This window comes from Streptomyces sp. NPDC023541 (assembly GCF_055559995.1).
Genome location: NZ_JBVHJO010000004.1, coordinates 113,848 through 344,533, shown reverse-complemented (window position 1 = coordinate 344,533; position 230,686 = coordinate 113,848). Strand labels below are relative to the sequence as shown.

Annotated in this window: 194 protein-coding genes, 5 tRNA genes, 1 pseudogene and 1 riboswitch (2 of these 201 running past the window's edge); of the genes and pseudogenes, 132 read left to right on the top strand and 68 right to left on the bottom strand. The window is 71.5% G+C overall.

The features are described from left to right. The 5 genes from ACZ3X1_RS12085 to ACZ3X1_RS12065 all read right to left on the bottom strand — a co-directional run. Positions 1-373: the 5' portion of a PepSY domain-containing protein gene (locus tag ACZ3X1_RS12085; protein ID WP_467279000.1), read on the bottom strand. 197 nt of this gene lie to the left of the window's left edge; 373 of the gene's 570 nt are visible here — the first part of the coding sequence; it begins with the start codon at positions 371-373; the stop codon falls past the left edge of the window. Between the two features lie 115 nt (positions 374-488). After that, a complete protein-coding gene (locus ACZ3X1_RS12080; RefSeq protein ID WP_356810697.1) occupies positions 489-965 on the bottom strand; it encodes a MarR family winged helix-turn-helix transcriptional regulator in 477 nt (158 codons plus the stop codon). A gap of 68 nt (positions 966-1,033) precedes the next feature. Continuing rightward, complete coding sequence (locus ACZ3X1_RS12075) at positions 1,034-1,834, bottom strand: AIM24 family protein (protein ID WP_356810698.1); 801 nt, start codon at positions 1,832-1,834, stop codon at positions 1,034-1,036. Positions 1,835-1,848: 14 nt separating this feature from the next. Then, a complete protein-coding gene (locus ACZ3X1_RS12070) occupies positions 1,849-2,499 on the bottom strand; it encodes an AIM24 family protein (protein ID WP_030768970.1) in 651 nt (216 codons plus the stop codon). Next, the gene (locus ACZ3X1_RS12065; RefSeq protein WP_356810617.1) at positions 2,499-3,137 is read right to left on the bottom strand and encodes an AIM24 family protein; all 639 of its coding nucleotides are present in this window, start codon (positions 3,135-3,137) and stop codon (positions 2,499-2,501) included. The genes ACZ3X1_RS12070 and ACZ3X1_RS12065 overlap by 1 nt, the downstream gene beginning before the upstream one ends. A 186-nt stretch (positions 3,138-3,323) precedes the next feature. On the opposite strand from ACZ3X1_RS12065, the gene ACZ3X1_RS12060 reads away from it, so the two are divergent. The 5 genes from ACZ3X1_RS12060 (at position 3,324) to ACZ3X1_RS12040 (ending at position 6,169) form a co-directional block, all read left to right on the top strand. Beyond that, on the top strand, positions 3,324-3,668 hold the full coding sequence (locus ACZ3X1_RS12060; RefSeq protein ID WP_356810618.1) for a DUF3817 domain-containing protein: 345 nt from the start codon (positions 3,324-3,326) through the stop codon (positions 3,666-3,668). Further along, positions 3,665-3,961, top strand: a complete 297-nt coding sequence (locus ACZ3X1_RS12055; RefSeq protein WP_356810619.1) for an MTH1187 family thiamine-binding protein — start codon at positions 3,665-3,667, stop codon at positions 3,959-3,961. The genes ACZ3X1_RS12060 and ACZ3X1_RS12055 overlap by 4 nt, the downstream gene beginning before the upstream one ends. A 203-nt stretch (positions 3,962-4,164) precedes the next feature. Next, positions 4,165-4,863: a hypothetical protein gene (locus tag ACZ3X1_RS12050; protein WP_467278995.1), complete on the top strand. Its 699-nt coding sequence runs from the start codon at positions 4,165-4,167 to the stop codon at positions 4,861-4,863. Further along, positions 4,860-5,540, top strand: coding sequence for a DUF4166 domain-containing protein (locus tag ACZ3X1_RS12045; protein WP_356810621.1), 681 nt, complete (start codon positions 4,860-4,862; stop codon positions 5,538-5,540). The genes ACZ3X1_RS12050 and ACZ3X1_RS12045 overlap by 4 nt, the downstream gene beginning before the upstream one ends. Further along, the gene (locus ACZ3X1_RS12040) at positions 5,537-6,169 is read left to right on the top strand and encodes a TetR/AcrR family transcriptional regulator (RefSeq protein ID WP_467278992.1); all 633 of its coding nucleotides are present in this window, start codon (positions 5,537-5,539) and stop codon (positions 6,167-6,169) included. Before ACZ3X1_RS12045 ends, ACZ3X1_RS12040 begins: the two co-directional genes overlap by 4 nt. Positions 6,170-6,184: 15 nt before the next feature. On the opposite strand, the gene ACZ3X1_RS12035 is transcribed toward ACZ3X1_RS12040, so the two are convergent. After that, positions 6,185-7,234, bottom strand: coding sequence for a glycoside hydrolase family 6 protein (locus ACZ3X1_RS12035; protein ID WP_467278990.1), 1,050 nt, complete (start codon positions 7,232-7,234; stop codon positions 6,185-6,187). Between the two features lie 98 nt (positions 7,235-7,332). Next, positions 7,333-8,328 carry an ArsR/SmtB family transcription factor gene (locus ACZ3X1_RS12030; protein WP_467278988.1) on the bottom strand — a complete coding sequence of 332 codons (996 nt, stop codon included), beginning with the start codon at positions 8,326-8,328 and terminating at the stop codon, positions 7,333-7,335. Between the two features lie 93 nt (positions 8,329-8,421). Between ACZ3X1_RS12030 and ACZ3X1_RS12025 the strand changes: the two genes are divergently transcribed. From ACZ3X1_RS12025 to ACZ3X1_RS12005, 5 genes are all read left to right on the top strand, one after another. Further along, on the top strand, positions 8,422-9,675 hold the full coding sequence (locus tag ACZ3X1_RS12025; RefSeq protein ID WP_467278986.1) for an MFS transporter: 1,254 nt from the start codon (positions 8,422-8,424) through the stop codon (positions 9,673-9,675). Between the two features lie 21 nt (positions 9,676-9,696). Further along, positions 9,697-10,206 (top strand): MarR family winged helix-turn-helix transcriptional regulator, encoded by a 510-nt coding sequence (locus tag ACZ3X1_RS12020; protein WP_362624798.1) that lies wholly within the window; start codon positions 9,697-9,699, stop codon positions 10,204-10,206. A gap of 151 nt (positions 10,207-10,357) precedes the next feature. Continuing rightward, positions 10,358-10,687, top strand: coding sequence for a DUF3817 domain-containing protein (locus ACZ3X1_RS12015; protein ID WP_356810627.1), 330 nt, complete (start codon positions 10,358-10,360; stop codon positions 10,685-10,687). Between the two features lie 87 nt (positions 10,688-10,774). Then, positions 10,775-12,475, top strand: a complete 1,701-nt coding sequence (locus ACZ3X1_RS12010) for an acyl-CoA mutase large subunit family protein (RefSeq protein ID WP_356810628.1) — start codon at positions 10,775-10,777, stop codon at positions 12,473-12,475. Between the two features lie 56 nt (positions 12,476-12,531). Continuing rightward, positions 12,532-13,002, top strand: a complete 471-nt coding sequence (locus tag ACZ3X1_RS12005; RefSeq protein WP_362624796.1) for a hypothetical protein — start codon at positions 12,532-12,534, stop codon at positions 13,000-13,002. Between the two features lie 39 nt (positions 13,003-13,041). Here the strand turns inward: ACZ3X1_RS12005 and ACZ3X1_RS12000 are convergent, their stop codons facing one another. Continuing rightward, a complete protein-coding gene (locus tag ACZ3X1_RS12000) occupies positions 13,042-13,665 on the bottom strand; it encodes a TetR/AcrR family transcriptional regulator (RefSeq protein ID WP_356810630.1) in 624 nt (207 codons plus the stop codon). A 241-nt stretch (positions 13,666-13,906) separates the two neighbouring features. On the opposite strand from ACZ3X1_RS12000, the gene ACZ3X1_RS11995 reads away from it, so the two are divergent. The 4 genes from ACZ3X1_RS11995 (at position 13,907) to ACZ3X1_RS11980 (ending at position 18,091) form a co-directional block, all read left to right on the top strand. Beyond that, positions 13,907-14,905, top strand: coding sequence for a tetratricopeptide repeat protein (locus ACZ3X1_RS11995; protein ID WP_467278981.1), 999 nt, complete (start codon positions 13,907-13,909; stop codon positions 14,903-14,905). Between the two features lie 626 nt (positions 14,906-15,531). Then, positions 15,532-16,173 (top strand): DUF6230 family protein, encoded by a 642-nt coding sequence (locus ACZ3X1_RS11990; RefSeq protein ID WP_356810632.1) that lies wholly within the window; start codon positions 15,532-15,534, stop codon positions 16,171-16,173. 108 nt (positions 16,174-16,281) lie between these two features. Then, positions 16,282-16,854 (top strand): DUF6114 domain-containing protein, encoded by a 573-nt coding sequence (locus ACZ3X1_RS11985; RefSeq protein WP_356810633.1) that lies wholly within the window; start codon positions 16,282-16,284, stop codon positions 16,852-16,854. Further along, complete coding sequence (locus tag ACZ3X1_RS11980) at positions 16,844-18,091, top strand: hypothetical protein (RefSeq protein WP_356810634.1); 1,248 nt, start codon at positions 16,844-16,846, stop codon at positions 18,089-18,091. The genes ACZ3X1_RS11985 and ACZ3X1_RS11980 overlap by 11 nt, the downstream gene beginning before the upstream one ends. Before the next feature lie 98 nt (positions 18,092-18,189). On the opposite strand, the gene pyk is transcribed toward ACZ3X1_RS11980, so the two are convergent. From pyk to pta, 3 genes are all read right to left on the bottom strand, one after another. Further along, a complete protein-coding gene (gene pyk / locus ACZ3X1_RS11975; RefSeq protein ID WP_356810635.1) occupies positions 18,190-19,620 on the bottom strand; it encodes a pyruvate kinase in 1,431 nt (476 codons plus the stop codon). 61 nt (positions 19,621-19,681) lie between these two features. Next, on the bottom strand, positions 19,682-20,896 hold the full coding sequence (locus tag ACZ3X1_RS11970; protein WP_356810636.1) for an acetate kinase: 1,215 nt from the start codon (positions 20,894-20,896) through the stop codon (positions 19,682-19,684). A 56-nt stretch (positions 20,897-20,952) separates the two neighbouring features. Then, the gene (gene pta / locus ACZ3X1_RS11965; protein WP_467278976.1) at positions 20,953-23,097 is read right to left on the bottom strand and encodes a phosphate acetyltransferase; all 2,145 of its coding nucleotides are present in this window, start codon (positions 23,095-23,097) and stop codon (positions 20,953-20,955) included. 273 nt (positions 23,098-23,370) lie between these two features. Between pta and ACZ3X1_RS11960 the strand changes: the two genes are divergently transcribed. Both ACZ3X1_RS11960 and ACZ3X1_RS11955 read left to right on the top strand, forming a co-directional pair. Then, positions 23,371-24,396, top strand: coding sequence for an ATP-dependent 6-phosphofructokinase (locus tag ACZ3X1_RS11960; protein WP_356810638.1), 1,026 nt, complete (start codon positions 23,371-23,373; stop codon positions 24,394-24,396). A 265-nt stretch (positions 24,397-24,661) separates the two neighbouring features. After that, positions 24,662-26,680 carry a hypothetical protein gene (locus tag ACZ3X1_RS11955; protein ID WP_467278974.1) on the top strand — a complete coding sequence of 673 codons (2,019 nt, stop codon included), beginning with the start codon at positions 24,662-24,664 and terminating at the stop codon, positions 26,678-26,680. A 24-nt stretch (positions 26,681-26,704) separates the two neighbouring features. Here ACZ3X1_RS11955 and ACZ3X1_RS11950 read toward each other — a convergent pair whose 3' ends face one another. Beyond that, a complete protein-coding gene (locus ACZ3X1_RS11950; RefSeq protein WP_356810699.1) occupies positions 26,705-27,328 on the bottom strand; it encodes a helix-turn-helix domain-containing protein in 624 nt (207 codons plus the stop codon). Between the two features lie 386 nt (positions 27,329-27,714). Here ACZ3X1_RS11950 and ACZ3X1_RS11945 point away from each other — a divergent pair, with 386 nt between their 5' ends. Together ACZ3X1_RS11945 and trxA are read left to right on the top strand one after the other, a co-directional pair. Continuing rightward, complete coding sequence (locus ACZ3X1_RS11945; RefSeq protein WP_362624775.1) at positions 27,715-28,107, top strand: MerR family transcriptional regulator; 393 nt, start codon at positions 27,715-27,717, stop codon at positions 28,105-28,107. A 22-nt stretch (positions 28,108-28,129) separates the two neighbouring features. Continuing rightward, positions 28,130-28,474 (top strand): thioredoxin, encoded by a 345-nt coding sequence (trxA, locus tag ACZ3X1_RS11940; RefSeq protein ID WP_356810641.1) that lies wholly within the window; start codon positions 28,130-28,132, stop codon positions 28,472-28,474. Here the strand turns inward: trxA and glgB are convergent. The 4 genes from glgB to ACZ3X1_RS11920 form a co-directional block, all read right to left on the bottom strand. Then, positions 28,464-30,752, bottom strand: coding sequence for a 1,4-alpha-glucan branching enzyme (glgB, locus tag ACZ3X1_RS11935; protein ID WP_467278969.1), 2,289 nt, complete (start codon positions 30,750-30,752; stop codon positions 28,464-28,466). The genes trxA and glgB overlap by 11 nt on opposite strands. Then, on the bottom strand, positions 30,749-32,185 hold the full coding sequence (locus ACZ3X1_RS11930; protein ID WP_356810643.1) for a maltokinase N-terminal cap-like domain-containing protein: 1,437 nt from the start codon (positions 32,183-32,185) through the stop codon (positions 30,749-30,751). The genes glgB and ACZ3X1_RS11930 overlap by 4 nt, the downstream gene beginning before the upstream one ends. Before the next feature lie 177 nt (positions 32,186-32,362). After that, on the bottom strand, positions 32,363-34,081 hold the full coding sequence (gene treS, locus ACZ3X1_RS11925; RefSeq protein WP_356810644.1) for a maltose alpha-D-glucosyltransferase: 1,719 nt from the start codon (positions 34,079-34,081) through the stop codon (positions 32,363-32,365). Next, positions 34,078-36,072 (bottom strand): alpha-1,4-glucan--maltose-1-phosphate maltosyltransferase, encoded by a 1,995-nt coding sequence (locus tag ACZ3X1_RS11920; RefSeq protein ID WP_467278962.1) that lies wholly within the window; start codon positions 36,070-36,072, stop codon positions 34,078-34,080. The genes treS and ACZ3X1_RS11920 overlap by 4 nt, the downstream gene beginning before the upstream one ends. A gap of 1,488 nt (positions 36,073-37,560) precedes the next feature. Between ACZ3X1_RS11920 and glgP the strand changes: the two genes are divergently transcribed. Both glgP and ACZ3X1_RS11910 read left to right on the top strand, forming a co-directional pair. Further along, the gene (gene glgP / locus ACZ3X1_RS11915; RefSeq protein WP_356810646.1) at positions 37,561-40,197 is read left to right on the top strand and encodes an alpha-glucan family phosphorylase; all 2,637 of its coding nucleotides are present in this window, start codon (positions 37,561-37,563) and stop codon (positions 40,195-40,197) included. Positions 40,198-40,434: 237 nt separating this feature from the next. Further along, positions 40,435-41,034 (top strand): hypothetical protein, encoded by a 600-nt coding sequence (locus ACZ3X1_RS11910; protein WP_356810647.1) that lies wholly within the window; start codon positions 40,435-40,437, stop codon positions 41,032-41,034. Positions 41,035-41,328: 294 nt separating this feature from the next. Here ACZ3X1_RS11910 and ACZ3X1_RS11905 read toward each other — a convergent pair whose 3' ends face one another. Beyond that, the gene (locus ACZ3X1_RS11905) at positions 41,329-43,596 is read right to left on the bottom strand and encodes a M4 family metallopeptidase (RefSeq protein ID WP_356810648.1); all 2,268 of its coding nucleotides are present in this window, start codon (positions 43,594-43,596) and stop codon (positions 41,329-41,331) included. Between the two features lie 381 nt (positions 43,597-43,977). Here ACZ3X1_RS11905 and ACZ3X1_RS11900 point away from each other — a divergent pair, with 381 nt between their 5' ends. After that, positions 43,978-45,453 carry a sugar transferase gene (locus ACZ3X1_RS11900; RefSeq protein ID WP_356810649.1) on the top strand — a complete coding sequence of 492 codons (1,476 nt, stop codon included), beginning with the start codon at positions 43,978-43,980 and terminating at the stop codon, positions 45,451-45,453. 22 nt (positions 45,454-45,475) lie between these two features. On the opposite strand, the gene ACZ3X1_RS11895 is transcribed toward ACZ3X1_RS11900, so the two are convergent. After that, positions 45,476-46,420, bottom strand: a complete 945-nt coding sequence (locus tag ACZ3X1_RS11895; protein ID WP_356810650.1) for a GDP-L-fucose synthase family protein — start codon at positions 46,418-46,420, stop codon at positions 45,476-45,478. Positions 46,421-46,796: 376 nt separating this feature from the next. On the opposite strand from ACZ3X1_RS11895, the gene gmd reads away from it, so the two are divergent. From gmd to ACZ3X1_RS11875, 4 genes are all read left to right on the top strand, one after another. Then, positions 46,797-47,810, top strand: coding sequence for a GDP-mannose 4,6-dehydratase (gmd, locus tag ACZ3X1_RS11890; RefSeq protein ID WP_356810651.1), 1,014 nt, complete (start codon positions 46,797-46,799; stop codon positions 47,808-47,810). Positions 47,811-48,163: 353 nt separating this feature from the next. Further along, positions 48,164-50,833: a DNRLRE domain-containing protein gene (locus ACZ3X1_RS11885; RefSeq protein WP_356810652.1), complete on the top strand. Its 2,670-nt coding sequence runs from the start codon at positions 48,164-48,166 to the stop codon at positions 50,831-50,833. A gap of 95 nt (positions 50,834-50,928) precedes the next feature. Further along, positions 50,929-51,603, top strand: coding sequence for a hypothetical protein (locus ACZ3X1_RS11880; RefSeq protein WP_356810653.1), 675 nt, complete (start codon positions 50,929-50,931; stop codon positions 51,601-51,603). 131 nt (positions 51,604-51,734) lie between these two features. Next, positions 51,735-51,950, top strand: a complete 216-nt coding sequence (locus ACZ3X1_RS11875) for a DUF6458 family protein (RefSeq protein WP_030026053.1) — start codon at positions 51,735-51,737, stop codon at positions 51,948-51,950. A 51-nt stretch (positions 51,951-52,001) separates the two neighbouring features. Here the strand turns inward: ACZ3X1_RS11875 and ACZ3X1_RS11870 are convergent, their stop codons facing one another. Together ACZ3X1_RS11870 and ACZ3X1_RS11865 are read right to left on the bottom strand one after the other, a co-directional pair. Then, complete coding sequence (locus ACZ3X1_RS11870) at positions 52,002-53,117, bottom strand: glycosyltransferase (RefSeq protein ID WP_467279521.1); 1,116 nt, start codon at positions 53,115-53,117, stop codon at positions 52,002-52,004. 8 nt (positions 53,118-53,125) lie between these two features. Next, on the bottom strand, positions 53,126-53,665 hold the full coding sequence (locus ACZ3X1_RS11865; RefSeq protein WP_467278953.1) for a WcaF family extracellular polysaccharide biosynthesis acetyltransferase: 540 nt from the start codon (positions 53,663-53,665) through the stop codon (positions 53,126-53,128). Between the two features lie 96 nt (positions 53,666-53,761). Between ACZ3X1_RS11865 and ACZ3X1_RS11860 the strand changes: the two genes are divergently transcribed. Then, the gene (locus ACZ3X1_RS11860) at positions 53,762-55,285 is read left to right on the top strand and encodes a hypothetical protein (protein ID WP_390076059.1); all 1,524 of its coding nucleotides are present in this window, start codon (positions 53,762-53,764) and stop codon (positions 55,283-55,285) included. 151 nt (positions 55,286-55,436) lie between these two features. Here ACZ3X1_RS11860 and ACZ3X1_RS11855 read toward each other — a convergent pair whose 3' ends face one another. Genes ACZ3X1_RS11855 through ACZ3X1_RS11845 form a run of 3 tightly spaced genes read right to left on the bottom strand, consistent with a single transcriptional unit; the run spans position 55,437 to position 59,634 of the window. Beyond that, entirely contained in the window at positions 55,437-56,669 is a 1,233-nt protein-coding gene (locus tag ACZ3X1_RS11855) for an MATE family efflux transporter (RefSeq protein ID WP_467278947.1), read from the bottom strand. After that, entirely contained in the window at positions 56,666-58,426 is a 1,761-nt protein-coding gene (locus ACZ3X1_RS11850) for a lipopolysaccharide biosynthesis protein (RefSeq protein ID WP_356810655.1), read from the bottom strand. The genes ACZ3X1_RS11855 and ACZ3X1_RS11850 overlap by 4 nt, the downstream gene beginning before the upstream one ends. Further along, complete coding sequence (locus ACZ3X1_RS11845; RefSeq protein ID WP_467279520.1) at positions 58,423-59,634, bottom strand: glycosyltransferase family 4 protein; 1,212 nt, start codon at positions 59,632-59,634, stop codon at positions 58,423-58,425. Before ACZ3X1_RS11845 ends, ACZ3X1_RS11850 begins: the two co-directional genes overlap by 4 nt. Before the next feature lie 166 nt (positions 59,635-59,800). Here ACZ3X1_RS11845 and ACZ3X1_RS11840 point away from each other — a divergent pair, with 166 nt between their 5' ends. Next, positions 59,801-60,289, top strand: a complete 489-nt coding sequence (locus ACZ3X1_RS11840) for an FAD synthase family protein (protein ID WP_356810656.1) — start codon at positions 59,801-59,803, stop codon at positions 60,287-60,289. Here the strand turns inward: ACZ3X1_RS11840 and ACZ3X1_RS11835 are convergent. Together ACZ3X1_RS11835 and ACZ3X1_RS11830 are read right to left on the bottom strand one after the other, a co-directional pair. Further along, a complete protein-coding gene (locus ACZ3X1_RS11835) occupies positions 60,270-60,992 on the bottom strand; it encodes a CDP-alcohol phosphatidyltransferase family protein (RefSeq protein ID WP_362624753.1) in 723 nt (240 codons plus the stop codon). The genes ACZ3X1_RS11840 and ACZ3X1_RS11835 overlap by 20 nt on opposite strands. 34 nt (positions 60,993-61,026) lie before the next feature. Next, the gene (locus tag ACZ3X1_RS11830; RefSeq protein ID WP_362624751.1) at positions 61,027-62,229 is read right to left on the bottom strand and encodes an MFS transporter; all 1,203 of its coding nucleotides are present in this window, start codon (positions 62,227-62,229) and stop codon (positions 61,027-61,029) included. A gap of 126 nt (positions 62,230-62,355) precedes the next feature. On the opposite strand from ACZ3X1_RS11830, the gene ACZ3X1_RS11825 reads away from it, so the two are divergent. Then, positions 62,356-62,958: a MarR family winged helix-turn-helix transcriptional regulator gene (locus tag ACZ3X1_RS11825; protein WP_467278940.1), complete on the top strand. Its 603-nt coding sequence runs from the start codon at positions 62,356-62,358 to the stop codon at positions 62,956-62,958. On the opposite strand, the gene glgX is transcribed toward ACZ3X1_RS11825, so the two are convergent. Next, the gene (gene glgX / locus ACZ3X1_RS11820; protein WP_467278938.1) at positions 62,924-65,293 is read right to left on the bottom strand and encodes a glycogen debranching protein GlgX; all 2,370 of its coding nucleotides are present in this window, start codon (positions 65,291-65,293) and stop codon (positions 62,924-62,926) included. The genes ACZ3X1_RS11825 and glgX overlap by 35 nt on opposite strands. Positions 65,294-65,477: 184 nt before the next feature. Between glgX and ACZ3X1_RS11815 the strand changes: the two genes are divergently transcribed. From ACZ3X1_RS11815 to ACZ3X1_RS11770, 10 genes are all read left to right on the top strand, one after another. Further along, a complete protein-coding gene (locus tag ACZ3X1_RS11815) occupies positions 65,478-66,698 on the top strand; it encodes a L,D-transpeptidase (protein ID WP_467279518.1) in 1,221 nt (406 codons plus the stop codon). A 138-nt stretch (positions 66,699-66,836) separates the two neighbouring features. Further along, the gene (locus ACZ3X1_RS11810) at positions 66,837-67,514 is read left to right on the top strand and encodes a prealbumin-like fold domain-containing protein (RefSeq protein WP_467278936.1); all 678 of its coding nucleotides are present in this window, start codon (positions 66,837-66,839) and stop codon (positions 67,512-67,514) included. A gap of 83 nt (positions 67,515-67,597) precedes the next feature. Beyond that, positions 67,598-68,467 carry an MSCRAMM family protein gene (locus ACZ3X1_RS11805; RefSeq protein ID WP_356810662.1) on the top strand — a complete coding sequence of 290 codons (870 nt, stop codon included), beginning with the start codon at positions 67,598-67,600 and terminating at the stop codon, positions 68,465-68,467. 96 nt (positions 68,468-68,563) lie between these two features. Then, positions 68,564-69,271, top strand: coding sequence for a L,D-transpeptidase family protein (locus tag ACZ3X1_RS11800; RefSeq protein ID WP_356810663.1), 708 nt, complete (start codon positions 68,564-68,566; stop codon positions 69,269-69,271). Between the two features lie 123 nt (positions 69,272-69,394). After that, positions 69,395-70,636 (top strand): L,D-transpeptidase, encoded by a 1,242-nt coding sequence (locus tag ACZ3X1_RS11795; RefSeq protein ID WP_436842051.1) that lies wholly within the window; start codon positions 69,395-69,397, stop codon positions 70,634-70,636. A gap of 87 nt (positions 70,637-70,723) precedes the next feature. Next, positions 70,724-71,491: an enoyl-CoA hydratase/isomerase family protein gene (locus ACZ3X1_RS11790; RefSeq protein ID WP_030826632.1), complete on the top strand. Its 768-nt coding sequence runs from the start codon at positions 70,724-70,726 to the stop codon at positions 71,489-71,491. 246 nt (positions 71,492-71,737) lie between these two features. Beyond that, on the top strand, positions 71,738-72,250 hold the full coding sequence (locus ACZ3X1_RS11785; protein WP_030655726.1) for an ATP-binding protein: 513 nt from the start codon (positions 71,738-71,740) through the stop codon (positions 72,248-72,250). Positions 72,251-72,613: 363 nt separating this feature from the next. After that, positions 72,614-73,414: a polysaccharide deacetylase family protein gene (locus ACZ3X1_RS11780; RefSeq protein ID WP_467278931.1), complete on the top strand. Its 801-nt coding sequence runs from the start codon at positions 72,614-72,616 to the stop codon at positions 73,412-73,414. Further along, positions 73,411-74,598: a YncE family protein gene (locus ACZ3X1_RS11775; protein ID WP_356810665.1), complete on the top strand. Its 1,188-nt coding sequence runs from the start codon at positions 73,411-73,413 to the stop codon at positions 74,596-74,598. Before ACZ3X1_RS11780 ends, ACZ3X1_RS11775 begins: the two co-directional genes overlap by 4 nt. Positions 74,599-74,719: 121 nt before the next feature. Next, positions 74,720-74,932: an EF-hand domain-containing protein gene (locus tag ACZ3X1_RS11770; protein WP_356810666.1), complete on the top strand. Its 213-nt coding sequence runs from the start codon at positions 74,720-74,722 to the stop codon at positions 74,930-74,932. 78 nt (positions 74,933-75,010) lie between these two features. Here ACZ3X1_RS11770 and ACZ3X1_RS11765 read toward each other — a convergent pair whose 3' ends face one another. Further along, positions 75,011-75,559, bottom strand: a complete 549-nt coding sequence (locus ACZ3X1_RS11765; RefSeq protein WP_467278928.1) for a PadR family transcriptional regulator — start codon at positions 75,557-75,559, stop codon at positions 75,011-75,013. 111 nt (positions 75,560-75,670) lie between these two features. On the opposite strand from ACZ3X1_RS11765, the gene ACZ3X1_RS11760 reads away from it, so the two are divergent. Both ACZ3X1_RS11760 and ACZ3X1_RS11755 read left to right on the top strand, forming a co-directional pair. Then, on the top strand, positions 75,671-76,402 hold the full coding sequence (locus ACZ3X1_RS11760; RefSeq protein ID WP_356810668.1) for a flavodoxin family protein: 732 nt from the start codon (positions 75,671-75,673) through the stop codon (positions 76,400-76,402). Between the two features lie 52 nt (positions 76,403-76,454). Further along, positions 76,455-77,099, top strand: a complete 645-nt coding sequence (locus tag ACZ3X1_RS11755; protein ID WP_362624733.1) for a dihydrofolate reductase family protein — start codon at positions 76,455-76,457, stop codon at positions 77,097-77,099. A gap of 71 nt (positions 77,100-77,170) precedes the next feature. On the opposite strand, the gene ACZ3X1_RS11750 is transcribed toward ACZ3X1_RS11755, so the two are convergent. Next, a complete protein-coding gene (locus ACZ3X1_RS11750; RefSeq protein ID WP_467278925.1) occupies positions 77,171-77,683 on the bottom strand; it encodes an AMIN-like domain-containing (lipo)protein in 513 nt (170 codons plus the stop codon). A gap of 167 nt (positions 77,684-77,850) precedes the next feature. Beyond that, complete coding sequence (locus tag ACZ3X1_RS11745; protein ID WP_467278923.1) at positions 77,851-82,797, bottom strand: FG-GAP-like repeat-containing protein; 4,947 nt, start codon at positions 82,795-82,797, stop codon at positions 77,851-77,853. Positions 82,798-83,188: 391 nt separating this feature from the next. Here ACZ3X1_RS11745 and ACZ3X1_RS11740 point away from each other — a divergent pair, with 391 nt between their 5' ends. Together ACZ3X1_RS11740 and ACZ3X1_RS11735 are read left to right on the top strand one after the other, a co-directional pair. Then, positions 83,189-89,863, top strand: a complete 6,675-nt coding sequence (locus tag ACZ3X1_RS11740) for an RHS repeat domain-containing protein (protein ID WP_467278920.1) — start codon at positions 83,189-83,191, stop codon at positions 89,861-89,863. Further along, positions 89,860-90,393 carry a hypothetical protein gene (locus ACZ3X1_RS11735; protein ID WP_467278918.1) on the top strand — a complete coding sequence of 178 codons (534 nt, stop codon included), beginning with the start codon at positions 89,860-89,862 and terminating at the stop codon, positions 90,391-90,393. The genes ACZ3X1_RS11740 and ACZ3X1_RS11735 overlap by 4 nt, the downstream gene beginning before the upstream one ends. Positions 90,394-90,482: 89 nt before the next feature. Here ACZ3X1_RS11735 and ACZ3X1_RS11730 read toward each other — a convergent pair whose 3' ends face one another. The 4 genes from ACZ3X1_RS11730 to gcvT form a co-directional block, all read right to left on the bottom strand. Continuing rightward, entirely contained in the window at positions 90,483-91,865 is a 1,383-nt protein-coding gene (locus ACZ3X1_RS11730) for an L-serine ammonia-lyase (RefSeq protein WP_030826603.1), read from the bottom strand. A gap of 251 nt (positions 91,866-92,116) precedes the next feature. Beyond that, entirely contained in the window at positions 92,117-93,373 is a 1,257-nt protein-coding gene (gene glyA / locus ACZ3X1_RS11725; RefSeq protein WP_356810672.1) for a serine hydroxymethyltransferase, read from the bottom strand. Positions 93,374-93,388: 15 nt separating this feature from the next. Next, on the bottom strand, positions 93,389-93,769 hold the full coding sequence (gcvH, locus tag ACZ3X1_RS11720; RefSeq protein WP_030655701.1) for a glycine cleavage system protein GcvH: 381 nt from the start codon (positions 93,767-93,769) through the stop codon (positions 93,389-93,391). Between the two features lie 103 nt (positions 93,770-93,872). Beyond that, the gene (gcvT, locus tag ACZ3X1_RS11715; RefSeq protein ID WP_356810673.1) at positions 93,873-94,988 is read right to left on the bottom strand and encodes a glycine cleavage system aminomethyltransferase GcvT; all 1,116 of its coding nucleotides are present in this window, start codon (positions 94,986-94,988) and stop codon (positions 93,873-93,875) included. A 171-nt stretch (positions 94,989-95,159) separates the two neighbouring features. Further along, positions 95,160-95,263: riboswitch (glycine riboswitch) on the bottom strand. A gap of 206 nt (positions 95,264-95,469) precedes the next feature. Between gcvT and ACZ3X1_RS11710 the strand changes: the two genes are divergently transcribed. The 11 genes from ACZ3X1_RS11710 to ACZ3X1_RS11660 all read left to right on the top strand — a co-directional run bounded on the left by ACZ3X1_RS11710 (position 95,470) and on the right by ACZ3X1_RS11660 (position 107,478). Then, the gene (locus ACZ3X1_RS11710; RefSeq protein ID WP_390076077.1) at positions 95,470-96,129 is read left to right on the top strand and encodes an AAA family ATPase; all 660 of its coding nucleotides are present in this window, start codon (positions 95,470-95,472) and stop codon (positions 96,127-96,129) included. Between the two features lie 88 nt (positions 96,130-96,217). Next, entirely contained in the window at positions 96,218-96,952 is a 735-nt protein-coding gene (locus tag ACZ3X1_RS11705; RefSeq protein ID WP_467278911.1) for an enhanced serine sensitivity protein SseB, read from the top strand. 96 nt (positions 96,953-97,048) lie between these two features. Continuing rightward, on the top strand, positions 97,049-97,789 hold the full coding sequence (locus ACZ3X1_RS11700; protein ID WP_030826595.1) for an enhanced serine sensitivity protein SseB C-terminal domain-containing protein: 741 nt from the start codon (positions 97,049-97,051) through the stop codon (positions 97,787-97,789). A gap of 463 nt (positions 97,790-98,252) precedes the next feature. Beyond that, positions 98,253-99,248, top strand: a complete 996-nt coding sequence (locus ACZ3X1_RS11695; protein ID WP_467278909.1) for an ABC transporter permease — start codon at positions 98,253-98,255, stop codon at positions 99,246-99,248. Positions 99,249-99,322: 74 nt separating this feature from the next. Beyond that, a complete protein-coding gene (locus ACZ3X1_RS11690) occupies positions 99,323-101,101 on the top strand; it encodes an ABC transporter substrate-binding protein (protein WP_356810676.1) in 1,779 nt (592 codons plus the stop codon). A gap of 132 nt (positions 101,102-101,233) precedes the next feature. Then, positions 101,234-102,232 carry an ABC transporter permease gene (locus tag ACZ3X1_RS11685; RefSeq protein ID WP_356810677.1) on the top strand — a complete coding sequence of 333 codons (999 nt, stop codon included), beginning with the start codon at positions 101,234-101,236 and terminating at the stop codon, positions 102,230-102,232. After that, positions 102,229-103,353 (top strand): ABC transporter ATP-binding protein, encoded by a 1,125-nt coding sequence (locus tag ACZ3X1_RS11680; protein WP_356810678.1) that lies wholly within the window; start codon positions 102,229-102,231, stop codon positions 103,351-103,353. Before ACZ3X1_RS11685 ends, ACZ3X1_RS11680 begins: the two co-directional genes overlap by 4 nt. Next, a complete protein-coding gene (locus tag ACZ3X1_RS11675; protein WP_467278904.1) occupies positions 103,350-104,456 on the top strand; it encodes an ABC transporter ATP-binding protein in 1,107 nt (368 codons plus the stop codon). The genes ACZ3X1_RS11680 and ACZ3X1_RS11675 overlap by 4 nt, the downstream gene beginning before the upstream one ends. Before the next feature lie 188 nt (positions 104,457-104,644). Next, positions 104,645-105,301: a trimeric intracellular cation channel family protein gene (locus ACZ3X1_RS11670; RefSeq protein WP_356810680.1), complete on the top strand. Its 657-nt coding sequence runs from the start codon at positions 104,645-104,647 to the stop codon at positions 105,299-105,301. 46 nt (positions 105,302-105,347) lie between these two features. Beyond that, positions 105,348-106,202 (top strand): thioesterase family protein, encoded by an 855-nt coding sequence (locus ACZ3X1_RS11665; RefSeq protein WP_356810681.1) that lies wholly within the window; start codon positions 105,348-105,350, stop codon positions 106,200-106,202. A gap of 112 nt (positions 106,203-106,314) precedes the next feature. After that, entirely contained in the window at positions 106,315-107,478 is a 1,164-nt protein-coding gene (locus tag ACZ3X1_RS11660) for a cysteine desulfurase family protein (protein WP_467278901.1), read from the top strand. Positions 107,479-107,491: 13 nt separating this feature from the next. On the opposite strand, the gene ACZ3X1_RS11655 is transcribed toward ACZ3X1_RS11660, so the two are convergent. Beyond that, complete coding sequence (locus ACZ3X1_RS11655) at positions 107,492-108,157, bottom strand: N-acetylmuramoyl-L-alanine amidase (RefSeq protein WP_356810683.1); 666 nt, start codon at positions 108,155-108,157, stop codon at positions 107,492-107,494. Between the two features lie 69 nt (positions 108,158-108,226). On the opposite strand from ACZ3X1_RS11655, the gene mnmA reads away from it, so the two are divergent. Further along, the gene (mnmA, locus tag ACZ3X1_RS11650) at positions 108,227-109,363 is read left to right on the top strand and encodes a tRNA 2-thiouridine(34) synthase MnmA (protein ID WP_356810684.1); all 1,137 of its coding nucleotides are present in this window, start codon (positions 108,227-108,229) and stop codon (positions 109,361-109,363) included. A gap of 24 nt (positions 109,364-109,387) precedes the next feature. On the opposite strand, the gene ACZ3X1_RS11645 is transcribed toward mnmA, so the two are convergent. Then, complete coding sequence (locus ACZ3X1_RS11645; RefSeq protein WP_467278898.1) at positions 109,388-110,311, bottom strand: NADP-dependent oxidoreductase; 924 nt, start codon at positions 110,309-110,311, stop codon at positions 109,388-109,390. 127 nt (positions 110,312-110,438) lie between these two features. On the opposite strand from ACZ3X1_RS11645, the gene ACZ3X1_RS11640 reads away from it, so the two are divergent. The 12 genes from ACZ3X1_RS11640 to ACZ3X1_RS11585 all read left to right on the top strand — a co-directional run bounded on the left by ACZ3X1_RS11640 (position 110,439) and on the right by ACZ3X1_RS11585 (position 123,974). Then, on the top strand, positions 110,439-111,467 hold the full coding sequence (locus ACZ3X1_RS11640; RefSeq protein ID WP_362624712.1) for a GlxA family transcriptional regulator: 1,029 nt from the start codon (positions 110,439-110,441) through the stop codon (positions 111,465-111,467). A 94-nt stretch (positions 111,468-111,561) separates the two neighbouring features. Continuing rightward, on the top strand, positions 111,562-111,906 hold the full coding sequence (locus ACZ3X1_RS11635) for a DUF1330 domain-containing protein (protein ID WP_467278895.1): 345 nt from the start codon (positions 111,562-111,564) through the stop codon (positions 111,904-111,906). Then, positions 111,906-112,856: a hypothetical protein gene (locus ACZ3X1_RS11630; protein WP_467278894.1), complete on the top strand. Its 951-nt coding sequence runs from the start codon at positions 111,906-111,908 to the stop codon at positions 112,854-112,856. Before ACZ3X1_RS11635 ends, ACZ3X1_RS11630 begins: the two co-directional genes overlap by 1 nt. A 190-nt stretch (positions 112,857-113,046) precedes the next feature. After that, the gene (locus tag ACZ3X1_RS11625; protein WP_362624708.1) at positions 113,047-113,736 is read left to right on the top strand and encodes an SDR family oxidoreductase; all 690 of its coding nucleotides are present in this window, start codon (positions 113,047-113,049) and stop codon (positions 113,734-113,736) included. After that, positions 113,733-114,716, top strand: a complete 984-nt coding sequence (locus tag ACZ3X1_RS11620; RefSeq protein WP_356810690.1) for a methionine synthase — start codon at positions 113,733-113,735, stop codon at positions 114,714-114,716. Before ACZ3X1_RS11625 ends, ACZ3X1_RS11620 begins: the two co-directional genes overlap by 4 nt. A 30-nt stretch (positions 114,717-114,746) precedes the next feature. Further along, positions 114,747-116,948 (top strand): NAD-dependent DNA ligase LigA, encoded by a 2,202-nt coding sequence (gene ligA / locus ACZ3X1_RS11615; protein WP_356810691.1) that lies wholly within the window; start codon positions 114,747-114,749, stop codon positions 116,946-116,948. A 386-nt stretch (positions 116,949-117,334) separates the two neighbouring features. Further along, positions 117,335-119,515 carry a putative bifunctional diguanylate cyclase/phosphodiesterase gene (locus ACZ3X1_RS11610; protein WP_390076088.1) on the top strand — a complete coding sequence of 727 codons (2,181 nt, stop codon included), beginning with the start codon at positions 117,335-117,337 and terminating at the stop codon, positions 119,513-119,515. 234 nt (positions 119,516-119,749) lie between these two features. After that, complete coding sequence (gatC, locus tag ACZ3X1_RS11605; protein WP_030030671.1) at positions 119,750-120,046, top strand: Asp-tRNA(Asn)/Glu-tRNA(Gln) amidotransferase subunit GatC; 297 nt, start codon at positions 119,750-119,752, stop codon at positions 120,044-120,046. 5 nt (positions 120,047-120,051) lie between these two features. After that, positions 120,052-121,545 carry an Asp-tRNA(Asn)/Glu-tRNA(Gln) amidotransferase subunit GatA gene (gatA, locus tag ACZ3X1_RS11600; protein WP_356810692.1) on the top strand — a complete coding sequence of 498 codons (1,494 nt, stop codon included), beginning with the start codon at positions 120,052-120,054 and terminating at the stop codon, positions 121,543-121,545. Then, positions 121,542-121,787, top strand: coding sequence for a hypothetical protein (locus tag ACZ3X1_RS11595; protein ID WP_030961279.1), 246 nt, complete (start codon positions 121,542-121,544; stop codon positions 121,785-121,787). The genes gatA and ACZ3X1_RS11595 overlap by 4 nt, the downstream gene beginning before the upstream one ends. Before the next feature lie 16 nt (positions 121,788-121,803). After that, positions 121,804-123,318 (top strand): Asp-tRNA(Asn)/Glu-tRNA(Gln) amidotransferase subunit GatB, encoded by a 1,515-nt coding sequence (gatB, locus tag ACZ3X1_RS11590; protein ID WP_356810693.1) that lies wholly within the window; start codon positions 121,804-121,806, stop codon positions 123,316-123,318. Between the two features lie 116 nt (positions 123,319-123,434). After that, complete coding sequence (locus ACZ3X1_RS11585) at positions 123,435-123,974, top strand: hypothetical protein (protein WP_467278885.1); 540 nt, start codon at positions 123,435-123,437, stop codon at positions 123,972-123,974. Here ACZ3X1_RS11585 and ACZ3X1_RS11580 read toward each other — a convergent pair. Then, on the bottom strand, positions 123,964-125,832 hold the full coding sequence (locus ACZ3X1_RS11580; protein WP_467278883.1) for a protein kinase domain-containing protein: 1,869 nt from the start codon (positions 125,830-125,832) through the stop codon (positions 123,964-123,966). The two genes, ACZ3X1_RS11585 and ACZ3X1_RS11580, sit on opposite strands and share 11 nt — an antisense overlap. Before the next feature lie 195 nt (positions 125,833-126,027). Between ACZ3X1_RS11580 and ACZ3X1_RS11575 the strand changes: the two genes are divergently transcribed. Next, complete coding sequence (locus ACZ3X1_RS11575; protein ID WP_467278881.1) at positions 126,028-126,831, top strand: alpha/beta fold hydrolase; 804 nt, start codon at positions 126,028-126,030, stop codon at positions 126,829-126,831. On the opposite strand, the gene ACZ3X1_RS11570 is transcribed toward ACZ3X1_RS11575, so the two are convergent. Both ACZ3X1_RS11570 and ACZ3X1_RS11565 read right to left on the bottom strand, forming a co-directional pair. Then, positions 126,797-127,414, bottom strand: a complete 618-nt coding sequence (locus ACZ3X1_RS11570; RefSeq protein ID WP_356810603.1) for a GNAT family N-acetyltransferase — start codon at positions 127,412-127,414, stop codon at positions 126,797-126,799. The genes ACZ3X1_RS11575 and ACZ3X1_RS11570 overlap by 35 nt on opposite strands. Beyond that, entirely contained in the window at positions 127,411-129,507 is a 2,097-nt protein-coding gene (locus tag ACZ3X1_RS11565) for a penicillin acylase family protein (protein WP_467279516.1), read from the bottom strand. The genes ACZ3X1_RS11570 and ACZ3X1_RS11565 overlap by 4 nt, the downstream gene beginning before the upstream one ends. 179 nt (positions 129,508-129,686) lie before the next feature. Between ACZ3X1_RS11565 and ACZ3X1_RS11560 the strand changes: the two genes are divergently transcribed. Beyond that, positions 129,687-130,421: a siderophore-interacting protein gene (locus ACZ3X1_RS11560; RefSeq protein ID WP_467278879.1), complete on the top strand. Its 735-nt coding sequence runs from the start codon at positions 129,687-129,689 to the stop codon at positions 130,419-130,421. Between the two features lie 235 nt (positions 130,422-130,656). Here ACZ3X1_RS11560 and ACZ3X1_RS11555 read toward each other — a convergent pair whose 3' ends face one another. Both ACZ3X1_RS11555 and ACZ3X1_RS11550 read right to left on the bottom strand, forming a co-directional pair. Then, the gene (locus ACZ3X1_RS11555) at positions 130,657-131,157 is read right to left on the bottom strand and encodes a DinB family protein (protein WP_467278876.1); all 501 of its coding nucleotides are present in this window, start codon (positions 131,155-131,157) and stop codon (positions 130,657-130,659) included. A gap of 80 nt (positions 131,158-131,237) precedes the next feature. Continuing rightward, entirely contained in the window at positions 131,238-132,053 is an 816-nt protein-coding gene (locus ACZ3X1_RS11550) for a GNAT family N-acetyltransferase (RefSeq protein ID WP_467279512.1), read from the bottom strand. 61 nt (positions 132,054-132,114) lie between these two features. Between ACZ3X1_RS11550 and ACZ3X1_RS11545 the strand changes: the two genes are divergently transcribed. The 6 genes from ACZ3X1_RS11545 (at position 132,115) to ACZ3X1_RS11520 (ending at position 139,779) form a co-directional block, all read left to right on the top strand. Beyond that, positions 132,115-132,546 carry a cupin domain-containing protein gene (locus ACZ3X1_RS11545; protein WP_356810598.1) on the top strand — a complete coding sequence of 144 codons (432 nt, stop codon included), beginning with the start codon at positions 132,115-132,117 and terminating at the stop codon, positions 132,544-132,546. A 208-nt stretch (positions 132,547-132,754) separates the two neighbouring features. Continuing rightward, complete coding sequence (locus tag ACZ3X1_RS11540) at positions 132,755-135,004, top strand: MMPL family transporter (protein WP_467278873.1); 2,250 nt, start codon at positions 132,755-132,757, stop codon at positions 135,002-135,004. A 39-nt stretch (positions 135,005-135,043) separates the two neighbouring features. Beyond that, positions 135,044-135,598 carry a GNAT family N-acetyltransferase gene (locus ACZ3X1_RS11535; RefSeq protein ID WP_467278870.1) on the top strand — a complete coding sequence of 185 codons (555 nt, stop codon included), beginning with the start codon at positions 135,044-135,046 and terminating at the stop codon, positions 135,596-135,598. A gap of 97 nt (positions 135,599-135,695) precedes the next feature. Further along, positions 135,696-136,292, top strand: a complete 597-nt coding sequence (locus ACZ3X1_RS11530) for a hypothetical protein (RefSeq protein ID WP_356810595.1) — start codon at positions 135,696-135,698, stop codon at positions 136,290-136,292. A 164-nt stretch (positions 136,293-136,456) separates the two neighbouring features. After that, positions 136,457-136,639: a hypothetical protein gene (locus ACZ3X1_RS11525; RefSeq protein ID WP_467278865.1), complete on the top strand. Its 183-nt coding sequence runs from the start codon at positions 136,457-136,459 to the stop codon at positions 136,637-136,639. Positions 136,640-136,698: 59 nt separating this feature from the next. Then, positions 136,699-139,779 (top strand): helix-turn-helix transcriptional regulator, encoded by a 3,081-nt coding sequence (locus tag ACZ3X1_RS11520; RefSeq protein ID WP_467278863.1) that lies wholly within the window; start codon positions 136,699-136,701, stop codon positions 139,777-139,779. Here ACZ3X1_RS11520 and ACZ3X1_RS11515 read toward each other — a convergent pair. The 3 genes from ACZ3X1_RS11515 to ACZ3X1_RS11505 all read right to left on the bottom strand — a co-directional run bounded on the left by ACZ3X1_RS11515 (position 139,742) and on the right by ACZ3X1_RS11505 (position 142,312). After that, positions 139,742-139,930, bottom strand: a complete 189-nt coding sequence (locus tag ACZ3X1_RS11515; RefSeq protein WP_390076106.1) for a DUF6191 domain-containing protein — start codon at positions 139,928-139,930, stop codon at positions 139,742-139,744. The genes ACZ3X1_RS11520 and ACZ3X1_RS11515 overlap by 38 nt on opposite strands. A gap of 30 nt (positions 139,931-139,960) precedes the next feature. Next, positions 139,961-141,196 (bottom strand): PQQ-dependent sugar dehydrogenase, encoded by a 1,236-nt coding sequence (locus ACZ3X1_RS11510; RefSeq protein WP_467278860.1) that lies wholly within the window; start codon positions 141,194-141,196, stop codon positions 139,961-139,963. A gap of 108 nt (positions 141,197-141,304) precedes the next feature. Then, positions 141,305-142,312 carry an aldo/keto reductase gene (locus tag ACZ3X1_RS11505; protein ID WP_467278858.1) on the bottom strand — a complete coding sequence of 336 codons (1,008 nt, stop codon included), beginning with the start codon at positions 142,310-142,312 and terminating at the stop codon, positions 141,305-141,307. A gap of 72 nt (positions 142,313-142,384) precedes the next feature. Here ACZ3X1_RS11505 and ACZ3X1_RS11500 point away from each other — a divergent pair, with 72 nt between their 5' ends. The 6 genes from ACZ3X1_RS11500 (at position 142,385) to serA (ending at position 152,194) form a co-directional block, all read left to right on the top strand. Further along, positions 142,385-143,332: a 2-hydroxyacid dehydrogenase gene (locus tag ACZ3X1_RS11500; RefSeq protein WP_356810590.1), complete on the top strand. Its 948-nt coding sequence runs from the start codon at positions 142,385-142,387 to the stop codon at positions 143,330-143,332. A gap of 282 nt (positions 143,333-143,614) precedes the next feature. Then, the gene (locus ACZ3X1_RS11495) at positions 143,615-146,503 is read left to right on the top strand and encodes a putative bifunctional diguanylate cyclase/phosphodiesterase (protein WP_467279510.1); all 2,889 of its coding nucleotides are present in this window, start codon (positions 143,615-143,617) and stop codon (positions 146,501-146,503) included. A 204-nt stretch (positions 146,504-146,707) separates the two neighbouring features. After that, positions 146,708-148,594 (top strand): acetolactate synthase large subunit, encoded by a 1,887-nt coding sequence (locus tag ACZ3X1_RS11490; protein WP_356810589.1) that lies wholly within the window; start codon positions 146,708-146,710, stop codon positions 148,592-148,594. 32 nt (positions 148,595-148,626) lie between these two features. Then, positions 148,627-149,151 carry an acetolactate synthase small subunit gene (gene ilvN, locus ACZ3X1_RS11485; RefSeq protein ID WP_069922074.1) on the top strand — a complete coding sequence of 175 codons (525 nt, stop codon included), beginning with the start codon at positions 148,627-148,629 and terminating at the stop codon, positions 149,149-149,151. A gap of 142 nt (positions 149,152-149,293) precedes the next feature. Beyond that, a complete protein-coding gene (gene ilvC, locus ACZ3X1_RS11480; protein ID WP_030664757.1) occupies positions 149,294-150,295 on the top strand; it encodes a ketol-acid reductoisomerase in 1,002 nt (333 codons plus the stop codon). Positions 150,296-150,604: 309 nt separating this feature from the next. Beyond that, positions 150,605-152,194 carry a phosphoglycerate dehydrogenase gene (gene serA, locus ACZ3X1_RS11475; RefSeq protein WP_467278848.1) on the top strand — a complete coding sequence of 530 codons (1,590 nt, stop codon included), beginning with the start codon at positions 150,605-150,607 and terminating at the stop codon, positions 152,192-152,194. 125 nt (positions 152,195-152,319) lie between these two features. Here the strand turns inward: serA and ACZ3X1_RS11470 are convergent, their stop codons facing one another. Next, positions 152,320-153,876, bottom strand: a complete 1,557-nt coding sequence (locus tag ACZ3X1_RS11470) for an MFS transporter (RefSeq protein WP_467278844.1) — start codon at positions 153,874-153,876, stop codon at positions 152,320-152,322. Between the two features lie 102 nt (positions 153,877-153,978). Between ACZ3X1_RS11470 and ACZ3X1_RS11465 the strand changes: the two genes are divergently transcribed. Beyond that, positions 153,979-154,557, top strand: a complete 579-nt coding sequence (locus ACZ3X1_RS11465; protein WP_467278842.1) for a TetR/AcrR family transcriptional regulator — start codon at positions 153,979-153,981, stop codon at positions 154,555-154,557. Between the two features lie 125 nt (positions 154,558-154,682). On the opposite strand, the gene ACZ3X1_RS11460 is transcribed toward ACZ3X1_RS11465, so the two are convergent. Further along, a complete protein-coding gene (locus ACZ3X1_RS11460; protein WP_467278839.1) occupies positions 154,683-155,657 on the bottom strand; it encodes an NAD(P)-dependent alcohol dehydrogenase in 975 nt (324 codons plus the stop codon). Positions 155,658-155,790: 133 nt separating this feature from the next. Next, the gene (locus ACZ3X1_RS11455; RefSeq protein ID WP_467278837.1) at positions 155,791-157,128 is read right to left on the bottom strand and encodes a PucR family transcriptional regulator; all 1,338 of its coding nucleotides are present in this window, start codon (positions 157,126-157,128) and stop codon (positions 155,791-155,793) included. A gap of 159 nt (positions 157,129-157,287) precedes the next feature. Here ACZ3X1_RS11455 and ACZ3X1_RS11450 point away from each other — a divergent pair, with 159 nt between their 5' ends. Next, positions 157,288-158,214, top strand: coding sequence for a proline dehydrogenase family protein (locus ACZ3X1_RS11450; RefSeq protein ID WP_356810583.1), 927 nt, complete (start codon positions 157,288-157,290; stop codon positions 158,212-158,214). Positions 158,215-158,245: 31 nt separating this feature from the next. After that, entirely contained in the window at positions 158,246-159,877 is a 1,632-nt protein-coding gene (gene pruA, locus ACZ3X1_RS11445; protein ID WP_356810582.1) for an L-glutamate gamma-semialdehyde dehydrogenase, read from the top strand. Between the two features lie 513 nt (positions 159,878-160,390). Here the strand turns inward: pruA and ACZ3X1_RS11440 are convergent. Beyond that, positions 160,391-161,092 carry a nitroreductase family protein gene (locus tag ACZ3X1_RS11440; protein ID WP_467278833.1) on the bottom strand — a complete coding sequence of 234 codons (702 nt, stop codon included), beginning with the start codon at positions 161,090-161,092 and terminating at the stop codon, positions 160,391-160,393. 191 nt (positions 161,093-161,283) lie between these two features. Here ACZ3X1_RS11440 and ACZ3X1_RS11435 point away from each other — a divergent pair, with 191 nt between their 5' ends. Beyond that, positions 161,284-161,538, top strand: a complete 255-nt coding sequence (locus tag ACZ3X1_RS11435; RefSeq protein WP_467279507.1) for an SMI1/KNR4 family protein — start codon at positions 161,284-161,286, stop codon at positions 161,536-161,538. A 116-nt stretch (positions 161,539-161,654) separates the two neighbouring features. Then, positions 161,655-162,191, top strand: a complete 537-nt coding sequence (locus ACZ3X1_RS11430; protein WP_467278831.1) for a GNAT family N-acetyltransferase — start codon at positions 161,655-161,657, stop codon at positions 162,189-162,191. Positions 162,192-162,358: 167 nt separating this feature from the next. Here the strand turns inward: ACZ3X1_RS11430 and ACZ3X1_RS11425 are convergent, their stop codons facing one another. Next, on the bottom strand, positions 162,359-163,372 hold the full coding sequence (locus ACZ3X1_RS11425) for an NADP-dependent oxidoreductase (RefSeq protein ID WP_467278828.1): 1,014 nt from the start codon (positions 163,370-163,372) through the stop codon (positions 162,359-162,361). A gap of 100 nt (positions 163,373-163,472) precedes the next feature. Between ACZ3X1_RS11425 and ACZ3X1_RS11420 the strand changes: the two genes are divergently transcribed. From ACZ3X1_RS11420 to ACZ3X1_RS11405, 4 genes are all read left to right on the top strand, one after another. Beyond that, on the top strand, positions 163,473-164,357 hold the full coding sequence (locus ACZ3X1_RS11420; RefSeq protein ID WP_467278826.1) for a LysR family transcriptional regulator: 885 nt from the start codon (positions 163,473-163,475) through the stop codon (positions 164,355-164,357). Positions 164,358-164,617: 260 nt separating this feature from the next. Then, positions 164,618-164,746, top strand: coding sequence for a hypothetical protein (locus tag ACZ3X1_RS11415; protein ID WP_258054012.1), 129 nt, complete (start codon positions 164,618-164,620; stop codon positions 164,744-164,746). Positions 164,747-164,827: 81 nt separating this feature from the next. After that, positions 164,828-165,868 carry a 3-isopropylmalate dehydrogenase gene (locus ACZ3X1_RS11410; RefSeq protein WP_356810576.1) on the top strand — a complete coding sequence of 347 codons (1,041 nt, stop codon included), beginning with the start codon at positions 164,828-164,830 and terminating at the stop codon, positions 165,866-165,868. Between the two features lie 225 nt (positions 165,869-166,093). Next, complete coding sequence (locus tag ACZ3X1_RS11405) at positions 166,094-167,179, top strand: branched-chain amino acid aminotransferase (RefSeq protein ID WP_391697506.1); 1,086 nt, start codon at positions 166,094-166,096, stop codon at positions 167,177-167,179. Positions 167,180-167,254: 75 nt separating this feature from the next. On the opposite strand, the gene ACZ3X1_RS11400 is transcribed toward ACZ3X1_RS11405, so the two are convergent. Then, positions 167,255-168,679: a cytosine permease gene (locus tag ACZ3X1_RS11400; protein ID WP_467278823.1), complete on the bottom strand. Its 1,425-nt coding sequence runs from the start codon at positions 168,677-168,679 to the stop codon at positions 167,255-167,257. A gap of 156 nt (positions 168,680-168,835) precedes the next feature. Between ACZ3X1_RS11400 and ureA the strand changes: the two genes are divergently transcribed. The 6 genes from ureA (at position 168,836) to ACZ3X1_RS11370 (ending at position 176,545) form a co-directional block, all read left to right on the top strand. After that, positions 168,836-169,549: an urease subunit gamma gene (gene ureA / locus ACZ3X1_RS11395; RefSeq protein WP_356810573.1), complete on the top strand. Its 714-nt coding sequence runs from the start codon at positions 168,836-168,838 to the stop codon at positions 169,547-169,549. Next, a complete protein-coding gene (locus tag ACZ3X1_RS11390) occupies positions 169,546-171,288 on the top strand; it encodes an urease subunit alpha (protein ID WP_390076125.1) in 1,743 nt (580 codons plus the stop codon). The genes ureA and ACZ3X1_RS11390 overlap by 4 nt, the downstream gene beginning before the upstream one ends. Before the next feature lie 30 nt (positions 171,289-171,318). Next, positions 171,319-172,368 (top strand): agmatine deiminase family protein, encoded by a 1,050-nt coding sequence (locus ACZ3X1_RS11385; protein ID WP_467278820.1) that lies wholly within the window; start codon positions 171,319-171,321, stop codon positions 172,366-172,368. 30 nt (positions 172,369-172,398) lie between these two features. Beyond that, entirely contained in the window at positions 172,399-173,022 is a 624-nt protein-coding gene (locus ACZ3X1_RS11380) for a TetR/AcrR family transcriptional regulator (protein WP_356810570.1), read from the top strand. Between the two features lie 342 nt (positions 173,023-173,364). Next, complete coding sequence (cimA, locus tag ACZ3X1_RS11375; RefSeq protein WP_356810569.1) at positions 173,365-174,993, top strand: citramalate synthase; 1,629 nt, start codon at positions 173,365-173,367, stop codon at positions 174,991-174,993. Between the two features lie 208 nt (positions 174,994-175,201). Continuing rightward, positions 175,202-176,545, top strand: a complete 1,344-nt coding sequence (locus tag ACZ3X1_RS11370) for a hypothetical protein (RefSeq protein ID WP_467278814.1) — start codon at positions 175,202-175,204, stop codon at positions 176,543-176,545. A gap of 44 nt (positions 176,546-176,589) precedes the next feature. On the opposite strand, the gene ACZ3X1_RS11365 is transcribed toward ACZ3X1_RS11370, so the two are convergent. After that, positions 176,590-177,195: a YceI family protein gene (locus ACZ3X1_RS11365; RefSeq protein ID WP_467278812.1), complete on the bottom strand. Its 606-nt coding sequence runs from the start codon at positions 177,193-177,195 to the stop codon at positions 176,590-176,592. Positions 177,196-177,468: 273 nt separating this feature from the next. Here ACZ3X1_RS11365 and ACZ3X1_RS11360 point away from each other — a divergent pair, with 273 nt between their 5' ends. Both ACZ3X1_RS11360 and ACZ3X1_RS11355 read left to right on the top strand, forming a co-directional pair. After that, on the top strand, positions 177,469-179,052 hold the full coding sequence (locus tag ACZ3X1_RS11360) for an acyl-CoA carboxylase subunit beta (protein ID WP_356810566.1): 1,584 nt from the start codon (positions 177,469-177,471) through the stop codon (positions 179,050-179,052). 23 nt (positions 179,053-179,075) lie between these two features. Beyond that, positions 179,076-179,276 carry an acyl-CoA carboxylase subunit epsilon gene (locus ACZ3X1_RS11355; protein WP_356810565.1) on the top strand — a complete coding sequence of 67 codons (201 nt, stop codon included), beginning with the start codon at positions 179,076-179,078 and terminating at the stop codon, positions 179,274-179,276. 170 nt (positions 179,277-179,446) lie between these two features. On the opposite strand, the gene ACZ3X1_RS11350 is transcribed toward ACZ3X1_RS11355, so the two are convergent. From ACZ3X1_RS11350 to ACZ3X1_RS11315, 8 genes are all read right to left on the bottom strand, one after another. Then, entirely contained in the window at positions 179,447-180,031 is a 585-nt protein-coding gene (locus ACZ3X1_RS11350) for a GTP-binding protein (protein WP_007266770.1), read from the bottom strand. Then, positions 180,012-180,554 (bottom strand): DUF742 domain-containing protein, encoded by a 543-nt coding sequence (locus tag ACZ3X1_RS11345; protein ID WP_356810564.1) that lies wholly within the window; start codon positions 180,552-180,554, stop codon positions 180,012-180,014. The genes ACZ3X1_RS11350 and ACZ3X1_RS11345 overlap by 20 nt, the downstream gene beginning before the upstream one ends. 93 nt (positions 180,555-180,647) lie before the next feature. Then, positions 180,648-181,061 (bottom strand): roadblock/LC7 domain-containing protein, encoded by a 414-nt coding sequence (locus ACZ3X1_RS11340; RefSeq protein ID WP_030037347.1) that lies wholly within the window; start codon positions 181,059-181,061, stop codon positions 180,648-180,650. A gap of 10 nt (positions 181,062-181,071) precedes the next feature. Further along, a complete protein-coding gene (locus ACZ3X1_RS11335) occupies positions 181,072-184,263 on the bottom strand; it encodes a sensor histidine kinase (RefSeq protein ID WP_356810563.1) in 3,192 nt (1,063 codons plus the stop codon). A 296-nt stretch (positions 184,264-184,559) separates the two neighbouring features. Beyond that, complete coding sequence (locus ACZ3X1_RS11330; RefSeq protein ID WP_046776286.1) at positions 184,560-185,141, bottom strand: GTP-binding protein; 582 nt, start codon at positions 185,139-185,141, stop codon at positions 184,560-184,562. Continuing rightward, entirely contained in the window at positions 185,122-185,514 is a 393-nt protein-coding gene (locus tag ACZ3X1_RS11325; RefSeq protein ID WP_030037344.1) for a DUF742 domain-containing protein, read from the bottom strand. Before ACZ3X1_RS11325 ends, ACZ3X1_RS11330 begins: the two co-directional genes overlap by 20 nt. Before the next feature lie 152 nt (positions 185,515-185,666). Further along, on the bottom strand, positions 185,667-186,080 hold the full coding sequence (locus ACZ3X1_RS11320) for a roadblock/LC7 domain-containing protein (RefSeq protein WP_030846990.1): 414 nt from the start codon (positions 186,078-186,080) through the stop codon (positions 185,667-185,669). A 9-nt stretch (positions 186,081-186,089) separates the two neighbouring features. Then, on the bottom strand, positions 186,090-189,722 hold the full coding sequence (locus ACZ3X1_RS11315; RefSeq protein WP_467278803.1) for a sensor histidine kinase: 3,633 nt from the start codon (positions 189,720-189,722) through the stop codon (positions 186,090-186,092). Positions 189,723-190,300: 578 nt separating this feature from the next. On the opposite strand from ACZ3X1_RS11315, the gene ACZ3X1_RS11310 reads away from it, so the two are divergent. The 9 genes from ACZ3X1_RS11310 to ACZ3X1_RS11270 all read left to right on the top strand — a co-directional run bounded on the left by ACZ3X1_RS11310 (position 190,301) and on the right by ACZ3X1_RS11270 (position 194,436). Further along, positions 190,301-190,486, top strand: coding sequence for a hypothetical protein (locus ACZ3X1_RS11310; RefSeq protein WP_046776288.1), 186 nt, complete (start codon positions 190,301-190,303; stop codon positions 190,484-190,486). Positions 190,487-190,581: 95 nt separating this feature from the next. Next, entirely contained in the window at positions 190,582-191,370 is a 789-nt protein-coding gene (locus ACZ3X1_RS11305) for a fumarylacetoacetate hydrolase family protein (protein WP_356810561.1), read from the top strand. Continuing rightward, on the top strand, positions 191,363-192,877 hold the full coding sequence (gltX, locus tag ACZ3X1_RS11300) for a glutamate--tRNA ligase (RefSeq protein ID WP_390076133.1): 1,515 nt from the start codon (positions 191,363-191,365) through the stop codon (positions 192,875-192,877). Before ACZ3X1_RS11305 ends, gltX begins: the two co-directional genes overlap by 8 nt. Positions 192,878-193,134: 257 nt before the next feature. Then, on the top strand, positions 193,135-193,863 hold the full coding sequence (locus ACZ3X1_RS11295; protein WP_356810559.1) for an HAD family hydrolase: 729 nt from the start codon (positions 193,135-193,137) through the stop codon (positions 193,861-193,863). A gap of 85 nt (positions 193,864-193,948) precedes the next feature. Continuing rightward, positions 193,949-194,020 (top strand) — tRNA-Gln (locus ACZ3X1_RS11290). A 27-nt stretch (positions 194,021-194,047) separates the two neighbouring features. Continuing rightward, positions 194,048-194,120: transfer RNA gene (locus ACZ3X1_RS11285), tRNA-Glu, on the top strand. Positions 194,121-194,183: 63 nt separating this feature from the next. Beyond that, positions 194,184-194,256: transfer RNA gene (locus ACZ3X1_RS11280), tRNA-Glu, on the top strand. A 21-nt stretch (positions 194,257-194,277) separates the two neighbouring features. Then, a tRNA-Gln gene (locus ACZ3X1_RS11275) sits at positions 194,278-194,349 on the top strand. A gap of 14 nt (positions 194,350-194,363) precedes the next feature. Then, positions 194,364-194,436: transfer RNA gene (locus ACZ3X1_RS11270), tRNA-Glu, on the top strand. 171 nt (positions 194,437-194,607) lie between these two features. Here ACZ3X1_RS11270 and ndgR read toward each other — a convergent pair. Continuing rightward, entirely contained in the window at positions 194,608-195,324 is a 717-nt protein-coding gene (gene ndgR, locus ACZ3X1_RS11265; RefSeq protein WP_007266782.1) for an IclR family transcriptional regulator NdgR, read from the bottom strand. Between the two features lie 183 nt (positions 195,325-195,507). Between ndgR and leuC the strand changes: the two genes are divergently transcribed. From leuC to ACZ3X1_RS11245, 4 genes are all read left to right on the top strand, one after another. Continuing rightward, a complete protein-coding gene (gene leuC / locus ACZ3X1_RS11260; protein ID WP_356810558.1) occupies positions 195,508-196,932 on the top strand; it encodes a 3-isopropylmalate dehydratase large subunit in 1,425 nt (474 codons plus the stop codon). A 3-nt stretch (positions 196,933-196,935) separates the two neighbouring features. Further along, entirely contained in the window at positions 196,936-197,529 is a 594-nt protein-coding gene (leuD, locus tag ACZ3X1_RS11255; protein ID WP_356810557.1) for a 3-isopropylmalate dehydratase small subunit, read from the top strand. 137 nt (positions 197,530-197,666) lie between these two features. After that, the gene (locus ACZ3X1_RS11250) at positions 197,667-197,894 is read left to right on the top strand and encodes an SCO5555 family protein (protein WP_033222859.1); all 228 of its coding nucleotides are present in this window, start codon (positions 197,667-197,669) and stop codon (positions 197,892-197,894) included. A 144-nt stretch (positions 197,895-198,038) separates the two neighbouring features. Then, positions 198,039-198,713 carry an HU family DNA-binding protein gene (locus ACZ3X1_RS11245; RefSeq protein WP_467278797.1) on the top strand — a complete coding sequence of 225 codons (675 nt, stop codon included), beginning with the start codon at positions 198,039-198,041 and terminating at the stop codon, positions 198,711-198,713. Positions 198,714-199,018: 305 nt separating this feature from the next. Here the strand turns inward: ACZ3X1_RS11245 and cofC are convergent. Further along, positions 199,019-199,624: pseudogene (gene cofC / locus ACZ3X1_RS11240) on the bottom strand (2-phospho-L-lactate guanylyltransferase); the annotation flags it as partial. Positions 199,625-199,867: 243 nt separating this feature from the next. Between cofC and ACZ3X1_RS11235 the strand changes: the two are divergent. Genes ACZ3X1_RS11235 through ACZ3X1_RS11225 form a run of 3 tightly spaced genes read left to right on the top strand, consistent with a single transcriptional unit; the run spans position 199,868 to position 202,824 of the window. Then, positions 199,868-200,620 carry a lysophospholipid acyltransferase family protein gene (locus tag ACZ3X1_RS11235; protein WP_356810555.1) on the top strand — a complete coding sequence of 251 codons (753 nt, stop codon included), beginning with the start codon at positions 199,868-199,870 and terminating at the stop codon, positions 200,618-200,620. Beyond that, positions 200,617-201,627 (top strand): NAD(P)H-dependent glycerol-3-phosphate dehydrogenase, encoded by a 1,011-nt coding sequence (locus ACZ3X1_RS11230; protein ID WP_356810554.1) that lies wholly within the window; start codon positions 200,617-200,619, stop codon positions 201,625-201,627. Before ACZ3X1_RS11235 ends, ACZ3X1_RS11230 begins: the two co-directional genes overlap by 4 nt. Before the next feature lie 39 nt (positions 201,628-201,666). Beyond that, complete coding sequence (locus tag ACZ3X1_RS11225; protein WP_356810553.1) at positions 201,667-202,824, top strand: D-alanine--D-alanine ligase family protein; 1,158 nt, start codon at positions 201,667-201,669, stop codon at positions 202,822-202,824. A gap of 70 nt (positions 202,825-202,894) precedes the next feature. Here ACZ3X1_RS11225 and ACZ3X1_RS11220 read toward each other — a convergent pair whose 3' ends face one another. Next, positions 202,895-203,392, bottom strand: a complete 498-nt coding sequence (locus ACZ3X1_RS11220) for a DUF3515 family protein (protein WP_362624618.1) — start codon at positions 203,390-203,392, stop codon at positions 202,895-202,897. Positions 203,393-203,415: 23 nt separating this feature from the next. Beyond that, on the bottom strand, positions 203,416-203,649 hold the full coding sequence (locus ACZ3X1_RS11215) for an Lrp/AsnC family transcriptional regulator (protein WP_030028650.1): 234 nt from the start codon (positions 203,647-203,649) through the stop codon (positions 203,416-203,418). Positions 203,650-203,894: 245 nt separating this feature from the next. Between ACZ3X1_RS11215 and ACZ3X1_RS11210 the strand changes: the two genes are divergently transcribed. Next, on the top strand, positions 203,895-204,878 hold the full coding sequence (locus ACZ3X1_RS11210) for a thiamine-phosphate kinase (RefSeq protein WP_356810551.1): 984 nt from the start codon (positions 203,895-203,897) through the stop codon (positions 204,876-204,878). 20 nt (positions 204,879-204,898) lie between these two features. Further along, on the top strand, positions 204,899-205,699 hold the full coding sequence (gene thiD, locus ACZ3X1_RS11205) for a bifunctional hydroxymethylpyrimidine kinase/phosphomethylpyrimidine kinase (RefSeq protein ID WP_467278792.1): 801 nt from the start codon (positions 204,899-204,901) through the stop codon (positions 205,697-205,699). A 103-nt stretch (positions 205,700-205,802) separates the two neighbouring features. Here the strand turns inward: thiD and rpmB are convergent, their stop codons facing one another. Then, positions 205,803-205,988, bottom strand: a complete 186-nt coding sequence (rpmB, locus tag ACZ3X1_RS11200; RefSeq protein WP_007266795.1) for a 50S ribosomal protein L28 — start codon at positions 205,986-205,988, stop codon at positions 205,803-205,805. Positions 205,989-206,231: 243 nt separating this feature from the next. On the opposite strand from rpmB, the gene ACZ3X1_RS11195 reads away from it, so the two are divergent. The 9 genes from ACZ3X1_RS11195 (at position 206,232) to mutM (ending at position 215,331) form a co-directional block, all read left to right on the top strand. After that, complete coding sequence (locus ACZ3X1_RS11195) at positions 206,232-207,968, top strand: DAK2 domain-containing protein (RefSeq protein WP_356810549.1); 1,737 nt, start codon at positions 206,232-206,234, stop codon at positions 207,966-207,968. Positions 207,969-207,994: 26 nt separating this feature from the next. Further along, the gene (gene recG, locus ACZ3X1_RS11190) at positions 207,995-210,187 is read left to right on the top strand and encodes an ATP-dependent DNA helicase RecG (RefSeq protein ID WP_467278789.1); all 2,193 of its coding nucleotides are present in this window, start codon (positions 207,995-207,997) and stop codon (positions 210,185-210,187) included. Positions 210,188-210,260: 73 nt separating this feature from the next. Beyond that, positions 210,261-210,839 (top strand): 16S rRNA (guanine(966)-N(2))-methyltransferase RsmD, encoded by a 579-nt coding sequence (gene rsmD / locus ACZ3X1_RS11185; protein WP_467278787.1) that lies wholly within the window; start codon positions 210,261-210,263, stop codon positions 210,837-210,839. A gap of 14 nt (positions 210,840-210,853) precedes the next feature. Next, a complete protein-coding gene (gene coaD, locus ACZ3X1_RS11180; protein WP_356810609.1) occupies positions 210,854-211,333 on the top strand; it encodes a pantetheine-phosphate adenylyltransferase in 480 nt (159 codons plus the stop codon). 103 nt (positions 211,334-211,436) lie between these two features. After that, positions 211,437-212,519: an ATP synthase subunit B family protein gene (locus ACZ3X1_RS11175; protein ID WP_467278785.1), complete on the top strand. Its 1,083-nt coding sequence runs from the start codon at positions 211,437-211,439 to the stop codon at positions 212,517-212,519. Between the two features lie 139 nt (positions 212,520-212,658). Continuing rightward, entirely contained in the window at positions 212,659-213,306 is a 648-nt protein-coding gene (locus ACZ3X1_RS11170; RefSeq protein ID WP_467279500.1) for a YceD family protein, read from the top strand. Between the two features lie 2 nt (positions 213,307-213,308). Then, a complete protein-coding gene (rpmF, locus tag ACZ3X1_RS11165; protein WP_003965982.1) occupies positions 213,309-213,482 on the top strand; it encodes a 50S ribosomal protein L32 in 174 nt (57 codons plus the stop codon). A gap of 19 nt (positions 213,483-213,501) precedes the next feature. Beyond that, positions 213,502-214,347 (top strand): ribonuclease III, encoded by an 846-nt coding sequence (rnc, locus tag ACZ3X1_RS11160; protein ID WP_356810545.1) that lies wholly within the window; start codon positions 213,502-213,504, stop codon positions 214,345-214,347. A 114-nt stretch (positions 214,348-214,461) separates the two neighbouring features. After that, positions 214,462-215,331 (top strand): bifunctional DNA-formamidopyrimidine glycosylase/DNA-(apurinic or apyrimidinic site) lyase, encoded by an 870-nt coding sequence (gene mutM / locus ACZ3X1_RS11155; RefSeq protein ID WP_356810544.1) that lies wholly within the window; start codon positions 214,462-214,464, stop codon positions 215,329-215,331. On the opposite strand, the gene ACZ3X1_RS11150 is transcribed toward mutM, so the two are convergent. After that, a complete protein-coding gene (locus ACZ3X1_RS11150) occupies positions 215,304-215,708 on the bottom strand; it encodes a winged helix-turn-helix transcriptional regulator (protein WP_356810543.1) in 405 nt (134 codons plus the stop codon). The genes mutM and ACZ3X1_RS11150 overlap by 28 nt on opposite strands. Before the next feature lie 135 nt (positions 215,709-215,843). Here ACZ3X1_RS11150 and ACZ3X1_RS11145 point away from each other — a divergent pair, with 135 nt between their 5' ends. Then, on the top strand, positions 215,844-216,446 hold the full coding sequence (locus ACZ3X1_RS11145; RefSeq protein ID WP_463314527.1) for a flavodoxin family protein: 603 nt from the start codon (positions 215,844-215,846) through the stop codon (positions 216,444-216,446). Between the two features lie 145 nt (positions 216,447-216,591). Here the strand turns inward: ACZ3X1_RS11145 and ACZ3X1_RS11140 are convergent, their stop codons facing one another. Further along, complete coding sequence (locus ACZ3X1_RS11140; protein WP_467278781.1) at positions 216,592-217,560, bottom strand: CAP domain-containing protein; 969 nt, start codon at positions 217,558-217,560, stop codon at positions 216,592-216,594. A gap of 137 nt (positions 217,561-217,697) precedes the next feature. Between ACZ3X1_RS11140 and ACZ3X1_RS11135 the strand changes: the two genes are divergently transcribed. From ACZ3X1_RS11135 to ACZ3X1_RS11120, 4 genes are all read left to right on the top strand, one after another. Beyond that, positions 217,698-217,979: an acylphosphatase gene (locus ACZ3X1_RS11135; RefSeq protein WP_467278779.1), complete on the top strand. Its 282-nt coding sequence runs from the start codon at positions 217,698-217,700 to the stop codon at positions 217,977-217,979. Positions 217,980-218,327: 348 nt separating this feature from the next. Further along, positions 218,328-218,546: a hypothetical protein gene (locus ACZ3X1_RS11130; RefSeq protein ID WP_030032603.1), complete on the top strand. Its 219-nt coding sequence runs from the start codon at positions 218,328-218,330 to the stop codon at positions 218,544-218,546. Between the two features lie 186 nt (positions 218,547-218,732). Next, positions 218,733-222,461: an AAA family ATPase gene (locus tag ACZ3X1_RS11125; RefSeq protein WP_467278777.1), complete on the top strand. Its 3,729-nt coding sequence runs from the start codon at positions 218,733-218,735 to the stop codon at positions 222,459-222,461. Positions 222,462-222,634: 173 nt separating this feature from the next. Beyond that, a complete protein-coding gene (locus tag ACZ3X1_RS11120; protein ID WP_356810539.1) occupies positions 222,635-224,068 on the top strand; it encodes a sugar porter family MFS transporter in 1,434 nt (477 codons plus the stop codon). Between the two features lie 41 nt (positions 224,069-224,109). Here ACZ3X1_RS11120 and ACZ3X1_RS11115 read toward each other — a convergent pair whose 3' ends face one another. Continuing rightward, the gene (locus ACZ3X1_RS11115) at positions 224,110-225,096 is read right to left on the bottom strand and encodes an LLM class flavin-dependent oxidoreductase (protein WP_390076156.1); all 987 of its coding nucleotides are present in this window, start codon (positions 225,094-225,096) and stop codon (positions 224,110-224,112) included. A gap of 62 nt (positions 225,097-225,158) precedes the next feature. Beyond that, entirely contained in the window at positions 225,159-225,293 is a 135-nt protein-coding gene (locus ACZ3X1_RS11110; protein ID WP_362624594.1) for a hypothetical protein, read from the bottom strand. Positions 225,294-225,356: 63 nt separating this feature from the next. Here ACZ3X1_RS11110 and ftsY point away from each other — a divergent pair, with 63 nt between their 5' ends. Beyond that, positions 225,357-226,571 carry a signal recognition particle-docking protein FtsY gene (gene ftsY / locus ACZ3X1_RS11105; RefSeq protein ID WP_390076158.1) on the top strand — a complete coding sequence of 405 codons (1,215 nt, stop codon included), beginning with the start codon at positions 225,357-225,359 and terminating at the stop codon, positions 226,569-226,571. 70 nt (positions 226,572-226,641) lie between these two features. Here the strand turns inward: ftsY and ACZ3X1_RS11100 are convergent, their stop codons facing one another. Beyond that, positions 226,642-227,310, bottom strand: coding sequence for a bifunctional DNA primase/polymerase (locus ACZ3X1_RS11100; protein WP_467278771.1), 669 nt, complete (start codon positions 227,308-227,310; stop codon positions 226,642-226,644). A gap of 441 nt (positions 227,311-227,751) precedes the next feature. On the opposite strand from ACZ3X1_RS11100, the gene nsdA reads away from it, so the two are divergent. Together nsdA and ACZ3X1_RS11090 are read left to right on the top strand one after the other, a co-directional pair. After that, positions 227,752-229,242 (top strand): transcriptional repressor NsdA, encoded by a 1,491-nt coding sequence (gene nsdA, locus ACZ3X1_RS11095; protein WP_390076161.1) that lies wholly within the window; start codon positions 227,752-227,754, stop codon positions 229,240-229,242. A 357-nt stretch (positions 229,243-229,599) separates the two neighbouring features. Beyond that, on the top strand, positions 229,600-230,686 hold the 5' portion of the coding sequence (locus tag ACZ3X1_RS11090; protein ID WP_467278769.1) for an ammonium transporter. 257 nt of this gene lie beyond the right edge of the window; the window shows 1,087 of its 1,344 coding nt (coding positions 1-1,087); its start codon is at positions 229,600-229,602; its stop codon lies beyond the right edge, outside the window.

Sequence of the window (230,686 nt, the reverse complement as noted above, 5' to 3'; positions counted from 1 at the left end):
CCTTCATCGCCTCCTCGGCGGTGACCTTGGCGGAGACCAGGGCCTTGTTCTCGGCGGCGTTCTCGTCGGTGTCCCGGTTCTGCTCGGTGACGGCGCCGCTCGCGGACACGTCCAGCTCGGCGTGGCCCTTGCCGTCCTTGCTGATCACGTCGACGTGCCAGACGGAGCCGTCCTTGTCGAGGGACTCGACAACACCCGGGTAGTGCTTCAGGGCGGCCGCGGCAGCCCCCTGCGCCGTCACGTCGACGCGCAGGGCGGGGGCCGCGGTGACGGTTCTCGCCGCGTCGGAGGACACCGCGGCGGCGGCGGCCACCGGACCGCCGACGATCAGGACGACGGACGCGGCCGCAGAGACGTACCTGGTGCGCTTCATGGAGGGACCTCCTCAGACCGGCCATGGCGCTCACGGTTGCCCGGCGCGGCTGGCAGCGGGCGGATACGGCCCATTGTCCGGCCTGCCGCCCCGCGGGGCGCGCCGAGCGTCAGCCTCAGACCTTCCCGCGGGTGCCGCGCAGGTGCTCCGCCACCGGCGTCAGCGAGGCGCGCAGCGCCGCCAGGGCCTCCGGCGGCAGGAGGTCGATGAAGTGCTGGCGGACGGACGCCACGTGGTGCGGGGCGACCTTCCGCATGGTGTCCATGCCCTCGTCGGTGAGCACCGCGTACAGGCCGCGGCGGTCGGACTCGCAGTTGACCCGGCGGACCAGGCCCGCCGTCTCCATGCGCGTGATCTGGTGCGACAGCCGGCTCTTGGACTGCAGGGTGGCGGTCGCGAGGTCGCTCATGCGCATCCGGTGGTCCTGCGACTCCGAGAGGTTCACGAGGATCTCGTAGTCGTTGTTGGTGAGTCCGAAGGGCTGGAGATCCTTTTCCAGCTGGTGCATGAGCAGCCTGCTGACGTCCAGGTGGGTGCGCCAGGCGCACTGCTCCGCGTCGGTGAGCCAGCGCGTGGCCGTCTCGGTCTCCATGGTCTCCATGAATGAACTCTACCTAAAAAGTTGAATTGCGAACAAAGGTCGAAAGTCCCGGCCGGCCGTCACAGTCCCAGGCGCCGCTGGAGATCACCCAGCTGTCCCGGCATCCGCGGCACGCCCATCTGCCCCAGGGGTCCCTGGCCGGCACCAGGCACGCCCTGTGCGTTGCCCGTGGCCGCCCCGGCGCCCACCGCGCCGACCGACTGCTCCGCCATCAGCATCTCCGAGGACTGCAGGAGCACAGTGCCGGCTCCCACGAACTCGAACTGGTGCTCCTCGCCCGAGGCGCCGCCGATGCCGGCCAGCGAACGCAGCCCGCCCATCACGCCGGACATGTAGCCGTGATCGTAATGGTGACAGGGAGACGGGCAGTCCGCCCAGCCGACGAGCGCCTGCGGGTCCACGCGCAGCGGCGGCTCCATGAACACCACCGGCCCGTTCGAGGCCGCCACGAACTTCCCGGTCCCGATCAGCGTCAGGAATCCCGGGACGATCGACTGCTTCAGGGCGAGCGAGGGCTGGTAGGCCAGCAGGTTGCCCGAGCGGATCGTCAGGTTGCCGTTGTCCAGGTCGTACGAGTTCACGTCGAAGGCGCGGTCGGCCAGCAGCATCTTGCCCTGGCCCTCGGCGACCACCCAGTCGCCGGCGTGCAGCGGCGAGTGGAAGCTGGTGCGCAGCAGGCGGTCGAAGCGCCCGTTGCCGATGCCGTTGAACTCGATGCGCCCGTAGTACGAGATCATCTTGCCCTTCTGCAGGAACCACTGGCTCCCCTTGAGCTCCACGCAGAAGGTGTACGCGTTCACGTTGTCGTCGGACGGCAGCGTGTACGGGTCGAAGACCGTCGGGCCGCCCGGTCCGCCCATCACGGGGCCAAAGTTCACAGCTTCTCCTCGGAGGCCTGTACGTACACCGCGCCCTGGCCGGACAGTTCCAGCTGGAACGCCTCGCCCGAGCCGCGCCCCACCATGTCCCGCCAGCCGAGGGCGGTGGAGAGCTTGTTCCTGACGTCCCCGTGGTGGGCCACGTAGGCCTGGGGGTCCACGTGGACCGGCCGGTTCGGGGTGATGGGGAGTTCGATGACCCCGCCGTGGGCCATCACGGCGACCGAGCCGTGGCCCTTGAGGGTGGTGGTGAACAGGCCCTGGCCGGTCACCTGGCCGCGGACCATGCCCATGACCCCGCCCTGCGAGCCCATGAACATCGTGCCCTGCTGGAGGGTGCCGTCGAAGGCGAGCAGCCGGTCGGCCTCGACGTAGAGGGTCTCGCCGGTGAGGTTGATCACCTGGATGTGGTGGCCGCCGTGGCCGAACATCACCGTGCCGCTGCCCTCGACCGTCATCAGCGGGGTCTGCTCGTTCGCCACGCGGCGCCCGATCATGCCCATGACCCCGCCCTGACCGCCCGTCAGGCTGGGGGTGAAGGAGACGTCGCCGCGGTACGCGAGCATGGCGCCGCGCTGGCTGAACATCCTCTGGCCCGGGACCACCTGGGCCTCGACCATCTTCGAGTTGATCTCGCGGAACGGCATCAGACGTCGCCCCCGATGGTGTTGCGCTCGCTGGGCTGCACGTAGACCAGGCCCTCGCCCTCGAAGCGGATCTGGAAGGCCTCGCCGGAGCCCTCGCCGATCAGCGTGCGGAAGGTCACACCGGACTGGAAGGACTGTTGGAGGTTGCCGGTGTGCGCGATGTACGCCCCCGGGTCGACGGACAGCGGGTACTGGGCGCTCACGCGCAGTACCACGGCCGGACCGTCGGAGACGATCGCCGCCTGGCCCGATCCCTCGACCGTCGTGGTGAACAGGCCGTTGCCCGTCGACGCTCCGCGCAGCCCGGTGAAGGTGGTGCCGGTCCGCAGACCGGCGTCGGTGCACAGCAGGTTGCTGGACTCGACGTAGAGCTTCTCGCCGCGCAGATCGACCAAATTGATCTCACTTGCGCGGTCGGCGAAGAAGCAGGTGCCGTGCCCCTGCACTTCCATCACCGTCATCTGTTCGCCGGTCAGCCGGCGGGTCACCATGCCGCGGAGGCCTTCGCCGCCGCCGGTCATCTTCTTGAAGGCCATCTGCCCGTCGTACGCGACCATGGAGCCGTTCTTCGCTTTCACGGCGTCCCCGGTCAGGTCGACGGCCAGCACCTTGCTGCCTTGGAGTCGGAACTGAGCCACGGGGAGACGTTATCGGCAGCGGGCGGACCCGAACAGGGCCCGTGGCCGAGATATGCCACACCTCGGCGGTATGGGCGTGAAAACGGTGCGATCCGGGCCCGCTCCGAGCGGGAGGGGCCGGGTCAAGATCCCGCAAAGCGGCTGAGACACTGGAGGCGACCCTGGCCTCCACCCCGAAGGTTCCACGTGGACATCAAGACCGCCTCCGCCCTGCACCGCCTGCGCCTGGTCTCCGTACCGGAGGCGCTGTCGTTCCCGGCCCTGCTGATCTTCGGCTCGCTGCTGAGCCGGGTCTCGGACATCGACTACCTGATGATGCCGCTGGGAATCCTGCACGGGATCCTGTTCACCATCTACGCGGTCCTGCTGCTGGACGTGTGGAACAAGGCGAAGTGGCCCGTCAAGAAGGTCGCGTTGTTCTTCGTCCTCGCCGTCCTGCCCTTCGGCGGCCTCTACGGCGACAAGCTGCTCAAGCGGGAAGAGGCCGACAGCGTGGTGGCGGCCCGTGCCCGTCAGGCGGCCCAGGCGTGATCGCCGCGTTCTCGGTGACCCCGCTCGGGGTGGGTGAAGAGGTCGGGGAGTACGTCGCCGACGCGGTCCGGGTGGTCCGCGAGTCCGGCCTGCCCAACCGCACCGACGCGATGTTCACGACGGTCGAAGGCGACTGGGACCAGGTCATGGACGTGATCCGGCGCGCGGTCGCCGCCGTCGAGGAGCGGGCGCCCCGCGTCTCCTTCGTCCTCAAGGCCGACATCCGGCCCGGCGTCACCGACGGCATCACCTCGAAGGTCGAGACGGTGGAACGCCACCTCGGGCAGGGCTGACCCCCCCGCCCCCGTACGCCCCAGGCGCCCCCGGCCCCATCCGGCCGGGGGCGCTTTCGCGTGCCCGGACCGCGCCCGGACCGCGCCCGAGCCGTGCCCGGAACCCAACCCGTGTGACGGGGCTCACTCTTGAGCGATCGCTCAAATACGCCTAGGGTCCGGGTTGAGCGATCGCTCAAAAGCGGGAACCGGGGGGGGCGGGCATGGGTCTGTACGTCGAGACGGTGATCCGGGCCGGGATGGACGAGCTGTGGGAGCGCAGTCAGGATCCCGCCCAGCACCAGCGGTGGGACCTGAGGTTCACCTCCATCCACTACCTCCCGCGGTCCGAGGGCGAGCCGCAGCGGTTCCGGTACGCCACCCGCGTACTGCCCTTCGTCTCCGTCGACGGGACCGGCGTCTCCGCGGGGGAGCGCCGCCGGCCCGACGGGACCCGGGTGTCGGCCCTGCGGTTCGCCTCGGACCATCCGCTCTCGCTGCTCGCCGAGGGCAGCGGGTACTGGCGCTACGTTCCGGCCGGCGCCGGGATCCGCTTCCTCACCGGCTACGACTACCGGCCCCGCTGGGGCCGCTTCGGGGCCCTGGCCGACCGGCTCGTCTTCCGGCCGCTCATGGGCTGGGCCACCGCCTGGTCCTTCGACCGGCTGCGGCTGTGGTGCGAACGCGGCACCCCGCCCGGCCTCGCCCTCGCCCGGGCGGTCGGCGAGAGCGCCCTGCGCGCCCTGCTGTCCGCCGCCGCCCTGCTGTACGCCCCCGCCGCCGTGGCCCTGCTCGTCCTGGCCGCCGCGCTGCTGCTGCCGCCACTGCCGGGAACCCCGGCCGCGCGCCGCTGCCTGCGCACGCCGCCCGGCCGCACGCCCGTCGCCGCACCCCCTCTGCTCAGCACCCTGGAGCCGTCATGACCTCCATCTTCCGGGCCCACATGGGCGCCGGCTTCGACCGTCTGCACCCGCAGATCCAGCGCCGCTTCTCGGTCGGACTGGACAGCGGGGAGGGCTGCATCGGCCGCGGGACCATGGAACGGATATGGCACGGCGGCAGCTTCGTGAAGCCCTTCCTCCGACTCGGCGGGATGCGCAACATCCTGGTGCCGCGCGAGGGCCGCGACGTCCCCTTCGTCATCGAGAACCTCCCGTACCTCGACTCCTACGGGCGCGAGACCGTCACCTTCGTACGGACCTTCCAGCTGCCCGGCGGGCCGCACCGGTTCGACGCCACGATGGTCCACAGCCCCGAACGCGACTGCGTCCTCGACTACCTGGGCACGCACCAGCACCTCGCCAGCGACCTGCACATGAGCGCCGAGGCGGACGGTTCGCTGCTCATCCGCTCCGGTGAGCACCGCTTCCGCGAGGGCCCCGTCGACGTCCGCGTCCCCGACCTCATCGGCGGCGACGCCGAGGTGCGCGAGTCCTTCGACGACGCCACCGGCCGCTTCCGGATCCGGGTACGGGTGGTCAACCGCCGCTTCGGACCGCTCTTCGGCTACGAGGGCTCCTTCACCGCGCAGTACGTGGACGTCCGCACGCACGGGGTCCGATCAGACCTGCGGCCGGTCCGTGAGGAGGCGCGGACGTGAGCGCGGCCACCAAGGACAAGCTCCTCGAAGGAGCCCTGCGCACGCTCGTCGAGCAGGGCATCGCCAAGGCCTCGGCCCGCACCATCGCGGCCACCGCCGGAGTCGGCCAGGGCCTGATCTTCTACCACTTCGGCTCGGTCGACGAACTGCTCGCCGCCGCCTGCCGGTACGGCGCCGAGCAGCGGGTGGACCGCTACCGCGACCGGCTCGCCGGGCTGGGCAGCCTCACCGAACTGGTCGAGTTCGCCCGCGCGATGCACGCCGAGGAGCGGGAGGCCGGGCACGTCGCCATGCTCGGGCAGCTGCTGGCCGCCGGGCAGAGCTCTCCCGCCCTCGCGGCCGCCACCGCCGCCGGACTCGGCCTGTGGATCGAGGAGCTGGAGGACGTGCTCACCCGGCTGCTCGCGGCGACCCCGCTGGACGGGTTCGCCGACCCCGGGGGGCTCGCCCGGGCCACCGCCGCCTCCTTCGTCGGCATCGAGCTGTACGAGGCGGTCGACCCGCAGGGCGCCGCCAGCGCGTTCGACGCCCTGGAGCAGCTCGCCGGACTGGCCGCGGTACTGGAGGGCCTGGGGCCCCTGAGCCAGCGCGCCGTACGCCACGGACTGCGCCGCGGCACCCGCGGCTGAACCGTGTGCGGCGGCTCAGTCGCGGGCGCGGCGGGCCAGGCCGAGGGCCTGTTCGGGCCACCAGGTGCCGGCCGCCGGGCCGCCGCGGCAGGTCCCGTCGGACTCGCCGGGCCGCTTCACCCACAGGTACGCGTCGACGAGCGGGTCGCCGGTCCGGTCGGTCGGCGGTGTGCCGAGGGCGCGGCCGGGCGGGTTGCAGGAGGCCCGGGCGCGGTCGCCCGGCAACGGCCCGGCGCCGTTGCGGCCGGTGTCGATGACGAAGTGCCGGCCCTTGGTGGCCCGGGAGAGCTCGGCGCCGTAAGCCCGGACGGCCGCGTCCGGCTGGAATCCGGAGACGTTGAGGGCGAAGCCGTCGGCGCGGTCGAGGCCCGCCTCGCGCAGGGGGCCGACGAGGTCCGCGGGATCGCGGATCCACGCCGGATCACCGGCGTCCAGATAGACCTTCGTGTTGCGGTTCCGCTTGAGCCGGTCGACGGCCTCGGAGAGCAGCCGGTAGCGCTCGGCGCGCTGCCCGTCGCGCACGCAGCCGTCGACGGCGTTCGCGACGGCGTGCGGTTCCAGCACGACGAGGGCTCTGGCGTCGCCGATCGCGTCGGCGAAGGCGCCGATCCAGCCGCGGTAGGCCCGGGCGTCGGCGGCGCCCCCGGCCGGCCGGTGTCCGCAGTCGCGGTGCGGGATGTTGTGCGCGGCCAGCACCAGGGCCCTCCCGGCGGCCTTCGCGCCCGCCCGGGCCCGGCGGATCCCGGGGCCGGGATCGCCCGGCCGTCCCCACAGGGCCACCGGCCGGTCCGCGATCCGGCGCAGCACCTGGGCGTCGTCGTAGCGGCCCCTCGCCTCCCACGCCACGACCTGCCGGGCGGCGTCGCTGCTGGGGTCCACCCAGAAGGCGGACCCGCCGTCGGCGGCGGCCGGGGCTGCGGGACCGGCGGCGGGCGGGGGCGGTCCGGGCTCCGGCGCCGTGGTGCAGGCGGAGGCCGCGGCGAGGAGCAGGAGCAGGCCGAGGACGGCGGCGGCGGGCCGGGGACGGCGTGGCCCGGGACACGACCTGAGAGCGACGGGTGGCATCCGGTTTCCTCGGGACGAAGGGTCGGGCGGCAGACCGTAAGACCGGAATATGGTGACATGACGGACCGTCGGCTCGGCCGTGCGACACCGGCCACGACCTAGCCCACGGCGGCCCCCGTGGTGAGGGCGATGGCCAGCGGGGTGCGTTCGTAGAGCACCTGGTGGCCCCGGCGGGCGGAGATGAGCAGACCCGCCGCGTGCAGGACCCCCAGGTGGGCCGAGACGGTGGACGGAGCCAGGCCCAGGCGGTGGGCCAGGGCCGTGGTGGACGCCGGTTCGTCCAGCGCGCACAGCACGTCCGCCCGGGCCCGGCCCAGCAGCCGGGCCAGCGCGGTCGGGGTGTCCTCACCCGCCGGCGTCCACAGGGCGCCCACGCCACGGGCCGGGTAGACGACGGTCGGCTGCCACGGCGGGTCGAAGCCGCCCGCGATCTGCGGCCAGACGAAGGCGCTCGGCATGAGAAGCAGCCCTTGGCCGCCCAGGACGCGGTCGTGGTGGGCGGGCCGCTCGATGCTCAGGGTGAGCGAGGCCGCGTCCCAGGCGAGTTCGGGGTGCAGACCGTCGAAGAGGGCCTCCAGCCCGCCGGCGGCGAGACGGCGCGTGTGGAAGAGGATGTCCGCCTCCAGCAGGGCCCTCAACCGCGGCCAGTGCGGCTCGACCAGCACGGCCCAGGCACGCTCCAGCAGGTCCGCCAGCTCGCGCACCGCCCGCGCCGGATCAGCGAGCAGGTAGCGCCCCAGGTCACTGTCGAGAGCGCCCGGCGTGCAGGCCAGCGACCGGCGCATGTCCTCGCACGCCGCGGCCGGATCCGCCGCGCGGATCACCGCGACCTCCTCCTCGAAGGAGACGCCGGGCCGGCTCGGCGGCGGGCTGATGAAGTCCGTACTGTGCCCCCGGCGCGGCATCAGCAGCCACAGCGGACGCAGGTCCAGCCCGTCGGCGGCGGCCCGGATCCCCCGCAGCCACGGCAGGTGGTAGCCCTGCCGGTCCGGGCGGCTCAGGGTCCGGATCGCCTCCTGCGTCTCCCACGCCGGCGACAGCGCGAACCGGCACCTCAGCAGGTCCTCGTGCCCGAAACGATGGTGCAGTCCCATGCCGCACCCTCCCGCGCCGCCGACCGTTGCGCCCGACATTCGTTCCGGGCCGAATCTCTACGCCGGCCAGCCTAGGTCCCCGACGCTGCCGTCATGGCAACCGTCACCCCCGCCACGGCCCGAGCGGGCTCCGCCGACTACCGCACCGTGTTGCGGACCCCGGAATTCCCGGCCGTCTTCGCCGCACACCTGATGTCCGTACTCGGCCTGGTCGTCGCCGAGATCTCCCTCTCCGTCCTCGTCTACCGCCTCACCGGATCACCCCTGATGAGCGCGCTCACCTTCGCGCTCGGCTTCCTCCCCTACGTCCTCGGCGGCACGCTGCTCGCCGGGATCGCCGACCGCCTGCCCGCCCGGCGGGTGCTCGTCACGTGCGACCTCGTCTGCGCCGCTTGCGCCGCGGCCATGGTGCTCCCCGCCACCCCCGTCGCCGCCCTCCTCGTCCTGCGCTGCGCGATGGCCTTCGTCGCACCCCTCTTCCAGGGCACGCGCAACGCCTCCCTCCCCGACATCCTCGGCGCGGGCGAGGCGTACGTCCTGGGCCGCTCGCTGCTGCGCCTGGTCGCCCAGAGCGCCCAGCTCATCGGTTTCGGACTCGGCGGGCTGCTGCTCACCGTGCTCGCCCCGCGCGGCGCCCTCGCGCTGACCGCCGCCGGGTTCCTCGGCTCGGCCCTCCTGCTGCGGCTGGGCACCCGCGGCCGCCCCGCACGGGCGGCCGTCCGCACCTCACCGCTCGCCGGCATGCGGGCCGTCCTGGGCCGGCGCCGGCTGCGGGCGCTCACCCTGCTGTTCTGGCTGCCGCCCGTCTTCCTCGTCGTCCCCGAGGCGCTGCTCGCCGCGTACGCCGACGGCATCGGCGCCGGAACCGCCGTCCTCGGACTGATGATGTGCGCCATGCCCGTCGGCACCATCGCAGGCGAGCTCTGGGCGGGCTCCGCGCTCAACGCCCGGACGCGTTCGCGGATCGTCGCCCCGCTGGCCGCCGCCGGCCTGCTGCCGTTCCTCCTCTACGCCGGCCGGCCGGGCGTGCCCCTCGCCCTGCTCGCGCTGCTGCTCGCCGGGCTGGCCCACGCCCACACCCTGGGGCTGGACCAGTGGTACGTGGAGGCCGTCCCCGACGAACTGCGCGGCCGGGCGATGACCCTGCTCAGCACCGGCCTGATGACCCTCCAGGGAGTCGGCATGGCCCTGGCCGGGCTGGCGGCCGAGTTCTTCCCGGTGCACGTGGTCGTCACCGGGTCCGGGGTGCTCGGCACCGCCGTCGTGCTGGCGCTCCTGGCCGAACTGCGGTCCGCCGTCCGGCAGGAGGAGCGACTGAGGGATGAGACGCCCCGCGCCGGGAAGTGACCTCCCGGTAGGGTCGGACGCGTGCCCAAGCCGCTCAGCCTTCCCTTCGACCCCATCGCCCGCGCAGACGAGCTCTGGCGACAGCGGTGGGGGCCCGTGCCGTCGATGGCCGCGATCACCTCGATCATGCGCGCCCACCAGATCCTGCTCGGCGAGGTCGACGCGGTCGTCAAGCCGTACGGGCTGACCTTCGCGCGCTACGAGGCCCTGGTGCTGCTCACCTTCTCCAAGGCGGGCGAGCTGCCGATGTCGAAGATCGGCGAGCGGCTGATGGTCCACCCGACCTCGGTGACCAACACCGTCGACCGGCTGGTGAAGTCCGGGCTGGTCGCCAAGCGGCCCAACCCGAACGACGGCCGCGGCACCCTCGCCTCCATCACGGAGAAGGGCCGGGAGGTCGTCGAGGCCGCCACGAAGGACCTGATGGCCATCGACTTCGGCCTGGGCGCGTACGACGCCGAGGAGTGCGGGGAGATCTTCGCCCTGCTCCGCCCGCTGCGGGTGGCCGCCGCGGACTTCGAGGAGTCCTAGGGAGTGTCGTCGAAGCGGCGTCGGCCGCCCGAAGGCCGGCCGGGCGGGACGTTGACGACACGACCTGGGCGCGTGCGTCGCCGATCGGGCCCGTGCCGCGATCCCGGGGCCGCGTCAAGATCGAGCAAAACGGACGGTTAGGCTCGTCCGCATGAAACGAAGCGTGCTGACCCGCTACCGCGTCATGGCCTACGTGACCGCGGTCATGCTCCTGATCCTCTGCGCCTGCATGGTGGCGAAGTACGGCTTCGGCACCGGCGCCGAACTGACCTTCTTCGTGTCGCAGGCCCACGGTGTGCTCTTCATGATCTACCTGGTCTTCGCCTTCGACCTGGGGTCCAAGGCCAAGTGGACCTTCGGGAAGCTGCTCTGGGTGCTCGTGTCGGGCACGATTCCGCTGGCCGCGTTCTTCGTCGAGCGCAAGGTGCGTGCCGAGGTCGAGCCGCTGGTCAGCGACTCCCTCGCGACCGCCCGGGCCTGATACGAGGCGAGCGTCACCCACCCCCGGGGCGAGTCCCCGGGGGTTTGCCATCGACATTTACTAGGACGTCCTAGTAAATTCATGGGTATGGACGCTGACGCCATCGAGGAGGGCCGCCGTCGCTGGCAGGCCCGTTATGACAAGGCCCGCAAGCGCGAGGCAGACTTCACCACGCTCTCCGGGGACGAGGTCGAGCCGGTCTACGGGCCCCGGCCCGGCGACGCGTACGAGGGCTTCGAGCGGATCGGCTGGCCGGGGGAGTACCCGTACACCCGCGGTCTGCACGCCACCGGCTACCGCGGCCGGACCTGGACCATCCGCCAGTTCGCCGGCTTCGGCAACGCCGAGCAGACGAACGAGCGCTACAAGATGATCCTGGCCGCCGGTGGCGGCGGGCTCTCCGTGGCCTTCGACATGCCGACCCTCATGGGGCGCGACTCCGACGACCCCCGCTCGCTCGGCGAGGTCGGCCACTGCGGCGTCGCCATCGACTCGGCCGCCGACATGGAGGTCCTCTTCAAGGACATCCCCCTCGGCGACGTCACGACGTCGATGACCATCTCGGGCCCCGCCGTGCCCGCCTTCTGCATGTACCTCGTCGCCGCCGAGCGCCAGGGCGTGGACCCCGCCGTCCTGAACGGCACGCTCCAGACGGACATCTTCAAGGAGTACATCGCCCAGAAGGAGTGGCTCTTCGAGCCCGAGCCGCACCTTCGCCTCATCGGCGACCTCATGGAGTACTGCGCGAGGGGCATCCCTGCCTACAAGCCGCTCTCCGTCTCCGGCTACCACATCCGCGAGGCCGGGGCCACGGCCGCGCAGGAGCTCGCCTACACCCTCGCCGACGGCTTCGGGTACGTGGAGCTGGGCCTCTCCCGCGGCCTGGACGTGGACCACTTCGCCTCCGGCCTGTCCTTCTTCTTCGACGCGCACCTCGACTTCTTCGAGGAGATCGCCAAGTTCCGCGCGGCACGCCGGATTTGGGCGCGCTGGATGAAGGAGGTCTACGGGGCCAAGAGCGAGAAGTCGATGTGGCTGCGGTTCCACACGCAGACCGCCGGCGTCTCCCTCACCGCGCAGCAGCCCTACAACAACGTCGTACGCACCGCCGTTGAGGCCCTCGCGGCCGTCCTCGGCGGCACCAACTCGCTGCACACCAACGCCCTCGACGAGACGCTCGCGCTGCCGAGCGAGCAGGCCGCCGAGATCGCCCTGCGCACCCAGCAGGTGCTGATGGAGGAGACCGGCGTCGCCAACGTGGCGGACCCGCTGGGCGGCTCCTGGTTCGTGGAGCAGCTCACCGACCGCATCGAGGCCGACGCCGAGAAGATCTTCGAGCAGATCAAGGAGCGCGGCCTGCGCGCCCACCCGGACGGCCGGCACCCGATCGGGCCGATCACCTCGGGCATCCTGCGCGGCATCGAGGACGGCTGGTTCACCGGCGAGATCGCCGAGTCCGCCTTCCAGTACCAGCGCTCGCTGGAGAAGGGCGACAAGCGGGTCGTCGGCGTCAACGTCCACCACGGGTCGGTCACCGGTGACCTGGAGATCCTGCGGGTCAGCCACGAGGTGGAGCGCGAGCAGGTCCGCGTGCTCGCCGACCGCAAGGAGCGCCGCGACGACGCCGAGGTCACCGCGGCCCTGAAGGCCATGCTGGACGCCGCCCGTGACGGGTCGAACATGATCCCCGCCATGCTGGACGCGGTGCGCGCCGAAGCCACGCTGGGCGAGATCTGCAACGCGCTGCGCGACGAGTGGGGCGTCTACACCGAGCCCCCGGGCTTCTGACCCGGGACCTCCGGGTCCGTGGAGGCCGGTCGTGCCAACCCCGTTACGGTGGGGGCGTGACCGGCCTTCCTGTGCCCGTACGGGGCGTGAGCGCGCGCGTGGTGATGAACAGGGGAGGCTGCGGCGGCCATTACGCCTACGTCGTGGCCGACTTCGAGCCGCCGGGGCCCGCCGGTACGGAGATCCTGAACCTGGCTCCGCAGGAGAGGCTGCCCGCCGAGTTCCTCGCGGCGGTGCGGGACGGGATCGAGCTCGGACTGGACGGGGTCGAGGCAGCGGTCCTGATCACCGGCGGCGGCGTGTACTGGCCGGACGCCCGGGACATCGGCTACCGCACGGCCGGGGCCCAAGTGGCCCGCGGCGCGCTCGTCGCGGCCGGCCTGCGGCCCGAGGAGGAGGCCGACGCGCTGCGCTGGGCGAGCTGGCCCGGCCGCCGGCGGCCCTGGCCGGGGGAGAACCCGCGGGCGGCCGCGCTGGCGGCACAGGTCCTGGAATCCCGGCGCCGCGCAGGGGAATGGACCTTCTGACGGCGCGGCGGCAGGGGCGCGCGGGTTTCGGGCGGCGGCTCAGACGACGGCGGACGGCCCGCGGAGGCCGTGCATCAGCAGCGCGGTGAAGGCGGCCACCCAGAGCTCGTCCACCGGTTCCGAGCTCACCAGGGCGCGGTGCACGACGGTGCCCGCGATCACGTCGAAGATCAGGTCCGTGGTGCGGCCCGCCAGGAACTCGTCCTCCTCGTGGGGGAGTTCGCCGCGGGCCTGGGCCCGTTCGCGACCCAGTACGACGAGACGTTTCTGCCGGTCGACGATCGCCGACCGGATCCGGTCACGCAGGGCCTCGTCCCGGGTGGACTCGGAGACGACCGCCATCAGGGCCGTACGGGCCTCCGGGCGCCGCAGCAGCTCCGCGAAGCGCAGGACCACGTACTCGATGTCGGCTTCCAGGGAGCCCCGGTCCGGAAGTTCCAGGGAGTCGAAGAGTTCCGCGACGGCGTCCACGACCAGCTCGCTCTTGCCCGCCCAGCGCCGGTACAGGGTGGTCTTGGCGACGCCCGCGCGGGCCGAGACGTCGCCCATCGTCAGCTTCGACCAGCCCAGCTCGACCAGCGCGGCCCGGGTGGCGGCGAGGATGGCGGCATCCGCGGCCGCGCTGCGGGGGCGACCGGTGCGGCCGGGGCTGGGGTTGCGCATGGCCGAGACCATACCCGTCGGTAGCCGAACGGGCCGCTGTGGTTCAGATCACTCGCGCGGCAGGGGCGCCCCGGGCCTCCGGGGGAGTTACGCTACGGCTCGTAGCGTAAGAGCGACAACCACGCGAAGAGCTACAGGCGCCAGGTGGGGACCCGGCGCCGACCGGCAACACCGGCACGACGGTACGGCCAATTCAGGCGATCTTTTTCGTCGGCGCGCGCACACGGGGGAGGATGTACGCATGCAGCCCAGAAACATGTCCATGAGCGGCGTCGTCGACCTCGCCGCGGTGAAGGCGGCCGGCGAGGCCAAGGCCAAGGCCGAGCAGGCCCGTGCCGAGGCGGCCCGTCAGGCGAGCCAGGGCGGCGGGGCCGCCCCGTCCGCCGGCGCCGTTCCGCCGTCCGCGCTCGTCGTCGACGTAGACGAGGCCGGCTTCGAACGTGATGTGCTCCAACTCTCCGCGGAAGTCCCGGTCGTCCTGGACTTCTGGGCCGAGTGGTGCCAGCCGTGCAAGCAGCTCAGCCCGCTCCTGGAGCGCCTGGTCACCGAGGCGAACGGCCGCCTCGTGCTGGCCAAGGTGGACGTCGACGCCAACCAGATGCTGATGCAGCAGTTCCAGATCCAGGGCATCCCGGCCGTCTTCGCCGTGGTCGCCGGTCAGGTGCTGCCGCTGTTCCAGGGCGTCGCCCCCGAGCAGCAGATCCGTGAAACCCTCGCCCAGCTGGTCCAGGTCGCCGAGGAGCGCTTCGGGATCATCGGTATCGAGGTGGACCCGAGCGCCGAAGGGGCCGCCGGGCCCGTCGAGACCGAGGTCCCGGCCGGTCCGTACGACGCGTTGCTGGAAGCGGCCGTCGTCGCACTGGACGCCGGTGACCTGGGCGGCGCGGTGCAGGCGTACAAGAACGTACTCGCGGACGACCCGAGCAACACCGAGGCCAAGCTGGGCCTCGCCCAGGCCGAGCTGCTCGCCCGGGTCCAGCACATGAACCCGCAGGAGGTGCGCACCGCCGCGGCCGAGAACCCGCGCGATCCGGCGGCGCAGATCGCCGCGGCCGACCTCGACCTGGTCGGCGGCCACGTGGAGGACGCCTTCGGCCGTCTGGTGGACGCCGTGAAGGTCACGTTCGGTGACGATCGGGATGCGGTGCGGCTGCGGCTGCTGGAACTGTTCGAGGTCATCGGCGCCGACGATCCGAGGGTGGCGGCGGCGCGGACGGCGCTGGCGCGCGTGCTCTTCTAGACCGGCTCCGGATCGGCTCCGCAGCCGCTCCGTGCCGGTCCCGCGAAGGGTTCCGGACGTCGTCGGGCCGCCGCCGTTTGTTGACACGCAGATAAACAGCGGCCGCACTTTGCCAAAACTTGGCAATCGCGGCCGCTGTTACTCGCAGTAAATCGAACCCCGTGAACTGTCCGGTGTGTTCACCATTTCGCCGTTCTGTCAGGGCCCCTCGTGGCACCCTGCGTTGCCGACGGACGGTTACAGGCAGCATTCAGGTTATCTGGCCGTTACCCGCCAGTAACGAACCCCCTTGTGCCCCGGCCGGGAATGGACCACGATCGGCGACGCTCGGTCCTTCCCGCAGAGCCGCTCACTCGGAGCCGCGGTGGAGGGTCCCCACCGGGCCGGCCGGTGGCAGTGGCACCGGCCGTGGGACAGGGGGGTCTCTGCCACACGGCGGAGCCTGTCCTCCAGGTTGCGCGAACGCGTGGCCAAGTGGTTGTCGCTCGGGGGTGAACGCCGGTGTATCGGACGTGGCACGGCCGCGGCCCGGCCGCCTGCGCTCCTTCCCGAGGACGTAGCACTTCTCCCATCCCAGGACGGGCACGGCCCGGACCGGAGATGTACGTCCGAGAAGGAGGAACGAAATGAGTTCTCAGGTTCGTGGCGGGACCAGATGGAAGCGCTTCGCGCTCGTCATGGTGCCGAGCATCGCGGCCACGGCCGCGGTCGGTGTGGGTCTGGCGCAGGGTGCCCTCGCGGCGTCCTTCAGCGTCTCCGGCCAGGACTTCAAGGTCTCGGCCGACAAGCTCGACGGTGACAACCTCATCCAGTACGGCGGCATCGCCGAGGGGCACGACCTCAAGGGCAATGCGCAGCACCACCCGGTGACGATCTCCGGGTTCAGCCACGCCGAGATCACCAACATGTGCCAGTCGCTGGTGACCCCGACGCCGATGGGCAACATCACGCTCCAGCTGCGCACCGGCCACAAGGGCAAGCCGGCCGTCGCCGACAACATCTACCTGGATGTTGCGGAGCTCGACACCGACGCCGAGTTCAAGAACCTGGACATCGGTGTCGCGGTCGGCGACCCGAACCACAAGACCAAGCCGCAGGCCGGCACGGTCGCCAGCCCGTACGCGTTCTCGCAGCGCGCCGACAAGGCGATCCTGACCAACGTGCGCCAGAAGGCGTGGGCGACCACGGCCGGCACGTTCAAGCTGCCCGACCTGAAGCTGCGTCTGCTCGGCGGCGACAAGCCGTGCTACCAGGACAGCAAGGACTGAGTCCGTCCCGGTGAATGACCGGACGGGCGGGCGCCGGCGGCCGCTGCCGCCCGCCCGTCCGGGCTCCACAGAGTTCTCCGTACCACCGTTTCCAGGGAGCTGTTGTCCATGAACCCCCAGGCCCCGGTTTACGTTCGCGCAGAAGACGACGCCTGGCTCACCGTGGTGTACTACCACTTCCGCGCCTGGCGCGGTCGCCGTCCCTTCTGGGCCGGGCTGTTCACGCTCCTCGGTGGCTTCCCGATCGCGTACTTCCCGTATGCGGACCTCCGGTTGGGCAACGTCAGTCTCGCCATGGCCACCACCGGCGGCGCGGGCGCACTGATCATCGGTGTACTGCTCATCACGCTGGGCCTGGCCCTCTGGTTCCAGCAGACCATCCGCGTCTTCGCCGGCGTCGCCTCGATCCTGCTGGCGCTGGTGTCCCTGCCGGTCTCCAACCTCGGCGGATTCGGGATGGGCTTCATCTGCTCCCTCATCGGCGGCGCCCTGGCGCTGTCGTGGGCCCCCGGACAGCCGGTGGACGAGGAGCCGGCGGACCAGCCGCCGGCCGCCGTCGCCCTGTCCAAGTCGGAGGCGATGGCGGGTTTCCCGGGTATCCCGGGCCCCCGCGAGACGGAGACGGCACACGCGAGCGAGACGACTGCCCACGCCGATGGCGGGAGGAACAGTGCGGGGTGACGAGACGCAGCGGGCAGTGGCCCCGGGCGCAGATTCCCGTGAGAGGAAGGGCCCGCGCCACGCGGCGCCCAGAAAGTCGCTGCTGAACAAGATCCAGATACCCGTCGGCAAGACCATGGCGCTGGCGGCGATGCCGACGGCCGTGTTCGTCGGGATGGGCATGGCGCCCAAACTGGCCGTGGCCGACGACAAGGAGATCCCCTTCGCGCCCGGACCGTGTGTGACGCGGTCCGACGAGCCGGCGGAGACCGAGTCGAAATCCCCGTCCCCCACGCCCTCGAAGACGGCCTCGCCGAGCGCCTCGCCGAGCGCGTCGCCCGCACCGTCCACGGCCGCGAAGCCGAAGCCGAGCGCCTCCCCGGAGGCGGCCAAGTCCCCGTCGGCGAACGCCCCGGCCCCGGCGGCCACCACGCCGGCGCCGACCACGTCCGCGAACCCGCTGGACCCGCTGGGCGTGGGAGACAAGCTCAAGGACCTCGTCGACGGGCTCGGCCAGCCGCTCAAGGACACCGGGGCGACCCCGGCACCCACGGCCACGCCGTCCACGACGGCCGAGCCGACTCCGGCTCCCGACCCGGCCGCGGACGCGATCCGGGAGGCCGCCAAGCAGGCGGGTGCCAAGGTCGAGGAACTGCCCGACGCGGTCAAGGACACCGTCGGGAAGCCCAAGGACGAGACGCCCAAGGACGAGGGCGACGAGGACAAGGCCGGCAAGGACGAGGCGAAGAAGGACCCGGACGGGAAGGAACCCTTCCCCTGCCCGACCTACGACGCCGAGGCCCTCGCCAACGCCGAGCTGGAGAAGGGCATCCCGCTCCTGCCGGACCAGCCCTGGTACCTCGACAGCTCCCTGCTGACCCTCTACGGCCTGGACTACCACGGCATCGTCGAGGTGAAGACCGCCAGCGGCAAGATCAAGAAGGTCTTGAAGTTCACGGCGGACTCGCTGGACATCAAGGACCTCTACCAGACGGTCGGCAAGGACGGGAACGTCGCCCACCTGAAGTCCCGTCCGGGCTCCACGTCCAAGATCCGCGGCGGCACGGTGACGATGTACACCGAGAGCCTCAAGGGGAAGCTGTTCGGTCTGATCCCGATCGAGTTCACCCCGAACAGCCCGCCGCCGCTGAACGTCCCGTTCGCCTTCTTCACGGACGTCCAGGTCGTCCAGGCGGCACAGTTCGGCGGGACGCTCACGGTCCCGGGCCTGAAGAACTACATCGGACCGCCGGAGTAGTCCCCGCACCGCCGCACGCACCGAGGGCGGCACCCCGCATCACTGCGGGGTGCCGCCCTCGGTCTCTGTGCGGCAGAGTCGGGTGCGGCGCGGCGACGTCAGTCGCGGGCGACGCCGCCCAGGTGGTGGACCCGGACCATGTTGGTGGTGCCCGGGACGCCGGGGGGCGAGCCGGCCGTGATGATCATGGTGTCGCCGTCGTTGTAGCGGCCCAGCTTGAGCAGCTCGCCGTCCACCAGGTCGACCATCGCGTCGGTGGTGTCCACGTGCGGGACGATGTACGACTCGACGCCCCAGCTCAGTGTGAGCTGGTTGCGGGTGTTGACGTCGGTGGTGAAGGCCAGGATCTGCTGCGTGGCGCGGTAGCGCGACAGGCGGCGGGCGGTGTCCCCGGACTGGGTGAAGGCGATGAGCGCCTGGCCGTCCAGGAAGTCCGCGATCTCGCACGCCGCGCGGGCGACGGAGCCGCCCTGGGTGCGCGGCTTCTTGCCCGGGACCAGCGGCTGGAGGCCCTTGGAGAGGAGCTCCTCCTCGGCCGCCGCGACGATCTTGGACATCGTCTTGACGGTCTCGATCGGGTAGGCGCCGACCGAGGACTCGGCCGAGAGCATGACCGCGTCCGCGCCGTCGAGGATCGCGTTGGCGACGTCGGACGCCTCCGCGCGCGTCGGGCGGGAGTTGGTGATCATCGACTCCATCATCTGGGTCGCGACGATCACCGGCTTGGCGTTGCGGCGGCACATCTCGATGAGCCGCTTCTGGACCATCGGGACCTTCTCGAGCGGGTACTCGACGGCCAGGTCGCCGCGGGCCACCATGACCGCGTCGAAGGCGGCGACCACGGCCTCCATGTTCTCGACGGCCTGGGGCTTCTCCACCTTGGCGATGACGGGAACGCGGCGGCCCTCCTCGTCCATCACCTTGTGGACGTCCTTGACGTCGTTGGCGTCGCGGACGAAGGACAGGGCGACCATGTCGCAGCCCATCCGCAGGGCGAAGCGGAGGTCGTCGACGTCCTTCTCCGACAGGGCGGGGACGTTCACGGCGGCACCCGGCAGGTTGATGCCCTTGTGGTCCGAGATGACACCGCCCTCGATGACGATGGTCCTGACCCGCGGGCCCTCGACCTCCGTCACCCGGAGCTCGACGTTGCCGTCGTTGATCAGGATCTGGTCACCCTTGGCGACGTCGCCCGGGAGGCCCTTGTAGGTGGTGCCGCAGATGGACTTGTCGCCCGGGACGTCCTCGGTGGTGATGGTGAACTCGTCACCGCGCACCAGCTCGACGGGACCCTCGGCGAAGGTCTCCAGACGGATCTTCGGGCCCTGGAGGTCGGCAAGGACGCCGACGGCGCGCCCGGTGTCCTCGGAGACCTGCCGGACGCGGTCGTACCGCTCCTGGTGTTCTGCCTGGGATCCGTGGCTGAAGTTGAATCGGGCCACGTTCATACCTGCCTCGATGAGCGCTTTCAGCTGCTCATACGAGTCGACGGCGGGGCCCAGCGTGCAGACGATTTTGGAACGGCGCATGACTGGATCCTATCGGTTTGTTTCGTAGCGGAATATTCCGGCTGGTGGAAAGTCCAAGTGACTACTCGGTAACCAGCGCGTACGCCTGGGTGGCGATCTCCAGTTCCTCATCTGTCGGGACCACCGCCACGGCCACCCGGGCATAATCCGGCGAAACCAGCCGCGGCTGCGGGGAACGCGCCGCATTGGCTTCGAGATCCAGCTCCAGGCCCAGCTCGGCCAGGCCGTCGACCGCGGCCTCCCGGACCTGGTGGGCGTTCTCGCCGACCCCGGCCGTGAACGCCACCGCATCCACCCGCCCGAGCACCGCCGAGTAGGCACCGATGTACTTCTTCAGCCGGTGGACGTACGCGTCGAAGGCCAGGCGCGCCGTCTCGTCGCCCTCGCCGGCCCGCCGCAGCACCTGGCGCATGTCGTTGTCGCCGCACATGCCCAGCAGACCGCTCTTCTTGTTCAGGAGCGAATCGATCTCATCCACCGAGAGGCCGCCCACCCGCGCCAGGTGGAAGACGACCGCCGGGTCGAGGTCGCCCGAGCGGGTGCCCATGACCAGCCCCTCCAGCGGGGTCATGCCCATGGACGTCTCCACGCAGACCCCGCCGCGCACGGCCGAGGCGGAGGCGCCGTTGCCCAGGTGCAGCACGATCACGTTCACGTCCTCCACCGGCCTGCCGAGCAGCCCCGCCGTCGCCCGGGAGACGTAGGCGTGGGAGGTGCCGTGGAAGCCGTACCGCCGGATGGAGTACGCCTCCGCGGTCGCGGCGTCGATCGCGTACCGCGCCACGTACTCCGGCATCGTCGAGTGGAAGGCGGTGTCGAAGACGGCGATCTGGGGGATGTCCGCGCGCAGCGAGCGCGCCACCTCGATGCCCGTGACGTTCGCCGGATTGTGCAGCGGCGCCAGGGGGATCAGGTTCCGGATCTCCGCGAGCACCTCGTCGTCGATCACCGTGGGCCGGGTGAACCTCGTCCCGCCGTGCACCACCCGGTGCCCCACCGCGGCCAGCTCGGGGGAGTCCAGGCCCGTCCCGTCGGCCGCGAGCTCGGCGGCCACGGCCTTCAGCGCGGCCCCGTGGTCCGCGATCGGGCCGGTCCGCTCGCGCTTGCCGCCGGCCGCCGCCGGGCCGGTGAGCGGCTCGTGCGCCAGCCGGGAGGTCTCCTCGCCGATGCGCTCGACCAGGCCGACGGCCAGACGCGACCGGTCCGCCATGTCCAGGAGCTGGTACTTGACGGACGAGGAGCCGGAGTTGAGGACGAGTACGCGCGATGCGGTCACAGTGCGGGTCTTTCCTTGTCGCGGGCGGAGGGGAGGGGAGGGAGAGGGAGAGGGGGTCAGGCGGTGGCGGTCGGACCCGGCGCGCCCTGCGCCTGGATGGCGGTGATGGCCACGGTGGTGACGATGTCCTGGACGAGCGCGCCGCGCGAGAGGTCGTTGACGGGCTTGCGCAGGCCCTGGAGCACCGGGCCGACCGCGACCGCGCCCGCCGACCGCTGTACGGCCTTGTAGGTGTTGTTGCCGGTGTTGAGGTCGGGGAAGATCAGCACCGTCGCCCGGCCGGCCACCTGCGACCCCGGCAGTTTCGTCGCGGCCACCGAGGGCTCCACGGCCGCGTCGTACTGGATCGGGCCCTCGACGGCCAGGTCGGGGCGCTGCTCGCGGACGATCTCGGTGGCCTTGCGCACCTTGTCGACGTCCGCACCCGAACCGGAGGTGCCGGTCGAGTACGAGAGCATCGCGATCCGCGGCTCGACGCCGAAGGCGGCGGCGGTCGCTGCCGACTGGACGGCGATGTCCGCGAGTTGCTCGGCGTTCGGGTCCGGGTTGACCGCGCAGTCGCCGTAGACGAGGACCCGGTCGGCCAGGCACATGAAGAAGACCGAGGAGACGATGGACGCCTCCGGCTTGGCCCTCCCGTCGCCCGCCACCACCCTGCTCGACGCGCTCTGCGCGGCTGCGTTCGTCTTGATGATCTCGAAGGCCGGGCGGATCGTCGCGGCGGTGGAGTGCACCGAGCCGGAGACCATGCCGTCGGCCAGGCCGCGCTGGACCATCAGGGTGCCGAAGTAGTTGACGTCGGTGACCACGTCGTGGGCCAGCTCGACGGTCATGCCCTTGTGGGCCCGGACCTGCGCGTAGTACTCGGCGAACCCTTCCCGCAGCGCGGAGGTCGCCGGGTCGATGAGCTGCGCGGCCGAGATGTCGACGCCGAGGTCGCCGGCCTTCTTCAGGATCGCCTGCTCGTCGCCCAGCAGGGTCAGGTCGCAGACGCCCCGGCGCAGCACCACGTCCGCGGCGCGCAGCACGCGCTCCTCGGCGCCCTCGGGCAGCACGACGCGGCGGCGTTCGGACCGGGCCCGCTCCAGCAGCTCGTGCTCGAACATCATCGGGGTGACGCGCTCCGAACGGGTCACCGAGAGCAGGCCGCGCAGCTCGCCGGTGTCCACGTGCCGCTCGAAGAGGCCGAGCGCGGTCTCCAGCTTGCGAGGGGTCGCCGAGTTCAACCGGCTCTGCAGCGAGAACAGTTCGGCGGCGGTCGGGAAGCTGTTGCCGGCCACCGACACCACGGGCGTGCCCGGCGCCAGCTTCGAGGCCAGCGTCAGGACGTCCTTGCTCGGGCGCTCGTTCAGGGTGAGCAGCACGCCGGCGATCGGCGGGGTGCCCGAGGTGTGCGCGGCCAGCGCGCCGACGACGAGGTCGGAGCGGTCGCCGGGGGTCACCACCAGGCAACCGGGGGTCAGGGCGTTCAGGAAGTTCGGCAGCATGGCGCCGCCGAAGACGAAGTCCAGGGCGTCGCGGGCCAGGCCCGCCTCGTCGCCGAGGAGCACCTCGCCGCCGAGGGCCCGGGTGATCTGGGCGACGGTCGGGGCGGACAGCGACTTGTCGTCCGGCAGCACGTAGCAGGGCACGGGGAGGCGGGCGGCCAGCCGCTCGGCTATCAGGTCGCGGTCCTCCGCGGCCACCCGGTTCACGACCATCGCGACGACGTGGCAGCCCAGGCTCTCGTACGCGCGGTAGGCGTTGCGGGCCTCGGCGCGCACGGCCTCGGCGGGGTGCTTGGTGCCGCCCACCACGGGGACGACGACCGCACCCAGCTCGTTGGCGAGGCGTGCGTTGAGCGCCAGTTCGTCGGGAAGGTTGGTGTCGGCGTAGTCGGTGCCGAGGACGAGCACGACCTCGTAGTCGCGGGCCAGCCGGTGGTAGCGGTCGACCAGCTGGGAGACCAGCTCGTCGGTGCCCTTCTCGGCCAGGATCGCCGAGGCCTCGCGGTACTCCATCCCGTAGGCCGTCGAGGCGTCCTGGTCGATCCGGTAGCGGGCCTTGAGGAGGTCGAAGAGGCGGTCGGGTGCGTCGTGGAGCAGCGGTCGGTAGACGCCGACCCGGCCCGTCTGCCGGGTCAGGAGTTCCATGATCCCGAGTTCGACGACCTGTCGGCCGTCCCCCCGCTCGATACCGGTCACGTACACGCTGCGCGTCACGCGTGCTCTCCGTCTCTTGGTGTAGTCGATCGACCCCGTTGGGATGCCTTGACCTCTTGACAATACCTCCGCCAATGGGTAGGGCGCCCGACGGAACCAAGGCCCGGTCCGGCGGGCCGGGAGGCCCTCCGGGGCGAGTCGTGCGGAGCGCGCCCCGCCCGGTGACCGTGGAACAATCGGACAGGCGGCACCAATACGCCCGACATGTGCACGGGCCGGAGCAGGCACCCTCCCACACGGCCGGGTGCGACCAGGAGCAGGAGACACAGCACGATGCGTATCGGAGTTCTCACCGCGGGCGGCGACTGTCCGGGCCTCAACGCTGTCATCCGGTCGGTCGTACACCGCGCGGTGGTCGGGCACGGCGACGAGGTCATCGGCTTCGAGGACGGCTTCAAGGGCCTCCTCGACGGCCACTTCCGCCCCCTCGACATCAACGCCGTCAGCGGCATCCTCGCCCGCGGCGGCACGATCCTCGGCTCGGCCCGCATGGAGCGGGCCCGGCTCCACGAGGCCGCCGAGAACGCGCAGGAGCTGGCCACCCGCTACGGCATCGACGCCCTCATCCCGATCGGCGGCGAAGGCACCCTGACCGCCTCCCGGATGCTGTCGGACGCCGGGATGCCGGTCGTCGGCGTACCGAAGACCATCGACAACGACATCTCCTCCACCGACCGCACCTTCGGCTTCGACACCGCCGTCATGGTCGCCACCGAGGCCATCGACCGCCTCAAGACCACCGCCGAGTCGCACCAGCGCGTGATGGTCGTCGAGGTCATGGGCCGCCACGCGGGCTGGATCGCCCTGGAGTCCGGCATGGCCGGAGGCGCCCACGGGATCTGCCTGCCGGAGCGCCCCTTCGAGGTGGACGCCCTGGTCAAGATGGTCGAAGAACGCTTCGCCCGCGGCAAGAAGTTCGCCGTCGTCTGCGTCGCCGAGGGCGCGCACCCGGCCGCGGGCTCGATGCCGTACGAGAAGGGCGCGATCGACGCCTACGGCCACGAGCGCTTCGCCGGCATCGGCAACCGCCTCGCCATCGAGCTGGAGCACCGCCTGGGCAAGGAGGCCCGCCCGGTCATCCTCGGCCACGTCCAGCGCGGCGGCACCCCCACCGCCTACGACCGCGTCCTCGCGACCCGCTTCGGCTGGCACGCCGTGGAGGCCGTCCACCGCGGTGAATTCGGCAACATGACCGCCCTGCGCGGCACCGACATCGTGATGGCCCCCCTCGCCCACGCGGTCACGGAGCTGAAAACGGTCCCCGAGGACCGCATCTACGAGGCCGAGTCGGTCTTCTGACCCGCGCGGCCCCGCCTGCCCCGCCCGCCTGCCCCGCCCGCCCGTCCCGTCCCGTGCCCGCCCGCCCGGACGGGACGTCGGTCCTTCCTGCCCGCCGCGGACGGCCCCCGACACGCCGCCACGGGCCCCGCCGAGTGCTCCGGGCCCGCTGGATATCATTCCCGGCGGGGGGATGGGTCAGCTGAGTCGTGTGCACGTTGAGGGCCCGCATGTCCGGGGCTCGTCCTCCGTTCGCACGCACTCGATGGAAAGGCGACCCACTCCCGTGGCGACCAGCTCTGCCGTCCTGACCCCCGAACCGGTCCTGACCAGACCTGAACCCGCGGTCACCGGCCCCGCCCCACGGCGGAGTCCGTCCGTCCTCGCCGCGGCCCTCGCCGCGTCCTGGGCGGTGCCGCTGCTGCTCCACGCGGTCGCCCTCGACGTACTGCTCCTCCCCGTCCTGATCCTGACGACCGCCGCCCTGATCCGGGTGGGCGGCGGGCTGCTCGACCGCCTCGTGGTCGCGGCCTTCCTGCTCTGCGGCGCCGTGATGGGCCTCGGCCTGCTCTTCTCCGTCTGGCCGTGGGGCCTGGCCCCCGTGCCCGGCGCCGGCCTGCTGCTGACGACCGCCTCCCTCTCCGGCTGGCTGGCCCGCCGCCGACCCCGCATCCCGCTGCGGCTGCGCGGCTCGGACGCGCTGGTCGCCGGCACCGTGGCCGTGGTCTGGCACTACGTCCACCACCCGGTGGCCGGCAAGTCCGCCGCCGACCGGCTGCCCTACTTCGTCACGTCCGAGGACCGGATGGGGCACTTCTCGTACTTCACCGGCATCCGGCAGGTCGGCGGCTACGCCTTCCTGCACCAGGACGCCGCCCGGACGTACATGATGACCCCGTCCGAGGCGGTGTACCCGCAGGGCTCCCACTTCCTGCTGGCCTGGGTCGACGCGCTGGTGACGTCCTCGGTCCAGGCGGGCTCCGCCCTCGCCATGACGCACCGGTACTTCCTCTACGTCCTGGCCGCCTACGCGCTGTTCTGCGGGGCGCTGGTCTGGGCCGCCCGCTGGATCGGCGGCCCGCGCCTGCGCGGCTGGCGCGCGGCCGCGGTCTGCGCCACCGTCGCCGCGGTGGTGGTGTCCGGGTCGATGGCGGAGCTGATCGAGCGGGGCTTCGACTCCGAGACCATCGGCCTGCTGTTCCTGGCCCTGGCCCTGGCCCTGCTGATACGCCCCGCGACGGGCAGGGCCGAGTTCGTCCTCGTCGCGGCGGCCGGGCTGATCGCCGTCACCTACGTCTACAACCTCTACGGCGCCCTCGTCGGCCTCGCCCTGACCGCGGTGCTGCTCGTCCACCGGCGCCGGTTCACCGGACGCTGGGCCCCGGTCCTCGCGGCACTCGCCGGCGCCGCCGCCGTGGCGGGACTGCCCAGCGTCTTCTCCGTCCTCACGAAACTGGACGTCGCCAAGACCTCGAACCTGGCCGGCCCGATGGTCATACCCGACCGCCCGGTGTTCATCGGGCTCGGGCTGCTGGCGCTGGTCGCCGCCACCCTCCCGGTGAACCGCCGGACGGGCACCGGGCAGACGGTGCTGGCCGTCGTGCTCGGCGCGGCCGCGGTGATCGGCGGCTTCGGCGCCTGGCAGAAGGCCACCATCGGCTACTACTCGTACTACTTCGAGAAGCTGACCGCCGCCGGGCTGGTGATCGCCCTGCTCTCGCTCGGCCTGACCGGGCTGATGCTGCCCGCCGCCGCGAGCACCGCGGGAACCGCGCTGCGCCGCCGGGCGGACCTGCTGCTGCGCTCCGGCCTCGCGACGGCGGCGGCGCTGGCGCTGTTCGGCGGCGTCCAGTGGGGCGTGCCCTCCGGCTGGGGCCACCCCTCGGCCTGGTACGACAGCCCCATGCTCAAGTGGACCCGGGGCGAGGCCAGGAGCGCCGACATCGCCCGGCCCGCCGCCGCCCTCACCGAGCGCGACCTGCACGGGGCCACGTCGCCGGTCATCGCCCTCTACAGCAACGACGCCTACCTCAACCTCAGGTCGACCTTCCTCGCCCAGATCCTCACCAAGCAGGGGGGCGGCATGGTCGGGCTGTACGAGGTCTTCTACGTCAAGGTCGGCGGACCCGTCGCGGTCGACGAGAAGGAGTACCAGGCTTCGCTGGGCCACCTGAAGACCGCGATCGCCTCGTGCCCGGCCCCGCCCACCGTCCTCGTGGGCGACCGGAAGACCGCCGACCGGATCAGGCACGATCTGGCGGCCGGGGGCATCGCCGCCACAGTGGTCGACGCGCCCCTGCCGTAGGGGCACGCTCCGGGCGGACGCCGGCTACGCCGCGCCGCCCGCGAGCTGCCAGAAGCGGTCCACGATGCCCGTGAGGAACTCGCGGCCCGCGTCCCCGCTGGCGGCCTCGCCCTGGCCGCCGCCCCAGCTGAGCGTCGCCACCATCCGCGACTGGTAGTCCCCGTGCAGCTGCTCCACCACCCGCTCCAGGTGGTGCTTGGGGATCGGCAGCAGCTTGCCGAGCGGCTTCACGTACGCCTGCCAGCGGGTGGTGACCGCGCTGCGCAGCAGCTCGGCCAGCTCCTCGTGCTTGCCGGTCGCCGTCACGAACTGGGCCAGGGTCAGCCCGAGCACCGTGGCGAGGGCGGCGGACTGCCGCTCGTTGCCCTTCCAGCGCCCGGTGTCCTCCATCTTCTGGTAGGAGCTCGTCTCCAGGCCGATCCGCCGGGCCAGTTCGTCCGCGCCCAGCCCGCGGGCCATCCGGTGCTCCCGCAAGGTGACCGGCTCGGCGAGCAGTTCGCCCGGCGCACACCACAGCACGCCCGCGAGCGCGGTGAGCTCGGCGGACGACGGCGATATCTCCCCGCGCTCCCAGGCCATCACCGTCTCGGGCGCGACGACGAGTCCGTACTGGGCGCGCAGGCCGTAGGCGACATGTCCGGGAGCCATGCCCAGGGCCGCGCGCAGGCGCCGCGCGGCGGGGGCATTGAATGGTGGGCTGGAGTGCACACCGCACACCGTAGAAGTGGCCGGGCTGCGCCGCCTACAGACCAAACAAACAAGCCCATACCTCGTAGGAACGTCCTATGAAGTAAGGGGCTTTTGGCGAGTTTTCCGGCGACTGTCCGGTAATCGGTGCTCTCGAAGATCCAGTACTGGGTACGGTTCCAGCCAACTCCCCGCGACGCAAGTCCCCTCACACGGCCTCCACGGAATGTGAACCGGAACCCCCTCCCGTACGTGGTTCCTGTGGGGCCCTCGCATACGGGGGTGGCGAGGGCCCCGCCCTCCGCACCCCTTGCCTTGACGTCGGCGTCAACGCATACGGTCGTGCCATGCGCATCGGCGAACTGGCGGAACGGGCCGGGACCAGCACCCGGACGCTCAGGTACTACGAGGCGCGCGGGCTGCTGCCCGCGCGGCGTGCGGACAACGGCCACCGGACCTACGACGAGGACGACCTGCGGCTGCTGCGGGAGATCCGCACCCTCCAGGACTTCGGCTTCGAACTGGAAGAGACCCGGCCGTTCCTCGCGTGCCTGCGGGCCGGCCACCCGGCCGGGGACTCCTGCCCCGCATCGCTCGCCGTCTACCGGCGCAAGCTCGCCGAGCTGGACGACCTGATCGGCCGGCTCGCGGACGTACGGGACCAGGTCGCGCGGCAGCTCGCCGGCGCCGAGGAGGCGGCCGGCGAGGCCGCCGCCCCGCGCTGCGAGATGACGCCCTGACCCACACGAGAGAGGAAACGACATGGTGCACGCCCACGGAGTGGCCGAGGTGACCGACGCGGACTTCGAGGCCGAGGTGCTCGCCGAGCGCGGCAGGACGGTCCTCGTCGAGTTCACGGCGGACTGGTGCGGCCCCTGCCGCCAGCTCGCCCCGGTGCTGTCCGCGATCGCCGCCGAGGAGGCCGACCGCCTGAAGGTCGTGCAGATCGACGCGGACCGCAACCCCGCGGCCGTGGCCCGGTACGGGGTGCTGTCCATGCCGACCCTGCTCGTCTTCCGCGACGGCGAACCCGTCCGCCAGATGGTCGGCGCCCGGCCCAAGCGCCGCCTCCTGCAGGAACTGGCGGACCAGCTCGCTACGGCCTGAGCCAGATCGTCGCCAGCGGCGGCAGCGTCATCCGCAGGCTCGCCGGGCGGCCCTGGGCCGGCACCGGCTCGGGACGCAGCGGCTGCCTGTGGTGCACCCCGCTGCCGCCGTACGCCTCCATGTCGGTGTTGAGGACCTCACGCCACTGGGGCACCTCCTCCGGCACCCCGATCCGGTAGCCGTGCCGGACCACGGGCGAGAAATTGGACACCGCCAGCAGCTGCGAGCCGTCCTGCGCGTACCGCAGGAAGGCGAAGACGTTGTCCTCCGCCGCGTCCGCCTCCACCCACGCGAAGCCTTCCGGCACGGTGTCGCGCTCCCAGAGCGCAGGCGTCGCCGCGTAGGTGTGGTTCAGGTCGCGCACGAGGTCGCGCACGCCCCGGTGGTCGCCGGCCGCCGCGTAGGAGGAGTCCAGCAGCCACCAGTCCGGCCCGTGGCCCTCCGACCACTCCGACCCCTGCGCGAACTCCTGTCCCATGAACAGCAGTTGCTTGCCGGGGTGGGCCCACATGAAGCCCAGGTACGCCCGGTGCGCGGCCCGCTGCTGCCACCAGTCGCCCCCCGGGATCTTCGACACGAGCGAGCGCTTGCCGTGCACCACCTCGTCGTGCGAGATCGGCAGCACGTAGTTCTCGCTGAAGGCGTAGATCATCCCGAAGGTCATGTCGTGGTGGTGGTACTTGCGGTGCACCGACTCCTTCGACATGTAGCGCAGGGTGTCGTGCATCCAGCCCATGTTCCACTTCAACCCGAAGCCCAGCCCGCCTCCGTCGGTCGGGCGGGTCACGCCGTTCCAGGCGGTGGACTCCTCCGCGATGGTCACCACCCCCGGGCAGCGCCGGTACACGGTGGCGTTCATCTCCTGCAGGAACGCCACCGCGTCCAGGTTCTCCCGGCCGCCGTGCTCGTTGGGCGACCACTCGCCCTCGTTCCGGGAGTAGTCCAGGTAGAGCATCGAGGCCACCGCGTCCACGCGCAGCCCGTCCACGTGGAACTCCTCGCACCAGTACACGGCGTTGGCGACGAGGAAGTTGCGGACCTCCTTGCGCCCGTAGTCGAACTCCAGCGTCCCCCAGTCCGGGTGCGAGGCCCGCCGCGGGTCCTGGTGCTCGTACAGCGGCCGCCCGTCGAACTCCGCGAGAGCCCACTCGTCCCGCGGGAAGTGCGCCGGCACCCAGTCGACGATCACGCCGATCCCGGCCCGGTGCAGCGAGTCCACGAGGAAGCGGAAGTCGTCCGGCGTGCCCATTCGCGAGGTCGGCGCGTAGAAACCGGTGACCTGATAGCCCCACGAGCCGCCGAAGGGGTGCTCGGCGACCGGCATCATCTCCACGTGCGTGAAGCCCAGCTCCTTGACGTACGCGGGGAGCTGCTCGGCGAGCTGCCGGTAGGAGAGCCCCGGCCGCCAGGACGCCAGGTGCAGCTCGTACACCGAGAAGGGGGCCTGGTGCAGGGGGCGGGACCCGCGCCGCGCCATCCACTCCGCGTCCTGCCACTCGTACTGCGTCGCCGTGACCACCGAGGCGGTCGCCGGCGGGACCTCCGCGGACCGGGCCATCGGGTCGGCGCGCAGCGTGTGGCTGCCGTCCGGGCGCGTGATGTCGAACTTGTAGAGCGTCCCGGCGCCCACCCCGGGCAGGAACAGCTCCCAGACGCCGCTCGCGCCGAGCGAGCGCATCGGCTGGGCGACGGAGTCCCAGTACGAGAAGTCCCCGGTGACCCGCACCCCCTGCGCGTTCGGCGCCCACACGGTGAACCGGGTCCCCGCCACGCCCTGGTGCTCCATCGGCTGGGCGCCCAGCGCCGTCCACAGCTGCTCGTGGCGGCCCTCGCCGATCAGGTGCAGGTCCAGCTCGCCGAGGGCGGGCAGGAACCGGTAGGGGTCGTGGACCTCGATCTCGGTGCCGTCGTACGCCACCAGCAGCCGGTAGTCCGGCACCGCCGTCAGCGGCAGCAGCCCGGAGAACAGCCCGTCGCCGTCGTCGTGGAGTTCGGCCCGCAGCCCCTTGGCGATGACCGTGACCGCCTTGGCATAGGGGCGCAGCACCCGGAAGGCCACCCCGCCGCGCTGGGTGTGGGCGCCCAGCACGGCGTGCGGGTCGTGGTGACGGCCCTCCAGCAGCCGGGCCCGTTCCTCGGGGCCGAGCGCCGGCGCGGGCCGGACCCCGTGCGGAGGGGCGGCACGGCGGGCCCGGGGAGTGCGGGGCTTCTTGGCCGCCGCCGGGGCGGGTGCGGCATCGTCGCTGACGGTCGGTGACGGCTGTCGTGCGGCGCTCACGCGAGCGGCCTCCTCGGGGGCTTCGGGTGCGGATGGGGGGAGAGGGCGGGCGGGGTCGGCGGCATGCGGTGGGCGGGCCGCGCGGGCTCCGAGAGCCGCCGGATCGCGGCCATCGGGACGTGCAGCCAGTCGGGACGGTGCCGGGACTCGTAACGGGCCTCGTACACCGCCTTGTCGGTCTCGTACGCCCGCAGCAGTACGGGATCCTCGCGCGGGTCCCGGCCGGTGGTGCGGGCGTAGCCCTCGCAGAACGCGGCCCGGCAGTCGTCCGCCCAGGCGGGGGCGAACGGCCGGTGCGAGCGGGCGGCGTAGTCGAAGGAACGCAGTATCCCGGCGATGTCGCGCACCGCCGGTTCGGGACGGCGCCGGTCGGCCAGGGGCCGGGCCGGCTCGCCCTCGAAGTCGATCAACGACCAGCTGCCGTCGAGGGTGCGCAGGGTCTGGCCCAGATGGAGGTCGCCGTGGATCCGCTGAGCCGCCACTCCCGTCCCGCGGGACGCGGCCAGGGCGTCGAAGGCACCCCGCAGCCCGGCCTCGTAGGGCCGCAGCGCCGCCACCTCCCGGGCGGTGGCCGCCAGCCGGGCCGTCATCCCGGCGGCCAGCCGGGCGGTCTGCTCGGGGCCGAGCGCGACGGTGGGCAGGGCCGTGGCGAGCGCGCTGTGGACCTCGGCGGTGGCCCGGCCGAGCGCGTGCGCCTCGGCGGTGAAGTCCTCGCCGGCGCCGAGCCGGCGCAGCGCGAGCTGCCAGCCGTCGTCGGAGCCGCGCAGGTACGGCTGGAGCACACCCAGGGTCAGCGGTTCACCGCCTGGTGGCTCGGCCTCGTACCAGGCGACGGGCGCCGGTACCCGCGCGCAGCCGGCGGCGGCCAGTGCCCTGGGCAGCTCCAGGTCCGGGTTGACGCCGGGGCCGACCCGGCGGAAGACCTTCAGGATGAACGAATCTCCGTAGATCAGAGAGGAGTTCGTCTGCTCTCCGGACAGCGGCCGGGGCTGGAGCCCTGCCGGGATCGGCGTGGCCGGGTCCCGGTCGAAGCGCAGCGGGCCGAGCGTGCCGGGGGAGCGCAGCCGCTCCAGCAGCATGGCCGCGAGCCGGGGGTCGCCCAGCGCCTCGTAGACGACCCGGCCGGCGTACGGCCCGTCCTCGGCGTGGCCGATGAGGGTGGGCGCGAGTGCGGGCGGCAGGGACGGGCGGATGCCCAGCAGCAGCTGGTAGCAGTCCCCGTCCACGTCGAGGAGCACGTGCAGAAGTCCGGGGGTGGACCCGGGCGGCAGCAGGTCGGCCGCCGAGACGGTCGTGAGTCTGCTGATGGTCCGGCCCTTGCCCGCGAACCAGCGTTGCGCGGGCAGCCAGGCCCGCAGCATCGGTTCCAGCGGGGCGATCCCGGCGGCCCGGTCGGCAGTGAGCCGGCTCCGGGCGGATGCAGCCTCCGACATGGCGTCGCGTCCTTTCCCCGGGCCGTCACAGAATGCGCAGAGTGTCCCGGATGCGCGGCAGTTGCTTCTCCGGCATGTGCGAGTGTCGGGTCAGGATGATCCGTACAGGGGCGGGCGATTGACCCATTCGAGCCGCCCGCCCCTTGCTTGGGGCGTGTCCGCCTGTGACCGTGCCGGCTATTCGGCGCGGCGGTCACCGCGCTGTTCGGCACGCAGCCGGAACCAGTAGAAGCCGTGTCCCGCCAGGGTCAGCAGGTAGGGCCACTCGCCGATCGGCGGGAACCGCACATCACCCGTGAGCTCCACCGGCACCCGCCCGTTGAACGACTGCAGGTCCAGCTCGGTGGGCTGCGCGAAGCGCGAGAAGTTGTGCACGCACAGCACCAGGTCGTCCCCGTACTCGCGCAGGAACGCGAGCACCGCCGGGTTGGACGACTGCAGTTCGGTGTACGAGCCGAGGCCGAAGGCGGGGTTCGCCTTGCGGACCTCGATCAGCCGGCGGGTCCAGTGCAGCAGCGAGGAGGGCGACGCCATGGCCGCCTCGACACTGGTGACCTGGTACCCGTAGACCGGGTCCATGATGACCGGCAGGTTCAGCCTGCCCGGATCGCACGAGGAGAAACCGGCGTTGCGGTCCGGGGTCCACTGCATGGGGGTGCGGACGCCGTCGCGGTCGCCCAGCCAGATGTTGTCGCCCATGCCGATCTCGTCGCCGTAGTAGAGGACCGGCGAGCCGGGCAGCGACAGCAGCAGGGCCGTGAACAGCTCCATCTGGTTGCGGTCGTTGTCCAGGAGCGGGGCGAGGCGGCGCCGGATGCCGATGTTGGCCCGCATCCGCGGGTCCTTGGCGTACTCGGCGTACATGTAGTCGCGCTCTTCGTCCGTGACCATTTCGAGGGTGAGCTCGTCGTGGTTGCGCAGGAAGATGCCCCACTGGCAGTTCTTCGGGATGGCCGGGGTCTTGGCCAGGATCTCGGAGACCGGGTAGCGCGACTCTCTTCGCACCGCCATGAAGATGCGCGGCATGACGGGGAAGTGGAACGCCATGTGGCACTCGTCGCCGCCCCTGGCGAAGTCCCCGAAGTAGTCGACGACGTCCTCGGGCCACTGGTTGGCCTCGGCGAGCAGCACGGTGTCCGGGTAGTGCGCGTCGATCTCCGCCCGGACTCTCTTCAGCAGCTGGTGGGTGCGCGGGAGGTTCTCGCAGTTGGTGCCCTCCTCGGCGTACAGGTAGGGCACGGCGTCGAGACGGAAGCCGTCGATGCCGAGGTCCAGCCAGAACCGGAGGGCGGAGATGATCTCCTCCTGGACAGCCGGGTTCTCGAAGTTGAGGTCCGGCTGGTGGGAGAAGAAGCGGTGCCAGTAGTACTGCTTGCGTACCGGGTCGTACGTCCAGTTCGAGGTCTCGGTGTCGACGAAGATGATCCGGGCGTCCTGGTACTGCTTGTCGTTGTCGGCCCACATGTAGTAGTCGCCGTAGGGGCCCTCCGGGTCCTTGCGCGACTGCTGGAACCACTCGTGCTGGTCGCTCGTGTGGTTCATGACGAAGTCGATGATCACCCGCATGCCGCGGGTGTGCGCGGCGTCCACGAACTCCACGAAGTCGGCGAGGTCGCCGAACTCGGGCAGTACCGAGGTGTAGTCGGAGACGTCGTAGCCCCCGTCGCGCAGGGGCGATGCGAAGAACGGCGGCAGCCACAGGCAGTCGACGCCGAGCCACTGGAGGTAGTCCAGTTTGGCGGTGAGGCCCTTGAGGTCCCCCACGCCGTCGCCGTTGCTGTCGTGGAAGGAGCGGACGAGGACCTCGTAGAAGACGGCCCGCTTGAACCAGTCGGGATCGCGGTCCTTGGCGGGGGTGTCCTCGAAGGTGTCGTGGACGGGGTCGTTGATCATCATGTGGTGGGTGACCCTCCGGTGGGCGGGGACGGTCGCAGAGCGGCCAGTACGTGCGCGGGCGTGCGGCCCGGCTCTAGGCGCACGTAGTTCGCCCTGCCCCAGTGATAGGTCTCGCCGGTGAGCTCGTCGCGCACCGCGAGGGACCCGTGCCAGTCGAGGCCGAGTACCGGCATGTTCAACGACACCGTCGCCTCCTGGGTGTGGTGCGGATCGAGGTTGACGACCACCAGTACGGAATTGGGGCCCGCGTGCTTCGAATAGGCGATCACCTGTTCGTTGTCGGTCGGGTGGAAGTGGATGTCGCGCAGCTGCTGGAGCGCGGGGTTGCGCCGGCGCAGCCGGTTCAGGGCGGTGATCAGCGGGGCGATGGTGCGGCCCTCGCGCTCGGCGGCGGCCCAGTCGCGCGGCCGGAACTCGTACTTCTCGGAGTTCAGGTACTCCTCGCTGCCCTCGCGCACCGGGGTGTTCTCGCAGAGCTCGTAGCCGGAGTAGATCCCCCAGGTGGGCGACATGGTGGCGGCGAGGACCGCGCGCACCTCGAAGGCGGGACGGCCGCCCTTCTGGAGGTACTCGTGCAGGATGTCGGGCGTGTTGACGAAGAAGTTCGGCCGCATCACCGAGGCGGACGCGGTGTCGGACAGCTCGGTCAGGTACTCGGTCAGCTCGGCCTTGGTGTTGCGCCAGGTGAAGTACGTGTACGACTGCTGGAAGCCGACGGCGGCGAGCGCGCGCATCATCGCGGGCCGGGTGAAGGCCTCCGCCAGGAAGATCACGTCCGGATCGGACTTGTTGATGTCCGCGATCACCTTCTGCCAGAAGACGACCGGCTTGGTGTGCGGGTTGTCGACGCGGAAGATGCGCACCCCGTGGTCCATCCAGTGCCGCAGGATCCGGCAGGTCTCCTCGACGATGCCGGCCATGTCGGTGTCGAAGTGGACCGGGTAGATGTCCTGGTACTTCTTCGGCGGGTTCTCGGCGTACGCGATCGTCCCGTCGGCCCGGTGGCGGAACCACTCCGGGTGCTTCTCCACCCACGGGTGGTCGGGGGAGCACTGGAGGGCGAAGTCCAGCGCGACCTCCATGCGCAGTTCGCGGGCGCGCGCGACGAAGGCGTCGAAGTCCTCGATGGTGCCCAGTTCGGGGTGGACCGCGTCGTGGCCGCCCTCGGTGGAGCCGATGGCCCACGGCACGCCGGGGTCCCAACTCCCGGCGGAAAGGGTGTTGTTCGGCCCCTTCCGATAGGTGCTGCCGATCGGGTGGATGGGCGGCAGGTAGACCACGTCGAAGCCCATCGCGGCGATCGCGGGCAGCCGCTCGGCGGCGGTCCGGAAGGTGCCGCTGACCGGAGCCTCGCCGGGCTCCAGCACCGCTCCCTCGGAGCGCGGGAACATCTCGTACCAGGAGCCGAAGAGGGCCCGCTTGCGCTCGACGAGCACGGGCAGCGGCTTGGACGCGGTGACCAGTTCCCGGTAGGGGCGCCTGGCCAGCGCGGCGGTCACGGCGGGGGCGAGTGCGGCCTCGTACCGCTCGGCGGCCGGCCGGTCCTCGTCCCGCATGGCGTCGGCGGCGGCCAGGACGGCCTCGCGGCCGTCGCGCTTGGGGATCCGGGCCGCGGCCCGCTCGTAGAGCTCCGCGCCCTCCAGCAGCACCAGCCCGGTGTCGATGCCGGCGGGGATCTTGATCGCGGCATGGGCCCGCCAGGTGCCGACCGGGTCGCTCCACGCCTCGACGGTGTACGTCCACCTCCCCTCGACCTCGGCGGAGACCCGGGCGCCCCACCGGTCGGTGCCGGGAGCGAGTTCGCTCAGCGGCACGGGGGGCCGCAGTCGCCCCTTCGGATCACGCAGGACGACGTGGGCGGCAAGGGCGTCGTGTCCTTCGCGGAACACGGTGGCGGAGATCTCGAAGACCTCGTCCACGACCGCCTTGGCGGGTCTGGCGCCGCAGTCGACGGCGGGGCGGACGTCCAGCACGGGAATGCGACCGATCATGATGGGATCACCTGGGGGCAGTTCGCGGGGCTCGGTGACAACAGGCCAGCCGGTATCACGACTGGTAGTGCACGCTCTGTTCGCTCTGTTTCTAGCCGCTCAAGAGACGGCTGGGCTGCGGGCATGGCCGCTCCTGTCCGCGTTCACTCGGGTGGCGGGGAGAGGGTTTGTGGGCGGGTGCGCCGTGCGTGTACGACGTGTACCCGGGGAGCCCTTCCCACTCTCCCCCCGCCCAATCCGCGCACTTGGTTAACTACTCGTACGTAGTGGCACGGGCAGTGCCAAGGCCCCGCTCGACATCCGGCGAGGCTCCGTCAAGTCGGCCGGGACCAGGTGCCGTAGGAGCACGGATCACCGGTCACACAGGCCTCCGGAGCCCCCTGGGAACCACCCGCGCGGGGGTACGCGCAACGACCGTTTACTCCGTCGCGGGGCGCGAGTGACCGCTGTTGCAGGGGGGCTTGGGAGATCTGGCCGAAGATGGTCCCTGCGCCCCCGCATCAGTGCGGCAGGGTCTGCGCGGCATGGTCTCCGCGAGGTCGAGGATCTGTCCGAACCGGTCGTCCGTGAGCCGGCGCACGTCCCGGACGAGCTCGGCGACGCCGCGGACGGAAGGCTCCGGCTCCGCGGCGGCGGGGGCGGCGCGACGCCCGTCAGCGCCGCCGGCGTGCCGGCCGGGACGCCGAGCACGGTCGAGAGGTCGGCCACGAGCTCCGGGGTCAGCGGCTTGCTGCCGCGGCCCACCTGTCCGTCAGGGCTGTCCCGTCGTCCCCGGCGGGCGCACGACGACAGCTACGGCACCTCGCCGCGTTGTCGGAACGCCCGGGTACTGCCCGTATCAGGACGCTCCTCCGCCTTGCGGTGCACCGCATCCGGCGCCGCGCGCTGACCCCCGGGGGACTACGGGACAGCCCTTGGGTAAAGGCGGCCCGGCACCGGCCGGCTGAGGTTGCGGTTCCGGGCCATGCGCATGAGCGCCCCGCCGGGGCCGGCAGGGTGGTACTGGTCCACCGGCGCCGGGGGAGCGGGCCGCGCCCCCTCCTGGCGGAGGCAGGGACTTCGCGAACCGGCGCAGCGCCTTCGCTGCTCGGGCGCCGGCGCCGGCCCGTGCCGTACGAGGTGGGGAACGCCCCGTCCGGCGCGCGCGTCCAGCGCCGCCAGGTCCTCGGGGACGGCCACCCCGGCCGCCGCGCGGGTCCGCCGTGTGCAGGGCTCGCGGCGCCTGCCGCCGCGCCTCGCCGCGTTGTCCTCGCTCTCGGCGTCGCCTCCCCGTCCGTCTTGCGATGCTTCCCCCCGGCCCTGCGGGCGTGGGAGGCCCCATGGCGTCATGCGCCGCTCCGCCGGTCCGCACGCCCCCCGGGACCGTGCCGCCCGCCACAGGCGTTATGGCCGGAACGCGGGGGCGTCGCTAGCCTTCCCGGGGTGATGCGCGGGTGCACAGCGTGGTGCGGCCGCTCCGATCCGCAATCTCCTGCGAAGGTGGAACGTGTGAAGGCTATCCGTCGATTCACCGTGCGCCCCGTCCTCCCGGAGTCTCTGCTGCCGCTCACCGATCTCGCGCGCAACCTGCGCTGGTCGTGGCATACCGAGACCCGCGAACTCTTCCAATCCGTCGACCCCGAGGGCTGGCAGGCCGCCGGCGGAGATCCCGTCCGGCTGCTCGGCACGGTCTCCGCCGCCAGGCTTGAGGAACTGGCCGGAGACCGCCGCTTCCTGCGGCGCCTCGCCGTCGCCGCCGCCGACCTCGATGACTACGTGAACGGCGGGAGGTGGTACCAGAGCCGGGAGAACGGCGGGGAACTGCCCGCCGCCATCGCCTACTTCTCCCCCGAATTCGGGATCACCGCCGCCCTGCCCCAGTACTCCGGCGGCCTCGGCATCCTCGCCGGGGACCACCTGAAGGCCGCCAGCGACCTCGGAGTCCCGCTCATCGGCGTGGGACTCCTCTACCGGCACGGCTACTTCCGCCAGTCGCTCTCCCGCGACGGCTGGCAGCAGGAGCACTATCCCGTCCTCGACCCCAACGAACTCCCGCTCGGCCTGCTCCGCCAGGACGACGGCACCCCCGCCCGCATCTCGCTGACCCTGCCCGGCGGCCGCGCCCTGCACGCCCACGTCTGGCAGGCGCGCGTCGGGCGCGTACCCCTGCTGCTCCTGGACTCCGACGTCGAGGACAACGACGCCGCCGCCCGCGAGGTGACCGACCGGCTCTACGGCGGCGGCAGCGACCACCGGCTCCTCCAGGAGATGCTGCTCGGCATCGGCGGGGTGCGCGCGGTCCGCGCGTACTGCGGGATCACCGGCCACCCCGAGCCCGAGGTCTTCCACACCAACGAGGGCCACGCCGGCTTCCTGGGGCTGGAGCGCATAAGGGAACTGGAGCGGGAGCAGGGCCTCGGCTTCGACGCCGCCGTCGAGGCGGTGCGCGCCGGGACCGTGTTCACCACGCACACCCCCGTCCCGGCCGGGATCGACCGCTTCGAGCGGAGTCTGGTCGCCCGGCACTTCGGCGAGGGCGGGGAGCTGGCCGGGGTACCGGTCGAGCGGATCCTGGAACTGGGCGCCGAGTCCTTCCCCGGCGGCGACCCCGGGGTGTTCAACATGGCGGTGATGGGGCTGCGGCTGGCCCAGCGGGCCAACGGCGTGTCCACCCTGCACGGCGCGGTCAGCCGGGAGATGTTCGCCGGCCTGTGGCCCGGCTTCGACCCGGCCGACGTGCCCATCACCTCCGTGACCAACGGCGTCCACGCCCCGACCTGGGTCGCCCCCGAGGTCGTCCGGCTCGGCGCCCGCCAGATCGGTGCCGGCCGCACCGAGGACGCCCTGTCGGTCGGCGGCTCCCGGCGCTGGGACGCGGTCGCCGACATCCCCGACCAGGACGTGTGGGACCTGCGCCGGGTGCTCCGCGAGCAGCTGGTGCAGGAGGTACGGGACCGGCTGCGGGCCTCGTGGCTCCAGCGCGGGGCCGCCGCCGCCGAACTGGGCTGGGTGGACTCCGTACTCGACCCCGACGTGCTGACCATCGGCTTCGCCCGGCGCGTCCCCTCGTACAAGCGGCTGACACTGATGCTGCGCGACCCGGACCGGCTGCGCAGGCTGCTGCTGGACCCGGAGCGGCCCGTGCAGATCGTCGTGGCGGGCAAGGCGCACCCGGCCGACGACGGCGGGAAGCGGCTCGTGCAGGAGCTGGTGCGCTTCGCGGACGACCCGCGGGTGCGCCACCGGATCGTCTTCCTGCCCGACTACGGCATGGCCATGGCGCAGAAGCTCTACCCGGGCTGTGACGTCTGGCTGAACAACCCGCTGCGCCCGCTGGAGGCGTGCGGTACGAGCGGGATGAAGGCCGCGCTGAACGGCTGTCTCAACCTGTCCGTGCTGGACGGGTGGTGGGACGAGTGGTTCGAGCCGGACTTCGGCTGGGCCATCCCGACCGCCGACGGGCTCGGCGCGGACGAGGACCGCCGGGACCACCTGGAGGCGAGCGCCCTCTACGAGTTGATCGAGGGCCGGGTCGCACCCCGCTTCTACGACCGGGCCGGGCGCGCCGGGCTCCCGGTGCGGTGGATCGAGATGGTCCGGCGCACGCTCGTGTCGCTGGGGCCGAAGGTGCTCGCAGGACGGATGGTGCGCGAGTACGTGGAGCGGCTGTACGCGCCGGCCGCGCTCGCCCACCGCGCCCTCACCGCCGACGCGGCGCGGGACCTCGCCTGGTGGAAGGGCCGGGTCCGGGCGGCATGGCCGCGGGTCGGCGTCGAGCACGTGGAGGCGCTGGCCGCGGCTCCCGTGAACGGCACCGCCCAGCTGGGGTCCACCCTCACCCTGCGGGTGCAGGTGTCCCTGGACTCGCTCGCGCCCGAGGACGTGGAGGTGCAGGCGGTCGCGGGCCGGGTGGACCCGCAGGACGTGATCCGGGACGGGCGGACCTTCCCGCTCAAGCCGGCCGCCGGTCCCGACATGGAGGGCCGCTGGGTGTACGAGGGGCCGCTCGCCCTCGACCGCACCGGGGCCTTCGGCTACACCGTCCGCATCCTGCCGACGCATCCGCTGTTGGCGACCCCGGCCGAACTGGGGCTGGTCGCGGCCCCCGCGGACACGGACAACGGCGGCGGGGTACTGCTGCGCTAGCCGGGGGCCGAGCGCGCGGGCGGCGGGTCCATCCGCCGCCCTCGGGCTCGCCGCTCGCTGTCCGCCGCCTGCCGCCTCGGAGAGGTGTGCACGACGGGGGACCTCCTGGGTGAACCTGCGTACGCGCCCGGTATGCCGAATCGTTTCGGCGCCCTCCCCCGCTCCTACGCTGCCCGCGGATGCCACCGGATCCGGCATCCGCGGAACCCGAGGAACCCGAGGAACGGACTCTCCCCCATGCGTCTTGGCACCACCGCCGCCGTGTTCGCCGGCGCCCTCGCGCTCGCCCTGCCGACCGCCGGCCCAGCACCCGCCGACGACCACGGTGACCGCCTCGGCACACTGTCCTACCGGTACTTCGACGACTCCGGCCGCGAGCGGCAGGGCCGGATCCGGCCCGCGGACGACGGCACCTGCTACCTGCTCACGGGCACGTCCCGCCGCGAGCCCGCCGTCGAGGTCACCAACCGGACGCGCTCGCGGGCCCTGCTGTTCGACAACCCCGGCTGCGGCGGCAGAGCCGTCGCGACGCTGGGGCCGGACGGGTCGGTGTCGGACGTGGAGGTCGTGGCGGCCTTCTTCGAGCCGGCGGACGAAGCCGGTCAGGGCCCCGGCCGCGGTGACGGGAACGACGGCGGCGACCAGGAGGAGGGCCGCGGCAACGGGAGCGACGGCGCGGACCAGGAGGAGGGCCGCGGCGACTGGGGCGACGGCGGGCAGGGCCAGGGCCGCGGCGACCAGGGCGACGCGGAAGAGGTGGAGGAGGTGGAGGAAGTGGAAGAGGCGGACGCATCGGAGGAGGACTTCGTCGCGATGGTCCTCCGGGCCGTCGGCTGACCGGCAGCACCTGCCGCCGTCAGTCCCGCCGCGCCGTCCGGGCCCCCGGCGCGAGCCACCGTACGACGTCCGCCGCCGTCCAGGACGACCCGTCCGGCGAGAGCGCCGACAGGGACGACAGGTGCTTGCGGATCCACCAGCGGCGGCTCCACGCGGCGCCGAAGGTCCCCGCCCCTGCGCAGGAACGTCCCGCGGGGGAGGGGCAATGGGACAGGGCCGCCCGGGGAGGTCTTCTCCCGGGCGGCCCCGTGTCTATCTATCCGTGCGGCTGTGGCTCACGCTGCCCCGACGGGGTCAGAAGGTGAGCTTCCAGCTGTTGATGTAGCCGGTGTCCAGGCTGGCAGCGTCGCGGACGCGGAGCTTCCAGGTGCCGTTGGCGACCTCGGTGGAGGCGTTCACGGTGAAGGTCTGGACGATGTTGTCCGCGCTGCCGCCGCTGCGGTTGCGCAGGTTGTAGACGCTGCCGTCCGGGGCGACCAGGTCGACCACGAGGTCACCGACGTAGGTGTGGACGATGTTCACGTCCACCTTCAGCGTGCTCGGGGCGTTGCCGGTGCGGGTGACGTTGATCGGGGACTCGACCGTGGCGTTGTCCGTGATCTGGTAGTCGGCCGTGTTCTCGAAGACGTTCTGCTGGCCGGTGCCGACGGTCCAGGTGAAGGACGCCGTGCCGGTCTTGCCCTGCGAGTCGGTCACGGTGACGGTCACGTTGGACGTGCCCGCGGTGGTGGCCGTACCGGAGATCAGACCGGTCGAGGAGTTGATCGACAGGCCGGCCGGCAGGCCGGTCGCCGCGTAGCTCAGCGCACCCGGGTTGGTGCTCGTGGCCTGGACCTGCAGGCTCACGGCGGTGTTGACCTGGGTGTTCTGGTTGGCGATCGGGGTGACCGAGACGCCGCTCACGATGCGCGGGCCGACGTTGATGGCCGCCCAGGCGTTCGCCGCGTTGTTGTAGGTGGTCGAGCCTGCGCCGTACAGGTCGGCCGCCGCCTGCAGGGTCGCCGTACGGGCGGCCGCGTAGTTGGTGTTCGACTTGAACAGACCGGTGGTCAGCGCGCGGAACCAGATCTTCGAGGCGGCGTCGCGGCCGATGGCGGTGACGGGCAGACCGTCGGAGGTCGGCGAGTCGTAGCTCACGCCGTTGACGACCTTGGCGCCGGAGCCCTCGGAGGCCAGGTAGTACCAGTGGTTGGCCGGGCCCGAGGAGTAGTGGACGTCGATCGAGCCGATGCCCGAGTACCAGGCGTCCTTGGACGAGCCGTCCTTGCTCGGCTTGTCCATGTAGCGCAGCGGGGTGCCGTTGCCGCGGATGTCGATCTTCTCGCCGACCAGGTAGTCGCCGACGTCCTGCGGGTTGTTGGCGTAGAACTCGACCGCCGCCGCGAAGATGTCGGAGGTCGCCTCGTTCAGGCCGCCGGGCTCACCGCTGTAGGTCATGTTGCCGGTGACCGAGGTCAGGCCGTGGGTCATCTCGTGCGCGGCCACGTCGGTGGAAGTGAGGGGCTTGTTGTTGCCCTCGCCGTCGCCGTAGGTCATGCAGAAGCAGGAGTCCTGCCAGAAGGCGTTGACGTACGCGTTGCCGTAGTGGACGCGGGTGTACGGGGCCACGCCGTCGTTGCGCAGGCCGTTGCGGCCGTGCACGTTCTTGTAGTAGTCCCACGTGACCGCGGCGCCGTAGTGGGCGTCCGCGCCGGCCGTCTCCAGGTTGGAGGGCAGGCCGTTGCCCCAGGTGTCGTCCGGGCCGGAGAACAGCGTGCCGGTGCCGGACGTACCGCGGTTGAGGTTGTACGTCTTGTGGTTGCCTCGCGCCGCGTCGGTCAGGTTCCAGGTGCTGCCCGACTGCGTGGTGCCGAGGGTCACCTGGCCGCTGTACATCGTGTTGCCGGTGCCGGTCTCGACGGCCTGCCATTCGGTGATCTTGGCGCCGGTCCTGGCGTCGGTCACCACGTGCAGCTCGTTCGGCGTGCCGTCGTGCTGGAGGCCGCCGACGACCGTCTCGAACGCGAGCACCGGAGCGCCCTCGGCTGCCCAGATCACCTTGCGGGCGTTCTTGGAGGGTTTGGCCTCCTTGGAGCCCTCGGCGCCGGCGGCGGCGACGGCCTGGCTCTCGGCGGCAGCCGGGGTGACCGAGGCCTCGGTGGTCGCGACCTTGATCTCGTGGTTGGTCGCCTTCGTCACACTCTTGGTGACGCCGTTCTTGGCGTGAACGGTGAGGTCGCCACCGAGCACGGGCAGACCGTCGTAGGTCCGCTCGTACGTGGTGTGCGTGGTGCCGTCCGCATCCTGGACGACATCGCGGACGACGAGCTTCTCGCCACTGCCGAGGCCGAGCGCCTTGGCGGCCTGCGCGGTGGTCGAGTTGGCTTCGGCGAGGAGCGTCGCACGCTCCGATGCGCTGAGTACGCGGTTGGCCGCGCCCGGATTGGACTGGGCGGCCTTGGGTGCCTGTGACGCGGTGGCGTCGGCGGTGGCGGTTCCGGTCTGTATACCTACGGCGAGCAGGGCTGCCGCGGCAACGAGCGCGCCCGCCGCGGTGGCACGCCTCTGGGGGGTGGACCTCAACGCAGACTCCTTCTGCAAGGGGGGTTCCGGATGGCTGGGTGGGCCTCCGGGCAGAGCAGGTGCGGTGCGATGAACGGTCGAAGATTGCCACTTGGCGCGTTGAATGTCAGGGTCGCGTCAAAAGGTTGGCCGGAAACGGTTCGTTGTCCGAAGATGCGTATCCGATATCCGGACCGTTCACCTTCGTGTGCGTCGCGCGGCGTACAGGATTCGGAACGTCAGCTACCGGTTGCTAACACTTGCGCAACAAGAGGCTGGGTTGACCGAAACGGCATTTACCGTACGGGTGTTTGTCGTACTGTTTGCCGGTGCGGCGATGTCCGTTGCCAGGGGAAGCCATGGACACTTGCCAATGTCATAGACCACGTGCCAGGGGGGCCCATGAGGCATGTTCATTTTCCTGCGCAAAGAGTGGCCAGGGCGGCCCATGAGTCACTGGCGCCCGTACGACGCCTCGGGGACAAGGCCCGGTGGTACCGTCCGGCCGCGGTGGCCGCCGACTTCTTCGGCGCAGCCGTCCCCGTCGGACTCGTCTTCGACGCCGCTCAGCAGGTCCGACCCGTCTACTGCGCGCTGGCCGCCGCCGTGGCGTGGACCGGCATACAGGCGCTGCGCCGCCGTTACGCCACGCGGGCACTCGGAGAGTCCCGCGGAGTGCTGCCGGTCCTCCATGACTGGCTGATTCTGATCGGTGTCCTGGCCGTGGCGCGCGTGGTGACGGAGGAGGACACGCCCCGGCTGTCCGCCCTCGGCGCCCTGCTGCCCGCCCTGCTGATCACGGTCGCCTGCCACAAGCTGACCTACCGTCACCTCTCGGCCGCCCGCCGCGAGGCCCAGGCCGTGAGCCGCGTCCTCGTCATAGGGGAACCCGACGCGGCCGAAGACGTCATCGCGCACCTCGCCGCCCGCACCGACCACCCGTACGTGGTCGTCGGCGTCGTCCCCGTCGGCACCGGCCCGCTCGCCAGCGGGGTCCCCGTGGCGGCACGGCTCGACGCCGACACCCCCGAGGCCCCCGGCGTCGACTCCGCCGCCGTGCTCGGCGCGGTCCTCAGCCACCACGCCGACCTGGTGCTGGTGGCCCCCGGCGTGCGGATCACGGGGGAGCGGCTGCGCCGCGTCGCCTGGGCCCTGCACGACGCGGGACTGGAGCTCGCCGTCTTCCCCGGCCTGGTGGAGGTCTCCGTCAAGCGGCTGGAGACCCTGTCCGCCGGCGGGCTCGCCGTGCTCCGCGTCGCGCCGCCGGTCAGCCGCGGTGTGCAGACGCTGTTGAAGTCCGCCCTGGACCGGGTGGGCGCCGCGGCCGGACTGCTGCTGCTCTCCCCGCTCTTCCTCGGGCTCGTGCTCGCCATCCGCTTCGGCTCGCCAGGCCCCGCCTTCTACCGCCAGCGGCGCATCGGCCGCGATGGGGTCCCCTTCGTCATGTGGAAGTTCCGCACGATGGTGGTGGACGCAGACGCCCGCAAGGCCGAGTTGGCCGGGGCCAACGAGAACGACGGCCTGATGTTCAAGATGCGGCGCGACCCCCGGGTCACCCGGGTGGGCCGGCTCCTGCGCCGCACCTCCCTGGACGAGCTGCCGCAGTTGGTCAACGTGCTCATCGGCGACATGTCGCTGGTCGGCCCGCGCCCGCCGCTCCCGGACGAGGTGGCCCAGTACGACGAGGTCGAGCTGCGGCGGCTCACCGTGCGGCCCGGGATGACGGGGCTGTGGCAGATCAGCGGCAGGTCGGACCTGTCGTGGGACGAGACGATCCAGCTGGACCTGCAGTACGTCGACAACTGGTCCTTCACCAGTGACGTCGACGTGATGGGCCGTACGCTCCGCGCCGTCGTCGACGGTCGCGGAGCCTACTGAGGGGCCGAGGCCGCCTGTGCGATCAGCTCTGCTCGCGCCACCACCGGTACGTGGAGGCGATGCCGTCCCGCAGCGGGATGCCGGGCTTCCAGCCGAGCGCGGTCAGGCGGCCGACGTCCAGCAGCTTGCGCGGTGTTCCGTCGGGCTTGGAGGTGTCCCAGGCGAGCCGGCCCCGGAAGCCGGTCACTTCGGCGACCGTCTCGGCCAGCTCGCGGATCGTCAGGTCCTCGCCGCAGCCGATGTTGACCGGCTCGTCGCCGTCATAGCTGTTCAGCAGCACGGCGCAGGCCGCGGCCAGGTCGTCCACGTGCAGGAACTCCCGCCGCGGGGTGCCGGAGCCCCACAGGGTGACCTCCTCGCGGCCCTCGGCGGCGGCCTCGTGGAAGCGCCGGACGAGGGCGGGCAGGACGTGCGAGGACTCCAGGTCGAAGTTGTCGCCCGGCCCGTAGAGGTTCGTCGGCATGGCCGAGATGTACGAGGCCCCGTACTGCTTGCGGTACGACTGGACCTGGACGATGCCGGCGATCTTCGCGAGGGCGTAGGCCTCGTTGGTCGGCTCCAGCGGGCCGGTCAGCAGGGCGTCCTCGTGGATCGGCTGCGGCGCCAGCTTCGGGTAGATGCAGGACGAACCGAGGAACAGCAGCCGGCCCACGCCGGCGGCGTGGGCGCCGGCGATCACGCTGAGCTGGATCTGCAGGTTCTCCTCCAGGAACTGCACCGGGTAGGTGCTGTTGGCCATGATCCCGCCCACCTTGGCGGCGGCCAGCACGACGGCGTCGGGGCGGACGTCCTTCAGGTACGCCCCGGTGGCCGCGGCGTCGCGCAGGTCGAGGTCGGCACGGCCCCGGGTGAGCACCTCATGGCCGTCGGCGGTGAGCCGGCGGGCGACCGCGGACCCCACGAGGCCGCGGTGGCCCGCGACGAAGACGCGGGCGTTCGGGGGCAGGAGCGGCAGCGAACTTGTCATACCGCCGATGATGCCAGTCCGCTCCTGCGGGGGCGGCAGTGGTCCACGGCCCGGGCCCGCGCCCCGCAGCGCCCTGACCCCGGCGGACCTCACGGCCCCGGGCGGCGGTTCGCTCCCGGCCGCGTACGGCCCGGCTGCCGTTCCGGGCGCGGCCGGTGCGGTCGGCTTCAGGAACCGGCAGCGTGCCGGCCGACGTCAGGACCACCAGACGGCGGGCGCCCCGCAGGGGGTGCCCACCGACCGGCGTGTACGGTACGCATCCAGCCGCCTGGCCGCGGCCCGACCGCTCGGCGCGCCGCCCCGCAGGGCCCGCTCCACACCCACCCCGAGGCAACGCCTCACCACGACACACAGCAACCACCAGCAAGGGGACCCCATGGGCAAGACCGCACTGATCACCGGAGTCACCGGACAGGACGGCTCGTACCTCGCCGAGCTCCTGCTCTCCAAGGGCTACACGGTGCACGGTCTCGTGCGGCGGTCCTCCAGCTTCAACACGGAGCGGGTCGACCACATCTACCAGGACCCGCAGACGGCCAACCGGTCCTTCGTCCTGCACCACGCCGACCTCTCCGACGGCGTCGCGCTCGTGAACCTGCTCCGCGACATACGCCCCGACGAGGTCTACAACCTCGGCGCGCAGTCCCACGTCCGCGTCTCCTTCGACGCCCCGCTCTACACGGGCGACGTGACCGGCCTCGGCGCGCTGCGGCTGCTGGAGGCCATCCGGGCCAGCGGTGTCGACACCCGCATCTACCAGGCCTCGTCCTCCGAGATGTTCGGCTCCACCCCGCCGCCGCAGAACGAGCAGACCCCGTTCCACCCGCGCAGCCCGTACGGCGCCGCCAAGGTCTTCGCGTACTGGACCACGGTGAACTACCGCGAGGCCTACGACATGTTCGCCGTCAACGGGATCCTCTTCAACCACGAGTCCCCCCGACGCGGCGAGACCTTCGTGACCCGCAAGATCACCCGCGCGGTCGCCCGCATCAAGGCCGGTCTGCAGGACCACCTCTACCTCGGCAACCTCGACGCGGTGCGCGACTGGGGCTACGCCCCCGAGTACGTCGACGCCATGTGGCGGATGCTCCAGCAGGACGAGCCCACCGACTACGTCGTCGCCACCGGAGTGGCCGCGACCGTGCGCGAGTTCGTCGAGTCGTCCTTCTCGCACGCCGGTCTCGACTGGACCGAGCACGTGCGGTACGACGCCAAGTACGAGCGCCCCAGCGAGGTCGACGCCCTCATCGGCGACGCCTCCAAGGCCCATGACCTGCTCGGCTGGAAGCCGTCTGTCCTGGTGGCCGAATTGGCGCGGATCATGGTCGACGCCGACATCCGCCAGGTCGAGGACCAACTGGCGGGCGCGACCGTCCGTATCGATCGCTGAGGCCTTATATTTCCCCTACGATTTGCCGTGTTCCGGTCATGCAGGCGGTTCTGCGCCAGCGTGACCGGGGCAAACGTGCCGTATGTCCCTAGTGCACCCTCCATGCTGAACCTTTGATTCCAAGTTGGTATGCAATGGGTCAAGGGAGGTGACCAGGCCCCCGCGTGAGCCCTAGTCTGCGCCAGATACATATGGCTGTTCGGATAGTTCCAGCCATCAAACCGGGCGATTGCCCTGGGGGGCTCATGCGTAGATCCAGAGGGCTGACTGCCGCCCTCGTACTGTCACTGGCCGGTGCGGGTACCGGTATAGGCCTGGTGTTGATGCCGCAGGCGTCCGCCATCACGGCACCAGTGGCATTCACCGCCGACGAGCTGCCGACCTGGCAGCCGGACGGCATCGTCTGGGCGATGGCCCAGGCCAATGGCACCGTCTTCGCCGGCGGCACCTTCTCCGCCGTCCGCCCGCCCGAGGGCGTGGCGGGCGCCGAGCGGGAGGCCGTGAACTTCGTTGCGCTCGACGCCGCGACGGGCAACCCCACCTCCTGCAAGCTGGCCTTCACCATCGGCGAAGGCACCGCGACGGTGCGCACGCTGGTCGTCTCGAAGGATCAGAAGACCCTCTACGCGGGCGGCTACTTCGGCGCCGTCAACGGGACCCCGGTCTCCAGCCTCGCGGCCATCGACATCGCGAGCTGCACCCCCAAGGCAGCGTTCCACCCGGGCTTCCCCGCCACCGTGCGCGGACTCGCGGTCACGGACGACACCCTGTACGCGGCCGGTGACTTCACCACCGTCGAGGGCCAGACCCGCGAGCGGTTCGCCGCCGTGGACGCGTCCTCCGGTGCGCTCAAGCCCTTCGTCGCCAACGTCGACGAGCCGGGCCGGGCGGTCGAGGTCACCCCCGACGGCAAGAACGTGCTGCTCGGCGGCGACTTCTTCACGGTCAACAACGCCAACAGCCACGCGCTGGCCGTCGTGGACGCCGCGTCCGGCGCCGTGAAGAAGACCTACACCAACATCCCGTCGAACTCGGTCGTCAAGGACATCTCCACCGACGGCACCGGCTTCTACACGGGCCACGAGGGCTCCGGCGGCGGTGTCTTCGACGGTCGCATCGGCCTGCGCCTGAGCGACTTCACCGAGAAGTGGCGCGACCGCTGCCTCGGCGCCACCCAGTTCGTCCTGCCCTACGAGGGCGTCCTCTACAGCTCCTCGCACGCGCACGACTGCTCCACCGAGCTGGAGTTCCCCGACGGCAAGCGGCACTTCCTGCTGGCCCAGCCGACCAACCACGAAGGCGCCGCCCCTGCGCCCGTGGACGGTTTCGTCCGCGGCCCGGCCAAGCTCGGCTGGCACCCCACGGCCAACGACGGTCTCGGCGAGGGCATCGGCCCGCGCGTCATGGCCGTGGCCGAGAAGAACGACGTCAAGTACATGTGGGTCGGCGGTGAGTTCACCCTCATCAACGGCAAGGCCCAGCAGGGTCTGACCCGCTTCGCCTCCACCGGCGACGTCGGCGCCCCGACCACCCCGGTCGCCAGCGCCTCCAGCGTCAAGCCCGGCGAGGTCCAGGTCCGCTGGCGCACCAGCTACGACGCGGACGACAGCAAGCTGACGTACCGCATCTACCGCAACGGCTCGGCCACCCCGGCCGCCACCGTCACCGCAAGCTCGCTGGAGTGGGAGCGCCCGCAGGCCTCCTGGAACGACACCACGGTCAAGGCCGGACAGTCGTACACCTACCGGGTGACCGCGACCGACGCCGCGGGCAACACCAGCGCCCTGTCGGCCACCACCTCGGTGACCGTCCCGACCGCGGTCCAGCCCTACCCGAACCAGGTCCGCACCGACGGCGCCGAGCTGTACTGGCGCTACGACGACGCGGTCACCCCGTACACCGCCGACTCCTCGGTGTCCGGCAACCGCAGCGGCGTCCAGGTCAACGCCCCCGCCCTGAAGCAGTCGCCCGGCGCCGTCCCCGGCAGCACGGCGATGGGCTTCAACGGGACCAGCCAGCAGGTGCACAGCGACCGCCGCCAGTCGGTCGGCAACACCTTCACCATCGAGACCTGGTTCAAGACCAACACCACGCGCGGCGGCAAGCTGATCGGCTTCGGCAACAACACCACGCGCAGCAGCGGGTCGAACGACCGCCACATCTACATGACCAACACCGGTCGCCTGGTGTTCGGCGTCTACAACGGCTCGACCCGGACGGTCTCCACCGGCCTGTTCGAGACGTACAACGACAACAAGTGGCACCACGTGGTCGGCACCCAGGGCCCCGGCGGCATCACGCTGTACGTCGACGGCCAGAGCAAGGGCTCGCTGAACGCGACCAGCAACAGCGCCTACGCGGGCTACTGGCACGCCGGCGGTGACAACCTCTCCGGTTGGCCGACCCGCCCGACGAGCAACTTCTTCGCCGGTCAGCTCGACGAGACCGCCGTGTACCCGACGACGCTCACCCAGGCCCAGGTCAAGAACCACTTCGACCTGGCCAAGGCCCCCACCGACACGGTCTCCACGGTCAAGACGACCGAGGACACCTACATCAACCAGGGCGCCCCGAGCACCGCCTACGGCACCGCCACCTCGCTGGCCGTGCGCGGCAGCGGCTCGCTGTACCAGGCGTACATGCGCTTCGACCTGCCGGCCGCCCCGGCCGGCCAGGTCCTGAAGTCCGCCTCGCTGCAGTTCAAGACCAGCACCCAGGCCAGTGCCGGCACCGCCGACACCGTCTCCGTGGTCCCGGTCACCGGCAACTGGAGCGGCGCGAGCACGTCGTTCAACACCAAGCCCACCCTCGGTACCACCCCGCTCGGCACCATCGCGGGCGTACCGGAGGGCTCGGCGGTGCACAACGTCGGGCTGGACACCGCCGCGGTCACCGCGGTGCTGGGCAGCAGCTACAGCCTGGGCCTGACGAGCAGCGGCACCGACCCGCTGTGGATCTGGTCCTCGGAGTCCACGGCCGCGGAGGGCACTCCGCAGCTGGTCCTCACCTTCGGCGCGAAGTAGCACCACCGAAGCAACCGCCTGACGGATGCGGGGCCCGGCTGCGTGGCCGGGCCCCGCATTCCTGTGCAGATCCTTTTGAGTACGGGAGCCATCCGATGTACCGACGCTCCGCAGCGGCCGCCGTTCTGCTCGCCGCCGCCCTGACGCTGACCGCCTGCAGTTCGGGCGGAGACGACGCCGACGCCGACGCCAAGGCGAAGCCCCCGGCCTCGTCGGCGGCCCCCGACCCGGCGGACACCCCGGCCCCGTCGGCGCCCGCCGCCGACGCCAAGCCGACCGGCCCGGTCCTGCCCGACGCCAAGCTCACCCCGAAGACGGGCAGCTTCACGGCGGAGGAGAAGAAGTACCTGAGCGGGCGCGTCCCGGAGAAGATGGACCCGGCGGCCGTCCTGCAGACCGGCCAGGAGGCCTGTCAGCGGGTGGCGCGCACGGCCAAGCGCGACAAGGACGCGGCGACGGGAGCCGTCATCACCGGCGAGATCGCCGGCGCCAAGGACGCGATCACCCACCTGTGCCCGGACCAGAAGCCGATCCTCGCCGCGGCGGAGAAGGGCTTCCCCGAGGGCCCCCGGCAGTCGCCCGCCGCGGGCAACTACCGGGCGCTGACCCAGGCCACGAACTGCACGTGGGAGGCCAAGGGCAAGGACGGCTCGGTCCTCGCCTCGGGCCCCGAGGCCCCGCCCAAGGCCGGCGACAAGATCACGGCCACCATCCCGGCGGGCACCGCGGAGTTCAACTCCTCCGGCTGCTACGCCTGGATCCCCGCGTAACACCCGCACCGCGCAGCGCCGCAAGCGCGAAAAACGCCCCGCAGGCCCGGACTTCCGGCCCTGCGGGGCGTTTTCGTCGCCGATACCCGGGTACCCGCGCGGTCACAGTCACCACACCGGAAGGCGGACCCATGGGCATCGGCGGATGCATAGGCCTGATCGTGGTGGGCGCCATCCTCACCTTCGCCAGCGACTGGGAGATGGAGAGCGTCAACCTCGACCTGGTCGGTCTGATCATGATGGCGGTGGGCGGGATCGGCCTCGCCGTCTACACCAGCATCTACAAGCGGCGCCGGGCGGCGGGCGCGATCCCCGTGGTGGAGGAGCACCGCCGGGACGTCATCTGACCCGGGGGCGAGCCCGATGGTGGGCCCGCCGGCGGGCCCGACGGCGACGCATCACCCGCGCAGCGCGGCCCCGTACACCGGCAGCAGCGTGTCCAGGACCGCGTCCATGGAGAAGGAGCCGTCGGCCAGCTTCCGCGCCGCGAGCGAGGCCTCGCGGCCCGCGAGCGGGTCCAGCAGTTCCAGGACCGCCGCTGCCACCCCGGCCGGTCCGGGATCGACCGCGCGGCCCGCTCCGGCCCTCGCGATGTCCCGCGCCAGGCCGTTGGAGTGCGTCACCACCGAGGGGACGCCCACGGCGAGGGCCTCCAGGACGGACATCGGGAACGGCTCGTCCACCGAGGGCAGTACGTAGACGTGGGCCCGGCGCAGCTCCGCCAGCACCTGCTCGCCGGACAGCGCCCCTGGGACCGTGAACCGGTCCGTGAGGCCCAGGGCCCCGATCCGGGCGCGCACGGCACCCAGTTCGCCCTCGTCCGGGCCCGCGACGACGAAGTGCGCCTCCGGGTGCTCCGCCAGCACCGCCGGGGCCGCGTCCACGAAGTCCACCGGCCGCTTACGGGCCTGCAGGCGCGCGGAGTACAGGATGCGGGGCGCCTCCTCCGGCGCGGGCCGCTCCTCCTGCGCCGGGGTCCCGTTGACCAGCCGGACCGTGTTCGCCAGCGGTGCGCCGACCACCGCGTCCAGGCCCTCCCGCTCGTGCGGGGTCAGGTACAGCACGGCGTCCGCGCCGCGCAGCAGCCGGCGTACCGCCACCGCGTCCAGCGCCTTCGCCAGGAGCTTCTCGCTCGGGTCCACCATGCCGTGGGTCTGGAGCACCAGCGGCTTGCCCGCGCGCAGGGCCGCCAGCGCCACCGGCAGGGTCACCAGGTCGCGCGCCAGGTGGACGTGCACCACGTCGGCGTCGCGCACCAGGCGTCCCGCCGAGGCCAGCAGGGCCGGCGAGGTCATCCCGCTGAAGCCGAGCGGCAGCAGCCGGCGGGCCGGGAACAGCTTCGCCGGTACGCCCTCCACGGAGGTGGGCCACTCGTCGAAACCTTCGCCCAGCGCGAGCAGCCGCGCCTCGTGGCCGCGAGCCCGCAGCCCCTTCGCCAGGTTCAGCGCGACCCGCACGGGCCCGCCGAAGGCGTGCGTGGGGGAGTGCAGGGTGACGGCGTGCAGGACTCTCATGGCGGCACTCACTTGGGTTCCTCCACCGGGCGGCGCCGCCCGTCCTGCGTCTGCAGGGTCAGTTCGGGCAGGTCCTTGTGCACGACCGCCCCCGCGCCCGCGACGGCGCACCGGCCGACGGTCACCCCGGCCAGCACGGTCGCCCGTACCGCCACCCAGGCGCCGTCCTCGACGGTGATCGGCGCGTTGCGGTAGCGGAAGTCCGCGGCCCGGTGGTCGTGCGAGCCGGTGCACAGCATCGCCTCCTGCGAGAGGCACACGTGCGAACCGATGGTCACCGGCTCCAGGTTCAGCAGCCAGACGCCCTCGCCGATCCAGGCGTGGTCCCCGACGGTGAGCTTCCACGGCCACAGCACGCGGACCTTGTGCCGGATCAGCACGCCCTCACCGATCTTCGCCCCGAAGGCCCGCAACAGCGAGACCCGCAGCCGGGCCGGGCAGAACCAGGCCATGAAGACCGTGTTCATCACGGCGAACCAGAGCGCCTGCGTCAGCAGCCCGCGCCCCTTGTCGTACCCGGCCAGCGTGAAGGAAGGAAGATCACGCAAAAGAAGCCCCCATCGTGCTCTCGGCCACGGCCTCCCCGGGCGCGGCCCGCTCAGACTAGACTGCGCGCGGACCAGGCACATCGGGTGGGGGCGGCAGTGACGACGGACATACGCAAGCCCTCCGCACCACCCGCCGGGCCGGTCGTCCCGTCCCCCTTCGAGGACGAGAGCATATGGGGCCGGGAAACCCTGCCGCGCACCCTGCTCTCCCGTGCGCTGTCCGTACCGCTCGCGCTCGGATTCACCGTCTTCCTGCCGCTGTTCGTCGCCGTCCAGACGGGCGCCGGCGCCCGCGACGCGGCCTTCTGGCTGCAACTGCTGCTCACCATGTACGCGGGCGCCCGGCTCTCAGCGATGGTGCTCACCAGCCGCCGCAAGCTGCTACAGGGCTCCTTCTGGCTCTTCGTCTACATGGCGATGGGCGTGGCACCCCTCGCGCAGGCCGTCCTCGGCCAGGTCCCGACGCCGGTCGTCGGCCCGCGCTCCGACCTGACCGTCGCCATCGGGCTGGTGCTGCTCGGCTGCACGGCCTTCGACGTCGGCGTATTGCTGGCCCGGCACCGCCCGGCCGGGCGCGCGGGCGGCTCCCAGAAGGAGTCCAGGCCCGTCATGGCGCACCGGCGCCGGCTCCAGGTGCTGACGGCCCTGTCGTTCCTGTGCAGCGCCGCCTTCATCATGAAGCTGGGCGGCCCCGCGGTCTTCTTCTCCAGCCGCCAGGAGATCATCGCCGGCATCGAGGAGGCGGGCGTCTCCAACGGCGACGGCCAGGCCGGCCAGGCCCTGCTGCGCGGCTTCGGCACCGTGCCGGCCCTGCTCGCGCTGCTCCTCTACACGCGCTGGCTGATCACCTCGAAGTTCGCCCGCCGCAAGGTGTCGATCATCGTCACGTGGGGGGCGCTCGCCGGCCTCAACCTGATCGTCAACAACCCCATCTCGAACCCGCGGTACTGGTTCCTCACGGTCATGTTCGCGCTGCTCTTCACCGTCTTCCCGGTGAGCGCGGCGATGTACCGGGTGGCGCTGTCGATGGCCGTGGTCGTCGCCCTCCTGATCTTCCCGTTCGCGGACCGCTTCCGGTACGACGAGAAGAACTACCGGCCGGTCGAGACCACGTCCTTCCTGGAGCCGATGGCGCTCAAGGACTACGACCAGATCGGCATGTTCGCGAACACCATCACCTTCTCGGAGTCGGGCCCCGGCCACTTCTACGGCCGCCAGCTGGCCGGATCGATCTTCTTCGCGGTGCCCCGCTCGGTCTGGGAGGGCAAGCCGAGGGACACGGGCGTGATGGTCGGGCAGTGGATGGGCACGGTCAACACCAACCTGTCCTCCCCGGTCTGGGCGGAGCTGTGGCTCGACTTCGGGCCGCTGGGCATGGGAGCCGGGCTGCTGGGCATGGGGTACGCCTCGGCCCGCGTCGACCGGCGCTACGCGAAACGGGCCACGCGGAGTTCACCACCGGGCAGCCTGATCTCGGTGGTCGTACCGCTGGTCGCGGGCTACTCCTTCATCCTGCTGCGCGGGCCGCTGCTCCAGGCGTCGGGGCGCGTCGCGATCGCGGCCCTCTGCCTCGCGCTGGTGGCGACCCACCGCACGGACAGGTCCACCACCCTCCGCTGACGCGGCACCGAGGCTGAAACACCCGGCCCGCCGACCCGGCATGGGAGCCGGCGGGGGCACATCCAGCCTCGCCGGCGTTTCAGGCGCGGGTCCGGGCGGAGCCCGGGGAACGGCGAAAGGGCGGGGCGGGGAGAGAGGCTCCGCGCAGCGGTCAGGCCGCGGAGGCCGGCAGGGGCTCGCTGTCCAGCCGGGCGCCGGCAACCGGAAGGCGGGCGACCCGCCACCAGGCGGCCAGGGCCTTGAGGGCCGAGCCGGCCGCCAGGCCCCACGCGGCGCCCGCCACCCCGAACACCGCGTAGCCCCCTAGCAGCAGGGCCACCGACAGCAGCGAGAAGACCACCTGCAGGGACAGCGTGGCCTTCGGGGCGAGCACCCGCAGAGTCAGCAGCGCACACGTCCCGAGCCCCATCACGGCGTACTGCGCACCCGTCGCCGGCAGCAGCGCGGACGCGGCCGCCCAGGTGTCGCCCAGCAGTTCCCGGCCCAGCCGGTCCGGCAGCAGGTACAGGGCCGTCGCCCAGCCCGCGCCCACCGCCGCCAGCACCAGGCCCAGCGCCGCCGTCGCCCGCACCGTGGCCCGCTTGCCGCCGAGCCGCCCGAACACCGGCGGTCCGAACGCGTTCGCGGAGTTGAACAGCACGTTCAGCGGCCCGAAAAGGGTGGTCGCACCCCGCAGCGCACCGACGGCCAGCGGCGTCGCGAAGACGCCGAGGCCCAGCACGGCGAGCTGGCTGGAGCCGTTGCCCACCGCGAACTCGACCACGAACCGCTGCCCCAGGTGACCCCGCCGCAGGTACGGCCGCAGGTCGGCGCGGGAGCCGCGGACGTACGGCCGCAGCAGCCACAGGCCCACCGCCAGCGCGGGCAGCGCGGACAGCCCCCACACCAGCACCAGCCGCCCGGCCGAAGCCCCTTCGGGCTGCAGGGCCAGCGCGGCGACCACGCACACCAGCCGCAGGGCGTCCGCGGCCAGCGCCCGCTCGGGGGCGCGCAGCGCGGAGAAGCAGTAGCGCAGCCCGTCCTGGAGGAGCACCAGCGGCAGGACGAGGCCCAGCGCGAGGAAGGCCCGCCCGACGTCCCCGGGGAGCGCGAGGCCCACCACCGCGAGCAGCACGCCCACGGCGGCCGAGGCGGCCGAGGTGAAGCCGGCCGCCGAGCGGCAGGCCGCACCGAGCCCGTCGCCCTTCTCCAGGACCAGGCTCTGGCCGACGTAGGCCATGTTCAGCCCGAGGAGCACGCTGAAGGCCACGTACACCATCGAGAAGTCGGCGAACCCGGAGGCCGAGGACAGCCGGGCGGCCAGCACCAGCACCAGGATGTTGGTGGCGCTGGAGGCAGCCTGGTCCAGGACCGAGGCGACGGCGGCGAGGCCGCGTCGGCTCATCTGCGGCCCATGCGTACGGTGCGCAGCGCGACGGTGTCGGTGCCGTCACCCGGGATGTGCTGCTCGGGCTCGGCCACCTCGTACGGGATCGGCTGGGGCTGCGGCGCGGCCTTCCCCGGCTTCGTGGGGGCCGCCGGGCCGGCGGCGGCCGGGCCGTCCTTGTCCTTGTCCTTGCCCTTGCCGCGCTTCTCGCCGGGCAGCGGCGCGTGCAGCACCGCGCCGAGCACCGTGCCGCCGGCGCCGCTGATGAGTTCGCGGATCCGGATGAGGTCGGTGCGGTGGATGGCGCGCGGGTCGCAGACGACCAGGACGCCGTCGACACGGTCGACGAGGGCGAGGGCGTCGGCGTAGGAGAGCACGGGCGGTGCGAGTACGACGACGGTGGAGTTGGGGGCGTCGGCCTCGGAGATCAGCCGGGTGGCGCGGGCGGAGGTCAGCGCGCGCGGCACGTTGCGCGCCCGGTCGCCCGGGATGAGGTCGAAGGAGCCGGACTCCCCGGCGTCCACGACGAGCTGGCGTCCGTCCGGCCACTCGGAGTCCGCGTGCCGCCCGGGCGCGGGAGCGCCGCCCTGGCCCTGGCTCCAGCGGGGCCGGGCGCCGGCGTCGGTCGGCAGCTGGCTGGCCAGCACCGGGGTGCGCAGGTCGGCCTCGATGAGCAGCACGTCCTTGCCGGTCTCCGCGAAGGAGGCGGCCATGTTCACGGCCACCGCGGCCGCGGTCTCGCTGCTGCCGCGCGGCGCGACGACGAGGAGCCGGCGCCGGTCGGCGAAGCGGGAGTCGTAGGCGAGGCGGAAGGCCACGGAGCGGTACTCCTCGGCGAGCCGGGGGTCGGCCTCGCCGGCGGCGAGCAGCGGCCCGCCGCCCGTGCGGTCCCGCGGCAGGTAGCCCAGTACGGGAGCGCGCAGGGCCCGGGCCACGTCGCCCTCGGAGCGGGGCGCCGGGTCGAAGACCAGCCGGACCCATGCGGCCAGCAGGCCGAGCGCGAGGCCCACGGCCGCGCCGAGCGCCAGGGACATGAGGATGCCGGGGCCGTCGGTCGCGGTGGGCGCGGTCGCGGCGCTGGTGACGCGGCCCGGGGTCATGTCCAGGGCCTCAAGCTTGGTGATCTTGGTGTTGTAGCCGCCGACCTCGCTCTGCAGGTCGGTCTTGGCGGAGCTGGCGGCGTCGCGTCCGGCGCCGGCGGGCATCCGGGCGATCTCCTTGGACAACTCGTCGAGCTGCTTGGCGATCGGGTCGCGCTGCTCCTTGTAGCCCTTGACCATCTTGTCGCGGGTGGCGTCGAGGGACTCCTGCCGCTTGAGCAGGTACGCCTCGGTCATCGCGTTGGCGCGCTTGGCGGCTTCCTTGGGGGAGTCCGCGGTGTAGGTGAAGCGCAGCACCATGGTCTGCGGCGGGTTGGTCACCTGCAGGCCGGAGCGCAGGGCGGCGAAGTCCTTGGCGGACACCCCGAGCTTCTTCGCCGCCTCGTTGGCGATGGAGGAGCTGAGCGCGACCTGGCGCTCCGAGCCGATGTTGATCGCCTTGTCCGGGGCCAGGCTCGGGTTGAACGGGTCGTCGGTGGGCGCGCGCAGCACAACGTCGGCGGTGGCGACATAGGTGTCGGCGGTGGATATGCCGAGGTAGACGCCGCCCAGCAGGCCGACTCCGATGCCCGCGCCGATCAGCCTGCGGTAGCGCAGGAGCTGGCGGAACTGGTCCCTCAGGAGGTCGGGTTCGTCGTCGGCCGGTGCCGCTGCCGGGCGGTTCGTCTCGATCACGGCCGGGTTCCCCCAAGTGCTTCGTCCATCAGTGCGTCGATGCGGGCCAGGCCCGCTTCACGGCTCAGGTGCGCCGCCACGTGGCGGGGTCCGGCCGCTCCCAGTGCGTCCGCGCCCTCGGGGTCCTCCGCCAGGGCCCGCACGGCCTTCAGCAGGGCCTCGGGGTCCTCCGGCGGTACGAGCACCCCTGCGCCCGAGCGTTCCACCTCCTGGGCGGTCCCGCCCTCCGCAGCCACTGAGGCGACGACGGGCCGGCCGGTCTGGAAGTAGGAGGTGAGCTTCGACGGGACGCTCATGTCCAGCACGGCGGCGTGCTGTGTGACGGCGAGAACGTCCGCCGCCGCGAGGATATCCGGGAACTCGCCGTCAGCGGCAGGGGGGATGATGTCCAGATTCGGCACGTCCGCGGACAGGTCGGCGAGCGCGGAGCGCTGACTGCCGTCGCCCATCAGGACGAAACGGACCTGCGGGTCCAGCCGTGCGGCCCCCACGAGGACTTCGAGCCCCTGCTTGAGGCCCATGTTCCCGGAGTGCAGGACGACGGTCTCGCCGGGGCCCCAGCCCAGGTGGCGGCGGGTCTCGCCGCGCGGCTTGGTGGGCTTGGGCACGTGCGACCAGTTGGGGACGAGGCGGATCCGGCCGGGGTCCACGCCCATGCCGACGACCCGTTCCACGAAGGTCTCGTGGATGACGCCGACGAGGGTGGCCCGCTTGAGGGCGTACGCCTCTGCGCGGCCGGCGATCGCGGCCGCCTTGTCGCCGCCGCTGATCCCGCTCTGCGCGGCGGCGGCGCCCATGAGGTCCTGGACGACCGGGACGTAGGGGACCTTCCAGCGTGCCGCGAGCCGGGCGGCGAGCACTCCGCCCGCCAGGCTGGGCATCTGGGCGAGCACCGCGTCCGGCTTGTGCATCCGCGGCGGGGCCACGGCGCCGTGCAGGAGAATCGATCCTTCGAACAGGGCCCGCTTCACGGCGGTCTGGCGCGGCGGCACGGTGTGCGCACGCCGGTGCACGGTGACTCCCGCGCGCTGCTCCGTGCGCCGGAGCGCCCCCTTGTACTCCGGTTCGAGCGACCACGCGGGGTAGTGCGGCATGCCGGCGAGGACGTGTGTCTCGTGGCCGAGATCCGCCCAGTGCTCCGCGATCTGCGTGGCATACGGGCCGATACCCGCGTGCTCCGGAGCGTAATTGGTGGAAACCAGCAGCATGCGCCGCTGACCGGATCTGGACACCGAGCGTCCCCTCTTCCCCTGGATGATGCGCACGTCACCCTATTCGTTCACCCGCGTGCTGCGGAACGTGCACGCTATTGTCTGCTAATCCGCTACACCGGGGGGTGTGGCCGCTGGGGACAAAGAGATGACGGAGCGGTACATGTCGGACATTGGTGCGCCTTCGCGTCGACCGTATCGAGTCGGTTACGCGCCGGGCGCCTACGATCTGTTCCACATCGGACATCTCAACATCCTTCGGCACGCCCGGAGTCAGTGCGACTACCTCGTCGCCGGAGTGGTCTCCGACGAGATGGCCGAATTCGCCAAGGGCCGCCGCCCGATGATCCCGCTCGTCGAGCGGCTGGAAATCGTGCGCAGCGTGAAGTACGTGGACGCCGCCTTCGTCGAGACGGTGCCCGACAAGGTGGAGACCTGGAAGCAGGTCCGCTTCGACGTCATCTTCAAGGGCGACGACTGGCGGGGCACCCCCAAGGGCGCCAAGCTGGAGAAGGACTTCGCCGCCCACGGTGTCGACGTCGTCTACTTCCCCTACACCGTCCACACCTCCAGCACCCAGCTGCGCCGGGCGCTGGACGCGCTCGCCGAACCGGCCGCGGGGCCGGCGCAGGTCACCGGCGAACGGCGCTGAGCTCCCGGAACCACTTGGCGAGGAAGGCCACCAGGAACAGCGCGGCGACCGCGCCCAGTCCGGCGTAGGCCCAGGCGAACAGCTTCCCGCCGCCGAGGAGCAGGAACACCAGGCAGAACACCCCGTAGTCCACGGGCAGCAGCGCCACCGCGCGCGCGGTCGACGGCGCGGCGGCGGGGCTTCCGGGGGCCGGCTTGGGCTTGAGCTTCTCGGTCAGCAGTCCGCCGAAGAAGGTGACGACCGCGGCGAACTGGAAGCCCAGCGGCACCAGCAGCCAGCCGTCGGCCGTCGTCCCGTACTCCTCGGGGAACCGGTAGAAGGCGATCAGTACGCACGAGTGCAGGGCCGTCAGCTTGGCGGCGTCCACGACGTGGTCCAGCCACTCGCCGGCCGCACTGCCGCCGCCGCGCAGCCGGGCCAGCTGCCCGTCGGCGGAGTCGAAGGCGAAACCGACGGCGAGCGCGGCCCACACGGCGGCCCCCAGCGCCCAGGAGGGCCCGGTCAGCGCGACCGCGGCCACCGCGGCGAAGCTGAAGGCGGCGCTGATCAGCGTCACCTGGTTCGGTGTGAGCCCGAGCGCGTACGAACCGGCCGCCAGGTAGCGCCCGGTGGGCCGGTTCACGAACCGGGAGTACAGCGACACCCCCTTCGCCGACTTCTGCGCCCCGCGCAGTTCCCGCAGCGCGGTACCGACTCTGCCCATGCAAGGGCTCCCCTCAGCGATGATGTCGAACACATCATCGCAGGACGGGTGAGCGAGTCGGTTCCGGATGTCTGCGGACGTCCGGAAGCAGCAGCACGGACAGGTTCGCGGTGGCGCTGAGGACGGCCGCGACCAGCAGCGGGGCCGTGGCCCCGACCGCGGCGGCCAGCGGCGCGGCCACCGCCAGCCCCAGGGGCCGCGCGGCGAACGAGATGAGGGTGTCGAAGGACCCGACCCGGCCCAGGGTCTCCAGCGGGATGCGGCGCTGCATCTCCGTCTCCCACAGCGGGCTCAGCACCCCCAGGCCGAACATGGCGCAGCAGAACGCGGCCGCGGTCGCCGGCAGCGGCAGCCGCAGCGCGAAGGCGGTGAGCGGCAGTGCCTGTGCGGCGGCCCCGAAGGCCACCCCGTACAGCGGCCGGCGCAGCGGCAGCCGGCCGGCCGTCCAGACGCCGGCGAGCATGCCGACCGTGCCGACCTGGGCGATCACCACCCAGGAGCCCTCGCCGCCCAGGTCCTCCATGGCGATCACCGGGCCCAGGGTGAGGAGCAGTCCGGCCGCCAGGTGCCACACCCCGTGGGCCAGTACGTTGGCGAGGAACCACGGGTGGCGCCTGGTCTCTGCCCAGCCGGCGCGCAGTTCGGCGCCGAAGGCGGCGCGCGGCGCGGTGCGCCGGACCGGGCTGGTGCGCAGGCCGCCGAGGGTGAGCGCGGAGAGGACGAAGAGCGCCCCGGTGAGCAGCGAGGCCCAGCCGCCGCCCACGGTCAGCGACAACGAGCCGGCGGCCGCCGGAGCCGCGACGTTCGCGAGTCCGGTGGCCACCCCGAGCCGGGTGTTGACGCGCAGCCGCCCCTCCTCGGGAACCGCGGCCGCCACGAGCGTGCGTACCGCGGGCGTGCCGAAGGCCACCGCGGCGCCGGTCACGGCGGCGAGCGCGGCCAGCTCGGGGACGCGGCCGTCGAGTCCGGTCAGGAGCAGGGCCCCGGTCGCCAGTTGGGCGGACGCCCGCACGAGGTCGGCGACGAGGACCACACGCCGGGCGGGGAACCGGTCGGCGGCCACCCCGGCGACGGGCAGCAGGAGCAGCATGGGCAGCAGCTCGCATGCGAGTACGAGGCCCAGATCGCCGGAGGAGCCGGCCCGCAGGAGGGCCAGGGTCAGGGTGGTGGGCACGAGGGCGGAGGCGAAGGCGGCGGAGGTGCGGCCGACGACCAGCCGCGGGATCGGCGAGATCATGCCCGGAGATTATTTCGCCGGCGAATCGTTCGTCAACGAAGTATCGGCTTCGGTCGGGCGGAGGTCGGGCGGAGGACGGGCGGAGGACGGGCGGAGGGCGGGCGGAGGACGGGACATAATGCGGACATGGGCAGACAGGCGGGCGAAGGCCGGGCACGGAGCGCGCAAGGACGGGCCACCGGGGCGGCGGCGGGAACGGAACACGCCGATAACTCCGCCGAGGAGTCCGCCGATAACTCCGCCGAGGACTCCGTCGACCGCCACATCGCCCGCTGGAGCGGCAAAGTGCCCTTCGACGTGCCCACCGAGGCCGTCATCACCCGCATCCAGCTCCTCGCCAAGCACGTGTCGCACGGCAAGGAGCGGGCGCTCGCCGAGACCGGGCTCCAGGCCTTCGAGTTCGAAACGATGCACCGGCTCGCCTCCCGCGGCGCACCCTGGCGGGCCCCCTCCGCCGAGCTCGCCGCGGAACTGCTCCTTTCCCCGGCCGGGATGACCGGCCGCCTCGACACCCTGGAGAAGTCCGGGCTGGTCCGCAGGCTGCGAGCCGCCGCCGACCGCCGCCGGGTCGACGTGGAGCTCACCGAGGAGGGCCACCGGCGGTGGCTGGACGCCATGCGCTGGCGCGGCGTCGCCGAGGACGAGATGATCGAGCCCCTCGACGACGCCGAACGCGCCGCGCTCGCCGCCCTCCTCAAGCGGATGCTGTTGGCGGTCGAGACCCGCTGACCCGCAGCAGGAGCACCGAGCGGGCCGGCACGGTCAGGGTCTCCCCGGCGCGGTGCAGGGTGCCGGGGGCGACGGCCTGCTCCTCCAGGGAGGTGTCCAGGACCAGCTCGTACTCCTGCGCCCACGGCGCCCCCGGCAGCACCCACGCCGCCGGCCGGTCCCCGGTGTGGAGCAACACCAGGAAACTGTCGTCCGTCACCTGCCGGCCCCGCTCGTCACGACCCGGGATGTCCCGCCCCGACAGGTACATTCCCAGCGCGGCCGCCGGGGCGTACCAGTCCCGCTCCGTCATCTCCATGCCCGCCGGCGTGAACCAGGCCAGGTCCCGCAGCCCGTCCGCCCCTTGCGGCCGGCCCGAGAAGAACGCCCGCCGCCGCAGCACCGGATGGGCGTGGCGCAGCGAGATCAGCCGGGCCGTCAGGGCGAACAGCGACCGCCACGCCGGATCCTCCAGCAGCGACCAGTCCACCCACCCCGTCTCGTTGTCCTGGCAGTAGGCGTTGTTGTTGCCGCCTTGGGTACGCCCGAACTCGTCGCCCGCGACGAGCATCGGCACCCCGGTCGACAGCAGCAGGGTGGTCAGCAGGTTGCGCAGTTGGCGGCGGCGCAGCACCCCGACCCGCACGTCGTCCGTCTCGCCCTCCGCCCCGCAGTTCCACGACCGGTTGTCGTTGGTCCCGTCCCGGCCCGCCTCCCCGTTCGCGTCGTTGTGCTTGCGCTCGTAGGACACCAGGTCCCGTAGGGTGAAACCGTCGTGCGCGGTCACGAAGTTCACCGAGGCGTACGGCCGCCGCCCACCCCACGCGTACAGGTCGCTCGACCCCGACAGCCGGTACCCCAGATCGCGTACGTCTGGCAGCGCACCCCGCCAGAAGTCCCGCACGGCATCCCGGTAGCGGTCGTTCCACTCCGTCCACAGCGGCGGGAACGCCCCCACCTGGTAGCCGCCCGACCCCACGTCCCACGGCTCGGCGATCAGCTTCACCCGCCGCAGCACCGGGTCCTGGGCGATCACCGCCAGGAACGGCGACAGCATGTCCACGTCGTGCATCGAACGGGCCAGCGCCGCCGCCAGGTCGAAGCGGAAGCCGTCCACCCCCATCTCCGTGACCCAGTAGCGCAGCGAGTCCGTGATGAGCCGCAGCACGTGCGGACGCCCGGCGTGCAGGGTGTTCCCGCAGCCTGTGTAGTCGGCGTACCGCCGCTGGTCGGGCTGGAGCCGGTAGTAGCCCCGGTTGTCGAAACCGCGCAGGGACAGCGTGGGCCCCAGTTCGCCCGCCTCCGCCGTGTGGTTGTAGACCACGTCGAGGATGACCTCAATCCCCGCCGCGTGCAGCGCCCGGACCATCCGCTTGAACTCGCCGACCTGCTGCCCTGCCGTACCGCTCGACGAGTACCCGGCGTGCGGGGCGAAGTAGCCGACCGAGTTGTACCCCCAGTAGTTGCGCAGCCCCCTGCGCAGCAGGTGGTCCTCGTGCGCGAACTGGTGCACCGGCAGCAGCTCGACCGCCGTCACGCCCAGCTTCACCAGGTGCTCGACCGCCGCCGGATGGGCCAGGCCCGCATAGGTGCCGCGCAGCTCCTCGGGAACACCCGGATGGCGCATCGTGAAGCCGCGCACGTGCAGCTCGTAGATCACCGAATCGGCCCAGGGCGTCTTCGGCCGGACGTCGTCCGCCCAGTCGTCGTCATCGTGCACGACCACGCCCTTGGGGACGAACGGCGCGGAGTCCCGGTCGTCGCGCACGGTGTCCGCGATGTACTGCTGCGGCCAGTCCCGGACGTGCCCGTACACCTCCGGCGGCAGGGCGAAGTCCCCGTCGACGGCCCGCGCGTACGGGTCCAGCAGCAGTTTCGCCGGATTGTGCCGGACACCCGTCCAGGGGTCCCAGCGGCCGTGGACCCGGAAGCCGTAGCGCTGCCCCGGGCGCACGCCCGGCACGAAACCGTGCCAGATCTCGTGCGTGAGCTCCGTCAGGACGCAGCGGGTCTCGGCCCCGGCCTCGTCGAACAGGCACACCTCCACCGACTCCGCGCCCTGCGCCCACACGGCGAAGTTGGTACCCGCGGTCCCGTCCGGACCGTGGTGGAAGCGGGCTCCCAGGGGATGCGAGGACCCCGGCCACACTGCCGGGGCCGGGCGCGCGTGTGCCCGTAACACCTGCCCCTTGACCTGCCCGTTCGTCCGGCCGTCCGGCCGTCCGTTCGACTGATGGCCCAGTGGGCCGCCCGGTTGGCCGTCGACCTGCGGTACGGGCGCGGCCTGTCCGCTCCGTACCGCTCCGACGGCGTTGCTGACGGCTTCCACCGCCTCCTGCTCGGCTGCGCTCGACACTGCCCGCCTCCACGGCTCCTGGGTACCGGCGGGGGGGAGGGGAGTGTGTGGCCCCGGCGTCCCGGCCCGGGCCCGCCCCCGTCTGGTCCTTCCCACTGTTCTGCCCGGACTGTTCTGCCCGGAACGTCGCCCGCCCTCACGTTTCCCCCGGAGGCCTCCGGTCGTTGGAGGGATCGTGACACTTCTGACGAGGCGGGCAGGGGCGGGCTTGGCCGCCGTGGCGGCATGGGCGGGCCTGCTGGGCGGGCTGGCCGGCTGCACCCAGGACGGCAAACCACCCGTCGAGATCCAGCTCCCCGGCAGAGTCCGCTCGCCGGACGAAGCCATCCGCATCACCCCCGACGACAATGCCAAGGACGTCCCGGCGGACGGGCGGCTGACGGTCACCGTGCCCGAAGGGCGGCTGGAGCGGGTGGTGGTGACCAAGGTGGAGGACGCGCAAGCGGAGGAGGTCCCCGGCGCCATCGCCGCCGACGGGCTCAGCTGGAGCCCCACCCCGCAGGCCGGCCGCCTCGCCCTCGCGGCCAAGTACACCGTGGACGCGGTCGCCCTCGACGGGCACAACCGCCGCCAGGCCCGGCACACCACCTTCACCACCTACGTTCCCGAGGAGCGGTTCATCGGCTACTTCAAGCCGGAGAACCGCTCGACCGTCGGCACCGGCATGATCGTCTCCTTCAAGTTCAGCCGGGCCGTCGAACGCCGCGCCGAGGTGGAGCGCGCCATCCGGATCACCTCCGAGCCGGCCGTGGAGGTCGTCGGCCACTGGTTCGGCAAGGAACGCCTCGACTTCCGGCCCAAGCAGTACTGGAAGCCGGGGACCAAGGTCACCGTGCGGATGGACCTGCGCGACGTCGAGGGCGCGCCCGGCTCGTACGGGATCCAGTCCAAGACCGTCACCTTCACCGTCGGGCGCTCCCAGATCTCCACCGTGGACGCGGCCGCCCACACCATGGAGGTCCGCCGGGACGGCGAGCTGCTGTCGACCGTGCCGATCAGCGCCGGAGCGCCCAAGACCACCACCTACAACGGAAAAATGGTGGTGATGGAGCTCTTCGACGTCACCCGGATGAACGGCCAGACCGTGGGGTTCGGCGGCGAGTACGACATCCCCGACGTCCCGCACGCCATGCGGCTCACCAACTCCGGGACCTTCCTGCACGGGAACTACTGGTCCAGCCCCGACACCTTCGGCACCACGAACGTCAGCCACGGCTGCGTGGGCCTGCGCGACGACAAGGGCGGCGGCTCCGACACCCCGGCGGGCTGGTTCTTCGACCGGACCCTGATCGGGGACGTGGTGGAGGTCGTGAACTCGCAGGACAAGACGGTCGCCGCCGACAACGGGCTGGGCGGCTGGAACATGTCCTGGGCGGACTGGGTGGCCGGATCCGCCATCGCCTGACCGGCCCACCGTCCCCCCGCAGGAGTGACTTGTGTGATCGGAATGCCGTAGCGGAGAGTGTCCGCGGCCCGCACCGCCGACCCCTGCCCCCAGCCTGTCAGGGCACACGAGGGCAGCAGGGGAAACGGACGGAGCGTCATGTCGGCAAGGAACTGGACCCTCGGGCTCGCGATCGGTGCCGTGCTGGCCGCCGCCGCCCCCGCGGCCGCCGCCGGACCCGGCGCCGACCGGCCGGTGGCGGCCCGGGCCGCGCTGCCCGACGGACTGGGTCCGTGCGTCCCGGGCCGCTGTCCCGATCCGTACCCGCCGGTCAACAGCGACGGCGTCCTGCGCGGCCGGGACAACGGCATCGCCTACCCCTTCAACGGAGACCTCCCCGACTGCGGCGGCCCGGTCCCGGTGACCGGCTCGGTCTCCGTCCTCAAGCGGGACGCGGCGACGGGCGCGGCGCTGGCGGGCGCGCGGTTCGAGCTGTGGCGGGAGACCAACGACACCGCCGGCCTCCAGACGCGCGGCATCAACGCCGACCGCCGGGCGGCGGACGGCTGCGCCACGGACCGCGGCGGGGTCTGCGACTTCGGCCCGCTCCCCGAAGGCTTCTACTACCTGGTCGAGACGGCCGTGCCCGAGGGCTACGCGCTGCCCGCGGACCGGGTGACCGGACCGCTGAGGGTGGACTCCGCCACCCCGGAGCGACGGCTCCTGGTCACGCTCCGGAACGAGCGCGACGGCCACGGCAAGGGCAAGAAAGACCAAGGCCACGGCAAGGGCGGCCACCCCGGGCACCCGAAGGACGCGAAGGGTCCTCGGACCTGACCTTCCGGGCCTGACCTTCCGGATCTGACCTCCGGATCTGATCCCAGATCCGATCCCCGGCCCCTTACGACGGACGGAGCGGCATGACAGCCAGGACGACGAGGATGTGGCCCATCGGCCTCGCCGCCGCGGTGGTGCTCACCGCGGCGGCGCCGGCCCTGGCCGCACCGCCCCCTGCACCACCCGGCAGCGCCAAGGTCGTGCTGCGCAGCACCGACCTGGACACCGGCGCGCCGCTGCCCGGGGCCCGGTTCGAGCTGTGGCGCGAGACCAATGACCGGGCAGGGCTGCAGAGCAGCGGTCAGGGTGCCGACGAAAGGCAGCACGACGGCGTCTGCGTGACCGACGCGAAGGGCGTCTGCACGGTGGAGCTCCTGACCGGCGAGACCTACTACGCGCTCCAGGTCGCGGTCCCCGCCGGATACGTGTGGGCGGACGAGGCGTCCACCGGATTCGACCTGGGCGGGGCCGCCGCCCGGGACGGTCTCGTCGTGGGCATCCCGAACCGGCGCCCGGACGCCGCGTACACCGGCTGGATCCGGGTCCGGAAGAAGGACGCCAAGACCGGCTCCCCGCTGCACGGCGCGGTGTTCGAGCTGTGGAAGGAGACCAACGGCACCACCGGCCTCACGACCGGGGGCGTCGACGCCGACCAGCGCGTCAGGCCGGGCTGCGCCACCGACGCCGACGGCACCTGCGAGTTCGACGGGCTCGCCGACGGCGGGTACTTCCTGGTCGAGAAGGACGTCCCCGAGGGCTACGTCCTGCCGAAGAGCCCGGTGACCGGCCCCTATCGGCTGGACGCCCAGATCGGCCGGCAGCTCGTGCTCACCGTCCACAACAAGCGCGCCGAGCCGATCCCCCTGGACCGGAAGGGCCAGGACGCGGACGCGGGCGCCCAGGAGGACGGCCGCCGGGCCCGGACCGCAGGGCCGGGTGCGCCGGTGGAGTGAGCGCCTCACTCCGGCGGCGCAGCAGCGCGAGCCGTACCCCGGCCACACGGCTTGGCTGGGGTACGACCGTCGCGCTCGCAGACCGAGGAGGCCCGCATGGCCACACGTCAGGGAAGAGGCCCGGTGGCCCGGGCGGCCGTGATCGGCGCCCTGCTCGCACTCGCGGGCCCGTACCCGTCCCTCGCCGCGGCCGCCCCGGCGGAACCGGAGAGCGCGTGCGTGGCGGGCACCGGCCCCTACCAGCGGGAGCTGGAGCACCACGTGGGACGGCCGGTCGACGGGGTGCAGTCCTCGGCGGACTGCCGCGCGGTCCGCGACTTCCAGCGCAAGAACGGCGTCAGCCCCGCCGACGGCTACGCGGGCGTCGCCACCTACCGCACGATGCTCGTCGTGACGGCCCGCCCCGACCCCAACGCCGCGGGCGACTGTCCCGACCGTGAACACCGCGTCACCTGCGTCGACCTGGACCGCCAGCTGCTGTGGGTGCAGAAGGACGGCGCCGTCGTCTTCCGGCCCGTGCCCATCCGCACCGGCCGCGACGTCCAGGAGACCCGGACCGGCTGGCACGATGTGTACTGGCGCAGCAAGGACCACGTCTCCACGCTGTACGGATCGCCCATGCCGTACGCCCAGTTCTTCGACGGGGGCCAGGCCCTGCACGGCTCTCCCGGCACCCTCTACGAGGGAGGCGGTTCCGCCGGCTGCGTCAACCTCACCGAACCGGACGCCAAGCGTCTGTGGGAGCTGCTGGCCGAGGGCGACGCCGTCTACGTCTGGGGCACCAAGCCGGGCACCGAGGACTGACCGGCAAGCCGTTCCCGCCGTGTCGCGGCAGTTGGGACGGAACGGTGACAAGACCGTGGCTCATCGTGATCCTCCCGTGTGATTTCCTGTCGACATGCGCGCGACTGTCCGTGCGCGGGGGACATGGGGAGAACACGAGTGAACGTGCAGCCGATACGCGGCCGCGCCCGGACCGGCCTGTCGGCCCTTCTGCTGGGAGCGGCCCTGCTGTTCACCACCGCCTGCAGTGGCGGTGGCGGCGGCAACAGCAACGGCAGCGGAAGCGACAACGCCGGGGGCGGCGGCAAGACCGGTACCGAGGCCTCGAAGGCCGTCGTCAGCGTCAAGCCCGACGACGGGGCCAAGGAGGTCGCGACCAGCGGCGTCCTGAAGATAACGAGCACCGGCGGCAAGCTCAGCACGGTGACCGTCGCCGACACCAAGGGCAACGCGGTCGAGGGCAAGCTCTCCGAGGACGGCGCGAGCTGGGAGCCGGCCCGCCACCTGGCCTCGGCCACCGAGTACAAGGTGCACGCGGTCGCCAAGGACGAGGCCGGCCGGGAGTCCGCCAAGGACACCTCCTTCACGACCCTGACCCCGACGAACACCTTCGTGGGCCACTACACGCCCGAGGACGGCGCGACCGTCGGCGTCGGCATGCCGGTCTCGATCAACTTCTCCCGTGGCATCACCAACCCCGAAGCCGTCGAGAAGGCCATCACGGTGACGGCCGAGCCGGCCGTCCCGGTCGAGGGCCACTGGTTCGGCAACGACCGCCTCGACTTCCGCCCCGAGAAGTACTGGGCCGCGGGCACGACGGTCACCGTGAAGCTCGCCCTGGACGGGGTCGAGGGCCGCCCGGGGGTCTACGGCAAGCAGACCCGGACGGTCACCTTCAAGATCGGCCGCTCGCAGGTCTCCACGGTCGACGCGGCCGCGCACACGATGCAGGTCGTCCGGGACGGCCAGGTCTTCAAGGACGTCCCGATCACCGCGGGCGCCCCGTCGACCACGACCTACAACGGCCAGATGGTGATCAGCGAGAAGTACAAGGTCACGCGGATGAACGGCGCGACCGTCGGCTTCGGCGGCGAGTACGACATCTCCGACGTCCCGCACGCGATGCGGCTGTCGAACTCGGGCACCTTCGTGCACGGCAACTACTGGGCCTCTTCCGGCACCTTCGGCTCGGCCAACGTCAGCCACGGCTGCATCGGCCTCAAGGACGTCCGCGGCGCGGGCGACTCCAAGCAGCCCGCGGCCTGGTTCTTCGACGAGTCGCTGATCGGCGACGTGGTCATCGTGAAGAACTCCAAGGACAAGCAGATCGCCCCGGACAACGGCCTCAACGGCTGGAACATGGACTGGGCGGAGTGGATCAAGTAGATCCGTCCCGTACGCGGTAGAGGTGGCCCGGTGCTGTGACACACAGCACCGGGCCACCTCGCGTTAACCGCCGCTAACCTGACCCGTATGACCATCTCTCTCGAAGTCTCCGAAGGCGTCGGCACCCTCCGCCTGGACCGGCCGCCCATGAACGCCCTGGACATCGCCACCCAGGACCGGCTGCGCGAGCTCGCGGTGGAGGCGACCGACCGGGCCGACGTCCGCGCGGTCGTCATCTACGGCGGGGAGAAGGTGTTCGCGGCGGGCGCGGACATCAAGGAGATGCAGACGATGGACCACGCGGCGATGGTCGTCCGGTCCCGTGCGCTGCAGGACGCCTTCACCGCCGTCGCCCGCATCCCCAAGCCCGTCGTCGCGGCCGTCACCGGCTATGCGCTGGGCGGCGGTTGCGAGCTCGCCCTGTGCGCCGACTACCGGATCGCCGCCGACAACGCCAAGCTCGGCCAGCCCGAGATCCTGCTCGGCCTGATCCCCGGTGCGGGCGGCACCCAGCGGCTGTCCCGGCTGGTCGGCCCCTCCCGGGCCAAGGACCTGATCTTCACCGGCCGCATGGTCAAGGCCGACGAGGCGCTGACCCTGGGCCTGGTCGACCGGGTGGTGCCCGCCGCCGAGGTGTACGAGCAGGCCCACGCCTGGGCGGCCAAGCTCGCGCAGGGTCCGGCGATCGCGCTGCGCGCCGCCAAGGAGTGCGTGGACGCGGGCCTGGAGGCCGACATCGACACCGGGCTCACCATCGAACGCAACTGGTTCGCGGGCCTGTTCGCCACTGAGGACCGCGAGCGCGGCATGCGCAGTTTCGTCGAAGAGGGCCCGGGCAAGGCGAAGTTCGTCTGACGGCCCCGGCCGGGCGGTCCTCCCTGGGGGTGGATTAGCCAGGCCTTAAGGCAACCTTAAGGCGCATCGGTGATCAACTCGCTGTGATCACTTCTGTGCGGTGCGTCACGCCAGGTCAGGCCCCGTTTTGACGTCCCCTTGTTGCCTCCCGCACATGACCGGAGACCCCCTTGGATTCGTTGAATCCGGGGGGTGTTTTCCTGCGGAACGGCCCGGAGCGGCAGGCGGGCCGTCCATGATGGGTGCATGGCGGGCCTGGAGGGTGTGGAACAGCCGCGGCAGCGCGGCGGTGCTTCGGCGGTACGGCTCACGGCGGCGGTCGAAGAGGAGCAGGGCCTCAAGGCGCTGGAGTTGTACGGGAACCCGGCCGAGGCGGAAGTGACGTTGCCGTCCATGCCGGAGTCGGCCGGTACCGCCCGCCGGCTCACCCAGTGCGTGGTGGTCCGCCTCTGGGGCCTCTCGCCGCAGATCTCCGAGCACGCCGTCCTGCTGGTCTCCGAACTCGTCGGCAACGCCGTCCGCCACACCGGCGCCCGCTCCTTCGGCTTACGCATGCTGCGGCGGCGCGGTTGGATCCGGGTGGAGGTGCGCGACCCCTCACGCGGGCTGCCCTGTCTGATGCCGGTCCATGAACTGGACACCACCGGCCGCGGCCTCTTCCTCGTCGACAAGCTGTCCGACCGCTGGGGCGCCGACCTGCTGCCCCGGGGGAAGATCACCTGGTTCGAGATGCGGGTCGCCGACCGCCAGAACGCCTGAAGCCCCCGGCTCGCCGTGTGGGGCGGTGTGGGGGCTTCATGGGTGCGCCGAGGATCGAAGGGGGTGTGATCCTCGGCGTGGCGACTTCGCTCGGGTCAATGGGAAGTCGTGGTTTCGACTATGACAGACGAGGGCTCGAACGCCAAAAGTCCCTACTTGGACATAAGTGTGTAAATCGTAAGACTTTCTAGCTAAATCCTAGGTGAGGTGGACCACTGGCCTGGCAATCGATGAGTAACTATCGATTGCTCTGAGTAAATCGTTGATCACGTGGCGGATGGGCCGCCTGATTCACCCGCTTCGGCGAACACCCGAAATGGGTCAATCATTACCTTCCGCGTCATCCACCTCTTAAATGGGCAAGTGCTCTCACATCCAGGCCGCCGCGCGGCTCTGCGTGCGGCCGGTCTCGGGGTGGCCGGCGCCGCGACGGCCGGTCTCACCGCCGGCTGCGGCCCGAGCCGCCCGCACAACGGGCCCTCCGCCCCGCCCCCGGGCCCCGCCCGCCCGGCCGAGCCCGCGCAGCCGGCCCCGGCCGCCGCCCCGCGCCGGTTCGCCGGACAGCCCGCCGAGATCGGCCACGGTCCCCGCGACCGCGACCGGGTCGCCCTCACCTTCCACGGCAACGGGGAGCCCGCCCTCGCCCGCGCGGCACTGGCCGCCGCGGAGAAGGGCGGCGCGCGGGTCACCGTCCTGGCGATCGGCGCCTGGCTCGACGCCCACCCGGACATGGCCCGCCGGATCCTCGACGGCGGCCACGAGCTCGGCAACCACACCCAGCGCCACCTCGCGATCAACGACATGACCGAGGCGGAGGCCTACGCCGAGATCACCGGCTGCGCCCAGCGCCTCAAGCGGCTCACCGGCTCCATCGGCACCTGGTTCCGGCCCTCCCGGACGCAGTACGCGACACCCCTCGTCCGGAAGCTGGCCCAGCGGGCGGGCTATCCGCACGTCCTCTCGTACGACGTCGACTCCCTCGACTTCACCTCGCCCGGCGCCGCGGCCGTCATCCGCAACGTCACCGGGACGATCCGGCCCGGATCCGTGGTGAGCCTGCACTTCGGCTACGCGGACACGGTCGACGCGATGCCTCCCCTCCTCGAAGAACTCGCGCGCCGCAACCTGCGCGCGGTGACCACCACGGAGCTGCTGACGCCATGAAGACCACCCGCCTTCCCCGGAATGCCGGCGTACTGCTGGCCGGTCTGGTCCTCGCCGCCCTGGCCGGCTGCGGATCGGCCGGAAAGGGGCCCGCCGAGGCGCTCGGCACCAAGGGCCCGGCCAAGCCCGTCAAGGCCGTACCGGCCGCGCCGCCCGGGCTGCCCGGCATGCCGCCCCTGCTGGATCCGAACGACGTCTACGCGGCGGACCGGCCGGGCAAGCTGTCCCCGGTGGTCAAGGACTTCCCCTCCCGCGTCTACGTGCCGAACACCAGCTCCAACACGGTGTCCGTCATCGACCCGGAGACCTACCAGGTCATCGACACCATCCCGGTCGGGGTCCAACCCCAGCACGTCGTCCCCTCCTGGGACCTGAAGACCCTGTGGGTCAACAACAACCGGGGCCACACGCTCACCCCGATCAACCCCGCCACCGGCGAGGCCGGTAAGCCCGTCGAGGTCCACGACCCGTACAACCTGTACTTCACACCCAACGGGAGGTACGCGGTCGTCATGGCCTCGCTGGACAAGGAGCTGGTCTTCCGCGACCCGCACACCATGGACCGCGTGAAGACCGTCCCGGTGACCTGCTTCGGCGTCAACCACGCCGACTTCTCCGCCGACGGCCGCTACTTCATCGTCAGCTGCGAGTTCTCCGGCGAACTCCTCAAGGTGGACACCGAGAAGATGGAGGTCGTCGGCCAGCAGAAGCTGCCGTTCGAGGGCGCGATGCCGCAGGACGTCAAGGTCTCCCCGGACGGCAAGACCTTCTACGTCGCCGACATGATGGCGCACGGCATGTGGGTGCTCAGCGGCGACAGCTTCGAGACCCCCAAGCTGCTGCCCACCGGGAAGGGCTGCCACGGCCTCTACGTGAGCCGCGACTCCAAGGAGATGTACGTCTCCAACCGAGGCGAGGGCACCATCTCGGTCTACAACTTCCCGCAGAAGAAGCTCACCAAGAAGTGGACGCTGCCGGACGGCGGCAGCCCCGACATGGGCGGTGTCTCCGCCGACGGCAAGGTGCTGTGGCTCTCCGGCCGCTACAACTCCGAGGTGTACGCCGTCGACACCGTGACCGGCAAGCAGCTCGCCCGGATCCCGGTGGGCGGCGGCCCGCACGGACTCGCCGTGTACCCGCAGCCCGGCCGCTACTCGCTCGGCCACACCGGGATCTTCCGCTAGAGGGCGTCTTGCCGATCATGCCGGGGTGGCGGCGCCCGCGGGGCCGGGCCCCGGGGGGTCCGCCCGCCCCGGGTGCCGCTACCCTGGGCCGGTCAACAAGCACCAAGAAGGGGTGGACCCAGTGGCGGACATCGAGAGCGCACGGGCTACGTTCAACAGGTTCGACGTGAACGGTGACGGCTTCATCACGGCCGACGAGTACAGCGCCGCGATGCGCGCCATGGGCGACGCGCACGTCAGCCCGGCCGTCGCGGACTCCGTCGTCGCCTCCAAGGACGCCAACGGCGACAAGCTGCTGAGCTTCGACGAGTTCTGGGCCTCCCTGGACAAGTAGTCCCTCCGCCGCCGCCCCGCCCCGGTCCGCCCGGGCGGGGGCGGCGCCGTGCACCGTACGGCAGTGGCCCCCGCCGTTTCAGGCCCCCGGGCCGGACATGTCCTCGACCTCGGCGAGGGCCTCCTCCAGCCAGGCCAGCCAGAACGTCTCCAGAGCGATCCCGCCGTGCAGGACGAGCCGGCGCAGCCGGTCCTCCACGGCGTCGCGCCCCGGCGGGAAGTCCTTCTCCTCGATCGCCTCGTACTGCGCCAGCTGGCGCCGGTGCAGTTCCAGATGGCGCCGCAGCTCAGGGCCCAGCCCCCGTGGCCCCACGACGCCCGCCGCCCGGATCCGCAGCAGCAGCGGATCGCGCATCGGCTTGGGGTCCTGGCTCTCCGCGACCCACCGGGCCAGCTCCGTACCGCCCGCGGGCAGCACCTCGTACTCCTTCTTCTGCCCCCGCACGGGCACTTCGCTGGGCAGCGCCCGGATCAGGCCGGCCTCCTCCAGCCGCCCGAGCTCGCGGTAGATCTGCTGGTGCGTCGCCGACCAGAAGTACCCGATCGACTTGTCGAACCGCCGGGTCAGCTCCAGCCCGGACGAGGGCTTCTCGAGCAGGGCGGTGAGGATGGCGTGCGGCAGGGACATGCGGCCATCCTAGGTTTGCGGCGGCCCGGCCCCGCGATCACCTCCCCACGGCCGCCCCGGACGGGCCAGGCCCGGTGGCGGCCGCCCCGCGCACTGCACAGGCTGGGATGCGTGGCTGCCGACGAGAACACCGCGACCCCCGCGCCCTACGCCGACCTCACCGCCCTCTACGTGAACTGCACGCTCAAGCGCTCGCCCGAGACCAGCAACACCGAGGGCCTGATCGACAAGAGCCGCGCGGTCATGGAGTCCGCAGGCGCCCGTACCTCCCTCATCCGCGCCGTCGACCACGACATCGCGACGGGCGTCTGGCCGGACATGACCGAGCACGGCTGGGAGAGCGACCAGTGGCCGGTCCTGTACAGCCAGATCATGGACGCCGACATCCTCGTGCTGTGCGGGCCCATCTGGCTCGGCGACAACAGCTCCGTGATGAAGAAGGTGATCGAGCGGCTCTACGCCTGCTCCTCCCTGCTGAACGAGCACGGCCAGTACGCCTACTACGGCCGGGTCGGCGGCGCGCTGATCACCGGCAACGAGGACGGCGTCAAACACTGTGCCATGAACGTCCTCTACAGCCTCCAGCACCTCGGCTACGCGATCCCGCCCCAGGCCGACGCGGGCTGGATCGGCGAGGCCGGCCCCGGCCCCTCCTACCTCGACCCCGGCTCGGGCGGCCCCGGGAACGACTTCACCAACCGCAACACCGCCTTCATGTCCTGGAACCTCATGCACCTGGCCGGCCTGCTCAAGCGCTCCGGCGGCATCCCCGCGCACGGCAACCAGCGCTCCCTGTGGGACGCCGGCTGCCGCTTCGACTTCCCCAACCCCGAGCACCGATGAGTTCTGCGCGTCCCGGCGGTCTCATGAAGGACGACACGACTGGAGGAAGCCCGTGGAGCAACTGCTGAGAGTCCAGAACTTCACCGTCTCGCGCGACGGATTCGGCGCCGGCGAGCCCCAGAGCCTGGAGCGGCCGTTCGGCCACGCCGATCCCGGTGCCATGTTCGCGTGGGCCGGCGCCACCGCGAGCTGGCCGAACCGCACCGACCCCGGCGGCACCCGGGGCCTGGACGACTACTTCACGCGCGACTTCGCGCACAACATCGGCGCCGAGATCATGGGCCGCAACAAGTTCGGCCCCCAGCGCGGGCCCTGGGCCGACCACGAGTGGCGCGGCTGGTGGGGCGAGGAACCCCCGTTCCACACCCCGGTCTTCGTCATGACCCACCACCCGCGTCCCTCGTTCACGCTCTCCGACACCACCTTCCACTTCGTGGGCGGCGACCCGGCGACGGTCCTCGAAACGGCCAGGGAGGCGGCGCAGGGCAAGGACGTCCGGCTCGGCGGCGGAGCCACCACCATCCGCGGGTTTCTCGACGCCGGTCTCGTCGACACCCTGCACGTGGCGGTCGCGCCCGTGGACCTCGGCTCCGGGGTGAGGCTCTGGAAGTCGCCCGAGGAACTGCTCGACCGGTTCCACCTGGAGGTCGTGCCCAGCCCGAGCGGGGTGACGCACCACCTGTTCTGGCGCAGGTGACGCACGCGGCGGGGGTGCGCGGCCAGGCCGGCACCCCCGCCGCCGGCTCGGCGGTCGGGCGGTCGGGCGGTTCAGTGAGCGATGTCCACGACGAACCGCTCGGGCGAGTGCAGGCTGTAGGCGCGGTAGTAGGGGACGGTGTCGAAGGCGGCGCCGAAGGTCACGTACCCCTCGTAGTCGCCGGTCATGGCGAGGCCCTTGAGCTTACTGAGGTAGATCTTCTGGAGCTTGGGGCCGTGGTAGACGCTCCCGCCGGCGTCGTCGTGCGCGGCGGCGGGGTTCAGGCGGATCTCCAGGAAGTGCTTCCCGGCCAGCGGGACGGGCTTTCCGGAGCCGTCGTGGACGAGCTGTGCGACGGGCGTGACGGTCACCGTGGGGGTGTACCCCTGCAGGTCGATGACGATCCGGTCGTACGTGGCGTGCCCGCCCCAGCGGGCGTTCACGACGAGCGGGGTCGGGGTCTGGGTGTCGGCGGCGGCCGAGGTGAGGGTGGAGGCCGAGGCGGGCGCGGCGAAGGACAGGCAGGCGGCGAGCAGAACGCCGGTTGCCAGGGCCACGGACTGCCGTAGACGGACGTTGATCATGACGTCCCCTCGATTCCGAGAGACGGGGACAGGTGGCACAGTCTGGGACGCCAGGCCGGATTCTTTGGTTCCGCACCTTGGCCGAGGGGGCCGGGCACGGCGAGGGGCTCCGGTCCCCGGCCCAGGCCGGGGACCGGAGCCCCTCGCTTCTCAGCCGCAGCTGTCGGCTACCACATGCCGGGTGCGGCGTACCAGGAGGCGCGGACGCCGTCGAAGCCGCCGTCGGGTCGGCTGGTCAGGGTGAAGGCCCTGGTGTCGCCGGCCGCGTAGTTGTAGATCATGACGATGTCGGCCCGGCCGTCGCCGTCGGTGTCCCCGGAGACGGGGGTTCCGCTGCTGGTGGCCCACCAGTTGCCGTCGCCGGACTTCCAGCTGGCGAGGGGGGCGTTGAAGCCTCCGTCGGGCTTGGCGGTGAAGGTGTGGGTACCGGTGGCGCCGCTGTAGTCGTAGACGATGGCGAGGTCACCGCGGCCGTCGCCGTTGTAGTCCCCTCCGGTGGACTCGATACGGGCGGACTGGAAAGCCTGCGCCGTCGCGGACCAGGACTTGAAGGGTGCTTCGAAGCCGCCGTCCGTCTTCGCCTTGAAGGTCCACATCGCGGTCTCGACCGTGCCGTTGAAGTACACGGCGGCGATGTCGGAGCGGCCGTCGCCGTTGGAGTCGACCACTTGGTACTGCGCGGCAGCGTTGTGCCAGCCGCTGGCCGAGCGCCAGCTGTCGAGCCCGGCGTTGAAGGTACCGTCCGCCTTGCTGGTGAAGGTGGTCGCGGCCGTGACTCCGCTGCCGTGGTCGTGCACGACGGCCACGTCGGCCCGCTTGTCGCCGTTGAAGTCGCCCGCGAGCAGGGCCACCTTGCTCCAGTCCCACTTGCCCGCAGGGATCTGCAGGGGGGCGCCGGGAGTGGTGAATCCCCCGTCCGGCGTGCCGAACCAGGTGAAGACGGCGTTGTGCCCGTCGCCGTAGCCGTAGAGGGCCGCGACGTCGGCGCGCTTGTCACCGTTGAAGTCCCCGGTGGCCCACTTGGCGCTGGCGGCGTTGAAGTTCCGGGCGCCGCTGCTCCAGACCTCACGGGGCTCGGCGAGCCCGCCGTCCGGCTTGGCGTCCAGGACGTACAGGCCGGTGGTGTCGTTGCCGTAGTCCTGCACCGTGATCAGGTCGCTGCGCTTGTCGCCGTTGACGTCACCGCCGAGGTCGGTGCGCAGGTGTGCCGTGCGGTCGTTCGGCTTGTGGGCCGTGGTGGTGTAGCTGTGGCGGTTCCACTTGATGTAGCCGCCCTCGAAGTCCGAGCGGATCGAGGCGTTGTTCGTCGCGTACTCGGCCGAGGTCGGGAAGCCGAGCCAGCCGTTCTCCGAGTTCTCCGCGGAGTACTTGGTGCGGTTCGCGTTGCTGACGGGCCAGGCCCCCGTGCCGCTGCTCCAGAAGAAGGTCGTCGTGATCGCCGAGGCACCGACGGCCTTGAAGTGCTGGTGCGCACCGGCCTTGGGGCTGGTCGGGGCCTCCGGGTCCACGGGGAACCCGTAAACGCTCACGCCGCCGAGCCTGAGGAACGACTCGTAGATCCCGGCCCTCACCGGCTGACCGCCGGTGGCGAAGGAGTAGTACAGGGCGCTCTTGGCGCCGTTCTTGCCGAAGGTGGTGACCCACCCGGTTCCGCCGGGGGTCACCATCTCGTCGGAGGTGGGGTAGCCCAGGACGCCGGACTCTCGCTGCATCTCGGACCACTTGTTGCGGATGCCGCCCTGGATGGACCAGGCCCCGGTGTCCGGGCTCCAGTAGATGGAGCGGTCCTCCGCGCCGGCGGAGTTCTTCAGGTGGATGTAGCGACCCTTGCCGTCGGGTGCGACGACGGTGTCGGAGGTCGGGTGTCCGAACGTGAGCCCGCCGAGCGCCTTGAACTTGGCCAGGACGGGGCCGCAGAGGCTGCGCTTGCCGCCGGTGTGCGTACCCTCGACGGTCTCGCACTCGTTCCAGGGAGTACCGATCTTGACGAGGAGGCGCGGCTCTCCGAAGGCGGAGCCGTTCTGCATCGCCCGGCCCGGGAACTCGTACAGCAGGCCGTCGGTGCTCAGGGCGTGGAGATCGGCGAAGCCGTCGCCCTCGAAGTCACCGTTGCTCAGCGGTACCGGGTAGGTGCCGGCGGGGATCGTGCCCAGGGAGGCCGAGCGGACCGCGGCGTCGCCGTAGACCGTGAGGTCCGCGCTGACCGCGCCGAACTCGTCTGTGCCCTTGCGGCTGGTGTACTGGTGCACCTTGCCCGTGGTCCTGTCGCGGGCCCAGAGCTCGGAGAGGCCGTCACCGTTGAGGTCGCCGGGGACGGACAGGGTCATGTTCTGCCAGTCGGCCTGACCGAGCGAGATCGGCTTCTGGAAGGTGTCCAGGAAGCGGTCGGCCCGGGAACCGAGGAAGAGGTAGAGCTCGCCGCCCCTGCGGATGAGGAGATCCGGGTCGTCGGCGTCGTTCAGGACCCCGTCGTAGTTGTCGTCGTTGGTACTGGCGACCACCAGCACCTGGTCGGCGTTGGTCCACAGCCGGTTCTCGGCGTCGTAGACGTCGAACTCGAAGCGGCCCGACTCACCGCGCAGGCGGCCGGAGCCGTCGTTCTTGTGGAGCCAGAGTTCCTTCTTCTGCGGGTCCTCCGCGCTGGGGCTCAGTGCGATCAGGTCTTCGTAGCCGTCCTCGACGTTCCAGCTGCCGCGGTGGGCGATGACGGAACCGGCGAAGGAGGTCTGCGCGGCCGCGACACCGGCACCGAGGGTGCCGCCGGTCGCGCCGTCCCGCTGCCAGGGGTAGGTCCGCAGGGTTCCGGTGCTGGGGTCGACGGCCCACAGGTCGACGGTGGCGTCACCGTTGAGGTCGCCGGGCCTGTCCGGACCCGGGGTGCGTTCGGGCTGGAAGTGGTAGGCGTACTGGTCGGACTGGTTGCCGGCCGCGTCGACGCTGCGGACGTAGAGGTACTGCGGCCCCGCGCTGTAGGGCTTGAAGGTCACGGGCTCGGAGGGGCCGCCCTTCTTGGTCGCCTTGACCTGGCGGAAGGTGCTGTCCTGGTCGGACCACCACACGTAGCCGGTCACGTCGTCGACGCCGTTCGCGCCGAAGACGAAGGTGCCGTTGGTGCGGGCCGGCTTGCTGGGCTTGCCGCTGCCCGTGGGCGGGAATTCCGCCGAGCTGACGGAGGGCAGCTTGGACGGCCGGGACCGGTCGATGGTGAAGGCGCACTGGTCGGACGTCGCACTGTTGGTGGTCCAGTCCGTGGTGGCCACCTTCCACCAGTACGAGCCGTCAAGCCCCGATGCGTTGATCCGGACCACCGCGTCGCCGCCGCTGCTGACGTCCACGTGCTGCGATCCGGATGCCGCGGCGCCGGTCTTGCCCCACTCGAAGTAGGCGCGGAGGTTGTTGTCCTCGTCGTCGTGCACGCGGGCGCGCAGCTCGACTTCGCTGGTCAGGCCGAAGGTGCCGCCCGTGCAGGGCACGGAGGGGTTGGTCTTGAGGTCCGAGGGCTTGGCCGGGGCGGTGTTGTAGCGCGTGGAGACGCGCGCCGAGTTCGGGTCGAACTTGCGCCAGGACGTGTCGACGGCATTGGACACCGAGCGCAGGCCGAAGGACCAGGTGCCCCACTTGTTCGCCGCGGCCTTGCTCACGGCGGGCAGGACGTCGAACTCGACCAGGCCGTCACTGGCATTGGGGCAGTTGCGGCCGCCGAAGGACTGTCCGGAGCGGTCCACGCTGCCCTTGCTGGCGGGCTGGCGGTTCCAGGTGATGTTGTTGGGCAGGTCACGGCCGATGTCGAAGAGCTCGACATCGCCGGAGTTGCAGGACCAGGACCCGGCGTGCACCTGCTTGATGCGCATGACGGAGTCCAGGATCTGCTTGTCCTGGAGATTGCCGGTGCCGACCCGGAAGTAGGAGTTGCCCCAGGCGGTGTTGCCGTTGTTGTCCTTCGCGACGCCGACGCGGGCGAAGTCCTTCATGGTCGATCCGCCGTTCCAGAACACCATGTCGGCGCTCCCGCTGACCCCCGTGTTCTTGTAGGCGAGGGACCATGCGTTGCGTGCCGCGTCAGGCGCCCACTTGGGGTCGATGACCACGGGGAACACCGTCTCCGGTGCCTTCAGCAGGGCGGCGTCCGTCTTCAGAGAGAGGGTCTCACCGCGCAGCTCGACACCGAGGTCGGCCTGCCTGGACCCCTCGGTCGTGCCGGACAGTACGTCGTCCAGCGGGCGCGGGGCGGGGGCCGCGGGCGGCGTCGCCGGGTCGGACGCCGGTGCGGCGAGGCTCCGCGCGGCGGGGGCTCCGCTCTTGGCACCGGCCGGCTTGTCCTCCGCCGGCGCCTCTGCCGCCGACTTCGCCTCGGGGGCCTTCTGGCCGGGCCCTGAGACCCCGGCCGGCTGTCCGGCGGAGGAGTCCCACATGCTGGGCTCGGGCGTCGAGAAGACGGACCGCCCCGTCGGGTCGACGGCGCGCAGCCGGCCGTCGGGCTCGGCCTTGACCGTCAGGCCCTTCCCCTTGAGGCCGAAGTCGACCTTCGCGAGGGCGGGGTTCTTCGCAGCCTCGGCGGACTTGACGACCAGCGAGTGACTGAAGGAGTCCGCGGTCGCCTTGACCGCGAGGTCGACGCCCGGCAGCACTTCCGGGTACACGGCGGTGTCTCCGGAGAGCTTCGGCGCGGGCAGCTTGCCCGGCCAGCTCAACTGGATCTCACGGCCGTTCTCGCGCATGACGGCGAGCGGACCGGTGCCGCCGCCGGAGAAGGACACGTCCGTACGGGCCGCCTTCGGGGCGATCCGGCCCTGCGCCTTCACCTGGAGGGTGGGGTCGACGGGCACGAGGGCGGAGCCCTGCCGCACCCGGACCGGGAAGAGCGCCCGGTCGAGTGTCATGGTGCCGTCGGGGTTGGCGTACAGCTCATCGGTCTCGGTGCGCCCGCCGACCACTTCGACGGGCTTCCCCGACTTCTTCGCGGACTTCTTCGCCGACTCGGTTTCCTCGGCCAGCGGAGTGCCGATGGCGGAATTGTCTATTCCGCTTTTCGCTTTCGGTGCGGGCGCGGCGAAAGCCGCGGGAGCCGCCGAAATCGCGCCGCCCACCAGAGTGGTGGATATCACGACGGACATCGCTCTCAGCCGCCGCCGACCGCTCACGCCGAGCGGTCTTTCTGCTTGCTTCACTTGTTTCCTTCACTAGCGCCGAACCCCGTATCGGGGGTGGCTCGACCAGCCGGTGTGGCGAAAAACATACCGGCCTGACCTGCAAGGTGCCCGAAAAGGGTCATTCGGTCTTTATGTTCACTTTACTGGAACGTGGGGAGTTCGTTGCCCTGATTGATCTCCTTAGTTAACGCTCTGGTAGTAATACCCGACGTCATTTCGGCTCCCGTCATGGAGGTAGGGTTTGAAGCCGCAGCGTTCGTTTTTCCGTCAGGGGAAACGGCATAGACACAGAGCCGGAGGGTGGTCTGTCCTCAGGCCGGGGTGGACCGCGTCAGCGGTCGTCACCGCCCTGTTGGTGACCGGGCTTCCCGCAATAGCGGGAAGCGCCTCGGCCGCCGACCTGCCGGGTACGCAGAAGCTCACGAACGTTCCCGGCAAGAGGCTGTCGGACACGTCGAAGTCCAAGGACGCGGGCAAGGCGGCCGCCGCCAAGCGCACCTGGAAGGGCGCTCCGGCAGTGGAGCTGCCGAAGCCCGGAACGGCGGACGTCGAGGTGCCGGCCAAGGGCGGGGCGACCCCGCCCGCCGCCCCCGGCATCAAGATCTCGCAGTTCCTGGCACCCCCTCCGGCCGAAGTCCCGGCGGGCAAACTGCCGGTCAAGCTGAAGGCGGTGCCGGCGCCGACCGACCGCGTACCGGCCGCCGTCTCCACCGAGGTGGAGGTGAAGAACCAGGCCACCGCCACGGCCCTCGGCATCGACGGCGTGGTCATGGCCGTCAGGCCCGCTGACACCTCGTCCGCCTCCGTGCCCCTCTCGGTGGAGCTGGACTACACGAAGTTCCGCAACGCCTACGGCGGCAACTGGGGTTCGCGTCTCCAACTGGTCGAGCTCCCCGCGTGCGCCCTGACCTCGCCGGCGAAGCCGGAGTGCCAGAAGCGCACCCCGGTCGCCTCGAAGAACAACCCGGTCACGGGCACCGTGACCGCCACCCTGGCGGCCTCCTCGGGCGCGCAGACCCGCTCGGCGGCGTCCGCACCGACGGTGCTGGCCACGACGGCGGGCGCGAGCGGCAGCAACGGCAGCTTCACGGCGACCTCGCTGAGCCCCACCGGTTCTTGGCAGGGCGGCGGCTCGGCGGGTGACTTCTCCTGGTCCTATCCGATGGACCTGCCGGCCTCACTCGGCGGTCCGGCGCCGTCACTCGGCCTGGGCTACTCCTCGGCCGCCGTGGACGGTCGTACTTCCGCCTCCTCCGGCCAGTCCTCCTGGGCGGGCGACGGCTGGGACGTGTCCACCGGGAACAACTTCATCGAGCACAGCTTCGTTCCGTGCTCCGACGACAAGAAGGCGGGATCGGGGTTCAACAACCCCAAGCAGATCACCGGTGACCTGTGCCAGGGCGCACCGATGGTGACCCTGAGCCTCAACGGTTCTTCCACCCCGCTCGTCCTGGACGACGCCGACCCGCAGAAGAAGACATGGCGACCAGCGCAGGACGACGGCTCCAAGGTCGAGCTGCTGGACGGCGCGACCAACGGTGACACCGGCGGTCAGCACTGGCGGGTGACGAACCAGCAGGGCGTCCAGTACCACTTCGGGCTGAACCGCCTGCCGGGCTGGACCACCGGGAAGCTGGAGACCAACTCCGCGTGGACGGTGCCGGTCTATGGCAACCACCCGGGCGAGGCCTGCTACAAGGCCTCCTACGCCGATTCGGTCTGCAACCAGGCCTGGCGCTGGAACCTCGACTACGTCGTGGACCCGCACGGCAACGCCATGACCTACTGGTACGCCAAGGAGCACAACAACTACGGCTCCAACGTGCAGGACGACGGCAAGACGACCGCCCGCCCGTACGACCGCGGCGGCTGGCTCCAGCACGTCGACTACGGCCTGCGCTCGGACAACCTCTTCACCCTGTCCCCGGCACGTGTCGACTTCAAGGCCGTCGAGCGCTGCATCCCCACCAAGGACTTCGACTGCGCCGATACCAAGCTCGTCGACGGTGCGAAGTGGGACGTGACCAAGAACTGGCCGGACGTACCCGCCGACCAGATCTGCGACACCGGCAAGGAGTGCAAGGACCGCTACACGCCGACCTTCTTCAGCCGGAAGATGCTCGAGGCGGTCACGACCAGTGTCCTCAAGGCGGGCAAGCACGAGGCGGTGGACACCTGGGTCCTGACGCACGACTTCCGTTCCACCGGCGATGGTGGTGTGGCCCTTGAGTACCCGATGTGGCTGGCACAGATCCAGCACACCGGCAAGAACGGCGACGGCGCCGATGCCGAGATGCCTCCCGTGGTCTTCGAGGGCGTCCAGCTGGAGAACCGCGTCGACAACAACGAGGACGGCAGCCCGCCGTTCCTGCGCTGGCGCGTCCAGAAGATCCGCACCGAGACCGGCGCGGTCACCGCGGTCAAGTACGCGCCGACCGAGTGCAGCACCAAGGAGCCGAAGAAGCTCCCTGCCTCGCCCGAGAACAACACCCTGCGGTGCTACCCGGTGATCAAGGAGATCCCGGACCCGAACGACCCCAAGGGCGAGAAGAAGCTCTACGTCACCGACTGGTTCCACAAGCACCGCGTCGACCAGGTCAGGGACGAGAACCCGAACGCCATCTCCCCGACCAAGGAGACGAACTACCAGTACCTCGACGCTCCGGCCTGGGCGTTCGACGACGAGACGGAACAGCTGAGCGAGAAGGCCCGCACCTGGAACCAGTGGCGCGGCTACGGACGCGTCCGGACCCTGGTGGGTGTCGCCCCGGACAAGCGGAGCCAGACCGAAACGGTGTTCTTCCGGGGCATGGACGGGGACAAGGCCCCCTCCCAGCCCGGCGGCAAGCGCTCGGTCGTGATCAAGGACTCCGAGGGCGGCGAGATCGCCGACCAGGAGATGTACGCGGGCCAGGTCCGCGAGACGCTGTACTACAAGGGTGAGGGCGAGCCGCTCGAATCGGCCTCCCTGAGCACGCCCGGACACTCGGGGCCGACCGCGACGCGCAAGCGTGCGGACGGGGCCGAGCCGCTCCAGGCATGGACGGGCCACCTGTCCAAGATCACCTCGCGCAGTGTGCTGTCCGACGACCGGGGGCAGCGTCGCACCGGTATCGAGCACAACTACGACTCCCGTGGCCGCCTCACGCAGACGACGAACCGGGGCGACCTCGCGGTCACCACGGACGACACCTGTACGCGCTACGAGTACCACGAGGATCCGTCCAAGTGGATGTTCGGGTACCAGAAGCGGGCGGAGAGCCTCTCGAAGGCGTGTGACGCTCCGGACATCTCCCGTCCGGCGGACGTCATATCCGACCAGGTCTCGCAGTTCGACGCGGTCGGCAACGTGGTCCGTACCGAGTCGATCGACTCGTACGCGGGCGCGACGCCCAAGTACGTGCTGAGCGGCACGGCGACCTACGACGTCCACGGCAGGCCGGCCAGCTCCACGGACGTGCACGGGGCGACGTCGAAGACCGAGTACGTTCCCGCTGTCGGCGGTGTGCCGACGAAGGTGGTCACGACCAACCCCCTCGGACACACCACCACGACGGAACTGGACGCGGGCCGGGCCCTTCCCCTCGTGAAGGAGGACGCCAACAAGCGCCGGACCGTCATGCGGTACGACGCCCTGGGGCGACTCCTTAAGGCGTGGTCCCCGGACCGTGACCCGGCGGTCACTGTCCCGGACGCCGAGTTCTCGTACGACATCCGGCCGGGGTCCGCGGACGCACCGGTCGTCATCACGAACAAGTACCTGCTGGAGAGCGGCAACTACCGGACCCGGTACGACTTCTACGACGGTTCGCTGCGGCTGAGGCAGACCCAGCAGCAGGCCCTCGACCAGGGGCGGGTGATCACGGACACCTTCTATGACAGCCGTGGCCAGGTCCGCATGGAGAACGGGGCCTACTACAACGACCAGGCGCCGTCCTCCCAGATGTGGGTGCCCGTCGAGAGCAAGGTCCCGTCTTCCAGCCGGACCGAGTACGACGGCATGGGCCGCCCGGTGGCGACCATTTCCCAGAAGAACGGCCAGGAGACCTGGCGTACGACGACCTCGTACGGTGGTGACTGGGTCGCGGTCGACCCCCCGAAGGGCGACACCCCGACCAAGGCGTTCGTGGACGCCCAGGGCCGCAAGACCCAGCTGCACCAGTTCAGCGGTGACGCCCCGGTCGGTACTCCCGCGAACACCATCAAGTACTCCTACACGCGGCGCGGTCAGCTGGACACGGTGACCGATGTCGCCGGCAACGTCTGGTCGTACAAGTACGACCTCCGAGGGCGCGCGTACGAGGCCACTGACCCCGACAAGGGCGTCATGAAGACCACGTACGGTGTCGGAGACAGGATCGAGACCGTTACCGACAATCGTGGCAAGACCGTCGGTTTCGCCTACGACGTGCTGGGTCGCATCACCTCGACGCACGAAGGCTCCCCGCAGGGAACCAAGCTCACCGAGACGACGTACGACACCCTCCCCGGCGGGCTCGGCATGCCGGTGTCCTCCACCCGCTACGACCAGGGCAACGCCTACACGCAGGCCGTCACCGCTTACGACAGCGAATACCGCCGCCTGGGCAGCAAGGTCACGATCCCCGCGGCCGAAGGCAAGCTCGCCGGCACGTACACCTACAACTACACCCACAGCAAGACCGTGGGCCTCGCGACCTCCGTCCAGCATCCGGCCGCGGCCGGCCTGCCCGCGGACCGGGTGGCGACCGGCTACAACGGCCTCGACCAGCCCGCGAGCACCTCGGTCAACGGGCGCGCCTTCCTGACGAGCTCCGAGTACAGCCCGCTCGGCGACCTGGTGCGCACCAACGTGGGTGACGCGAACAAGCAGATCGTCTCGACCTACGAGTTCGACGAGCAGACGCGGCGCATGAGCCGCACGTACCACTCACAGCAGTCGGGCACCGGCTGGAGCCAGATCAGTGACGTCCGTACAAGCTACGACGCCACCGGCAACATCCTGAAGATCACCGACCGCATGGACGGCTCCGCAGCCGCCACCGACACGCAGTGCTTCTCGTACGACTACCTGCGGCGGATGACGGACGCCTGGACCGCGACCGACGACTGCGCGGCTCAGCCGGGTGGCTCCGGTCCCGGAGCGGGGCCCAAGGTCGGCGGACCGGACGCGTACTGGAGCTCCTACACCTTCGACGCCGTGGGCAACCGCACCTCGGAAGTCCAGCACGACGCGACGGGGAACACCGCCAAGGACGTCACCCGTACGTACATCTACCCCCAGAACGGTCCTGCCAAGAACCGTCTGCTGAAGGTGGACACCAAGGGCCCGGGCGGTACGCGGACCGACAGCTACGGCTACGACGAGGCGGGAAACACCACCCGCCGAGAGGTCCAGGGCGGGGTCCAGAGCCTGGAATGGGACACCGAGGGGCACCTGAAGAAGGTCTCCCCGGTACCGGGCGACGAGGCAAAGGACACCGAGTACCTCTACGACGCCAGCGGCAACCGGCTCATCCGGCGCGACCCGAACGGCACCACGCTGTACCTGCCGGGAACCGAGATCCAGGTGGCCAAGTCCACCGGTGCCGTCAAGGGGACCCGTTACTACACCTCGGCCAACGGCCCGGTGATGGTCAGGGTGGCCGAGGGCGGGAAGACGACCACCTCGTACCTGCTGAAGGACCACAACGGTACGGCCACGACGTCGGTCGACGCGGCCACCCAGGCGGTCACCCGGCGCAAGTCCATGCCGTTCGGTGATCCGCGCGGCCAGAAGCCGGCGGTCTGGCCGTCCGAGAGGGGCTTCGTCGGCGGGACCCAGGACCCCTCCACGGGACTGACCCACCTCGGAGCACGCGAGTACGACCCGTCGATCGGACGGTTCATCTCGACGGACCCGCAACTGGACATGGCCGAGTCGCAGACCATGAACCCGTACGCCTACGGGAACAACAGCCCGGTCACCTTCTCCGACCCCTCGGGCCAGTTCTGGGGCCTGCTCCGGATGGTGGCCGAGATGATCGGCCAGATGGTGGGCAAGTCCACCGACGAGGTGCTCCGGCTCACGGGCCACGGCCGGCTTGCCGGCGGAGGTTCCGCACCCGCCCCCGCGAAGCCGAAGCCGACCGTCTCCCAGGCCGATGTCCAGAGGGCGGAGGCGATTCGCAAGCAGTCCAAGATGGACGTCGCGATCAATATCGCCAAGGAAGTGGCCAAGGGCGTCACGGGCTGGGAGGACATTGCCGACTGCATCGGCGGTAACAAGAAGACCTGTGTGATGCTCGCCGCCGAACAGCTGCTCGGCGTCCTCGGCAAGGCGAAGCGGGTACTGAAGGCCGTCGAGCGGGCCTGGTCCATGTACCGCAAGTGGGAAGACGACGTCCGCTGGTCCGCGGGCATGCTGATGCGTTCGGAAAACGACGCGAAGGCGATGGCCAAGTACACGGAGGACTTCAACGACTGGCAGAAACAGGCCGACGCGGCCAAGGCCGCGAAAAAGGCTGACGTCGAGGCTCCGGCCGCCAAGCAGGCCGACAGCGGAGGCAGCGCCGACTCCGGCGGAGGCGGCTCCGGCGGTGGCGGCTCGGGCGGTGGCGGCTCGGGCGGTGGCGGTGGTTCCGGCGGAGGGGGGATCAACCCCCGAGGTGAGAGCCGTACGGTGCCCATCGTCGAGGTCGACAGGGCTTCGGCCGGCTGGGACCAGTCGCAGCGACTGAAGGAAGTGGCGCGCCGAGTGCCCGTGTTCGCGGCGCTGGGCAGGAGTGCCAAGCACAGCGGCCGGACATATGTCGGTGCGATGAACATGCGGACCGGCGACACCGTGCTGGCGTCGTCCGGCGGCGGCCATTGCGCGGAGGGGAACGCCCTCAAGGCACTCGGTGGTAACTTGTCCGAGGTCATATTCACGGACGCCTACCAGGTCAAGCGTAAGGACGGCCGCCTGAAGGCCGAAATCAAACCGGTCTGCACGAATTGCCAGACCAACTATTCTCCGGAGAACTTTGTGCCCGGAATTCAGGCCGACGAGGGCGGAGCATGGGGACGATGACGAAGCAACTGGAACTCGTCGGGATGGAGATCCAGCGCCACGACTGGAGCGCGATGCTCTGTGGCTGCGGCGAGTCGGGCGCGCACCTGCCGGCCCTGCTTCTCGAACTGGCGGCGCAGCCGGAGGACGGCGCCGGAATCGGCTACGAAGGCGTCGCCCGGCATGTGGTCTCACCGGCCGACATGTTCCTCGAGACGGCCCCTTCGGTGGTCGCGGTCGCCATGGCGGTACTGGCGTCGCAGACGCCTGAGTACGCCCGTGTCGCCCATCTCCAGATGGTGCTGTCCATCCTCTCGGCGGACACTCAGGCGCCCGTTCCCGCCTTGGCGGGACGTGACGTGGCGGCTGAATGCGAGGCCGAGGTCCGGCGAGGGCTGTGGACCTTGTACGCAGAAGTGTTGTCCAGCGAATCAATTGATGCGCGCAGTCATGCGTACGAGATCCTCACGTTGATCGAAGAGGATGAAGAACGCCTGGAACGACTCCAGGCGGCTGCGGGTGAAGGGCTGCCCTGGGATCTGCGCTCCTGATTGACCGACCCGAATGACGAAGGGCCCCGTACCTTGCTCCTGCAAGGTACGGGGCCCTTCGGGTCATCCGGGCGCCGGTGCGTTTCGGATCAGCACTCGATGACGTTGACCGCGAGGCCGCCGCGGGCGGTCTCCTTGTACTTGACCTTCATGTCGGCGCCGGTCTCCTTCATGGTCTTGATGACCTTGTCGAGGGAGACCTTGTGCGTGCCGTCGCCGCGCATCGCCATCTTGGCGGCGGTGACGGCCTTGACCGCGGCCATGCCGTTGCGCTCGATGCAGGGGATCTGGACCAGGCCGCCGACCGGGTCGCAGGTCAGGCCCAGGTTGTGCTCCATGCCGATCTCGGCGGCGTTCTCGACCTGCTCCGGGGTGCCGCCCAGGACCTCGGCGAGGGCGCCGGCCGCCATCGAGCAGGCCGAGCCGACCTCGCCCTGGCAGCCGACCTCGGCGCCGGAGATCGACGCGTTCTCCTTGAACAGCATGCCGATGGCGCCCGCCGCCAGCAGGAAGCGCACCACGCCGTCCTCGTCCGCGCCCGGGACGAAGTTCATGTAGTAGTGCAGGACGGCCGGGAGGACGCCCGCCGCGCCGTTGGTGGGCGCGGTGACGACACGGCCGCCGGCCGCGTTCTCCTCGTTGACCGCCATCGCGTAGATCGTCGTCCACTCGCTGCGGTGCATCATCGGGTCGCCCTCGGTGCGCAGCTGGCGCGCCGTGGAGGCGGCGCGGCGCTTGACCCGCAGGCCGCCCGGGAGGATGCCCTCGCGGGACATGCCGCGCGAGACGCAGGACTGCATGACGCGCCAGATCTCCAGGAGGCCCTCGCGGATCTCCTCCTCCGTGCGCCAGGCCTTCTCGTTCTCCAGCATCAGCGAGGAGATCGACAGGCCGGTCTCGTTCGCCAGGCGCAGCATCTCGTCACCGGAGCGGAAGGGGTACTTCAGCACAGTGTCGTCGAGCTTGATCCGGTCCTCGCCGACCGCGTCCTCGTCCACGACGAAGCCGCCGCCGACCGAGTAGTAGGTCTTCTCCAGCAGCGGGGTGCCGGCCTCGTCGTACGCGAAGAGCGTCATGCCGTTCGCGTGGTAAGGCAGGGAGCGCCGGCGGTGCAGGATCAGCTGGTTCGGCTCGTCGAAGGCGATCTCGTGGCCATCACCTATCTCCGCGCCCAGCAGCCGCAGGCGACCGCTCTTGCGGATGCGCTCCACCTCGTCGTCCGCCGTCTCCACGTTGACGGTGCGGGGGGAGTGGCCCTCCAGGCCCAGCAGCACCGCCTTGGGGGTGCCGTGGCCGTGGCCGGTCGCGCCGAGGGACCCGAAGAGCTCGGCCCGCACGGAGGCCGTCTGGGCGAGCACGCCGTCCTTCTTCAGCCGCGTCACGAACATGCGCGCTGCGCGCATCGGACCGACCGTGTGGGAGGAGGAGGGACCGATGCCGATGGAGAAGAGATCGAAGACGGAGATGGCCACGGTGGCGGACTCCCTTGTCTGCTCGTGGGGTGGGAGGGGGCAGGAGAGGTGGATTGTTCAGATTTTGTCCGACAGACGAGCTTAGCGCGGTCCGGTGAACGTCCTGGCTGCCGACCGACGTGGGAAGGATTACGCGGACGGGTCGGGCAGGTGTCGCCCTGCCCCCCGGGGCGCCGGGGAGGGGGGAGGCGGAGGGACATGGGAAGGGCCCGGCCCGTGCACAGACGGGGCCGGGCCCTTCCACGCCACCGCTAGAGCGACGGGTACAGCGGGAACTTCGCGGCGAGCGCCGAGACGCGCGCCTTGAGGCCCTCGGCGTCGTACGTCGGCTTCAGCGCCTGCGCGATGATCTCGGCGACCTCGGTGAAGGCCTCGGCGTCGAAACCGCGGGTGGCGAGGGCCGGCGTACCGATCCGCAGGCCCGAGGTGACCATCGGCGGCCGCGGGTCGTTCGGGATGGCGTTGCGGTTGACCGTGATGCCGACCTCGTGGAGGCGGTCCTCGGCCTGCTGGCCGTCCAGCTCGGAGTTGCGCAGGTCGACCAGGACCAGGTGCACGTCGGTGCCGCCGGTGAGGACGTCCACACCCACGGCCTTGACGTCGTCCTGGACCAGGCGGGCGGCGAGGATCTTCGCGCCCTCCAGGGTGCGCTCCTGGCGCTCCTTGAACTCGGGCGAGGCCGCGACCTTGAAGGAGACGGCCTTGGCCGCGATCACGTGCTCCAGCGGGCCGCCCTGCTGGCCCGGGAAGACCGCGGAGTTGATCTTCTTGGCCAGCTCCTGCGTCGACAGGATGACACCGCCGCGCGGACCGCCGAGGGTCTTGTGCGTGGTGGTCGTCACGACGTGGGCGTGCGGGACCGGGTTCGGGTGCAGGCCCGCGGCGACCAGGCCGGCGAAGTGCGCCATGTCGACCATCAGGTACGCGCCGACCTCGTCCGCGATGCGGCGGAAGGCGGCGAAGTCCAGCTGGCGCGGGTAGGCGGACCAGCCGGCGACGATCAGCTGCGGCTTGGACTCCTTGGCGAGGCGCTCGACCTCGGCCATGTCGACCTCACCGGTCTCGTCGACGTGGTACGGGACCACGTTGTAGAGCTTGCCGGAGAAGTTGATCTTCATGCCGTGGGTCAGGTGGCCGCCGTGGGCCAGGTTCAGGCCCATGATCGTGTCGCCCGGCTTGAGCAGCGCGAACATCGCGGCGGCGTTCGCCTGCGCACCGGAGTGGGGCTGGACGTTCGCGGCCTCGGCGCCGAACAGCGCCTTGATGCGGTCGATCGCGATCTGCTCGACCACGTCGACGTGCTCGCAACCGCCGTAGTAGCGGCGGCCCGGGTAGCCCTCGGCGTACTTGTTGGTGAGGACCGAGCCCTGGGCCTCCATGACGGCGACCGGAGCGAAGTTCTCCGACGCGATCATCTCCAGGGTGGACTGCTGGCGCACGAGCTCGGCGTCGACGGCTGCGGCGACGTCGGGGTCGAGTTCGTGGAGAGGGGTGTTCAGTACGGACATCAGGATCCCCTGGGGTCAGTTACCGGCGGTGAGCTTGGTGTACTCCTCGGCGGAGAGCACGTCCTTGGGCTCCTCCGAGATGCGCACCTTGAACAGCCAGCCGCCCTCGAACGGGGCGGTGTTCACGAGCGCCGGGTCGTCCACGACGTCCTGGTTGGCCTCGACGATCTCGCCGGAGACCGGGGAGTAGAGGTCGGAGACCGACTTGGTCGACTCCAGCTCGCCACAGGTCTCGCCCTCGGTCACGGTGTCGCCGACCGCGGGGAGCTGGGCGTAGACGACGTCACCGAGCGCGTTGGCCGCGAACTCCGTGATGCCGACCGTCGCGACGCCGTCCACGACGTCGGACAGCCACTCGTGCTCCTTGGTGTAACGCAGATTCTCGGGGGTGCTCATGGCCTGATTCTCCTGGATGCGGGGGAGTGGATACGAACTACGGTCTTGGGTACTGAGACGGCGCCGTTCCGGTAGCCGGACGGCGGACGTCGTGCGCGGAGGGCTACTTCTGCCGCTTGTAGAACGGCAGCGCCACGACCTCGTACGGCTCATGCGTACCGCGAATGTCGACGCCGACGCCGGAGGCGCCGGGCGCGGCGTGCTCCGCGTCCACGTACGCCATGGCGATCGGCTTGCCCAGCGTCGGGGACGGGGCGCCCGAGGTGACCTCGCCGATCACCTCTCCGCCGAAGGTGACGGGGAAGCCGGCGCGCGGGACGCGGCGGCCCTCGGCGATCAGGCCGACCAGCTTGCGCGGCGCCTTGGTCGCGGCCTTCTCGGCGGCGGCCTCCAGGGCGGCGCGGCCGACGAAGTCCCCCTCCTTCTCGAACTTCACGACCCGGCCCAGACCCGCATCGAACGGGGTCAGGGCGGTGGTCAGCTCGTGCCCGTACAGCGGCATGCCCGCTTCCAGGCGCAGGGTGTCGCGGCAGGACAGGCCGGCCGGGACCAGGCCGACGCCCTCACCGGCCTTGGTCAGCGCCTGCCAGAGCTCCACGGCGTGCTCGGGGGCGACGAACAGCTCGAAGCCGTCCTCGCCGGTGTAGCCCGTACGCGCGATCAGCGCGGGCACGCCCGCGACGGTGCCCGGCAGGCCGGCGTAGTACTTGAGGCCGTCCAGGTCGGCGTCGGTGAGGGACGCCAGGATGCCGGGGGACTCCGGACCCTGCACCGCGATCAGCGCGTAGGCGTCGCGGTCGTCGCGGACCTCGGTGTCGAAGCCGGCGGCGCGCTCGGTCAGGGCGTCGAGGACGACCTGGGCGTTGGAGGCGTTGGCGACGACCATGTACTCGGTCTCGCCGAGGCGGTAGACGATCAGGTCGTCGAGGATCCCGCCGTCCTCCTGGCAGATGTGCGTGTAGCGGGCGCGGCCGACGCCGACGGTCGAGATGTTGCCGACCAGCGCGTAGTCCAGGGCCTTGACGGCCTCCGGGCCGGTCAGCGTGATCTCGCCCATGTGCGAGAGGTCGAAGAGGCCGGCCTTGGTGCGTACGGCGTTGTGTTCGTCGCGCTCGCTGGCGTACCGAAGCGGCATGTCCCAGCCCGCGAAGTCGGTCATGGTCGCACCGAGCGAGCGGTGCAGCGCATCGAGGGCGGTCAGGCGGGGGGCAGTGCTCATGGGTGTGGCTCCCGGGTCCCAGGGCATCGACATGACATGACGAGGACGTTCCTCCCCATCTGTCATCGGAACCTGAGAGGTTCGCCGAGAGTTCCGCCGATCCATCGATCGCCGGTGTCCGCGACTTGCACCTTGGGTGGAGCTGCCGGGCAGCTCGCTTTTCAGATCTGCCTCATCCACGCGGTACGGGGCCTGAGAGATTCAAGGGAGGTTCTTGCTCCTTCGGCGCCCGCGCACGGCCTTGCGGCGTGCCGGGACTCTCCCGCGCGGATTCAAGCGGCCGGTATGCAGTTGGTCCAGATGGCGCACATCATTGCACGCCGTGTCCGAGATCGGGGGTGGGGGCCCGAAAGTTCGTACGCCCATCCGAGCGGGCGGAACGGAACCGGACATGCCGATTACCGTCTCTTTACACTCAGTGGGCAAGGGTCCCGGTGACCCGATTCGGGGGGAGGCGAACACTGTGCGGAGATTCGGAGTGGTGGCGACGACGGGAACCGTGGACGCGGTGCCGGCGCAGCGGCGCGGCGCCCGTGAGCGCAGGAAGGCGGCGGACGGCGGCCTCGGCCTCGTACGCGACCTGCGCGGCCCGGCGCTGCGCGGACCGCGGCGGCTCGGCTTCGCCGAGGGCGACATCGTCGTGGTCTCCGGCCTCCCCGGCGGCGGCAAGAGCACGCTGATCAAGCGGGCCGCGCCCGAGGGCGGGGCCGTCGACTCCCAGGACACCCGCGAGCGCTGGGAGCGCCGGATGCCCGCCGCCCTGCCGTACGCGGTGTACCGCCCGCTGGTGCGCGCCGCGCACTACTGGGGGCTCTACCGGATCCTGCGCTCCGGCGCCTCCGTCGTCGTCCACGACTGCGGCACCCAGGCCTGGGTGCGCGGGCTGCTCGCCGCGGCCGCGCGCCGCCGGGGCCGGGCGCTGCACCTCCTCCTCCTGGACAGCAGCCCGCAGGAAGCCCTGTCCGGCCAGCACGCCCGGGGCCGCCGGGTGTCCGCCTACGCCTTCGCCCGCCACCGCGGCGCCGTGGGCCGCCTGCTGCGCGACGCCGAGGCGGGCCGCCCGCCCGCCGGCTGCGCCTCGGCAACCCTCCTGGACCGCCGTTCGGCGGCCGCCGTGACGGGGATCGGCTTCCAGGGCTGACCGCACGCCGGGCCCCTGCGGCGGTGCCCGCCCCGGTGCCGGTAGCCTGCGGGGCGACACGCGCGGGACCAGACGGAGGCAGGGGCAGATGCAGGGCAGCGGCTGGCCGGGGAATGAGCTGGAGCAGGTGCTCGGGGCGGCGCTCGGGCAGCCGGACGCGGGCGGCCGGATCCTGGAAGTGCTCGGGCGCAGCCACGTGTGGGTGCCCCTGCCCGGCGGCGGCGGTCCCGACGCGGCCGGTCTGGACCTGCCCACCATGGACATCGGCGGGGCGGCGTACGTCCCCGTCTACAGCTCCGAGGCCCAGTTCCTCGCCTGCGTCGGCCCCGGCATGGACTTCGCGGTGGCCCCGGCGGTCGAGTTCGCCCGGGGGCTGCCCCCGCAGCTCGGCATCGCGCTCAATCCGGAGGGCGCCGTCGGCGTCCCGCTGCCCCCGCCCGCCGTCGCGGAACTCTGCCGGGCCGGCCGCAGCCCGCTCGACGGCCCCGCCACCGGCGGCCGCGTGCGGCTCTTCGAGCCCGACTGGCAGGACGACCCGGTGGACTTCCTGGCCGCCGCCGGCGAGGAGTTCCGGGCCACCGGCGTGGTCGCAGCGGCGCACCGCTGCCTCGCCAGCGTCGAGGGAGGGGCCCCGGAACTGTTCATCGGTGTCCGCCTGGTGGGATGGGAGCCGCAGATGCGCGAGGCCCCGATGGAGGCGCTCGGGCGGGTGCTGACCCGCGTTCCGGCGCCGTGGCCCGTGCAGTTGATCCTCCTCGACGCGGCCCAGGACCCGGTCACGGACTGGATTCGTGAGCGCGTACGCCCCTTCTACCTCGCCTAGGGCCGCTTAAGCTGGTTACATCTCCAGGCCGCGCGCATGAGCGCCGGCCCGGGTGAGGCACGCGTGGAGCGACGGGCGGACGAAGAGGGGTACCGGGTGAGTGCGTCAGGCACGGCCGCGGCCGGGCAGGTCGAGCACATGATGCGCCAGGTGACCCCCGGGCGCTACGAGAGCTACGAGTCACTGCTGCACGCCCTCTCCGAGGGTCGGCTGTGGATGCTGCTCTGGCAGGGGCAGCCGGGGTCCCCGGACGCCCAGTACGGCGGCATGGAGGTCGACGGCCTCGGCTACGCGCCCTGCGTCACCTCCCCCCAGGAGCTGGCCGCGAGCGGCTGGAACCGGGGCTACGAGGTGGTCACCGGGCGGGACATCGCCCGCGCCCTCTACCCGGACCGCTGGGGCCTGTGGCTCAACCCGCACGCCCAGGGCGGCGGCCTCGGCGTCCCGTGGGCGGACCTGCGCCGCATCGCTACCGGCCTGGACCGGATGCCGGCGGGCCCGCTGCGGCTGTCCGAGCCCAGCATCGAGCTCCCGCAGTTCTACGGGCTGCTGACCCAGCACGCGCACCGCACCCCGGCCGTACGGTCGCTGCGCCGCGCCTGGGTGCAGCCGGCGCTCGGGTCCCCGTACCTCGCCGTCGGGCTCGACCTGTACGACGCCTCCGCGCCCGCGCTGGAATCCGTACGGGAGATGATGCGCCAGTCGGTCGGGGCGGTCCCCGAGGGCGTCCCGGTGTGCACGGTCGCGCTGGCGGACGAGCACGATCCCGTGGCGATGTGGCTGCGGGCGCAGACCCGTCCCTTCTACGACCGCGAGGGCCAGGCGCCGGCGTACTGACCCGGCCCGCCGGGGCGTGCCGCAGACCTGCGGCGACCTCCGGCACCACATCCGCATATCGAGACATCCGTCTCGAAGGCCGCACCGGACCCATCGGTGCGGCCTTCGGCATATCCGCTGAATACACCCAAGATCCGTGTCCGACAGGGCAGTTGGGACGGATGTCCGTTCCGCGCCGAACATGCGGTGTTTCACCGCTCAACAGGTCTGGCGGTTCGGATAACGGAAGGTGTAGGCCCAGATCACGGTTGCGCATCACATCCCCGGGGGGTCTGGCGGCTGGTTGAGAGGGCGTTGAAGACTCCCCCCACCGAAGGCCGGTCCATCTCGCAAGCACCAGCTCTTCACGCGCACTTCCGGCACATTTCTCGCCAATCGCACCACCAGCGACGCCGATTGAACCAAGCCGCCACAGCGGCGGGCATGGGCCGGCCACCGTCGGCCGAGAGGGGTCCCCACCACGATGACGGCACCACTGCACGACACCGGCGCGGCCGAGCCCGCAGCCGTGGCCGCCCCCGAAGTTCCGCAGAAGGCGATCGAGGGGCGCTCGCCGTGGCAGATCGCCTGGCTGCGCCTGAAGCGCGACAAGGTCGCGCTGGCCGGCGGTGTCATCGTGCTCCTGCTGATCGTCGTCGCGATCTTCGCGCCGCTGATCGTCAAGGCGTTCGGGCACCCGCCGGAGGAGCTCCACGAGGACCTGCTCGACCCGCTGCTGGGCCTCCCGCTCGGCGACTGGGGCGGCATGAGCGGCGACTTCCTGCTCGGCGTCGAGCCGGTCAACGGCCGCGACGTCTTCAGCCGCATCGTCTACGGCGCCCGGATCTCGCTGCTGGTGGCCTTCCTGTCCGCCTTCGTGGCGGTGTCGCTGGGCACCTTCTTCGGCATCGTCGCCGGCTACTTCGGCGGCTGGGTCGACGCAGCCATCAGCCGGGTCATGGACCTGCTGCTGGCCTTCCCGCAGCTGCTCTTCATCATCGCGCTGATCTCGGTCATCCCCAACAAACTCTGGGGCTTCGAGGGTTCGGGCCTGCGCATCGCCGTCCTGGTGCTGGTGATCGGCTTCTTCGGCTGGCCCTACATCGGCCGCATCGTCCGCGGCCAGACCCTCTCGCTGCGCGAGCGCGAGTACGTCGAAGCCGCGCGCAGCCTCGGCGCGGGCCGCTTCTACATCCTCTTCCGCGAACTGCTCCCGAACCTGGTGGCGCCCATCACGGTCTACGCGACGCTGATGATCCCCACCAACGTGCTGACCGAGGCGGCCCTCAGCTTCCTCGGAGTCGGCGTCAAGCCGCCCACGCCGTCCTGGGGGGAGACCCTCGCCACGGCCGTGCGGACCTACGAGGACGATCCGCTCTTCATGATCTTCCCCGGCATAGCGATCTTCATCACCGTGCTGGCCTTCAACCTCTTCGGCGACGGCGTCCGTGACGCCCTCGACCCGAAGGGCTCCCGCTAGCCACCGCAGGGCAAACCAAGGACCGGCCTCGTGCCGTACGTACACCGGAACTACAACGGAGGGTTGCGAGCATCGTGACTACCCATCGCACGTCGAAGCGCAGACTTGCCGCCGGCACGGCCGTCGTGCTCGCGGCCATGCTCACCGCGACCGCCTGTGGCGGGGCCGACAAGAAGGACGACAAGGGCGCCGCCTCGGGCGGTGGCTTCAACGCGGGCATCGAGAAGGTCGCCAACGCGTCGGACAAGAAGGGCGGCGAGCTGAAGTTCGTCGGTACCCAGGACGCCGACTCGTGGGACCCGCAGCGCGGCTACTACGGCTTCATGTGGGACTTCTCCCGCTACTACACGCGCCAGCTGATCAGCTTCAAGCCCGCGCCCGGCAAGGACAGCACCGAGCTCGTCCCGGACCTCGCCACCGCCAAGGCCGAGATCAGCGACGGCGGCAAGACCTACAAGTACACCCTCAAGGACAACGTGACCTGGGAGGACGGCTCGCCCGTCACCGCCCAGGACATCAAGTACGGCATCGAGCGCACCTGGGCGCAGGACGTCATCTCCGGCGGCCCGGTCTACATCCAGCAGGTCCTCGACCCGAAGGCCGAGTACCCCGGCCCGTACAAGGACACCGCTCCGGACAAGCTCGGCCTGAAGGCCATCGAGACCCCGGACGCGAAGACCATCATCTTCAAGCTCCCGACGCCCAACGGCGACTTCGAGCAGATGCTGGCGATGCCCGCGGCGAGCCCGGTCAAGCAGGACAAGGACACGGCCGCCAAGTACGGCCTCAAGCCCTTCTCGAACGGCCCGTACAAGATCGACTCGTACGAGCCCAACAAGAGCATGAAGCTCTCGCGCAACGAGAACTACAAGCCCGAGTCGGACACCATCCGCAAGGCGCTCCCGGACACCATCTCGGTCACGTTCATGGCGAACGCGGACGACATGGACAAGCGCCTGATGAACGGCGAGTTCGACGTCGACATCAACGCGACCGGCATCGGCCAGGCGGCCCGCGCCACCGCGCTGAAGGACCACAAGGGCAACCTCGACAACGGCCAGACCGGCTTCATCCGGTACGCGGTCATGCCGCAGACCGTCGCGCCGTTCGACAACATCGAGTGCCGCAAGGCCGTCATCTACGCGGCCGACAAGAAGTCCCTGCAGACCGCCCGCGGCGGCCCGCAGGCCGGTGGCGACATCGCCCCCAACATGCTCCCGCTCGGCATCAAGGGCTCGGACGCCAAGTACGACCCGTACGAGGTCCTGAAGAACGACGGCAAGCCGAACCTCGAGAAGGCCAAGGAGGCCCTCAAGGCCTGCGGCAAGGAGAGCGGCTTCAAGACCACCATCGCGGTCCGCAACAACAAGCCGGTCGAGGTCGCCACGGCCGTCTCGCTGCAGAACGCCCTGAAGCAGGTCGGCATCGAGGCCGACGTCGACCAGTTCGACGGCGCCCAGCACTCCGGGATCATCGGTTCGCCGAAGGTCGTCAAGGAGAAGGGCTACGGCATCATCATCATGGGCTGGGGCGCCGACTTCCCGACCGGTCAGGGCTTCTCCCAGCCGCTGGTCGACGGTCGCTTCATCCTCCAGAGCGGCAACAACAACTACTCCGAGCTGAACGACCCGGCGATCAACAAGCTGTTCGACGAGGCCATCGCGGAGACCGACCCGGCCAAGGCCGGCGACATCTACAAGCAGATGAACCAGAAGGTCTCCGAGGCCGCCGTCTACCTGCCCTTCGTCTACGACAAGACGATCACCTGGCGCAGCACCCGGCTGACGAACGCCTACACCACCGACGCCTACAACGGTCGCTACGACTACGCGTCCCTCGGTGTCGTGAAGTAACGGTCCATCAGTCCAGTTCCAGTGTTCCAGTGCCACACCCGCTAGGCACGAAGGGCAGGTGATGGCCGCGGTTACGGCTTGGGGGCGCTCTCCAGAAGAGGGCGCCCCCGGGCCGCAGCCAGGCCGAGCGCAGTGCTTGCATACCTCATCCGACGGATCTTCGCCGTCCTCGTCATGCTGCTGGTCATCACGCTGGTGACCTTCGGAATCTTCTTCCTGTTCCCGAAGCTGATCGGGACGGACCCGGCCCTGTACTTCGTGGGCAAGCAGTCCGACCCCATCGCCATCGAAGGCATCCGGCAGAAGATGGGTCTCGACGACCCGATCCTCGTCCAGTTCGGCAAGTTCGTCGTCGGGCTGGTGGCGGGTCGCACGTACGCCAACGGCCCCGACGTCACGCAATGCGCCGCGCCCTGCTTCGGATACTCCTTCAAGACCGAGCAGGAGGTCTGGCCGCTGCTGCTGGACTGGTTCCCGGTCACCCTCTCCCTCGCCCTGGGCGCCGTGGTGCTCTGGGTGGCCGGCGGTGTCGCCACCGGCGTGGTCTCCGCCCTCAAGCGCGGGACCGTACTGGACCGCTCGGCCATGGGCGTCGCCCTCGCCGGCGTCTCCCTCCCCATCTACTTCACGGGCATGCTCGTCATCGCCCTCTTCTCCGACCAGCTGGGCTGGTTCGGACGGCCGGAGGCGACCTTCGCCGAGGATCCGGGCAGATGGTTCAACGGCATGATCCTGCCGTGGGTCTCGCTCGCCTTCCTCTACGCGGCGATGTACGCGCGGCTCACACGCGCGACCATGCTCGAAGTCCTCAACGAGGACTACATCCGCACCGCCCGGGCCAAGGGCCTGACGGAACCCGTCGTCATCGGCAAGCACGCCATGCGCTCGACGATGACGCCGATCCTGACCGTCCTGGGCCTCGACCTCGGCGCCCTCATGGGCGGCGCGGTCCTGACCGAGTACACGTTCTCGCTGCACGGACTGGGCTACAGCGCGGTGCGCGCCATCAGCGAGCACGACCTCCCGGTCATCCTGGGCATCACCCTGATCTCCGCGTTCTTCGTCGTCGCCGCGAACCTCATCGTTGACCTCCTGTACGCGGTGATCGACCCCCGAGTGAGGCTGTCATGACCGACCGGACGACCAAGACCGGAGAGACCGTAGCGCCGAACCAGCCCTACGACGGGTCAGCGCCCTCCACCGCCTTCCTGGAGGTCCGCGACCTCAAGGTGCACTTCCCGACCGAGGACGGCCTGGTCAAGTCGGTCGACGGGCTCTCCTTCACGCTGGAGAAGGGCAAGACCCTCGGCATCGTGGGCGAGTCCGGATCCGGCAAGTCGGTCACCTCGCTGGGCATCATGGGCCTGCACCGCGTGGGCCAGTACGGCCGTCAGCGGGCCCGGATCTCGGGCGAGATCTGGCTCGACGGCAAGGAGCTGCTCTCCGCGGACGAGGACGAGGTGCGCAGGCTCCGCGGCCGGGAGATCGCGATGATCTTCCAGGACCCGCTGTCCGCGATGCACCCGTACTTCACCGTCGGCAAGCAGATCGCCGAGGCGTACCGGGTCCACCACAAGGTCGACAAGAAGGCCGCCCGCAAGCGGGCCGTCGAACTCCTCGACCGCGTCGGCATCCCCGAGCCGCACAAGCGGTTCGACAGTTACCCGCACGAGTTCTCCGGCGGCATGCGCCAGCGCGCGATGATCGCGATGGCGCTCGTCAACAACCCCGAACTGCTCATCGCGGACGAGCCGACGACCGCCCTGGACGTCACCGTCCAGGCCCAGATCCTCGACCTGATCCGGGACCTCCAGAAGGAGTTCGGCTCCGCGGTCATCATGATCACGCACGACCTCGGCGTGGTCGCCGAGATGGCCGACGAACTCCTCGTGATGTACGGCGGCCGGTGCGTCGAGCGGGGCACCGCCGAGAAGGTCTTCTACGAGCCCCGCCACCCGTACACCTGGGGCCTGCTGGGCTCGATGCCGCGCATTGACCGCGAGCAGACCGAGCGCCTCATCCCGGTCAAGGGCTCGCCGCCCAGCCTCATCAACATCCCGAGCGGCTGTGCCTTCAACCCGCGCTGCCCCTACGCCGACGTGCCCAAGGGCAACGTCACCCGCACCGTGCGCCCCGAGCTCACGGCGCCGGACGACATCGGGCCCGAGGGCACCCGCCACTGGTCCGCCTGCCACATGTCGCAGGAGGAGCGGACCCGGATCTGGACCGAAGAGATTGCGCCGAAGCTGTGACCGACACCAAGAAGACGGATCCGGCCGTCACCCTTCCGGCGCAGGCCACGGACTCTCCCGAGCCGCTGCTCAAGGTCACCGGCCTGACGAAGCACTTCCCCATCACCAAGGGGCTGCTGCGCAGGCAGTCCGGCGCGGTCAAGGCCGTCGACGGCCTCGACTTCGACGTCCGGCGCGGTGAGACCCTCGGCATCGTCGGCGAGTCCGGCTGCGGCAAGTCGACCATGGGCCGGCTGATCACGCGGCTGCTCGAACCGACCGGCGGCACGATCGAGTTCGAGGGCAAGGACATCACGCACCTGGGGGTGGCGGGCATGCGCCCGCTGCGCCGCGACGTGCAGATGATCTTCCAGGACCCCTACGGCTCGCTGAACCCGCGCCACACGGTGGGCACCATCGTCAGCGCCCCGTTCAAGCTGCAGAACGTCACCCCGGAGGGCGGGCTCAAGGCGGAGGTCCAGCGGCTGCTGTCGCTCGTCGGCCTCAACCCCGAGCACTACAACCGCTACCCGCACGAGTTCTCGGGCGGCCAGCGCCAGCGCATCGGCATCGCGCGGGCCCTGGCGCTGAAGCCGAAGCTGGTGGTCGCGGACGAGCCCGTCTCGGCGCTGGACGTCTCGATCCAGGCCCAGGTGGTCAACCTGCTGGACGACCTCCAGGAGGAGCTGGGCCTCACCTACGTGATCATCGCGCACGACCTGTCGGTCATCCGGCACGTCTCGGACCGCATCGCGGTGATGTACCTCGGCAAGATCGTCGAGCTGGCCGACAACAAGTCGCTGTACGGGGAGCCGATGCACCCGTACACGACGGCCCTGATGTCGGCGGTGCCGGTGCCGGACCCGAGGCGGCGGGGCGCCAAGAGCGGCCGCATCCTGCTCAAGGGCGACGTGCCGTCCCCGATATCGCCGCCGACCGGCTGTCGCTTCCACACGCGGTGCTGGAAGGCGACGCAGATCTGCGCCACGCAGGAACCGCCGCTGCTGGCGCTGAAGACCGGCCACCAGGTGGCCTGCCACCACCCGGAGAACGCCCCCGACCAGGCCCCGGGCGACAATCCCCTCCCCGGCGCGGCGGACGCGGTGACGACGGCCTCGGAGTAGCAGGCTCCACGGTGCCGGAACCGCCCTGGGCGCGGTTCCGGCACCGCCGGGCGAATCCAGCCTCGCCGGCGTTCGAGGCGCGGGGTCCGGGGCGGAGCCCCGGTTCCCGACCCGCACCCGGCCGCGGCGGTGGAGCCCCGCATTCCGCCGAGCCCGCCGCAGGCGGCGCGGCAGGCGACAATGGCCCCGTGCTCCATGATCTCTTCCCGCCCGGGGTCCAGCATGCCTTGGACCTCGCCGGCATCTTCGTCTTCGCCACCTCGGGCGCCCTGCTCGCCGTACGCAAGAACTTCGACGTCTTCGGCATCGCCGTCCTCGCCCTCGTCACGGCCCTCGGCGGCGGCCTCTTCCGCGACCTGGTCATCGGCGCCGTCCCGCCGGCCGCCTTCGGCGAGCTCAGCTTCTTCGTCACCCCGCTGATCGCCGCCGCGCTCGTCTTCTTCCTGCACCCCGAGGTCCAGCGGATCAACCGGGCCATCAACGTCTTCGACGCCGCCGGCCTCGCGCTGTTCTGCGTGACCGGCACGACCAAGGCCTACGAGTACGGCCTCGGCCTGACCGCGTCCGCCGCGCTGGGCCTGGCCACGGCCGTCGGCGGCGGCGTACTGCGCGACGTGCTGGTCAACGAGGTGCCCTCGCTGCTGCGCGACCGCGAGATGTACGCCGTGCCCGCCACCGTCGGCGCCGCGATGGTCGCCGTCTCCATCGCCCTGGACTCCCTCAACGCCGCCACCACCGCTCTGGCGATCGTCACCACGTTCGTCCTCAGGCTGCTCGCGATGCGCTACCACTGGCGGGCGCCGCTGGCCTGGAACCGTCGCTCTTCGGTGGCCGAAGAGCCGTAACAATGGAAAGCTACCGCTTAGTAGCAAGCAGGTGTACCGTCGTTCCATGTCATATGCAGCTGCCCAGGCATCCATCGGCGACAGCGAGTTCGACCGCGACACCGCCATCACCGAGCGCGCCGGCGAACCCGGCGTCTACGACGCGGAGCTCTCCGCCGGCTGGACGATCATCGCCGCTGTCAACGGCGGATACCTGCTGGCCCTGGTCGGCCGGGCCCTGTCGGCGACCCTCCCGCACCCGGACCCCTTCACGGTGTCCGCGCACTACCTGACCTCCTCCGTGCCCGGCCCCGCCGTGATCCGCACCGAGGTGGTCCGGGTCGGGCGCACCCTCTCCACCGGCCAGGCCTCGCTCTTGCAGTACGACGAGCACGGCAACGAGGTCGAGCGGATCCGCGTCCTCGCCTCCTACGGCGACCTCGCCGCCCTGCCCGACGACGTGCGGACGGTCGCGGTGCCGCCGCTCATGCCCTCCTACGAGAACTGCGTCGGCCCGGAGGCCGGCCCCGCGCCGATCCCCGGCAGCTCCGCCATCGTGGACCGGCTCCGGCTGCGCCTGGACCCGGCGACCGCTGGCTGGGCCGTCGGCGCGCCCTCCGGCAAGGGCGAGATGCGGGCCTGGTTCGAGCTGGCCGACGGCCGCGACGCCGACCCGCTCTCCATGCTCCTCGCGGTGGACGCGCTGCCGCCGACCGCCTTCGACCTCGGCCTGGTGGCCTGGACACCGACCGTGGAGCTCACCACCCACATCCGCCGCCGCCCGGCCCCGGGGCCGCTGCGGATCTCCATCACCACCCGCAACCTCGCCGGCGGCTTCCTGGAGGAGGACGCCGAGGTCTGGGACTCCACCGACCACCTGGTCGCGCAGTCCCGCCAGCTGGCGCGAGCCCTGCGCATGTGACGAGCCGCCCGGTCGGTGAGCGGCCGGGCGGCTCGGCCGGGCCCCGACGCCCCGGCCGGATGGGGTCCCGCCGGGCGGAGGGGCACGGGCGGGCTCGTAGAATCGGGGGATCATGGCCTACCTCGACCACGCCGCCACCACCCCCATGCTGCCGGAGGCCGCCGCGGCGATGACCGCGCAGTTCGCCGCCACGGGGAACGCCTCCTCCCTGCACGCCGCCGGCCGCCGGGCCCGCCGTACCGTCGAGGAGGCCCGCGAGGCCTTCGCCGAGGCGATCGGCGCCCGTCCCAGCGAGGTGGTCTTCACCGCCGGCGGCACGGAGGCCGACAACCTCGCCGTCAAGGGCCTCTACTGGGCCCGGCGCGACGCCGACCCCGCCCGGACCCGGGTCATCGCCAGCCCCGTCGAGCACCACGCCGTCCTCGACGCCGTGCACTGGCTCGCCGAGCACGAGGGCGCCCAGGTCGACTACCTGCCCGTGGACCGCTACGGGCGCGTGCACCCCGACGCCTTCCGCGAGGCCGTCGAGCGCAACCCCGACGACGTCGCCCTGGCCACCGTCATGTGGGCCAACAACGAGATCGGCACCGTCATGCCGGTCGCCGAACTGGCCGCCCTCGCCCGTGAGGCCGGCATCCCGCTGCACTCCGACGCCGTCCAGGCCTTCGGGCAGCTCGACGTCCACTTCGGTGACAGCGGCCTCGCCGCCATGACCGTCAGCGGTCACAAGATCGGCGGCCCCTACGGCATCGGAGCGCTGCTCCTCGGCCGGGACCAGAGCCCCGTACCCGTCCTGCACGGAGGCGGGCAGGAGCGGTACGTCCGCTCCGGCACCCTCGACGTGCCCGCCGTCGCCGCCTTCGCGGTGGCCGCCGTACTCGCCGCCGAGCGGCGCGAGCAGTTCGCCACCGAGATCGGCGCCCTGCGCGACGAACTGGTCGCCGCCGTCCTCGCGGCCGTGCCCGACGCAGTCCTCGGAGGAGATCCCGAAGAGCGGCTCCCGGCCAACGCGCACTTCAGTTTCCCCGGCTGCGAAGGCGACTCCCTGCTGCTCCTGCTCGACGCCCAGGGCATCGAGTGCTCCACCGGCTCGGCCTGCACCGCGGGCGTCGCCCAGCCCAGCCACGTCCTGCTGGCGGCCGGAACCGACCCGCAGCTGGCCCGCGGCACCCTGCGCTTCTCCCTGGGCCACACCTCCACCAAGCAGGACGTCGCCGCCCTGGCCGCGGCCATCGGTCCCGCGGTGGAGCGCGCCCGGACGGCAGGCCTGAGCTGAGCGTCCGGGAGGGTCAGGCCGAAGCGGCCAGGGCCTCCCGGACCATGCGTATGTAGCGGTCCCAGTCCCAGTGGTCGCCCGGGTCCGTGTGATCGGCCCCCGGCACCTCGGAGTGCCCGACGATGTGGGTGCGGTCCGCCGGGAAGTCGTACCGGCGGCAGACGGCGGCCGCCAGTCGCGCCGAGGCCGTGTACATGGCGTCCGTGAAGTCCTTCGGGCGGTCCACGAAGCCGACGTGCTCGATGCCGACGCTGCGCTCGTTCATCGAGCGGTTGCCGGCGTGGAAGGCCACGTCCAGCTCGCGCACCATCTGCTCCACATGTCCGTCACCGCGGACTATGTAGTGCGCCGACGCCTTGTGCCACGGGTTCTTGAAGGCGTCCACCGACGACTGGAAGCCGCCCTGTGTGACGTGCACGACGATCCGGTCCACCCGGTAGTCGTCGGGCCGGTCCGCCATCCGCCAGTTCGCCGGGGAGGCCGCGGTCCACCCCGCGCCCGCGTGGTCGATCTCGCCCTCCTTGCGCGGCTTGGACACCCCGGGCATCAGCCACCAGGCGCGGCTGATCTCGTCCCGCCCCGCGACGGCCGCCGCGGCGACCACCCCGAGGCCGCCGAACAGCACGGCCCTGCGCGTGCGGCTCCGCGGCTTCGATCTCGCGTTCCCCTGCTCGGTCATGTGATCCACCCCCCTGAACCGACAACGCGCTGTGACCCCGCTCGGTTCCCCCGTACCCTGGACGGTGCTATGACTGAGAACCTGCCGCGCACCGACCGCCCCCTTCGCGTCCTGGCCGCCATGTCCGGCGGAGTGGACTCCGCCGTCGCCGCCGCCCGTGCCGTCGAAGCCGGGCACGACGTGACCGGCGTCCACCTCGCGCTCTCCGCGAACCCGCAGTCCTTCCGGACCGGCGCCCGCGGCTGCTGCACCATCGAGGACTCCCGCGACGCCCGCCGCGCCGCCGACGTCATCGGCATCCCCTTCTACGTGTGGGACCTCGCCGAGCGTTTCCGCGAGGACGTCGTCGAGGACTTCATCTCCGAGTACGAGGCCGGCCGCACCCCGAATCCGTGCCTGCGCTGCAACGAGAAGATCAAGTTCGCGGCCCTCCTCGACAAGGCCCTCGCCCTCGGCTTCGACGCCGTCTGCACCGGCCACTACGCCACCGTCGTACTCAAGGAGGACGGCTCCCGCGAGCTGCACCGCGCCTCCGACATGGCCAAGGACCAGTCGTACGTCCTCGGCGTCCTCGACGAGAAGCAGCTGGCCCACGCCCTCTTCCCGCTCGGCGACACCCTCACCACCAAGGACGAGATCCGCGCCGAGGCGGAAGCCCGGGGCCTGGCCGTCGCGAAGAAGCCCGACAGCCACGACATCTGCTTCATCGCGGACGGCGACACCCAGGGCTTCCTCGCCCACCGCCTCGGCAAGGCCGAGGGCGACATCGTCGACGAGTCCGGCGAGAAGGTCGGCACCCACGAGGGAGCCTTCGGCTTCACCATCGGCCAGCGCAAGGGCCTGCGGATCGGCCACCCGGCCCCCGACGGCAAGCCGCGCTACGTCCTGGACATCTCCCCGGTGAACAACACCGTCACCGTCGGCCCCGTCGAGGCCCTCGACGTCAGCGCCCTCACCGCGATCCGGCCCCGCTGGTGCGGCGCCGAGGCGGCCGCACCGGGCACCTACACCGCCCAGCTGCGCGCCCACGGCGGCGAGACCGAGGTCTTCGCCGAGGTCGTGGACGGCGAGCTGCGCGTCTCCTTCACCGAGCCCGTCCGGGGCGTGGCCCCCGGCCAGGCGATCGTGCTCTACGACGGCACCCGCGTGGTCGGCTCCGCCACCATCGCGACGACGACGCGCGCCGCGGCCCCCGCCACCGCCTGACGGGGCGGCGGCGGCCGGCGACGGTCAGACCACCGTCAGGACGATCTTGCCGGTGGTGCGGCCCTGCTCGCCGATCTCGTGGGCACGGGCGGCCTGCGCGAGCGGCAGCACCGTCTCCACCAGCGGCTTCAGCAGCCCCTTGTCCGCGAGGTCCGCGATCGCCTGCAGGCCCTTGAGGTCGGGGTCGACCAGGACCCAGGAGGCGTTCACCCCGCCGGCATCCGCCGGGACGGAGTCCGGGCCTGGCAGGGAGACGAGGTGTCCGCCGGGCTTGAGGACCTTCAGGCTGCGCTCGGCGGTCTCGCCGCCCAGCGCGTCCAGTACGACGTCGACGTCGGAGACCGCCTCGGCGAAGTCCACCGAGCGGTAGTCGATCAGTTCGTCGGCGCCCAGCTCGCGCAGCACGTCGTGCTTGGCCGCGCTGGCCGTGCCGATCACGTACGCGCCGCGCGCCTTGGCGATCTGCACCGCCAGGTGCCCGACGCCGCCGGCCGCCGCGTGCACGAGCACCCGCTGCCCGGCCGTGATGCCGGCCGTGTCCACCAGCGCCTGCCACGCGGTGAGCGCCGCCAGCGGCAGCGCCGCCGCCTGCACGTGGTCGAGGGAGGCGGGCTTGCGGGCGAAGTGCCGCGCCGGGGCCGCCACGTACTCCGCGTAGCCGCCCGCCTGCCGCGGGAAGTGCGGCATGCCGTACACCGCGTCGCCGGGGGCGTAGAGGGTCACACCGGGTCCCACCGCCTCGACGGTGCCGGAGACGTCCCAGCCCACGATCGGGGTCTCGCCCCAGGCGATCAGGGCGCCGCTGGCGCGGGTCTTCCAGTCGACCGGGTTGACGCCCGCCGCGTGGACCCGGACGAGGACCTCGCCCAGACCCGGCTCGGGCCGCTCGATCTCCCGCTCGACCAGGTTCTCCGGGCCGCCCCACTCGTTGACGACGATCGCGCGCATCTCAGTCCGCCTCATTCCATCCGTCTGCGTCAGGTACCGGGCTGTTTCCCGGCGACGTGTTCCAGATTCGGGCCCCGCGCATCCTCATGGTGTTGGCCGTTTGGCCACTATGTGACAGGATCTGGCCATGGGTGAAATCGAGCAGCACACCGGGGACGCGACCCTCCGCGGGAACGGAGCGGACGGCCGGCACCTGGTCGCGGTGCTGGCCCTGCCCGGCTTCCCCCCGTTCGAGCTGGGCATCCCCTCCCGCGTCTTCGGCAGCGCCGTGGACGACGACGGCGAAGCGCTCTACGAGGTCGTCGTCTGCACCGCCGACGGCGCCCCCGTGCCCAGCGACTCCGGCTTCACCCTCCAGCCCGCCGCCGGGCCCGAGGCCCTCGCCGCCGCCGACACCGTGATCGTCCCGCCCACCCACGCCATGCCCGGGCTGGCCGACGGCGGACCGCTGCCCCCCGCCGTCGCCGAGGCCATCGCCGGCATCCGCCCCGGCACCCGCCTGGTGTCGATCTGCTCCGGCTCCTACGTGCTCGCCGCCGCCGGACTCCTCGACGACCGCCCCGCGACCACCCACTGGAACCTCGCCGACGAGTTCCGCCGCGCCTACCCCCGGGTCCGCATCGACGAGGACGTCCTCTTCGTCGACGACGGCGACGTCCTGACCTCCGCCGGGGTCTCCGCCGGAGTAGACCTCTGCCTGCACCTGATCCGGCGCGACCACGGCGTGGCCGTCACCAACCGGGCCGCGCGCATGTGCGTCGTACCGCCCTGGCGCGACGGCGGCCAGGCCCAGTTCATCGACCGCCCGGTCCCCGAACCCACCGTCGCCACCACCACCGCCACCCGTGCCTGGGCCCTGGAACGCCTCGCCGAACCGGTCAGCCTCGCCGAACTCGCCGCCCATGCCCGGATGAGCCTGCGCACCTTCACCCGGCGCTTCCGCGACGAGGTCGGCATGACCCCCGTCCAGTGGCTCACCGCACAACGCCTGGAGGCGGCCCGGCACCTGCTGGAGTCCAGCGACCTCCCCGTCGACCTGGTGGCCCACCGGTCCGGCTTCGGCTCCGCCAACTCCCTGCGCCAGCACATGCGCGCGTCCCTCGGCGTCTCCCCGATCGCCTACCGGCGCACCTTCCAGCCCGCCGCCCCGGCATGACCTGAGAGGTAATCGCCACCCCGGTCGCACGCTGCGAGGATCGGATCAACGGCCCGCACCGGCGGACCGGTCGGGACCGACAGGGGAGCAGACCATGACCGCGTACGCCATCGCCCACCTCCGCCCCGAGACGATGAACGAGGACGTCCTCACCTACATCGAGGCCATCCAGTCGACGATGGACCCCTTCGGCGGCCGGTTCCTCGTGCACGGCAAGGAGGTCGAGGTCCTTGAAGGGCCCTTCCCCGGCACCGTCGTCGTCATCGGCTTCCCCGACATCGAGCGTGCCCGCGCCTGGTACGCCTCCGACGCCTACCAGGCCGTCCTCCCGCTGCGCACCGATCACATCGCGGGCGAGGCCGTCCTGGTCGAAGGCGTCCCGGCCGACTACGACGCCTCCGAGACGGCTGCCCGACTGCGCGCCGAAGCCAGCTTCTGATGGGCAACCGGGCCACCTTCGTGATCGCGGGCCCCGAAGGACACACCCGCCACCGCTCCTCCTACGGCGCGGTGGCCCTGGACCTCGACCTGCTGGCCGGGCCCGAGGTGGTGATCCCGTACCTGCGCGCCCACGCGCCCGACGACAGCTGGTACCCGGACGACATGGTCGAGGCGGGCGTCCTCGCCGACCCCTTCCGCAGGCTCTTGTCGGTCTTCGCGTGGGAGGGGCCCGCCGCCTCACTGCGCACCCGGGCCGCCGGCATGGAGCTGCTGCGGCTCGCCTGGCCCGGCTGGGAGGTGCGCTGGCTCTACGAGGGCCAGAGCGGGCTGCGCGCCCACCTCGGCCTCGCCCAGCAGGAGCCCGGCGCCGACGTGTACCCCGGCCCGGCGCTGGAGCCGGACGACGAGGAGCTGGCCGATCCCGATCCGCTGGTCGCCGTGGTCACTGTCGGTACCGACCGCTGTCACGCCCTCGCCGACATCAACGACCACCCGGTCGAGGAGGGCCCCGCCCTGCCGGACCGGCTCCGGGACGCCCCCGGCCACGGCCGATACCGGCTGCGGGCGGATGCCGGGATCCACGTCGACCCGTCCCGGCGCCAGGTCGGCTGGTGGCTGAACACGGCCCGGGCCCACGCCCGCACCGTCGAGCAGCGGTGGCCCGGCTGGACGGTGGAGTTCTGGGAGGACCGCTGGGCGGAGCACGAACGGGCCTCCGGCGGCCGCTTCGCCCCGCCCGCGCCGGACCGTGCCGCCGCGCTGGCCGACGTACGGGCGCAGGCGCTCCGGCGGTGGGCCGCGCCGCGGGCGGACACGCGGGCACGGCTCGTCGCCGCGCTCCCGCACGCCACGATCGGCCACGGCTTCGCCCCCACCGTCACGGCGGAGCAGGCGGCCGCCGCCCGCGCCGCCGTGGAGCGGGCATACGCGGCTGCCGTCGGCACCTGACCTCGGCCTTCGGGCCCCGCGCCCCGGCGGACGGTCGTCGGCACCGGGTTCCCGCCCGCCGTCACCGCGCAGCGGGCGGCCCTGGCGCGGTCGGTCGTCGCACGGTCCCGCCGGGCCGCCACAGAGGGTTGAGCCGTCCGGAGCCGGGCTTCGCCCTCTGCGGCCCGCGCGACCTGCGAGCATGGGCGGTATGGCTACTCACTTGATCACCGGTGCCGGTTCCGGCATCGGCGCCGCCGTCGCGACCCGCCTGCACGCCCGTGGCGACGACCTCGTCCTCCTGGCCCGCGACGCCGGCCGCGGCAAGCAGCTCGTCGAGCGCTACCCCGGCTCCCGGGTCCTCGTGGGCGACCTCGCCGATCCCGACCGGCTCTCCTGGGCCTTCTCCAAGCAGGCGATCCCCGAGCGCATCGACTCGCTGCTGCACATCGCAGGGATCGTCGACCTCGGACCGGTGGGGGAGCTGCGCCCCAAGACCTGGCACCAGCAGCTCAATGTGAACCTGGTCGCCCCCGCCGAGGTGACCCGGCTGCTGCTGCCCACGCTGCGCGCTTCCAAGGCCACCATCGTCTTCGTGAACTCCGGAGCCGGCCTCACCGCCCACGCCGACTGGAGCGCGTACGCCGCGTCCAAGCACGGGCTGAAGGCGCTCGCCGACTCCCTGCGCGGCGAGGAGCGGGCCAACGGCATCCGCGTCACCTCCGTCTACCCCGGCCGCACCGCCAGCCCCATGCAGGCCAAGGTGCACTCCCAGGAGGGCAAGGAGTACGACCCCGCCGACTGGATCGACCCCGAGTCGGTGGCGACCACCATCGTGATGGCCGTCGACCTGCCCCGCGACGCCGAGGTCAACGACCTGTCCGTGAGGCCGGGCCGATGAGCGCGGGTGCGACCGGCGTCGGCTCGCTGCCCGGCGGCGACGCCCGCGAGGCCGCCAGGACCGCGACCGGCTCCTTCGAGGACTTCCCGTACCTGCCCGAGCTGCCCGCCCGCGGTCCCGGCGCGGACATGATCGGCCGCTCGGCCGGGCTGCTCGTCGACATGTACGCGCACGTGGAGCCCAGCGGCTGGCGGATCAGCGACCGTCCCGGACGCGACACGCGCCGGGCCCGGTCCTGGCTGGGCGAGGACCTGGACGCCCTGGAGGAGTTCACCCAGGGCTACACCGGCAGGCTCAAGGTCCAGGCGGTCGGGCCGTGGACGCTGGCCTCCGCCCTGGAGTTGCACGGCGGCGAGGCGATGCTGCAGGACGCCGGCGCCTGCCGGGACCTGGCAGGATCCCTCGCCGAGGGCCTGCGCGAGCACCTGGCCGACGTGCGCAGGCGGATTCCCGGCGCCGACATCGTGCTCCAGCTCGACGAGCCGTCCCTGACGGCCGTGCTGCTCGGCCGGGTCCGCTCCGCGAGCGGCTACCGCACCTACCGCGCCGTGGACCGGCAGGTCGTCGAGGGCACCCTGCGCGACCTGTTCGCCGTCCACGACGGTGAGGTGATCGTCCACTCCTGCGCGCCCGAGGTCCCCTTCGGCCTGCTGCGGCGGGCCGGCGCCACAGGCGTGTCGTTCGATTTCTCGCTGCTCACGGAGCGCGAGGACGATGCGGTCGGCGAGGCCGTCGAAGGCGGTACGAAGCTGTTCGCCGGAGTGGTGCCCGGCACCGACGGCCCGTTGTCGGACCCGGGCGGTAGCGTCATGGGTGTCAGGAAGCTCTGGCGCAGGCTGGGGCTGGCCCCGGGGACTCTGGCGGAGTCCGTCGTGGTCACCCCCTCGTGCGGTCTGGCGGGCGCCTCGCCCGCCTACGCCCGCGCGGTCCAGGCGCATTGCGCCAGAGCGGCGAGGTCGCTCGCCGACAACCCTGAGTGACGGTCGAGACGGGCCACGGGAGGACACGGCATGGCAGCCGAACAGCAGGACACGGCAGTACCGGCGGCGGTGCGCGAACAGCACCAGCTGCTGGCCGAGCAGGTCGAGGAGCACCGCTTCCGGTACTACGTGAACGACCAGCCGGTCGTCAGCGACGCCGAGTTCGACCAGCTGCTGCGTTCGCTGGAGGCACTGGAGGAGCAGTATTCGGAGCTGCGCACGCCCGACTCGCCCACCCAGAAGGTGGCCGGGGCGTACGAGACGGACTTCGCCTCCGTCGAGCACCGCGAGCGCATGCTCTCCCTCGACAACGCCTTCGACGACGAGGAACTGTCCGCCTGGGCCGAGCGGGTGGCGCGGGACACGGGCACCTCCGACTACCACTACCTGTGCGAGCTGAAAGTGGACGGCCTCGCCGTCAACCTCACCTACGAGAACGGCCGCCTCACCCGGGCGGCCACCCGCGGCGACGGCCGCACCGGTGAGGACATCACGCCCAACGTCCGCACCATCGCCGACATCCCCGACCGCCTGTCCGGCGACCGGATCCCGGCCCTCGTCGAGATCCGCGGCGAGGTCTACTTCCCGATGGAGAAGTTCGAGGAGCTCAACGCGAGACTCGTCGCGGCCGAGGGCAAGCCCTTCGCCAACCCGCGCAACGCCGCGGCAGGTTCGCTGCGCCAGAAGGACCCGAAGGTCACGGCGAGCCGCCCGCTGCACATGGTCGTCCACGGCATCGGCGCCCGCGAGGGCTTCGAGATCGAGCGCCAGTCGCAGGCGTACGAGCTGCTGCGCGAGTGGGGCCTGCCCACCGCCCGGCACAACAAGGTGCTCTCCTCCCTGGCCGAGGTCCGGGCGTTCATCACGGAGTTCGGCGAGAACCGGCACTCGGTGGAGCACGAGATCGACGGCGTCGTCGTCAAGCTCGACGAGATCGCCCTCCAAGGGCGCCTCGGGTCCACCGCCCGCGCCCCGCGCTGGGCCATCGCCTGGAAGTACGCGCCCGAAGAGGTCAACACCAAGCTGATCGACATCAAGGTCGGCGTCGGGCGCACCGGCCGCGTGACCCCCTACGCGCAGGTGGAGCCGGTGACGGTGGCGGGCTCCGAGGTCGAGTTCGCCACCCTGCACAACCAGGAGGTCGTCAAGGCCAAGGGCGTGCTCATCGGGGACACCGTGGTCCTGCGCAAGGCGGGCGACGTCATCCCCGAGATCCTCGGGCCGGTGGTGGACCTGCGGGACGGCACCGAGCGGGAGTTCGAGATGCCGGCCGAGTGCCCCGCCTGCGGGACCGCGCTGCGGCCCATGAAGGAGGGGGACATCGACGTCCGGTGCCCCAACGCCCAAACGTGCCCGGCCCAGTTGCGCGAGCGGCTCTTCTACCTGGCCGGCCGGCAGTCCCTGGACATCGAGAACTTCGGCATGGTCGCCGCCGCCGCGCTCACCGGCCCGCTGGAGCCGGCGCAGCCGCCCCTGCTCGACGAGGGCGACCTCTTCGACCTGACCATCGAGCAGCTGCTGCCCATCAGGGCGTACGTCCTGGACCAGGACAGCGGCCTGCCCAAGCGCGACCCGAAGACGGGCGAGGAGAAGATCGTCAGGGTCTTCGCCAACCAGAAGGGCGAGCCCAAGAAGAACGCCCTGGCCATGCTGGAGAACATCGCCGCGGCCAAGGAGCGCCCGCTCGCCCGGATCATCAACGGCCTGTCCATCCGCCACGTAGGGCCGGTCGCGGCCGAGGCGCTCGCCCGCGAGTTCCGGTCCATCGCGGCGATCGAGGCGGCGACCGAGGAACAGCTGACCGCCACCGACGGGGTCGGCGCGATCATCGCCGCCTCCCTCAAGGAGTGGTTCGCGGTCGACTGGCACCGGGAGATCCTGCGCAAGTGGCGGGAGGCGGGGGTCCGGATGGAGGAGGAAGGTTCCGCCGAGGAGGAGGGGCCGCGGCCCCTGGAGGGCCTGACCGTCGTCGTCACCGGCACTTTGCAGAGCCATACGCGGGACGGTGCCAAGGAGGCCCTGCAGAGGCGCGGCGCCAAGGTGACCGGATCCGTCTCCAAGAAGACCTCCTTCGTCGTGGTCGGTGACAACCCCGGCTCGAAGTACGACAAGGCCGTCCAGTTGAAGCTGCCCGTCCTCGACGACGCCGGTTTCGCCGTGCTGCTGGAGCAGGGCCCGGACGCGGCACGCGAAGCCGCGCTCCCGCTGGACGGCGCCCCCGAAGGGGAGTAGTACCCATAGGGCAATCCCCGAGGGGGAGTAGCGAAGGCGAACGGATGCGTGGCGTGCGGCCGTACGGGCGGGCGCACGCCAGGCGCGGCGGACGGTGGTAATCGGCCGGTACAAGGCTGGTCGCGGGGTGGTGACCTGTCGGATCATCGGACGGGTGACTGGGGGCCCCGGTCCAAACTCACCCGTTCGGCGGATACCGTACTGATGAGGATGGCTGGGTCGCATTCGGGCAACCACTGCCGACCGCTGCCCCTGGGAGCCTCCCGCGTCCTACTGTTGAGGTGTGCGCCTGTCGTGCACGGCTGCGGGATGCGATTCCGGCCGTGGTGGCACGACATCGGGGCCATCGCGTGACATCGGCATCGCCGGCTGTGAGAGGTACGGGCATGAAACCCACCGAAAGCGCCGACCCGTCACCTGAATTCGGCGGGGACATCCCGTCCATGCGGGCGGGCAGGCTCGGCGTCCTGGGTGCCAGGACGGCGGAGACCCGACCGGTCGACACCGGCGAGGGCGGGCAGGGGCGGCGCGGTGTGCTGCCCTTCCTCGTCGTGGGTCTCGCGGTCGCGGTCCTCACCGCCGGCGTCGCGACCGCCCTGAGCGGCCGTCACGCCCTGTTCCCCGGCGGGCCGGTCGGCTGGGCGCTGGCCCTGCTCACCGGCATCATCGTCGGCCACCTGGTCGCCCTCGGCCGCGACCGCTGGTGGGGCGGTACCGGATCGGGCGCCGCCCTCACCCTCGGCGTGCTCATCCTCTACGGCTGGGTGCCCGCCGGACTGGTCTCGCTGGCCGTGGTCTCCCTGGTCGGGGCCGCACGCCGGCACCGCTGGCGGCAGGGAGTGCTCCACGGCGCCGTCGACATCCTCGGCATCGGTGCCGGGGCCCTCGTCCTCGCCGCCTTCGGCGAGACGCCCTCCGTCGAAACCCCCTGGCCGCCCGCCACCTGGGGGCTGGACGCCGTACCGGAGATCGCCCTGGTCGCCGTCGCCTACCTGCTGGCCACCCGGTTCCTGCTCTGGATCGCCCTGGCCCCGCGCGGCGGCGGGCTGCCCACCGTGGCCCGGACCGCCCTGCTCCGACAGGCCTTAGTGGCGGTCGCGCTGCTCGGCATCGCCCCCCTCATCTGTGTCGTCGCGGTCAGCCAGCCGGTGCTGCTGCCCCTGTTCGCCGTACCGCTGATCGCACTGGACTCCACCCTCTGGATCGCCCGGGCGCGCGCCGAGGAGCAGCTGCGGGACCCCCTGACCGGGCTGCCGAACCGGCAGTGGCTGCTGGAGCGGGCCTGGTCCGCCCTGGACGAGGCTGAACGCCTGGGCACCCGGGCGGCCCTCGTGCTGATCGACCTGGACCGCTTCCGGGCGGTCAACGACACCCTGGGCCACCTGGCGGGCGACCGGCTGCTCCTCCAGATCGCCGACCGGCTGCGCCAGGCCCTGCCCGACGAGGCGGAGGCCGCCCGCCTCGGCGGCGACGAGTTCGCCGTACTGCTCCCCGTCACCGACTCCACCACCAGCGCCCAGCGCGTCGCCCGCCACCTGGTCGCGGAGCTCAGCTCCCCCCTCGACCTGGACGGCCTCACGCTCGTCCTGGAGGCCAGCGCCGGCCTCGCCGTCTTCCCCGACCACGCGCTGGACGCGGAGGGACTGCTGCGCCGCGCGGACGTGGCGATGTACCAGGCCAAGCGGGACCGCACGGGTGTGGAGGTGTACGAGTCCAAGCGCGACAGCAACACCCCCGACCGCCTGGGCCTCCTCGGCGACCTGCGCAGGGCCCTCGACGCAGGCGAAGTGGAACTGCACTACCAGCCGAAGGTCCGCTTCGACGGACAGGTCGCAGGACTCGAAGCGCTGGTCCGCTGGGTCCACCCGGAGCGCGGACGGGTGCCTCCGGACGAGTTCATCGCGATCGCCGAGACCTCCGGGCTGATGCCGCACCTGACGGAGTACGTGCTGGAGACCGCCCTGGCCCAGGTGGCCCGCTGGCGGGCGCAGGGCCTCAAGGTCCCGGTCGCCGTCAACGTCTCGCCGCGCGACGTCCACACCCCGGGCTTCGCCGGCGCGGTGGCCGCGCGGCTGGCCCGCCACGGGGTCCCGGCCAGCGGCCTGCAGCTGGAGATAACGGAACACGTCCTGCTGGAGGACCCCCAGCGGGCGGCGGACACCATGGCCGGCCTCACGGGGCACGGAGTGAAGATGTCCCTGGACGACTTCGGCACCGGCTACTCCTCACTCGTCCACCTGCGCCGCCTGCCGGTCAGCGAGCTGAAGATCGACCGGTCGTTCGTGGGCCGGCTGGCGGTCGACACGCAGGACGCGGAGATCGTCCGCTGCACCGTGGACCTCGCCCATTCGCTCGGCCTGCTCGTCGTGGCGGAGGGCGTCGAGGACGACGAGACCTGGGAGAGGCTGCGGGACCTGGGCTGCGACGCCGTACAGGGATGGCTGGTGGCCGCCGCGATGCCGCCGCAGGAGGCCACCGCCTGGCTGCTGGCCCGCGGTGAACGCGGCTGGCGCCGCCCGGCGGACATCACGGCGGAACTGGCGGCGGCCGAGGCCGACGCGGTCTGATCCTGCGGCGCGGTCGCCGGGGCTCCGCCGCGGACCCGGGCCCGCCGGCGTGCGGGGCGGCGGGTCCGGGGCGGAGCCCCGTTCTTCGTCGCGCCGGCGTCCGAGCCGCCTCTACCGGCGCCGCCGGACGGCTCCGGGCGGCGGCCCGGGCCAAACCGTTTCGCAGGCCGGGCACCGGGCCCCATAGGATTGAGCCCGAACCTACACATCCACCCACCCCCAGAGGATCGCTGCATGCCTGGCATTACGCGCGAGGAGGTCGTCCACCTCGCACGGCTGGCGCGCCTTGAGCTGTCCAGCAACGAGCTGGATCACTTCGCCGGACAGCTCGACGACATCATCGGCGCGGTCGCCCGTGTCTCCGAGGTCGCCGACCAAGACGTCCCGCCGACCTCCCACCCGCTGCCGCTGACCAACGTCATGCGTGCGGACGAGGTCCGTCCGTCGCTCACCCCCGAGCAGGCGCTCTCCGGTGCTCCCGCCCAGGAGCAGCAGCGTTTCAAGGTGCCGCAGATCCTGGGGGAGGACTAACAGCCATGGTCGACATCATCAAGCTCACGGCCGCCGAGACCGCAGAGAAGATCGCCTCCGGCGAGCTCACGGCCGTCGAGGTGACCGAGGCCCACCTGGCCCGCATCGACGCGACCGACGAGAAGGTCCATGCCTTCCTGCACGTCGACCGCGAAGGCGCCCTCGCCCAGGCCCGCGCCGTCGACGCCAAGCGGGAAGCCGGCGAGAAGCTCGGCCCGCTGGCCGGCGTGCCCCTCGCCCTCAAGGACATCTTCACCACCGTCGGGGTCCCGACCACCGTCGGCTCGAAGATCCTCGAAGGCTGGATCCCGCCCTACGACGCCACCCTGACGCGCAAGCTCAAGGAAGCCGACGTCGTCATCCTCGGCAAGACCAACATGGACGAGTTCGCCATGGGGTCCTCCACCGAGAACAGCGCCTACGGCCCCACCGGCAACCCCTGGGACCTCACCCGCATCCCCGGCGGCTCCGGCGGCGGCTCCGCGGCGGCGCTCGCCGCCTTCCAGGCCCCGCTCGCCATCGGCACGGACACCGGCGGCTCCATCCGCCAGCCCGCCGCCGTCACCGGCACGGTCGGCGTCAAGCCCACGTACGGCGGCGTCTCGCGCTACGGCATGGTCGCCTTCTCCTCCTCCCTCGACCAGGGCGGGCCCTGCGCCCGCACGGTCCTGGACGCGGCCCTGTTGCACGAGGTGATCGCCGGGCACGACCCGCTCGACTCCACCTCCATCGACGCCCCGGTCCCGCCGGTCGTCGAGGCCGCCCGCAACGGCTCCGTCGCCGGCATGCGCGTCGGCGTCGTCAAGCAGTTCGCCGGTGAGGGCTACCAGGCCGGCGTCGTCCAGCGCTTCAACGAGTCGGTGGAGCTCCTCAAGGAGCTCGGCGCCGAGATCGTCGAGCTGGACTGCCCGTCCTTCGACCTCGCGATGGCCGCGTACTACCTGATCGCGCCGTCCGAGTGCTCCTCCAACCTGGCCCGCTTCGACGCCATGCGCTACGGCCTGCGCGTCGGCGACGACGGCACCAAGTCCGCCGAGGACGTCACCGCCCTGACCCGCGAAGCCGGCTTCGGCGACGAGGTCAAGCGCCGCATCATCCTCGGCACGTACGCGCTCAGCTCCGGCTACTACGACGCGTACTACGGCTCCGCCCAGAAGGTCCGCACGCTCATCTCGCAGGACTTCGAGAAGTCCTTCGAGCAGGTCGACGTGATCGTCTCCCCGACGACCCCGACCACCGCCTTCCCCATCGGCGAGCGCACCGACGACCCGCTCGCCATGTACCTCGCGGACCTGTGCACCATCCCGACCAACCTGGCCGGCAACTCCGCCATGTCGCTCCCCTGCGGCCTGGCACCGGAGGACGGCCTCCCGGTCGGGCTGCAGATCATCGCCCCCGCCATGAAGGACGACCGCCTCTACAAGGTCGGCGCGGCCGTCGAGGCCGCCTTCGTCGCGCGCTGGGGTCACCCGCTGCTTGAGGAGGCACCGTCGCTGTGAGCACCAGTGCACTGTCCAAGGCCAAGGGCTTCAAGAAGTCCAAGACCGGCACCTACCTGTCGATCGGCACCACCGCCTTCGGCGCCATCAGCGTGATCAAGCAGGTCAAGAAGGCCCGCAGCGAGAACGACATGCTGAAGCTGGTCGACGCCGCCGTGTCCGCCGCCGCCATCGTCACCGGCCTCGCGATCCTGTACCGCGAGCTCAAGCGCCTGGGCGACGACGACGTCCTGCTGGGCTGAGAGGGAAAGTTTCACCGTGACCACCTTCACCGAACTGCTGTCGTACGAGGACGCCCTGGCGTCGTACGACCCCGTCATGGGCCTCGAGGTCCATGTCGAGCTCGGCACCAGGACCAAGATGTTCTGCGGCTGCTCGACCGAGCTCGGCGCCGAGCCCAACTCGCAGACCTGCCCCACCTGCCTCGGCCTGCCCGGCTCCCTCCCGGTCGTCAACGCGATCGGCGTCGAGTCCGCCATCAAGATCGGTCTCGCGCTGAACTGCGAGATCGCCGAGTGGTGCCGCTTCGCCCGGAAGAACTACTTCTATCCGGACATGCCGAAGAACTTCCAGACCTCCCAGTACGACGAGCCCATCGCCTTCAACGGCTACCTCGACGTCCAGCTGGAGGACGGCGAGATCTTCCGAGTGGAGATCGAGCGCGCCCACATGGAGGAGGACACCGGCAAGTCGCTGCACGTCGGCGGTGCCACCGGCCGTATCCACGGCGCGTCCCACTCCCTGCTGGACTACAACCGCGCCGGCATCCCGCTCATCGAGATCGTCACCAAGCCCATCGAGGGCGCGGGTGAGCGGGCCCCCGAGGTCGCCAAGGCGTACGTCGCCGAGCTGCGCGAGGTCATCAAGGCGCTCGGCGTCTCCGAGGCCCGCATGGACAAGGGCCAGATGCGCTGCGACGTGAACCTGTCGCTGCGCCCCACTCCCGAATCCGAGTTCGGCACCCGCAGCGAGACCAAGAACGTCAACTCGCTGCGCTCCGTCGAGCGCGCGGCCCGCTTCGAGATCCAGCGCCACGCGGCGGTGCTCTCGTCGGGCGGCACGATCGTGCAGGAGACCCGGCACTTCCACGAGGAGGACGGCTCCACCACGGCCGGCCGCATCAAGGACAACGCCGAGGACTACCGGTACTTCCCGGAGCCCGACCTGGTCCCCGTCGCCCCGGCCCGCGAGTGGGTCGAGGAGCTGCGCGGCGGCCTGCCCGAGATGCCGCGCGTGCGCCGCAACCGCCTCCGCGAGGAGTGGGGCGTCAGCGAGCACGACATGCAGTCGATCCTCAACGCGGGCGCGGTGGACTCCATCGTCGCCACCATCGAGGAGGGTGCCGACTCGGCCGCCGCCCGCAAGTGGTGGATGGGCGAGCTGGCCCGCAACGCCAACGAGCAGGGCGTCGTCGTCGACGAGCTGCCGATCACCCCGGCGCAGGTGGCCCGGGTCGCGGCCCTGGTCGCGGCGGGTGACCTGAACGACAAGCTGGCCCGCCAGGTCATCGAGGGCGTCCTCGCCGGCGAGGGCACCCCGGACGAGGTCGTGGAGAAGCGCGGCCTGAAGGTCGTCTCGGACGAGGGCGCGCTCGGCGCGGCCGTCGACGAGGCCATCGCGGGCAACGCGGCCATCGCCGACAAGATCCGCGGCGGCAAGATCGCCGCGGTCGGCGCCCTGGTCGGCGCGGTCATGAAGACCACCCGCGGCCAGGCCGACGCGGCGCGCGTCAAGGAGCTCATCCTGGAGCGCCTGGGCGTCTCCGAGGGCTGAGCCCCTCACCCCTGAGCGACTGAACGATCCGAGGCCCCGCACCGGTTGGTGCGGGGCCTCGGCCGTCTCCCGCACACTGGGCGATCGAGGATGCCGACGGACAGGGGGAGTTGAGAGTGGAGATCGGGGCGATGGTCATCGCGGTCGCGGGCGTTGCGGGCACCCTGGGCGCGGCGCTGCTCACCCAGCGCGGCGCGGAGCGGGCGAAACGCCGGGAGGTGGAACTCGTACGCGCGCACGAGGAGATCCGCGACTACCTGACGCTGCGGCGGGCCTGCTACGCGGACCTCAACCGGGAAGCACGGCAGTTCACCACCGCCCTCAACCGCCATCTGCACGTCATGCGGGAGCGCACGATCGAGGACGCGGACCGGGAGGTGCTCGACGAGGCGAAGAACGCCCAGCGCGACCGCTACTCCGAGGCGCAGATGATCGCCCCGGACGCCGTGCTCGGGCCCGCGAGCGCCGTCAACCACGCCCTGAGCAGGGTGTACGGCCAGGTCAAGCGCCTGGAGCGGGGCACCCCCGAGGAAGGCGAGACGATGGCCGCGGTCTCCCGGGAGCAACAGGAGATCTGGGCCCTGCTCCGGGAGATGCGCGCGGCCATGCGGGCCGACCTCGGGGTGTCGGACGGGTCGGGGGGCGTCAGCGCTTGAGGACGGGGGCCGCCAGGACGGCGTTGCCGCGGCCCTTGCAGCCCTCTTCCACCTTGATGCGCAGCCGCAGGGCGCCCTTGATGTCCAGGGACTTGGTGACCGGCTTGCCCAGGTGGACCAGTTCGGAGAAGGTCGCGGGCTTGTCGTCCACCGAGATGGTCAGCCGCGCCTGTTCCACGGTCGAGCCGTCGTCGATCCCGGCGGTGAACTCCAGTGTGGACCAGGCCCTGTTGACGTCGTACTCGATGGCCGCACCGTAGTAGCAGCTGCCGAGGAGCGCCGCCCCGTACTCCGTGGTGTTCAGCTTGGCGGAGCCGACCTCGAAGTTGTCGACGTCGCCCACCGAGGCCAGCACGGTCAGGTCGGCGACGTTGCTGTCCTTGACCGCCCCCGGGGCGTGCGGGCCGGCGGAGGCCTCGGGGCTCGCGGAGGCCTCGGGCGTGGACTCGTTCGTCGCCCCCGGTTGCGACGGCGCGGGTGATGCGGGCGCCGTGGCCGCCGGGGTGCCGTCCCCGCCGCCCTTGCCGTCCTTGGCGGCGTCGACCTTCTCCTTGTTCCCCAGGAGCTGTGCACCGAGCACCGCGAGCACGGCCAGGACCACCACGGCGGCCGCCGAGCCCAGGACCACCGCGGTCCGCTTCTTCTTCGCCTTCCCGGCGGGCGGCGGCTCCGGGGCGCTCGCCGTCGCCGGGACGCCCGGGCCCGGGTGGTGCGCCGCAGGGCCGTAGCCGGCGGGCACCGCGCCGGGAACGGTGGCGGACGGCGGTGTGGCCGGTGCGGGCGCCGCGGCCGGGGCCGGGTCGGGCGCTGTCACCGGCGCGGTCGCCACGTACGGCGGCGGCTGGGACGGAGCCTCGGCGGGCCGGGCCGGCAGTTCGGCCGGCCGGGGCGGCACGACGGGCGGCGGAGGCGTCGCGGGCTTCGGCGGGGAATCCTGCAGGGCCCGCTGCGAGGTCGTGGACGTCGTCGTGGACACCACCGCGTGGCGCAGGTCCTTCATCCACCCGGCCAGGTTCACCGGCCGCCGGGAGGGCTCCTCGGCGTAGAGGGCGGTGATCCGGGACCGCTGCTCGGCGTCCAGTACCGCGATCTGCGGCAGCTCGGCCATCGCCCGGGCCAGCTGCTGGGGAGAGGCGGGCGGTGACTCCCCGCTGAGGAGGAAGTACGCGATCGCCCCGAAGGCGTACCGGTCGGTGCCCGGCGTCCGCTTGCCCTCGAACACCTCGGGCGCCGCGTAGCCCGGGGTGAACCAGACCTCGGCCGTCTGGTGGTCGGCGGTCAGCTTGCTGAGGCCGAAGTCCACCAGCGTGGCCTGGCCGTGCGCGTCGACCATCACGTTGCCGGGCGAGAGGTCGCCGTGGACGACCTGGCGCCCGGAGGGCGTGGCCTTGCCCGAGTGCAGCCAGTCCAGTACCTCGGCCAGCTGCTCCAGGGTCCGCATGACCTCACGCCGCTCGGGGGCGGTGGTGAGCGTGCGCTCGGCCCGCCAGTCCCGCAGGTCGAGCCCGTCGATGTGGTTCATGACGAGGACGAGCGCCCGCCCGGTCAGGGTGGACGACTCCCCGGGCCGGTGGATGGGCGGGCCCTCGAAGTGCTCCCGCACTCCCACGACGCCGGGCCGGTGGACGAACCTCAGCAGTTCGGCCTGTTCGTTCCACTTCTGGCTGATGCGGTCGAAGACCTCGGGCGTGATGGTCGTCTTGGAGTCGAGCACCTTGACGACGACGGGCTCCGACCCGCCCGCGAGTTCGATCTCCGCGAGGTAGAGCACGGCCTCCCCGCCGCGCCCGATCGACCTGAGCAGGCGATAGCGGTCCGCTGCCGCGTCCGGACCGATGTGCAGATTCTGGCTGGTCAATTTCCCCCCAGCACCGGGTAGGTGAATGGCCGTCAGTCTTTCGTGACGGGAATCACGCGGTCAATCGGAACGGTCGGTTTGCCGTTGCCGGGCGGCTGTTCGCCGGGCGGGCGGGCGAATTTATGTAGCGTCCGCTAAAGAATCTGTGTACCGTTCAATCCGTAACGATCCCTACAGAAAGGCCGAGGTTTCGCCATGCCCGTCGTCGAGACGACCACCGCCCCCTACTCCCGTACCGTCCGCACCGAGAGCGGCGGCCCCGGGCTGCTGCTCGCCCACGGGGCGGGGGGCTCCGTCGAGACCAACTTCGGAACGGTCCTGGACGCGTTGGCCAGCCGCTTCAGCGTCGTCGGCGTCGACTACCCCGGCACCGGGGGCACCCCGCGCGCCGACGAGCCGCTCCGGCTGGACGAGCTGGCCGACCAGCTGGTGGCCGCCGCCGACGCGGAGGGGCTGGAGGAGTTCGCCGTACTCGGCTACTCGCTCGGGGGGAACGTCGCCGTCCGGATCGCCTCCCGCCACCCGGAGCGGGTCACCGCACTCGTGCTCACCGCCACCTTCGCACGGGCCGACAACCGGCTGGAGCTGGTGGGCGGCCTCTGGAGGCAGCTCGCCGAACGCGACGAGCGGGAGCCGATGGCCTCGCTGCTGGTGTCCCTCGCGGTGAACCCGGCGGTCCTGGAGGACCTCACCCCCGCCCAGGTGGACCGACTGGTGCGGGACACCGCCGAGTCCGTGCCGCCCGGTACCCCGGACCAGGTCGCACTGCTCGAAGGCGCGGACCTGCGTTCCGAGATCGCGACGCTCGACGTGCCGTCCCTCGTCATCGCGACCACCGAGGACCTCCTCGTGCCGCTCCCGCTCCAGCGGGAGCTCGCGGACGCGCTGCCGGGTGCCCGGCTCGCGGAACTGCCCACCGGGCACCTTCCGTTCGCCGAGCGCCCGGCCGAATGGGCGGCGCTGGTCAGCGACTTCCTGCGGGCGACGCCGGAGCGCTGAGGAAGGCCAGGCGGGCCGGCTTGGCCGGGAGGTGGACCTCCGGCAGGTCGACCTCCGGGAGCACGACCTGCGGGCCGAGCACGAACCCGGTGCGCTCCAGCCGCGCGATGGCCTTGGTGTTGCGGGCGTCCGGCTCGGCGACCAGGCGCCGGGCGGCCGGGTCGGAGAACGCGAAGGAGAGGAAGCCCGTCATCAGGGCCCCGCTGAAGCCGGGCCGGGGCGCGCCCTCGCTGGGGCCGATCAGCAGGTGCACACCGACGTCGCCGGGCTGGACGTCGTAGCACTCGCTGACCCGGTCCGCCTCGCACTCGTACGTCTGGAACAGCGCGACCGGCACACCCTCCAGGGCCCCGATGAAGGCGTGGTGCGTGGTGCGGCGGTCGACGTCCTCGTAGATCTCCCGGACCCGTTCGAGACTGGCCCCGCCCATGCCCCAGAAGCGGGCCCGCGCCTGCGTGACCCAGCCGTGGATCAGTCCTGCGTCGGCGGCCGGGTCGACCGGGGTGACGGTGACGGTGCCGAATCCCTCCACGAAGTGCGTGTGGACGGGCCGTCGGGGGGCGGGGGATACGGCGGAGGTCATATCGATTCCTTGGTGAGCCGGGCCCAGTCGGTGACGACCGGGACGAGTTCGCAGCGTGCCCACAGGAGGAGCTGGTCGCGGTGGTGCGGGGTTCCCGTGACACCGTCCGCGCCCAGCGGGACCACCCAGAGGCTGTCCTCGCGGCGGGCCAGGTCCCAGACGTAGCGGGCGGCCGACGCGCGGGCGGTGAGGTCGGTGAAGCCGGGTACGGAGGAGGTGGCGTTCACGCAGTCGTGGTCGCCGCCGAGGCCGGGCCACTCGGGCGCGTCCGGGTCGGGGACCGCCTGCCAGGGGGTCAGACGGTGGACCTGCGACCACGGGGTGTCGGGGGTGGCCGCCGCGGCTGTCTCCTCCAAGGCGGCGCGGACGTGCGCGGCGCGGTCCAGCTCCGGTACGAGGGACGTGGTGAGCAGGCCTTCGAGCGCGTAACCGATCTTGGGAAGGAGGTACAGCCACGGGTGGAACACCGCCGGTCCGGCCGGAGCCCCCGCGAGGTCCGCGAAGACGGGGTCGGCGGCGAAGCGCCGTACGGTCGCGGTCCGGAAGGCCGCGAAGACGGTGGCGTCGGTGCTCTCGGCCTCCATCCGCCGGTCCCAGGCCAGCAGTCGGGTGCGCAGCTCCCGCGCGGCGGGCGTCAGCTCCTCGAAGCCGGGCAGCAGGGCGAGCAGCGGCTCGGCCGAGGCCAGGTACGTGTCCCGGTGTACGTCGGCCATCGCCTTCGGGGACCAGTCCGCCGAGCCGCTGAGCAGCTCGCGGATGCGGTCGGCGCGGTGCGGGGGTGCGAACTCCACGCCCAGCGGGGAGGCGATGCCGCGCGCGTTCGCCATCACGGCGAAGCCCTGCACCGGCTCGGCGGGGGTCGGCGCCCAGCCCTGCCATGCGTGCTCCCGGTCCCACGCGGGCACCGGACGCAGCCGGTTGGCGGGGTGGCGCAGCGGAACGGCGCCCGCGACGCGGTGCAGCAGGCCGCCTTCGGTGTCGGCCGCGTGGACGACGTTGACCGGCTCCGCCCATCCGTCGAGGGCGCGGTCGATGTCGGCGACGGTACGGGCGCGCAGCAGGGCGGGGAGGGCGGCGAAGCCGAGGTCGCGCCGGACGCGGGGCGGGTAGCGCAGGGAGAGGGTCTGCGTGCTGCCGTCGACACCGGCCGGGTAGGCACTGGCGTCGGTGCCGGGCTGTGGGCCGGGGTCGCCGTCCGCGTGCACGATCACCGGGCCGCGGGCGGTCTCCAGGACCTCCACCTCGACGTCGTCGCCGCCCGCCACGGTGATGGTCTCCGTGTGGCGAGCGACGGGCTCCCAGACACCGTCCGGGCCGAGCGCCTCGACTACGGCGGCGCCGCCCTCGCCCTCGCCGCGGCGCAGCTGCTCCACGTACAGGTCCTGGTAGTCGGACATCGCATTGGTGATGGCCCAGGCGGCGGAGCCGGTGTGCCCGAAGTGGGCGAGGCCGGGTACGCCCGGGACGGCGAGACCCAGGACGTCGTAGTCCGGGCAGGCCAGGCGGATCTGCTGGTAGACGCCCGGGTCCTCGATGAACCGGTGCGGGTCGCCCGCGATGATCGCCGCACCGGTGGTGGTGCGGTCGCCCGGGACCATCCAGCCGTTGCTGCCGGCGATGCGGGGGCCGTCGGTCGCGAAGAGGGTGAGCGTCTCGTCGCCGAGGGCGCGGGCCACGCGCTCGCGCCACAGTTTGGTCGGGAAGCCGGCGAAGAGGATGTGCGTCGCGATCCAGATCGCCAGCGGCACCCACGGCTCCCACGGGGAGGGGGTGAGACCCGTGCGGGCGAAGCGCTCGTCGCGGGCGGCGCCGGCGGCCAGGCCCGCGTTGACGCCGTCGACGTAGGCGCGCACCCAGGCGGCGGTCGCGGGGTCGTCGGCCTCCATGGCCCCGTAGCAGAGGCGGGCGGTGTCGGCGAGGCGGCTCTGGCGGGCGAAACGGTCCCAGACGACGGAGTCCGGGCCGAGGAAGGAGGCGCTGGAGCCGTCGGCGCGGTGCCGTTCGACCTCCAGCTGCCAGGCGCGGTCGAACGCGGTGACCCGGCCCTGGGCGTGGGCGAGCCCCAGTTCGTCCGAAGCGCGCAGGTGGGGGATACCCCAGGGGTCGCGGAAGACGTCGTAGGATTCCGGGGTCTGCCCGTGGGGCTCACCCTGGGCGCCCGTGTTCGACTCCGGGTCGCTTCCGCTGCTCACACTGCTCACGCTGCTCTCTTCCCGACGCGCATTTAGGTTAGGCTGCCCTAACTATAGAGGTGTCAGGGGAGGGTTCGAACATGGCGGTCGGCAAGGGTTGGGAAGGCGTGGTCCTCAAGCTCCTGCGGGGCAAGGACTTCACGTTCACGGTGACCGGGGCGGAAGACGTCACGGAGCACTACCGCCGGGTGTACTTCACCGACGGCGGACTGCTGGCCGCGGCCGGCGCGTCGCTGCACCCGACGATGTGGGTGCGGGTCTGGTTCCAGAACGCGGACCGGCCGCACCAGCGGGCGTACACACTGGTCGACCCGGATCCGGAGACCGGCACCTTCTGCTTCGAGTTCGCGCTGCACGACGGCGTCGCCAGCGCCTGGGCGCGCGCCGCGCAGCCGGGCGACACCATCGAGGCCACCGTGCAGGGCACGGGCTTCACCGCCCCGGCGCCGGCCCCGGAACGCCTGCTGGTCATCGGCGACCCCGCGTCCCTCCCGGCGATCAACTCGCTCCTGGACGCCTTCCCCGCCACGCCCGCCACCATCTGGTTCGAGACCCAGCACACCTCGGACACGGGGCTGCCCGTACGCCTGGACGCGGACCGGCACGACATCCGCCGGGTGCGGCGGGACGGCACGGCGCTGGCCGACCGGGTCCGGGCCGAACTGCCCGATCTGCTCGGGGACCCGGCATCGGCGTACGTCTGGCTGGCCTGCGACACCGCCACGACGCGCGACCTGACGGCCTACCTGCGCAAGGACCTCGGCCTGCCGAAGCAGCGGGTGAACGGCCTGGGCTACTGGCGGGCGGACGCCTGAGGCCGTCCCTTCCGGATCTTGTCGGCCGAGCCCGCGTTGTCCGGTGCCGTGCTCCGCAAGGCGGAGGAGCTGGCCGTGTACCGGACGCACTCGGGCGCCCCGACAGCGCGGCGAGGCCCGATGCCGGGCAGCGCGGGTCCCGCAGGATCCGAAAGACAGCCCTTAGGCCCCGTCGTCAAAGCCCGCCTGGCCGGCCCCGCCCTTCGGGCGGCCGACGCCACTTTGACGACACTCCCTAGGCGCCGGTGGCGCCGTCGATCGCCTCGCGCAGGAAGTCGGCGTGGCCGTTGTGCCGGGCGTACTCGTGGATGAGGTGCAGCATGCTGAGGCGCAGCGAGACATTCTCCTTCCAGCTCGGCACGTACGCCGTCACCTCCAGGGACTCGGCCGCCGCCTCGATGCGGCGGGCGTGCGCGACCTCCTCCCGCCAGGCGGTGAAGGCCGCGGCACGGGTGGACCCGGAGGCGTCGTAGGCGGCTTGGAAGTCGTGGGTTTGCGACCACAGGTGCGGGAGCTCCTCGCCGCCCAGGACGCGCCGGAACCAGTGCCGCTCGACCTCGCCCATGTGCCGGACCAGCCCCAGCAGGGACAGGGTGGACGGAGGCATGGAGGCGCGCCGCAGCTGCTCGTCGTCGAGGCCCTCGCACTTCCAGGCGAGGGTGGCGCGGTGGTAGTCGAGGTAGGCCCGGAGGGTCTCGCGCTCATCGCCGGTCAGGGGCGGGCTGATGCGTTCCATGCCGGTGATCATGCCGCGCCGCCCCCGTCGGCGGAACCCCGCCTCGGGAGGCGAGGCACCCCCTGCTGCCGGGCCGGCGCCTACTCCTTTGGCGTCGGCTCCTGCGGCCGTGTCCAGATGTACGGCACCGTCACACCCATCACCCCGAAGCCCAGCCGCTCCAGGATCGGACGGCTGTCGTCCGAGGCGTCCACCTGGAGGTAGGGGATGCCGAGCTCCGCCGCGATGCGGGCCCGGTGCGCGACCAGCAGGCGGTAGATGCCACGGCCGCGCCACCGCGGGAGCGTGCCGCCGCCCCACAGGCCCGCGAAGGCCGTGCCCGGCCGCATCTCCATCCGGGCCGCGCTCACGGGGGTGTCGCCCGCCATCGCGACGACCGCGGCGACGGTCTCCGGCTCGTCGCGCAGCCGGCTCAGCAGCGCCTCCCGGATGCGGGGCCGCTCCGTGCCGAAGGCCCCCGCGTGGACCCGCATCATCAGGTCGACGCCGGCCTCGTCGGTCACCACGCGCAGGGTGATGCCCTGCGGCGGCTCCACCGGAAGCTGCGCGAGCTCCGCCACCCGCCCCACCATCAGCGTCTCCGGCGGCTCCGGTACGAACCCCGCCGCCCGCAGCCGGTCCCCGAGGTCCGCCGGCCGGTCGTGCCGGTACAGCTTCCACTCGAAGTCCGGGCAGCCGCGCTCCGCGAAGAACGCCACCTGCGCCGCGATCTGCGCGTCCGCCGTATCCTCGTCGAGGTCCGACCAGAGGACGCCGTTCCACCCGAGGCCGGGCACGCTCTGCCGGACGACCCGGCCCACCCGCTCCACGAGTGCGTCCGCGCCGTCCGGTTGCGCACCCTCGCGCACCTCGGCGTCGTACCGGGCGCGCACCTTCAGCAGCTCATCAGGATCCATCGTCATCGGGCCAGCTCACCAGTGTCGGAGCGGCCCGCACAACTGCATTAGCCTCACCCCCGTGAACGACGACCTCACCATCTACACCGGCAAGGCCGCCCCCGACGCCGCCGCCGACCGAGGCTGGCTCCTCGGCCACTTCAAGGACCCGGCCGATCCCCGTCACAGCGAGGACGTGGAGATCAAATGGGGTGTCCACCCGAAGGGCGACGAACGGGAGCGCTGGGCCACCGCGGAGAAGCGCACCGCACTGCTGGTCCTGATCAGCGGACGCTTCCGGCTGGAGTTCCCGGGGCGGACCGTCGTCCTCGCCGAGCAGGGCGACTACGTCCTCTGGGGCCGCGGCGTCGACCACTCCTGGTACGCGGAGGAGGACGCGGTCGTACTCACCGTCCGCTGGCCCTCGATCCCCGGATACCGGGTCGACGAGCCCGAAGACCGGGTCGGCGCCCTCTCCTCGGGGACTCCCGGCCGGACCCCCGCCGGGGCCTGAGTTCCCGAACACCTCCCGGTCCTCCTGTGATGATGCACACGAAACGGGCCAACGATCACGAAACGCTGGGATCGTGGAGGTTGCAGACCATCTGGGCCGAATCGCGGGGCGATCCCCCGGGCCTCGGCCGGGCCTTCACGAGTTCAACGCGTTCTTTGCGACGGGCTGTCTCCCGGTAAAGATCCGAACCCACCAGGGAGCACGTCCGTTGGCAGTCTTCGCGCGGTGGTGCATGCGCCACCGCCTCCTCGCCGTCCTGATCTGGCTGCTCACCCTCGGCGGGACCGCGGCGGCCGCAGTGACCGCCGGAACGGCGTTCTCCAACAACTACGAGGTCCCCGGCACCGAGTCCGGCAAGGCCAACGACCTCCTGCGTGAAGGCTTCCACGGCCAGGGCGGCGACACCGACACCATCGTGTGGCGGGCCCCGGACCATCAGAGCGCACGCACCCCGGACATCGAGCAGCGCATGACCCGTGCGCTCGACACCGTCGCCGCACTGCCCGGTGTCGGATCGGTCGCCGGACCCTACGGCCCCGGCCCCGACAGCGCCGCGCGCATCAGCCCCGACGGACGCACCGCCTATGCCGTGGTGATCTTCGACCAGCCGGCCGACTCCGTGCCCAAGGCCCAGGCGAGGGCGGTCGTCGACGCCGCGAAGAACCCCACCACCGAGGCCGGCGGACTCCAGGTCGAACTGGGCGGCCGTGCCATCCAGCTCACCGAGGCACCCACCGCGCACCTCGCCGAAGCCATAGGCGTGGCCGTCGCGGCCCTCGTCCTCTTCCTCGCCTTCGGCTCCCTCGCCGCGAGCCTGCTGCCCATCGCGACCGCCCTCGTCAGCGTGGGCACCGCCTATTTCGGCATCACCCTGCTCGGTCACGCGATGCCGGTCGCCGACTTCGCCCCCATGCTGGGCACACTCATCGGCCTCGGCGTCGGCATCGACTACGCGCTGTTCATCGTCACCCGGCACCGCAAGAACCTCGCACGGGGCCTCCCGGTGGAAGAGGCCGCCGCCGGGGCCGTCGCCACCACCGGCCGGGCCGTCGTGTTCGCCGGCGCCACCGTCTGCATCGCCCTGCTCGGCATGCTCGTGCTGCGGCTGAACTTCCTCAACGGCGTCGCGATAGCCGCCTGCGTGACCGTCGTCCTGACCGTCGCGGCCTCCGCCACCCTGCTGCCCGCGCTCCTCTCCTACATCGGCATGCGCGCCCTCTCCCGCCGCGAGCGCCGCAGGCTCGCCACCGAGGGCCCGCAGCCCGAGCGGACCTCCGGCTTCGCCGCCCGCTGGTCCGCCTTCGTGGAACGCCACCCCAAGCTGCTCGGTGCCGTCGCCACCGCCGTCATGGTGGTACTGGCCCTGCCCACCCTCTCCCTCCACCTGGGCACCTCCGACCAGGGCAACAACCCCGCCACCTCCACCACCCGGCAGGCCTACGACCTGCTCGCGGAGGGCTTCGGGCCCGGCGCGAACGGCCCGCTCGCCGTCGTCGCCCGCCTGGACGGCGCCGGGGACCGGCTCGCCGTGGACCAGCTGGCGCAGGCGCTCCGTACGACCCCGGGCGTCGCCTCCACCGGCCCCGCCGTCCTCAACCGCAGCGGCGACACGGCCGTCCTGACCGTCGTACCGGACTCCGCCCCGCAGTCCCGGGCCACGAGCGGCCTCGTCGACACGCTCCGCCAGGACGTCATCCCGCGCGCCGGCCAGGGCAACTCCATGGAGGTCCACGTCGGCGGGGTGACGGCCGCCTACGACGACTTCGCCGAGGTCATCATCGGGAAGCTGCCGCTCTTCGTCGCCGTGGTCGTCGCCCTCGGCTGCGTGCTCCTGCTGCTGGCCTTCCGGTCCATCGGCATCCCGCTGAAGGCGGCGGCCATGAACGTCGCCGCCGTCGCCTCCTCCTTCGGCGTCGTGGTCGCGGTCTTCCAGTGGGGCTGGGGCAGCGAACGGCTGGGCCTGGGCAGCGCCGGCCCCATCGAACCCTTCCTGCCCGTGATCATGGTGTCCGTCCTCTTCGGGCTGTCGATGGACTACCAGGTCTTCCTCGTCAGCCGGATGTACGAGGAGTGGCTGGAGACCGGCGACAACCGGCGGGCCGTGCGCGTCGGCCTCGCCGAGACCAGCCGGGTCATCAACTCGGCCGCCGTCATCATGATCTCCGTCTTCCTCGCCTTCGTCCTCAGCGGCGACCGGATCATCGCGATGTTCGGCATCGCGCTCGCCGCGGCCGTGGCCCTCGACGCCTTCGTGCTGCGCACCCTCCTCGTCCCGGCCCTGATGCACATGCTCGGCGGCGCCAACTGGTGGCTGCCCGCCTGGCTCGACCGGCGGCTCCCCAGGATCAGCATCGAGCCGCCCGAACACCGCCCGCATGCGAAACTTCCGGCACAGCGGTCCGGCGCGGTCCCCACCACGAGTGAGGACGACGCCGAGCCCGCCACAGCCTCCCGGTGATCCGGCCGACCGCCGCACGAGACCCAAGGAAGAAGCCGCATGTTCTCGATAGACCTCGCCGAAGGCGCCCAGTTGTTCCCGCTGGAAGCCCGGCACGCCGAGGAGTTCTTCGCGCACATCGAACGCGGACGCGAGTTCATCGGCCAGTACGTCGGCTTCCCGGACCGGTCCCCGGACGTGGACTCCGCCAGGGCCTTCCTGGCCAAGTACGCCGTGAAGGCCGGTGAGGACGGCGCCCGCTTCTTCGGCATCCGCCTCGACGGCACTCTCGTGGGCGGCGTCCTCTTCCCCAACTTCGACGCCGACGGCGGCAATTGCGAGATCGGCTGCTGGCTGGAGCCCGCCGCGGCCGGCCGCGGCCTGGTGACCAGGGCCTGCCAGGTCCTGATCGACTACGCCTTCGGCGAGCGCGGCATGCACCGCGTCGAATGGCACGCCGCCACCGGCAACAAGAAGAGCCTCGCCGTCGCCGAACGCCTCGGCATGACCCGCGAGGGCGTCATGCGGGAGAACTACTTCCACCGCGGCGTCCGCCAGGACACCGAGGTCTGGTCGGTCCTCGCCCCCGAGTGGGCGGCCGCCCGCACCTCCTGAGGCACGCCGTCCGGGCCCCGCCGATCCCGGGGCCCGATACGGCCATGACCACGGGATTCTCAGAGAACTCTCAGACGCGGCCCCTACGGTGCCCCGCATGGACACCACGAAGACCCCCGCCCCGAACGCCGCCGAGGCGGACACCACCCCGGTCGCCCTCGAAAAGACCGAGACCCCCCAGGACGCCGCGGCCGAGGCCGAGGCCCAGGCCAAGACCGAGGCCGACCTGGACGCCGCGGCCGACGCGGACCTCGACGACGACGCCTTCGCCGAGGACCTGGCCGACGAGGAGCAGCCGAGCCACGTCGGCTCCGCGGCCTTCGCGATCGTCTCCGCCGGTCTTTCCGTCGTCGCCCTCAGCGGGAGCTGGGTCGCCGGCATCGTGTCCGAGCGCGCGAGCATCGCCGCCCGTCTGGAACTGAGCCAGGCCGCCGACGCCAACGCGCAGATCGCCGCCCAGTTCGTCGACCCGTGGCACACCACCGCCATGGTGAACGGCGTCTTCTCCGCCCTCGCCCTGATCATCGCCACCTTCGTGCTGGCCCTCCCCGCCTTCAGCACCCCCGAGCGCACCCTCCCCACCTGGGTGCGGTCCGTCTCCTGGGCGGGCATCGGCCTGGGCGCCCTCGGCGTACTGCTCTTCGTCCTCATGTACTTCGACCTCCTCCTGGCCATCCCGAAGGCAGCGGCCTGAGCGGTGCCTTAGGCGCCCGAGGCCCCTCCCGGGCGCACCACCCCGGACTAAGGCCCCCGGCGCCCGGCGGATGCGGCATGCGCCCGATGTGCCGGTACCCCCTGGGACGCGAATCTTGGACCACACCGAACGAGGTGCCGAGAACAGCGACCAGGGAGTACGAGATGTTCGAGCACGAGATCGCCGCGGCCGCCCGCACCACGGACCTCCTCCGGGAGGCCGCCGCGTACCGGACGGCCGGCGAGGCCCGGAAGGCGCGCCGCGCCTCCTTGCGCGGCCAGGAACCCCGGGATCGCTTGACAGGACCCGGGACCCGCGGCGCCCGCTCCGCGCCCCGGCCCGCCTGAACCCGCGCGTGACCGGGAGCGCGCCCATAACGGGTGCCGCAGGCCAGGGCCCCTGTGCGATGCTCGGCGACGTGGAGACCAGATCTGTCAGCCCGGTGTTCGTCGGCCGCGCCGACGAACTGGCCGTACTCACCGACGCCCTGACCCGCGCCACGGGCCGCGAGCCCCAGGCGATGCTCATCGGGGGCGAGGCCGGGGTCGGCAAGACCCGCCTCACCGAGGAGTTCCTCTGCGAGGCGGACCGGCGAGGCGCCGTCGTCGCCGTCGGCGGCTGCGTGGAGATAGGGGCGGAGGGGCTTCCCTTCGCCCCGTTCTCGACGGCGCTGCGCACCCTGCACCGGCTGCTCCCGCAGGAGTTGGCCGCGGCGGCCGCGGGCCAGGAGGACGAACTCGCCCGGATCCTCCCCGAACTCGGCGACACCCCGCGGGGGCCGCACGACGAGGAGAGCACCGCCCGGCTCTTCGAACTGACGGCCCGGATGCTGGAGCGGCTCGCGGCCGACCGCACCGTCGTCCTCGTCCTGGAGGACCTGCACTGGGCGGACACCTCCACCCGGCACCTGCTCTCCTACCTCTTCCGCACCCTCGGCAGCGGCCGGCTCGTCGTCGTCGCCACCTACCGGTCGGACGACGTCCACCGCCGCCACCCGTTGCGCCCCCTCCTCGCCGAACTCGACCGGCTCCGCACCGTCCGGAAGATCGAGCTGTCCCGCTTCAACCGCGCGGAGGTACGCCGCCAGCTCGCCGGCATCCTCGCCGCCCAGCCCGACGAGGACTTCGTGGACACGGTCTTCGACCGGTCCGACGGCAACGCCTTCTTCGTCGAGGAACTCGTCGCCTCCCAGGAGAGAGGCTGCCGCACCGGACTCACGGAATCCCTCCGCGACCTCCTCCTCGTCCGCGTCGAGGTCCTCCCCGACGAGACCCAGCGCCTGGTGCGCATCGTCGCCGAGGGCGGGTCCACCGTCGAGTACCCGCTGCTGCGAGCCGTCGCAGGGCTCACCGAGGACGAGTTGATCGAGGCGCTGAGAGCCGCGGTCGGCGCCAACATCCTGCTCGCCACCCCCGACGGCGACGGCTACCGCTTCCGGCACTCGCTCGTCCGCGAGGCCGTCAGCGACGACCTGCTGCCCGGCGAGCGCGCCCGCGTCAACCGCCGCTACGCCGAGGCCGTGGAGGCCGACGCCCACCTGATCCGCGCCGAGGAACGGGTCATCCGGCTGGCCAGCTACTGGTACCACGCGAACGACCCCGCCAAGGCGCTGCCCGCCGTACTGGCCGCCTCCGTCGCCGCCCGCCGCCGCCACGCCTACTCCGAGCAGCTGAACCTGCTGGAGCGGGCACTGGACCTGTGGGACAGCGCCCCGCAGGACGTCCGCGACGCGCTTCGCCCCGCCGACTACACCGACGTGTACCCGCCCTGCGGCTGCGACCCCGCCACCACCCCGCTCCAGCGCCTCGACCTGCTGGCCGAGGCGACCGTCGCAGCACGCTACGGAGGGGAACGCGAACGCGCCCTGAAGATCACGAAGACGGCGCTGCGCCTGCTGGAGGAGCACGGCGACCCGCTGCGCGCCGCGTGGTTCTGGATGGAACGCTCCCGCCTGATCGCCGGCCTCGGCCGCGGCGACGGCTGGGAGGAGATAGCCAGGGCGCAGGACCTCGTCCGGGGGCTGCCCCCGTCCCAGGTGCACGCCGAGGTCCTGGTCCGGGCCGCGAGCTGGGGCATGCTCCACAAGCCGGGCCCCGGAAACCTCGCCGCCGCCGAACGCGCCGTCGAGTACGCGCGGATGGTCGGGGCGGCCGAGACCGAGCTGAACGCCCGGATCACGGTCGGCGCACTGCTCACCGACGCCGGCGACGGCCCGGGCGGCCTCGCCGAGATGCACGCGGTCAGGGAACGGGCCACGGAGCTCGGCCTCGCGCTGCTTGCAGGACGTGCGCATATCAACCTCACCTCTCAACTGGAAAGCCTGGGACGGTCCCATGAGGCCGTGGAACTGTCCGAACAAGGGGCCGAACTGGCCCGGAGATCCCGGCTGCTGGACACCGAGGCCTGGCTCTTCGGAAACATGGCCGAGAGCCTCTACAGCCTCGGCCGCTGGGACGAGGCCGCCGAAGCGGCACGGCGCACCCTGCTGGTCGGCCAGAGCGCCGCCCCGCGCGGCTCCGCCTCCGCACGGCTCGCCCAGCTGGCCCTGGCGCGGGGCGAGCTGACCGAGGCGACCCAACAGCTCGCCGCCGCCCACACCCACTTCGCCGCGCACGAAACCCAGCCCCAGCACCGGATCCCGCTGCACCGCCTGGCGATCGGGATCGCCGCGGGGGAGGGCCGCATCGCCGACGTCCGCACCGAGACGGCCGCCGCCGTGGACCACGGCTTCCCGCTCGGGCAGCACCGCTACGCCTGGCCGCTGCTGCTCGCGTCCGCCTCTGCCGAGGCGGACGCCCGGGGGCTTCCCGCCGCCGAAGCCGGCCGTGCCGCCGCCCTGGGTGTTCTGCGCGCCGCCGCCCGGACCCTCGCCACCCCGGCCCGGGTGTGGAGCGCGCACGCCGAATTCCTGCGGGCCGAACTGCTGCGCGCCGAGGGCCGGGACAGCGTCGCCGACTGGACTGCCGTGGAGGAGTCCGTCCGCCCGCTGGAGCGCCCGTACCTGCTGGCCCGGGCCCGTCACCGGCTCGCCGAGGCCCTGCTGGCCCTCGGCGACCGCGAGCCCGCGGCCGCCCTGCTGCGCGAGGCCCACGCCACCGCCGACCGGATCGGCTCACGCCGGCTGCGTGAGGACCTGGCCCTGCTCTCCCGGCGCGCCCGGATCCCGCTGACCGCCCACGACACACCCCCGCACGCCCCCGAGCCGGAGCCGGCCGAGGCCCTCGGCCTGACCAGCCGCGAGCGGGACGTACTGCGCCTGGTGGCGGCCGGCAGCACCAACCGCAAGATCGCCGAGGAGCTCTTCATCTCCCCGAAGACAGCGAGCGTGCACGTCTCGAACATCCTGGCCAAGCTGGGCGTCGCCGGCCGCGGGGAGGCGGCCGCCCTCGCCCACCGGCTGCGGCTGTTCACCCCGACCGGCCCGGTCGGCCCCCCCGGCGCGCCTGCGGTCAGCGCCCGTCCGCGGGCTCCTCGTCCAGGCGTATGAGCACCCTGCCGGAGTCGAGGTCTATCGGACCCCGTCCCGGATCGCTGTCACCCACGTCGGTCCGGGACAGCTCCAACCGCTTCTTCTCCTCGTTCGAGTGCTTGCGTCCCGGGTTGAACAGCTCCTCGATCATGTTGAACACCGTGTCCACGCACCCTCCGCCCCCGCGGGGGCATGCCGGTCATCGCACCGTCAGTGTCAGGATCCTGTCGTCGCCCGCCTCCGGCGACCCGCGCCCGTCCGTCTCGCTCGTGACCAGCAGCAGCCGGTCACCGCCGAGAGCGATCACCGTCCGCAGCCGGCCGTACTCGCCCTCCAGGAAGGCCTCGGGCTCGGCCACCGGCTCCGCCCCTGCCAACGGGATCCGCCACAGCCGCGCGCCCTTCAGCCCGGCCATCCACACCGACCCCTCCGCCCAGGCGATCCCACTCGGCGAGGCCTCGTCGGTCCGCCACACGGCCACCGGATCCCGCAGACCCGGCTTGCCCGCCTTCCCCTCGGCCTCGGGCCAGCCGTAGTTCGCGCCGGGCTCGATCAGATTCAGCTCGTCCCAGGTGTTCTGGCCGAACTCGGCCGCCCACAGCCGTTTGTCCTTGTCCCAGGCAAGGCCCTGCACATTGCGGTGCCCGTAGGAGTAGACGACGGAATCGGCCTCCGGATTGCCGTGCACCGGATCCCCGTCCGGAGTCATCCGCAGGATCTTGCCGCCGAGCGACTCCTTGTCCTGCGCGAGCCCGGTGACACCCGTCTCGCCCGTCCCCGCATACAGCATCTTGTCCGGGCCGAAGGCGATCCGCCCGCCGTTGTGGATCAACCCCTTGGGGATGCCGCGGAACACGGTGTCGGGCGCGCCCAGTTGCTGCCCGGGCGGTCTCTGCTCGTCGTAGCGCAGCCGTGCGATCCGGTTGTCCGACGCGGTCGTGAAGTAGACGTACACCAGCCGGTCCGAGGCGAAGGCCGGCGACAGCGCGAGGCCCAGCAGCCCGCCCTCGCCGCCCGGATCCACGCCCGGCACCTCGCCGATCCGCGTCACCGCACCCGACCCCGCCGCGACCCGGCTGATCGTCCCCTTGTCCCGGGAGGCGACCAGCAAATCCCCTCCGGGCAGCGGCGCCACGCCCCAGGGCGACTCCAGGTCCTTGGCGGCCTCGCCGGCGACGGTCACCGCCCCCTTCGCGGGCGGGCCCGACGCCGGCGGCGAAGCGGCCCCGCTCCCCGAAGGGCCCGGTGACCCGGACCCCGCCGCCGTCGCGCCCGGTGGGGAACCGCCCAGCCCGGTGTCCGGGCCGCCCTTCGGCGAGCACCCCGCGACCAGCAGCGCACCGCACCCGGCCAGCGCGACCGCCGCCAGCACGCTCCGGCGCCGCGCGGCCGGCCCCCCGTACCCCACCTGCCCGGGAGAACTTCCGTATCGCATCGCCCTGCTCCCTTCCGGTCCTCCGATCCTGCCCTTCACCTGTCTCAACAGCCGGGGCGGTTGCCGAAGTTCCACCACTCGTACACCCGATCGAGTGGTCGTGGGCGGTCAGTCCCAGGCTCCCACGTCGACCGGAAGGCCCGCGATCTCGGCCAGGTCCCCGGCCGTGAGCCGCAGCCGCGCCGCACCGGCGTTCTCCACCGCCCAGCGCGCGCGGTCCGCCCCGGGCACCGGAACCACCTGCGGCCCCTGGGCCAGCACCCAGGCCAGGGCCACCTGCGCGACCGTGACCTCGGGCCCGTGCCGCCGCGCCACCCGCCGCAGCCCCGCCACCAGCACCTGGTTCGAGGCCATCGCCTCCGCCGTGAACCGCGGGTGCCTGGCCCGGACGTCCTGCGGCTCGAAGCCCTCGCCCGGCGTGAGCGTCCCCGTCAGGAACCCGCTGCCCAGCGGCATCGCCGCCAGGAAGCCCACCCCGCGCGCCGCGCACCACGGCAGCAGCTGCCACGCCGCTTCCGGCGACCACACCGACAGCTCCGCCTGCACGGCGCTCACCGGGAAGACCTGCTGCAGTCGCTCCAGGTGCCGCAGCGTCGTCCGGTACCCGCGGTCACCGCGCCGCCCGGCACCGGGGCCGGCGCTCGCCCCCAGTGCGCAGAAGCCGAGGGCCCGCACCTTTCCCGCGCCCACCAGCTCCGCCATGGCACCCCAGGTCTCCTCCACCGGAACCTCGGGGTCCACCCGGTGCAGCTGGTAGAGGTCTATGACATCGGTGCGCAGGCGCCGCAGCGAGGCGTCGCACGCCCGCCTCAGGTAGCCGGGCCGGCCGTCGGCCACCACGTGCTGGTCGCCCGCCCGCAGCCCGACCTTCGCCGACACGAACGCGTCGGACCGCCGCTCCCGCAGCACCCGCCCCAGCAGCAGTTCGTTGGTGAACGGCCCGTACACATCGGCCGTGTCCAGCAGGTTCGACCCCAGGTCCAACGCGGCGTGCACGGCGGCCAGCGACTCGTGCCCCCGCCGCCGCGAAGGCGTGTACGCCCAGCTCATCGGCATACAGCCGAGGCCGACGGCGCCCACGCTCAGCGCCCCCGCCCCGATCGACCTGCGCTCCACCCCTGCGTCCCCCTCCGCTCCGGCAACCAAACTAACGGCTTGATCAAGACGGCTTGGCATAGCCTCGTGATCATGACTGCAACGCCACGGGACGTCTGGCTCCCCTTCCCCGCCGAAGAGGTCGCCGGCCTCCCCGACTCCTTCCGGTACCGCCAGTGGGACGGTGAGGACGCCTTCCCGGCCGATCCGGCCGACTGCGTCTTCTACGTGGCCCCCTACATGAAGTCCGCCGAGGTCACCGTGCGCCCGCTGGCCGCGATGTCCGCCGTACGGGTCGTCCAGACCCTGACGGCCGGCATCGACGACGTGCTGGGCCGCCTCGGAGACCTGCCTCCGGGCGTACGGCTGTGCAACGCAGTGGGGGTCCACACGGCCAGCACCGCCGAACTGGCCCTCACGCTGACCCTCGCGTCCCTGCGCGGCATCCCCGGCATGGTCCGCGGGCAGGACCGCGAGGAATGGCGTTCCGGCTTCTACGACGCCCTCGCTGACAAGTCAGTTCTGATCATCGGCTACGGATCCATCGGCTCCGCCATCGAGGACCGCCTCGTACCCTTCGAGTGCGAGCGGATCGAACGCGTCGCGCGTTCGGCGCGGACCACGGCACGCGGGCCGGTGCACGCCATCGCCGACCTGCCCCGGCTCCTGCCGCAGGCGGACGTGGTCATCCTCGTGACGCCCCTGACCGATGCCACCCGGGGTCTGGTGGGCGCCGGGTTCCTCGGCCGGATGAAGGACGGGGCCCTGCTCGTGAACGTCTCGCGCGGCCCCGTCGTGGACACCAAGTCCCTGCTGGCGGAGGTGGAGTCGGGCCGGCTGCGCGCGGCGCTCGACGTCACCGACCCGGAACCGCTGCCCGCCGGCCATCCGCTCTGGCACGCCCCGAACGTCCTGATCACGCCTCACGTCGGCGGCAGCAGTTCTGCGTTCGAGCCCCGCGCCAGGCGCCTGGTGGCCCGCCAGCTCACTCGCTTCGCCGCCGGAGAACCCGTGGAACACACGGTGCTGATCACCGAATAGACCTTGCCCTGTACGCTCCGCAGCCATCCGAATGCGATCGGTTGCCTCAACTCCCTGCTCGGTAACGCAGCGTAGAACAACTATGTCCCTGAGTGACGAAAGTGGTGTATCGTCCGGAAGAAGGGGCTGCGCCACGAACGTCTGGCGCTGGGGAGTGATCGGACACTTTGGGGGGCGACGGGCGATGCACGGCCAATGGACGAAGGATCCGACGCGGCACAGCCGCCGGAGGCGGCGCTGCCGGGACTGGGCCGCGCCGGAACCGGCCGGCGAGGGGGACCGGTGAGCACGCCGGGGGCGGCGCTCCTGGACCGGCCGTCCGTCTCGGGCGGAGGCAGGGGCCTGGCGATGCAGCTGATCCTCGCGGTCGTCAGCGGCGGGTACGCCGTCGGCGCCGCCCTCAACTGGGGGTCCGAGGAAGTCGCTGAGATCATGGGCGACTTCGGACTCAGCGCCGCAGGACTGCTCGCCGCCGTCTCCTGCTACACCTACGCGCGCACGATCGACAGCCGGGAACGCCCCGCCTGGCTGCTCTTCGCCTTCTCCTCCCTCATGGGCGCCTGCGGCAATGCCGTCTGGGGCTGGTACGAGGTGGTCCTCGGCCAGGACGTGCCGAAGCCCTCGCTCGCCGACTTCGCCTTCCTCTGCTTCGCCCCGCCCGCCATCGTGGGCCTCCTCGTCCTCGCCAAACGGCCGGTCACCCGCGCCGGCTGGGTGTGCCTGGGACTCGACTCCTGGCTCATCGGCGGCTCCCTGCTGACCCTGTCATGGAGCCTGGCCCTGGCCCACGCGGCGCGGACCGCGCAGTCCGGCGCCCCCGGCAGCGTCCCGCGCGCCGCGCTCTCCCTCGCCTACCCGCTGCTGGACATCGCGCTCGTCTCGATGGTCCTCGTGCTGCACTTCCGGCGGAGCGAGACCAACCGCTCCGCCGTCAACACCGCCATCGCGGCGCTGGCGCTGACCGTCCTCAGCGACGCCCTGTTCACCTCGCCCCTGCTGAGCGCCGAGTACCAGTCCGGGCAGCTGCTCGACGCCGGCTGGTTCGCCGGCTCGCTGCTGCTCGCGTACGCCCCCTGGGGCGCCCGGCGCATGCACCAGGGCCAGGTGCCGCACGGGCACCCGCGCAGGGACCGCCCGCACAGCCGCCCGATCACCGGATCCCTGCCGGCCCTCACGCCGTACCTCGCGGCCGCCGTGTGCACCCTCGGCATCCTCTACAACGTCGTGGACGGCCGGAAGGTCGATCGGATGGTCGTGTTCACCGGCTGCACCGTCGTGCTCGCCCTCGTCATCCGGCAGGGCATCATGCTCCTCGACAACATCGCCCTGACGCAGGAACTGGCCCAGAAGGAGAACCACTTCCGCTCCCTCGTCCAGGGCTCCAGCGACGTCATCATGATCGCCGCACCCACCGGGACCCTGCGCTACGTGAGCCCGGCCGCCGCCGGGGTGTACGGCCGCGAGGCGGAGGAGCTGGTCGGCACCGAACTGGCCACCTTGATCCACCCCGACGACCTCGGCCGGGTGGTCCACGAGGTGCGCCGCTTCCTCGCCGCACCGCCCACCGAGGAGCCCACCACCCGCATCGAATGCCGCTTCAGGTCGGGCGGCGGCGAGTGGCTCAACGTGGAGTCCACCGTCAACCGCCACCAGGGCGGGCTCATCCTCAACAGCCGCGACGTCACCGAGCGCGTCCGGCTCCAGGCCCAGCTCCAGCACAGCGCCGAGCACGACCCGCTGACCGACCTGCCCAACCGGGCTCTGTTCACCCGCCGCGTCCGCCAGGCCCTGACCGGCCGGCGCGCCGGCGACCACAGCACCGCCGTGCTCTTCATCGACCTCGACGGCTTCAAGGCGGTCAACGACACCATCGGCCACCAGGCCGGCGACGAGCTGCTCATCGAGGCCGCGCGCAGGCTCCAGGACTCGGTCCGCGCCGGGGACACCGCCGCCCGGCTCGGCGGCGACGAGTTCGCCGCGCTGATCCTGGGCGACGGCAACCGCGACCGCAGCGCCCGCGAGTACCAGGTCCGCGAGATCGCCGACCGGCTGCGCACCAGGCTCTCCCAGCCGTACCGGATCGGCGGCAGCGAGGTACGGGTGGCCGCCAGCATCGGCGTGGCCTTCGCCGACCCCGGAATCACCCCCTCGGACCTGATGCGCAACGCGGACCTGGCGATGTACCGGGCCAAGGCGGGCGGCAAGGACCGCGTCGAGACGTACGCCCCGCAGATGCAGGCCGAGGTGGTCCGAAAGGCCGAGCTGGCCGGCCGGCTGCGCACCGCACTGCACGAGGGCGAGTTCGCCCTGCTGCACCAGCCCGTGGTCTCGCTGGCCACCGGCGAGATCGCGGCCGTCGCCGCGCAGGCCCGGTGGCGTTCGGCCCAGGGGATCCTCTTCACGCCGGCGGAGTTCCTCCGGGTGGCCGAGTACAGCGAGGGCGCGGCTGGCGGCGGCTCCGGCTCCGGTCCCGACGCCTCGCGCACCGCCGAGCTGGGCCGCTGGCTGCTGGAGGAGGCCGTCGAGCAGGCCGCCGACCGTCACCGGGCCGGGCACGACGTGCCCGTGGCGGTACGGATGACCGCCCAGCGGCTCCTGGACAGTGCCATGCCGCTCGGCAGCGTGGAAGCCCTGCTTAACCGGCACGGCCTGCCTTCCGGGGCCCTGGTGCTGGAGCTCGCCGTGTCCGACCCAAGGGTCCCCTTCGACGACCTGGAGCGCCGCTTGGCGGCCCTGCACCGGCTCGGGGTGGGGATCTCCCTGGACGGCTTCGGCAGCGGCTACGCCGCGATCAGCGCCCTGCGCCGCCTGCCCGTGGACATGCTCAAGCTGGACCGGGGCCTGGTGGAGGGGGTGGTCGAGTCCGCCCGGCTGCACAAGATCACAGCGGGTCTCTTGCGGATCGCAAACGACCTCGGCATGCGGTCCGTGGCCGACGGGGTGGACCTGCCCGAGCAGGTGGCCGCTCTGCGTGCGATGGGGTGCACACACGGCCAGGGGGTGGCCTTTTCCGGCCCCCTCGACGAGTACAGGCTGCGCCGTGCGCTGGTGCGCGGTACGTTCCCAGTACCAGGGGGAGCGGCCCAGCCCGCACTGGCGGGCGGCTCCTCCGGGGGCTCCATGGTCATCCGCAGAGGCTCACATAATGAGACGCCCGTCCCACCTACTTGACATCACCCTCCCGCCAGAGGGAGGGTCAATGCCATGCGCACCCGAATTCTCGTACTTGGAAAGCGCGTCGGCTGAAGCTGGGACCTGCATGTCCCCGCTCAACACACCCGACGCGCTCCCCTCGCTTGCCTCCTGGCACGAGGGGTTTTTTGTTGCACTGGCACAGAGTCGAATCCGCGTAAAACCCTCAGCTTCGAGAAGAGAATGCCGATGACCGAGCAGGCCACCGGGGCCCACCATCCGCAGCCGCGGCCCCGTTCCGGCGGACAGCAGTCCGCCGCAGTTGAGCACGTCACGGGTGCGCAGTCCCTCATCCGCTCTCTCGAAGAGGTGGGGTGCGACACCGTCTTCGGGATTCCGGGAGGTGCCATCCTCCCCGCGTACGACCCGATGATGGACTCGAAGAAGGTCCGTCACATCCTGGTCCGCCACGAGCAGGGAGCCGGCCACGCCGCCACCGGCTACGCCCAGGCCACCGGCAAGGTCGGCGTCTGTATGGCCACGTCCGGCCCGGGCGCCACCAACCTGGTCACCCCGATCGCCGACGCCCACATGGACTCCGTCCCGCTCGTCGCGATCACCGGCCAGGTCTCCTCCAAGGCGATCGGCACCGACGCCTTCCAGGAGGCGGACATCGTCGGCATCACCATGCCGATCACCAAGCACAACTTCCTGGTCACCAAGGCCGCGGACATCCCGAAGACGATCGCCGAGGCGTTCCACATCGCCGCCACCGGCCGTCCCGGCCCGGTCCTCGTCGACATCGCCAAGGACGCCCTGCAGGCGAAGACGACCTTCTCGTGGCCGCCCTCCCAGGACCTCCCCGGCTACCGGCCGGTCACCAAGCCGCACGCCAAGCAGATCCGCGAGGCCGCCAAGCTCATCTGCCAGGCCAAGCGCCCGGTGCTGTACGTCGGCGGCGGCGTCATGAAGTCCGGCGCCACCGCCGAGCTGAAGGTCCTGGCCGAGCTGACCGGCGTCCCGGTCTGCACCACCCTGATGGCCCTCGGCTCCTTCCCCGACAGCCACCCGCTGCACGTCGGCATGCCCGGCATGCACGGCAGCGTCACCGGCGTCACCGCGCTGCAGAAGTCGGACCTGCTGATCGCGCTGGGCACCCGCTTCGACGACCGCGTCACCGGCAAGCTGGACAGCTTCGCCCCCTTCGCCAAGATCATCCACGCGGACATCGACCCGGCCGAGATCGGCAAGAACCGCGCCGTCGACGTCCCGATCGTCGGTGACGCCCGCGAGGTCATCGCCGACCTGATCCAGGCGGTCCAGGCCGAGCACACCGAAGGCAACGCCGGCGACTACACCGCCTGGTGGAACGACCTCAACCGCTGGCGCGAGACCTACCCGCTGGGCTACGACCTCCCCGCGGACGGCAGCCTCTCGCCGCAGCAGGTCATCGAGCGGATCGGCGCGCTCGCGCCGAAGGGCACGGTCTTCGCGGCCGGTGTAGGCCAGCACCAGATGTGGGCCTCGCACTTCGTCAAGTACGAGGAGCCCCGCACCTGGCTGAACTCCGGCGGCGCCGGAACGATGGGCTACGCGGTGCCCGCCGCGATGGGCGCCAAGGTCGGCATGCCCGAGCGCACGGTCTGGGCGATCGACGGCGACGGCTGCTTCCAGATGACCAATCAGGAACTGGTCACCTGCGCCCTGAACAACATCCCGATCAAGGTCGCGATCATCAACAACGGTGCGCTGGGCATGGTGCGCCAGTGGCAGACGCTGTTCTACAACCAGCGGTACTCCAACACCGTCCTGCACGCCGACGAGACCGGTCACGACACCGTCGGCTCCCAGCTCGGCGAGTCCATCGCCCCCCGCAAGGGCACGCGCGTCCCGGACTTCGTCAAGCTCTCGGAGGCCATGGGCTGCGTGGCGCTGCGCTGTGAGGACCCGGCCGACCTCGACAAGGTCATCGCCGAGGCCAACGCGATCAACGACCGTACCGTCGTCATCGACTTCATCGTCCACGAGGACGCCATGGTGTGGCCGATGGTCGCCGCCGGCACCTCCAACGACGAGGTCATGGCAGCCCGGGGCGTCCGTCCCGACTTCGGCGACAACGAAGACGACTGAGCCGAGAGAGCCCGAGAGAGAGAACGCCTCACATGTCCAAGCACACGCTCTCCGTCCTGGTCGAGAACACGCCAGGCATCCTCGCCCGGATCGCCGCCCTGTTCTCCCGCCGCGGGTTCAACATCGACTCCCTCGCGGTCGGCGTCACCGAGCACCCCGACATCTCCCGCATCACCATCGTCGTCAACGTCGAGGACCTCCCGCTGGAGCAGGTGACCAAGCAGCTGAACAAGCTGGTCAACGTCCTCAAGATCGTCGAGCTGGAGCCGCACAACGCCATCGAGCGCGAACTCGTCCTGGTGAAGGTCCGCGCCGACAACGAGACCCGCTCGCAGATCGTCGAGATCGTCCAGCTGTTCCGCGCCAAGACGGTCGACGTCTCCCCCGAGGCCGTCACCATCGAGGCGACCGGCGGTACCGACAAACTCGGCGCGATGCTCAAGATGCTGGAGCCCTTCGGCATCAAGGAGCTCGTGCAGTCCGGCACGATCGCCATAGGGCGCGGCGGACGGTCCATCACGGACCGCAGCCTGCGCGCGCTCGACCGCAGCGCCTGACCCGGCCGGCCCGGCGGCCGCGCCACGGCGGCGCCCCGGGCCCCGGCAGACACGCTCGGCCCGCATAGCGAGACCGACAGACTCAGATTCCGTTCCCCGCCGTACGGTGGGAGCAACACCAGCGCACCAAGGAGATATCCCAGTGGCCGAGCTGTTCTACGAGAACGACGCCGACCTGTCCATCATCCAGGGCCGCAAGGTCGCGGTCATCGGTTACGGCAGCCAGGGCCACGCCCACGCGCTGTCGCTCCGTGACTCCGGCGTCGACGTCGTCGTCGGCCTGAAGGAGGGCTCGAAGTCCAAGGCCAAGGCCGAGGAGCAGGGCCTGAAGGTCGTCCCCGTGGCCGAGGCCGCCGAGTGGGCGAACGTCATCATGATCCTCACCCCGGACCCGCTGCAGGCCGAGATCTACGAGGAGTCCATCAAGGACCACCTCAAGGAGGGCGACGCGCTCTTCTTCGGCCACGGCTTCAACGTCCGCTACGGCTTCATCAAGCCCCCCACCAACGTGGACGTCGCCCTGGTCGCGCCGAAGGGCCCGGGCCACCTGGTCCGCCGCCAGTACGAGGAGGGCCGCGGGGTCCCGTGCATCGCCGCCGTCGAGCAGGACGCCACCGGCAAGGCCTTCGACCTGGCGCTCTCCTACGCGGCCGGCATCGGCGGCACCCGCGCCGGCGTCATCAAGACCACCTTCACCGAGGAGACCGAGACCGACCTGTTCGGTGAGCAGGCCGTCCTCTGCGGTGGTGCGTCCGCGCTGGTCAAGGCCGGTTTCGAGACCCTGACCGAGGCGGGCTACCAGCCGGAGATCGCCTACTTCGAGTGCCTGCACGAGCTGAAGCTCATCGTCGACCTCATGTACGAGGGCGGTCTGGAGAAGATGCGCTGGTCGGTCTCCGAGACCGCCGAGTGGGGCGACTACATCACCGGCCCGCGCGTCATCACCGACGCCACCAAGGCCGAGATGAAGAAGGTCCTCGAGGAGATCCAGAGCGGCAAGTTCGCCGAGGAGTGGATGGCCGAGTACAAGGCCGGTCTGCCCAAGTACAACGAGTACAAGAAGGCCGACTCGGAGCACCTGCTGGAGACCACCGGCAAGAAGCTGCGCAAGCTGATGAGCTGGGTCGACAACGACGAGAGCTGATCTCGCGGCGGTGGGGCCGGGACGGTCGAGTCACGGCCCCGCCGCGCATCACCGGGCGGTACGGCACATGCCGCGCCGGTGGCCGGAGTGCCGGGAACGGGGCCCTCACGGGCATGGCTTGTCCAACCCGGCCAACCACGGAAGAGTGATCCTTCCGTACAGGCGGAAAACCGGTCCGTCAGCGCCACTACACTGCTCAACACATACGCGTCAGGCCCACAGTGTCGTGCGTCTTCCACGCGGCTACCCCCTCCACCGCCTGCGGCCGTCGGGACGGCCGTCCGCACTGGACTTGTGAGGATGACCCACGTGAGCTCGAAACCTGTCGTACTCATCGCCGAAGAGCTGTCGCCCGCCACCGTCGAGGCGCTCGGCCCGGACTTCGAGATCCGCCACTGCAACGGCGCCGACCGCGCCGAGCTGCTCCCCGCGATCGTCGACGTCGACGCGATCCTCGTCCGCTCCGCCACCAAGGTCGACGCCGAGGCCATCGCCGCGGCGAAGAAGCTGAGGGTCGTCGCCCGCGCCGGCGTCGGTCTGGACAACGTCGACGTCTCCGCCGCCACCAAGGCCGGCGTGATGGTCGTCAACGCCCCGACCTCGAACATCGTGACCGCGGCCGAACTCGCCTGCGGTCTGCTCGTCGCCACCGCCCGCAACATCCCGCAGGCCAACACCGCCCTGAAGAACGGCGAGTGGAAGCGGAACAAGTACACGGGCGTCGAGCTCAGCGAGAAGACCCTCGGCGTCGTCGGCCTCGGCCGCATCGGCGTACTCGTCGCGCAGCGCATGTCGGCCTTCGGTATGAAGATCGTCGCGTACGACCCCTACGTCCAGCCCGCGCGCGCCGCCCAGATGGGCGTCAAGATGCTGACGCTGGACGAGCTCCTGGAGGTCGCCGACTTCATCACAGTGCACCTGCCCAAGACCCCTGAGACCCTCGGTCTCATCGGGGACGAGGCCCTGCGCAAGGTCAGGCCGTCGGTCCGCATCGTCAACGCCGCGCGCGGCGGCATCGTCGACGAGGCCGCCCTGTACTCGGCCATCAAGGAGGGCCGCGTCGCCGGCGCCGGCCTCGACGTGTACGCGAAGGAGCCCTGCACGGACTCCCCGCTCTTCGAGCTCGACCAGGTCGTCTGCACCCCGCACCTCGGTGCGTCCACGGACGAGGCCCAGGAGAAGGCCGGTGTCTCGGTCGCCAAGTCGGTGCGCCTGGCCCTCGCCGGTGAGCTCGTACCGGACGCCGTCAACGTCCAGGGCGGCGTCATCGCCGAGGACGTCCGTCCGGGGCTGCCGCTCGCGGAGAAGCTCGGCCGCATCTTCACCGCCCTCGCGGGCGAGGTCGCGGTCCGCCTCGACGTCGAGGTCTGCGGCGAGATCACCCAGCACGACGTCAAGGTGCTCGAACTGTCCGCGCTCAAGGGTGTCTTCGAGGACGTCGTCGACGAGACGGTCTCCTACGTCAACGCCCCGCTGTTCGCGCAGGAGCGCGGCGTCGAGGTCCGTCTGACCACCAGCTCGGAGTCCCCGGACCACCGCAACGTGGTGACCGTCCGCGGCACCCTGTCGGACGGTCAGGAGGTGTCGGTCTCCGGCACGCTCGCGGGCCCGAAGCACCTTCAGAAGATCGTGGGCATCGGCGAGTACGACGTGGACCTGGCGCTCGCCGACTACATGATCGTGCTGCGCTACACCGACCGCCCCGGCGTGGTCGGCACCGTCGGCCGCGTCCTCGGCGAGGGCGGCCTGAACATCGCGGGCATGCAGGTCGCCCGCGCGGAGGAGCACGGCGAGGCCCTCGCGGTCCTCACCGTCGACGCCGAGGTGCCGGCGGGGGTCCTCGCCGACATCGCCTCCGAGATCGGCGCCGCCTCGGCGCGCACCGTCAGCCTCGCCTGACGCCGCCACGGCAGTGACATGCGGAAGGGCCCGGGGGAGACCCCGGGCCCTTCCGCGTTCCGCCGGCTGCGCCGCGCCGCGCCCCGCCGTTTCGCGCCATGTCGCGTCGTGCCGTGTCGTACCGGTCAGTTGTACGCCGCTTCGTGGGCCCGCGCCCCGGTGGCTCCGGCGGGCTCCGCCGCGGCCGGGGCGGGGGCGCCGATGCCCCGCAGCAGCGCGGCGGCGAGCACGGCCGCCCCGAGCAGCAGCGCCGTACCGCCCCAGGCTGCGTACTGCATGCCGTGGACGAAGGCCTCGCGGGCCAGGGCCAGGACCTGCTCGCCGGCAGCCCCGCCGATCTGGTGTGCGGCGGCGACGGCGCCGCCGAGGGTCTCCCGTGCGGCGGGCTCGGCGTCCGCCAGGTCGCTGCGGTAGACCGCGGTGCCCAGGCTGCCGAGGACCGCCATGCCCAGGGCGCCGCCGAACTCCGTACCGGTCTCCAGCAGGGAGGCGGCGGAACCGGCCTTCTCGGCGGGGGCCGCGCCCAGGGCCATGTCGGAGACCAGGGACATCACGGTGACGATGCCCGAGGCCAGGACTCCGGCGCCGGCCAGGATCAGCCACAGCGAGTCGGTGTCCACCAGGCCGATCAGCGTGAAGCCGGCGGCGGCGAGGACGAAGCCGCCGGCGACGACGTAGGCCCGGTCCGTCTTCTGGGCCAGGGCCGCGGAGACCGGGGCCGCCGCGCCGATGACCACCGAAGGGGCGAGGCTCCACAGGGCGGCTTCCAGGGTGCCCATGCCGAGCACCGACTGGAGGTACTGGGTGGTGAAGTAGGCCGAGCCGAGCATGGCGAAGGCGGCGAGGGTGTTCAGGGCGATGCCTGCGCCGAAACCGCGGCCCCGGAACAGCGAGCGGCTGACCATGGCGTCGTCACGGCTGCGCTGGCGGCGGACGAAGACGTACCCGAAGAGCAGTCCGACGGCGAGGCAGGCCAGGTGGAGGGGCTCGAACCCCTCGGCGGCGATCTCCTTGAGGCCGTACACGACCGGCAGCACGGCGGCCATGGACAGCGGGACGGACCACAGGTCGAAGCGGCCGGGGGCGGGGTCCTTGAACTCCGGGACCAGGACCGGGACCAGGGCCAGCAGCAGCACCATCGCGGGCACGTTGATCAGGAAGACGGAGCCCCACCAGAAGTGGTTCAGCATCACGCCGCTCAGCACGGAGCCGAGGGCGATGCCGCCGGTCATGGCTCCGGACCAGATGGCGATGGCCTTGCCGCGCTGCTTGGCGTCCTGGAAGAGGTTGCGGACGAGGGCGAGCGTGGACGGCATCAGGGTCGCGCCGCCGACGCCGAGCAGGACACGGGCGGCGATGAGCATCTCGGCGCTGGTGGCGTAGGCGGCGCCCACCGAGGCGAGGCCGAAGGCGCCGGCGCCGATCAGCAGCAGCCTGCGGCGGCCGATCCGGTCGCCGAGCGAACCCATCGTGATCAGCAGGCCGGAGAGGGCGAAGGCGTAGCTGTCGAAGATCCAGAGCTGCTGAGTGGCGCTCGGGTCCAGCTGCTCGGTGATCGCCGGGATGGCGAAGTAGAGGACCGAGACGTCCATCGAGACCAGGAGCAGGGGCAGCAGCAGGACGGTGAAGGCGGTCCATTCGCGGCGGCCGGCGAGTCGCGCTGTGGCGGCGGGGTTCGTCATGCCGAGAAACATACACACGTATAAAACGCTTGTCTATGACGGTTGTATGGAACGGGTGTCTTGGACTGACGTATGGGACGGTTGTCTTGCTACGGTGAGGCCATGGGACATCGCGAAGATCTGCTCGAAGGCGCCAAGAAGTGCCTGGTGGAGAAGGGGTTCGTACGCACCACCGCGCGCGACATCGTCAGCGCGTCGGGGACGAACCTGGCGTCCATCGGCTACCACTACGGTTCGAAGGACGCGCTGCTCACCGAGGCTTTCATCGGCCTCATGGAGGAGTGGGGGGCGGTCTTCCACGACGGCCTGGACGGTGAGGGCGGGTCGCTGGAGCGTTTCCGCGCGCTCTGGGAAGGGGTCCTCGGGCAGCACGAGAAGTCCGCGCCCGTCTGGGCGGCCGGCCTGGAGGTCGCGCTCGGCCGGGACCAGCGGCCCGAGCTGCGGGCGATGCTCGCGGCATCACAGGCCGAGGGGCGCCGCGGGTTGATCTCGATGCTGACCGGCACCCCGGAGGACCAGCTCGACCAGCGGGACGTGCGGACCCTGGGCTCCTTCTACCAGGCGCTGCTCAACGGGCTGATGATCCAGTGGCTCTTCGACCCGGAGTCGGCGGCCACGGCCGAGGAGTTCACCGAGGGCATGCGCCGGGCCGCCGAGGCGATGACCCGCCCGCGGACGTAGCCGCAGCCGACCCGGACGCGGCCCCGGACCTGACAGCGGCCCCCGATCTGGCCGCGCCCCCGGATGTGACAGCGCCCCGGATCCGGCCCTGGCCCGGAGCCGCGGCCGGACCCGCACGTCTTCGGCTACAGCGTGATGACCACCTTCGCGCGGGCGTGTTCGACCTCCAGGTACCTGATGGCCTCGGGCACCTCGTGCAGGGGGTGGGTGCGGTCCACGGCCGGGGTGAGGCGGCCGGACTCGATGAGCTCGCGGAGCACCGCCAGGTTCCGGTGGTCCGGCGTCGCCGTGAGGACGAGCAGTCGGTGGCGGACGAAGGGGGCGAGCGCCCGGCCCTTCACCAGCAGGGCCATCGGCCCCACCAGAGTGCCCCCTTCGGACACGCCTCCGCCCGAGAGCACCAGCGTGCCCCCGGTCGTCAGGGCGCGGCGGCACTCGGCGAGCGACCGGTTGCCCACCAGGTCGAAGACGAGGTCGTAGCGCCGGCCGGCGCGGGTGAAGTCCTCGCGTGAGTAGTCGACGACGTGGTCGGCGCCCAGGGAACGCACCAGCTCCGTGTTCCTCGTGCCGCACACGCCGGTCACCTCCGCCCCGAACGCCTTGGCGATCTGAACGGCGAAGGTCCCGACCCCGCCTGACGCACCGTTGACCAGGACCCGCTGGCCCGGCCGCACGCGCCCCAGGTCGCGCAGCCCCATGAGGGCGGTGTTCCCCGCCAGCGGGACCGCGGCCGCCTGCTCGAACGAAAGGTTCGCGGGCATCGGCTCCACCGCGTCCTCCGGGGCGCACACGTACTCGGCGAAGGCCCCCTCGGCCTCGCCGAACACCTCGTCGCCCGGGCGCAGCCGGGTCACGCCCCTGCCCACCGCCTCCACCCGGCCCGCGAAGTCCGTGCCCCTGATGCGCACCTTCGGGCCGCGCAGGCCCAGCGCCGGCCGGGCCAGGTACGGGTCCCCCCGCATGAGGTGCCAGTCGCGCGCGTTGACCGCGGCCGCGTGGACCCGTACGAGCACCTCCCGGTCGCCGACCGGGGGCCGCTCGACCTCCCTCAACTCCAGTACGGCGGGGGAGCCGTACCGGTCCTGGACGATCGCCTTCATCGGGGCCTCCGTAGCGCACCGGCCGGTGCGGACGGGGCCCGCGGACCGGGCGGCCGGCGCTGTTCGCGACGGTAGGGGGCCGGCGGCCACCGGGGCATCGGGGACAGCCCCGAGACGGGCTCGGGGATTACCCTCAGGCCAGGCGGGAGGCCTTGAGGGCCATGTGGAGCAGCAGGCGGTCCTCGCCCGCGTCCAGGTCGAGGCCGGTGAGCTGCTCCACGCGGCCGAGGCGGTAGTAGAGGGTCTGGCGGTGGATGCCGAGAGCGGCGGCGGCGCGGCCCGCCTGGCCGGCGCAGTCCAGGAACACCTCGGCGGTGCGGGCGAGTTCGCGGTGGGCCGGGGAGAGCAGGGTCCGGGCCGCCGGGTCGTCCACCGGGTCGGAGGCCAGGCTCGCCAGCAGCCGGTACGGGCCGATCTGCGACCACTGGGCGACCGGGCCGAGCCGCGGTTCGGCGACGGCCGCGCGGGCCGCGGCGACGGCCTGCTCCCAGGCGGCGGGCAGTTCGGCGAGGCCGCGGACGGGGTCGGCGACCCCCGCGGTCATCCGGTGCGCGCCGCCCGGGGGCCCGGCCGGAGCGGCGCCCGCCGAGCCCGCCGAGCCCCCCGACCCCGCTGCCCGCGTAGCCGCTCCCGCGCCGGCCGCCCCCTGCGCCCGCGATCCCGCGGTGCCCGCGCCGGCCGCCGTGGCCGCCGCCGGTTCCGCCGTGCGCGGCAGCAGCCGTGCCACCGCCGTCAATGCCGGAGACAGTGCGTCCGTCGACCGCAGCCGGAGCAGTACCGCCAGGGCCGGGCCCGCGCCCGCCGGTCCGGCACCCGGCGCGTCGCCCGGCTCGCCCGCGCCGCTACGCCGGGGTACGAGGCACACGGCCGCCGCGCCCGGCACGGACGCCGGAGCCTCGCCGGGCCACGGCGCCACGCACACCGCCGCGTGCAGGCCGTCCCCGCCCGGCCCGAGGGCGGCCCGCAGCGCCGCCACCGCCATGTCCTGCTGCCACCCCCGCCCGGCAGTGAGCACCGCCCGGAACTCCCGCGACAGGTCCGCCCCCGCTTTCGCCTCCTCGGCGAGCAGCACCCCGATCCGCTGGGCCACCTCCATGGCCGCGTCCAGCGCCGCCGGCTCCGGACCCGGCGCGCCGGGCTCCTGGTCGAGCAGCCACACGTAGCCCTGCACGATGCCCCGGTGGCGCACCGGCAGGCAGATCCGCCCCCGGAACACCCCGGCGTCGGGGGCCGCCGGGATGCGGACGGGGCCGGTGGCGCGGGCGATGCCGAAGCCCTCGAACCAGGACCGGACGTCCGCCGTCGACTGCCGGGTCAGGATCGATCGGGTGCGGACCGGGTCCATCGCGAGATCGTCGTCGCTGTCGTGGGCACCGAAGGCGATGAGGCGGAAGTCCCGGTTCTCCAGGGTCGCCGGGGCGCCGAGGAGCGCCGAGATCTCGTCCACCAGGTCCTGGTAATCGCCCTTCACCCGGCCATTCTCCCACCCGCGGCCCCGCTCTTCAGACAGATGTATGAGATCGCGGACACGGATGCGTGACAGCTGTCGATGGCAGAGGATCAAAGCGATCCTTAGGTTTCACGGTGGTTTTACTTGCGCTTTTCTTCTGCCACCCGCTGGAGGTGCCCCGTGCTGGGTCCCGTGATCCTCGCCGCTTCGCGCAGCGACAAGATGCGTCGTATCGTCTCGGCCGCCCCGGTGACCAAGCCCGTGGTGAACCGGTTCATCCCCGGCGAGACCGTCGACCAGGTCATCCCGATCGTCGAGGACCTCACGGGCAAGGGCCTGGAGGTCACCCTCGACGTCGTGGGCGAGGACATCACCGAGGTGGCGCAGTCGCACGCCGCCCGTGACGCCTACCTCCAGCTCATCGAGCGCCTCGCGGAGCTCGGCCTCGGCGAGAAGGCCGAGATGTCCGTGAAGCTGTCCATGTTCGGCCAGGCGCTGGAGGGCGGCCACGAGCTGGCCCTCGCCAACGTCCGCCCGGTCGTCGAGGCGGCCGCCGCCATCGGCACGACCGTGACGCTGGACGCCGAGGACCACACCACCCTCGACTCGATGTTCGCCATCCACGAGGAGCTGCGCAAGGACTTCCCGCAGACCGGCTGCGTGATCCAGGCGTACCTCTTCCGCACCGAGGCCGACGCCCGCCGCCTGGCCGCCGACGGCAGCCGCGTGCGCATCGTCAAGGGCGCCTACAAGGAGCCCGCCGAGGTCGCCTACCAGGACAAGGCGGAGATCGACAAGGCGTACGTCCGCATCCTGAAGATCCTGATGGACGGCGAGGGCTACCCGATGATCGGGTCCCACGACCCGCGCCTCATCGCCATCGGCCAGGAGCTCGCCCGCAAGGCCGGGCGCAAACTGGACGAGTACGAATTCCAGATGCTGTACGGCATCCGCAGCGAGGAGCACCTGCGGCTCGCCGCCGAGGGCCACCGCATGCGCGTCTACACCGCGTACGGGACGGACTGGTACGGCTACTTCATGCGCCGCCTCGCGGAGAAGCCGGCCAACCTGCTCTTCTTCGTCCGCTCGATGATCACCAAGAACTAGCCAAGAACCAGGTCAAGGAGTTACCACCCCCATGGATGCTGTGACCCAGGTCCCCGCTCCGGTCAACGAGCCGGTCCACTCGTACGCCCCCGGCACCCCGGAGCGCACGCGCCTCGAAGAGCAGCTCAAGCAGCTGTCCGAGAACCCGATCGACCTTCCGATGACGATCAACGGCGTCAAGCGGATGGGCGGCGGCGAGCGTTTCGACGTGGTCCAGCCGCACGACCACAAGTCCGTGCTCGGCACCTACGCCAACGCCACCGAGGCCGACGCGCAGGAGGCGATCGACGCCGCCCTGGCCGCCGCCCCGGCCTGGCGCGCCATGTCCTTCGACGACCGCGCCGCGATCATCCTGCGCGCCGCCGAGCTGCTGTCCGGCCCGTGGCGCGAGAAGCTCGCCGCCTCCACCATGCTGGGCCAGTCGAAGACCGCCCAGCAGGCGGAGATCGACACCCCGTGCGAGCTCGTCGACTTCTGGCGCTTCAACGTCCACTTCGCCCGCCAGATCCTGGCCGAGCAGCCGGTCGCGAACTCCGCCGGCGTGTGGAACCGCAGCGACCACCGCCCGCTCGAGGGCTTCGTCTACGCGATCACGCCGTTCAACTTCACGGCCATCGCCGGCAACCTGCCGACCGCTCCCGCCCTGATGGGCAACGTGGTCCTGTGGAAGCCGTCCCCGACGCAGACCCACTCCGCGGTCCTCCTCATGGAGCTCCTGGAGGAGGCCGGCCTGCCCAAGGGCGTCATCAACCTGGTGACGGGCGACGGCATCGCCGTCTCCGAGGTGGCCCTGAACCACCCCGAGCTGGCCGGCATCCACTTCACCGGCTCGACCAAGACCTTCCAGCACCTGTGGAAGACGGTCGGCAACAACATCGAGAAGTACAAGTCCTACCCGCGCCTGGTCGGCGAGACCGGCGGCAAGGACTTCGTCGTCGCGCACCCGTCCGCGGACCGCGCGATCCTGAAGACCGCTCTGACCCGCGGCTCCTTCGAGTTCCAGGGCCAGAAGTGCTCGGCGTCCTCGCGCGCCTACGTCCCGGCCTCGATCTGGAACGACGGCTTCAAGGAGGCCTTCGCGGCCGAGGTCGACGGCATCACCATGGGCCCGGTCACCGACCTGACCAACTTCATCGGCGCCGTCATCGACGACCGGTCCTTCGCGAAGAACAAGGCCGCGATCGACCGCGCCAAGGCCGACCCGACCTGCGAGATCGTCGCCGGCGGCACCTACGACGACTCGGAGGGCTACTTCGTCCGCCCGACCGTCATCGTGTGCAGCGACCCGGAGAACGAGGTCTTCACGACCGAGTACTTCGGCCCGATCCTGGCGATCCACGTCTACGAGGACGACAACTACGAGGCCATGCTGGCGCAGATGGAGTCCGTCTCGGCGTACGCCCTGACCGGCTCGATCATCGCCGCGGACCGCTACGCGGCGGCGGACGCGATGGAGAAGCTCCGCTTCGCGGCGGGCAACTTCTACATCAACGACAAGTCCACCGGCGCCGTCGTCGGCCAGCAGCCCTTCGGCGGCGGCCGCGCCTCGGGCACCAACGACAAGGCCGGCGCCGCGTCCAACCTGCTCCGCTGGACCTCGACCCGCTCCATCAAGGAGACCCTGGTCCCGCCGACCGAGTACGGCTACCCCCACATGGGCTGACCTCCGGCCCCCTGCTGAACCCCGCCCCCGTTCCGGTACCCCCAAGTCCGGAGCGGGGGCGGTATCCATTTCCCGGCCGGGCAACTGCTGCTAGCCTGGGCCCAGTTGTCGCGTACGGCGACCAGCTCCGATACCCGGTCCCGGTGACCTGGGGGAGCCAAGGGCTCTGACGAGTTCCCGTACGTGGTGGGACAGACCGCTGGGAGATACGCAACCTCTACGCGCCCGTACCGGGACCGGCGCCCGGGGAGACGTATCGGTTCACCTCCGCCCGGCCGGCCGGACCGGACTGTCCCTCGGCCTGCACCCGGCCATGGCGGACCGGGTCCTCTCCACGGTGCTGCCTCGCATCGACGAGTACTACGGCGGACTCCGCGGGGTGCCAGGGCTGCGCATCGTCCCGGCGGGGCGCAGCTGGATCCTGACCCACCTGCGGGGGAGGGCCGCGGTACGCGGAAGCCCACGGCGGCGGGCCGTCCGGGCCGCCCCCGGAGCAGCCCGCCGGGGAGGGCGTCACACCTCCACGACGACCTGGTCGAGGGACTTGCGCACCAGGTCCGGGACCACGCAGTCGTCCGCCGGGTAGCCGACCGGGATGACCGCGAAGGCCTTTTCGTTCGCCGGGCGGTCCAGGACCTGCCCCAGGAAGCGCATCGGGCTCGGCGTGTGGATCAGCGCGGCGAGGCCGCTCAGGTGCAGGGCGGACAGGAGCATGCCGACCGCGATGCCGACCGACTCGTCCACGTAGTAGTGCTTGCGCTTGGTGCCGTCCGGGCCGAGCCAGTACCGCTGCTGGAAGACCACGATCAGCGCGGGGGCGTCGGTCAGGTGGGTCTTCACGGCGTCCGTGCCGAGCGGGCGCAGGGCCGCCAGCCATTCGTCGCCGAGGCGGCCGTCGTAGGAGAGCTCCTCCTCCTGTTCCGCCGCCGCGCGGATCTGCCCGCGAACGGCCGGGTCCTTGACCAGGACGAAGGTCCACGGCTGCTGGTGCGCCCCGGACGGCGCCGTCGCCGCGCACGCGATGGCGTCCCGGACGACCTGCTCGGGCACCGGGTCGGGGGAGAAGTGGCGTACGGTCCGCCGCTCCTCCATCCTGGCCCGCAACTCGGCGGCCCGCGCGAGCGATTCGTGCTGCGGCAGCCGCTCGGGCCGGTAGGCGGTGGGGCGGTACGGCTGGCCGTGGGTGGGGGTCCACTGCTGGGTATCGGGCGACATGGGCCGAGTCTGCCGACGGATTGGTCCAGACCGCTAGAGCCGCTTCGGCCGATGGCGGCCGGTGTTCGGCGTTCGGCGTCCGCAATGCGGTCCTTGGTACGGTCGCGGGATGAGCGACTGGGGCGCGGGCGGGGGCGCGGGCGCGGACGTGGTGAGGGCACGGCTGCGGGCGAAGAGCCTTCCGCTACGCACTGCCGCCGCCGCTGCCGGAGGCGGAGATCCGGGCCTTCGAGACGGAGCACGGCATCGGGCTGCCCGAGGAGTACCGGACGTTCGTCACGGCGGTCGGCGACGGCACCGCGGGCCCCGAGCACGGCCTGATGCCGCTGACCGCCCCGCGCCCGAGGCCGACGAGGACCGGGCGGTGGCCGGCGAGTGGGAGGACGACCGCGGCCCGGGCCGGCTGGCCGCGCCCGAGCAGGGGCGCGGCATGTATTCGAGGCTGATCCTCAGGCGGGCCGCCGGCCGGTCAGGTCCGGCACCCGGCCCAGGACTCCGGTACCTGCGTGCCCGAGAGCCCCGACTGCCGGACCCCCTGGTACACCGACTGGCTGGAGCATTGATGGACACGCTGACCGCGCACACCTCGCAACTGACCGCGGACGAGCTCCGGGCGATCAGGTCCCTGCTCGACGACGCCTTCGAAGGGGACTTCGCCGACGAGGACTTCGAGCACGCGCTCGGCGGGATGCACGTGGTGATCGGCGTCGACGGCCGGCTCGTCGCCCACGGCAGCGTCGTGCAGCGGCGGGTCGTGCACCGCGGACGCGCCCTGCGCACCGGGTACGTCGAGGCCGTGGCCGTACGGGCCGACCTGCGGCGCCAGGGCCTCGGCGGGCGGGTGATGGCCCGCCTGGAGGAGGTCGTCGCGGGCGCCTACGAGCTCGGCGCGCTCTCGGCGTCCGAGGAGGGGGCCGGGCTCTACCTCGCCCGCGGCTGGTCGGTGTGGCCGGGCCGGGTGGGCGCGCTCTCGCCGGTCGGGCCGGTGCGGCTGCCCGAGGAGGAGGGCTCCACCTATGTGTGGACACCGCCCGGCGGCGTCCGGCTGGACCCCGCCGCACCGCTCGACTTCGACTGGCGCGACGGGGACGTCCTCTAGGACACCCGGGCCGTCTCGATGTGGCTCGTTCAGCGGCGCGACCAGGAGCCGTCGGAGGCGGGCCAGGATCGTGAAGGCCACGGGCGAGGCGGAGGAGTCCGTCATCTTGAACCAGATGGCCGCCTTGCCGGTCCCGGGCTCCACCGTGAACGTCGGGGTGGCCGGAATCAGACGCTGATCCGCACCAGCATCTTGCCCACGTTGTCCCCGCGGAGCATGCCCCGGAAGGCATCCACCGTGTGCTCGAACCCCTGCACAACGGTGGTGTCGGTACCGATCCGGCCACTGCGCAGATGCGGGACGAGGAAGTCCTCCAACTCGTCCTGCAGACCGGTGTGATGGCGGACCAGTACACCCTCCAGGCGCAGCGACTTGTGCACGACCTCGAAGAGGTTGCGGGGCGCGGCGGGGGAGCGGTCGCCGTTGTAGGTCGAGACGGCGCCGACCCAGGCGATCCGCCCGAACTCGCGCAGTGCGCCGATCGCGCCCTCCAGGTGCTCGCCGCCCACGTTGTCCACGTAGACGTCGATGCCCTCGGGGGCGGCCTTCGCGAGCTGCCCGCCGACCGGTCCGTCGTGGTAGTCGAACGCCGCGTCGAAGCCGAGGACTTCGGTGAGGTGGCGGACCTTCGCCGCCGAGCCGGCGCTGCCGACGATCCGCCGGGCGCCCAGCAGCCGCGCGATGTGCCCCGTGGCGGTGCCCACCCCGCCCGCGGCGGCGGAGACGAACAGGTCCTCGCCCTCCCGGAGCGCCGCGGTCCGCGTCAGGGCGGCGTACGCCGTCAGGCCGGTGCCGCCGAGGATCGAGAGGTATGCCTCCAGCGGGACGCCCGCGTGGCCGCGCAGCTTGCGGGTACCGGCCTCGCCGAGGGTGACGAGGGCGTGCGTGCGCCATCCCTCGCGGTGGAAGACCAGGTCGCCCTCGCGCAACCCCGGGTCGCGGGAGGCGATCACGCGGCCCACCGAGCGGCCCTCCAGCGGGGTGTTCAGCTCGAAGCCGCCCTCGCCGCCGTCCATCAGGCCGCGGTGGTACGGGTCCACGGAGAGCAGCAGGTTCTCCACCAGGGCGGTGCCGGGCCCCGGCTCGGGGACCGGGGAGGAGACGTGGGCGAAGTCGGTGGCGGCGGGGAAGCCGTCGGGGCGGGCGATCTGGTGGACGGCGTGAGCGGTGTGCGTGGTCATGGCCCGACGCTAGGAAGGAATCACCGGGCCGGGCAGGGAGTTGGGTTCATGGAAGTCACTCATCCATGAACGACACTCATACAACGAGGTGGGGGCCCCGGTGTCCGATCTCCTCCCGCAGGAACTGCGGATCCTGGTCGCCGTCGCCGAAGCGGGCGGCTTCTCCGCGGCCGCCGCGGCGCTCGGCCTCACCCAGTCGGCCGTGTCCCACTCGGTGCGCGGCAGCGAGGCCAAGCTCGGCGCGGTGCTCTTCGAGCGGGGGCGGTCCGGGGCCCTGCCCACGCCGGCGGGGGAGCGGGCGGTAGGCCACGCCCGCCGCATCCTGCGGATGTACGAGGCCATGCGCGCGGAGGCGCGCGGCGCGGGCCGGGCCGGGGGCCGCGACACGCTCCGGGGCGTGCTGCGGATCGCGGCCTTCCGCAGTGCCGCCCTGCACCTGCTGCCACCCGCCCTGGAACGGCTGACCGCCCGCCACCCGGGGATCCGTCCCGAGGTCCGCGTGGTGCGCGAGATCGGCGCCGGCACGGCCGGGGAAGTGGCGGCGGGCCGTGCGGACCTGGGCATCGCCACCCTGGGCGGCCCGCAGGACGCGGCGCCGCCCGGCCTGCTGACCGGAGTGCTCGCACGGGAGGCGTACCACCTGGTCCACCCGGCCGGGCACCCCGACCCGAGGTCGCTGCCCCTCATGGACTGGGACGAGAACTGCGGCTCCTACACCCGTGCCTGGTGGCGGGCCCAGGACTGGATCCCGCGGGCCACGGTCAAGGCGGAGGACGACGCGATGGTGCTGACCATGGTCGGCCGCGGTCTCGGCATGGCGATCATGCCGGAGCTGTCCCTGCGGGATGCGACCGAGGCGGTGGAAATCACCGGTCTGGGCCCGGAGGGGCCGGTGAGGCAGGTGGGGTACGTCACTACGGCGGAAGCCGCCGCAACCCACATCGTCAGGGCTCTGATCAGGGAACTCCGCTCCGAGAGGGGATGAAACGGAGCCTCGGGGCGACGCGTTTCGCGGGGATTCCCGTCTCAGATAGTAGGAAGTCCGAGTAATTGCCGAGACATACAGCTGGACCTGGCCTAGCTTTGTAGAAGCCGAACGTCTCGCCGATCAGGCGAATGGCGGTCGAGAGCGCGCGCCCCTGGCAGGCAACCCCTGCGGCGCACTGCTCCCCGCCTCTTCCGGCGCCTTGAAGGAACCCCTCATCCGTGGCCCCGCCACGCCGTGATCTCAAGGAGTCGATCACCATGACCGCAACCACCACCGCCCGCCGCGTCCGCCACGCCTCCGCCTCGGCCGACGAGCGCAAGAACGCCGCCGCGGCCCTGCAGCGAGCCCTCGACCGCCGTGACAACGGCGGCTCGACCGGCCACTGAGACAACGCAGGTCCGGGACATTTCACGTCCACATGGTGGACGTGAAATGTCTGAGGGCTGGACACGGAGTACGGTTTCGCCATGTCGACCAGCATCAATCTCGCAGTGATCCCCGGTGATGGCATCGGCCAGGAAGTCGTGGCTCAGGGACTCAAGGTCCTTACCGCGGTCCTGCCCCAGGATGTGAAGCTGGAGACCAGGCAATACGATCTCGGCGCCCAGCGCTGGCACCGCACCGGCGAGACCCTCCCGGACGCGGAGCTCGAAGCCCTCAAGCACCACGACGCGATCCTGCTGGGCGCCATCGGCGACCCCTCGGTCCCGTCCGGCGTGCTGGAGCGCGGCCTGCTGCTGAAGCTGCGCTTCGCCTTCGACCACTTCATCAACCTGCGCCCGTCGAAGCTGTTCCCCAACACCGCCACCCCGCTGGCGGGCCGCCCGGACATCGACTTCGTCGTCGTCCGCGAGGGCACCGAGGGCCCGTACACCGGCAACGGCGGCAGCCTGCGCACCGGTACCCCCGCAGAGGTGGCCACCGAGGTCAGCGTCAACACCGCGTACGGTGTCGAGCGCGTCGTCCGTGACGCGTACGAGCGGGCCAACTCCCGCCCCCGCAAGAAGCTGACGCTGGTCCACAAGAACAACGTCCTCGTGTACGCGGGTCACCTGTGGAAGAGCATCTTCGACAAGGTCGGCCAGGAGTACCCCGAGGTCACCACCGACTACCTGCACGTCGACGCGGCGACGATCTTCTTCGTCACCCAGCCGGAGCGCTTCGACGTCATCGTCACGGACAACCTCTTCGGTGACATCCTCACCGACCTGGCCGCCGCCGTCACCGGCGGAATCGGCCTCGCCGCCTCCGGGAACATCAACCCGACCGGCGCCTTCCCGTCCATGTTCGAGCCCGTCCACGGCTCGGCCCCGGACATCGCCGGCACCGGCAAGGCCGACCCCACCGCGACGATCCTCTCCGTCGCCCTCCTGCTGCGGCACCTGGGCCACGAGGCCGAGGCCGTCCGGATCGAGGACGCGGTCTGCGCCGACCTCGCGGAACGCGACGGGACCTTCCGCTCCACCGACGCGATCGGCGACGCCCTCGCCGCGCGAGTAGCCGGCTGACCCGGCCGCTCCACCTCAGGAAGCCGCCGGGTCACAATGGGACCTGGCGGCTTTTCCTGTGCGGCCCCGGGTGCCACCATCTCCCTGGGCCGCAATCCCCCGCTTCTCCGAAGCCTGCCCGCGGGCGATAATCGAACGCGAGGCCGCGGAATGCGGGGAAGCTCGGACGTCCTAGTACGCCGTGAGCGCGGTCCGCCATACACAACCGGTGAAGGACAAGCACTCATGACGACGCCCACGATCGAGCTCAAGCCCTCCTCGAACCCGCTGTCCGACGCGGAGCGCGAGGCGATCCTGGCCAGCCCCGGCTTCGGCCGCCACTTCACCGACCACATGGTGACGATCAAGTGGACCGAGGGACGCGGCTGGCACGACGCCGAACTGGTCCCGTACGCGCCGCTCTCGATCGACCCGGCGAACATGACCCTGCACTACGCGCAGACGATCTTCGAGGGCCTCAAGGCCTACCGCCAGCCCGACGGCACCGTCGCCACCTTCCGCCCCGAGGCCAATGCCGAGCGCTTCCAGGCCTCGGCGCGCCGCATGGCGATGCCGGAGCTGCCGGTCGAGCTCTTCATCGAGGCCTGCGACGCCCTGATCAAGCAGGACCGCGCCTGGGTGCCGGACTCCGGCGAGGCCTCCCTCTACCTGCGCCCGTTCATGTTCGCCTCCGAGGTCGGCCTCGGCGTCCGCCCGGCCAACGAGTTCCTCTTCATCGTCATCGCCTCGCCCGCCGGCGCGTACTTCCCCGGTGGCGTCAAGCCCGTCTCCGTCTGGCTCTCCGAGGACTACGTCCGCGCGGTCAAGGGCGGCACCGGCGCCGCCAAGACCGGCGGCAACTACGCGGCCTCGCTGGTCGCGCAGGCCCAGGCCGCCTCGCACGGCTGCGACCAGGTGGTCTGGCTCGACGCCGTCGAGCACCGCTGGATCGAGGAGATGGGCGGGATGAACCTGTACTTCGTGTACGGCGACCGCATCGTCACCCCCGAACTCACCGGCTCGCTCCTTCCCGGCATCACCCGCGACTCCCTCCTCACCATCGCCCGCGACCTCGGCTACACCGCCGAGGAGGGCCGCCTGACCACCGAGGACTGGCAGCGCGACAATGCCAACGGCACCCTCACCGAGGTGTTCGCCTGCGGTACGGCCGCCGTGATCACCCCGGTCGGCTCGGTCAAGTCCGAGGGCGCCAACTGGATCCAGGGCGACGGCGAGCCCGGCTCCGTCACCATGCGGCTGCGCAAGGCGCTGCTGGAGCTCCAGACCGGCCACGCCGCCGACACCCACGGCTGGATGCACCCCCTGGGCTGACCCTCCCCCGTACACGAACGGGCCCGCACTCCGGAAACTCCCGGGGTGCGGGCCCGCTCGCGTACGGGGGAGGGCTCAGGCGTTCGCGGGCTCCTCGGCGGCGGCCACCGGGGCCGGGGCGGGCGCGCGGCGGGCGGTGAGCGCGGTGTGGACGAGCCCGCCGGTGAGGCCGGAGAGGACGAAGGAGCAGTCCACGCCGCCGGTGAGGGCCAGCAGCGGGCCCTCGTAGAAGGGGGTGGTCACAGCCAGCAGGCCGACGACCGCGCCGACCGCCCAGGAAGCGGTGGCCGCGACGTTCCAGCCGGAGCGGTACCAGTAGACCCCGCCCACCGAGCGGCGGTTGAAGACCTGCAGCGCGTCGGCGTCGTAGAGCCCCCGGCAGCGCACGTGGCCGATCAGGGTGATCACGGCCCACGGGGTGCCGATCGCGGTCAGCACCAGCACGAAGGAGGTCATCGCGGACTGCACGTCCCACTCGAAGGACCCGAAGAAGACGAATGCGGTGGCGACGACGGCGGCGATCACGGTCGCCGTGGTGCGGGTCGCGCGGGGGACGATCGCGTCGAGGTCCAGGCCCATGGAGTAGAGCATCAGCCCGGCGTTGCCGACCGAGCCGGCCGCGGCGGCGGCCAGCAGCGGCACCAGGTACCACAGCGGCGCCGCCTCGACGAGCGGACCGGCGTAGTCCAGGCCCGCCCGGGCGGCCAGCGCCGTGTACGTGCCGAAGAGCTGCGGGATCAGCAGGCCGATCAGCAGACCGAACGCGGTGGCCCACAGGACCTTGCGCGAGCCGTGGCGGCGCGGGGAGATGTAGCGCGTGTAGTCGCCCAGCAGGGTGATGAAGGCGACGGGCCCGCTGAGCCCGGCGGCGACGGCGGCCAGCAGCCACGTCGGCCAGAAGGAGCCGAGCAGGTACGAGGTCTCGGGCGGCGCGGCCGTGGTGAAGTCCGGGGCGTAGGCGACGACGCCGACCGCCAGCAGCACCACCATGCCGATGGACAGCACCTTGCTCATGCGCAGCAGCAGCCGGTAGCCGAAGACGGCCGCGACGACGGTACACGCGGCGAGCAGGCCGTACATCACGGCCCGGGAGAGGCCGGTGTCCGGGAGCCCGGTGAGCCGCGCGAGGGTGCCGACCATGACGTCGCCGCCGATCCACAGCGTGAGGGCGGTGTAGCCGAGCGAGAGCAACAGCCCCACCACCGATCCCACGAGGCGTCCGCGCACGCCGAACTGCGCACCGCTGGAGGTGGAGAGGTTGGTCGCGGTGCGCAGGGAGACGAGCGCCAGCGGCGCGGTGAAGGCGATGCCGACGAGGGTGCCGGTCACGATGGCCGTGACCGAGGGCCACAGGCCCAGCCCGAAGGAGGGGGGCAGCCAGCCGAAGACGATCACACCGAGGCACAGGTTGGAGCCGAGGAGGATCGATATCAGGTCACGGGGACCGCTGGTCCGCTCCTCCTCGGGGATGGTGTCGACTCCGCGCTGTTCGATGGGCATGGGGGACTCCCTTGGCAGGGCGGGGGGTGGTTGCGCTTGTGTTTGAGCGACACTCAATGTGGCTCACGCCTTGCGTCCAGGTCAATGATTCCCCGCAACGAATTGAAGAGTTAGAGTGATGCTCTAACCCATCGACTCAAGAGGTGGTGGATCGGCGTGCGGCTGACCCCTACGGAGCGCGACCGGCTGCTGCTCCGCAGCGCTGCGGAACTGGCCAGGGCCCGGCGGGCTCGTGGCCTGAAACTCAACGTCCCGGAGGCCACCGCGCTGATCGCGGACACGGTCTGCGAGGCCGCGCGTGACGGCAAACGGCTCGCCGAGGCCATCGAGGAGGCCCGCAGCGTGCTCGGGCCGGACGACGTCCTGCCCGGCGTCGCCGACGTGGTCACCGAGGTGCACGTGGAGGCCGTTTTCGACGACGGATCCCGCCTCGCCGTGGTCTCGTCCCCCGTCCGGGGCGCGGTGCCGCTCGGCGACGACGCCCCTGGCGCCGTCGTCCCCGGCCCCGGCGTACCGCAGCCGGAACCGGTGCTGCACCTGCACGTGCGCAACACCGCCGACGTGCCCGTGAGCGTCACCTCGCACTTCCACTTCTTCGAGGCGAACCCGCGCCTGGACTTCGACCGCGCCGCGGCCTACGGCATGAGGCTGTGCGTGCCGGCGGGCTCGTCCGTGCGGTTCGACCCGCACGGCGAGGGCGACGTCGGCCTCGTCCCCGTCGGGGGCGACCGGATCGCGATCGGTTTCGCGGGTCTGGTCGACGGCCCGCTCGACGCCCCCGGGGCGAAGGAGGAGGCCCTGCGCCGCGCGGCGGCCTGCGGCTACCTGGGCGTACGCGGAGACGGCCGCCCGGAAGGGGCGACGGCATGAGCAGGCAGACCCCGCACACCGATCACAGTGCGCACTGCGCGCCGGGCAGCCGGCACATCGATCCGCACGAGTACGCGGCCGTGTTCGGTCCCCGGGCGGGTGACCGGGTGCGGCTGGGCGATTCCGGGCTGACGGTGCGGGTGGAGTCGGACGCGCAGAAGCCGGGGGACGAGTTCCTGGCGGGCTTCGGCAAGACGGCCCGCGACGGGCTGCACCTGAAGGGGGCCGCGGTCCGCGACACCTGCGACGTCGTGATCAGCAATGTCCTGGTCATCGACGCCGTCCTCGGTATCCGCAAGGTCTCCATCGGCATCCGCGAGGGCCGTATCCACGCGATCGGCCGGGCCGGCAACCCCGACACCCTCGACGGCGTCGACGTCGTCGTCGGCACCGGAACCTCGATCGTCTCCGGCGAGGGCCTGATCGCCACCGCCGGCGCCGTGGACACCCACGTCCACCTGCTGTCCCCGCGCATCATGGAGGCCTCCCTCGCCGCGGGGGTCACCACCGTCATCGGCCAGGAGTTCGGCCCGGTCTGGGGCGTCGGCGTCAACTCCCCCTGGGCCCTGAAGCACGCCTTCAACGCCTTCGACGCGTGGCCGGTGAACATCGGCTTCCTCGCCCGCGGTTCCTCCTCCGACGCGGCCCCGCTGGTCGAGGCCCTCGCCGAGGGCGGCGCCTCGGGCTTCAAGGTGCACGAGGACATGGGCGCGCACACCCGGGCCCTGGACACCGCGCTGCGGGTGGCCGAGGAGTACGACGTGCAGGTCGCCCTGCACTCCGACGGCCTGAACGAGTGCCTGTCGGTGGAGGACACGCTGAGGGTGCTGGAGGGCCGCACGATCCATGCCTTCCACATCGAGGGCTGCGGCGGCGGACACGTCCCGAACGTGCTGAAGATGGCGGGCGTACCGAACGTGATCGGCTCCTCGACCAATCCCACGCTGCCGTTCGGGCGGGACGCGGTCGCCGAGCACTACGGGATGATCGTCTCCGTCCACGACCTCAAGCCGGACCTGCCGGGTGATGCCGCGATGGCGCGCGACCGGATCCGGGCCGGGACGATGGGCGCCGAGGACGTCCTGCACGACCTGGGCGCGATCGGGATCACCTCCTCCGACGCCCAGGGCATGGGCCGGGCCGGGGAGACGATCCGGCGCACCTTCGCGATGGCGGCGAAGATGAAGGGCGAACTCGGCCCGCTGGAGGGCGACGGCGACGGCGACGACAACGCCCGGGTGCTGCGCTACATGGCGAAGCTGACGATCAATCCGGCGATCGCGCACGGTCTGGCGCACGAGATCGGTTCGATCGAGGTCGGCAAGCTCGCCGACATCGTGCTCTGGCGGCCGCAGTTCTTCGGCGCGAAACCGCAGCTCGTCCTGAAGTCCGGTTTCCCCGCCCACGGCGTCACCGGCGACCCCAACGCCGCCACCGACACCTGTGAACCCCTCGTCCTCGGACCGCAGTTCGGCTCGTACGGGGCCACCGCGGCCGACATCTCCGTCGCCTTCGTCTCGGCCGCCGCGGCGGCCCTGGGCAGCGACGAGATGCCGACCCGCCGGCGTCGCGTCGCCGTCCGCGGCACCCGCGGCATCGGCCCCGGCGACCTGCTCCTCAACTCCCGGGTCGGCGCGGTCGACGTGGACGCGCGCAGCGGGCTCGTCTCCCTCGACGGCGAACCCCTGCGCTCCGAAGCCGCCGCATCGGTCTCCCTCAACCGCCTGTACTTCCTGTAAGTCAGCACAGCCCGTAAGGACCTGCCTGCCATGACCACCAAGCCCGTGCACAACGGATTCCGGATGCCCGCCGAGTGGACGCCCCACGAGCGCACCTGGATGGCCTGGCCCAGCCCGAACCCGACCTTCACCAACGAGCAGGAGCTCGCCGAGGCCCGCGAGGCGTGGGGCGCCGTCGCCCGAGCGGTCCGCGGGTACGAGCCCGTGACCCTCGTCGTCTCCCCGGGCGATGCGGACAGCGCCCGCGCGATCGCCGGCGCGGGCGACGGCCACGCACTCGACGTGGTCGAGCGCGAACTCGACGACGCCTGGATGCGCGACATCGGCCCGACCTTCGTCACCAACGACACGGGCGAGCTGGCTGCGGTCGACTGGACGTTCAACGGCTGGGGCGCCCAGGAGTGGGCCCGCTGGGACCACGACTCGAAGATCGCCCGGCAGGTCTCGGACGTGCTCGGCACCCGCACGTTCAGCACCCCGCTGGTCAACGAGGGCGGGGCGGTCCACGTCGACGGCGAGGGCACCGTGCTGCTCACCGACACCGTCCAGCTGGGCAAGGGCCGCAACCCCGACTGGACCCGCGAGCAGGTCGAGGCCGAGATCCACGCCCACCTCGGGACCACCAAGGCGATCTGGCTGCCGTACGGCCTGGCCGGCGACTACGGCACCTACGGCACCCAGGGCCACGTCGACATCGTCGCGGCCTTCGCCCGCCCGGGCGTGGTCATGGTGCACACACAGCCCGACCCGTCCCACCCGGACCACGAACGCTGCAAGACCATCGCGGCGATCCTCCGCGCGTCCACCGACGCCAGGGGCCGGCAGCTGGAGGTCCTGGAGATCCCGGCGCCGACCGTGCTGGAGGAGGACGGCGAGTGGGTGGACTACTCGTACATCAACCACTACCTGTGCAACGGCGGCGTGGTGCTGTGCTCCTTCGACGACCCCCGCGACGAGGAGGCAGCGGAGATCTTCCGCGGTCTGTTCCCCGAACGGACCGTGACCCTCGTTGACGCACGTACGATTTTCGCCGGGGGTGGCGGTATCCACTGCATCACCCAGCAGCAGCCGAAGGTCTGACCTACGGCGGACCTCATGAAGGAGTGGCCCATGGCGGCGGGTGGAGTACCGGTACGGGCGGCGCGCAAGAACGCGCCCCCGCGCGAGGACGTACTCGTCGCCGCCATGGCCACGATCGCCGAGCGCGGGCTCGAAGGCCTGACCATGGCCGGCCTGGGCCGCGAGGTCGGCATGAGCAGCGGCCACCTCCTCTACTACTTCCGCAGCAAGGACGAGCTCCTGCTGCAGACCCTGGAGTGGAGCGAGGCCGAACTGGGCAGCGCGCGGCGGGCCCTGCTGGCCCGCCGCGGTCCGGTGGCCGAGCGCCTGCGGGCGTACGTGGACCTGTACGTCCCCACGCAGCCCCGCGACCCGCACTGGACGCTGTGGCTGGAGGTGTGGAACCGCTCCCAGAACGCCGGCCCCCAGGAACGCGACCGGCAGGCGGCCATCGAGGGAGCCTGGCACCGCGACCTGGTGGCGCTGCTGGCCGAGGGCATCTCCCGCGGTGAGTTCCGCCCGGTGGACGCCGAACGCGTCGCGACCCGCATCCGCGCCCTCCTCGACGGCTTCAGCATCCAGCTGGCGGTGGGCCTGCCCACGCTCGACCGGACGGCCATCCTGGCCCACGTCCGCGAGTTCCTCACCGACACCCTCAGCCCCGCCGCCGACTGAGGCGCGGCGGTCCGCCCCGGACGGACGGGCAGCGCCCGTATGGTGAGACGCCTGTCCATCCGCGGCGAACGGTGTGCCACACTGCGACCGTGCCTGCTCAGCTCATGATTATCGCCAGCAGCGCGCCGGTCCCCAGTGGCCGCTGAACCGTGGAAGAACTTCGCGGACGCGGCCACCGTGCCTCGGACCCGCGTGCAGACCTCTCGCTACCCGCGAGAGGTTTTTTCGTTTCCCGGCCCATCCCTGCCGGGACCGGACTGCGCGCGATGATGGGGGCAGTGACGGCGGCCTTCCCCATTGGCGGGTTTCCGGAACCACTCATCCGACAGGAGTCAGATCAGCATGACGACGACACCAGAGGCGGCAACTGTGCTGTCCGGGGGCCTGGACGACTGCTTCCACGTCTTCGACACCACCCTGCGCGACGGCGCCCAGCGCGAGGGCATCAACCTCACGGTCGCCGACAAGCTGACGATCGCGCGCCACCTGGACGACTTCGGAGTGGGCTTCATCGAGGGCGGCTGGCCCGGCGCCAACCCCCGCGACACCGAGTTCTTCGCCCGCGCCCGCGCGGAGATCGACTTCAAGAACGCCCAGCTGGTCGCCTTCGGCGCCACCCGCCGGGCCGGCGGCTCGGCCGACCAGGACCCGCAGGTGCGGGCCCTGCTGGAGTCCGGCGCCCCGGTCATCACGCTCGTCGCCAAGTCCCACGACCGCCACGTCGAGCTCGCCCTGCGCACCACCCTGGACGAGAACCTGGAGATGGTCCGGGACACCGTCTCCCACCTCGTGGCCAAGGGCCGCCGGGTCTTCGTCGACTGCGAGCACTTCTTCGACGGCTACCGTGCCAACGCCGAGTACGCGAAGTCCGTCGTACGCACCGCCCACGAGGCCGGCGCCGACGTCGTCATCCTCTGCGACACCAACGGCGGCATGCTGCCCGCCCAGGTGTCGGCCACCGTCGCCACCGTCCTCGCCGACACCGGCGCCCGCCTCGGCATCCACGCCCAGGACGACACCGGCTGCGCCGTCGCCAACACCCTGGCCGCCGTCGACGCCGGCGCCACCCACGTCCAGTGCACCGCGAACGGCTACGGCGAGCGCGTCGGCAACGCCAACCTGTTCCCCGTCGTCGCCGCACTGGAGATCAAGTACGGGCGCAAGGTGCTCCCCGACGGCGCGCTCGCCGAGATGACCCGGATTTCGCACGCCATCGCCGAGGTCGTCAACCTCACGCCCTCCACCCACCAGCCGTACGTCGGCGTCTCCGCCTTCGCGCACAAGGCCGGCCTGCACGCCTCGGCGATCAAGGTCGACCCGGACCTCTACCAGCACATCGACCCCGAGCGGGTCGGCAACACCATGCGGATGCTGGTCTCCGACATGGCCGGCCGCGCCTCCATCGAGCTCAAGGGCAAGGAGCTCGGCGTCGAGCTCGGCGGGGACCGCGCGCTGATCTCCCGGGTCGTGGAGCGGGTCAAGGAGCGCGAGCTCCAGGGCTACACCTACGAGGCGGCCGACGCCTCCTTCGAGCTGCTGCTGCGCGCCGAGGCGGAGGGGCGGGCCCGCAAGTACTTCCGCATCGAGTCATGGCGGGCGATCGTCGAGGACCGCCCGGACGGCACCCACGCCAACGAGGCCACGGTCAAGCTGTGGGCCAAGGGCGAGCGGATCGTCGCGACGGCCGAGGGCAACGGCCCGGTCAACGCGCTCGACCGGGCCCTGCGGGTGGCGCTGGAGCGGTTCTACCCGCAGCTCGCCAAGTTCGAGCTGGTCGACTACAAGGTCCGCATCCTGGAGGGCACGCACGGTACGGCGTCCACGACCCGCGTGCTCGTCGCCACGACGGACGGGGTCCGCGAGTGGTCGACGGTCGGAGTCGCCCCGAACGTGATCGCCGCTTCCTGGCAGGCCCTGGAGGACGCGTTCACCTACGGTCTCCTCCACGCGGGCGTGGAACCGGCCGAGTAGCCGCCGTCAGCAGGAGACCCCGGCGGGCCGGCGGGGCTCCGTCCGGGACACGGCCCTGCCCTCCGCCCCCACCTCGCCGGCCGGCAGGCCGTCGAGGTCCTCCGTGGCGAACGCCGACACGCCCGGACGCGGCGGAGCCCGAACCGGCAGAAGATGCCCTTATGTCCTGCTTACACGGGAAAGTGCCGGTTCGGGTAGCGTCATGGATATGAGGACCAGGCTGACATCCGTACGTTGGGGATCGCTGCTGTCCGGTCTGCTGCTGGCCCTGTCCGCGACGGCCCTGACGGTCGCTCCGCAGGCAGTGGCCGCCACCGGAGTCGCCGCCGTGGGAGAGGCCCTCAAGGAGGGTCCCGTGTACGTCGACCCCCGGGCCGAGGCGCAGCTGCCGAAGGCCGAGGCCGACGCACTCGCCAAGAAGATCAAGGACGCCGGAAAGCCGGTCTTCGTCGCCGTGCTTCCGGCCACCGCCGAGTTCCCGCAGGACAAGGTGCTCGCCGCGGTCCGTGCGGAGACCGGCGTCACCGGGCTCTACGCCATCCGGCTCGGCGACGGCTTCAACGCCGGCGCCGACCGGGCGGTCATGCCGGCCAATGCCGTACGCAACCTCACCGAGGCGGTCAAGACCGGCGCCACGGTCGACGCGAGCACCCAGCTCAACAACTTCGTGGACCAGGCGCTGCCCCGGACCAGGGGCAGTGCCCCCGCCTCCTGGGGCACCACCGGCGCCGACGACGGCGTCCCGGTCGGCGGGCTGATCACCCTCGGTGCCGTGGCCGTGATCGGCGGCGGCGGGGCGTACGCGCTGGTCCGCCGGAACCGCCAGAAGAAGGAAGAGGCCCGGCGCGAGGCCGTCGAGCGGCTCGGCGTGGTCGTCGACGAGGACATCACGGCTTTCGGCGAGGAACTGGAGCGCCTGGACTTCCACCCCGGCGAGCCCGGCGCCGACGACGCGATGCGCGAGGACTACGAGCGCGGGCTCGACTCGTACGAGAAGGCCAAGCAGATCATGGCCTCCGTGCGGTACCCGGAAGAGGTCACCGGGGTGACCCGGGCCCTGGAGGACGGCCGGTACGCCCTGGCCTGTCTGGACGCGCGCCGGCAGGGCCGGCCCGTGCCGGAGCGCCGCGCGCCCTGCTTCTTCGACCCGCGCCACGGTCCGAGTGCGCAGGACGCGAGCTGGGCCCCGGCATCGGGTGCGGCGCGTACCGTGCCCGTCTGTACGGCGGACGCCGTGCGGCTGCGCGACGGACTCGACCCGGCGGTCCGTACGGTCGACACCGAGCGCGGACCGCGGCCGTACTACGACGCCGGCCCGGCGTACGGTCCCTGGGCCGGCGGCTACTTCGGCGGCGGCATCCTGCCCGGCCTCCTCATGGGCACGATGCTCGGTTCGATGATGTCGACCCCCGCCTACGCCGCGGACTACGGCGGCGGCTACGACGGCGGGGACGTCTCCGGGGCCGACTTCAACCCGTCCGACTTCGGCGGCGGGGACTTCGGCGGCGGAGGGGGATTCGACGGCGGTGGTTTCGACGGGGGCGGCTTCTAGGCGGTGTTCTCGAGCGGGCCGCCCCCGGGTCGCCGTGCGGCCGGTCAGGCCTGCTTGATGGCGGAGATGTCGAAGGTCAGCTTCACCTTGTCGCTGACCACGACGCCGCCGGTCTCCAGGGCCGCGTTCCAGGTCAGGCCCCAGTCCGAGCGAAGGATGTCGGCGCTGCCCTCGAAGCCGACGCGCTGGTTGCCGTACGGGTCGGTGGCGGAGCCGTTGAACTCCAGGTCGATGGAGAGCGGCCGGGTGACGTCCTTGATGGTGAGGTTGCCGGTGATCCGGTAGGTGTCCCCGCCGAGGAACGCGGCCTCGGTGGAGCGGAAGGTCATCAGCGGGAAGGCCTCGGCGTCGAAGAAGTCGCCGCTGCGCAGGTGGCCGTCGCGGTCGGCGATGCCGGTGTCCACGGAGGCGATCTTCACGTCGATCGAGGCCGTGGAGCGGGCCGGGTCGGCACCGTCCAGGTGCAGGGTGCCCTCGTGCTCCTCGAAGGCGCCGCGGACGTTGGTGACCATGGCGTGGCGGACGGTGAAGCCGATGCGGCTGTGGGCGGCGTCGATGACGTAGTCGCCCGTGAGCGCGGCGAGAGCCGGGTCCACGTCCAGGGTGGCGACGGCGGTGCTCTCCTGGGTGCGGCGGTTGAAGAGGCCCATGACTTACTCCTTGGTGGTGGGGCTGTGTGGGGCGCCGTAGTTGTTGAACGTTCAACGACCTCGACGCCACAGACACTAGAGCCATTCTGTTCAAATTTCAACCACTGGGGGTCGAGCCTGCGGTTTCTGTGAAGGTCCTACAACCGGAGATGGCCCCATCTGGCGGAGTCCTTACTTCCACTGGTGGTTCTGTGCGGGCCGGACAGCGGAAGACTCCCGAGACTGTGCGGAATGAACGGAGGTTTTTCATCACGATCTTCGTAAGGTCGGTACATGACCGTTGTGGACCAGATCCCGAGCGAGCCGACGGACGCCCGTGGGCGCGTGGCCGAGCTGCACTCCCTGCGCGAGCAGGCGCGGCGTGGACCGAGTGACCGTGCGACCGAGGCCCAGCACGCGAAGGGCAAGCTGACGGCGCGCGAGCGCATCGCACTGCTCCTCGACGAGGGTTCCTTCAAGGAGGTCGAGCAGCTGCGCCGCCACCGTGCGACCGGCTTCGGCCTCGAAAGCAAGAAGCCGTACACCGACGGTGTCATCACCGGCTGGGGCACGGTCGAGGGCCGCACGGTCTTCGTCTACGCGCACGACTTCCGGATCTTCGGCGGCGCCTTGGGCGAGGCCCACGCCACGAAGATCCACAAGATCATGGACATGGCCATCGCGGCCGGGGCCCCGCTGGTCTCCCTCAACGACGGCGCCGGCGCCCGTATCCAGGAGGGCGTCTCCGCCCTCGCCGGCTACGGCGGCATCTTCCAGCGCAACACCAGGGCCTCGGGCGTCATCCCGCAGATCTCCGTGATGCTCGGCCCGTGCGCCGGCGGAGCCGCGTACTCCCCGGCCCTCACGGACTTCGTCTTCATGGTCCGAGACACTTCGCAGATGTTCATCACCGGCCCGGACGTGGTCCGTGCGGTGACCGGCGAGGAGATCACCCAGAACGGCCTCGGCGGCGCCGACGTGCACGCCGAGACCTCGGGTGTCGCGCACTTCGCGTACGACGACGAGGAGACCTGCATCTCCGAGGTGCGCTACCTCATCTCGATGCTGCCCTCCAACAACCGCGAGAACCCGCCCGTCCACGAGACGAGCGACCCGGCGGACCGCCGCAGCGAGGTCCTCCTGGACCTGGTCCCCGCGGACGGCAACCGCCCGTACGACATGCACAAGGTCATCGAGGAGCTCGTCGACGACGGCGACGTCCTGGAGATCCACGAGCGATGGGCCCGCAACATCATCTGCGCCCTGGCGCGCATGGACGGCCAGGTCGTCGGCATCGTCGCCAACCAGCCCGCCCACCTCGCCGGCGTCCTCGACATCGAGGCCTCCGAGAAGTCCGCGCGCTTCGTCCAGATGTGCGACGCCTTCAACATCCCGATCATCACGCTGCTGGACGTCCCCGGCTTCCTGCCGGGCGTCGACCAGGAACACGGCGGCATCATCCGCCACGGCGCCAAGCTGCTGTACGCGTACTGCAACGCCACCGTCCCGCGGATCTCGCTGATCCTGCGCAAGGCCTACGGCGGCGCGTACATCGTCATGGACTCCCAGTCCATCGGCGCCGACCTCACCTACGCCTGGCCCACCAATGAGATCGCCGTGATGGGCGCCGAGGGCGCGGCCAACGTCATCTTCCGCAAGCAGATCGCGGACGCCGAGGACCCCGAGGCCATGCGCGTGCGCATGGTCAAGGAGTACAAGGCCGAGCTGATGCACCCGTACTACGCGGCCGAGCGCGGCCTCGTCGACGACGTCATCGACCCCGCCGAGACCCGCGAGGTGCTCGTCAGCGCCCTCTCGATGCTCCGCAACAAGCACGCCGATCTGCCGTCCCGCAAGCACGGCAACCCGCCGCAGTAACCGCGAAGGAGATCTGCCACCCCATGACCCACGCCTCTGACACCCTGCTCCGCGTCGAGAAGGGCAATGCCGAGCCCGAGGAGCTGGCCGCGATCACCGCGATCCTGCTCGCCCGCGCCGCCGCCGCGCCCGAGGAGACCCCGGCCCGCCTGCCGCGCCAGGCCGGCTGGCGCCGCCTGGAGCGCACCCCGGGCTTCCGCGCCCCGCACAGCTGGCAGGGCTGAGCCCCGTAGCTCCCGGAAGACCGGAAGGCCCCGCACCCGTCCAGGGTGCGGGGCCTTCCGCGTACTGCCGTTCGTACCGCCGCGGACAACGCCCGGACCGTACCCGCCCAAGGCGAAGGCCCCCGCGTCGTGGACACAGGGGCCTGTCCGATGCGGCCGCGGCGGCGGTCCTACCGCAGGCGCGCCATCAGGGCGTGCTCGACGAGCGTGATGAGCGCGCTCTTGGCGTCCGCGCGGTGGCGGGCGTCCGTGGTGATGATGGGGGCGTCGGGGCCGATCTGCAGGGCCTCGCGGACTTCCTCCGGCGTGTAGGGCTGGTGCCCGTCGAAGCCGTTGAGGGCGATGACGAAGGGCAGGCCGCTGTTCTCGAAGTAGTCGACGGCGGGGAAGCAGTCGGCGAGACGGCGCGTGTCGACGAGCACGACGGCGCCGATGGCGCCGCGGACCAGGTCGTCCCACATGAACCAGAAGCGGTCCTGGCCGGGGGTGCCGAAGAGGTACAGGATCAGGTCCTGGTCGAGCGTGATGCGACCGAAGTCCATGGCGACCGTGGTGGTCGTCTTGTCACCGGTGTGGGTGAGGTCGTCGATGCCCGCGCTCGCGGACGTCATGACGGCTTCGGTGCGCAGCGGGTTGATCTCGGACACGGCTCCGACGAACGTGGTCTTGCCCACGCCGAAGCCGCCCGCCACCACGATCTTCGCGGAGGTGGTGGAGCGGGGAGCCGCTCCGCCGTTAGAGCTTGCGAAGTCCACTGAGCACCCTTTCGAGCAGTGTCACGTCTGGCTGGCCACCGGCAGACTCGTCGCCGCCGGGCTGGTGAATGGCGACAAGGCCCGCCTCCGCCAGGTCGGCGACGAGGATGCGGGCGACACCAAGAGGAATGGAGAGGAGTGCCGAGATCTCCGCGACGGATTTGATCTCCTGGCACAGGCGGCAGATGCGCTGGTGCTCGGGCAACTGCCCTTGCATGCGCGCGGGATCCGCCGTGGTACTGACCAGCGCCTCGATGGCGAGCTGGTAGCGCGGCCGAGTACGGCCGCCGGTCATCGCGTACGGGCGCACCAGCGGGTTGTGGGCCTTCGGGGCCGGCTGCCGCGCGGCGCGCGGAGGCGGCTGCGGAGGCATCTGGGGCTGCTGGGGCTGGCCGTACTGCTGGTAATGGTTCTGCTCCGGCACGGGCCGGCTTGGCGCGGAGGGGAAGTTGAAGCGGTTCTGGTCGTGCCCACCCTGCGGCTGCTGCGCGCCGCCATAAGGATGTCCTCCGGGTGTTGTCACGTTTCCTCCTCCGACTCCAAGAACGCAGTACTCCCTGTGGAACCGCGCCACCGCACCCTACGGTGCGATGGCGCGAAACGCACTGCCTGTTTGCTAGTTGAGAAGGCTTCCCTGCAGTTCGGCGCGCAGGTCCGGGGTCAGGACACTGCCCGCACGATCCACCAGAAGAGCCATCTCGTAACCCACGAGGCCGATGTCGCACTCCGGGTGCGCCAACACCGCGAGGGACGATCCGTCCGAGACGGACATCAGGAACAGGAATCCCCGGTCCATCTCGACCACGGTCTGGTTGACGGCGCCACCCTCGAAGATGCGGGAGGCACCGGCGGTCAGCGAGGTCAGTCCGGAGGCCACGGCCGCCAGCTGATCGGCGCGGTCGCGCGGAAATCCGTCGGACATCGCCAGAAGAAGGCCGTCGGCGGAGACCACCACCGTGTGCGACACCCCTGGGGTGTTGTCCACGAAGTTGGTGATCAACCAGTTCAGGTTCTGTGCCGCCTGGCTCATCGGGCTCACACTAACGCTCCTGGTCATAGCTGTTACTTGACTGCTCAGTACCCGCGCTGCGTCCCTGCTGGACACCTCGCCGCAGGTTGCTCAACCTGCCGCGGACGTCCTCCGGAGCGCGGGAGACCTGGGGGCCGCCCTGCGGGGTCGTCTCCGCTGCGCCCTCGACCAGGTTGGCCTTGGGCACGCGCCGAGGGAGACCGGACGGGGTGACCCCGCCCGCCTTCGGCTCACGGAGTTTGGCGGCCTGCTGCCAGCGCTCGTCGTTGCCCGAGCGCCACGCCGTGCCACCGTCCTGGTCCTGGTCCTGCTTCGGCGCCGCGTCCTGCCGCTGACGCTGCGGCCGCTGCTCGAAGAGGGACCCGGAGGACTCCGCTTCCTGCTGTGCCGGCTGCCACTGCTGCTGGCTGCCGCGTCGCGGCAGGCCCGCTCCGGTCATGTGGTGACCGGTGTCGGCAGCGGCGCCCGGACGGTCGAAGCCTACGCGCTCCGCGGCCGGTTCGGGGACGGCCTGGGATTCCGATTCAGTCCCGTAATCCTGCTGGTAGGCAGCCGGATACGTGTTCTGTTCGGGCCACTCGGCCTGCCCCGACCGGGCGTCGTACCCGCCGTCGTAGCCCTGAGTGCTCGACTGCTGGTCCGGGTAGCCGTCTTCCGTATAGGCGTAGTCCTGCTGCGGGTACGCCTCGTACCCCTGCTCCGTGCGCTGTCCGTCGTACGAGGGTTCGTAACCCTGCTCGGACTGCTGCTCGTAGCCCTGGTACGGCTGGTAGCCGTGCTCAGGCTGAGGTTCCGGATAATCCTGGCCGCCCTGGTCGGCGTAGCCCTGCTGCTCCTGCGGGAAGCCGACCTGGGCCTCCAGCGCCGCACGGCGCTCCTCGCGGCCGAGGGAACGGACCACGGGGTCCAGGCCGGGCCCCTCACCGCCCTGCTCGTAGCGCGAGTCGTCGAAGCCGAGCTCCGCCGCCGTGCGCATCGGGGCGGCCTGCTGGGCCTTCTGCTCCGGGATGATCTGGGAGACCGTGAAGTCGTCGTCCGGGATGCCCTCGCCACCGCCACCGTGCGTGATGGCGTCGGGAAGCATGATCAGCGACGTGGTGCCGGCCGCCTCGCCCGACGGGCGCAGCTGGACGCGGATGTTGTGGCGGTCTGCCAGCCGGCCGACCACGAACAGACCCATGCGCTGCGAGATCGCGGCGTCCACGGTCGGCGGGTTGGCGAGCTTGTGGTTGATGTCCGCGAAGTCCTCGGCGGTGAGGCCGATGCCCTTGTCGTGGATCTCGACCATGACGCGGCCGTCGGGCAGACGCGTGGCGTTGACGCGCACCTTGGTCTGCGGGGAGGAGAACGTGGTGGCGTTCTCCAGCAGCTCGGCGAGCAGGTGCACGAGGTCGGTCACGGCCTGGCCGTGGATCTCGGCCTCGGAGACGCCGGAGAGCTCGATGCGCTCGTACTGCTCCACCTCGGAGGAGGCGGCGCGGAGCACGTCCACGAGGGGCACGGGCTGGTCCCAGCGGCGGCCCGGCTCCTCACCCGCGAGGATGAGGAGGTTCTCGCCGTTGCGGCGCATACGGGTGGCCAGGTGGTCCAGGCGGAAGAGGTTCTCCAGCTGGTCCGGATCGGCCTCGTTGTTCTCCAGGTCGGTGATGAGGGTCAGCTGGCCCTCGATCAGAGACTGGTTGCGCATGGATAGGTTCGTGAAGATCGCGTTGACGTTCCCTCGCAGGAGCGCCTGCTCGGCTGCCAGCCGGACCGCTTCCCGGTGGACCTGGTCGAACGCGCGCGCGACCTCGCCGATCTCGTCCTGGGAGTCGATCGGGATGGGGTGGACGCGGGTGTCGACCTTGCCCGGGTCGGTGCGCGAGAGCTGGTCGACGAGCGACGGCAGGCGCTGCTCGGCGATATCGAAGGCGGCGGCGCGCAGGCGGCTCATCGCACGGCCCATCTGGCGGGCCATCATGCCGGCCAGGATGAACGCGGCGAGCAGGGCCACGACCACGATGGCGCCGTTGGTGATGGCGTCGGTGCGGGCGTCGTCGGAGACCGCGACGGCGTCGTTGACGGCCTTCTCGAGGAGTTCCTTCTCGATCTCGTCGTAGCCGTCGAACTTCGCGGTGGCGGCGTACTGCCAGGCCGTCGGCGTGGTGCCGCCCTCGATGACCTTCTTCTTGGGCTCGCCGCTGGCGATGGCCTCGGTCATGCCGGTGAGGATCGACTTGTTGATCGGCGAGACCGGCGGGGACTTGAAGGGGGTGCCGGCCTGCTCGGCGGCGCCCTTGGCCTCGGCGAGCTTGGCGGCGCCCTCTTCGGCCTTCTTGCCCATGACCGTCTTCAGACGGGCCACGTCCTCCTCGGTACCCGCCGCGACGTACTCGCCGATGGCGATTTCCTCGAGGTAGGCGTAGGAGGAGAAGGCGACGAGCTGGGCCTTGCGGGTGTTCTCGTCGGCGCTCGGGCGCACCAGGAGGTGCGTGCCGACGGAGCGCTGGAGCGAGTTCGCCGCCTTGGCGAGCTGGATCGCGTAGACCATGCGGCCGTACGAGGTCACGTTGCCGGTGCCGAGACCGAGCTCGTTGGCGAACTGCATGAGGTAGTGCTGGACCGTTACGTAGCCCTCTTCGGTCGGGATGGGACCGAAGGAGGTGGGCGGGTTCTTCTTGGGGCTCTCGATCCCCGCCTGGTACGCGGTCTGGCGGACGTCCGTCAGCTTGGGCTCCTCCGTACGGAAGAGCTCCAGACGCCGTTCCATGCCCTGGTTCTTGGGCATGTCCTGGACGACCTTGTCGAACTTCTCCTTCGCGGCGGTGGTCGCCGCGTAGGCCTTGCTGACCTTGTCGTCCTTGGTCAGGCCGTTCAGGAGCGGCTCGGCCGTGAGGTCACGCTCGTTGAGCAGTGCCTGGCTGTATTCCGAGGCCGCCTGAACGACCCGGGCTATCTGCTCGGCGTCCTGGGCCTCGTTCCACGTGTCGATGGAGCCCTTCACCTGGAAGCCGCCCATGACCAGGCCCACGAGGGCCGGCACGAGCAGGATGGCGTTCAGGCGGGTCGGCACGCGCCAGTTGCGGGGGGAGAACCGGCTGGTGCTCCCACTCTTCACAGGCGGTTCCACGGGCACGTCGGCGGGCGACGCGGCCGCTCGCGGCGGCGGGGTGAAGTTGCCGCGCGCGGGTTCATCCGCGGGGCTTGCGTTGCTTCGCCTCACTCGACCAACAACCTCTCGGCGGTGCTACTAGCTAGTTCGTTGAATTCCAGCACGGTTGACGGCCCTGTTCCAAACAGTTGAAATCCGCCGTTCCTAGAGACTTATGCCTCACATAAATCGGACATAAAGAGCGTCCCGCTGCAAAAACCGGGGCGGTTGTGAGCGCAGCGGTACCGACCGAACGCAACCCGTTGCCAACCGGCTTCAATTCTCTGTCGAAACGTTATGAACGACAGGGGCGGGCCGTGTCATACGACACAGCCCGCCCCTCCCGTGCGGCAGTTGGAGCCGCTCCGCTACTTGAGCCGCGCCATCAGGGCGTGCTCGACGAGCGTGATGAGCGCGCTCTTGGCGTCCGCGCGGTGGCGGGCGTCCGTGGTGATGATGGGAGCGCCCGGACCGATCTGCAGCGCCTCGCGGACTTCCTCCGGCGTGTACGGCTGGTGTCCCTCGAAGCCGTTGAGCGCCACGACGAAGGGCAGGCCGCTGTTCTCGAAGTAGTCGACGGCGGGGAAGCAGTCGGCGAGACGGCGCGTGTCGACGAGCACGATCGCACCGATCGCGCCGCGGACCAGGTCGTCCCACATGAACCAGAAGCGGTCCTGGCCCGGCGTACCGAAGAGGTACAGGATCAGGTCCTGGTCCAGCGTGATGCGACCGAAGTCCATGGCGACCGTGGTGGTCGTCTTGTCACCGGTGTGCGTGAGGTCGTCGATACCGGCGGAGGCGCTGGTCATGACGGCTTCGGTGCGCAGCGGGTTGATCTCGGACACGGCTCCGACGAACGTGGTCTTGCCCACGCCGAAGCCGCCCGCCACCACGATCTTCGCGGAGGTGGTGGAGCGGGGGGCCGCTCCGCTAGATGTTCCGAAGGCCACTGAGCACCCTTTCGAGCAGCGTTACATCCGGCGTGCCGCCGGCCTCTCCATTGCCCGGCTGGTGGATGGCCACCATGCCGGCCTCCGCCAGGTCGGCGACGAGGATGCGTGCCACGCCGAGCGGCATGGAAAGCAGCGCGGAGACCTCGGCGACCGACTTGACCTCGCGGCACAGGGTGCAGATGCGCTGGTGCTCCGGGAGCAGGCCGGACAGGTGCATCGGATCGGCGGTGGTGCTGACCAGCGCCTCGATGGCGAGCTGGTAGCGGGGCCGGGTCCGGCCGCCGGTCATCGCGTAGGGACGCACCAGCGGCTGATCGCCTTCCGAGTACGAATCTCCGTACGCATCGGGATAGGCGGGGGGCGGGGTCATTGATCCTCCGGGCTGGACAGCAGTGGTCAGCGTGCCGTCTGACGGGGCGGCCGGTGGGGGGAACGGTATGACGGCCTGGCGGTGGTACTGGATTCCGGGGCGCGGGCCCCGGTCTCCCGGCCGGTAGTACCGTCCGGCCGGGAGCTGGGAAGTCAGCCGAGCAGGCTTCCCTGCAGTTCGGCGCGCAGGTCCGGGGTCAGGACACTGCCCGCGCGATCCACCAGAAGAGCCATCTCGTAGCCCACGAGGCCGATGTCGCACTCCGGGTGCGCCAGCACGGCCAGCGAGGATCCGTCCGAGACGGACATGAGGAAGAGGAATCCCCGGTCCATCTCGACCACGGTCTGGTTGACGGCGCCACCCTCGAAGATGCGGGAGGCACCGGCGGTCAGCGAGGTCAGTCCGGAGGCCACGGCCGCCAGCTGATCGGCGCGGTCGCGGGGGAACCCGTCGGACATCGCCAGAAGGAGGCCGTCGGCGGAGACCACCACCGTGTGCGACACCCCTGGGGTGTTGTCCACGAAGTTGGTGATCAACCAGTTCAGGTTCTGTGCCGCCTGGCTCATCGAACTCAACTATCGCTCCTGCTGGTAAGTGGGGTCGATGTGGTAACTGCCGGTCGTCTGGCTGTTGTTGCCAGCCTGACGGCCCTGCTGGATACCGCGTCGGAGGTTGGTCAGACGGCCGCGGACGTCGTCCGGCGCCCGCGAGACCTGCGGTCCCGCCTGCGCGTCGGCCTGCTGCTGCGCGGTGCCGGCCACGAGGTTCGCCCGCGGTACCCGGCGGGGCAGCCCCGACGTCGTGATGCCGCCGGCGGCGGGCTGGCGCACGCGCTCGGCCTGCCGCATCAGCTCGTCGTTCGGCGAGGACTTCCAGCTGACGGTCGGCATGGCACCGGTCGTCGCTGCGGCGGGCTCGGCCGCCTGCTCCTGGCCGCGCTGCGGCAGCTGCTGCTGCGGGGCCGGGGAGGACTGCTGCGGCTGCTGGGGTACGGCCGGGCCCTGCGCGGGGGGCTGCTGCCCCTCCTCGCGGAACCAGTTCGACTCCAGGGTGTCGAAGATCGGGCTGCGGGCGTCGCCGGAGTTCTGGGCCGGCGGCAGCGCCTCGGGCCGGTGGCCCTGCGGCAGCCGCGGCGCCTCGGGGCGCGCGGGCGGCACGGGTGCGTACTCGCCGCCCGGCTGCGGAGCCTGCGGCTGCATGTGCTGCGGCTGAGGCTGCTGCGGGGCCTGCGGCTGGCGGGCGAACCCGCCGACACCGGGGCCGCCGGGCCGCTGGGGCTGGTAGCCCGGGCGCTCGAACTGGCCCGTGGCGGACGGGTCGACGGGGCCCCGTACGTCCGGACGCTCGAACTGGCCGGTGGTGCTGCCCACGCCGTCGCCCTGGGGCATCGGCGCGTTGAAGTCCGGGCGCGCGAACTCGGCCGTCGAGCCGGGGCCCGAGAGCTCGTCGTGGCCCCGGGCCTGGTCCGAACCCCAGCTGGTGGCCTGCGGGCCGGGCAGCTCCGGACGGGCGCCGGCGCCACCGCGCGGCGGCAGCTGCGGTCGGGGACCGGTCGGCTGCTGCTGAGCCTGCTGAGCCTGCTGCGGCTGGGGCTGCTGAGCCTGCTGCTGCGGACGCTCGAAGCCGTTGCCCTGCGGGAACCCGGGCTGGCCGGACGCGGGACGGCCCTGCGGGCCACCGCCGAAGCCGACGCTGGGTACCGGACCGCGGTTCGGCAGCGGGCCGCCGGCGCCGAAGGCGCCCTGACCCTGGCCCGCGGTGGTCGGACCGCCCTGCTGCGGACGGGCACCGGGAGTACCGGGGCCGCCCTGGGGCCGTCCGCCCTGCGGACGCTGCTGACCGGGCGCGCCGTCGCGTCCCGGCAGGGCGGCGCGCTGGCCACCCCCCGCGACCTGACCGCGCTGCGGGCCGGTGCCCACGGAGGGACGTCCGCCCGGACCGGGCACCGAGGCCTGGGCACCGGGAGCGCCCTGGGCGCCGCCCGGACCGCCCTGACCCGGCGTCGGGCCCGGCTTCTTGCCGCCCTGGGCGACGTCCACCGGCAGCATGACGAGGGCCGTCGTACCACCCGAGTCGGAGGGGCGCAGCTGGATGCGGATGCCGTGTCGCAGGGACAGGCGGCCGACCACGAACAGACCCATGCGGCGGGAGACGGAGACGTCCACGGTGGGCGGCGACGCGAGCCGCTCGTTGATCGCGGCGAGGTCCTCCGGGGAGAGACCGATGCCGGTGTCGTGGATCTCGACGAGCACGCGGCCGTCGGGCAGCGCGTGACCGGTGACCTTGACCTTGGTCTGCGGGGAGGAGAACGAGGTGGCGTTCTCCAGCAGCTCGGCGAGGACGTGCACGAGGTCGTTGACGACACGGCCGGCGACGTCGGTGCCGGGAACCGAGGCCAGTTCGACGCGCTCGTACTGCTCCACCTCGGACGCGGCGGCGCGGAGCACGTCGACCAGCGGGACGGGGCGGGTCCACCGGCGGCCCGGCTCCTCGCCCGCGAGGACGAGGAGGTTTTCGCCGTTACGGCGCATGCGGGTCGCGAGGTGGTCGAGCTTGAAGAGGGAGGAGAGCTGGTCCGGGTCGGCCTCGCGCGACTCCAGTTCGGAGATGAGCGACAGCTGACGCTGGATGAGGCCCTGCGAGCGGCGCGAGAGGTTGGTGAACATCGCGTTGACGTTGCCTCGCAGGAGGGCCTGCTCGGCGGCGAGGCGGACCGCCTCGCGGTGCACGTCGTCGAACGCCGCGGCCACCTGGCCGATCTCGTCGCGGGTGTGCACACCGACCGACTCCACGGAGGTGTCGACGTCCTGCGGGTCGGACTCGGACAGCTGCTTGACGAGCTCGGGCAGGCGGTCCTGGGCGACGCGCGTCGCGGTGTCCTGCAGGCGGCGCAGCGAGCGGATCATGGACCGGGCCATGACGAAGGCGCCGACGAGGGAGACACCGAGGACGAGGAGGATCAGCGCACCGTTGATGATGGCGTCCTGCTGGGCCTCGCTCTTCAGCTCGCGGGCCTTCTGCTCCATCTCCTCAAGCAGGGTCAGCTCGATGACCTTCATCGCCTGGAGCTTGGTGCCGTCCGCGTCGTACCAGTCCAGCCAGGACCGGTTCTTCTCGCGGAGGAAGGCGTCCTGGCTGGTCAGCACGCGGCGTGCGTAGTGGTCGGCGCTGGAGATCTCCGAGTTGCTGTCGCCCAGACCCGCGAGGAGTTCCTCGGTGCGGCCCTGGTAGACGAGCTCGAAGGTGGTCTTCGCCTGCTGCTCGCCCTTCTGCGCGGAGAGGGCGTAGAGCCGGTCGTTCTCCTGCAGCTTGCCCTGCTTCTCGTTGGTGTCGGGAAGCGAGGCGGCGATGATCGCGCGCTGGATGGAGGCGTACTCCTTGGCGGCGGAGAACGCGGCCAGGGCACGCGTACGCTTGATCATCTCCGGGTTGGAGGTGGCCTGCGCCATGTCCTGGGAGAGCGAGAGCAGCGAGACGATCATCGCGTTGTACTCGCTGACGGTCTGCTGGGCGCCGGTGGTGTACGCCTTGTTGCGGACCGTCTCGATGTTCGCGATCTGACGGCCGATCTGCAGCACGTTGTTGCGGATCGACTTGAGGGTGTCGTCCTTCTTGCCCGTGCTGTCGACCCGGTCGGTCGCGGCGGTGAAGGCCTTGGCGGCGACATCGGTCTGCGCGCGGGCACTGTCGACCTGGCTGTTGCTCTTGCCCTGGGAGAGCGAGAGCGGACCTGCGGAGAGGTCGCGCTCCTCCTGGAGCATGGCGGCCAGGTTGGTGGCCTGTCGCGTCATCGTCGTCAGCAGCTGCATGTGCTCGAGCTGCGCGATGTCGTTGAGCGAGTCGTTGATGCGGAAGCCGCCGAGCGTGGTGGCGGCGACGACCGGCAGGGTCAGCAGCGACACGAGTCGCGTGCTGATGCGCCAGTTCTGCAAGGCGAGGCGGGATCCGGGCCCACTGGGGGCCTTCGGTATCGCCACGTCCTGCTCAGCCGACCCGGCCGCCTTCTCCTTGGACCTGCCGTCCTTGGACTTGGCCTTCAGGCTCCTCGCGCGGCCCTTCGCCTTCACCGCGGCGGAGGCGTCGGGGCCTGCGCCTTCGACAGCCGGCCCGCGGTTCTGGGCGTGCTGGGGCGAGGAGCCACGGTCGGTCCCGCCGCGCGGCTCCTGCTCCGCCGCAGCGCTGCCATCCCTCTTGAATCGTCCCTGCACTAGCGTCGCAACCTCTGGACCAGGCGTCCCGCCGGGCGACCGGCGGAACGGTGTCGAGTCGTGGGGCACTTTCGGCCCCATGGTGGTCGTCGGTGACCGGCGCGTCTCCCTTTCTCTCCGCCGCACGGCGCTGAGTCGCGCCACCTGCGCGCCGGACTGAGTCCCGCGGCGGTCCCGCGAATTCCAGCACAGTGGCGGATCTCCAACAAGGTGCGTGTGTCACCCCGGAGAGTCGGTCACGACTTGTGACCGACGCATTACGCGATGTGCGACCGCATTCGGTCGAAATCGGACTTACGTCATGTAAACAACGCGGCTGGCAAGGTGTCCCAGTCGAGATGATCAGGAGCGGAATGGCGCATTCAGTGGCGCAATGTCCGTTTCGTTGCGTCTGATTGACTGTCCATTATGGCGGAAATGTCTGGTCACGGGTGAGCAAACTCACATAGCCGTGGCCATTACTTCCTGGTTCGGCAGGGGATTCAGATGTTTAGCCTTGCCCCTTAAAGGGTTGGGCGCCAGGGCTGGTGCGGGCGCCGGCCGACATCCACAGACCGAACCGAGGACCCCGAACTCCGATGAAGACGACGACGATGTTCCGCAACATAGCCAACCCCCGCCGCACCACCCTCGCGCACCTCAAGGACGCCGAGGAGCTGCAGGCGGCACCGGCCACCCCGGAGCACGCCGTCGAGCTGCCGACGCAGACCGCCAACCCCCGGCGCACGGTCCTGATGGACGCGCCGGTCGCCGCCGCGCAGTAATCCGCCCCGCACGGAACGTCAAGCGCCGCCGCCGGCCGCGTTAGCCTGGGGAACGCAGACTCCAGCCAGCGGAAACAGAGGGGCAGACGCAACACGTGCGCATCGCCAGGTTCTCGATCGACGGCAATGTCGCGTTCGGCGCGGTCGAGGGCGACGCCGCCCCCGGCAACGAAGCGTCGCTCGTGCTCGACATCATCAAGGGCATCCCGTTCGCGGACTTCGAGCTCTCCGGTACGAAGGTCCCGCTGAGCAAGGTCCGGCTGCTGCCGCCCGTGCTCCCGAACAAGGTCGTGGCCATCGGCCGCAACTACGCGGAGCACGCGGCGGAGCTCGGCAACGAGGTCCCGGACGCCCCGATCACCTTCTTCAAGCCGTCCACCTCCGTGGTCGGCCCGGGTGACCCGATCACCTACCCCTCCTTCTCCCAGGACCTCCACCACGAGGCGGAGCTCGCCGTGGTCATCGGCCGCATGTGCCGCGAGGTCCCCAAGGAGCGCGTCAAGGACGTCATCCTCGGCTACACCTGCGCCAACGACGTCACGGCCCGTGACGTCCAGCAGCGGGAGAAGCAGTGGGCCCGGGCCAAGGGCTTCGACAGCTCCTGCCCCCTCGGCCCCTGGATCGAGACCGACCTGGACCCGGCGGACCTGACCATCCAGTGCACGGTCAACGGCCAGCAGCGCCAGCTGGGCCGCACCAGTGACATGGTGCGCTCCATCGAGGACCTCATCGTCCACATCACCGAGGCCATGACGCTGCTCCCCGGCGACGTCATCCTCACGGGGACCCCGGCCGGAGTCGGCCCCCTCAACGTCGGCGACGAGGTCGCCGTCACCATCGAAGGCATCGGCACTCTCACCAACAAGGTGATCAAGCGTGGCTAACGGACCCTCCCCCAAGCTCTCGGCTCCGCTGGAGCAGGGGGTACCCCCTCGCGTACGTTTCTGTCCCTCCCCGACCGGCAACCCCCACGTGGGCCTGGTCCGCACCGCCCTCTTCAACTGGGCGTTCGCCCGCCACCACGGCGGTACGTTCGTCTTCCGCATCGAGGACACCGACGCGGCGCGCGACTCCGAGGAGTCCTACGAGCAGCTGCTCGACTCGCTGCGGTGGCTCGGCTTCACCTGGGACGAGGGCCCCGAGGTCGGCGGCCCGCACGCCCCGTACCGCCAGTCCGAGCGCATGGACATCTACAAGGACGTCGCGCAGAAGCTCCTCGACGGCGGCTACGCCTACCACTGCTACTGCAGCACCGAGGAACTCGACGCGCGCCGCGCCGCCGCCCGTGCCGCCGGCAAGCCCTCCGGCTACGACGGCCACTGCCGCGAGCTCACCCGCGTGCAGATCGAGGCGTACCAGGGCGAGCACCGCCCCGCGATCGTCCGCTTCCGAATGCCCGACGAGCCCATCACCTTCACCGACCTGGTCCGCGGCGAGCTGACCTTCACCCCGGACAACGTGCCGGACTTCGGCATCGTCCGGGCCAACGGCGCCCCGCTCTACACCCTGGTCAACCCGGTCGACGACGCGCTGATGGAGATCACGCACGTGCTCCGCGGCGAGGACCTCCTCTCGTCGACCCCCCGCCAGATCGCCCTCTACAAGGCGCTGATCGAGCTGGGTGTCGCCAAGAGCACCCCCGCCTTCGGCCACCTGCCGTACGTGATGGGGGAGGGCAACAAGAAGCTCTCCAAGCGCGACCCCGAAGCCTCGCTCAACCTGTACCGCGAGCGCGGCTTCCTCCCCGAGGGCCTGCTGAACTACCTCTCCCTCCTCGGCTGGTCCTTCTCCAAGGACCAGGACGTCTTCTCGATCGAGGAGATGGTCCAGAGGTTCGACATCGACGGCGTGAACGCCAACCCGGCGCGCTTCGACCTGAAGAAGGCCGAGTCGATCAACGGCGACCACATCCGCCTGCTCGACCCGAAGGTCTTCGCGGACCGCTGCGCCCCGTGGCTGCAGGCCCCGCACGCCAACTGGGCGCCCGAGGACTTCGACACCGAGGCCTGGGAGCGCATCGCGCCGTACGCCCAGACCCGCGTGGGCGTCCTGTCGGAGATCACCGCCAACGTCGACTTCCTGTTCCGCAAGGAGCCCGTCGAGGACCAGGCCTCCTGGGACAAGGCGATGAAGGGCGAGCCGGCGGCCCTGCTGACCAGCGCCCGCGAGAAGCTCGCCGACGCCGACTGGTCGGACCCCGAGTCCCTCAAGCAGGCCGTCCTGGCCGCCGGCGAGGCCCACGGCCTCAAGCTCGGCAAGGCCCAGGCCCCGGTACGCGTCGCCGTCACCGGCCGCACGGTCGGCCTGCCGCTCTTCGAGTCCCTGGAGATCCTGGGCAAGGAGCGCTCGCTGGCCCGCATCGACGCCGCCCTGGCCAAGCTGGCCGGCTGACCGGCCCGCACCACCCGCACGTCCCGCAGGGGGCGGCTGCCCGTACCTCCGTGCAGCCGCCCCCTGCGGCGTTGTCGGCGGCATCCCGCAGGCTCCGGCGGAACCGAGCACCCCGCGCCTCCCCGGGATCGGCCGGGTGACGCCGCCCACGGGCCGGGTCGTGGCCCGCGACCCCTTCGTGTGGCGGGTCACCTGTTTCCTGGCGGACTTCCTCGTCGTGCCCACCGAGCGGGTGCCCGCGGCGTAGGCTCTGGCACATGCCGATCCGCGCCGTGCTGTGGGACATCGACGACACCCTCTTCGACTACACGGGGGCCGACGCGGCCGGACTCGCGGCGCAATTGGAGGCCGTCCGGCTCGCGGAACGGTACGGCACCCCCGCGCAGGCCCTCGCGCGCTGGCGGGAGATCACCGACCGGCACTGGGCGCGCTTCGCGGCCGGGGTGGGCACCTTCCAGGGGCAGCGGCAGGAGCGGGTACGGGAGTTCCTCGACGAGCCCCGCATGACCGCGGCCGAGGCCGACGCCTGGTTCGACCAGTACGTCGAGCACTACAAGGCCGCCTGGGCCGTCTTCCCCGACGTGGTGCCGGCGCTCGACGCCCTCGCGGCCGACTACCGGCACGGGGTGCTCTCCAACTCCTCCACCGCCAACCAGGACCCCAAACTGCGCCACCTCGGGCTGCGCGAGCGCTTCGAGGTGCTGGTCTGCGCCGTGGAGCTCGGCGTCAGCAAGCCCGAGGCGGAGGCGTTCCTCGCCGCCTGCGAGGCCCTGGGACTGCCGGCCGAGGAGGTGGCGTACGTGGGGGACCAGCCCGAGATCGACGCACGCGGCGCCCGTGACGCTGGGCTGCTGGCCGTCTGGATCGACCGGGACGGCCGCCGAGGGGCCGGTCCCGAGGGGGCGCACCGGATCGAAGGCCTTGACCGGCTGCCGGAGCTGCTGGGACGGGATACCCGTTTTGGAGCACGGTCAGGCATCCGGTAATGTTCTTTCTGCGCCGCCGGAGCGGGCCGAAGGGCCGGACGGAGGCGCCACTCGAAAGAAAAGTCCCCAAGGGCTTGACTTTTGGTGGGGTATAGTGTAATTGGCAACACGAGGGTTTCTGGTTCCCTTATTCTAGGTTCGAGTCCTGGTACCCCAGCGCAGTGCAGTAGTGACGCAGTGCTTTGCCCCCGTTGTGTAGCGGCCTAGCACGCCGCCCTCTCAAGGCGGTAGCGCCGGTTCGAATCCGGTCGGGGGTACAGATCCTTCCCGCAAGATCTTCATTGGGTAGCTCCCGGACGTCTTGATGCAGGATCGCTAGGGCCCCCGTTGTGTAGCGGCCTAGCACGCCGCCCTCTCAAGGCGGTAGCGCCGGTTCGAATCCGGTCGGGGGTACTGGTCTGGTATAGACCACATTGGGCTATGGTGTAATTGGCAACACGAAGGTTTCTGGTTCCTTTGTTCTAGGTTCGAGTCCTGGTAGCCCAGCGCAGTACAAGCAAGCCCCCGTTGTGTAGCGGCCTAGCACGCCGCCCTCTCAAGGCGGTAGCGCCGGTTCGAATCCGGTCGGGGGTACGCATCGAAGAGGCCCTTCGCGTTCATCGCGGAGGGCCTCTTCGCTGTGCGCCGACGGCTCTCCCCGCGCGGACGTACGTGACGTAAGTACGGGCCCGGAGGCGCGTGTTCGGACGTGTGCGGCGTCGAACGCGCCCCCGGACCCGGGGGGTGAACGGATGGGGTCGGGCGTCAGCCGGAGCGGCGCAGCGCCTCCGTGAGCCGGGCGGCCGCGTCGATGACGGCCTGGGCGTGCATGCGGCCCGGGTGGCGGGTCAGCCGCTCGATCGGCCCGGAGACCGACACGGAGGCCACCACGCGGTTCGACGGCCCGCGCACCGGCGCCGAGACGGACGCCACGCCGGGCTCCCGCTCGCCGATCGACTGCGCCCAGCCGCGGCGCCGTACGCCCGAGAGCGCCGTCGCCGTGAAGCGCGCCCCCTGAAGGCCGCGGTGGAGCCGCTCGGGCTCCTCCCAGGCCATCAGGATCTGCGCGGCCGAACCGGCCTTCATCGGCAGGGTCGAGCCCACCGGGACGGTGTCCCGGAGGCCGGACAGCCGCTCCGCGGCCGCCACGCAGATGCGCATGTCTCCCTGACGGCGGTAGAGCTGCGCGCTCTCGCCCGTCACGTCACGGAGGTGGGTCAGTACCGGTCCCGCCGTGGCCAGCAGGCGGTCCTCGCCGGCCGCGGCGGCGAGCTCCGCCAGCCGCGGACCGAGGATGAACCGGCCCTGCATGTCCCTCGCCACCATCCGGTGGTGTTCCAGTGCCACGGCAAGGCGATGTGCCGTGGGTCGTGCGAGCCCTGTCGCCGCGACCAGCCCGGCGAGGGTGGCCGGACCGGACTCCAGTGCGCTCAATACCAGAGCTGCCTTGTCGAGAACGCCGACGCCGCTAGAGTTGTCCATGAAACGATATTCGCGTCTCACACTGTGAAACGCAAGTTCAATTTTTCCAAGAACCAGCGAGTCTGTATGTGCGGGTCCACGAACCACTGGGTCCGAGCCGTCGTCCGGGACGTGGGGTACGGGCGTCCGGCGCACGAGATCTCTATGAAGCGCCGGCACAACCCGCCGGCCGGAGGGAAAGCGATGGGTAGGACACTCGCGGAGAAGGTCTGGGACGACCATGTCGTCCGGCGCGCCGAAGGCGAGCCCGACCTCCTCTTCATCGATCTGCACCTGCTGCACGAGGTGACCAGCCCGCAGGCCTTCGAAGGACTGCGCCAGGCCGGCCGCAAGGTCCGACGCCTCGACCTCACCATTGCGACCGAGGACCACAACACCCCCACCCTCGACATTGACAAGCCGATCGCGGACCCCGTCTCCCGGGCCCAGCTGGAGACGCTGCGGGCGAACTGCGCCGAGTTCGGCGTGCGCCTGCACTCGCTGGGCGACGTCGAGCAGGGTGTCGTCCACGTCGTGGGACCGCAGCTGGGCCTGACCCAGCCCGGCACCACCGTGGTCTGCGGTGACTCGCACACCTCCACGCACGGCGCCTTCGGCGCGCTGGCCTTCGGCATCGGCACGAGCCAGGTCGAGCACGTGCTGGCCACCCAGACCCTGCCGCTGGCCCGCCCGAAGACGATGGCGATCACCGTTACCGGCGAGCTGGCCGAGGGGGTCACCGCGAAGGACCTGATCCTGGCGATCATCGCCAAGATCGGTACCGGCGGCGGCCAGGGCTACATCCTGGAGTACCGCGGCGAGGCCATCGAGCAGCTCTCGATGGAAGCCCGCATGACCATCTGCAACATGTCGATCGAGGCCGGCGCCCGGGCGGGCATGATCGCCCCCGACCAGACCACCTTCGACTACCTCCGGGGCCGCGACCACGCCCCCGTGGGCGAGGACTGGGACGCGGCCGTCGCGTACTGGAAGACCCTGCGCACCGACGAGGACGCGGTCTTCGACGCCGAGGTCGTCATCGACGGCGCCGGGCTGTCGCCGTTCGTCACCTGGGGCACCAACCCGGGCCAGGGCGCGCCGCTGTCGGCGGAGGTCCCCGACCCGGCTTCGTACGAGGACCCTTCGGAGCGCCTCGCGGCCGAAAAGGCCCTGGAGTACATGGGGTTGACCGCCGGGCAGCCGCTGCGCGACATCAAGGTCGACACCGTCTTCGTAGGTTCCTGCACCAACGGCCGGATCGAGGACCTGCGCGCCGTCGCCGGGATCATCGACGGCCGCAAAGTCGCCGACGGCGTACGGATGCTGGTCGTCCCGGGCTCGGTCCGCGTCGCCCTCCAGGCCGTGGAAGAGGGCCTGGACAAGGTCTTCAAGGAGGCCGGCGCCGAGTGGCGGCACGCGGGCTGTTCGATGTGCCTGGGCATGAACCCCGACCAACTCGCGCCCGGTGAGCGCTCCGCGTCCACCTCCAACCGCAACTTCGAGGGCCGGCAGGGCAAGGGCGGGCGCACCCACCTGGTCTCCCCGCAGGTGGCCGCCGCCACCGCGGTGCTGGGCCATCTGGCCTCGCCCGCCGACCTGTCCGCCGCCGACGCGACCGCCGGAGTCTGAACCATGGAAGCCTTCACCGTCCACACCGGCCGGGCCGTCCCGCTGCGCCGCAGCAACGTCGACACCGACCAGATCATCCCGGCCCACTGGCTCAAGAAGATCACCCGCGACGGGTTCGAGGACGGGCTGTTCGAGGCCTGGCGCAAGGACCCGGAGTTCGTCACGAACCGCCCCGAGCGCGCCGGCGCGACGGTGCTCGTCGCAGGCCCCGACTTCGGCACCGGCTCCTCGCGCGAGCACGCCGTCTGGGCCCTGCAGAACTTCGGCTTCAAGACGGTCATCTCCTCCCGCTTCGCCGACATCTTCCGCGGGAACTCGCTGAAGAACGGCCTGCTGACCGTCGTGCTCCCGCAGGCGACCGTCGAGCAGCTGTGGAAGCTCACCGAGGCCGACCCCACCGCCGAGATCACCGTCGACCTGGTCGACCGCCAGGTGCGAGCGCAAGGCGTGGTGGCCGAGTTCGAACTCGACGACAACGCACGCTGGCGTCTGCTGGAAGGCCTGGACGACATCTCGCTCACCCTTCAGAACGAAGCGGACATCGCCACCTACGAAAGCGCCCGCCCGGCCTTCAAGCCGCGCACGATTCAGGCCTGATTCCTGCCTGATCAGCGCTTATTCACCCTCGGGTGATCACATCACCAACACTGTGCCCCCCGCCCTCCGGCGGGGGGCACAGCCGTTTGTTGAGGCCCCGTGAGGCGACAACTCGCCCCAGATGGCACAATCTGTGCATGGAACGCGACAGTCAACTCGAGCTCTACGAACTCGTCGCGGACCGGCTGAAAGAAGCACACACACGGGTGCGCTCACTGCAAGTCCCGGAGGGCGTAAGGATGGCGCTGTCCCGGAAGCTGTTGGTCGTCACGGCCGCGACGAAGCATGATCTCGCCGATGCGGCAAGGCGCCTGGACAGGTTGATGAAGGACCTCGACGAGGGTCGATTCCCTGAAGGCGACTGATGCGAAGGAACTCCGTAACCGCCTCCGGCGTTGCGGCACTAGGGTGATTAGCCCGTTTCGTGTTTGATTTGCGGTATATATCCGCCTAACGTGCGAAATAAGCTTGAACACATTCGTTCTGGCGATGTCTCCGAAGGGGAAGACGTGAACAAGGCGCAGCTCGTAGAAGCGATTGCCGACAAGCTGGGCGGCCGCCAGCAGGCCGCGGACGCTGTCGACGCGGTACTGGACGCGATCGTCCGCGCTACCGTCGCGGGCGACCGGGTCTCGGTCACGGGCTTCGGCTCGTTCGAGAAGGTCGACCGTCCGGCCCGTTACGCCCGCAACCCGCAGACGGGTGAGCGCGTCCGGGTCAAGAAGACCTCCGTGCCTCGTTTCCGCGCCGGCCAGGGCTTCAAGGACCTGGTCAGCGGCACCAAGAAGCTGCCCAAGGGCGGCGAGGTGTCGGTGAAGAAGGCGCCGAAGGGCAGCCTCACCGGCGGTGCCTCCGCGACGGTCAAGAAGGCCGCGGCGAAGAAGGCCACCACCGCCAAGAAGTCCGCGGCGAAGACCACGGCCGCGAAGCAGGCCCCGGCGAAGAAGACCACCGCCACCGCCAAGAAGTCGGCCGTGAAGAGCACGGCCACGGCGAAGAAGGCGACGTCCACCGCCAAGAAGGCCGCCCCCGCCAAGAAGGCCACGACCGCGGCGAAGACCACCGCCGCCGCGAAGAAGACCGCCCCGGCGGCCAAGAAGACCACCGCAGCGACGAAGGCGCCGGCCAAGAAGACGGCGACCCGCAAGGCCACCGCGAAGAAGACCACCGCCCGCAAGAAGTAAGGGCACGAGTCACACACGCCGGGCCGGCTTCCCCCTCCGGGGAAGCCGGCCCGCGGTGCGTTCCTGGGCCGCCGGCCGCCCCTCGGGCGCCGCGGCCGACCGGTTCAGAAGGTCTGGAGCGTGATCAGGGTGATCCGCAGCTCCGCGCCCTTGCCGTCCGTCTCGATCCGGACCCGCTGCCCCGGCCGCAGCAGCCGCAGGCCGCCCGCGTCGAACGCCGGGGCATCGAAGGACACCGGGGTGCCGTCGTCCAGCAGCACACTGCCGCTGCGGGTCTGGGAGTCGTACGTGTACGCGGTCGCCTGCATACCCGCACTGTATCGGGCCGTGTGACGACCCACACCGAGGGCGAGGGCCCTGCGCAGGTCGGCCGCGGTGTCCACGTCCCGGCGCACGCTGTCCACGCCCGCCAGTGCGATTTCCACCGCTCCCGAGGCGGAATGCCTGGCCCGCGACGGCCCTCCGAAGGACGGGGCCAATTCGACGTCCGGTGCGGCGGAAAGCAAGGTCGTCCCGATTCCGGCTGCATCCGCCAGAAATGCCCGTGGAAATGCCGAGGCGTTTTCGAGCACGCGTAGCAATTCGGGGGGCCGCAGCGCCGGAAGGTCGGCGTTCATCGCCGCGACCGCGGTGCCGGGCCGCCCCTCGCGCGCCGCCCGCGCGCCGTGCGCCAGCGCCGCGTTGAGCCCGGCCGCCGGGGCGTCCGGGACGATCCGCGCCCCCAGCCTGGCCAGTTCCGCACCGGCCCCCGAGTCGTCCGTGACGACCACCACATCCGCGACCGCGGCGCAGGCCAGCGCCCCCGCGACGGTGTCCTGGGCGAAGGCCAGGGCGAGCCCCGGCCGGGAGGCGCCCACGGCAGCGGCAAGACGGCTCTTGGCCACCGCCAGGGGTTTCAGGGGGACCACCAGACTCCAGACGGCGTTCGTGACGACCCCTTCCCTCCGGTGCGCTCCGGCCCCTCCCCGGGCCGAGGCCGGGTCACGGCCGGGTCATGTGTCGCCCCATTGTCGCCCCCGCCCGGGCAGCCCGGGAGTCCGGCGTCCCGAGCGGGGCGTACGGTGTTCTCGACAGAGACGGGGCCCGGGGCGACACTTGTCCGGCCGACGACGAGGTGCCCCAGCCGCGCTCCGGTCCTAGAGGAAGGTGTCCGAGTGTCCCGCCGCAGAATCGGCTTCTGGTACCGCCTGGCGGCGGTCATTGCAAAACCGCCGCTGGTGGTGCTGTTCAAGCGGGACTGGCGGGGAATGGAGCACATTCCGGCCGACGGCGGCTTTATCACGGCCGTCAATCACAACTCGTATCTGGACCCGCTCTCCTACGCGCACTTCCAGTACAACACCGGCCGGGTGCCCCGATTGCTCGCCAAGGCCGCCCTCTTCAAGGTCCCCTTTGTCGGGTCGATCCTCCGCGGCAGCGGACAGATCCCCGTCTACCGGGAGAGCACCAACGCCCTGGACGCATTCCGGGCCGCAGTCGACGCCATCGAGCGCGGCGAATGCGTCGCCTTTTACCCCGAGGGCACCCTGACCAGGGACCCCGACATGTGGCCGATGGCCGGCAAGACCGGTGTCGCCCGCGTCGCGCTGATCACCAAGGCGCCGGTCATTCCGGTGGCCCAGTGGGGCGCCAACCTCGCGATGCCGCCGTACGCCAAGGAGAACAAGGTCCGGCTCTTCCCGCGCAAGACCCTCCAGGTGCTCGCCGGACCGCCCGTCGACCTCTCGCCCTTCTACGACCGGGAACCCACCCCGGACGTCCTCAAGGAGGCCACCGAGGCCATCATGGCGGCCGTCACCGGCCTCCTGGAGGAGGTGCGGGGGGAGACCGCGCCCGAGCAGCCGTACGACCATCGCAACGCCAGGGCGGAACAGCGGCGCAAGGCCGCAGGGGAGGGCTTGAAGTGACACGTCCCATGAAGGCGACCGTCTTCGGAACAGGCTCCTGGGGCACGGCCTTCGCCATCGTGCTCGCCGACGCCGGCTGCGAGGTGACCCTCTGGGGCCGCCGCCGCGAGGTCGTCGACGCCATCAACACCGGCCGGACCAACCCGGACTACTTCCCGGACGTCGAACTCCCCGGGAACATCCGGGCCACCCACGACCCGGCCGAGGCCGCCGCAGGCGCCGACTTCACCGTCCTGGCCGTCCCCTCCCAGACCCTGCGCGACAACCTCGCCGCCTGGGCCCCGCTGCTGGCCCCCGACACGGTGCTCGTCTCCCTGATGAAGGGCATCGAACTCGGCACCGCCAAGCGGATGAGCGAGGTCATCGAGGAGGTGGCCAAGGTCCCCGCCGAGCGGATCGCCGTCGTCACCGGGCCCAACCTGGCCGCCGAGATCGCCGCCCGCCAGCCCGCGGCCTCCGTCGTCGCGTGCGTGGACGAGGCCGTGGCCCAGCGCCTCCAGGCCGCCTGCCACACCCCGTACTTCCGCCCGTACACCAGCACCGACGTCATCGGATGCGAGCTCGGCGGCGCCGTCAAGAACGTCATCGGCCTCGCCGTCGGCATCGCGGACGGCATGGGCCTCGGCGACAACACCAAGGGCTCACTGATCACCCGCGGCCTCGCCGAAGCGACCCGCCTCGGCGTGGCCATGGGCGCCGACCCGCTCACCTTCTCCGGCCTCGCGGGCCTCGGCGACCTCGTCGCGACCTGCTCCTCGCCGCTCTCCCGGAACCACACCTTCGGCACCAACCTCGGCCGCGGGATGACCCTGGAGGAAACCATCGCGGTCACCAAGCAGACCGCCGAGGGAGTCAAGTCCTGTCAGTCGGTGGCCGATCTGGCGGGCCGGCACGGGGTGGACATGCCGATCACCGAGACCGTCGTGGACATCGTCCACCACGGCAAGCCGACCCTCGTGGCCCTGAAGGAACTGATGAGCCGCAGCGCCAAACCGGAACGTCGCTAACTCCTTTCCGGACGCATGAGCGGGTACTCTCATGCCGATATGAGCAGCGAGAACCTCCCCCAGACCCCTGAGCAGCAGGGCCGCAAGCCCCGCGTGGCCGTCGTGTTCGGCGGCCGCAGCTCGGAACACGCCATCTCGGTCGTCACGGCGGGCGCCGTACTGCGCTCCATCGACCGGTCCAAGTACGAGGTGCTGCCCATCGGCATCACCACGGACGGCCGGTGGGCGCTGACCGCCGACGAGCCCGCGCGGATGGCCATCGCAGACCGCAGGCTCCCGAGCGTCGAGGAGCTCGCCGAGTCCGAGGACGGCGCCGTCGTGCTCTCGGTCGACCCGGCCAGCCGCCAGGTCGTCTACACCGAGCCGGGCGCCGTCCCGAAGGCCCTGGGCGAGGTCGACGTCGTCTTCCCCGTGCTGCACGGCCCCTACGGCGAGGACGGCACCCTCCAGGGCCTCCTGGAGCTCTCCGGCATCCCGTACGTCGGCTCGGGCGTCCTCGCCTCGGCCGTCGGGCAGGACAAGGACTACATGAAGCGCGTGTTCACGTCCTTCGGGCTGAGCGTCGGCCCGTACGTGACCATCCGCCCCCGCGAATGGGAAGCCGACCGGGACGCCGCCACCGCCAAGATCCTGGACTTCGCCGCCGAGCACGGCTGGCCGCTCTTCGTGAAGCCCGCCCGGGCCGGCTCCTCGATCGGCATCACCAAGGTCGACGACGCCTCCGGCCTGGAGGCCGCCGTCAAGGAGGCCCGCCGCCACGACCCGAAGTTCATCGTGGAGGCGCTGCTGCGCGGCCGCGAGATCGAGTGCGGCGTCCTGGAGTTCGAGGACGGACCGCGGGCCAGCGTGCCCGCCGAGATCCCGCCGGTCTCCAGCCACGACTTCTACGACTTCGAGGCGAAGTACATCGACTCCGCCTCCGGGATCGTGCCCGCCCCGCTCACCCCGGAGCAGACCGCCGAGGTCCAGCGGCTCGCGATCGAGGCCTTCGAGGCGGCGTCGTGCGAGGGCCTCGTGCGCGCCGACTTCTTCCTCACCGAGGACGGCGAGTTCGTCATCAACGAGATCAACACGATGCCCGGTTTCACGCCGATCTCGATGTACCCGCTGATGTGGGAGAAGACGGGCATCGCCTACCCGGAGCTGGTGGACCGCCTGATCCAGGCCGCCCTGCGCCGCTCCACGGGGTTGCGCTAGCACCACGTACAGCCGCCGCCCGCCGGCCGCCCTCCAACGGGGCGGCCGGCGGGCGGCGGTGTGCCGGAGCTCAGTAGGAGGAGAAGCCCTCGGGCACGGTCGCGGCGATCGCCGCGGACAGACCGACGAGCATCCCCGCGTCCGTGGCATGCTCCTTGTCGACCCGGACCTCCGTGTAAGCCAGCCGCATACCGGTGGTGAAACGGAATCCGCCGTCGCCGACCTTCTGGAGCAGCCAGGCCACGCCGTTCACATGGACGCCCTCCTGCTTCGGATCCAGCATCTCGGGGGGCTTGGCGATACCGCACCGCAGTACGATCGCCGAGCCGCCCCACGAGGCGGTCAGGTCGGACTCCGGTTCGGTCCGGGTCCGCGCCAGGCCGGCCACCGTCTCCGGGAGCTCCTTGTGCAGTGCCGCACAGAACCCAGCGACGTCGGTCGGCGGCGCGGGCGGCGGTTCCACCCGGGCCCCGGAACCGCCCGGGGAGCACGCCGCCAGGGCGGCGGCGGACACGGCGAGGGCGACGGGCAGGGCCAGGACACGGAGGGGCCGGCGGTGGAGGGACATCACCGGCCAAGAGTAGACGGGGGCTACAGATGGACCACCGGGCAGGTCAGGGTGCGGGTGATCCCCTCCACCTGCTGGACCTTGGCGACGACCATGCGGCCGAGCTCGTCCACGGTGTCGGCCTGGGCGCGCACGATCACGTCGTACGGACCTGTCACGTCCTCGGCCTGGATCACCCCCGGGATCTGGCCGATGGACTCGGCGACGAACGACGCCTTGCCCACTTCGGTCTGGATGAGGATGTACGCCTGTACCACGGAACCTCCAGGGCGGCCACGAGGGTCATTTCCCCTAATCTTCGGGTGGACCCCACACGATGGACAGGGCCGGGGGAAGAAGGGACGCCACGGTACCGCGTCGCCGTGCGCCACGGGGAGACCTGCGGGCCCGGCGCCACGCACAGCGGGGCGTACGGAGAGCAGAAGTTGACGTATCTGTTGACGGTACCCAGAGCTGTGACGGCTCGCGACCGCAAGCGGACTGGGCAAGAAGGGGCACAGCGATGAAGGGCACTGTCGGCGAGCTGGGGGAGTTCGGGCTGATCAGGGAGCTCACCTCACGGCTCACCACCACCCCGGCGGTCCGGCTGGGACCCGGCGACGACGCCGCGGTGGTGTCGGCCCCCGACCGGCGGGTCGTGGCGAGCACCGACATCCTGCTGGAGGGCCGGCACTTCCGGCGCGACTGGTCCACGGCCTACGACGTCGGCCGCAAGGCCGCCGCGCAGAACCTGGCGGACATCGCGGCCATGGGAGCCGTGCCGACCGCACTGCTCCTCGGCCTCGTCGTGCCGGCCGAACTCCCGGTCACCTGGCCCACCGAGCTGATGGACGGCATCCGTGACGAGTGCCAGGTCGCCGGCGCCGCCGTGGTCGGCGGCGACGTCGTCCGCGGAGACACCATCACCGTCTCCATCACCGCCCTCGGCGACCTGCGCAACCACGAGCCCGTACTGCGCTCCGGGGCCCAGCCCGGCGACGTCGTCGCCGTCACCGGCTGGCTCGGCTGGTCCGCGGCCGGCTTCGCCGTGCTCTCGCGCGGCTTCCGCTCCCCGCGGGCGTTCGTGGAGGCCCACCGGCGCCCCGAGCCGCCGTACCACGCGGGTCCCGCGGCGGCCGGGCTCGGCGCCACCGCCATGACCGACGTCAGCGACGGCCTGATCGCCGACCTCGGACACATCGCCGAGGCCAGCAAGGTCCGCATCGACCTGCGCTCGGCGGCCGTCGACATCCCGACGCAGATGCACGACATCGGGCAGGCCGTCGGCGTGGACCCGCTCCAGTGGGTGCTCACCGGGGGAGAGGACCACGCGATCGTGGCGACCTTCCCGCCCGACGTGAAGCTCCCCGCCCGCTGGAAGGTCATCGGCGAGGTGCTGAACCGCTCCGCGCTGCCCCAGGTGACCGTGGACGGGGCACCCTGGACCAGCACCGGCGGCTGGGACCACTTCGGGGCCGACCCGGCCGCCCAGGACGGTACGCAGTGAACGCCGCACCACGGCACGCAGTGAACACCGCACCGCCGCTGTGCCTGACCGTCGCCGGATCGGACTCCGGCGGCGGCGCGGGCATCCAGGCCGACCTCAAGACCATGCTGGCCCTCGGCGTGCACGGCATGAGCGTGGTGACCGCCGTGACCGCTCAGAACTCGCTCGGGGTACGGGGAGCCTGGGAGCTGCCCCCCGAGGCCGTCACGGCCCAGTACCGGGCCGTCGTGGACGACATCGGCGTGCACGCCGTGAAGACCGGCATGCTGTCCTCCGCCGTACTGGTGGAGACCGTCGCCGCGCTGCTCGCCGACACGGCCGCGCCGACCGTCGTGGACCCCGTCGGCGTCTCCAAGCACGGGGACGCGCTGCTCGCCGCCTCGGCGCTGGACGCCGTACGCGGCGAACTGCTGCCGCGGGCCACGGTGGCCACGCCCAACCTGGACGAGGTCGCCCAGCTCACCGGAGTCGTCGTGGAGAACGAGGACGACATGCGCCGGGCCGCCGACGCGATCCTCGGCCACGGACCCCGCTGGGCGCTGATCAAGGGCGGGCACCTCGCGGCGCACGGCGACGAGGCCGTGGACCTGCTCACCGACGGCACCGAGGAGCGGTGGCTGCGCGCCCCGCGCCACTCCAACCGGCACACCCATGGCACCGGCTGCACCCTCGCCAGCGCGATCGCGGCGGGCCTGGCCAAGGGGCTGGACGTCCCGGAGGCCGTCACAGCCGCCAAGGAGTACGTGACGGGCGGCATCGCCGCCGGCTTCGCGCTCGGCGGGGGCATCGGCCCTGTGGACCACGCCTGGCGTCAGCGCTGACCCCGCCCGGACCCCCGGGATTCCCCGGACAAGGCAAAAGGCCGGTCCACCAGAGGTGGACCGGCCTTCTTGGCAACCGGAAGGGGCTGCGCTACGACGGGCGTCAGCGCGAGACCTTGCCGGCCTTGATGCACGAGGTGCAGGCGTTGAGGCGCTTCGGCGTCCCATTGACCACGGCACGGACGCGCTGGATGTTCGGGTTCCAGCGACGCGAGGTGCGGCGGTGCGAGTGGGAGATGTTGTTGCCGAAGCTCGGCCCCTTGGCGCAAACGTCGCAGTTGGCAGCCACAGGTCACTCCAAAGACTTCAGATGCACTTACAGTGAAACCGGCGCACCGGTTCAGAGATCTGAGGTGGTTTGCCGGGGAAAAGGCCCGACTTTCATCGGGCAACCGGAGCAGCATACAACGACTGCGCCCGCCCTAGAAAACTACCATGGCGCCCGGCGGCCCCGCTCCGCGGTCCGGACCCCGGGGGCGCGGTCCTTCGTTACCCTGCGGTGAACCCTGGCCCGCACAAGGAGGAACGCCCGGTGCCGCACGAGGCTCAGCCGCAGCCCGCCGACGAGCTCGACGCCGAAGCCGTGCGCACCTGGAGCTCGCTCGCCCTCGCCGCACTGGGACGGGCCCGCTACGACATCGACGCGATCAACGTGTACCCGGTCGCCGACGCGGACACCGGCACCAACCTCTACCTCACCGCAGAGTCCGCCGACCGCGCCCTCACCGAGACCTTCGAGAACGCCGCCCGCTCCACCGGCGCCGGGGCCGGGGCCCGTGCCGGGACCGGTGCCGCTGCCGGGAGCGGCACCGCGGACGTGACCGGCGCCGCGGAGCCCACCTCCCTGGCCGAGGCCGTACGGGCCTGGGCGCACGGCGCGCTCGTCGGCGCCCGCGGCAACTCCGGCACGATCCTCGCGCAGCTGCTGCGCGGAGTGGCCGACGTACTCGGCGCCGAGCCCGACGGCCGGCAGACCGGCCCCGGCGGGCTGCTGGCACACGCCCTCACCCGGGCCGCGGAAGAGGCCTACGCTGCCGTCGCGCACCCGGTGGAGGGCACCATGCTCACCGTCGCGGGCGCCGCCGCGCGGGCCGCGGAAGCGGCCTCGTCGGCCGCGGGCACCGCGGCCGACGTGGCCCGCGCCGCCTACGACGGCGCCCGCGCCGCACTCGCCGAGACCCCCGGGCAGCTCGCCGCGCTGGGGCGGGCCGGGGTGGTCGACGCCGGCGGCTGCGGGCTGGTCGCCGTACTCGGCGCCCTCTGGCAGGCACTGTCCGGCCAGGAGCCGGCCGCCCAACCGCCCACGGGCCGGGCCGCGACCCCGGCGCCGGGGCCCGCCGACCCCTGCGAGCAGCACGAGGACGGCCCCGCGTACGAGGTGATCTACCTGCTGGAGGCCTCCGAGGCGGCGGTCGCGGAACTGCGCGCGCACCTCGACGGACTCGGCGACTCCCTGGTCGTGGTCGGCGGCGACGGGCTGTGGAACGTCCACGTCCACGTCGACGACCCCGGCGCGGCCGTGGAGGCGGGTGTCGTCGCCGGGCGGCCGTACCGGATCCGGATCACGCACTTCGGCGACGAGCGCCGCCGGGGCCGCGGCGAACGCGCCCAGCGGGGCGTGGTCGCGGTGGTCCCCGGCGAGGGACTGGCGGGCCTGTGCGCCGAGGCCGGCGCGACCACCGTGCTCGTGCGCCCCGGCGAGGTCCCGGCCACCGCCGAACTCCTCGACGCCGTCCGCCGCGCCCACGCCCGCGAGGTGGTGCTCCTGCCGGGCGGCACCGAGCTGCGTGCCGCCGCGGCCACCGCGGCCGAACAGGCCCGCGCCGAGGGCGTGCGGGTGGCCGTGATCCCCACCCGGTCCGCGGTCCAGGGCTTGGCAGCCCTCGCCGTCCACGACCCGGACGGCAGCTTCGACGAGGACGTGGTGGCCATGACCGCCGCGGCCGGCGCCACCCGGTACGGGGAACTGGCCGTCGCCGAACGCCAGTCCTTCACCTCGGCCGGCATCTGCCAGGCCGGCGACGTGCTCGGCCTCATCGACGGCGATGTCGCCCTGATCGGCGCGGGGCTGCCCGAGACCGCGGAGGCCGTGCTGGACCGGATGCTGGGCTCCGGCGGCGAACTCGTCACCCTGGTCCTCGGACCGGAGGTGCCGGACGCCGTCGCCGAACGCCTGGAGGCGTACGTCCAGTCCGGCCACCTGGCCGTGGACACCGTCACCTACCGGGGCGGCCGGTACTCGGCGCCGCTCCTCATCGGGGTGGAATAGCGGGCTTGTCAGCGCCATGGTGTGCAATGGAACACGTGCCCGCGCTCGACGAAGACCTCAAGAAGACGCTCGGTCCCGCCACCGCCAAGGTGCTGGCCGAGCAGCTCGGCCTGCACACGGCCCTGGACCTGCTCCACCACTACCCGAGGCGGTACGCCGAGCGCGGCGAGCTGACCTCGCTGGCCGAGCTCGCCGACCAGATCGACGAGCACGTCACCGTCGTCGCCCAGGTCGCCGACGCCCGCGTCCTGACCTTCAACGGGGGCCGGGGCAAGCGGCTGGAGGTGACCATCACCGACGGCAGCGGCCGGCTCCAGCTGGTCTTCTTCGGGGCCGGCGTACACAAACCGCACAAGGAACTGCTCCCCGGCAGCCGCGCGATGTTCGCCGGCAAGGTCTCCAAGTTCAACCACAAGCTCCAGCTCGCGCACCCGGCGTACGAGCCGCTCGGCGGCGACGCCTCCGACCGGGACGCCGCCACCGCCTTCGCGAACCAGCTGATCCCGATCTACCCGGCCTGCGCGAAGCTGGAGTCCTGGAAGATCGCCAAGTGCGTGGACGCCGTGCTGCCCAGCGCCCGGGAGGCCGTGGACCCGCTGCCGCCCGCCCTGCGCGAGGGCCGCGGCCTCGTCCCGCTCACCGAGGCCCTGCTGAAGATCCACCGGCCGGCCACCAAGGCCGACATCGAGGACGCCCGGCAGCGCCTGAAGTGGGACGAGGCCTTCGTCCTCCAGGTCGCCCTGGCCCGCCGCCGCCACGCCGACGCCCAGCTCCCGGCCGTCCCGCGCCGCCCCGCCCCCGGCGGCCTGCTCGACGCCTTCGACGCCAAGCTGCCCTTCACCCTCACCGACGGCCAGCGGACCGTGACGAAGGAGATCTTCGACGACCTCGCCACCAGCCACCCCATGCACCGTCTCCTCCAGGGCGAGGTCGGAAGCGGGAAGACGATGGTGGCCCTGCGGGCGATGCTGGCCGTCGTGGACTCCGGCGGTCAGGCGGCGATGCTCGCGCCCACCGAGGTGCTCGCACAACAGCACCACCGCTCCGTCGTCGAGATGATGGGCGAGCTGGCCGAGGGCGGCATGCTCGGCGGATCCGACCAGGGCACCAAGGTCGTGCTGCTCACCGGGTCGATGGGGATGCCCGCGCGCCGCCAGGCCCTGCTCGACCTGGTCACCGGTGAGGCCGGGATCGTCATCGGCACGCACGCGCTCATCGAGGACAAGGTGCAGTTCCACGACCTCGGCCTGGTCGTCGTCGACGAACAGCACCGCTTCGGCGTGGAGCAGCGCGACGCACTGCGCTCCAAGGGCAAGCAGCCCCCGCACCTGCTGGTGATGACCGCCACCCCGATCCCGCGCACCGTCGCCATGACCGTCTTCGGCGACCTGGAGACCTCCGTCCTCGACCAGCTGCCCGCGGGCCGCTCGCCGATCGCCACCCACGTGGTGCCGGCCAAGGACAAGCCGCACTTCCTCGCCCGGGCCTGGGAGCGGGTCCGCGAGGAGGTGGAGAAGGGCCACCAGGCGTACGTGGTCTGCCCGCGCATCGGCGACGGGGAGGACGACCCGAAGAAGAAGCAGGCCGCGGACGACGCCGACAAGCGGCCGCCGCTCGCGGTCCTGGAGATCGCCGAGCAGCTCGGCCGCGGACCGCTGGCCGGGCTGAGCGTCGAGGTGCTGCACGGCCGGATGGACCCCGCCGACAAGGACGACGTCATGCGCCGGTTCGCGGCCGGCGAGGTCAAGGTGCTGGTCGCCACCACCGTCATCGAGGTCGGTGTGAACGTCCCGAACTCCACCGTCATGGTGATCATGGACGCGGACCGGTTCGGTGTCTCCCAGCTCCACCAGCTGCGCGGCCGCGTCGGCCGAGGCTCCGCCCCCGGCCTGTGCCTGCTGGTCAGCGAGATGCACGAGGCCAGCCCCGCCCGGGCCCGGCTGGCCGCCGTCGCCGCCACCCTCGACGGCTTCGAGCTCTCCCGGATCGACCTGGAACAGCGCCGCGAGGGCGACGTCCTGGGCCAGGCCCAGTCCGGAGTGCGCTCCTCGCTGCGCATGCTCGCCGTCATCGAGGACGAGGAGGTCATCGCCCAGGCCCGGGAGGAGGCCACCCGCGTCGTGGCCGAGGACCCGGCGCTGGAGCGGCTGCCGGGCCTGCGGACCGCGCTGGACGCCCTGCTCGACAGCGAGCGCGAGCAGTACCTGGAGAAGGGCTGAGCGGCACGACCTATCGTTGGAGTGCCGCGGCAGCCCCGCCGCACGCCCCCTACCGCCGTACCGAAGGACCCAGATGACCCGCGTGATCGCCGGCAGCGCCGGCGGGCGACGGCTGGCCGTGCCCCCCGGCACCGGCACCCGGCCGACCTCGGACCGGATGCGCGAAGGCCTCTTCTCCACCTGGCAGTCCCTGCACGGGGTCGAAGGAGCCCGGGTACTCGACCTGTACGGCGGCTCCGGCGCCGTCGGTCTGGAGGCCCTCTCCCGGGGCGCGTCCCACGCCCTGCTCGTCGAGGCCGACGCCAAGGCCGCCAAGGCGATCCGGGACAACATCCGGACCCTGGGCCTGCCCGGAGCCGAGTTCCGCGCCGGCAAGGCCGAGCAGATCGTGGCCGCCCGCGCCGCCGGGGACCCGTACGACGTCGTCTTCCTGGACCCGCCGTACGCCGTGGACAGTGCGGAGCTGCGGGAGATCCTCCTCACACTCCGGTCCAATGGCTGGATCACGGACGATGCGCTCGTCACCGTGGAGCGCAGCACCAGGAGCGGCGCCTTCCCGTGGCCCGAGGGCTTCGAGCCGCTCCGATCGCGCAAGTACGGCGAGGGCACCCTTTGGTACGGCCGCGCCGCCAGCCGAAGCGAAGACTCATGAACGAGGGAGTTCAGTTGCGCCGCGCCGTCTGTCCGGGGTCCTTCGATCCCATCCACAACGGACACCTCGACATCATCGGACGCGCCTCCAGGCTGTACGACGTCGTGCACGTCGCCGTGATGATCAACAAGTCGAAGCAGAGCCTGTTCACCGTCGAGGAGCGGGTCGAGCTGATCCGCGAGGCGACGGCCGACTACGGCAACATCAAGGTCGAGGCCTTCCACGGCCTGCTCGTCGACTTCTGCAAGCAGCGGGACATCCCGGCCATCGTCAAGGGCCTGCGCGCGGTCAGCGACTTCGACTACGAGCTGCAGATGGCCCAGATGAACCTGGGCCTGTCGGGCGTCGAGACGCTGTTCGTCCCGACCATCCCCACCTACAGCTTCCTGTCCTCCTCGCTGGTCAAGGAGGTCGCGACCTGGGGCGGCGACGTCGCCCACCTGCTGCCGGAGCACGTCCACGCGGCGCTCCTGGAGCGGCTGCGCAACCGCTGACCGGCTGACAGGGCATCAGGCGGTGTCGGGCGCCCGCCCGGTGGCCTTACAGTCGTCCCGTCCGTCTCAGGAACCGCCCGAGGCCGAGAGAGTGCGAGCCCCCATGGACGTGCAGAAGAAGCTCGACGAGATCGTCGCGGCCGTCGGCGGCGCCCGGTCCATGCCCATGTCGGCCTCCTGCGTGATCAACCGCGCCGAGCTGCTGGCCCAGCTCGAAGAGGTCCGCCAGGCGCTCCCCGGCTCGCTCGCCCAGGCTCAGGAGCTCATCGGCGGCCGGGAGCAGATGGTCGAGGACGCCCGCCGGGAGGCGGAGCGGATCATCGGTGCCGCCCACGACCAGCGCGGTTCGCTGATCGCCGACACCGAGATCGCGCGGCGCTCCCAGGCCGAGGCGGACCGGATCCTGGAGGAGGCCCGCCGGGAGGCCGAGGAGATCCGGGCCGAGGCCGACGACTACGTCGACAGCAAGCTCGCGAACTTCGAGGTCGTGCTGACCAAGACGATCGGCTCGGTGGACCGGGGCCGGGAGAAGCTGCTGGGACGCGGCCCGGGGCTGGACGAGGACGGCTACCCGGACGCGGACGCCCCCGAGCGCAGCCACGACCCCGAGACGCAGCGCCAGCAGGCGGACGCGTACGTGGACACCAAGCTCGCGACCTTCGAGGCAGTGCTCTCCAAGACCCTCGAAGCCGTGGGGCGCGGCCGCCAGAAGCTGCTCGGCCGGGTCCCGACGGACGACCTGGGCGTGCACATGGCGGCCCAGGACGCGGCCGCGGGCCAGACCTCCCGCTCGGCGAGCGACTCGGACTTCCTGGCGGGCCTGGCGGAGCCGGAGCACGCGCCGGCGCCGGTACCGGCCCGGCCGGAACCCCTGTACGACTCGTACGCCTACCAGCAGCCCGCCGCCCAGCAGCAGGACGCCTATGCGTACCAGGACCCGTACGGGGGCTACGAGCAGCAGCCGGACCCGTACGCCGGTGCGGGAGGCTCCACCGGAGCGGCCTACGCCGCGCACTACGACGCGCAGCAGCCCGATCCCTACGCCGCATACCAGCAGCAGCCGCAGCAGCCGACGCAGGCCCAGCACCCGCAGCACGCGCAGCAGCCCTCGCTCGACGAGACCAGCTTCTTCGACACGAGCATGATCAACCTGGACCAGCTGCGCCAGTACGAACAGGGGCGCTAGGGCCGGATTGGGCTCAGAGCGAAGCGCCGGGTATCCTGGCTCTTCGGTCGCGCGTATGCACCGCGATCCGTGCTGCCCGTACGTGCGGGATCTACGCAGCATTTTCGATCTTCAGCGATCTGTGAAAGCAGGAACGGCCCTGAACACCCGCCTCGACCACCGCAACCCCCTCGTGTTCGACACGCACGAGCTGGGTCGGCGTCCTGGTGCCATGCAGCGGCTGTCCCGCGAGATCGACGCACCGGCGGACCTCGGTCTCGCCGGCGTGATCGGGGTGCCGGAAGGCGCCCCGGTGAAGCTCAACCTCCGCCTGGAGTCGGTCATGGAAGGGGTGCTTGTCACAGGCACCGCCCGTGCGTCGGCCGAGGGGGAGTGCGTAAGGTGTCTGGAGGCCGTCCGGCGTGAGCTCAAGGCGGACTTCCAGGAGATGTTCTCGTACCCTGACGCCGACGACCGGGGCCGCGGCAAAGCGGAGCCGGCCGACGACGCCGAGGACGACGAGGACACGCTCTTCCTCGAGGACGGTTTGTTCGACCTCGAACCCGTGCTGCGGGATGCGGTGGTGCTCGCACTGCCGATGCAGCCGGTGTGCCGGGAGGACTGTCTCGGACTGTGCCCTGAATGCGGGGCCGGCCTGAACGACGACCCGGACCACCACCACGACGCCGTCGACATCCGTTGGGCGGCATTGCAGGGACTCGTCACCGATCAGGGCGATGAGAAGGACAACATGAGCGGCACTGCGTCTGACGGAGTTCAGAGCGCCGCCGAGAAGCAGGAGAAGTAGCCGTGGCTGTTCCGAAGCGGAAGATGTCGCGCAGCAACACGCGCCACCGCCGGTCGCAGTGGAAGGCTGCGGTCCCCACCCTGGTTTCGTGTGAGCGTTGCCAGGAGCCGAAGCTCCAGCACATCGCGTGCCCGAGCTGCGGCACCTACAACAAGCGCCAGGTCCTCGAGGTCTGAGCGGCTGGTGAGAGGCGCAATGTCTGAGCTGTCCAACGCTGAGAAGCAGGCAGACAGTAACAACGCGGCCTCGTCCCACACGCTTCTGGAAGGGCGGCTCGGGTACCGACTCGAGTCCGCCCTTCTGGTGCGTGCGCTGACCCACCGCTCGTACGCGTACGAGAACGGCGGTCTGCCCACCAACGAACGCCTGGAGTTCCTCGGGGACTCCGTGCTGGGCCTGGTGGTCACGGACACGCTGTACACGACCCACCCCGATCTTCCCGAAGGCCAGCTGGCCAAGCTTCGGGCCGCGGTGGTCAACTCGCGCGCACTGGCGGAGGTCGGACGCGGCCTCGACCTCGGCTCCTTCATCCGGCTCGGCCGGGGCGAAGAGGGCACGGGCGGCCGGGACAAGGCCTCCATCCTCGCCGACACCCTTGAAGCGGTGATCGGTGCGGTCTACCTCGACCAGGGCCTCGACGCGGCCTCGGAGCTGGTCCACCGGCTCTTCGACCCGCTCATCGAGAAGTCCTCGAACCTCGGGGCCGGCCTGGACTGGAAGACCAGTCTCCAGGAGCTCACGGCGGCCGAAGGTCTTGGCGTACCGGAATACCTGGTCACCGAGACCGGTCCGGACCACGAGAAGACCTTCACTGCTGCCGCCCGCGTCGGTGGTGTCTCGTACGGCACCGGCACCGGCCGCAGCAAGAAGGAAGCGGAACAGCAGGCCGCGGAGTCCGCATGGCGCGGGATCCGCGCCGCGGCGGACGAGCGGACCGCGGCGGCGGCGGCAGCGGCGGCCGCTCCGGCAGAGGTCCCGGCTTCGGCCGAGGCCGTGGACGGCGGGGTGCCGACGCCCGCCGATTCGGCGCCGGACGCCTGACCTTCCTTCGGTATCCCAACGCCCGCCCCTGCACCGCAGGGGCGGGCGATGCCGTTTCCGGGCGGCCGGTACGCTCGCGGCAACGCCCAGATCCGCACCCCACGGAGGTACCCCGTGCCCGAGCTGCCCGAAGTCGAAGTCGTACGGCGGGGGCTGGAGCGCTGGGTCGCCGGACGGACCGTCGAGGCCGTCGAGGTCCTGCACCCGCGTGCGGTGAGGCGCCATCCGGGCGGCGGGGCCGACTTCGCGGCACGGCTGCGGGGAGAGACCCTCGGGGTGCCGCAGCGGCGCGGGAAGTACCTGTGGCTGCCCCTGGCGGGACGGGACCTGTCGGTGCTCGGGCACCTGGGCATGAGCGGGCAGCTGCTCGTGCAGCCCGAGGACGCCCCCGACGAGAAGCACCTGCGGATCCGGGTGCGCTTCGGGGACGACGCCGGGACGGAGCTGCGCTTCGTGGACCAGCGGACCTTCGGCGGGCTCTCGCTGCACGAGACCGTCGCCGGCAGCGCCGAGGGACTGCCCGACGTCATCGCGCACATCGCACGGGACCCCCTGGACCCGCTGTTCGACGAGGCGGCCTACCACCTGGCGCTGCGCGCCAAGCGGACCACCGTCAAGCGGGCGCTGCTCGACCAGTCCCTGATCAGCGGGGTCGGCAACATCTACGCCGACGAGGCCCTGTGGCGCGCCAAGCTGCACTACGAGCGCCCCACGGGCAACCTCACGCGCCCCCGGAGCGCGGAACTCCTCGGCCATGTCCGGGACGTCATGAACGCGGCCCTCGCCGTGGGCGGCACGAGCTTCGACAGCCTGTACGTCAACGTGAACGGGGAGTCGGGGTACTTCGACCGGTCGCTCGACGCGTACGGGCGCGAGGACGAGCCCTGCCGGCGCTGTGGCACGCCGATGCGGCGCCGGCCTTGGATGAACAGGTCGAGCTACTTCTGCCCGCGCTGTCAGCGGCCGCCGCGCGTGCCGTCGTAGGTCTCCCGGGCGGTCAGGACCGCCGACATGTTCCCCTCCAGGTAATGGATCAGCGCGAGGAGCCGGTCCGCGACCTCGACGCCGAGCGGGGTCAGTTCGTAGTCGACGCGCGGCGGGTTGGTCGGCTGCGCCTCACGGTTGACGATGCCGTCGCGCTCCAGCGCGTGCAGGGTCTGGGAGAGCATCTTCTCGCTCACGCCCTCCACCCGGCGGCGCAGCTCGTTGAACCGGCACGGGCCCTCGCGCAGGGCGCCCACCGTGAGGCTGCCCCAGCGGCCGGTGACGTGCTCCAGCGTCTCGCGGGACGGGCAGGCGCGCGCGAAGACGTCGAACGGCTGCTCGGAATCGCAGGCATCGGTACAGACGGGTGTCTCCATAGGACAAGCGTACTCCGAGGTAGCGCTAACTCGAAGCTTGCGCTTTCGAAAAGTTAGTGATTCTCTTTTCCTCGTCGCACCACGCTCCGTGCTGCGGCGGGAGTCTTCCCGAGGGAGAGATCAGCCTTGTCCGGTATCACGCACACCCCCGTCGTCTCGATCGCCTATCACTCCGGCTACGGCCACACCGCCGTCGTCGCCGAGGCCGTCCGCAGCGGCGCCGTGGACGCCGGGGCGACCGTCCACCTGATCAAGGTCGACGAGATCGACGACGCCCAGTGGGAGCTGCTCGACGCCTCCGACGCGATCGTCTTCGGCTCTCCGACGTACATGGGCACCGCCTCGGGCGCCTTCCACGTCTTCGCCGAGGCCTCCTCGAAGCGCTGGTTCGGCGACGCCTGGCAGGACAAGGTCGCGGCCGGCTTCACCAACTCCGCCTCGAAGAGCGGCGACAAGCTGCACACGCTGCAGTTCTTCCAGGTCCTGGCCGCGCAGCACGGCATGAACTGGGTCAACCTGGGGCTGAAGCCGGGCTGGAACTCCAGCACGGCCTCCGAGAACGACCTCAACCGCCTCGGCTTCTTCTCCGGCGCCGCCGCCCAGTCCAACTCCGACGAGGGTGCGGACGCGGTCCACAAGGCCGACATCGCGACGGCGGAGCACCTCGGCCGCCGCGTCGCGGAGCACACCCGCGTCATCGTCGCGGGCCGCGCCGCCCTGGCGGCCGCAGCGGTCTGATCCCCCGGGGGTCTGGCCGGTATCGCGGCATCGCCCGCAGGGCGATGCCGGAAGCCGAAGAAGGGGCCGGGTCTGGTGACCCGGCCCCTTCCGGGCGTTGAGCGGTGCGGCCTGTGCGCGGTCAATGCTCTGACCTGCGGGGACGTCAGAAGCCGAAGTCCTGGGTCCACCAGGGGCCGCCGGCGGCGAAGTGGGCGCCGACGCCCAGGGTGCGGAACTCGCAGTTGAGGATGTTCGCCTTGTGGCCGGGACTGTTCATCCAGGCCTTCATCACGGACCCGGCGTCGCCCTGGCCGCGGGCGATGTTCTCGCCGCCGAGGCCCGAGAGGCCGGCCTTCGCGGCGCGGTCCCAGGGGGTGTTGCCGTCGGGGTCGTCGTGGCCGAAGAAGCCGCGGGTGGCCATGTCCTTGCTGAAGGCGCCGGCCAGCGCGGCCAGCGGCGGGTTGGCGCGGACCGGGCCGCAGCCCGCCCGGGCGCGCTCCTGGTTCACCAGGGTGACCACGGCCGCCTCCTGCGCGGAGTGGCCGTCCAGGCTCGGCCGGGTCGCCGTGGCGGTGGGAGCCGGCGTGGACGGGGCCGGGGGCCGGGTCTTCTCCGGGACCTCGGGGGAGGGGGAGGGTGCGGCCGGGACCGGGCGCTCGGTGCTCGGCTTCGGCTTCGGCTTCGGCTTCGCCTTCGGCGGGGCGGGCGGCGCGGAGGGGGTCGGCGAAGCCGACGGCGAGGGGGAGCCCGACGGGGTGGGCGAGGCCGGCGGGGTGGGCGAGGCCAGCGGGGTGGGCGAGGCCGGCGGGGTCGGCGAGGCCGGCGGGGTCGCGGAGGCGCTCGGCGTACCGGTCGTGGCGAAGCCGCGGCCAGACAGGCTCGCGAGGCCGCCCTGCTTCTGGAGGACGGAATCGTCGGGGCCGGGCTTGGCCTTGGCCCCGGCTGTGGCGGCGGTCGTGTCCGTAGCGCTGACGCCCACATAGGGGAACGAATCGCCGACCGGCACCATGCCGGTGGTGAGGGCCGCGGTGCCCAGGGCGACGGCCACCGACACCCCGAGCAGGCCGGTGCGCAGGGCGGTGCCGTGCGAGCCGCCGCGGCGCGGCGGGGCGGGGAGTCGGTGACGTCCCATCGGTGTCGTGCCTTCCTGACCGGATCAAGATCATCCCTAACCCACCCAAAATGGGTGAGTTCATTGGTGCGCGACTGTACGCCATGGGGCCTGGGGGCGATGTGACCGGAAAGTGGCCGCCCGGTTAGCGTTCACGCATGAACGAAGACGTCCGTCTGACCGCCTGGGTGCGCGGCCGTGTGCAGGGAGTGGGCTTCCGCTGGTTCACCAGGGAGAACGCCTTGGAGATCGGCGGGGTGGTCGGCTTCGCGCTCAACCTCGACGACGGGCGAGTACAGGTGGTCGCCGAAGGTCAACGTGAGAATTGCCACCGGCTGCTCGACTGGCTGCGGTCCCCCGACACGCCCGGCCGGGTGGACGGGGTGACAGAGATCTGGGGGACACCGCGCGGTGGCTACGAGGGGTTCGGGATGCGGTGAGCGATCGACTGATCATGGACTCATCACATCTCTGATCGCCCGGACCCGGTCGGAACTGGGCATTCGTCGCCGACGCGTTGCCGCCGCGGACGATTCGTGGAAGGCTCGGAGATGAGGATGATCTCCATGCCCCTCGCGGGGGCCGGGGTGCCCGCCGATACGGGGCGTGATCGTGTTGACCGTCAAACTTTTTGGTGAGACGCTGGAAGCCCCGCGCACCTGAGCTGTTTGGCAGTGCTGGCAGTAGTAAGCGCAGTGACTGACAGTCGCTGCCGGACATCCGCGGGTGCGATTCCCTCACGACCCACACCGCTTCGGTCGGTCACTCAGTGTGGAGGACCATCCATCATGGCAAAGGCGCTTCTCGGTTACGTCGGCGGTTCCGATCCGCGACTCCTCGCCGAGATGCGACGGCTTCAGCAGCGCGTCCAGGACCTCGAGTCCGAGCTCGTACGGATTCAGTCCGAAAATGACGCGCTGAACGCGGCCGCCGCTCAGCACGACGGAGACTCGCTGCTGGACAGCATCGACATCGACGTACCCCAGGCGGAGCCTGCGCTCACCTGATCACACGCTAACTCGTCGCTCGAATCCAGCACCGCATGATCTGCAAGGGACGCTCCGGCGTCCCTTCTTTCTTTGGACTCCGCATCAGGGGCCCCAGGACCGGGTGGGGTGCTTGATGCCTTTGACGTCACTCGTGCCCTGCACCTTCACGGGTGAAACCGAACGTGAAAGGTAGAGTCCGGCGGCGTGCACCTCAAGTCCCTGACCCTGCGTGGCTTCAAGTCCTTCGCCTCCGCCACCACCCTGCGCTTCGAACCCGGCATCACCTGCGTCGTGGGTCCCAACGGCTCGGGCAAGTCCAACGTCGTCGACGCGCTGTCCTGGGTCATGGGCGAACAAGGGGCCAAGTCCCTGCGCGGCGGGAAGATGGAAGACGTCATCTTCGCCGGGACCACCGGACGCCCGCCGCTCGGGCGCGCCGAGGTCTCCCTGACCATCGACAACGCCGACGGCGCGCTGCCCATCGACTACGCCGAAGTCACCATCACCAGGATCATGTTCCGCGGCGGCAGCAGCGAGTACCAGATCAACGGTGACACCTGCCGGCTGCTCGACATCCAGGAACTGCTCTCCGACTCCGGCATCGGCCGTGAGATGCACGTCATCGTCGGGCAGGGCCAGCTGGACTCCGTCCTGCACGCCGACCCCATGGGCCGCCGCGCCTTCATCGAGGAGGCCGCCGGCGTCCTGAAGCACCGCAAGCGCAAGGAGAAGGCGCTGCGGAAGCTCGACGCGATGCAGGCCAACCTCGCCCGCGTGCAGGACCTCGGCGACGAATTGCGCCGGCAGCTCAAGCCCCTGGGCCGGCAGGCCGCGGTCGCCCGGCGGGCGGCCGTGATCCAGGCCGACCTGCGCGACGCCCGGCTGCGCCTGCTCGCCGACGACCTGGTCGTCCTGCGGCGTGCGCTCGACACGGAGATCGCCGACGAGGCCGCGCTGAAGGAACGCAAGGAGGCCGCCGAGGCCCAGCTCGCCGCCGCGCTGCGGCGCGAGGCCGAGCTGGAGGAAGCGGTACGGGAACTCGCGCCGCGGCTCCAGCGGGCGCAGCAGACCTGGTACGAGCTGTCGCAGCTCGCCGAGCGGGTACGGGGCACCGCCTCCCTGGCGGACGCGCGGGTCAAGAGTGCGACGGCCCCCGTCGAGGAGGAGCGCCGGGGCCGCGACCCCGAGGACATGGAGCGGGAGGCCGAGCGGATCCGCGAGCAGGAGGCCGAGCTGGCGGCCGCCCTGGAGGCGGCCTCCCGCGCCCTGGAGGACACCACCGGGCACCGCGCGGAGCTGGAGCGGGAACTGGCCGAGGAGGAACGGAGGCTGCGGGACGCCGCGCGGGCCATCGCCGACCGGCGCGAGGGACTGGCCCGGCTGACGGGTCGGCTCGGCGCGGCCCGCTCCCGCGCAGGTGCGGCCCAGGCGGAGATCGACCGGCTCGCCCTGGCGCGGGACGAGGCGCGGACCCGGGCCGAGGCCGCGCAGGCCGAGTACGAGGCGCTGGCGGAGGAGGTCGGCGGGCTCGACGACCCGTCGGCGGAGACGGACCACGAGGCCGCGCGGGTGGAGCTGAAGGAGGCCGAAGCCGGCCTCGGCGCCGCGCGGGAGGAGCTGGCGGCGGCGGAGCGCGCGCGGGCGGCGGTGTCGGCCCGCAGGGACGCGCTGGCGATGGGGCTGCGCCGCAAGGACGGTACGGGAGCGCTGCTCGCGGCCCGCGAACGGCTGGCCGGTGTGCTCGGACCGGCGGCGGAACGGCTGTCGGTGACCCCCGGGTACGAAGCCGCCGTGGCCGCCGCCCTGGGCTCGGCGGCGGACGCGCTGGCGGTGTCCTCCCCGGCGGCGGCGGCCGACGCCATCCGCCACCTGCGCGAAGCGGACGCCGGCCGGGCAACGCTCCTGGTCACCCCGCCGCCTGCCCTGTCGGCCGGGCCTGCGGGCGGACCGGCAGCACCCGGTCCGGGTGCCGAACCCGGCATCGCTCCGGCAGACGCCGTCGCCGAGGGGTGGGACGCTGGGCTTGTCTCCGGGACCTCCGTCGGCGGCGGTGGCGAGCGGGTGTCCGTGCCGGCCGGGGGAGGCGTGCCCCACCCGGCCCCGGCTTCGGACGGGATGGCCCTGCCCGTGCCCGTCGTCGCGCTGGTGGCCGGGGACGGCGAGGTGCTCCGGGCCCTGGCGTGGGTGCTGCGCGACCACGTCGTCGTCGCCACCCTCGACGAGGCCGAGGCGCTCGTCGCGCGGCGCCCCGACACGGTGGCCGTGACCGTCGGGGGCGATGTCCTCGGCGCACACCTCGCGCACGGCGGATCCGCCGGGGCGCCCAGCCTGATCGAGGTGCAGGCCGCCGTCGACGAGGCCGCGGCGGAGCTGACCCGGCTCGGTGCGCGGTGCGAGGAGCTCGCGCAGGCGCAGGAGACCGCACAGGCCCGCCGGCAGGACGCGGCCGCCCTGGTGGAGGAACTCGCCGAGCGCCGGCGCGCCGCGGAGCAGGCCCGGGCCGGGGTCGCCCAGCAGCTCGGCCGGCTCGCCGGACAGGCGAAGGGAGCCGTCGGCGAGGCCGAGCGCGCCGCCGCCGCGGCGGCCAGGGCCCAGGACGCCCTGGAGCAGGCGCTGGCCGAGGTCGAGGAGTGCGCGGAGCGGCTCGCCACCGCCGAGGAGATGCCGGTGCAGGAGGAGCCGGACAGTTCGCGCCGCGACCGGCTCGCGGCCGACGGGGCCAACGCCCGCCAGACCGAGATGGAGGCCCGGCTCCAGCTGCGGACCCACGAGGAGCGGGTCAAGGGGCTGGCCGGACGAGCGGATTCCCTCGACCGGGCGGCCCGGGCGGAACGCGAGGCCCGAGCCCGCGCCGAACGCCGCCGGACACGTCGGCGCCACGAGGCGGACGTGGCCCGCGCGGTGGCCGACGGGTCCCGCCAGCTCCTGGCCCACGTGGAGGTCTCCCTCCTTCGGGCCGACGAGGAACGCGTCCTGGCCGAACGGGCCAAGGGGCTGCGCGAGCGCGAGCTCGCCGACGCGCGCAACAGCGGCCGCGACCTGAAGGGGGAGCTCGACAAGCTCACCGACTCCGTCCACCGCGGCGAGGTGCTCGGCGCCGAACAGCGGCTGCGCATCGAGGCCCTGGAGGCCAGGGCCCTGGAGGAGTTCGGCATGGAGCCCCGTGCGCTCGTCGCCGAGTACGGGCCGGACCAGCCGGTGCCGCCGTCCCCGCCGGCCGACGGCGAGGAGCTGCCGCAGGACCCCGAGCACCCGCGCAACCGGCCCGGTCCCTTCGTACGGGCGCAGCAGGAGAGGCGGTTCAAGGCGGCCGAACGGGCCTACCAGCAGCTCGGGAAGGTCAATCCGCTCGCCCTGGAGGAGTTCGCAGCGCTCGAAGAGCGCCACAAGTTCCTCAGCGAGCAGCTGGAGGACCTCCGCAAGACCCGGGCCGATCTCCTTCAAGTGGTGAAGGAGGTCGACCAGCGCGTCGAGCAGGTGTTCACCGAGGCGTACCGGGACACGGCCCGGGAGTTCGAGGGTGTCTTCGCGCGCCTGTTCCCCGGCGGCGAGGGCCGACTGGTCCTGACCGACCCGGACAACATGCTGACCACCGGCGTCGACGTCGAAGCCCGCCCGCCGGGCAAGAAGGTCAAGCGGCTGTCGCTGCTGTCGGGCGGCGAGCGCTCGCTGACCGCCGTGGCCATGCTGGTGTCCATCTTCAAGGCGCGCCCCAGCCCGTTCTACGTGATGGACGAGGTCGAGGCCGCGCTGGACGACACCAACCTGCAGCGGCTGATCCGGATCATGGAGGAGCTCCAGGAGAGTTCGCAGCTGATCGTGATCACGCACCAGAAGCGGACCATGGAGGTCGCGGACGCCCTCTACGGCGTTTCCATGCAGGGCGACGGGGTATCGAAGGTCATCAGCCAACGTCTCCGGCTGAGCGCATAACTTCAAGAAGTGAATTCAAAGGTGTCAGACTCTGCGGTATGTGACCTTCGCATCAGGTCTTGACTTCAGAAACTGAACGCATAGGCTCGCTCCGCTGTCTCCCGGCTTCGAGTGGTGCCCGATCTTGAACTGTGCGCCACTGTGAAGACGGACGAAACCCCACGGAGCACACCTTGACCAGCAGCACATCGCGGGCCTCGGCGCCTGGCGGCGGAGCCTCGCCCCAGCCCGACCACCTCGGCCACGTCATCTTCATCACGGCGGCCGCTGCCATGGGCGGCTTCCTCTTCGGGTACGACAGCTCCGTCATCAACGGGGCCGTCGTCGCGATCCGCGAGCGGTTCCACGTCGGCTCCGAGGCACTCGCCCAGGTGATCGCCGCCGCGCTGATCGGCTGCGCCATCGGCGCCGCCACCGCAGGCCGACTGGCCGACCGGATCGGCCGCATCCGCTGCATGCAGATCGCGGCCGTCCTCTTCACCGCCAGCGCCATCGGTTCGGCCCTGCCGTTCGCCCTCTGGGACCTCGCCATGTGGCGCGTGATCGGCGGCTTCGGCATCGGCATGGCCTCCGTCATCGGCCCCGCCTACATCGCCGAGGTGTCCCCGCCCGCCTACCGCGGCCGGCTCGCCTCCTTCCAGCAGGCCGCCATCGTCATCGGCATCGCCGTCTCCCAGCTCGTCAACTGGGGCATCCTCAACCTCGCCGACGGCGACCAGCGCGGCGAGATCGGCGGCCTGGAGGCCTGGCAGTGGATGCTGGGCGTCATGGTCGTCCCGGCCGTCCTCTACGGGCTGCTGTCCTTCGTCATCCCGGAGTCCCCGCGCTTCCTGGTCTCCGTCGGCCGCACCGACGAGGCCAAGAAGGTGCTGGCCGAGGTCGAGGGCTCCAAGGTCGACCTGGACGGGCGCGTCCGCGATATCGAGCACGCGATGCACTCCGAGCACAAGTCCACCTTCAAGGACCTGCTCGGCGGCCGCTTCGGCTTCCTGCCGATCGTCTGGATCGGTATCGGCCTCTCGGTCTTCCAGCAGCTCGTCGGCATCAACGTGATCTTCTACTACAGCTCCTCGCTGTGGCAGTCCGTCGGCATCGACCCGTCCAGCTCGTTCCTCTACTCCTTCACCACGTCGATCATCAACATCGTCGGCACGGTGATCGCGATGATCTTCGTCGACCGGATCGGCCGCAAACCGCTCGCCCTCATCGGCTCGGCGGGCATGGCCGTCTCCCTCGGCCTGTGCGCGTGGGCGTTCTCCTTCACCTCCGGCACCGGCGACGACATCACCATGCCCGACGCCCAGGCCGCGGTGGCCCTGGTGGCCGCGCACACCTTCGTGCTCTTCTTCGCCCTGTCCTGGGGCGTGGTGGTCTGGGTGCTGCTCGGCGAGATGTTCCCGAACCGCATCCGTGCCGCGGCGCTCGGCGTCGCCGCCTCGGCCCAGTGGATCGCCAACTGGGTCATCACCGTCTCGTTCCCGTCCCTCTCGGACTGGAGCCTGTCCGGCGCATACGTGATCTACACCGTCTTCGCACTGCTCTCGATCCCGTTCGTCCTCAAGTGGGTGCCGGAGACCAAGGGCAAGGCGCTGGAGGAGATGGGGTAACCCTCCCCGCCACCACCCCTTCTCCTCGGTACTGCCCCGGCTCAGCCCTTGAGCCGGGGCAGTACCTGTTCGCACAGCAGGTGCAGGCTGCGCCAGCCCTCGTCCAGCGGCATCCCGCCGCACAGCGGGTGCAGCACCAGGTTCCCCGCCTCGCCGGCCCTCCGCCCGTACGCGACCGCCTCGTCCGGAGTGAGGACCCGGTAGACGCCCTCCGCGCGCAGCTCCGCCACCGACCGCGCGGCCGACCGTACGGCGCTGCGGATGTCCTTGGACTGCCAGGACGCGTACATCCCCGCCTCGTGCAGGAAGTGCTCCCCGTACTGCGCCCAGACCCGGTCGGGGTCCTCCGCGATGTGCAGCAGGGGGGTCTCGGCCGCGGGCATCATGCAGAAGCCCTCCGTGCCGTACTCCGCCAGCCGCGCCGTGTAGTACGCCTCCAGCTCCGGCAGGTGCGCGCTGGGGAAGAAGGGCAGCCCGAGCCGGGCGGCGCGGCGCGCTGCCGCCTCCGAGCTGCCTCCCACCAGCAGCAGCGGGTGCGGCCGGGTGAAGGGCGTCGGGGTGACCCGTACCGTGCGGCCGCGGAACTCGAAGGGCTCGCCGGTCCACGCCTTCGGCAGGGTCTCCAGCAGCTCGTCCTGGAGCCGGCCGCGCCGGCCCCACTCCACGCCGTGCTGCTCGTACTCCTCGGGCCGGTAGCCGATCCCCGCGACCGTGACCAGGCGCCCGCCGCTCAGCAGGTCGAGGACGGCGATGTCCTCGGCGACCTTCAGCGGGTCGTACAGCGGACCGATGATCGCCGAGACGGTGACGGCGATCCGGCGGGTCGCGCCGAAGACCGCGCCCGCGAAGGCGAAGGGGGAGGGCAGCCAGTTGTTGTCCGTGCCGTGGTGCTCCTCGGTCTGGACGGTGTCGATCCCCCGGTCGTCGGCGTAGCGCGCCATCTCCAGTGCCGCCTTGTAGCGGGCGGAGAGGGACTCGGGGGTGCCGCCGGGGTCGACGAGATTGAACCGGGCCACGGTGATGGGCATGGAGAAGTCCCCCTTCGCCGGATGGGGTGGGCTGGCGAAGGGGGACGTTAGCTGACGCGACGTCAGTTGGACAGTGGTCCGGCGAGCTCGGGCTCCTGCTCCGGCGCGGGAGCCGGCCCGGCGGGCGCCGTGCGCGGCGGTACGGCGTACAGCCGGCGCGGCACGTCCACGCCGAAGACGCCGATCCACAGGCTCACGTCCCGGTCCGAACGTCCGGGTTCAGCGGCTCCGAGGTGGCCGTAGCCGATACTGGTGGGGTTATGGACATCCTCATCCTTGCTGTAGTCATCGCCCTGGTCGCGGTCGGTGCGATCAGCGGGCTCGTGGTCAGCAGCCGCAAGAAGAAGCAGCTGCCGCCCCCGGCACCGCCGAGTACGCCGACCATCACTGCCCCGCCTGCCGAGCCGCAGGTGGGGGAGGACGCCGTAGAGACGGCGGAAGAGCCGCGCCGCACGATCGAGGAGGTCGGACTCCCGGAGGCCGAGGCTCCCGCAGCGGCGCCCGTCGTCGTCGAGCCCGAGGTCCCGGCCGCCCCCGAGATCGAGGTGCCCGAGCCCACCGCCGGCCGCCTGGTCCGGCTGCGCGCCCGCCTCGCCCGGTCGCAGAACTCCCTCGGCAAGGGGCTGCTCACGCTGCTCTCGCGCGAGCACCTCGACGAGGACACCTGGGAGGAGATCGAGGAGACCCTCCTCATCGCCGATGTCGGCGTCGTGCCGACCCAGGAGCTCGTCGAGCGCCTCCGCGAGCGGGTCAAGGTCCTCGGCACCCGTACCCCGGCGGACCTGCGCACCCTGCTCAAGGAGGAGCTGCTGACCCTGGTCGGCACCGACTTCGACCGCGCCGTGAAGACCGAGAGCGGCGAGGACACCCCCGGCGTGATCATGGTCGTCGGCGTCAACGGCACCGGCAAGACCACCACCACCGGCAAGCTGGCGCGGGTGCTCGTCGCCGACGGCCGCAGCGTGGTGCTCGGGGCGGCCGACACCTTCCGCGCCGCCGCCGCCGACCAGCTGCAGACGTGGGGCGAGCGCGTCGGCGCCCGCACCGTGCGCGGCCCCGAGGGCGGCGACCCGGCCTCGATCGCCTACGACGCGGTCAAGGAGGGCATCGCCGAGGGCGCCGACGTCGTGCTCATCGACACCGCCGGCCGCCTGCACACCAAGACCGGCCTCATGGACGAGCTCGGAAAGGTCAAGCGCGTCGTCGAGAAGCACGGCCCGCTGGACGAGATCCTGCTGGTCCTGGACGCCACCACCGGGCAGAACGGCCTGACCCAGGCGCGCGTCTTCGCCGAGGTCGTGGACATCACCGGCATCGTGCTGACCAAGCTCGACGGCACGGCCAAGGGCGGCATCGTCGTCGCCGTCCAGCGCGAGCTGGGCGTCCCGGTCAAGCTCATCGGACTCGGGGAGGGCGCCGACGACCTGGCCCCGTTCGAGCCCGAAGCGTTCGTGGACGCCCTGATCGGCGACTGAGCACGGCCCGCGCACACGCCGGTGCCCCCGCCTTCCGAACGGAACGCGGGGGCACCGGCGTGTGCACCGCTCAGCGACGGAAACGGTGGCAGATGTACGCCAGGGTGCCCAGCAGCAGCCGGGCCTGCGGCGGACCCCCGGCGGAGTCGAGCGCGGGCGGCCGCAGCCAGCCGACCTGGCCGAGCCCGGCCCGGTCCGGGGGCGGGGCCGTCACGAAGGTTCCCGGCCCCAGGGCGCGCAGGTCCAGATCGGCGTCGTCCCAGCCCATCCGGTACAGCAGCTGCGGCAGCTCCGCCGCCGCGCCGGGAGCCACGAAGAACTGCGCCCGGCCGTCCGCGGTGACGATGACGGGGCCGAGCGGCAGCCCCATCCGCTCCAGTCGCACCAGTGCGCGCCGCCCGGCCTCCTCGGAGACCTCGAGGACGTCGAAGGCGCGGCCCACCGGGAGCAGGACCGCGGCGCCCGGGTAGCCGCCCCAGGCCTCGGTGACCTCGTCGAGGGTGGCTCCGGCCGGGACCGTCGGGGCGAGGGCCAGGGGGTGCGCGCCGGGCGCGGCGCACCGGGCGTCCCCGCAGGAGCAGTCGCGCGAGGGGGCCGCGGCGCGGGCCCCGGGGACCACGTCCCAGCCCCACAGCCCGGTGTACTCCGCCACCGCCGTGCACTCCGAGGTCCGGCCGCGGCGCCGGGTGCCGGAACGGAACTCCCTGGTACCGCGGCTGCCGCCGATCGTGAAGCCCATGCCCATGCCCCCTCCAACGGGTCGGACGCGCCGGTGGTTACGACGCCTTGGTGAGGACGTCGGCGGAGTCCGCCGCCGGGGCCGCACGGCGGTCGGCCGCGGGGTCGCCGGGGAGTGCCCGCCGTTGCTGCCCGGCGCACTCCTCGCCGCGCGCGCCCCAAGCGCACTCCAGTCCAACCGGTCCGTTTCACCTTGGTGTCAAGTGAATCGCGCCTGGCCGGTGGCGGGTTCATTCGAAGGGGTGGCGAATGGTGGCGTTTCTGGAAACAACCTCGCCGCAGGGGTGATCGTAGGATTACTTTCGGTACACGAACCCTGAGGCGGGCCCGTGCGTGGGTATGCCGGAGGCAATGCGTGAAGGACCTGTGAAGGTCCGTGGTGACGCTCGGCGTACCGGCCAGGGTTTCGTATGGAAGAGGCTGAGCGGATGGGGGCGTTCCAGTGAGCGGCAACGGCGCAAGCGGAACGATCGAGGGTGCTGCTGCGCGCAACGACCAGCTGACCTCGTGGTTCGTCCGCAGCGGATGGTCGAAGGGCGAGCTCGCCCGACAGGTCAACCGCAGGGCCCGGCAGATGGGCGCCCACCACATCAGCACCGACACCTCCCGGGTGCGCCGCTGGCTGGACGGCGAACAGCCCCGTGAGCCCGTCCCGCGCATCCTGTCCGAGCTGTTCTCCGAGCGTTTCGGCTCCGTCGTCGCCATCGAACAGCTCGGCCTGCGCACCGCCCACCAGACCCCCTCCGTCTCCGGGGTCGACCTGCCCTGGGCCGGCCCGCAGACCGTCGAGCTCCTCGGCGAGTTCTCCCGCAGCGACCTGATGCTGGCCCGCCGCGGCTTCCTCGGGACCTCCCTCGCCCTCTCCGCCGGCCCCGCCCTCATCGAGCCCATGCAGCGCTGGCTCGTTCCCGCCCCGGCCGCCGACCCGGGACCGCGCGGGGCGGGGCCGACGGGGGCCCTCGGCGGCCACCGCCCGCCCCGGCTCTCCGAACCGGAACTCGACCTCCTCGACGCCACCACCGTGATGTTCCGCCAGTGGGACGCCCAGTGCGGGGGCGGCCTGCGCCGCAAGGCCGTCGTGGGCCAGCTCCACGAGGTCACCGACCTGCTCCAGGAGAACCACCCCGCCCCCGTCATGAAGCGGCTCTTCAAGGTCGCCGCGGAACTGGCCGAACTGGCCGGCTGGATGAGCTACGACATCGGCTTGCACCCCACCGCGCAGAAGTACTTCGTCCTCGCGCTGCACGCCGCCAAGGAGGCCGGGGACAAGCCGCTCGGCTCCTACATCCTCTCCGGGATGAGCCGCCAGATGATCCACCTGGGCCGGCCCGAGGACGCCCTCGAACTCGTCCACCTCGCGCAGTACGGCAGCCGCGACTGCGCCGGCCCGCGCACCCAGGCCATGCTGTATGCGATGGAGGCCCGCGCCTACGCCAACATGGGCCAGCCCAGCCGCTGCAAGCGGGCCGTGCGGATGGCCGAGGACACCTTCTCCGACGTCGGCTTCGCCGACGAGCCGGAGCCGGACTGGATCCGCTTCTTCTCCGAGGCCGAGCTGAACGGCGAGAACTCCCACTCGTACCGGGACCTGGCCTACGTCGCCGGGCGCAGTCCCATGTACGCGTCCCTCGCCGAACCCGTCATGGAGCGGGCCGTCGAGCTCTTCGAGAAGGACCAGGAGCACCAGCGCTCCTACGCCCTGAACCTCATCGGCATGGCCACCGTCCACCTGCTCCAGCGCGAGCCCGAGCAGGCTGCCTCCCTCGTCGGCCGGGCCCTCGACGTGGCGGGAAAGGTTCGCTCCGAACGGGTGAACACCCGCCTGCGCAAGACCGTGGACAGCGCCGCCCGTGAATACGGCGACGTCGCCGAGGTGGTCCGGCTCACCGATCACCTCGCCTCCCGGCTCCCCGAAGCCGCGGAGGCCGTCTGACGGCCCTGTAAAAGGCCGTCCCCGAGGCCCCGGCCGCGGCAGTCACCCCGAGAAACCCGATCAGGCTCCCCCAGCCAGGACGCCCGGGTGCTGCCGCGGCCGGCTGTTCTTCGCGGCCGATCCGCCGCCGCCTCGCGGAGGCGGTCACCCGCCGTCGCGGTTGCCCAATCGATCGCCGCGGTGTTCATCGCCGCGTAACAGCACGGACCTCTTCGTCACGGGCGCGAAACATCGGGCGGCGCCACCGGAAACCGGCCTGCGCGAATCTCATGGCCAATAACCGGCCAGTTCCTTCTGCCGCCGCTCAGGCTTTCACGATCGCCCGCACGCGAACGTACCGACGACGAGGAGACGCCGATGGCATCAGCCATCACGACCCTCGCTGCAGACGCCCCGACGCTGTCTGCCGCGAACACCGGGTTCATGCTCATCTGCTCCGCCCTGGTCATGCTGATGACCCCCGGACTCGCCTTCTTCTACGGAGGCATGGTCCGCGTCAAGAGCAGCCTCAACATGCTGATGATGAGCTTCATCAGCCTCGGGATCGTCACGATCCTCTGGGTGCTCTACGGCTTCAGCCTCGCCTTCGGCACCGACTCCGGCTCCCTCATCGGCTGGAACTCCGACTACGTGGGCCTCAGCGGCATCGGCATCACCGAACTCTGGGACGGCTACACCATCCCGGTCTACGTCTTCGCCGTCTTCCAGCTGATGTTCGCCGTCATCACCCCGGCCCTGATCAGCGGCGCCCTCGCCGACCGCGTGAAGTTCAGCGCCTGGGTCCTCTTCACCGCGCTGTGGGTCACCGTGGTCTACTTCCCCGTCGCCCACTGGGTATGGGGCGCCGGCGGCTGGCTCTTCGAGCTGGGCGTCATCGACTTCGCCGGCGGCACCGCCGTCCACATCAACGCCGGCGCCGCCGCCCTCGGAGTGATCCTCGTCATCGGCAAGCGCGTCGGCTTCAAGAAGGACCCGATGCGCCCCCACAGCCTGCCCCTCGTGATGCTGGGCGCCGGTCTCCTCTGGTTCGGCTGGTTCGGATTCAACGCGGGCTCCTGGCTCGGCAACGACGACGGCGTCGGCGCGGTCATGTTCGTCAACACCCAGGTCGCCACCGCCGCCGCCATGCTGGCCTGGCTGGCCTACGAGAAGCTGCGGCACGGCTCCTTCACCACCCTCGGCGCCGCCTCCGGCGCGGTCGCCGGCCTCGTCGCCATCACCCCGGCCGGCGGCGCCGTCAGCCCGCTCGGCGCGATCGCCGTCGGCGCCATCGCCGGTGTGCTGTGCGCCATGGCGGTGGGCCTCAAGTACAAGTTCGGCTACGACGACTCCCTCGACGTCGTCGGCGTCCACCTCGTCGGCGGCATCGCCGGCTCCCTGCTCGTCGGCCTCTTCGCCACCGGCGGGGTCCAGTCCGACGTGGCCGGCCTCTTCTACGGCGGCG

Excerpts from the sequence above, each read along its gene's own strand:
- leuC (WP_356810558.1), top strand. The coding sequence starts at position 195,508 with ATGGGTAGGACACTCGCGGAGAAGGTCTGGGACGACCATGTCGTCCGG.
- ACZ3X1_RS11880 (WP_356810653.1), top strand. The coding sequence starts at position 50,929 with ATGTACCGACGCTCCGCAGCGGCCGCCGTTCTGCTCGCCGCCGCCCTG.
- ACZ3X1_RS11380 (WP_356810570.1), top strand. The coding sequence starts at position 172,399 with ATGGCGGCGGGTGGAGTACCGGTACGGGCGGCGCGCAAGAACGCGCCC.
- ACZ3X1_RS11640 (WP_362624712.1), top strand. The coding sequence starts at position 110,439 with ATGGGTGAAATCGAGCAGCACACCGGGGACGCGACCCTCCGCGGGAAC.
- ACZ3X1_RS12070 (WP_030768970.1), bottom strand. The coding sequence starts at position 2,499 with ATGCCGTTCCGCGAGATCAACTCGAAGATGGTCGAGGCCCAGGTGGTC.
- ACZ3X1_RS11830 (WP_362624751.1), bottom strand. The coding sequence starts at position 62,229 with ATGATCTCGCCGATCCCGCGGCTGGTCGTCGGCCGCACCTCCGCCGCC.
- ACZ3X1_RS11960 (WP_356810638.1), top strand. The coding sequence starts at position 23,371 with ATGCGTATCGGAGTTCTCACCGCGGGCGGCGACTGTCCGGGCCTCAAC.
- ACZ3X1_RS11355 (WP_356810565.1), top strand. The coding sequence starts at position 179,076 with ATGACCCACGCCTCTGACACCCTGCTCCGCGTCGAGAAGGGCAATGCC.
- ACZ3X1_RS12015 (WP_356810627.1), top strand. The coding sequence starts at position 10,358 with ATGAAACGAAGCGTGCTGACCCGCTACCGCGTCATGGCCTACGTGACC.
- pyk (WP_356810635.1), bottom strand. The coding sequence starts at position 19,620 with ATGCGCCGTTCCAAAATCGTCTGCACGCTGGGCCCCGCCGTCGACTCG.
- ACZ3X1_RS11625 (WP_362624708.1), top strand. The coding sequence starts at position 113,047 with ATGGCTACTCACTTGATCACCGGTGCCGGTTCCGGCATCGGCGCCGCC.
- ACZ3X1_RS11705 (WP_467278911.1), top strand. The coding sequence starts at position 96,218 with ATGCAGGGCAGCGGCTGGCCGGGGAATGAGCTGGAGCAGGTGCTCGGG.
- recG (WP_467278789.1), top strand. The coding sequence starts at position 207,995 with ATGGAACACGTGCCCGCGCTCGACGAAGACCTCAAGAAGACGCTCGGT.
- ACZ3X1_RS11295 (WP_356810559.1), top strand. The coding sequence starts at position 193,135 with ATGCCGATCCGCGCCGTGCTGTGGGACATCGACGACACCCTCTTCGAC.
- ACZ3X1_RS12000 (WP_356810630.1), bottom strand. The coding sequence starts at position 13,665 with ATGCGCAACCCCAGCCCCGGCCGCACCGGTCGCCCCCGCAGCGCGGCC.
- gatC (WP_030030671.1), top strand. The coding sequence starts at position 119,750 with ATGCCTGGCATTACGCGCGAGGAGGTCGTCCACCTCGCACGGCTGGCG.
- gcvT (WP_356810673.1), bottom strand. The coding sequence starts at position 94,988 with ATGAGCACTGCCCCCCGCCTGACCGCCCTCGATGCGCTGCACCGCTCG.
- ACZ3X1_RS12080 (WP_356810697.1), bottom strand. The coding sequence starts at position 965 with ATGGAGACCGAGACGGCCACGCGCTGGCTCACCGACGCGGAGCAGTGC.
- ACZ3X1_RS11410 (WP_356810576.1), top strand. The coding sequence starts at position 164,828 with ATGTCGACCAGCATCAATCTCGCAGTGATCCCCGGTGATGGCATCGGC.
- rsmD (WP_467278787.1), top strand. The coding sequence starts at position 210,261 with ATGACCCGCGTGATCGCCGGCAGCGCCGGCGGGCGACGGCTGGCCGTG.
- ACZ3X1_RS12035 (WP_467278990.1), bottom strand. The coding sequence starts at position 7,234 with ATGCCACCCGTCGCTCTCAGGTCGTGTCCCGGGCCACGCCGTCCCCGG.
- ACZ3X1_RS11220 (WP_362624618.1), bottom strand. The coding sequence starts at position 203,392 with ATGTCCCTCCACCGCCGGCCCCTCCGTGTCCTGGCCCTGCCCGTCGCC.
- ACZ3X1_RS11360 (WP_356810566.1), top strand. The coding sequence starts at position 177,469 with ATGACCGTTGTGGACCAGATCCCGAGCGAGCCGACGGACGCCCGTGGG.
- ACZ3X1_RS11225 (WP_356810553.1), top strand. The coding sequence starts at position 201,667 with ATGAGCAGCGAGAACCTCCCCCAGACCCCTGAGCAGCAGGGCCGCAAG.
- ACZ3X1_RS11325 (WP_030037344.1), bottom strand. The coding sequence starts at position 185,514 with ATGACCCCGCCCCCCGCCTATCCCGATGCGTACGGAGATTCGTACTCG.
- ACZ3X1_RS11310 (WP_046776288.1), top strand. The coding sequence starts at position 190,301 with ATGAAGACGACGACGATGTTCCGCAACATAGCCAACCCCCGCCGCACC.
- ACZ3X1_RS11855 (WP_467278947.1), bottom strand. The coding sequence starts at position 56,669 with ATGAGCCGACGCGGCCTCGCCGCCGTCGCCTCGGTCCTGGACCAGGCT.
- ACZ3X1_RS11525 (WP_467278865.1), top strand. The coding sequence starts at position 136,457 with ATGTTCGAGCACGAGATCGCCGCGGCCGCCCGCACCACGGACCTCCTC.
- ACZ3X1_RS11415 (WP_258054012.1), top strand. The coding sequence starts at position 164,618 with ATGACCGCAACCACCACCGCCCGCCGCGTCCGCCACGCCTCCGCCTCG.
- ACZ3X1_RS11945 (WP_362624775.1), top strand. The coding sequence starts at position 27,715 with ATGCGCATCGGCGAACTGGCGGAACGGGCCGGGACCAGCACCCGGACG.
- ACZ3X1_RS11320 (WP_030846990.1), bottom strand. The coding sequence starts at position 186,080 with ATGAGCCAGGCGGCACAGAACCTGAACTGGTTGATCACCAACTTCGTG.
- ACZ3X1_RS11635 (WP_467278895.1), top strand. The coding sequence starts at position 111,562 with ATGACCGCGTACGCCATCGCCCACCTCCGCCCCGAGACGATGAACGAG.
- ftsY (WP_390076158.1), top strand. The coding sequence starts at position 225,357 with ATGGACATCCTCATCCTTGCTGTAGTCATCGCCCTGGTCGCGGTCGGT.
- ACZ3X1_RS11425 (WP_467278828.1), bottom strand. The coding sequence starts at position 163,372 with ATGACCACGCACACCGCTCACGCCGTCCACCAGATCGCCCGCCCCGAC.
- ACZ3X1_RS11950 (WP_356810699.1), bottom strand. The coding sequence starts at position 27,328 with ATGGCTCCCGGACATGTCGCCTACGGCCTGCGCGCCCAGTACGGACTC.
- ACZ3X1_RS11875 (WP_030026053.1), top strand. The coding sequence starts at position 51,735 with ATGGGCATCGGCGGATGCATAGGCCTGATCGTGGTGGGCGCCATCCTC.
- ACZ3X1_RS11825 (WP_467278940.1), top strand. The coding sequence starts at position 62,356 with ATGGGCAGACAGGCGGGCGAAGGCCGGGCACGGAGCGCGCAAGGACGG.
- rnc (WP_356810545.1), top strand. The coding sequence starts at position 213,502 with ATGTCTGAGCTGTCCAACGCTGAGAAGCAGGCAGACAGTAACAACGCG.
- ACZ3X1_RS11385 (WP_467278820.1), top strand. The coding sequence starts at position 171,319 with ATGACCACCAAGCCCGTGCACAACGGATTCCGGATGCCCGCCGAGTGG.
- ACZ3X1_RS11535 (WP_467278870.1), top strand. The coding sequence starts at position 135,044 with ATGTTCTCGATAGACCTCGCCGAAGGCGCCCAGTTGTTCCCGCTGGAA.
- ACZ3X1_RS11490 (WP_356810589.1), top strand. The coding sequence starts at position 146,708 with ATGCCGATGACCGAGCAGGCCACCGGGGCCCACCATCCGCAGCCGCGG.
- ACZ3X1_RS11150 (WP_356810543.1), bottom strand. The coding sequence starts at position 215,708 with ATGGAGACACCCGTCTGTACCGATGCCTGCGATTCCGAGCAGCCGTTC.
- ACZ3X1_RS11620 (WP_356810690.1), top strand. The coding sequence starts at position 113,733 with ATGAGCGCGGGTGCGACCGGCGTCGGCTCGCTGCCCGGCGGCGACGCC.
- ACZ3X1_RS11785 (WP_030655726.1), top strand. The coding sequence starts at position 71,738 with ATGGCGGGCCTGGAGGGTGTGGAACAGCCGCGGCAGCGCGGCGGTGCT.
- ACZ3X1_RS12050 (WP_467278995.1), top strand. The coding sequence starts at position 4,165 with ATGGGTCTGTACGTCGAGACGGTGATCCGGGCCGGGATGGACGAGCTG.
- ACZ3X1_RS11405 (WP_391697506.1), top strand. The coding sequence starts at position 166,094 with ATGACGACGCCCACGATCGAGCTCAAGCCCTCCTCGAACCCGCTGTCC.
- ACZ3X1_RS11665 (WP_356810681.1), top strand. The coding sequence starts at position 105,348 with ATGTCATATGCAGCTGCCCAGGCATCCATCGGCGACAGCGAGTTCGAC.
- ACZ3X1_RS11695 (WP_467278909.1), top strand. The coding sequence starts at position 98,253 with ATGACGGCACCACTGCACGACACCGGCGCGGCCGAGCCCGCAGCCGTG.
- ACZ3X1_RS11995 (WP_467278981.1), top strand. The coding sequence starts at position 13,907 with ATGCAGCCCAGAAACATGTCCATGAGCGGCGTCGTCGACCTCGCCGCG.
- ACZ3X1_RS12025 (WP_467278986.1), top strand. The coding sequence starts at position 8,422 with ATGGCAACCGTCACCCCCGCCACGGCCCGAGCGGGCTCCGCCGACTAC.
- ACZ3X1_RS11510 (WP_467278860.1), bottom strand. The coding sequence starts at position 141,196 with ATGCGATACGGAAGTTCTCCCGGGCAGGTGGGGTACGGGGGGCCGGCC.
- ACZ3X1_RS11175 (WP_467278785.1), top strand. The coding sequence starts at position 211,437 with ATGGACGTGCAGAAGAAGCTCGACGAGATCGTCGCGGCCGTCGGCGGC.
- ACZ3X1_RS11630 (WP_467278894.1), top strand. The coding sequence starts at position 111,906 with ATGGGCAACCGGGCCACCTTCGTGATCGCGGGCCCCGAAGGACACACC.
- ACZ3X1_RS12075 (WP_356810698.1), bottom strand. The coding sequence starts at position 1,834 with ATGGGCGGACCGGGCGGCCCGACGGTCTTCGACCCGTACACGCTGCCG.
- ACZ3X1_RS11645 (WP_467278898.1), bottom strand. The coding sequence starts at position 110,311 with ATGCGCGCGATCGTCGTCAACGAGTGGGGCGGCCCGGAGAACCTGGTC.
- ACZ3X1_RS11745 (WP_467278923.1), bottom strand. The coding sequence starts at position 82,797 with ATGTCCGTCGTGATATCCACCACTCTGGTGGGCGGCGCGATTTCGGCG.
- ACZ3X1_RS11460 (WP_467278839.1), bottom strand. The coding sequence starts at position 155,657 with ATGAAGGCGATCGTCCAGGACCGGTACGGCTCCCCCGCCGTACTGGAG.
- ACZ3X1_RS11845 (WP_467279520.1), bottom strand. The coding sequence starts at position 59,634 with ATGCTGCTGGTTTCCACCAATTACGCTCCGGAGCACGCGGGTATCGGC.
- ACZ3X1_RS11660 (WP_467278901.1), top strand. The coding sequence starts at position 106,315 with ATGGCCTACCTCGACCACGCCGCCACCACCCCCATGCTGCCGGAGGCC.
- ACZ3X1_RS11400 (WP_467278823.1), bottom strand. The coding sequence starts at position 168,679 with ATGCCCATCGAACAGCGCGGAGTCGACACCATCCCCGAGGAGGAGCGG.
- ACZ3X1_RS11610 (WP_390076088.1), top strand. The coding sequence starts at position 117,335 with ATGAAACCCACCGAAAGCGCCGACCCGTCACCTGAATTCGGCGGGGAC.
- gcvH (WP_030655701.1), bottom strand. The coding sequence starts at position 93,769 with ATGAGCACCCCCGAGAATCTGCGTTACACCAAGGAGCACGAGTGGCTG.
- ACZ3X1_RS11735 (WP_467278918.1), top strand. The coding sequence starts at position 89,860 with ATGACGAAGCAACTGGAACTCGTCGGGATGGAGATCCAGCGCCACGAC.
- ACZ3X1_RS11210 (WP_356810551.1), top strand. The coding sequence starts at position 203,895 with ATGAAGGGCACTGTCGGCGAGCTGGGGGAGTTCGGGCTGATCAGGGAG.
- glyA (WP_356810672.1), bottom strand. The coding sequence starts at position 93,373 with ATGTCCGTACTGAACACCCCTCTCCACGAACTCGACCCCGACGTCGCC.
- ACZ3X1_RS12045 (WP_356810621.1), top strand. The coding sequence starts at position 4,860 with ATGACCTCCATCTTCCGGGCCCACATGGGCGCCGGCTTCGACCGTCTG.
- ACZ3X1_RS11500 (WP_356810590.1), top strand. The coding sequence starts at position 142,385 with ATGACTGCAACGCCACGGGACGTCTGGCTCCCCTTCCCCGCCGAAGAG.
- ACZ3X1_RS11135 (WP_467278779.1), top strand. The coding sequence starts at position 217,698 with ATGAACGAAGACGTCCGTCTGACCGCCTGGGTGCGCGGCCGTGTGCAG.
- gatA (WP_356810692.1), top strand. The coding sequence starts at position 120,052 with ATGGTCGACATCATCAAGCTCACGGCCGCCGAGACCGCAGAGAAGATC.
- trxA (WP_356810641.1), top strand. The coding sequence starts at position 28,130 with ATGGTGCACGCCCACGGAGTGGCCGAGGTGACCGACGCGGACTTCGAG.
- ACZ3X1_RS11800 (WP_356810663.1), top strand. The coding sequence starts at position 68,564 with ATGGCCACACGTCAGGGAAGAGGCCCGGTGGCCCGGGCGGCCGTGATC.
- ACZ3X1_RS11895 (WP_356810650.1), bottom strand. The coding sequence starts at position 46,420 with ATGACAAGTTCGCTGCCGCTCCTGCCCCCGAACGCCCGCGTCTTCGTC.
- ACZ3X1_RS11430 (WP_467278831.1), top strand. The coding sequence starts at position 161,655 with ATGGACACGCTGACCGCGCACACCTCGCAACTGACCGCGGACGAGCTC.
- ACZ3X1_RS11765 (WP_467278928.1), bottom strand. The coding sequence starts at position 75,559 with ATGTCCCTGCCGCACGCCATCCTCACCGCCCTGCTCGAGAAGCCCTCG.
- ACZ3X1_RS11465 (WP_467278842.1), top strand. The coding sequence starts at position 153,979 with ATGGGACATCGCGAAGATCTGCTCGAAGGCGCCAAGAAGTGCCTGGTG.
- ligA (WP_356810691.1), top strand. The coding sequence starts at position 114,747 with ATGGCAGCCGAACAGCAGGACACGGCAGTACCGGCGGCGGTGCGCGAA.
- ACZ3X1_RS11115 (WP_390076156.1), bottom strand. The coding sequence starts at position 225,096 with ATGCCCATCACCGTGGCCCGGTTCAATCTCGTCGACCCCGGCGGCACC.
- pruA (WP_356810582.1), top strand. The coding sequence starts at position 158,246 with ATGGATGCTGTGACCCAGGTCCCCGCTCCGGTCAACGAGCCGGTCCAC.
- ACZ3X1_RS11570 (WP_356810603.1), bottom strand. The coding sequence starts at position 127,414 with ATGACCTCCGCCGTATCCCCCGCCCCCCGACGGCCCGTCCACACGCAC.
- ACZ3X1_RS11870 (WP_467279521.1), bottom strand. The coding sequence starts at position 53,117 with ATGAGAGTCCTGCACGCCGTCACCCTGCACTCCCCCACGCACGCCTTC.
- ndgR (WP_007266782.1), bottom strand. The coding sequence starts at position 195,324 with ATGGACAACTCTAGCGGCGTCGGCGTTCTCGACAAGGCAGCTCTGGTA.
- ACZ3X1_RS11680 (WP_356810678.1), top strand. The coding sequence starts at position 102,229 with ATGACCGACCGGACGACCAAGACCGGAGAGACCGTAGCGCCGAACCAG.
- ACZ3X1_RS11985 (WP_356810633.1), top strand. The coding sequence starts at position 16,282 with ATGAACCCCCAGGCCCCGGTTTACGTTCGCGCAGAAGACGACGCCTGG.
- ACZ3X1_RS11810 (WP_467278936.1), top strand. The coding sequence starts at position 66,837 with ATGTCGGCAAGGAACTGGACCCTCGGGCTCGCGATCGGTGCCGTGCTG.
- ACZ3X1_RS12030 (WP_467278988.1), bottom strand. The coding sequence starts at position 8,328 with ATGGGACTGCACCATCGTTTCGGGCACGAGGACCTGCTGAGGTGCCGG.
- ACZ3X1_RS11795 (WP_436842051.1), top strand. The coding sequence starts at position 69,395 with ATGGGGAGAACACGAGTGAACGTGCAGCCGATACGCGGCCGCGCCCGG.
- ACZ3X1_RS12010 (WP_356810628.1), top strand. The coding sequence starts at position 10,775 with ATGGACGCTGACGCCATCGAGGAGGGCCGCCGTCGCTGGCAGGCCCGT.
- cimA (WP_356810569.1), top strand. The coding sequence starts at position 173,365 with ATGACGACGACACCAGAGGCGGCAACTGTGCTGTCCGGGGGCCTGGAC.
- ACZ3X1_RS11900 (WP_356810649.1), top strand. The coding sequence starts at position 43,978 with ATGAGGCATGTTCATTTTCCTGCGCAAAGAGTGGCCAGGGCGGCCCAT.
- ACZ3X1_RS11390 (WP_390076125.1), top strand. The coding sequence starts at position 169,546 with ATGAGCAGGCAGACCCCGCACACCGATCACAGTGCGCACTGCGCGCCG.
- ACZ3X1_RS11550 (WP_467279512.1), bottom strand. The coding sequence starts at position 132,053 with ATGGATCCTGATGAGCTGCTGAAGGTGCGCGCCCGGTACGACGCCGAG.
- ACZ3X1_RS11370 (WP_467278814.1), top strand. The coding sequence starts at position 175,202 with ATGAGGACCAGGCTGACATCCGTACGTTGGGGATCGCTGCTGTCCGGT.
- mnmA (WP_356810684.1), top strand. The coding sequence starts at position 108,227 with ATGACTGAGAACCTGCCGCGCACCGACCGCCCCCTTCGCGTCCTGGCC.
- ACZ3X1_RS11790 (WP_030826632.1), top strand. The coding sequence starts at position 70,724 with ATGACCATCTCTCTCGAAGTCTCCGAAGGCGTCGGCACCCTCCGCCTG.
- ACZ3X1_RS11250 (WP_033222859.1), top strand. The coding sequence starts at position 197,667 with ATGGAACGCGACAGTCAACTCGAGCTCTACGAACTCGTCGCGGACCGG.
- ACZ3X1_RS11100 (WP_467278771.1), bottom strand. The coding sequence starts at position 227,310 with ATGGGCTTCACGATCGGCGGCAGCCGCGGTACCAGGGAGTTCCGTTCC.
- ACZ3X1_RS11835 (WP_362624753.1), bottom strand. The coding sequence starts at position 60,992 with ATGGGCAGAGTCGGTACCGCGCTGCGGGAACTGCGCGGGGCGCAGAAG.
- ACZ3X1_RS11520 (WP_467278863.1), top strand. The coding sequence starts at position 136,699 with ATGCTCGGCGACGTGGAGACCAGATCTGTCAGCCCGGTGTTCGTCGGC.
- ACZ3X1_RS11840 (WP_356810656.1), top strand. The coding sequence starts at position 59,801 with ATGTCGGACATTGGTGCGCCTTCGCGTCGACCGTATCGAGTCGGTTAC.
- ACZ3X1_RS11775 (WP_356810665.1), top strand. The coding sequence starts at position 73,411 with ATGAAGACCACCCGCCTTCCCCGGAATGCCGGCGTACTGCTGGCCGGT.
- ACZ3X1_RS11930 (WP_356810643.1), bottom strand. The coding sequence starts at position 32,185 with ATGTCGGAGGCTGCATCCGCCCGGAGCCGGCTCACTGCCGACCGGGCC.
- treS (WP_356810644.1), bottom strand. The coding sequence starts at position 34,081 with ATGATGATCAACGACCCCGTCCACGACACCTTCGAGGACACCCCCGCC.
- ACZ3X1_RS11990 (WP_356810632.1), top strand. The coding sequence starts at position 15,532 with ATGAGTTCTCAGGTTCGTGGCGGGACCAGATGGAAGCGCTTCGCGCTC.
- ACZ3X1_RS11365 (WP_467278812.1), bottom strand. The coding sequence starts at position 177,195 with ATGGGCCTCTTCAACCGCCGCACCCAGGAGAGCACCGCCGTCGCCACC.
- ilvN (WP_069922074.1), top strand. The coding sequence starts at position 148,627 with ATGTCCAAGCACACGCTCTCCGTCCTGGTCGAGAACACGCCAGGCATC.
- ACZ3X1_RS11575 (WP_467278881.1), top strand. The coding sequence starts at position 126,028 with ATGCCCGTCGTCGAGACGACCACCGCCCCCTACTCCCGTACCGTCCGC.
- gmd (WP_356810651.1), top strand. The coding sequence starts at position 46,797 with ATGGGCAAGACCGCACTGATCACCGGAGTCACCGGACAGGACGGCTCG.
- ACZ3X1_RS11470 (WP_467278844.1), bottom strand. The coding sequence starts at position 153,876 with ATGACGAACCCCGCCGCCACAGCGCGACTCGCCGGCCGCCGCGAATGG.
- ACZ3X1_RS11655 (WP_356810683.1), bottom strand. The coding sequence starts at position 108,157 with ATGACCGAGCAGGGGAACGCGAGATCGAAGCCGCGGAGCCGCACGCGC.
- ACZ3X1_RS11130 (WP_030032603.1), top strand. The coding sequence starts at position 218,328 with ATGGCAAAGGCGCTTCTCGGTTACGTCGGCGGTTCCGATCCGCGACTC.
- ACZ3X1_RS11340 (WP_030037347.1), bottom strand. The coding sequence starts at position 181,061 with ATGAGCCAGGCGGCACAGAACCTGAACTGGTTGATCACCAACTTCGTG.
- ACZ3X1_RS11910 (WP_356810647.1), top strand. The coding sequence starts at position 40,435 with ATGCGTCTTGGCACCACCGCCGCCGTGTTCGCCGGCGCCCTCGCGCTC.
- ACZ3X1_RS11440 (WP_467278833.1), bottom strand. The coding sequence starts at position 161,092 with ATGTCGCCCGATACCCAGCAGTGGACCCCCACCCACGGCCAGCCGTAC.
- ACZ3X1_RS11140 (WP_467278781.1), bottom strand. The coding sequence starts at position 217,560 with ATGGGACGTCACCGACTCCCCGCCCCGCCGCGCCGCGGCGGCTCGCAC.
- ACZ3X1_RS11920 (WP_467278962.1), bottom strand. The coding sequence starts at position 36,072 with ATGATCGGTCGCATTCCCGTGCTGGACGTCCGCCCCGCCGTCGACTGC.
- leuD (WP_356810557.1), top strand. The coding sequence starts at position 196,936 with ATGGAAGCCTTCACCGTCCACACCGGCCGGGCCGTCCCGCTGCGCCGC.
- ACZ3X1_RS11530 (WP_356810595.1), top strand. The coding sequence starts at position 135,696 with ATGGACACCACGAAGACCCCCGCCCCGAACGCCGCCGAGGCGGACACC.
- ACZ3X1_RS11750 (WP_467278925.1), bottom strand. The coding sequence starts at position 77,683 with ATGATCAACGTCCGTCTACGGCAGTCCGTGGCCCTGGCAACCGGCGTT.
- ACZ3X1_RS11555 (WP_467278876.1), bottom strand. The coding sequence starts at position 131,157 with ATGGAACGCATCAGCCCGCCCCTGACCGGCGATGAGCGCGAGACCCTC.
- ACZ3X1_RS11805 (WP_356810662.1), top strand. The coding sequence starts at position 67,598 with ATGACAGCCAGGACGACGAGGATGTGGCCCATCGGCCTCGCCGCCGCG.
- ACZ3X1_RS11560 (WP_467278879.1), top strand. The coding sequence starts at position 129,687 with ATGGCGGTCGGCAAGGGTTGGGAAGGCGTGGTCCTCAAGCTCCTGCGG.